The sequence below is a fragment of the Paenibacillus sp. SEL1 genome, from assembly GCF_054602535.1.
The window spans coordinates 5,025,245-5,255,930 of sequence record NZ_CM137723.1 but is presented as its reverse complement, the minus strand read 5'-3'; the positions used below and the strand labels follow the sequence as shown (position 1 = coordinate 5,255,930).

228 protein-coding genes, 7 pseudogenes, 2 riboswitches and 1 other annotated feature (1 of these 238 only partly in view) are annotated in these 230,686 nt (G+C 44.0%); of the genes and pseudogenes, 170 read left to right on the top strand and 65 right to left on the bottom strand.

Features of this window, described 5'->3' with window-relative positions; genetic code table 11:
• The first annotated feature begins 124 nt into the window (after nt 1–124).
• The 8 genes from ACYCSE_RS24065 to glnA all read left to right on the top strand — a co-directional run bounded on the left by ACYCSE_RS24065 (nt 125) and on the right by glnA (nt 10,007).
• A complete protein-coding gene (locus tag ACYCSE_RS24065; protein ID WP_459700317.1) occupies nt 125–2,785 on the top strand; it encodes a PBP1A family penicillin-binding protein in 2,661 nt (886 codons plus the stop codon).
• 165 nt (nt 2,786–2,950) lie between these two features.
• Nucleotides 2,951–3,508, top strand: coding sequence for a ribonuclease FAU-1 family protein (locus tag ACYCSE_RS24060; RefSeq protein WP_013310580.1), 558 nt, complete (start codon nt 2,951–2,953; stop codon nt 3,506–3,508).
• A complete protein-coding gene (locus tag ACYCSE_RS24055) occupies nt 3,505–4,200 on the top strand; it encodes a YdcF family protein (RefSeq protein WP_446674744.1) in 696 nt (231 codons plus the stop codon). Before ACYCSE_RS24060 ends, ACYCSE_RS24055 begins: the two co-directional genes overlap by 4 nt.
• 115 nt (nt 4,201–4,315) lie before the next feature.
• Nucleotides 4,316–5,299, top strand: a complete 984-nt coding sequence (locus ACYCSE_RS24050) for an AAA family ATPase (RefSeq protein WP_025718768.1) — start codon at nt 4,316–4,318, stop codon at nt 5,297–5,299.
• 113 nt (nt 5,300–5,412) lie between these two features.
• Nucleotides 5,413–6,699, top strand: a complete 1,287-nt coding sequence (hflX, locus tag ACYCSE_RS24045) for a GTPase HflX (RefSeq protein ID WP_013310577.1) — start codon at nt 5,413–5,415, stop codon at nt 6,697–6,699.
• 111 nt (nt 6,700–6,810) lie between these two features.
• Complete coding sequence (locus ACYCSE_RS24040) at nt 6,811–8,064, top strand: methionine gamma-lyase family protein (RefSeq protein WP_013310576.1); 1,254 nt, start codon at nt 6,811–6,813, stop codon at nt 8,062–8,064.
• 83 nt (nt 8,065–8,147) lie between these two features.
• Nucleotides 8,148–8,561, top strand: coding sequence for a MerR family transcriptional regulator (locus tag ACYCSE_RS24035; protein WP_007430683.1), 414 nt, complete (start codon nt 8,148–8,150; stop codon nt 8,559–8,561).
• Between the two features lie 117 nt (nt 8,562–8,678).
• On the top strand, nt 8,679–10,007 hold the full coding sequence (gene glnA, locus ACYCSE_RS24030; RefSeq protein WP_013310575.1) for a type I glutamate--ammonia ligase: 1,329 nt from the start codon (nt 8,679–8,681) through the stop codon (nt 10,005–10,007).
• 67 nt (nt 10,008–10,074) lie between these two features.
• On the opposite strand, the gene ACYCSE_RS24025 is transcribed toward glnA, so the two are convergent.
• The gene (locus tag ACYCSE_RS24025) at nt 10,075–11,262 is read right to left on the bottom strand and encodes a site-specific integrase (RefSeq protein WP_459700313.1); all 1,188 of its coding nucleotides are present in this window, start codon (nt 11,260–11,262) and stop codon (nt 10,075–10,077) included.
• A 110-nt stretch (nt 11,263–11,372) separates the two neighbouring features.
• Nucleotides 11,373–11,762: a helix-turn-helix domain-containing protein gene (locus ACYCSE_RS24020; RefSeq protein WP_075154359.1), complete on the bottom strand. Its 390-nt coding sequence runs from the start codon at nt 11,760–11,762 to the stop codon at nt 11,373–11,375.
• Nucleotides 11,763–11,960: 198 nt separating this feature from the next.
• Here ACYCSE_RS24020 and ACYCSE_RS24015 point away from each other — a divergent pair, with 198 nt between their 5' ends.
• The 4 genes from ACYCSE_RS24015 (at nt 11,961) to ACYCSE_RS24000 (ending at nt 13,337) form a co-directional block, all read left to right on the top strand.
• Nucleotides 11,961–12,173, top strand: coding sequence for a helix-turn-helix domain-containing protein (locus ACYCSE_RS24015; protein WP_459700310.1), 213 nt, complete (start codon nt 11,961–11,963; stop codon nt 12,171–12,173).
• Between the two features lie 12 nt (nt 12,174–12,185).
• A complete protein-coding gene (locus tag ACYCSE_RS24010) occupies nt 12,186–12,452 on the top strand; it encodes a group-specific protein (protein ID WP_069289747.1) in 267 nt (88 codons plus the stop codon).
• A gap of 347 nt (nt 12,453–12,799) precedes the next feature.
• Entirely contained in the window at nt 12,800–13,138 is a 339-nt protein-coding gene (locus ACYCSE_RS24005) for a hypothetical protein (RefSeq protein ID WP_459700308.1), read from the top strand.
• A gap of 55 nt (nt 13,139–13,193) precedes the next feature.
• Nucleotides 13,194–13,337, top strand: a complete 144-nt coding sequence (locus tag ACYCSE_RS24000; protein WP_459700306.1) for a hypothetical protein — start codon at nt 13,194–13,196, stop codon at nt 13,335–13,337.
• Nucleotides 13,338–13,785: 448 nt separating this feature from the next.
• On the opposite strand, the gene ACYCSE_RS23995 is transcribed toward ACYCSE_RS24000, so the two are convergent.
• Nucleotides 13,786–14,328: a hypothetical protein gene (locus ACYCSE_RS23995; protein WP_459700304.1), complete on the bottom strand. Its 543-nt coding sequence runs from the start codon at nt 14,326–14,328 to the stop codon at nt 13,786–13,788.
• A gap of 285 nt (nt 14,329–14,613) precedes the next feature.
• Here ACYCSE_RS23995 and ACYCSE_RS23990 point away from each other — a divergent pair.
• Together ACYCSE_RS23990 and ACYCSE_RS23985 are read left to right on the top strand one after the other, a co-directional pair.
• Nucleotides 14,614–15,248, top strand: a pseudogene (locus tag ACYCSE_RS23990) (hypothetical protein).
• A gap of 146 nt (nt 15,249–15,394) precedes the next feature.
• Nucleotides 15,395–15,653 (top strand) — a binding site (T-box leader).
• A gap of 126 nt (nt 15,654–15,779) precedes the next feature.
• Complete coding sequence (locus ACYCSE_RS23985; protein ID WP_459700302.1) at nt 15,780–16,244, top strand: DUF5662 family protein; 465 nt, start codon at nt 15,780–15,782, stop codon at nt 16,242–16,244.
• Nucleotides 16,245–16,348: 104 nt separating this feature from the next.
• Here the strand turns inward: ACYCSE_RS23985 and ACYCSE_RS23980 are convergent, their stop codons facing one another.
• Complete coding sequence (locus ACYCSE_RS23980; RefSeq protein WP_167669709.1) at nt 16,349–16,525, bottom strand: hypothetical protein; 177 nt, start codon at nt 16,523–16,525, stop codon at nt 16,349–16,351.
• A 369-nt stretch (nt 16,526–16,894) separates the two neighbouring features.
• Between ACYCSE_RS23980 and ACYCSE_RS23975 the strand changes: the two genes are divergently transcribed.
• The 3 genes from ACYCSE_RS23975 (at nt 16,895) to ACYCSE_RS23965 (ending at nt 18,735) form a co-directional block, all read left to right on the top strand.
• Nucleotides 16,895–17,149 (top strand): hypothetical protein, encoded by a 255-nt coding sequence (locus ACYCSE_RS23975; protein WP_459700299.1) that lies wholly within the window; start codon nt 16,895–16,897, stop codon nt 17,147–17,149.
• A 457-nt stretch (nt 17,150–17,606) separates the two neighbouring features.
• Nucleotides 17,607–17,807, top strand: a complete 201-nt coding sequence (locus ACYCSE_RS23970; RefSeq protein WP_459700297.1) for a hypothetical protein — start codon at nt 17,607–17,609, stop codon at nt 17,805–17,807.
• Nucleotides 17,808–18,003: 196 nt separating this feature from the next.
• Nucleotides 18,004–18,735 carry an NPCBM/NEW2 domain-containing protein gene (locus ACYCSE_RS23965; protein WP_459700295.1) on the top strand — a complete coding sequence of 244 codons (732 nt, stop codon included), beginning with the start codon at nt 18,004–18,006 and terminating at the stop codon, nt 18,733–18,735.
• Between the two features lie 279 nt (nt 18,736–19,014).
• Here ACYCSE_RS23965 and ACYCSE_RS23960 read toward each other — a convergent pair.
• Nucleotides 19,015–20,375, bottom strand: a protein-coding gene (locus tag ACYCSE_RS23960; protein ID WP_459700293.1) for an IS1182 family transposase whose coding sequence is annotated in 2 segments (ribosomal slippage) — nt 19,015–19,808 and nt 19,808–20,375 — 1,362 coding nt in all. Because the reading frame shifts where the segments join, the coding sequence is not laid out codon by codon here.
• A 329-nt stretch (nt 20,376–20,704) separates the two neighbouring features.
• Here ACYCSE_RS23960 and ACYCSE_RS23955 point away from each other — a divergent pair.
• The 10 genes and pseudogenes from ACYCSE_RS23955 (at nt 20,705) to ACYCSE_RS23910 (ending at nt 31,845) form a co-directional block, all read left to right on the top strand.
• Complete coding sequence (locus ACYCSE_RS23955; protein WP_459700292.1) at nt 20,705–21,394, top strand: stalk domain-containing protein; 690 nt, start codon at nt 20,705–20,707, stop codon at nt 21,392–21,394.
• Nucleotides 21,395–21,814: 420 nt separating this feature from the next.
• Nucleotides 21,815–23,101 (top strand): terminase small subunit, encoded by a 1,287-nt coding sequence (locus tag ACYCSE_RS23950; protein ID WP_459700290.1) that lies wholly within the window; start codon nt 21,815–21,817, stop codon nt 23,099–23,101.
• Nucleotides 23,037–24,493: pseudogene (locus ACYCSE_RS23945) on the top strand (DEAD/DEAH box helicase family protein). Before ACYCSE_RS23950 ends, ACYCSE_RS23945 begins: the two are co-directional and overlap by 65 nt.
• Nucleotides 24,494–24,522: 29 nt before the next feature.
• A complete protein-coding gene (locus ACYCSE_RS23940; RefSeq protein ID WP_459702568.1) occupies nt 24,523–24,870 on the top strand; it encodes an ArpU family phage packaging/lysis transcriptional regulator in 348 nt (115 codons plus the stop codon).
• A gap of 352 nt (nt 24,871–25,222) precedes the next feature.
• A complete protein-coding gene (locus ACYCSE_RS23935; protein ID WP_459700288.1) occupies nt 25,223–25,933 on the top strand; it encodes an ATP-grasp domain-containing protein in 711 nt (236 codons plus the stop codon).
• Between the two features lie 223 nt (nt 25,934–26,156).
• Entirely contained in the window at nt 26,157–26,441 is a 285-nt protein-coding gene (locus ACYCSE_RS23930) for a hypothetical protein (RefSeq protein ID WP_459700286.1), read from the top strand.
• 202 nt (nt 26,442–26,643) lie between these two features.
• Nucleotides 26,644–27,234: a restriction endonuclease gene (locus ACYCSE_RS23925; RefSeq protein WP_459700284.1), complete on the top strand. Its 591-nt coding sequence runs from the start codon at nt 26,644–26,646 to the stop codon at nt 27,232–27,234.
• 62 nt (nt 27,235–27,296) lie between these two features.
• Complete coding sequence (locus tag ACYCSE_RS23920; RefSeq protein ID WP_025724053.1) at nt 27,297–27,500, top strand: hypothetical protein; 204 nt, start codon at nt 27,297–27,299, stop codon at nt 27,498–27,500.
• Nucleotides 27,501–27,805: 305 nt separating this feature from the next.
• The gene (locus ACYCSE_RS23915; RefSeq protein ID WP_459700282.1) at nt 27,806–30,232 is read left to right on the top strand and encodes an S-layer homology domain-containing protein; all 2,427 of its coding nucleotides are present in this window, start codon (nt 27,806–27,808) and stop codon (nt 30,230–30,232) included.
• A gap of 209 nt (nt 30,233–30,441) precedes the next feature.
• Nucleotides 30,442–31,845, top strand: a complete 1,404-nt coding sequence (locus ACYCSE_RS23910; protein ID WP_459700280.1) for a hypothetical protein — start codon at nt 30,442–30,444, stop codon at nt 31,843–31,845.
• A 72-nt stretch (nt 31,846–31,917) separates the two neighbouring features.
• Here ACYCSE_RS23910 and ACYCSE_RS23905 read toward each other — a convergent pair whose 3' ends face one another.
• Nucleotides 31,918–32,256 (bottom strand): hypothetical protein, encoded by a 339-nt coding sequence (locus ACYCSE_RS23905; protein WP_459700278.1) that lies wholly within the window; start codon nt 32,254–32,256, stop codon nt 31,918–31,920.
• A gap of 241 nt (nt 32,257–32,497) precedes the next feature.
• On the opposite strand from ACYCSE_RS23905, the gene ACYCSE_RS23900 reads away from it, so the two are divergent.
• Complete coding sequence (locus ACYCSE_RS23900; RefSeq protein ID WP_459700276.1) at nt 32,498–33,268, top strand: BclA C-terminal domain-containing protein; 771 nt, start codon at nt 32,498–32,500, stop codon at nt 33,266–33,268.
• 688 nt (nt 33,269–33,956) lie between these two features.
• Here the strand turns inward: ACYCSE_RS23900 and ACYCSE_RS23895 are convergent.
• From ACYCSE_RS23895 to ACYCSE_RS23880, 4 genes are all read right to left on the bottom strand, one after another.
• Nucleotides 33,957–34,049, bottom strand: coding sequence for an IS3 family transposase (locus ACYCSE_RS23895; RefSeq protein WP_459700274.1), 93 nt, complete (start codon nt 34,047–34,049; stop codon nt 33,957–33,959).
• On the bottom strand, nt 34,006–34,272 hold the full coding sequence (locus ACYCSE_RS23890; protein ID WP_459700272.1) for a hypothetical protein: 267 nt from the start codon (nt 34,270–34,272) through the stop codon (nt 34,006–34,008). The genes ACYCSE_RS23895 and ACYCSE_RS23890 overlap by 44 nt, the downstream gene beginning before the upstream one ends.
• 312 nt (nt 34,273–34,584) lie before the next feature.
• Nucleotides 34,585–34,707, bottom strand: coding sequence for a hypothetical protein (locus ACYCSE_RS23885; RefSeq protein ID WP_302055263.1), 123 nt, complete (start codon nt 34,705–34,707; stop codon nt 34,585–34,587).
• Nucleotides 34,708–34,941: 234 nt separating this feature from the next.
• On the bottom strand, nt 34,942–35,127 hold the full coding sequence (locus tag ACYCSE_RS23880) for a transposase (protein ID WP_238807837.1): 186 nt from the start codon (nt 35,125–35,127) through the stop codon (nt 34,942–34,944).
• A 764-nt stretch (nt 35,128–35,891) separates the two neighbouring features.
• Between ACYCSE_RS23880 and ACYCSE_RS23875 the strand changes: the two genes are divergently transcribed.
• Nucleotides 35,892–36,485, top strand: coding sequence for a hypothetical protein (locus ACYCSE_RS23875; RefSeq protein WP_459700269.1), 594 nt, complete (start codon nt 35,892–35,894; stop codon nt 36,483–36,485).
• Nucleotides 36,486–36,620: 135 nt separating this feature from the next.
• Here ACYCSE_RS23875 and ACYCSE_RS23870 read toward each other — a convergent pair whose 3' ends face one another.
• Entirely contained in the window at nt 36,621–37,079 is a 459-nt protein-coding gene (locus ACYCSE_RS23870; protein WP_459700267.1) for an AraC family transcriptional regulator, read from the bottom strand.
• 185 nt (nt 37,080–37,264) lie between these two features.
• Nucleotides 37,265–37,903: a zinc dependent phospholipase C family protein gene (locus ACYCSE_RS23865; protein WP_254349726.1), complete on the bottom strand. Its 639-nt coding sequence runs from the start codon at nt 37,901–37,903 to the stop codon at nt 37,265–37,267.
• A gap of 874 nt (nt 37,904–38,777) precedes the next feature.
• Here ACYCSE_RS23865 and ACYCSE_RS23860 point away from each other — a divergent pair.
• From ACYCSE_RS23860 to ACYCSE_RS23795, 14 genes and pseudogenes are all read left to right on the top strand, one after another.
• Complete coding sequence (locus ACYCSE_RS23860; RefSeq protein WP_254349725.1) at nt 38,778–39,521, top strand: phage antirepressor KilAC domain-containing protein; 744 nt, start codon at nt 38,778–38,780, stop codon at nt 39,519–39,521.
• 38 nt (nt 39,522–39,559) lie between these two features.
• The gene (locus ACYCSE_RS23855) at nt 39,560–39,775 is read left to right on the top strand and encodes a hypothetical protein (protein WP_254349724.1); all 216 of its coding nucleotides are present in this window, start codon (nt 39,560–39,562) and stop codon (nt 39,773–39,775) included.
• A 23-nt stretch (nt 39,776–39,798) separates the two neighbouring features.
• The gene (locus ACYCSE_RS23850; protein WP_459700263.1) at nt 39,799–40,251 is read left to right on the top strand and encodes a phage holin family protein; all 453 of its coding nucleotides are present in this window, start codon (nt 39,799–39,801) and stop codon (nt 40,249–40,251) included.
• Complete coding sequence (locus ACYCSE_RS23845; protein ID WP_459700261.1) at nt 40,229–40,834, top strand: glycoside hydrolase family 25 protein; 606 nt, start codon at nt 40,229–40,231, stop codon at nt 40,832–40,834. The genes ACYCSE_RS23850 and ACYCSE_RS23845 overlap by 23 nt, the downstream gene beginning before the upstream one ends.
• A gap of 14 nt (nt 40,835–40,848) precedes the next feature.
• Nucleotides 40,849–41,223, top strand: a complete 375-nt coding sequence (locus ACYCSE_RS23840) for a copper amine oxidase N-terminal domain-containing protein (RefSeq protein WP_459700259.1) — start codon at nt 40,849–40,851, stop codon at nt 41,221–41,223.
• Between the two features lie 2 nt (nt 41,224–41,225).
• On the top strand, nt 41,226–41,780 hold the full coding sequence (locus tag ACYCSE_RS23835) for a phage holin, LLH family (protein WP_459700257.1): 555 nt from the start codon (nt 41,226–41,228) through the stop codon (nt 41,778–41,780).
• A gap of 161 nt (nt 41,781–41,941) precedes the next feature.
• The gene (locus ACYCSE_RS23830) at nt 41,942–42,982 is read left to right on the top strand and encodes a hypothetical protein (protein ID WP_254349722.1); all 1,041 of its coding nucleotides are present in this window, start codon (nt 41,942–41,944) and stop codon (nt 42,980–42,982) included.
• A 37-nt stretch (nt 42,983–43,019) separates the two neighbouring features.
• Nucleotides 43,020–43,634 carry a hypothetical protein gene (locus ACYCSE_RS23825; RefSeq protein ID WP_103049115.1) on the top strand — a complete coding sequence of 205 codons (615 nt, stop codon included), beginning with the start codon at nt 43,020–43,022 and terminating at the stop codon, nt 43,632–43,634.
• A gap of 103 nt (nt 43,635–43,737) precedes the next feature.
• Entirely contained in the window at nt 43,738–44,118 is a 381-nt protein-coding gene (locus ACYCSE_RS23820; RefSeq protein ID WP_459700254.1) for a hypothetical protein, read from the top strand.
• 130 nt (nt 44,119–44,248) lie between these two features.
• Nucleotides 44,249–44,398: a hypothetical protein gene (locus tag ACYCSE_RS23815; RefSeq protein WP_459700252.1), complete on the top strand. Its 150-nt coding sequence runs from the start codon at nt 44,249–44,251 to the stop codon at nt 44,396–44,398.
• Between the two features lie 3 nt (nt 44,399–44,401).
• Nucleotides 44,402–44,695, top strand: a pseudogene (locus tag ACYCSE_RS23810) (NucA/NucB deoxyribonuclease domain-containing protein); the annotation flags it as partial.
• 194 nt (nt 44,696–44,889) lie between these two features.
• The gene (locus tag ACYCSE_RS23805) at nt 44,890–45,342 is read left to right on the top strand and encodes a hypothetical protein (protein ID WP_254349719.1); all 453 of its coding nucleotides are present in this window, start codon (nt 44,890–44,892) and stop codon (nt 45,340–45,342) included.
• A 156-nt stretch (nt 45,343–45,498) separates the two neighbouring features.
• A pseudogene (locus tag ACYCSE_RS23800) lies at nt 45,499–45,718 on the top strand (hypothetical protein).
• Nucleotides 45,719–46,202: 484 nt separating this feature from the next.
• A pseudogene (locus tag ACYCSE_RS23795) lies at nt 46,203–46,412 on the top strand (fibronectin type III domain-containing protein); the annotation flags it as partial.
• 56 nt (nt 46,413–46,468) lie between these two features.
• On the opposite strand, the gene ACYCSE_RS23790 reads toward ACYCSE_RS23795, so the two are convergent.
• On the bottom strand, nt 46,469–46,801 hold the full coding sequence (locus ACYCSE_RS23790) for a hypothetical protein (RefSeq protein ID WP_235309660.1): 333 nt from the start codon (nt 46,799–46,801) through the stop codon (nt 46,469–46,471).
• Nucleotides 46,802–47,154: 353 nt separating this feature from the next.
• Nucleotides 47,155–47,277, bottom strand: coding sequence for a hypothetical protein (locus tag ACYCSE_RS23785; protein WP_257785362.1), 123 nt, complete (start codon nt 47,275–47,277; stop codon nt 47,155–47,157).
• A 735-nt stretch (nt 47,278–48,012) separates the two neighbouring features.
• Between ACYCSE_RS23785 and tet the strand changes: the two genes are divergently transcribed.
• On the top strand, nt 48,013–49,389 hold the full coding sequence (tet, locus tag ACYCSE_RS23780; RefSeq protein WP_459700249.1) for a Tet(L)/Tet(K)/Tet(45) family tetracycline efflux MFS transporter: 1,377 nt from the start codon (nt 48,013–48,015) through the stop codon (nt 49,387–49,389).
• A gap of 209 nt (nt 49,390–49,598) precedes the next feature.
• On the opposite strand, the gene ACYCSE_RS23775 is transcribed toward tet, so the two are convergent.
• The 5 genes from ACYCSE_RS23775 to lexA all read right to left on the bottom strand — a co-directional run bounded on the left by ACYCSE_RS23775 (nt 49,599) and on the right by lexA (nt 52,153).
• Nucleotides 49,599–50,138 (bottom strand): GNAT family N-acetyltransferase, encoded by a 540-nt coding sequence (locus ACYCSE_RS23775; RefSeq protein WP_459700247.1) that lies wholly within the window; start codon nt 50,136–50,138, stop codon nt 49,599–49,601.
• Between the two features lie 231 nt (nt 50,139–50,369).
• Nucleotides 50,370–50,510 carry a hypothetical protein gene (locus ACYCSE_RS23770; protein WP_165177052.1) on the bottom strand — a complete coding sequence of 47 codons (141 nt, stop codon included), beginning with the start codon at nt 50,508–50,510 and terminating at the stop codon, nt 50,370–50,372.
• Between the two features lie 41 nt (nt 50,511–50,551).
• Nucleotides 50,552–50,716, bottom strand: coding sequence for a hypothetical protein (locus ACYCSE_RS23765; RefSeq protein WP_016821950.1), 165 nt, complete (start codon nt 50,714–50,716; stop codon nt 50,552–50,554).
• A gap of 233 nt (nt 50,717–50,949) precedes the next feature.
• Nucleotides 50,950–51,252 (bottom strand): hypothetical protein, encoded by a 303-nt coding sequence (locus ACYCSE_RS23760; protein ID WP_452566961.1) that lies wholly within the window; start codon nt 51,250–51,252, stop codon nt 50,950–50,952.
• 274 nt (nt 51,253–51,526) lie between these two features.
• Nucleotides 51,527–52,153: a transcriptional repressor LexA gene (gene lexA, locus ACYCSE_RS23755; protein ID WP_013310545.1), complete on the bottom strand. Its 627-nt coding sequence runs from the start codon at nt 52,151–52,153 to the stop codon at nt 51,527–51,529.
• Between the two features lie 188 nt (nt 52,154–52,341).
• On the opposite strand from lexA, the gene ACYCSE_RS23750 reads away from it, so the two are divergent.
• From ACYCSE_RS23750 to ACYCSE_RS23735, 4 genes are all read left to right on the top strand, one after another.
• Nucleotides 52,342–52,710 (top strand): LysM peptidoglycan-binding domain-containing protein, encoded by a 369-nt coding sequence (locus tag ACYCSE_RS23750; protein WP_254349757.1) that lies wholly within the window; start codon nt 52,342–52,344, stop codon nt 52,708–52,710.
• A 108-nt stretch (nt 52,711–52,818) separates the two neighbouring features.
• Nucleotides 52,819–53,025 (top strand): DUF896 domain-containing protein, encoded by a 207-nt coding sequence (locus ACYCSE_RS23745; RefSeq protein WP_069289679.1) that lies wholly within the window; start codon nt 52,819–52,821, stop codon nt 53,023–53,025.
• Between the two features lie 120 nt (nt 53,026–53,145).
• Nucleotides 53,146–53,655 (top strand): hypothetical protein, encoded by a 510-nt coding sequence (locus ACYCSE_RS23740; protein ID WP_061831521.1) that lies wholly within the window; start codon nt 53,146–53,148, stop codon nt 53,653–53,655.
• A 155-nt stretch (nt 53,656–53,810) separates the two neighbouring features.
• Nucleotides 53,811–54,605, top strand: coding sequence for an HAD family hydrolase (locus ACYCSE_RS23735; RefSeq protein ID WP_459702567.1), 795 nt, complete (start codon nt 53,811–53,813; stop codon nt 54,603–54,605).
• Between the two features lie 99 nt (nt 54,606–54,704).
• Here the strand turns inward: ACYCSE_RS23735 and ACYCSE_RS23730 are convergent, their stop codons facing one another.
• The 3 genes from ACYCSE_RS23730 to ACYCSE_RS23720 all read right to left on the bottom strand — a co-directional run bounded on the left by ACYCSE_RS23730 (nt 54,705) and on the right by ACYCSE_RS23720 (nt 56,522).
• Entirely contained in the window at nt 54,705–55,589 is an 885-nt protein-coding gene (locus ACYCSE_RS23730; RefSeq protein ID WP_250266833.1) for an IS3 family transposase, read from the bottom strand.
• Nucleotides 55,544–55,858: a helix-turn-helix domain-containing protein gene (locus ACYCSE_RS23725; protein ID WP_238807613.1), complete on the bottom strand. Its 315-nt coding sequence runs from the start codon at nt 55,856–55,858 to the stop codon at nt 55,544–55,546. Before ACYCSE_RS23725 ends, ACYCSE_RS23730 begins: the two co-directional genes overlap by 46 nt.
• Nucleotides 55,859–55,979: 121 nt before the next feature.
• Nucleotides 55,980–56,522, bottom strand: coding sequence for a 1,2-dihydroxy-3-keto-5-methylthiopentene dioxygenase (locus ACYCSE_RS23720; protein ID WP_459700242.1), 543 nt, complete (start codon nt 56,520–56,522; stop codon nt 55,980–55,982).
• 280 nt (nt 56,523–56,802) lie between these two features.
• Between ACYCSE_RS23720 and metH the strand changes: the two genes are divergently transcribed.
• From metH to ACYCSE_RS23590, 26 genes are all read left to right on the top strand, one after another.
• Nucleotides 56,803–60,243, top strand: a complete 3,441-nt coding sequence (metH, locus tag ACYCSE_RS23715) for a methionine synthase (RefSeq protein ID WP_459700240.1) — start codon at nt 56,803–56,805, stop codon at nt 60,241–60,243.
• Between the two features lie 79 nt (nt 60,244–60,322).
• Entirely contained in the window at nt 60,323–61,252 is a 930-nt protein-coding gene (rnz, locus tag ACYCSE_RS23710; protein ID WP_459700238.1) for a ribonuclease Z, read from the top strand.
• A 506-nt stretch (nt 61,253–61,758) separates the two neighbouring features.
• Complete coding sequence (locus ACYCSE_RS23705; protein WP_459702566.1) at nt 61,759–62,565, top strand: TIGR01457 family HAD-type hydrolase; 807 nt, start codon at nt 61,759–61,761, stop codon at nt 62,563–62,565.
• 69 nt (nt 62,566–62,634) lie between these two features.
• Nucleotides 62,635–63,453, top strand: a complete 819-nt coding sequence (locus tag ACYCSE_RS23700; protein WP_322163391.1) for an Fpg/Nei family DNA glycosylase — start codon at nt 62,635–62,637, stop codon at nt 63,451–63,453.
• A complete protein-coding gene (locus tag ACYCSE_RS23695) occupies nt 63,443–64,291 on the top strand; it encodes a deoxyribonuclease IV (RefSeq protein ID WP_250261192.1) in 849 nt (282 codons plus the stop codon). Before ACYCSE_RS23700 ends, ACYCSE_RS23695 begins: the two co-directional genes overlap by 11 nt.
• 71 nt (nt 64,292–64,362) lie before the next feature.
• Nucleotides 64,363–64,701 carry a cyclic-phosphate processing receiver domain-containing protein gene (locus ACYCSE_RS23690; protein WP_235309667.1) on the top strand — a complete coding sequence of 113 codons (339 nt, stop codon included), beginning with the start codon at nt 64,363–64,365 and terminating at the stop codon, nt 64,699–64,701.
• Complete coding sequence (locus tag ACYCSE_RS23685) at nt 64,698–65,012, top strand: thioredoxin family protein (RefSeq protein WP_061831513.1); 315 nt, start codon at nt 64,698–64,700, stop codon at nt 65,010–65,012. Before ACYCSE_RS23690 ends, ACYCSE_RS23685 begins: the two co-directional genes overlap by 4 nt.
• Nucleotides 65,009–65,782 carry an ABC transporter ATP-binding protein gene (locus ACYCSE_RS23680; RefSeq protein WP_250268511.1) on the top strand — a complete coding sequence of 258 codons (774 nt, stop codon included), beginning with the start codon at nt 65,009–65,011 and terminating at the stop codon, nt 65,780–65,782. The genes ACYCSE_RS23685 and ACYCSE_RS23680 overlap by 4 nt, the downstream gene beginning before the upstream one ends.
• A 22-nt stretch (nt 65,783–65,804) precedes the next feature.
• Nucleotides 65,805–66,863: an SAM-dependent methyltransferase gene (locus tag ACYCSE_RS23675; protein WP_459700233.1), complete on the top strand. Its 1,059-nt coding sequence runs from the start codon at nt 65,805–65,807 to the stop codon at nt 66,861–66,863.
• 180 nt (nt 66,864–67,043) lie between these two features.
• A complete protein-coding gene (locus ACYCSE_RS23670) occupies nt 67,044–68,537 on the top strand; it encodes a protein kinase domain-containing protein (protein WP_459702565.1) in 1,494 nt (497 codons plus the stop codon).
• A gap of 41 nt (nt 68,538–68,578) precedes the next feature.
• Nucleotides 68,579–69,565 carry an SAF domain-containing protein gene (locus ACYCSE_RS23665; protein WP_459700231.1) on the top strand — a complete coding sequence of 329 codons (987 nt, stop codon included), beginning with the start codon at nt 68,579–68,581 and terminating at the stop codon, nt 69,563–69,565.
• Nucleotides 69,566–69,587: 22 nt separating this feature from the next.
• Entirely contained in the window at nt 69,588–70,301 is a 714-nt protein-coding gene (locus tag ACYCSE_RS23660; RefSeq protein WP_061831508.1) for a hypothetical protein, read from the top strand.
• Nucleotides 70,298–71,155, top strand: a complete 858-nt coding sequence (locus tag ACYCSE_RS23655; RefSeq protein WP_250261197.1) for a hypothetical protein — start codon at nt 70,298–70,300, stop codon at nt 71,153–71,155. The genes ACYCSE_RS23660 and ACYCSE_RS23655 overlap by 4 nt, the downstream gene beginning before the upstream one ends.
• Complete coding sequence (locus ACYCSE_RS23650) at nt 71,156–72,991, top strand: ATPase, T2SS/T4P/T4SS family (protein WP_061831506.1); 1,836 nt, start codon at nt 71,156–71,158, stop codon at nt 72,989–72,991.
• Nucleotides 72,981–75,065, top strand: coding sequence for a hypothetical protein (locus tag ACYCSE_RS23645; protein ID WP_459700228.1), 2,085 nt, complete (start codon nt 72,981–72,983; stop codon nt 75,063–75,065). The genes ACYCSE_RS23650 and ACYCSE_RS23645 overlap by 11 nt, the downstream gene beginning before the upstream one ends.
• 50 nt (nt 75,066–75,115) lie before the next feature.
• Nucleotides 75,116–75,595 carry a hypothetical protein gene (locus tag ACYCSE_RS23640; protein ID WP_023988985.1) on the top strand — a complete coding sequence of 160 codons (480 nt, stop codon included), beginning with the start codon at nt 75,116–75,118 and terminating at the stop codon, nt 75,593–75,595.
• 40 nt (nt 75,596–75,635) lie between these two features.
• Nucleotides 75,636–76,031, top strand: a complete 396-nt coding sequence (locus ACYCSE_RS23635; RefSeq protein WP_459700226.1) for a hypothetical protein — start codon at nt 75,636–75,638, stop codon at nt 76,029–76,031.
• Nucleotide 76,032: 1 nt separating this feature from the next.
• On the top strand, nt 76,033–76,587 hold the full coding sequence (locus tag ACYCSE_RS23630) for a hypothetical protein (RefSeq protein WP_322160835.1): 555 nt from the start codon (nt 76,033–76,035) through the stop codon (nt 76,585–76,587).
• The gene (locus ACYCSE_RS23625; protein WP_459700223.1) at nt 76,574–77,563 is read left to right on the top strand and encodes a hypothetical protein; all 990 of its coding nucleotides are present in this window, start codon (nt 76,574–76,576) and stop codon (nt 77,561–77,563) included. Before ACYCSE_RS23630 ends, ACYCSE_RS23625 begins: the two co-directional genes overlap by 14 nt.
• A 371-nt stretch (nt 77,564–77,934) precedes the next feature.
• Nucleotides 77,935–79,488: an ABC-F family ATP-binding cassette domain-containing protein gene (locus tag ACYCSE_RS23620; RefSeq protein ID WP_023988981.1), complete on the top strand. Its 1,554-nt coding sequence runs from the start codon at nt 77,935–77,937 to the stop codon at nt 79,486–79,488.
• Between the two features lie 92 nt (nt 79,489–79,580).
• Nucleotides 79,581–79,689, top strand: a riboswitch (TPP riboswitch).
• 265 nt (nt 79,690–79,954) lie between these two features.
• Nucleotides 79,955–80,548: a thiamine phosphate synthase gene (locus tag ACYCSE_RS23615; protein ID WP_459700220.1), complete on the top strand. Its 594-nt coding sequence runs from the start codon at nt 79,955–79,957 to the stop codon at nt 80,546–80,548.
• Between the two features lie 64 nt (nt 80,549–80,612).
• Nucleotides 80,613–81,761: a glycine oxidase ThiO gene (gene thiO, locus ACYCSE_RS23610; RefSeq protein WP_459700218.1), complete on the top strand. Its 1,149-nt coding sequence runs from the start codon at nt 80,613–80,615 to the stop codon at nt 81,759–81,761.
• Nucleotides 81,758–81,961, top strand: a complete 204-nt coding sequence (gene thiS / locus ACYCSE_RS23605; protein WP_061831499.1) for a sulfur carrier protein ThiS — start codon at nt 81,758–81,760, stop codon at nt 81,959–81,961. Before thiO ends, thiS begins: the two co-directional genes overlap by 4 nt.
• Before the next feature lie 2 nt (nt 81,962–81,963).
• Entirely contained in the window at nt 81,964–82,731 is a 768-nt protein-coding gene (locus ACYCSE_RS23600) for a thiazole synthase (protein WP_254349647.1), read from the top strand.
• Nucleotides 82,728–83,789: a ThiF family adenylyltransferase gene (locus tag ACYCSE_RS23595; protein WP_459700217.1), complete on the top strand. Its 1,062-nt coding sequence runs from the start codon at nt 82,728–82,730 to the stop codon at nt 83,787–83,789. Before ACYCSE_RS23600 ends, ACYCSE_RS23595 begins: the two co-directional genes overlap by 4 nt.
• A gap of 142 nt (nt 83,790–83,931) precedes the next feature.
• A complete protein-coding gene (locus tag ACYCSE_RS23590; protein WP_459700216.1) occupies nt 83,932–84,624 on the top strand; it encodes a response regulator transcription factor in 693 nt (230 codons plus the stop codon).
• A gap of 66 nt (nt 84,625–84,690) precedes the next feature.
• Here the strand turns inward: ACYCSE_RS23590 and ACYCSE_RS23585 are convergent, their stop codons facing one another.
• Together ACYCSE_RS23585 and ACYCSE_RS23580 are read right to left on the bottom strand one after the other, a co-directional pair.
• Nucleotides 84,691–85,188, bottom strand: a complete 498-nt coding sequence (locus ACYCSE_RS23585; RefSeq protein ID WP_459700215.1) for a C40 family peptidase — start codon at nt 85,186–85,188, stop codon at nt 84,691–84,693.
• A 280-nt stretch (nt 85,189–85,468) separates the two neighbouring features.
• The gene (locus tag ACYCSE_RS23580) at nt 85,469–86,110 is read right to left on the bottom strand and encodes a thiamine diphosphokinase (protein WP_459700214.1); all 642 of its coding nucleotides are present in this window, start codon (nt 86,108–86,110) and stop codon (nt 85,469–85,471) included.
• A gap of 141 nt (nt 86,111–86,251) precedes the next feature.
• Here ACYCSE_RS23580 and ACYCSE_RS23575 point away from each other — a divergent pair, with 141 nt between their 5' ends.
• Nucleotides 86,252–86,716, top strand: coding sequence for a low molecular weight protein-tyrosine-phosphatase (locus ACYCSE_RS23575; RefSeq protein ID WP_029517442.1), 465 nt, complete (start codon nt 86,252–86,254; stop codon nt 86,714–86,716).
• Between the two features lie 139 nt (nt 86,717–86,855).
• On the opposite strand, the gene ACYCSE_RS23570 is transcribed toward ACYCSE_RS23575, so the two are convergent.
• A complete protein-coding gene (locus tag ACYCSE_RS23570) occupies nt 86,856–87,590 on the bottom strand; it encodes an alpha/beta hydrolase (RefSeq protein WP_061831494.1) in 735 nt (244 codons plus the stop codon).
• A 255-nt stretch (nt 87,591–87,845) separates the two neighbouring features.
• Between ACYCSE_RS23570 and pdhA the strand changes: the two genes are divergently transcribed.
• The 8 genes from pdhA (at nt 87,846) to ACYCSE_RS23530 (ending at nt 99,233) form a co-directional block, all read left to right on the top strand.
• Nucleotides 87,846–88,913 carry a pyruvate dehydrogenase (acetyl-transferring) E1 component subunit alpha gene (gene pdhA, locus ACYCSE_RS23565; protein WP_013310511.1) on the top strand — a complete coding sequence of 356 codons (1,068 nt, stop codon included), beginning with the start codon at nt 87,846–87,848 and terminating at the stop codon, nt 88,911–88,913.
• Nucleotides 88,914–89,013: 100 nt separating this feature from the next.
• Nucleotides 89,014–89,994 (top strand): alpha-ketoacid dehydrogenase subunit beta, encoded by a 981-nt coding sequence (locus tag ACYCSE_RS23560; RefSeq protein ID WP_039271308.1) that lies wholly within the window; start codon nt 89,014–89,016, stop codon nt 89,992–89,994.
• Between the two features lie 34 nt (nt 89,995–90,028).
• Nucleotides 90,029–91,642 (top strand): 2-oxo acid dehydrogenase subunit E2, encoded by a 1,614-nt coding sequence (locus tag ACYCSE_RS23555; protein WP_459700211.1) that lies wholly within the window; start codon nt 90,029–90,031, stop codon nt 91,640–91,642.
• Nucleotides 91,643–91,645: 3 nt separating this feature from the next.
• Nucleotides 91,646–93,067, top strand: coding sequence for a dihydrolipoyl dehydrogenase (lpdA, locus tag ACYCSE_RS23550; RefSeq protein WP_061831492.1), 1,422 nt, complete (start codon nt 91,646–91,648; stop codon nt 93,065–93,067).
• A gap of 254 nt (nt 93,068–93,321) precedes the next feature.
• Nucleotides 93,322–94,116, top strand: coding sequence for a thymidylate synthase (gene thyA / locus ACYCSE_RS23545; protein ID WP_013310507.1), 795 nt, complete (start codon nt 93,322–93,324; stop codon nt 94,114–94,116).
• A gap of 17 nt (nt 94,117–94,133) precedes the next feature.
• Nucleotides 94,134–94,622 carry a dihydrofolate reductase gene (locus ACYCSE_RS23540; protein ID WP_459700209.1) on the top strand — a complete coding sequence of 163 codons (489 nt, stop codon included), beginning with the start codon at nt 94,134–94,136 and terminating at the stop codon, nt 94,620–94,622.
• Between the two features lie 236 nt (nt 94,623–94,858).
• Nucleotides 94,859–96,346, top strand: a complete 1,488-nt coding sequence (locus ACYCSE_RS23535) for a glutamate synthase subunit beta (protein WP_459700207.1) — start codon at nt 94,859–94,861, stop codon at nt 96,344–96,346.
• 529 nt (nt 96,347–96,875) lie between these two features.
• Nucleotides 96,876–99,233 (top strand): type IA DNA topoisomerase, encoded by a 2,358-nt coding sequence (locus ACYCSE_RS23530; protein WP_459700206.1) that lies wholly within the window; start codon nt 96,876–96,878, stop codon nt 99,231–99,233.
• A 69-nt stretch (nt 99,234–99,302) separates the two neighbouring features.
• Here the strand turns inward: ACYCSE_RS23530 and ACYCSE_RS23525 are convergent, their stop codons facing one another.
• Nucleotides 99,303–100,067 carry an HAD family hydrolase gene (locus ACYCSE_RS23525; protein WP_029517450.1) on the bottom strand — a complete coding sequence of 255 codons (765 nt, stop codon included), beginning with the start codon at nt 100,065–100,067 and terminating at the stop codon, nt 99,303–99,305.
• Nucleotides 100,068–100,133: 66 nt separating this feature from the next.
• Nucleotides 100,134–101,051, bottom strand: a complete 918-nt coding sequence (locus ACYCSE_RS23520; protein WP_061828235.1) for a hypothetical protein — start codon at nt 101,049–101,051, stop codon at nt 100,134–100,136.
• Between the two features lie 439 nt (nt 101,052–101,490).
• On the opposite strand from ACYCSE_RS23520, the gene ACYCSE_RS23515 reads away from it, so the two are divergent.
• The 5 genes from ACYCSE_RS23515 to ACYCSE_RS23495 all read left to right on the top strand — a co-directional run bounded on the left by ACYCSE_RS23515 (nt 101,491) and on the right by ACYCSE_RS23495 (nt 106,914).
• Entirely contained in the window at nt 101,491–102,648 is a 1,158-nt protein-coding gene (locus ACYCSE_RS23515) for an MFS transporter (protein ID WP_250261212.1), read from the top strand.
• An 82-nt stretch (nt 102,649–102,730) separates the two neighbouring features.
• Nucleotides 102,731–103,456: a phosphonate ABC transporter ATP-binding protein gene (locus tag ACYCSE_RS23510; RefSeq protein ID WP_459700204.1), complete on the top strand. Its 726-nt coding sequence runs from the start codon at nt 102,731–102,733 to the stop codon at nt 103,454–103,456.
• Complete coding sequence (locus ACYCSE_RS23505) at nt 103,453–104,787, top strand: hypothetical protein (RefSeq protein WP_323873410.1); 1,335 nt, start codon at nt 103,453–103,455, stop codon at nt 104,785–104,787. The genes ACYCSE_RS23510 and ACYCSE_RS23505 overlap by 4 nt, the downstream gene beginning before the upstream one ends.
• Nucleotide 104,788: 1 nt before the next feature.
• On the top strand, nt 104,789–105,487 hold the full coding sequence (locus tag ACYCSE_RS23500) for a response regulator transcription factor (RefSeq protein ID WP_023988960.1): 699 nt from the start codon (nt 104,789–104,791) through the stop codon (nt 105,485–105,487).
• On the top strand, nt 105,484–106,914 hold the full coding sequence (locus ACYCSE_RS23495) for a sensor histidine kinase (protein WP_023988959.1): 1,431 nt from the start codon (nt 105,484–105,486) through the stop codon (nt 106,912–106,914). The genes ACYCSE_RS23500 and ACYCSE_RS23495 overlap by 4 nt, the downstream gene beginning before the upstream one ends.
• An 80-nt stretch (nt 106,915–106,994) precedes the next feature.
• Here the strand turns inward: ACYCSE_RS23495 and ACYCSE_RS23490 are convergent, their stop codons facing one another.
• Complete coding sequence (locus ACYCSE_RS23490) at nt 106,995–108,221, bottom strand: glucose-1-phosphate adenylyltransferase (protein WP_103049156.1); 1,227 nt, start codon at nt 108,219–108,221, stop codon at nt 106,995–106,997.
• A gap of 236 nt (nt 108,222–108,457) precedes the next feature.
• Between ACYCSE_RS23490 and glgB the strand changes: the two genes are divergently transcribed.
• A complete protein-coding gene (gene glgB / locus ACYCSE_RS23485) occupies nt 108,458–110,380 on the top strand; it encodes a 1,4-alpha-glucan branching protein GlgB (protein WP_459700201.1) in 1,923 nt (640 codons plus the stop codon).
• A gap of 21 nt (nt 110,381–110,401) precedes the next feature.
• On the top strand, nt 110,402–111,844 hold the full coding sequence (gene glgA / locus ACYCSE_RS23480) for a glycogen synthase GlgA (protein ID WP_459700200.1): 1,443 nt from the start codon (nt 110,402–110,404) through the stop codon (nt 111,842–111,844).
• A gap of 86 nt (nt 111,845–111,930) precedes the next feature.
• On the opposite strand, the gene ACYCSE_RS23475 is transcribed toward glgA, so the two are convergent.
• Nucleotides 111,931–113,001 carry a glycine-rich domain-containing protein gene (locus ACYCSE_RS23475; protein WP_459700199.1) on the bottom strand — a complete coding sequence of 357 codons (1,071 nt, stop codon included), beginning with the start codon at nt 112,999–113,001 and terminating at the stop codon, nt 111,931–111,933.
• A gap of 39 nt (nt 113,002–113,040) precedes the next feature.
• Nucleotides 113,041–114,219, bottom strand: coding sequence for a M20 family metallopeptidase (locus ACYCSE_RS23470; protein WP_459700197.1), 1,179 nt, complete (start codon nt 114,217–114,219; stop codon nt 113,041–113,043).
• Nucleotides 114,220–114,367: 148 nt separating this feature from the next.
• Between ACYCSE_RS23470 and ACYCSE_RS23465 the strand changes: the two genes are divergently transcribed.
• The 3 genes from ACYCSE_RS23465 (at nt 114,368) to ACYCSE_RS23455 (ending at nt 117,618) form a co-directional block, all read left to right on the top strand.
• Nucleotides 114,368–115,831, top strand: a complete 1,464-nt coding sequence (locus ACYCSE_RS23465) for an ABC transporter substrate-binding protein/permease (protein ID WP_254328507.1) — start codon at nt 114,368–114,370, stop codon at nt 115,829–115,831.
• Complete coding sequence (locus tag ACYCSE_RS23460; RefSeq protein ID WP_459700195.1) at nt 115,818–116,540, top strand: amino acid ABC transporter ATP-binding protein; 723 nt, start codon at nt 115,818–115,820, stop codon at nt 116,538–116,540. The genes ACYCSE_RS23465 and ACYCSE_RS23460 overlap by 14 nt, the downstream gene beginning before the upstream one ends.
• Nucleotides 116,541–116,774: 234 nt before the next feature.
• Nucleotides 116,775–116,943, top strand: a riboswitch (cyclic di-AMP (ydaO/yuaA leader).
• Nucleotides 116,944–116,949: 6 nt separating this feature from the next.
• Nucleotides 116,950–117,618, top strand: a complete 669-nt coding sequence (locus ACYCSE_RS23455) for a 3D domain-containing protein (protein WP_348619841.1) — start codon at nt 116,950–116,952, stop codon at nt 117,616–117,618.
• A 197-nt stretch (nt 117,619–117,815) separates the two neighbouring features.
• On the opposite strand, the gene ACYCSE_RS23450 is transcribed toward ACYCSE_RS23455, so the two are convergent.
• On the bottom strand, nt 117,816–118,625 hold the full coding sequence (locus ACYCSE_RS23450) for a polysaccharide deacetylase family protein (protein ID WP_459700193.1): 810 nt from the start codon (nt 118,623–118,625) through the stop codon (nt 117,816–117,818).
• A gap of 305 nt (nt 118,626–118,930) precedes the next feature.
• Between ACYCSE_RS23450 and ACYCSE_RS23445 the strand changes: the two genes are divergently transcribed.
• From ACYCSE_RS23445 to mobB, 11 genes are all read left to right on the top strand, one after another.
• A complete protein-coding gene (locus ACYCSE_RS23445; RefSeq protein WP_459700191.1) occupies nt 118,931–119,953 on the top strand; it encodes an NADH:flavin oxidoreductase/NADH oxidase in 1,023 nt (340 codons plus the stop codon).
• 87 nt (nt 119,954–120,040) lie between these two features.
• Entirely contained in the window at nt 120,041–120,709 is a 669-nt protein-coding gene (locus ACYCSE_RS23440; RefSeq protein WP_013310486.1) for a PspA/IM30 family protein, read from the top strand.
• 131 nt (nt 120,710–120,840) lie between these two features.
• Nucleotides 120,841–121,248 (top strand): DUF350 domain-containing protein, encoded by a 408-nt coding sequence (locus tag ACYCSE_RS23435; protein ID WP_235309699.1) that lies wholly within the window; start codon nt 120,841–120,843, stop codon nt 121,246–121,248.
• Nucleotides 121,249–121,272: 24 nt separating this feature from the next.
• Nucleotides 121,273–121,779, top strand: a complete 507-nt coding sequence (locus ACYCSE_RS23430) for a DUF4178 domain-containing protein (protein ID WP_007432513.1) — start codon at nt 121,273–121,275, stop codon at nt 121,777–121,779.
• Nucleotides 121,780–121,792: 13 nt separating this feature from the next.
• Nucleotides 121,793–122,548 (top strand): DUF4247 domain-containing protein, encoded by a 756-nt coding sequence (locus ACYCSE_RS23425; protein WP_459700189.1) that lies wholly within the window; start codon nt 121,793–121,795, stop codon nt 122,546–122,548.
• 222 nt (nt 122,549–122,770) lie between these two features.
• Nucleotides 122,771–123,223 (top strand): SRPBCC family protein, encoded by a 453-nt coding sequence (locus ACYCSE_RS23420; RefSeq protein WP_459700188.1) that lies wholly within the window; start codon nt 122,771–122,773, stop codon nt 123,221–123,223.
• Between the two features lie 192 nt (nt 123,224–123,415).
• On the top strand, nt 123,416–124,129 hold the full coding sequence (locus ACYCSE_RS23415) for a hypothetical protein (protein WP_459700186.1): 714 nt from the start codon (nt 123,416–123,418) through the stop codon (nt 124,127–124,129).
• Nucleotides 124,080–124,628 carry an accessory gene regulator ArgB-like protein gene (locus tag ACYCSE_RS23410; protein WP_459700185.1) on the top strand — a complete coding sequence of 183 codons (549 nt, stop codon included), beginning with the start codon at nt 124,080–124,082 and terminating at the stop codon, nt 124,626–124,628. Before ACYCSE_RS23415 ends, ACYCSE_RS23410 begins: the two co-directional genes overlap by 50 nt.
• Entirely contained in the window at nt 124,601–124,732 is a 132-nt protein-coding gene (locus ACYCSE_RS23405) for a hypothetical protein (RefSeq protein WP_023988946.1), read from the top strand. Before ACYCSE_RS23410 ends, ACYCSE_RS23405 begins: the two co-directional genes overlap by 28 nt.
• Nucleotides 124,733–125,087: 355 nt before the next feature.
• On the top strand, nt 125,088–126,365 hold the full coding sequence (locus ACYCSE_RS23400; RefSeq protein WP_459700183.1) for a molybdopterin molybdotransferase MoeA: 1,278 nt from the start codon (nt 125,088–125,090) through the stop codon (nt 126,363–126,365).
• Nucleotides 126,362–126,910 carry a molybdopterin-guanine dinucleotide biosynthesis protein B gene (gene mobB, locus ACYCSE_RS23395; RefSeq protein WP_322160880.1) on the top strand — a complete coding sequence of 183 codons (549 nt, stop codon included), beginning with the start codon at nt 126,362–126,364 and terminating at the stop codon, nt 126,908–126,910. The genes ACYCSE_RS23400 and mobB overlap by 4 nt, the downstream gene beginning before the upstream one ends.
• 4 nt (nt 126,911–126,914) lie before the next feature.
• Here the strand turns inward: mobB and xerS are convergent, their stop codons facing one another.
• The gene (xerS, locus tag ACYCSE_RS23390) at nt 126,915–128,015 is read right to left on the bottom strand and encodes a tyrosine recombinase XerS (protein WP_069289662.1); all 1,101 of its coding nucleotides are present in this window, start codon (nt 128,013–128,015) and stop codon (nt 126,915–126,917) included.
• Nucleotides 128,016–128,131: 116 nt separating this feature from the next.
• On the opposite strand from xerS, the gene ACYCSE_RS23385 reads away from it, so the two are divergent.
• The 7 genes from ACYCSE_RS23385 to ACYCSE_RS23355 all read left to right on the top strand — a co-directional run bounded on the left by ACYCSE_RS23385 (nt 128,132) and on the right by ACYCSE_RS23355 (nt 139,650).
• Nucleotides 128,132–128,641, top strand: coding sequence for a GNAT family N-acetyltransferase (locus ACYCSE_RS23385; protein ID WP_459700180.1), 510 nt, complete (start codon nt 128,132–128,134; stop codon nt 128,639–128,641).
• Between the two features lie 256 nt (nt 128,642–128,897).
• Nucleotides 128,898–130,541 carry an ABC transporter substrate-binding protein gene (locus ACYCSE_RS23380; RefSeq protein WP_459700178.1) on the top strand — a complete coding sequence of 548 codons (1,644 nt, stop codon included), beginning with the start codon at nt 128,898–128,900 and terminating at the stop codon, nt 130,539–130,541.
• Nucleotides 130,542–130,592: 51 nt separating this feature from the next.
• Nucleotides 130,593–131,519 (top strand): ABC transporter permease, encoded by a 927-nt coding sequence (locus ACYCSE_RS23375; RefSeq protein WP_459700176.1) that lies wholly within the window; start codon nt 130,593–130,595, stop codon nt 131,517–131,519.
• A gap of 30 nt (nt 131,520–131,549) precedes the next feature.
• Nucleotides 131,550–132,446 carry an ABC transporter permease gene (locus tag ACYCSE_RS23370; RefSeq protein WP_459700174.1) on the top strand — a complete coding sequence of 299 codons (897 nt, stop codon included), beginning with the start codon at nt 131,550–131,552 and terminating at the stop codon, nt 132,444–132,446.
• Between the two features lie 45 nt (nt 132,447–132,491).
• Nucleotides 132,492–134,624 carry an ABC transporter ATP-binding protein gene (locus tag ACYCSE_RS23365; RefSeq protein ID WP_459700172.1) on the top strand — a complete coding sequence of 711 codons (2,133 nt, stop codon included), beginning with the start codon at nt 132,492–132,494 and terminating at the stop codon, nt 134,622–134,624.
• Nucleotides 134,625–134,738: 114 nt separating this feature from the next.
• Complete coding sequence (locus ACYCSE_RS23360; RefSeq protein ID WP_459700170.1) at nt 134,739–135,911, top strand: M20 metallopeptidase family protein; 1,173 nt, start codon at nt 134,739–134,741, stop codon at nt 135,909–135,911.
• Between the two features lie 667 nt (nt 135,912–136,578).
• Nucleotides 136,579–139,650, top strand: a complete 3,072-nt coding sequence (locus tag ACYCSE_RS23355) for a X2-like carbohydrate binding domain-containing protein (RefSeq protein ID WP_459700169.1) — start codon at nt 136,579–136,581, stop codon at nt 139,648–139,650.
• Nucleotides 139,651–139,994: 344 nt separating this feature from the next.
• Here ACYCSE_RS23355 and ACYCSE_RS23350 read toward each other — a convergent pair whose 3' ends face one another.
• The gene (locus ACYCSE_RS23350) at nt 139,995–140,912 is read right to left on the bottom strand and encodes an AEC family transporter (RefSeq protein WP_235309707.1); all 918 of its coding nucleotides are present in this window, start codon (nt 140,910–140,912) and stop codon (nt 139,995–139,997) included.
• 251 nt (nt 140,913–141,163) lie between these two features.
• Between ACYCSE_RS23350 and ACYCSE_RS23345 the strand changes: the two genes are divergently transcribed.
• Together ACYCSE_RS23345 and ACYCSE_RS23340 are read left to right on the top strand one after the other, a co-directional pair.
• A complete protein-coding gene (locus ACYCSE_RS23345; RefSeq protein ID WP_322172287.1) occupies nt 141,164–142,168 on the top strand; it encodes a copper amine oxidase N-terminal domain-containing protein in 1,005 nt (334 codons plus the stop codon).
• 206 nt (nt 142,169–142,374) lie between these two features.
• On the top strand, nt 142,375–143,163 hold the full coding sequence (locus tag ACYCSE_RS23340) for an SDR family oxidoreductase (RefSeq protein WP_165176959.1): 789 nt from the start codon (nt 142,375–142,377) through the stop codon (nt 143,161–143,163).
• Nucleotides 143,164–143,242: 79 nt separating this feature from the next.
• On the opposite strand, the gene ACYCSE_RS23335 is transcribed toward ACYCSE_RS23340, so the two are convergent.
• Complete coding sequence (locus ACYCSE_RS23335) at nt 143,243–143,968, bottom strand: DsbA family oxidoreductase (RefSeq protein ID WP_459700166.1); 726 nt, start codon at nt 143,966–143,968, stop codon at nt 143,243–143,245.
• Between the two features lie 212 nt (nt 143,969–144,180).
• Here ACYCSE_RS23335 and ACYCSE_RS23330 point away from each other — a divergent pair, with 212 nt between their 5' ends.
• The 11 genes from ACYCSE_RS23330 (at nt 144,181) to ACYCSE_RS23280 (ending at nt 156,290) form a co-directional block, all read left to right on the top strand.
• A complete protein-coding gene (locus ACYCSE_RS23330; protein ID WP_459700164.1) occupies nt 144,181–145,209 on the top strand; it encodes a LacI family DNA-binding transcriptional regulator in 1,029 nt (342 codons plus the stop codon).
• Nucleotides 145,202–146,080: a ribokinase gene (gene rbsK, locus ACYCSE_RS23325; protein ID WP_452567904.1), complete on the top strand. Its 879-nt coding sequence runs from the start codon at nt 145,202–145,204 to the stop codon at nt 146,078–146,080. The genes ACYCSE_RS23330 and rbsK overlap by 8 nt, the downstream gene beginning before the upstream one ends.
• 1 nt (nt 146,081) lies before the next feature.
• Nucleotides 146,082–146,516: a D-ribose pyranase gene (gene rbsD, locus ACYCSE_RS23320; RefSeq protein ID WP_459700162.1), complete on the top strand. Its 435-nt coding sequence runs from the start codon at nt 146,082–146,084 to the stop codon at nt 146,514–146,516.
• 30 nt (nt 146,517–146,546) lie between these two features.
• Entirely contained in the window at nt 146,547–148,028 is a 1,482-nt protein-coding gene (locus ACYCSE_RS23315) for a sugar ABC transporter ATP-binding protein (protein ID WP_322172285.1), read from the top strand.
• Between the two features lies 1 nt (nt 148,029).
• Nucleotides 148,030–148,998: an ABC transporter permease subunit gene (locus ACYCSE_RS23310; RefSeq protein ID WP_165176947.1), complete on the top strand. Its 969-nt coding sequence runs from the start codon at nt 148,030–148,032 to the stop codon at nt 148,996–148,998.
• 34 nt (nt 148,999–149,032) lie between these two features.
• A complete protein-coding gene (rbsB, locus tag ACYCSE_RS23305) occupies nt 149,033–149,953 on the top strand; it encodes a ribose ABC transporter substrate-binding protein RbsB (RefSeq protein ID WP_322172284.1) in 921 nt (306 codons plus the stop codon).
• A gap of 220 nt (nt 149,954–150,173) precedes the next feature.
• Nucleotides 150,174–151,181, top strand: a complete 1,008-nt coding sequence (locus ACYCSE_RS23300) for an ABC transporter substrate-binding protein (RefSeq protein ID WP_061828267.1) — start codon at nt 150,174–150,176, stop codon at nt 151,179–151,181.
• Nucleotides 151,182–151,218: 37 nt separating this feature from the next.
• Nucleotides 151,219–152,934, top strand: coding sequence for an ABC transporter ATP-binding protein (locus ACYCSE_RS23295; RefSeq protein WP_459700160.1), 1,716 nt, complete (start codon nt 151,219–151,221; stop codon nt 152,932–152,934).
• A 56-nt stretch (nt 152,935–152,990) separates the two neighbouring features.
• Nucleotides 152,991–153,953 (top strand): ABC transporter substrate-binding protein, encoded by a 963-nt coding sequence (locus tag ACYCSE_RS23290; protein WP_459702564.1) that lies wholly within the window; start codon nt 152,991–152,993, stop codon nt 153,951–153,953.
• Between the two features lie 224 nt (nt 153,954–154,177).
• On the top strand, nt 154,178–155,242 hold the full coding sequence (locus ACYCSE_RS23285) for a FecCD family ABC transporter permease (protein ID WP_250261237.1): 1,065 nt from the start codon (nt 154,178–154,180) through the stop codon (nt 155,240–155,242).
• Between the two features lies 1 nt (nt 155,243).
• On the top strand, nt 155,244–156,290 hold the full coding sequence (locus ACYCSE_RS23280; RefSeq protein WP_459700157.1) for a FecCD family ABC transporter permease: 1,047 nt from the start codon (nt 155,244–155,246) through the stop codon (nt 156,288–156,290).
• A 116-nt stretch (nt 156,291–156,406) separates the two neighbouring features.
• On the opposite strand, the gene ACYCSE_RS23275 is transcribed toward ACYCSE_RS23280, so the two are convergent.
• Nucleotides 156,407–156,574 (bottom strand): hypothetical protein, encoded by a 168-nt coding sequence (locus tag ACYCSE_RS23275; protein WP_007432475.1) that lies wholly within the window; start codon nt 156,572–156,574, stop codon nt 156,407–156,409.
• Nucleotides 156,575–156,894: 320 nt separating this feature from the next.
• On the opposite strand from ACYCSE_RS23275, the gene ACYCSE_RS23270 reads away from it, so the two are divergent.
• Entirely contained in the window at nt 156,895–157,119 is a 225-nt protein-coding gene (locus ACYCSE_RS23270; protein WP_254349618.1) for a hypothetical protein, read from the top strand.
• Nucleotides 157,120–157,337: 218 nt separating this feature from the next.
• Here the strand turns inward: ACYCSE_RS23270 and ACYCSE_RS23265 are convergent, their stop codons facing one another.
• Nucleotides 157,338–157,472, bottom strand: coding sequence for a hypothetical protein (locus ACYCSE_RS23265; protein ID WP_302057257.1), 135 nt, complete (start codon nt 157,470–157,472; stop codon nt 157,338–157,340).
• A 69-nt stretch (nt 157,473–157,541) separates the two neighbouring features.
• Nucleotides 157,542–158,297 (bottom strand): quorum-quenching N-acyl homoserine lactonase AiiA, encoded by a 756-nt coding sequence (gene aiiA / locus ACYCSE_RS23260; RefSeq protein WP_459700154.1) that lies wholly within the window; start codon nt 158,295–158,297, stop codon nt 157,542–157,544.
• Nucleotides 158,298–158,675: 378 nt separating this feature from the next.
• Between aiiA and ACYCSE_RS23255 the strand changes: the two genes are divergently transcribed.
• From ACYCSE_RS23255 to ACYCSE_RS23240, 4 genes and pseudogenes are all read left to right on the top strand, one after another.
• Nucleotides 158,676–158,873: a hypothetical protein gene (locus tag ACYCSE_RS23255; RefSeq protein ID WP_459700152.1), complete on the top strand. Its 198-nt coding sequence runs from the start codon at nt 158,676–158,678 to the stop codon at nt 158,871–158,873.
• 315 nt (nt 158,874–159,188) lie between these two features.
• Nucleotides 159,189–160,145 (top strand): tyrosine-type recombinase/integrase, encoded by a 957-nt coding sequence (locus ACYCSE_RS23250; protein WP_061828272.1) that lies wholly within the window; start codon nt 159,189–159,191, stop codon nt 160,143–160,145.
• A gap of 287 nt (nt 160,146–160,432) precedes the next feature.
• A pseudogene (locus ACYCSE_RS23245) lies at nt 160,433–161,080 on the top strand (HAD hydrolase family protein); the annotation flags it as partial.
• A 58-nt stretch (nt 161,081–161,138) separates the two neighbouring features.
• The gene (locus tag ACYCSE_RS23240; RefSeq protein ID WP_452566926.1) at nt 161,139–162,041 is read left to right on the top strand and encodes an ROK family protein; all 903 of its coding nucleotides are present in this window, start codon (nt 161,139–161,141) and stop codon (nt 162,039–162,041) included.
• 198 nt (nt 162,042–162,239) lie between these two features.
• On the opposite strand, the gene ACYCSE_RS23235 is transcribed toward ACYCSE_RS23240, so the two are convergent.
• Nucleotides 162,240–164,201, bottom strand: coding sequence for an endonuclease MutS2 (locus tag ACYCSE_RS23235; RefSeq protein ID WP_459700149.1), 1,962 nt, complete (start codon nt 164,199–164,201; stop codon nt 162,240–162,242).
• A 733-nt stretch (nt 164,202–164,934) separates the two neighbouring features.
• The gene (locus tag ACYCSE_RS23230; protein ID WP_459702563.1) at nt 164,935–166,152 is read right to left on the bottom strand and encodes an MFS transporter; all 1,218 of its coding nucleotides are present in this window, start codon (nt 166,150–166,152) and stop codon (nt 164,935–164,937) included.
• A gap of 389 nt (nt 166,153–166,541) precedes the next feature.
• Between ACYCSE_RS23230 and ACYCSE_RS23225 the strand changes: the two genes are divergently transcribed.
• Nucleotides 166,542–167,639 (top strand): DUF3900 domain-containing protein, encoded by a 1,098-nt coding sequence (locus ACYCSE_RS23225; protein WP_459700148.1) that lies wholly within the window; start codon nt 166,542–166,544, stop codon nt 167,637–167,639.
• A 118-nt stretch (nt 167,640–167,757) separates the two neighbouring features.
• Here the strand turns inward: ACYCSE_RS23225 and ACYCSE_RS23220 are convergent, their stop codons facing one another.
• Nucleotides 167,758–168,687 (bottom strand): L-lactate dehydrogenase, encoded by a 930-nt coding sequence (locus tag ACYCSE_RS23220; RefSeq protein WP_459700146.1) that lies wholly within the window; start codon nt 168,685–168,687, stop codon nt 167,758–167,760.
• Nucleotides 168,688–168,919: 232 nt separating this feature from the next.
• Between ACYCSE_RS23220 and ACYCSE_RS23215 the strand changes: the two genes are divergently transcribed.
• The 10 genes from ACYCSE_RS23215 to ACYCSE_RS23170 all read left to right on the top strand — a co-directional run bounded on the left by ACYCSE_RS23215 (nt 168,920) and on the right by ACYCSE_RS23170 (nt 178,654).
• Nucleotides 168,920–170,311 carry an amino acid permease gene (locus ACYCSE_RS23215; RefSeq protein ID WP_076295092.1) on the top strand — a complete coding sequence of 464 codons (1,392 nt, stop codon included), beginning with the start codon at nt 168,920–168,922 and terminating at the stop codon, nt 170,309–170,311.
• 163 nt (nt 170,312–170,474) lie between these two features.
• Entirely contained in the window at nt 170,475–171,725 is a 1,251-nt protein-coding gene (locus ACYCSE_RS23210) for a WD40/YVTN/BNR-like repeat-containing protein (protein WP_209942436.1), read from the top strand.
• A 153-nt stretch (nt 171,726–171,878) separates the two neighbouring features.
• Nucleotides 171,879–172,061 (top strand): hypothetical protein, encoded by a 183-nt coding sequence (locus tag ACYCSE_RS23205; protein WP_061828281.1) that lies wholly within the window; start codon nt 171,879–171,881, stop codon nt 172,059–172,061.
• A gap of 189 nt (nt 172,062–172,250) precedes the next feature.
• Nucleotides 172,251–172,646, top strand: a complete 396-nt coding sequence (locus tag ACYCSE_RS23200; RefSeq protein WP_013371386.1) for a DUF2500 domain-containing protein — start codon at nt 172,251–172,253, stop codon at nt 172,644–172,646.
• 135 nt (nt 172,647–172,781) lie between these two features.
• On the top strand, nt 172,782–173,531 hold the full coding sequence (locus ACYCSE_RS23195) for an SDR family NAD(P)-dependent oxidoreductase (protein ID WP_459700144.1): 750 nt from the start codon (nt 172,782–172,784) through the stop codon (nt 173,529–173,531).
• A gap of 119 nt (nt 173,532–173,650) precedes the next feature.
• Nucleotides 173,651–174,073, top strand: coding sequence for a cell wall hydrolase (locus ACYCSE_RS23190; protein WP_459700142.1), 423 nt, complete (start codon nt 173,651–173,653; stop codon nt 174,071–174,073).
• 56 nt (nt 174,074–174,129) lie between these two features.
• Entirely contained in the window at nt 174,130–174,591 is a 462-nt protein-coding gene (gene gerQ / locus ACYCSE_RS23185) for a spore coat protein GerQ (RefSeq protein WP_235309726.1), read from the top strand.
• A 388-nt stretch (nt 174,592–174,979) separates the two neighbouring features.
• A complete protein-coding gene (locus ACYCSE_RS23180; RefSeq protein ID WP_322158124.1) occupies nt 174,980–176,281 on the top strand; it encodes a hemolysin family protein in 1,302 nt (433 codons plus the stop codon).
• Between the two features lie 210 nt (nt 176,282–176,491).
• Nucleotides 176,492–177,499 (top strand): biotin synthase BioB, encoded by a 1,008-nt coding sequence (gene bioB, locus ACYCSE_RS23175; protein ID WP_459700140.1) that lies wholly within the window; start codon nt 176,492–176,494, stop codon nt 177,497–177,499.
• 36 nt (nt 177,500–177,535) lie between these two features.
• Nucleotides 177,536–178,654, top strand: a complete 1,119-nt coding sequence (locus ACYCSE_RS23170) for a glycerol dehydrogenase (protein WP_061828286.1) — start codon at nt 177,536–177,538, stop codon at nt 178,652–178,654.
• A 318-nt stretch (nt 178,655–178,972) separates the two neighbouring features.
• Here the strand turns inward: ACYCSE_RS23170 and ACYCSE_RS23165 are convergent, their stop codons facing one another.
• A complete protein-coding gene (locus ACYCSE_RS23165) occupies nt 178,973–180,205 on the bottom strand; it encodes an aminopeptidase (protein ID WP_069289646.1) in 1,233 nt (410 codons plus the stop codon).
• A 162-nt stretch (nt 180,206–180,367) separates the two neighbouring features.
• On the opposite strand from ACYCSE_RS23165, the gene ACYCSE_RS23160 reads away from it, so the two are divergent.
• The 8 genes from ACYCSE_RS23160 to ACYCSE_RS23125 all read left to right on the top strand — a co-directional run bounded on the left by ACYCSE_RS23160 (nt 180,368) and on the right by ACYCSE_RS23125 (nt 189,812).
• Nucleotides 180,368–180,664, top strand: a complete 297-nt coding sequence (locus tag ACYCSE_RS23160; protein WP_061828288.1) for a hypothetical protein — start codon at nt 180,368–180,370, stop codon at nt 180,662–180,664.
• A 126-nt stretch (nt 180,665–180,790) separates the two neighbouring features.
• On the top strand, nt 180,791–181,594 hold the full coding sequence (locus tag ACYCSE_RS23155) for an MBL fold metallo-hydrolase (RefSeq protein ID WP_069289645.1): 804 nt from the start codon (nt 180,791–180,793) through the stop codon (nt 181,592–181,594).
• Between the two features lie 137 nt (nt 181,595–181,731).
• Entirely contained in the window at nt 181,732–182,751 is a 1,020-nt protein-coding gene (locus ACYCSE_RS23150; RefSeq protein ID WP_013310435.1) for an aldose 1-epimerase, read from the top strand.
• A gap of 154 nt (nt 182,752–182,905) precedes the next feature.
• Nucleotides 182,906–183,607 (top strand): FadR/GntR family transcriptional regulator, encoded by a 702-nt coding sequence (locus ACYCSE_RS23145; RefSeq protein ID WP_061828291.1) that lies wholly within the window; start codon nt 182,906–182,908, stop codon nt 183,605–183,607.
• 98 nt (nt 183,608–183,705) lie between these two features.
• A complete protein-coding gene (locus ACYCSE_RS23140; protein WP_254349604.1) occupies nt 183,706–185,250 on the top strand; it encodes a 2-isopropylmalate synthase in 1,545 nt (514 codons plus the stop codon).
• A 163-nt stretch (nt 185,251–185,413) separates the two neighbouring features.
• A complete protein-coding gene (gene fumC / locus ACYCSE_RS23135; RefSeq protein ID WP_459700135.1) occupies nt 185,414–186,802 on the top strand; it encodes a class II fumarate hydratase in 1,389 nt (462 codons plus the stop codon).
• A gap of 200 nt (nt 186,803–187,002) precedes the next feature.
• Nucleotides 187,003–188,469: a potassium/proton antiporter gene (locus ACYCSE_RS23130; protein WP_061828294.1), complete on the top strand. Its 1,467-nt coding sequence runs from the start codon at nt 187,003–187,005 to the stop codon at nt 188,467–188,469.
• A gap of 221 nt (nt 188,470–188,690) precedes the next feature.
• Entirely contained in the window at nt 188,691–189,812 is a 1,122-nt protein-coding gene (locus ACYCSE_RS23125) for a phosphodiester glycosidase family protein (RefSeq protein WP_254349602.1), read from the top strand.
• A gap of 220 nt (nt 189,813–190,032) precedes the next feature.
• On the opposite strand, the gene ACYCSE_RS23120 is transcribed toward ACYCSE_RS23125, so the two are convergent.
• Entirely contained in the window at nt 190,033–190,572 is a 540-nt protein-coding gene (locus ACYCSE_RS23120) for a helix-turn-helix domain-containing protein (protein ID WP_250268463.1), read from the bottom strand.
• A 269-nt stretch (nt 190,573–190,841) separates the two neighbouring features.
• Between ACYCSE_RS23120 and ACYCSE_RS23115 the strand changes: the two genes are divergently transcribed.
• Together ACYCSE_RS23115 and ACYCSE_RS23110 are read left to right on the top strand one after the other, a co-directional pair.
• Nucleotides 190,842–191,255 carry a DoxX family protein gene (locus tag ACYCSE_RS23115; protein WP_061828297.1) on the top strand — a complete coding sequence of 138 codons (414 nt, stop codon included), beginning with the start codon at nt 190,842–190,844 and terminating at the stop codon, nt 191,253–191,255.
• A 47-nt stretch (nt 191,256–191,302) separates the two neighbouring features.
• A complete protein-coding gene (locus ACYCSE_RS23110) occupies nt 191,303–192,169 on the top strand; it encodes a VOC family protein (RefSeq protein ID WP_459700132.1) in 867 nt (288 codons plus the stop codon).
• Between the two features lie 73 nt (nt 192,170–192,242).
• On the opposite strand, the gene glsA is transcribed toward ACYCSE_RS23110, so the two are convergent.
• Nucleotides 192,243–193,181 carry a glutaminase A gene (glsA, locus tag ACYCSE_RS23105; RefSeq protein ID WP_061828299.1) on the bottom strand — a complete coding sequence of 313 codons (939 nt, stop codon included), beginning with the start codon at nt 193,179–193,181 and terminating at the stop codon, nt 192,243–192,245.
• 135 nt (nt 193,182–193,316) lie between these two features.
• Between glsA and ACYCSE_RS23100 the strand changes: the two genes are divergently transcribed.
• Entirely contained in the window at nt 193,317–194,375 is a 1,059-nt protein-coding gene (locus ACYCSE_RS23100; protein WP_459700130.1) for a DUF1835 domain-containing protein, read from the top strand.
• 107 nt (nt 194,376–194,482) lie between these two features.
• Here ACYCSE_RS23100 and ACYCSE_RS23095 read toward each other — a convergent pair whose 3' ends face one another.
• Complete coding sequence (locus tag ACYCSE_RS23095) at nt 194,483–194,785, bottom strand: hypothetical protein (RefSeq protein ID WP_254347401.1); 303 nt, start codon at nt 194,783–194,785, stop codon at nt 194,483–194,485.
• Nucleotides 194,786–195,077: 292 nt separating this feature from the next.
• Here ACYCSE_RS23095 and ACYCSE_RS23090 point away from each other — a divergent pair, with 292 nt between their 5' ends.
• From ACYCSE_RS23090 to katA, 5 genes are all read left to right on the top strand, one after another.
• Nucleotides 195,078–195,983, top strand: a complete 906-nt coding sequence (locus tag ACYCSE_RS23090) for an NUDIX hydrolase (protein ID WP_053325541.1) — start codon at nt 195,078–195,080, stop codon at nt 195,981–195,983.
• A gap of 28 nt (nt 195,984–196,011) precedes the next feature.
• On the top strand, nt 196,012–196,494 hold the full coding sequence (locus ACYCSE_RS23085; RefSeq protein WP_023988856.1) for an NADAR family protein: 483 nt from the start codon (nt 196,012–196,014) through the stop codon (nt 196,492–196,494).
• A 5-nt stretch (nt 196,495–196,499) separates the two neighbouring features.
• Entirely contained in the window at nt 196,500–197,399 is a 900-nt protein-coding gene (locus ACYCSE_RS23080) for a TIGR02452 family protein (protein ID WP_459700126.1), read from the top strand.
• A 61-nt stretch (nt 197,400–197,460) separates the two neighbouring features.
• Complete coding sequence (gene cysC / locus ACYCSE_RS23075; protein ID WP_459700124.1) at nt 197,461–198,063, top strand: adenylyl-sulfate kinase; 603 nt, start codon at nt 197,461–197,463, stop codon at nt 198,061–198,063.
• Between the two features lie 289 nt (nt 198,064–198,352).
• Nucleotides 198,353–199,810, top strand: a complete 1,458-nt coding sequence (katA, locus tag ACYCSE_RS23070) for a catalase KatA (protein ID WP_459700122.1) — start codon at nt 198,353–198,355, stop codon at nt 199,808–199,810.
• Between the two features lie 120 nt (nt 199,811–199,930).
• Here the strand turns inward: katA and ACYCSE_RS23065 are convergent, their stop codons facing one another.
• From ACYCSE_RS23065 to ACYCSE_RS23035, 7 genes are all read right to left on the bottom strand, one after another.
• Nucleotides 199,931–201,241 (bottom strand): MATE family efflux transporter, encoded by a 1,311-nt coding sequence (locus tag ACYCSE_RS23065; RefSeq protein WP_250268457.1) that lies wholly within the window; start codon nt 201,239–201,241, stop codon nt 199,931–199,933.
• Nucleotides 201,208–202,050: an ABC transporter ATP-binding protein gene (locus ACYCSE_RS23060; RefSeq protein WP_250261256.1), complete on the bottom strand. Its 843-nt coding sequence runs from the start codon at nt 202,048–202,050 to the stop codon at nt 201,208–201,210. The genes ACYCSE_RS23065 and ACYCSE_RS23060 overlap by 34 nt, the downstream gene beginning before the upstream one ends.
• Nucleotides 202,043–202,879 carry an ABC transporter ATP-binding protein gene (locus ACYCSE_RS23055; RefSeq protein ID WP_459700119.1) on the bottom strand — a complete coding sequence of 279 codons (837 nt, stop codon included), beginning with the start codon at nt 202,877–202,879 and terminating at the stop codon, nt 202,043–202,045. The genes ACYCSE_RS23060 and ACYCSE_RS23055 overlap by 8 nt, the downstream gene beginning before the upstream one ends.
• A 7-nt stretch (nt 202,880–202,886) precedes the next feature.
• Nucleotides 202,887–203,741, bottom strand: a complete 855-nt coding sequence (nikC, locus tag ACYCSE_RS23050; protein ID WP_459700117.1) for a nickel transporter permease — start codon at nt 203,739–203,741, stop codon at nt 202,887–202,889.
• Nucleotides 203,738–204,682, bottom strand: coding sequence for a nickel ABC transporter permease (gene nikB, locus ACYCSE_RS23045; protein ID WP_459700114.1), 945 nt, complete (start codon nt 204,680–204,682; stop codon nt 203,738–203,740). Before nikB ends, nikC begins: the two co-directional genes overlap by 4 nt.
• A gap of 1 nt (nt 204,683) precedes the next feature.
• Nucleotides 204,684–206,219 carry a nickel ABC transporter substrate-binding protein gene (gene nikA, locus ACYCSE_RS23040; protein WP_459700111.1) on the bottom strand — a complete coding sequence of 512 codons (1,536 nt, stop codon included), beginning with the start codon at nt 206,217–206,219 and terminating at the stop codon, nt 204,684–204,686.
• A 210-nt stretch (nt 206,220–206,429) separates the two neighbouring features.
• Nucleotides 206,430–207,893 (bottom strand): DHA2 family efflux MFS transporter permease subunit, encoded by a 1,464-nt coding sequence (locus ACYCSE_RS23035; RefSeq protein WP_459702562.1) that lies wholly within the window; start codon nt 207,891–207,893, stop codon nt 206,430–206,432.
• 136 nt (nt 207,894–208,029) lie between these two features.
• Here ACYCSE_RS23035 and ACYCSE_RS23030 point away from each other — a divergent pair, with 136 nt between their 5' ends.
• Together ACYCSE_RS23030 and ACYCSE_RS23025 are read left to right on the top strand one after the other, a co-directional pair.
• Nucleotides 208,030–208,599, top strand: a complete 570-nt coding sequence (locus ACYCSE_RS23030; protein ID WP_061828312.1) for a TetR/AcrR family transcriptional regulator — start codon at nt 208,030–208,032, stop codon at nt 208,597–208,599.
• Nucleotides 208,600–208,800: 201 nt separating this feature from the next.
• Nucleotides 208,801–209,052, top strand: a complete 252-nt coding sequence (locus ACYCSE_RS23025; RefSeq protein ID WP_061828313.1) for a YolD-like family protein — start codon at nt 208,801–208,803, stop codon at nt 209,050–209,052.
• Nucleotides 209,053–209,258: 206 nt separating this feature from the next.
• Here the strand turns inward: ACYCSE_RS23025 and ACYCSE_RS23020 are convergent, their stop codons facing one another.
• The gene (locus ACYCSE_RS23020) at nt 209,259–209,588 is read right to left on the bottom strand and encodes a DUF3817 domain-containing protein (RefSeq protein WP_459700107.1); all 330 of its coding nucleotides are present in this window, start codon (nt 209,586–209,588) and stop codon (nt 209,259–209,261) included.
• A 508-nt stretch (nt 209,589–210,096) separates the two neighbouring features.
• Here ACYCSE_RS23020 and ACYCSE_RS23015 point away from each other — a divergent pair.
• Nucleotides 210,097–212,151 (top strand): stalk domain-containing protein, encoded by a 2,055-nt coding sequence (locus tag ACYCSE_RS23015; RefSeq protein WP_459700105.1) that lies wholly within the window; start codon nt 210,097–210,099, stop codon nt 212,149–212,151.
• Nucleotides 212,152–212,237: 86 nt separating this feature from the next.
• Here the strand turns inward: ACYCSE_RS23015 and ACYCSE_RS23010 are convergent, their stop codons facing one another.
• The 5 genes from ACYCSE_RS23010 to ACYCSE_RS22990 all read right to left on the bottom strand — a co-directional run bounded on the left by ACYCSE_RS23010 (nt 212,238) and on the right by ACYCSE_RS22990 (nt 213,337).
• Nucleotides 212,238–212,414, bottom strand: coding sequence for an aldo/keto reductase (locus tag ACYCSE_RS23010; protein WP_250261262.1), 177 nt, complete (start codon nt 212,412–212,414; stop codon nt 212,238–212,240).
• Complete coding sequence (locus ACYCSE_RS23005) at nt 212,371–212,550, bottom strand: hypothetical protein (RefSeq protein WP_235309892.1); 180 nt, start codon at nt 212,548–212,550, stop codon at nt 212,371–212,373. The genes ACYCSE_RS23010 and ACYCSE_RS23005 overlap by 44 nt, the downstream gene beginning before the upstream one ends.
• Before the next feature lie 112 nt (nt 212,551–212,662).
• A complete protein-coding gene (locus ACYCSE_RS23000) occupies nt 212,663–212,875 on the bottom strand; it encodes a hypothetical protein (protein WP_452566910.1) in 213 nt (70 codons plus the stop codon).
• Nucleotides 212,876–212,887: 12 nt separating this feature from the next.
• A complete protein-coding gene (locus tag ACYCSE_RS22995) occupies nt 212,888–213,028 on the bottom strand; it encodes a MerR family DNA-binding transcriptional regulator (protein WP_452567902.1) in 141 nt (46 codons plus the stop codon).
• 126 nt (nt 213,029–213,154) lie between these two features.
• Entirely contained in the window at nt 213,155–213,337 is a 183-nt protein-coding gene (locus tag ACYCSE_RS22990; protein ID WP_254328608.1) for a helix-turn-helix domain-containing protein, read from the bottom strand.
• A gap of 68 nt (nt 213,338–213,405) precedes the next feature.
• Here ACYCSE_RS22990 and ACYCSE_RS22985 point away from each other — a divergent pair, with 68 nt between their 5' ends.
• Nucleotides 213,406–213,579: a hypothetical protein gene (locus ACYCSE_RS22985; RefSeq protein ID WP_459700101.1), complete on the top strand. Its 174-nt coding sequence runs from the start codon at nt 213,406–213,408 to the stop codon at nt 213,577–213,579.
• Between the two features lie 210 nt (nt 213,580–213,789).
• Here the strand turns inward: ACYCSE_RS22985 and ACYCSE_RS22980 are convergent, their stop codons facing one another.
• Genes ACYCSE_RS22980 through ACYCSE_RS22960 form a run of 5 tightly spaced genes read right to left on the bottom strand, consistent with a single transcriptional unit; the run spans nt 213,790 to nt 218,066 of the window.
• Nucleotides 213,790–215,178: a HAMP domain-containing sensor histidine kinase gene (locus ACYCSE_RS22980; RefSeq protein ID WP_459700099.1), complete on the bottom strand. Its 1,389-nt coding sequence runs from the start codon at nt 215,176–215,178 to the stop codon at nt 213,790–213,792.
• The gene (locus ACYCSE_RS22975) at nt 215,169–215,828 is read right to left on the bottom strand and encodes a response regulator transcription factor (protein WP_250261266.1); all 660 of its coding nucleotides are present in this window, start codon (nt 215,826–215,828) and stop codon (nt 215,169–215,171) included. Before ACYCSE_RS22975 ends, ACYCSE_RS22980 begins: the two co-directional genes overlap by 10 nt.
• 37 nt (nt 215,829–215,865) lie before the next feature.
• Nucleotides 215,866–216,624 (bottom strand): lantibiotic immunity ABC transporter MutG family permease subunit, encoded by a 759-nt coding sequence (locus ACYCSE_RS22970; RefSeq protein WP_250261267.1) that lies wholly within the window; start codon nt 216,622–216,624, stop codon nt 215,866–215,868.
• 1 nt (nt 216,625) lies between these two features.
• Nucleotides 216,626–217,357 (bottom strand): lantibiotic immunity ABC transporter MutE/EpiE family permease subunit, encoded by a 732-nt coding sequence (locus ACYCSE_RS22965; protein ID WP_250261268.1) that lies wholly within the window; start codon nt 217,355–217,357, stop codon nt 216,626–216,628.
• Between the two features lies 1 nt (nt 217,358).
• Complete coding sequence (locus ACYCSE_RS22960; protein ID WP_069289620.1) at nt 217,359–218,066, bottom strand: lantibiotic protection ABC transporter ATP-binding protein; 708 nt, start codon at nt 218,064–218,066, stop codon at nt 217,359–217,361.
• 149 nt (nt 218,067–218,215) lie between these two features.
• Between ACYCSE_RS22960 and ACYCSE_RS22955 the strand changes: the two genes are divergently transcribed.
• Complete coding sequence (locus ACYCSE_RS22955) at nt 218,216–219,343, top strand: NAD(P)/FAD-dependent oxidoreductase (protein ID WP_322160974.1); 1,128 nt, start codon at nt 218,216–218,218, stop codon at nt 219,341–219,343.
• An 81-nt stretch (nt 219,344–219,424) separates the two neighbouring features.
• Here ACYCSE_RS22955 and ACYCSE_RS22950 read toward each other — a convergent pair whose 3' ends face one another.
• Nucleotides 219,425–220,291 carry a MurR/RpiR family transcriptional regulator gene (locus tag ACYCSE_RS22950; protein WP_250261270.1) on the bottom strand — a complete coding sequence of 289 codons (867 nt, stop codon included), beginning with the start codon at nt 220,289–220,291 and terminating at the stop codon, nt 219,425–219,427.
• Between the two features lie 182 nt (nt 220,292–220,473).
• Between ACYCSE_RS22950 and ACYCSE_RS22945 the strand changes: the two genes are divergently transcribed.
• Together ACYCSE_RS22945 and ACYCSE_RS22940 are read left to right on the top strand one after the other, a co-directional pair.
• On the top strand, nt 220,474–221,493 hold the full coding sequence (locus ACYCSE_RS22945; RefSeq protein WP_459700094.1) for a Gfo/Idh/MocA family oxidoreductase: 1,020 nt from the start codon (nt 220,474–220,476) through the stop codon (nt 221,491–221,493).
• Nucleotide 221,494: 1 nt separating this feature from the next.
• Nucleotides 221,495–222,520, top strand: coding sequence for a Gfo/Idh/MocA family protein (locus ACYCSE_RS22940; RefSeq protein ID WP_459700092.1), 1,026 nt, complete (start codon nt 221,495–221,497; stop codon nt 222,518–222,520).
• 30 nt (nt 222,521–222,550) lie between these two features.
• Here the strand turns inward: ACYCSE_RS22940 and ACYCSE_RS22935 are convergent.
• Nucleotides 222,551–222,775, bottom strand: a pseudogene (locus ACYCSE_RS22935) (AraC family transcriptional regulator); the annotation flags it as partial.
• An 80-nt stretch (nt 222,776–222,855) separates the two neighbouring features.
• Here ACYCSE_RS22935 and ACYCSE_RS22930 point away from each other — a divergent pair.
• Nucleotides 222,856–223,119, top strand: a complete 264-nt coding sequence (locus tag ACYCSE_RS22930) for an aldo/keto reductase (protein ID WP_459700090.1) — start codon at nt 222,856–222,858, stop codon at nt 223,117–223,119.
• Between the two features lie 25 nt (nt 223,120–223,144).
• Here the strand turns inward: ACYCSE_RS22930 and ACYCSE_RS22925 are convergent, their stop codons facing one another.
• Entirely contained in the window at nt 223,145–225,379 is a 2,235-nt protein-coding gene (locus ACYCSE_RS22925; protein WP_459700088.1) for an alpha-galactosidase, read from the bottom strand.
• Nucleotides 225,380–225,622: 243 nt separating this feature from the next.
• On the opposite strand from ACYCSE_RS22925, the gene ACYCSE_RS22920 reads away from it, so the two are divergent.
• The 6 genes from ACYCSE_RS22920 to ACYCSE_RS22895 all read left to right on the top strand — a co-directional run.
• Nucleotides 225,623–226,462 (top strand): AraC family transcriptional regulator, encoded by an 840-nt coding sequence (locus ACYCSE_RS22920; protein WP_250261274.1) that lies wholly within the window; start codon nt 225,623–225,625, stop codon nt 226,460–226,462.
• A 137-nt stretch (nt 226,463–226,599) separates the two neighbouring features.
• A complete protein-coding gene (locus ACYCSE_RS22915) occupies nt 226,600–227,457 on the top strand; it encodes a GRP family sugar transporter (protein WP_459700086.1) in 858 nt (285 codons plus the stop codon).
• Between the two features lie 119 nt (nt 227,458–227,576).
• Complete coding sequence (locus ACYCSE_RS22910; protein ID WP_322172253.1) at nt 227,577–228,632, top strand: LacI family DNA-binding transcriptional regulator; 1,056 nt, start codon at nt 227,577–227,579, stop codon at nt 228,630–228,632.
• Nucleotides 228,633–228,684: 52 nt separating this feature from the next.
• On the top strand, nt 228,685–229,857 hold the full coding sequence (locus ACYCSE_RS22905; protein WP_459700083.1) for a Gfo/Idh/MocA family protein: 1,173 nt from the start codon (nt 228,685–228,687) through the stop codon (nt 229,855–229,857).
• 36 nt (nt 229,858–229,893) lie between these two features.
• Nucleotides 229,894–230,622 (top strand): ThuA domain-containing protein, encoded by a 729-nt coding sequence (locus ACYCSE_RS22900; protein ID WP_459700081.1) that lies wholly within the window; start codon nt 229,894–229,896, stop codon nt 230,620–230,622.
• 49 nt (nt 230,623–230,671) lie between these two features.
• Nucleotides 230,672–230,686 carry the start of a Gfo/Idh/MocA family protein gene (locus ACYCSE_RS22895; protein ID WP_459700079.1) on the top strand. 1,092 nt of this gene lie beyond the right edge of the window, so 15 of the gene's 1,107 nt are visible here — the first part of the coding sequence; it begins with the start codon at nt 230,672–230,674; the stop codon falls past the right edge of the window.

Below are 230,686 nucleotides of genomic sequence, written 5' to 3'. Positions count from 1 at the left end.
AATGTGACCGGGAGCAACCTGATCAGGGTTGTTCTTTTCATTCCGTTTACTTTCATGCTGCCAACAGCAAGCTTTAGGCTTATGTTAGGTATCATATGATTATTCGCGAAAGGGAGTCAGGGGAATGCCAAACGATTCATTGTCCAGATCCGGCAATCGCAATAGAAACACATCTAAAGAGAAGCCGAAGGGCAAGAAAAAGAAAATAACAGGTAAGCGAGTGGGGTGGACGCTATTTATTACAGCGGCCTTAGCCATATTCTGTGCACTTGGTGGATATTTATTTGTCATGGTTAATGGCGAAAAAATTTACAAAGCCAACAAAGACAAAATTACAGTGAACGAGACATCGAAGGTTTATGACCGCAACGGTGTGCTCATGGGTGAGTTGTCTGTGCAAAAAAGCGATCCTGTTAAAAGTGAAGAAATACCAGATCTGCTGAAAAAAGCTTTTGTGGCAACAGAGGATAAACGGTTTTATGAGCATCAGGGTGTTGATATTTGGTCTATCGGTCGGGCGGCTGTTAAGGATATTATAGCTCGTTCGGCAGTGGAGGGCGGCAGTACGCTGACTCAGCAGCTGGCCAAAAACTTGTTTTTGACACGTGACAAAACCTTTTTCCGTAAGGCGACTGAGGTATCCATTGCAATGGCCTTGGAGCGAAATTTGAATAAAGATCAAATTATTACGCTATATCTGAACCGGATTTGGTTTGGACGTTCGTATTCCGGTATTAAAGCAGCATCGGAAGGCTATTTTGGAGTGACAAATTTAAATGACTTAAAGTTGTGGCAGGTCGCTACATTGGCAGCTATTCCGAAAGGGCCATCCAAGTATAATCCGATCAGTAACCCGGAGAACTCGAAGGCACGACGTGCGGTGGTTCTCCAGCTGATGTTTGAGCAAGGGATGATTGGAAAGCAAGAGATGGAAGAGGCCAAGGCTGTAAATTACAATTACAAACAACCAGAAAAAGTTCAAAAGTATCAAAATTTTATGGAATACGTCATGGATGAGGCAGAGGATGCACTGCCAGGAGTTAGCGGCAATGATTTGATTATTGGTGGTTATAAGATTCATACGACAATGGATGCCCAGGCCCAAAATGCGCTGGATCAGGCGATGGCAGATGATGACATGTTCGAAAAAAGTCCTGACGATCAGCCTGTTCAAGCCTCGATGGTCATTATTAACAACCAAACAGGTGGAATTGCCGCGATGGCACCCGGACGAGATTATAAAAAGGGAACCTTCAATCGTGCGACACAGAGCCGCAGACAGCCTGGATCGGCTTTCAAGCCGATTGTAGCCTATGCGCCAGCTCTTGAATCCGGTAAATTTACGATGGATACCCCTTTGAGTAACGAACGCCAGAGTTTTAACGGATACAGTCCGAAAAACTTGCATGGTTACTCATCAACCATCAGCATGCTCGATGCCATTACGAAGTCTGAAAATATTCCGCCTGTATGGTTGCTGAACCAAATCGGTGTGGAAAAAGGGGTTCAATTTGCCGAGAGCGTAGGCATTCCGATGGACAAAAATGATCACTCACTTGCTATCGCATTGGGTGGATTAAGCAAAGGAACGAATACCCTTGAAATGGCGCAGGCGTACAGCGCTTTTGCCAATAAAGGACAATTCCAAAAAGCTTATTCTATTAAGCAAATTAACAACAGTGATGATCAAGTTGTTTATACTCATGAAGAGGATACTAAATCTGTAATGAGTGAAAAAACGGCTTATGAAATGACACAAATGATGCAAAATGTAGTCAATAGCGGCACAGGTCGCAAAGCACGTATTGACTGGCCTGTAGCTGGTAAAACGGGTACGACCCAAAGTGGAATTAGCGGTAACAGTGGTAACCGGGACATCTGGTTTGTCGGTTATACGCCAGAATATACCGGAGCAGTATGGATGGGTTATGATAAGCCGGACAGCAAACATATGCTCAGAAACTACAGTGGGCAGTCGGCAGCCTTTTTCGGAAGAGTCATGGGTGAAGCTCTCAAGGGACACCCGGTTACGCAATTCAGCGAGCCGAAGGGATATGAACCACCAGTTGAGCAGAAGCCAGAAGAGCCGGTTCAGGCTACCGCTCCAAGCGGGCTGAGCGGGTCTTATAGTCAGGACACCCAAATTGTATCGTTGTCCTGGACTGCGGCGACGGGGGATAATGTACAATACCGTGTGTATCGCAAAGGGACTTCTGATGCAGGCTTTGCAACAATCATGGAGGCCATGAAGGGCACGAGTGGTGAAGATACGTCTCCTATAGCTGGAAACACGTATGAATATTATGTAGTGGCTTATGGAGCGGATGGTAAAGAATCCGAGGCTTCTAATACGATCCGTGTGGAAATTCCGGCAGAGACTACTCCGGTTGATCCACAACAAGGGACTGATCCAAACGAGAATGGAACCTTACCGGATAATGGCGGGGCTACAGACGGACAAAACGGTACAGATCAGGGAAATACAGCTCCTGGCGGTATCAACAACAATAATGGCTCAGGTCAGGTTCCGACATCTCCTGGAGATACTAGTGGGAATGGTGCTGGAGGCACAGGCAACAATAATAGCAATTCCGGCAATGGAAACGATACAAATCAGGAAAATGGTCAGACTACTACACCGGATGCAGGTATTTCTGATGAAGATACTATGGTAAATCCAGAAAATACGGATGCATCTACGACTGAAGTCACAACGGATGGAACTCAAGAAGGCAATTCTAACGGTCATTCGAACTCCAATCGTGGACGTCACAATCGGGATTAGCAAGTATTGCTTTATGTAAGTTGAATTTGCTTCAAATCAAAGGTATTTTCGGACCGTTTCACGGTCTGAGAATACCTTTTTTTGCTTTAGTAAAGGGGTTCTTTTTGAGTGTACAGTTTAAATATGGTAAGCTGGTTTTACCAATGTTGGAGAGGAACATCATTTATGAAGCGCAAATTCGGAGACCGGGCCAACTGGCGCAGAATCACCAATCGCAAGTTTGCTTGCCGGTATGTAGAAAGTGACGCGTTTACAGGATATGTGACCCTGTATACAATTTTGAGTCTCAAGGAGCCGTTATGGAAAAGTTACGGTGGTCATACGTTTTGCATAGCCGATAAAGGATATTCCTGGCTACAATATTATCCAAAAGGTGAGCACTATGTGGTGACTGCTATGTTTGACAACCGGGAGCAAATCGTTGAATGGTACATTGATACCTGCCGAAATCAGGGTGTGACCGATCAAGGAGTCCCATGGTTTGACGATTTGTATTTGGATGTTGTGGTGCTTAAAAACGGTGAAATCTTCCTAGTGGATGAGGATGAATTGGAGGAGGCGTTACAACGGGGGCATATCTCAACGCAAGAGGCAGAATTGGCTAACCGTACAGCGGCTGATGTGTTACATCAGATAGATGCCCACGTGTTCCCCTATTTTAAAATGTCGCTGAAACACCGGGCAGAATGGTTTCACAACGGTGATTTCAAGAGAGAACGGTGAAAGTTTTGCAGTGGATTAAAGACACTAGGCCCAAACGCCCTGAGTTGAAAAGTGGGCAGAGTCGCCTTAAGAAGATATCTATGGTATCCAAGCGTCTTGTACTTTGTTTGATGATTTTCATTTTGGTTGGATTGGTATGGGCAGGTATCCGAGTGTGGGACATGAATACAGCCGCCTCTACCACTCCGCTCAAGCAAGTGCAAATTGGAATCGTACTAGGTGCTTCTATGTGGGGGGCTGAGCCCAGTCCTGGATTGAAGGAAAGGCTGGAAGAAGCATTGCGCTTATACCGCAACGGGACGGTACAGCGTCTAATTGTAAGTGGGGGACTGGATAAACCAGATTTTCCGTATACGGAGGCTGAGGGCATGCAACGCTATTTAGTAGATAGGGGGGTCCCTGTACAGCATATTGTGTTGGAAAACCATGCGACCAGTACTTACGAAAATCTTCTCTATAGCCAGCGCATCATGAATGAATATGGATGGACCTCCACCGTGATCATCACACATAGCTATCATGGCCCTCGAGCGATGGAGATTGCTCAATTCTTGAAATTTGATCATCCTCAGATGGCTCTGACGGAATCCAAAGTGCTGAATATGCCAATTCATCAATCAAGAGAAGTATTGGCATACGCTAAATGGACGCTGCAACGGTGGTGGATCAGCGCTCAAACTTGGGTTGCCTGAATTAAAGAAAAGGCTTTGTGCACGTTCCCGTTGCTTTTATGCTAATAAGGACATGCCAGACCGAATACATTAATAGGGTAAGCTGTGCCTGAAGAAATGTTGAGGTGATGGATGCATGAACGGACGGGGAATCGCCGCGGGCAAGCGGTCGGAGGAGAGACCTTCCAGACAAATTAATGTCGTGCTGCGTAGCCCGGAGCCGATAGCTTCGGTGACTGTGGACGAGACGGAAGCAGTGGCTTCAACCAAGTCACAGGCGCTACCGCAGTATCTCAGTCTTTATCAGGAAATTCAGAAAGAACTCGATCATCTCGTCGGCTTGGATAACATCAAAGACCTGGTATTTGAGGTATATGCCTTTTTGCAAATCGCCCATATGCGCACGGATGCGGGATTATTGAGCAATGCACACGTATATCACATGATTTTCAAAGGAAATCCAGGTACAGGCAAAACGACAGTAGCCCGCATTATCGCTAAAATGCTGCAAAAAATGGGTGTACTGAGCAAAGGTCATCTGATTGAGGTAGAGAGGGCTGATCTGGTCGGTGAGTATATTGGCCATACGGCACAAAAAACGCGAGATCTGGTAAAGAAATCTCTTGGCGGCGTGTTGTTCATTGATGAGGCTTACAGTTTGGCACGCGGAGGGGAAAAGGATTTTGGAAAAGAAGCGATTGATACCTTGGTAAAGTCCATGGAAGACCAAAAAAATCAATTTATTTTGATTCTCGCTGGATACTCGGGGGAAATGGACTTTTTTCTACGAACAAATCCTGGTCTTCCTTCTCGCTTTCCAATCCAGTTGGATTTTCCTGATTATACTGTGGATCAGCTTATCCAAATTTCCGAGATGATGGCCAAGGAGCGGGATTATATTCTCATGCCTCAGTCCATAATTAAAATGAAGGAGCATTTGCTAAACGAGCGTAATGACAGTCTTCATGCATTTAGTAATGCACGATATGTTCGTAACGTGATTGAAAAAGCGATTCGGCACCAAGCTGTCAGGTTGCTCAATCAGTACCGGAGCGGGCAACCTGGCAAACAGGAATTGATGACGCTGCGTCCAGAGGATTTGAAAATGGACAAAAGATAGGCGATAATAGGAATCTGAATCACATCGAATGGTATGACATCGAGCGGGGGCCGGCCTGAACATCAGGTCGGTCTCTGTTCGAGAGTTGACATGAAAATAAAGGAGCAAACAATATGGCGAACTCCACTCATGATACACAAACCGAAATGCAGGACAAGGCGGTACTGGTCAGTCTAATTACGGATGAAGTCAAACGATCTGGCATCAATACGGAATACTCGTTGGATGAGCTGGTGAAACTGGCTGAGACAGCGGGAGTTGAAGTATTGAGCGTCCTGACACAGAATAAGGAAGCTAAGGATTCAAAATGGTTTATTGGCAAAGGAAAAGTAGAGGAATTGCGCGCAGTTGCTGAAGAATTGGGAGCGAATACAGCTATTTTTGATCAGGAGCTCTCGGGGGCCCAAGTACGGAATCTGGAAGAAAGTCTGGATCTCAAAATTATTGACCGGACACAATTGATTCTGGACATTTTTGCACAACGTGCAAAAACACGGGAAGGTATTATTCAGGTTGAACTGGCGCAGTTGTCATATTTACTCCCACGTTTGTCTGGACATGGAAAAAATCTCTCGCGTCTCGGTGGTGGAATCGGGACACGTGGTCCTGGTGAAAGCAAGCTGGAGACAGACCGCCGTCATATTCGTGATCGAATCAGTGATCTGAAACGCCAACTGGAGGAAGTGACCCGCCACCGGTATTTGCACAGGGAGCGCAGACAAAAGAGCGGCATTGTTCAGGTTGCACTTGTTGGCTATACCAATGCGGGCAAATCGACGCTGTTGAAGCAACTGACAGCAGCCGATGTATATATTGAGAATCAACTGTTTGCGACGCTGGATCCTACCTCCAGAACAATGGAGCTACCGAGTGGAAAAGAAGTTATTCTTACGGATACGGTCGGTTTTATCCAAAATCTCCCTCATGATTTGGTTGCTTCCTTCCGTGCTACTTTGGAGGAGGCGAATGAGGCTCATCTCATTTTGCATGTCGTAGACGCGTCTTCGGATATGCGAGACGAACAGATGAAAGTTGTAGAGACGATCTTACAACAGCTAGGGGCTGCGGACAAGCCTCAGATCGTATTATTTAACAAAAAAGATGCCTGTACCCCTGAGCAACTGGAAATGCTTCCTTCTGGGGAGGGCTATTTGAAAATTAGCGCTTTTGATGAAGGCGATTTGCTGCGCATTCGTGAACTGATTCAAGAGCATTTGAGCGGTGATACGCTGAGATTCCGCATTCCTGCGGAACGTGGGGATTTAACCTCGGTGCTTTATCGAATCGGAGATGTACTGCTGACAGAGTATGATGGAAATGATGTCATTTATGAGGTTGAAATTCAAAGAGGCGAGTACGAAAAGTATGGTCATGCACTCAGCGAGTTCACAGAAGGTTAACATGTAATGATGTTTTTGGGTCAATAAAATGATAATGCTCATCGTTCAAAGTGAACAATAATATAACATGAATAGCCTAAGGCTGCGTAAGAGAGAGGGTCAAGAAGGTAAATGGTAGTTTTTAGTCCAGAAATTCAGCAAATTCAGGAAACGGCAGAACATAAAATACAAGAACGTATACAGCACATAGATCATATTGTAGATTCAAATCAGTGGAAGGTAATTCAGGCATTCCAGCGGAAGCAAGTGAGCGATTTTCATTTTGCGGGTTCTACGGGATATGCTTACAATGACCGGGGACGTGAGGTGCTGGAAGAAGTCTATGCGGATGTGTTCGGTGCGGAGGCAGCGTTGGTGCGTCCGCATTTTGCTTCGGGTACTCATACAATTGCCACTGCTTTATTTGGTGTGCTGCGTCCAGGGGATGAACTGTTATACATTACCGGGAGGCCTTATGATACCCTGCACAAAGTGATTGGTAAGCCCGGCGACGGAACAGGATCATTGCAAGATTTTGGCGTTACTTATGGAGAAACCGCACTGACAGCTGAAGGTAAAGTGGACTGGGAAGCGGTGGAGGCTGCTATCCATGCCAATACCAAAGTGATCGGTATTCAGCGTTCACGCGGTTATGATTGGAGAGCTTCGTTTAGTGTAGCAGATATTGAAGAAATGACAGCACGTGTGAAGGAAATAAAACCTGACGTCATTGTCTTTGTTGACAATTGCTACGGTGAATTTACCGAGAAGCTGGAACCTACTCAGGTCGGTGTCGATTTGATGGCAGGTTCGTTGATTAAAAATCCCGGTGGTGGCATTGCTGAAACGGGTGGATATATCTGCGGCAAACAAAAGTATGTAGAGCTGGCATCCTACCGATTAACTGCACCTGGAATCGGTGGAGAAGTAGGTGCCATGTTAGGTACTACACGAGGCATATTTCAGGGACTATTCCTTGCCCCAACACTGGTTGGGCAAGCGGTTAAAGGGAGTGTATTCGCAGCTGCGGTCTTTGAGGAGATGGGATTTGAGACCAAACCTGCCTGGCATGAAGAGCGTACGGATTTGATTCAGGCTATTTCTTTTAGCGGACCAGAACATCTAATTGCTTTTGTACAGGGAATTCAGCGTGCGGCTGCCGTGGATAGCCATGTGGTGCCGGAGCCGTGGGATATGCCTGGTTATGAGCATCCAGTTATCATGGCAGCAGGTACGTTCATACAAGGGGGAAGTTTGGAACTATCCGCAGATGCTCCGATTCGTGAGCCTTATATTGGTTACATGCAAGGGGGCTTAACCTACTCTCATGTTAAATTTGGAGTGCTTATGGCTCTGCAAACGATGAAAGAACGTAAATTATTGTGAGTTTTTCTAACATGTCATTGACACTTTGCATCAGCTAAATGTACAATAAGGTGAATAATAGATCACTGGAAGGTTGATGACAAATGGGCGACGAAATTCGCAGAAATATGGCCTTATTTCCAATAGGTATTGTCATGAAGCTAACGGACTTGTCAGCACGTCAGATTCGTTATTATGAACAGCATAACTTGATAGTTCCTGCCCGTACATCGGGAAACCAACGTCTTTTTTCTTTTAATGACGTAGAGCGTCTGCTTGAAATTAAGGCGTTGATCGAGAAGGGTGTTAACATTGCGGGAATTAAACAAGTCATGAATCCGGTTACCAAGGAATCGGAGGAAGCTACGGTTATTACTGCAGATACGGAAGTCAAACGCCGTGAAATGTCCGATACTCAGCTTCACCGCTTACTGAAACAACAACTTGTTGCAGGCAAAAGACCAGGACAGGTGTCCCTAATCCAAGGCGAATTATCACGGTTCTTCAATAAGAGATAATGCTTTGACTTACCTCTTGGTATAAGGTCGCCTTACTTTAAAACCAGGTCTCATCATTTAAGTAATTTATAGAACAACAGATTTGTATATAGTCGTTACAGAAAGGGAGAGGTTAGAGTGAGTTATAGCAGAGAAGATATCCTTCGGATTGCGAAAGAGGAAAATGTTCGTTTTATTCGTTTGCAATTTACAGATTTGCTGGGCACTATTAAGAACGTTGAAATTCCGGTTAGTCAACTGGAAAAGGCATTGGATAATAAAATGATGTTTGACGGTTCTTCCATAGAAGGTTATGTGCGTATTGAAGAATCTGATATGTATTTATATCCGGATTTGGACACTTGGGTGGTATTCCCTTGGGTAACCTCGGATCGTGTAGCTCGTTTAATCTGCGATATTTACAAGCCGGATGGAGTTCCGTTTGCAGGTGACCCGCGGGGCATCTTGAAACGTGTACTTAAGGAAGCAGAAGAGTTGGGATACACTTCGATGAATGTCGGACCAGAGCCTGAATTCTTCTTGTTCAAAACGGATGAAAAAGGCGAGCCAACTACAGAACTGAATGACCAAGGCGGGTATTTTGACCTGGCTCCGATGGATCTGGGTGAAAACTGCCGTCGTGAAATTGTACTTAAGCTTGAAGAGATGGGCTTCGAAATTGAAGCATCTCATCATGAAGTTGCACCTGGTCAGCATGAAATTGACTTTAAATATGCAGATGCAATTAAAGCTGCCGACCAGATTCAAACGTTCAAGCTCGTTGTTAAGACGATTGCTCGTCAGCATGGGTTGCATGCTACCTTTATGCCAAAACCTTTGTTTGGTGTAAATGGCTCCGGTATGCACTGCAATCAATCGTTGTTTAAGGACAATGAAAACGTATTTTATGATGAAACGGACGAACTCGGATTAAGCCAGACGGCCCGCCACTATATGGCTGGTATTCTTAAACATGCACGTGCAATGGCAGCGATCACGAATCCAACGGTAAATTCCTACAAACGTCTCGTACCAGGTTATGAAGCGCCTTGTTATGTGGCTTGGTCTGCAAGCAATCGCAGTCCAATGATTCGGATTCCTGCGTCCCGTGGTCTGAGCACTCGCGTCGAAGTTCGTAACCCTGACCCGGCAGCGAATCCTTATTTGGCCTTGGCAGTGATGCTGAGAGCAGGTTTGGATGGTATCAAACGTCAGTTGGCTCTGCCAGCTCCGATTGATCGTAACATTTACGTAATGTCTGAGGAAGAGCGGATTGAAGAAGGCATTCCAAGTCTGCCTGCCGACTTGAAAGAAGCTTTGTCTGAGCTTATTCGGAGCGAAGTTATCTCTGACGCACTAGGCGACCATGCTCTGGCCTACTTCTATGAGCTTAAGGAAATTGAATGGGATATGTACAGAACACAGGTTCATCAATGGGAACGCGATCAATATCTGACGCTGTATTAATAGATAAAATCCTGTAAGTATGCGGTTTTTTGGGGAATTGTAATGGGGGACATTTCAGAGGATGTTATCAATTCTTCTGGGGTGTCCCCCAAACGTCCCCCAACTTTAAATTGTTTGAGCCGAGAATTTTGCTTGTATATTCCTCATATCTATCTATGTTACGTTTCTCTAACTTTTTAGAAATGTGTGCGTATACATCAGATGTAATCTGCACACTACCATGACCAAGCTGTTCCTGGACAAACTTTATATCGGCTCCAGCTTCAAGCATGAGCACTGCGTAGGTGTGACGAAGAGAATGGATACGTAAAACCTCATCGAGACTAGCACGTTTCAAGATACGCTTAAATGCGTTAAATAGTGTTGACTTCGGCATAGGACGCCCGTCATTCCGGCATAGAACGAGATTTAAATCATGTCGGTACATTGTTTCTCCAAGATTAATTTTATTCTGATTCTGCCAACTAGCATGATATTTCAGATCGTTGATTAGAGATGTACTTACACTGATTGTTCGTTTTGATCTAAAGGTTTTTGTTTCCCCGAATAGCTCGTCCTCGTTATCAGGTTGAAAATCCAAAGTTTCATTAATGTGAATTTTTTTCTCCTTAAAATTAATATCAGACCACTTTAAAGCAGCGGCTTCACCCTTACGCATGCCAGTCTCCAACAGTAACTTGAAAAATATCCAGTAGATATAACCATATCCTCTTGCTGTATAAAGAAAACGAGGAATATCCTCAGAATCAATGAAATCAATAGTTTTTTGTTTCCTCTCTCCCTTAATAATTGATCCTATGCATGGATTACGTTCTAACTTTCCTTGAATTACTGCGAGTTCTAAAGCACTGTAAACTGTTGAGTTAATTATTTCGACTGTTCTTCGGCTTAAGTTTTTTTCTAAACAAGCATCTAAAAATTTTTGGTACATATCTGGTTTTAAATCTTTTATCATTAATTTTTTAAAATAAGGCTTGATGTGTGTTTTTAGATTATTCATATGTTGTTTAAGTGTGTTTTTTCTAACATCTCCTTTTTTATAGTTAATGATCCAACTTTCTATATAATCAACGAGAGGCATATCAATCTGTTCGTAGCCTTGTTTTATTTTCTTTAAAAATTCTGCTGCAGCTAACTCTGCTTCCGGTTTTGTACGGAACCCCCGTTCTGATTTCTCCTTTTGCTGCTGTGTAAACGGATCGGTGTACTTTAACCGATACCGCCATCCACTCTTTAATCTTTTAAAGTTTGCCATGTTTATTCCTCCAATGGAACATGTGTTCCGTTTTTTGTGTATGTGAAACCGCCTCGCAGCGGTGAAAGCGCAAAGTGAATATTTAAAGAAGCTATTTTATTCAAATACAACTAATCTTTTTTGTTCTTTTTAGCATCCCAGAACATAGCTTCCATGACCCGTTTAATTTTTTCTTTGTCATCTTCTGAGATTAGTACGCCGTCGAACATTACCGGCACATCTTCTTCAAGTATTGTTTTAAAATCTCGAATGTCCTTTGATGTGGCCCACTCTGGGTACTGGCGATCATCTTTTTCGGCTTCTGTACGGCCAAGGAGGTAATCTACAGTTACATCAAAATACTCGGCTAATTTTGAAGCCACCTCAGTATTTAAGGTTCGGCTTCCTTTTTCGATGTTGTATAGAAATTGAGGGGTAATTCCTAAAAATTCCGCTACTTGTACTCCTGATTTCTTTTTTGATTTTCTAATCTCTCTTATCCGGTTAGGATAACTAGACATGTCCTGTGACCGCTCCTTTTAAACTAATTGATGAATTAATGATATCAACAAATAGATTAAAATACAAACAGCAAATAGATTAAAAAGAAGCAAATAGGCGAAAAAACGAGCATTTATATTAATTTATATGATTAATAATCTAAAGCGTTTAATTTAATTAATCAAATAGATTAATATTGATTCAACGGAGGTGATGAAATGAAGGTTTCTGAACAAATGAGGCCACTTATAAATGAAAAAGGATTAAATCCTTCTGATTTAGCTCATTTAGTTGGGTGTTCCCCGCAGTACATGCACAATTTGCTAAATGGAAGTCGTCGGTGGAACGAAACCACGCTTAGAAAAGCTTGCGATGCTTTGGGGCTGGAGATCAACCTGGTTCCCAAAAAATTAACAGAAAGCAACAGTTAAGGAGGGATGAACATGTTGTCAGTCAGCATTGACGAAAAAGAAGCCTTTCAACTGGTCAAATCGAAGATAGCTGAGGTCTTAAAAGAAGCTGATGTAGAGTACGTATTTTGGGATGCGGCTGAATTAAAGCGTCGCACATGTATGAGTTGGAATTTCATACAAGAGCAATTTTTTTTTCATCCCGATTTTCCAAAGCGAAAAGTGAGCAGCAAATGGTACTTCCCTGCGAGGGAGACTCGGAAGTTTTTGGAGCAATGGCTGCTAGATCAGCCTAAATGACGACTACCGCTGCCGACTCTCGATTACTTAGTTGAATCAAAACACTCAAGAAAGGAGAAACAGTATGACTATACCCAATATATGACAACTGGATAACAGACTTCCTGATTTAAAGAATGTAAGCACTGATGATTTGATCAATGAACTGGTAACTAGACCAGGAGTCAAAAAAATATCCGTAGGGCTGTATCAACCCTACGAACTTAAAAGGAAATATCACAAAGAAAGGTTGTCTGATGAAGATATCTTTGTAGAAGCGAAAGAGGTTCTTGTTGTAATACCTAGTCTGAAAACGGATGATTCATTAGAAACTGTGGAGAAATTTTGGCAGGAGCGCTCCGAGTTGATTGAAAGGTTCCAAAAGCAGAGCTAAAGGAGGCGACATCACTTGTCTACGTGAACAAGCAAAAGAGGACGGAGACCTGCTGCTGCACACATGGTATGTCGCTAAGGAACATCGCTGGCATCCGGACGCAAAGGCTATGCTCCGTCAGTACATCGAAACACAATATGACGAAATGTACGAAGATTGGGATGACAGGGTGTTTGGTTGCTTGAAGCAAGAACATTATGACCGGATTCAGGCTGTGCTTAACGAAGCATTCAGCAGCGACCACGCAACAAAATACTGGATGTTAGACGGGCCGGAAGTAATTATTGACACGCTGGATCAACCGAGCGCCTAAACAGGGGCCTTCTGGCCTCTTACCCTATACCCCTATATACCAAGGAGATGATCGGATGCAAGCTGATGAAGTGATAATTTGCAGAGAATGCAGGTATTTGGTTAAAGGTAAATGCCTCAAAACAGGTACGCTGGGCGTTGAACCGGAGGAAATGGGTTTTGGTGAACTAGCCTGCGAAGAATTTGAAGAGACAGACTAATACCCCTATAAAGCAACATTATCTCAAGGGACGATACTCGAGATTTATTCATCCGCCCAAAGCGGTCATACCCCACCATATTAAACATTTGAAATATCACATTCACAGCATTGAAACATATGTATTGATTTTGATACAACAGAGGATATGGGTATTTTTAATCTATATGGAATATTTGGGGATTAGGCTATACAAGGCGTATAATAGAGCAAATGATAATATCCAGAGAGATAATATTGCCTCTTCTCCTATAGCTCTCATCGTAAACATATTTATAGGAGAAGAGGGGTGTCAGAAAATAAAACTGAGAATTAGAATAGCATAAAAACGATTTTTAAAAAATCACTCAGCTTATGCACAAGATTTCTGTCTTCTTATGGATAAATTATTGTTACCACCTGGGTAGTGAGACGATTGTCTCGGCGCATTTAAGACTTACAACCTTAAGTTAGCAGGCGGCTACGCCTTGTGTAAAAGCATCAAAAAAAGTATTGAATTTAAGAAATCCATCTGATGGATCGAGCCAAATCCCACTAAAGGACATAAAATCTGGCGCAATGCTCGTAACTCGCATGAGATGTGCCGTCATTGGTCCGGCTGCGCTAATACCAGTAATTATAAAAGTGAATTTAGGACTACCGAAACAAGAAACTAAATTTATCCTTTGGGAAGCAGTTAGTGTGCGGTAAGGAATTTCAGGGAAATTATGATTTCTTAAATAGTATGGAGGGGATGTTTGGCTACCTGGAAGAGGTGGGTTTTGTCCTGCTTTTTGTTTAGCAACATAATCGACTAAAAGATGCGGATTTGAGTTCAGGTAGTTAAGTTGATTGATTTGCTCTGTAGTTGGATAAGACGCGGCTCCAGCAGATGTTTGAGGTAACGGCTGAACAGTGCTCATTTGAGGTAATGGCTGAACAGTACTCATTTGAGGTATTGAATCTTGGCCTGTGGTGAATTGTTGACCTGGTGTAGTTACTGAACGATTCATTTCTTGTTATCCCCTTTAAATTAGTATTGGGCTATGCACGATCTAAAATATGCCCATTTAATCTGTTATGTGTCTGATGAGGGTGCTAATATTTTAAATGGCTTTACAAAAAGCAACTCAAAAAAGTAGTTTAGATTCTGAAAATTCGTTTCATAGTAAAATGAGATGAAAACTAACGTATTAAGCCCCATAATGTATGCTGGATATTGTTTTTTTAAAAATATAGCTTCAAATGATAATCGAGAAAAATCTTAGATACGTTAGGCTGCGTAAGGAGTGATATCCATGGATAATCAACCTGTAACATTTATTGATAAAGTAGAGGGTGCTGCTGACACGATAAAAATTATTCAGGTGAATTTTTTTGACGATATCGAACAAGATGATATAAAAAAACAAAGTGGCTACTGAACAAATATACTGATCTAATAGATGTAATAAAGAACTATGAATATTCACTCCATCAGTTGGAAAACGGTATGGCTGCATATGATTTGCTTTCGGCAGAGGGATCGGTTGCTAAACGAGTTTCGGGACAAGAATTGACAGCAGATGTTACAGCAAATGCCGTTCTACTCAAAGACCAGCGCCACGTGAATTATAAATTTTATCAATTCCTCACAAATAACATTAAATTTGCAATAAATAATATACGCGATAAACATGAAGGGTTGATTGCAAAGTTGCTATTTCTGGATGGAATGAAGTACCTCAAAGCACAACAATATTTAGAGAAGGGTTATCGTAAGGATATACCAGGAATCTCAGCGACTACGTTTGCAGACAAAAGACGTAAGGCCATAGAAAGCATAGCAAAAAGTCTTAAAGTCAACCGAACACTGGATTTTGTCACTATTGACTATGGAAGGGGACGGAACAAGGAAGGTGAAATTGGACTTAGGATGCCAGAAGTAAATTAGACCGTAAGGGCTTAAGCCTTTGCGGTCTTTATTGTAGGTGTTAGAGAAAATAAAGTTCTAAACTGACAATGCTTCATAAAGCTAACGGGCAGGATAGTTCCAACATTCTTGTATTTACAAACTCAATAGGTATTTGGTAAAATTACACAAATGCAATGACGGGAAGAGTAAATAAGGTTTACTTTAACAGAGAACTCTGGTAGCTGAAAAGGAGTAAAGGAGACCTTATTGAACCAAATCTCTGAGCATCACATCGGAACTTGAGCCATTTCAGGGGATGGTGTGACAGGAGCTCCTGTTACAGAGCTAGAGTATAAGCATGTATATCATGCCGTACTCGATAAGGTTAATCTGAAGACAGATTAGCGAACTGGGGTGGCACCACGACGAAATCTCGTCCCCAAGACATCGTTCTTGGAGGTGGGATTTTTTATTTTTGTTTGGTTTTTCAAAGAATTCCAATTTGTATTGAAAATCATAGGGCTTTTTCAAGCGGAACGAAGTTTAATGTAGAAAGGAGCAATAAATCCAATGATAAAAGCTTACTGGAAATATTTCTTATACATCCTTAATCACAAACTGAATGTCCTAATTGAATGTTGGAAGGAAGGCCTGTATATTCAGGGGATTATTCACGATTGGTCGAAGTTTTCACCGGCTGAGTTCTTTCCCTACGCAAAAAAAATTTATTCCGGGAAACCTTTGAACCTAGAAGATGAGTTGAATTGGAAATACGCATGGCTCCGACATCAACGTAAAAATAAGCACCATTGGGAGTATTGGGTTATTAACCCCAATACAAAAGAGGCATTACCCATGCCAAAGAGGTATGTCATCGAAATGGTATGTGATTGGCGTTCCTTTTCAAGGAGATGGGGGAGAAAGGTAAAAGAATCATCTCTAAACCTTACTGATAGTATAGTGGTTCATCCCGAAACGAAAAGAGAACTTGAGCTTCTGACATCTCCTCAACGGATAGGTAATCCATTAAGCTAACGGGCAGTTTAGTTGAACAAGATAAGTGGAGGTTTTATGTCGCATTTGACGCAAACTGTGAAGGAGGAAGCTGGGAAAATGATAGCTAAGTGTAAAGTGTTGAGTTAACTATCCAGCTTGTTTGTTGATGTCTTTAATGTTTGTGCAGCCTCATCGAGATAGATATCTAAAAAAGTACCATCAGTAAATTTAATAACCACGGCATTAGTAGTGATGGCGACATCTTCAATCGTCCTACCTTTAAGTTTTTCAGGTATAACTTTGAAATTAGTCGATTCCACATTCATCAAATCCTTTCATTGATTACACATCTTAGTAATCGGTAATAAGTATATAAAACCTATATTAGTCTAACACTTCTCATTATAAAAGTAAAAGATGAATGATAGAAATACTGAACAGTACGAAGATATTGTGTAATAAAAGAAAGCGTGCTTATTCAACTAACGAGGAACGTTAGTTCAATGGAAAAGCGACAGTCTAGGACTTTTTTTTCGTCCTTGGCTGTCGCTGTTTCAATTTCTAGGCTCCGTCTACTACTTTATTTTCTGCTGATAGTAGGAACTAATAAATCCGTAGTAGGCGCGTAGTAGAAAGGATTTACACTTTATTCAGGAAACAAATTAAATCTATTCTAGGAGGCAATAAACATGGCACATAGTTACGCTTACTTGGACAAGGAAAAAATTCTCCATCTCCATCCATTGGAAGATGAAGCAGTTAAGCATGGCAAGTATGTAGGTACCAATCTGGATTACGACGAAAGCGGCTTTCCGGTTATCGGCGGCGAAGGTGTAGTTTACTATGTAGACAAAGACACAGCTTATGTAAACGGAAATGAACATGATGGAAAACAAATTGATGTACCAAGTGGCCTTAAATCACTAGCTAGTCAACTTCAGTAATCGTTAAGATTTAAATGTGGTGGCGGAATAGACGCAAGGCCGTGATACACGCCTCGCCCACATCGAACTACAACTAATTCGAACAGCCGTAAAGAGGGTCATAATACCCCATCAATAAGGGCGGCAGATTGTTCCGCATGTAATGCGGACTATAGCGATTGACGGTAATCGCTGTGAAATAATTCCCGTTGGGAACCATACCGCGTGTATAAGGGGGCGGCAGTGGCAAGCGCATGACGGAGGGTTAGGGCGCAAACAATAATGATGTGGTGGTGGAAAAGTGCCAATAATGGCGGGAGACGCTGAAAGTCAAAGGGCAGAGCCAGACGCAAATGGCACAAAGCGGAGGACTGGCGTAATGCAGGTTCGAATCCTGTCCACATCAAAAATGATATCTGTACAGAGAGGGTAACGGGAAACCGTTGCTCTTTTTGTTATGAAAAGGAGATTATGCGATATGAAACCAACGATCGGAAGAATGGTCCACTACAAGGACACAGAAGGTAAGACGCTTGCAGCAGTAGTCGTTTATGTTAACCCTGATACTATCGGGATGGTCAATCTGTCCGTATGGAATGAATTCGGCGCACCGTTTAGAGTTTTGAACGTTCGTCAAGGAGACGGTCTGGAGCAATGGGATTGGCCGCCACGTCAGTAGCAAACTTTTCCCGGCCTAGTCCGGGGATATGACACATACAGGATTATAGCGGTTCGATTCCGCTGTGTGTCATTCGCCTACTGTGAAGGGTTATCCGAAAATGATGTTAAAATATTCCTGTACAGAGAGGGAGGGAAACCTATATTATGACTTTGAGACTAGGTCTAACTCACTATATAAGGGACGGGATATTTAGATGAAAGACAAATTAAAAGGACTTGTATTAGGACTTGTGGCAGGCTCATTAATGACTGGTGTTACAGCTTTTGCTGCTAGTGGATCAATGATTGAGGTCTTCTACAATGTCAAAGATATAAAGATTAATAATGTTTCAAAAATGCCAACTGATGACAGTAAAGCATTCGTTTATAACGGGACAACCTATGTTCCTTTAGGTTTCATTTCAAGTGCTCTTGGTCAAAGTGCAAAGTGGGATGGAAACTCTAAAACTATTTATATTGGTGGGGAAACAGGAGAAAGCAAAACGCTGTATTTAAATAAAGATATAAAGTATATGAATAGCCAATATGGAGACTCTATGACTTCTTTAGATACTCAATACAACAGTAGTAAAAAAGTTACCGATAATGTAGGCAATGAACATTCAAGTTATTTGCTCATGACATTGTACTCATATTCTCTTGAGGAAAATTCCTGGCAGTATGTGGAGTATCCTTTGAATGGGAAAATGAAGATGTTCAAAGCAAAACTTGGGGTAACAGATGAATTTAAAGATAAAGGCGGCGTTGCACAAGTAACGATATCTGCTGATGGAAAAGAGATTTATTCTAAAGAAATCACTCCAGGTAATCTCCCAGAAGACTTAAACTTAGATGTTAGTAATGCACTAAAGTTGAAAATTAAGATTGAGAGAAAAGGTAGCGGATCAGTTCAGGTCGGTTTCTTTGATCCTATGTTGACGCAATAATAAATTATTGAATAAAGCCGCTGAAAGCGGCTTTCAGATTGTCGAGAAACCCCCTGTTTTTTTGCAGGGGGTTTAAAACTGTCTTAGTGGTCTAAAAACTAGGGTCCTCAGATCGTTTTAAATCGATTTTTGTTTTAAAAGATGCGTCTCCCCATATAAAAATAGAAGTGTCGAAAAGTCCTCTGGACTTTCTCGACACTCTGAGAAACCCCGTCTTTTGAGACGTGGGTTTCTTTTTCTTTACATCATAAGGCTCTGGTCTCTGGAGAAACAGGGGGGTTACCCCTGTTTCTCCAGGCGATCCAGGTGGATCGCCATCTTCTTCATGTTCTGCACGGCTGCCGTCATAAGGGCTTGTTCCCTGACGTTTGGTAGACCGCGCAAACGGCAATAGCGAAACCCATGGAGCTCTTTGGCATCCGCGAAGCTTCGCTCAATCGTCTCTTTTCGTTTGCGGTACAGCCGTTTCCCGGATGGGCTTAGCCGGTTGCTCCGTACCCACTCTTTGCTGTCTTCCCAGACATGCCGAGTCACCACTTTGCGGTGGTTTCGAGACTGGGTACACTGGTCTAGCAGTGGGCAATGCTGACACTGAGCTGGGTCAGAGGTATACTGCCGGTATCCCTTACGGTCCGTCGTTCGGTAGGGCAGTTCCTGTTGGGCTGGGCATCTATACACATTGCGTTTGGCATCGTATTCAAACTTCCATTTCGGAAACAGCCCTTGTCTGGGATGGAATCTTCGGTGAGCAATCACGGCAAAAATCTTTCGGTTTTGCAAACCTCGGCAAATCGGCGTCGTTAAATAACCTGAATCTAGCGCAACAGCTTCTACTTGAAAACCAAAGCGTTCTCTTTGTCGATCCAAACGGGACAAATAGGGGACAGAATCATGTACATTCCCTGGCGTCACATGCACATCCGTAATCAGATTGTACTTCATATCCACTGTGCGGTGGTCCAGATAGAAGAAGCCTTCAGGCTTGCCATCACGGATCATATAGCCGCTGTCCGGGTCGGTTTTGCTCACTTTAATTTCTTTTTCTTCGTTCACTTCCTCTCGGGATTTTAAGGCTTTTTTCCGTGGCTTTTCCGGTCCTCCTTCACCGCTTCGTTAAGCTCGTCCATATAGTCTTTGGTATTCTGCAACACTTGTTCTTTGGTGTACTGGTGCCTGTTAGCATTGGCTTTGACGTGTGTGGAATCGGTGACGAGAACACGCCCACCCACCATTCGGTGAGAGATCGCCTGCAGCACAATTTCATCGAAGATATCTTGAAAGATCGTGGTGTCTTTAAAGCGAGTGCGACGATTCCAGCTAATCGTCGTATGGTCTGGAACTTTATCCGTTAAGCCCAGCCCCAGGAACCAGCGATAAGCCAGGTTCGTCTGAATTTCACGCTCGAGTTGCCGTTCTGAGCGAATGCCATAGAAATAACCGAGAAAGATCATTTTAAACAACACGGTAGGATCAATGGCAGGACGCCCGTTGTCCGCACAATACAGCGGGCTTACCTTCTCATGAATAAAGGAGAAGTCTATATATGTATCCACTTTACGAAGCAGATGATCTTGCGGTACCAGTTCTTCCAGAGAAACCAATTCAAAAGATTGTTGTTTGTCTCGATGAGGTCGCAGCATATCAACACCGTCCGTTCTACAATAGTTACCTATATTATACAACATTAACGCGGTGTCGTCTTAAACAAAATGAACATAAAAAAAGCTGTCGAGACTTTCTCGACAGCCTGAAAGCCGCTGAAAGCGGCTTTATTTATATGTGACAGCTAAGTAGGATACACGGGTCTATTTGTCGTGAATGACTGCGGCAAGTTAAAAAGCTTTTGTAAATTATGATAGAAAATGATTGCTGGAAAATAAATACTGGATTAAATGAGTCTTTTCCCCTATAATTCGATCTGGAAAAAGGTACTATTGTCCGATGTTTTTTAAAATGGGAGGAAATTCTTTTGAAAAAAGAAATTAAAGGCTTTGTGTTGGGCCTTGCTTGTGCCACGCTCCTAACAGGAGGGGTTGCCTATGCAGCTTCTAATACGGTAAAGCTAGAGGTCAACTACGGTATTAAATTAATACAAAATGGCATCGACAAAACTCCTACGGGAAGTGCAAAACCCTTTATTGCAAATGGAAATACTTATGTTCCTCTGTCTGTTGTTAGTGATCTTGTAGGAGTTAAAACTACGTGGGATTCTAATAATAAAAGTGTGATAATAGGAGAAAAAAGCGAGGGTAAACCTTTAGGGACTCCTGATTCGATAGACTCTGATATTGATCCTTCTCTTAGTAGTAACAAAAGTATGGTGATAAACAGGGAATCGTATGGCTCTGTAGGGTTTAAAATAGATGGCAATTATTATTTTGGAAGTGAAACTATTAAGCTAAACTATGCATTAAACAATCGATATTCTGAATTAAAATTAGCTTTGGGTATAGATGATGAGAATCTAAGTAATTATCAATTTTTAAGGAATATTTCTTTTAAAAATGAAAATGGGGATGTCCTAAAACAGGTTTCATTGGGCGGAGGAAGTGTCCGAGAAAACATAACTGTTAATTTAACAGGGGTTCAAAAACTTGTTATTGAAATAAAAGGAAGAAGTTATGGCGCCGTAGATTTTATTAACCCTACTATTAAATAGCATGAACAGAATTTTAAGCCATCCAATGAAGGGTGGTTTTTTTGTTACTCCTGAGAAGTTCACCAAATAATTGGTGACAAACAAAAAGAGGGGGGGATGAAGCTAAGTTGGTTATCACGTTGAGTAATTTTTGATGGACTGCCAATTGTTTCGGTTATTTACGATGAATTGAGTCCTGCGGCTTACGCGGGGATTAAAATTGCGAAAAATGGCACAGAGGAAATTATTATTTAAGGAAACTTTATGATGATTGGATAGAAGTCCAGCAAGATACAAAGATTTTTATAGATCAAGTGCAGTCGATAATTTTACTAATGATATGTTTAGAGATACGGGTCACCAATAGGCGGCTTCTTTTGTATGTCAGGAAACTTTTCCTTAGCTTCAGATACATTATCAAAAGGGGGGGAATAATAAGATATGGGACGAAAGAGAGATCCGAAACGGGACGAAGCATTTGATTTATACAAAGCCAGTTCCGGCAACATACGTCTCACAGAAATAGCCTCTCAACTTAGTGTATCTGAAGGTACGGTAAGAGGATGGAAGGCTAAAGATAAGTGGGATAGTTTAATTGCTGGAGAAGTGAAGGATACGGAACGTTCTGATGAAAATGGAGCGCCTTATAATAAAGAAGCTCCAGATGAAGATGAAGACCCAACATCATATCCTGATGAGCTTTTTCTAAAAGCTGTCCAAATTGTAGCCGAGGCCAAACAAGCCTCGGTTTCTTTATTACAGAGAAGGATGAGGATAGGCTATAGCAGAGCAGCCAGACTGATTGATGAACTGGAGCGGCGCAGACTCATTGGTACATATAGAGATGATAAGCCAAGAGAGGTATATGCTACCCCGCTTACAGTTGACGCACTTGCTAAAGAGATAAAAGTTGCTCCAGAAATACGGAACGCTCCGAAAAAGGTATCGGAACGCTCCAGTAGTATGGAACGTTCCAAAAAAGTACAGAGCGCTCCAGCGACTGTTGAAGAACCTGAACCAGAAATTCCCGATGAGGACGGATTAACGCCTAAGCAAAGGATATTCACTTATGAATACCTTCGAGACTTCAATGCTACCAGGTCAGCGATTGCGGCGGGATACAGCAAGAAAACTGCCTATCAGATTGGGTTCGCTCTGTTGAAGAAAGTTGAAATTCAAAACATTATTCGACAGCACAAGGAATCTATGATTGATGAAGTAGGATTGAATGCTCAGCGCGTACTGATGGAGTACATGAAGATAGCTTTTGCAGACATTACAGATTACGTGGAATTTGGTCAAAGGGAAGAAGACGTTCTTGGATTAGAAGGAGAACCGGTCTTTGATGCGGAGACTGGAGAAACGAAGAAGTACAGATATAATTATGTCTCTTTTAAGAACAGTGATGAAATTGATGGAACTCTGGTTTCAGAAGTCAAGCAGGGTAAGGATGGAGTGAGTGTAAAGCTACACGACAAAACCAAGGCATTGGACGTGCTGACTAAATATATGGATTTGTTGCCAGATAAACATAAACGGATGATTGAAGACGAAAAACTTAAGATGCAGCGTGAGAAACTTGAACTTGAAAGAGCAAAGGTCACGGGTGAAGGCAATACAGAAGACGATCTAATTGATGATTGGGTAGAGGCGGTGGTAGGTGATGAAACAGAAGGACTCACCGGAGACGAAACGGAGGCTTCAAGCATTCAAGAAACGGATTCCTGAGTATCGCAAGAATCCCACATTGTTCTGCCAAGAGATGCTTAAGTTCTATCCTGATGATTGGCAGGCAAGCACTCTAATGGATTTAGCTAATAATCCGCGCGTTTCAGTACGTTCAGGTCAGGGCGTAGGGAAAACAGGATTAGAAGCGGCAACGGCTCTATGGTTCTTGTCGTGTTTCCCATATCCAAAGGTGATTTGTACAGCTCCTACAAGGCACAGTTGCATGACGTTTTATGGGCTGAGATTAATAAGTGGCAATCTAAAAGTCCGGTATTGAAACGGATTCTAAAATGGACAAAGACCAAAATCTACATGAAGAATTATGAGGAACGCTGGTTCGCTACAGCTCGTACAGCTACCAAGCCCGAAAATATGCAGGGCTTCCATGAAGACTATATGCTTTTCATTGTGGATGAAGCTTCAGGCGTTGCCGATCCAATTATGGAGGCCATTTTAGGTACATTGTCGGGTGAATTCAATAAAATATTGATGTGCGGCAACCCGACAAAAACGTCGGGTGTTTTTTATGATTCACACAATAAGGACAGGGCGGATTATAAAACACGCAAGGTATCCTGCTTGGACAGTCCAAGAACCAGCAAGGATAATATCGCCATGCTCAAGCGTAAATATGGTGAAGGTAGTGACGTATGGAGAGTCCGGGTTGAAGGTGAATTTCCCCGTGGAGAATCGGATACATTTATTTCTTTAGAAGTAGCTGAATTTGCAGCTAAAGAAGTAAAGGTGGAACCCACTGGAGACATGCTAACTATAGGTGTGGACGTTGCACGGTTTGGTGATGATGAGACCTCAATGTTTGCTGGTATAGGGCCAAGAGTTGTAGGGGAACACCATCATTTCAAGAAAGACACAATGGTTACTGCTGGCTGGGTAATCAGCCTGGCTAAAGAACTACATTTAGCTCATCAAGATTTGAACCGAATCAGAATAAGAGTAGATGATAGCGGTGTAGGTGGAGGAGTAACGGATCGACTAAATGAAATCGTAGCTGAAGAAGGGCTACCATATGAGATCATTCCAATTAACAATGGCTCTTCTTCTTTAGATGAGCACTATGGGAACCTGGTTACTGAAATGTGGGCATCCATAAAGGAACAATTAGAACAGAATATGAGCAATTTTATAAATGGAGATGTGAGCGTTCTGCAATTGCCTGATGATGATGTTCTTATAACCCAACTTACAGCACGTAAATGGAACACGACCAGTGAAGGAAAAATACTGCTTGAAAGTAAGAAAGATATGAAAAGGCGTGGGCTTAAGTCTCCAGACAGAGCTGACGCTTTTGTTTTGACATTCGGAGAATATTTAATGGAACCAGATACACATATTATGTTTCCTTCAATAGGTAGTGTGGCAGTAAAAAGATAATGTGGTAGAGCGGTTTTATAAGATAAAAGATAGCGGTTGCACAGGAGTATTCATATAGAGAGCATCAATCCACCAATACGATCAGCAAGCAGACGGAGGAAATCACCATATTCAATGAGGACAAGGAAGCAAAGTTTCAAGCAAAGGATGAGCTACTGGAACTGGTGATGAGTAAACTTTCCAGCATTCAACGTGAGGTTATCCAGCGGAGTTACCTGGACAATGAGGGAGAGTTTGACTATATCATTGCGGGGGAACTGCACATGAGTGATCGCAGGTTAAGAGAGATTAAACAGGCAGCACTGGACACACTTGCCGGAATGCTCCGCTTAACCGTCCTTGTTGAAAACTCAGTTCCAGCCAGCTCAGTCGTGTAAAAAGGGGTTCCGGTTTTTTGCCAGAATCTTGCCGTTTTGTTGCCGTTCGTTAGACTTTTTACGTGAATTATTTGTACTGTGGAAATCGGGCGAGAATGAAGCGCACGGCCGCAAAAGGCGGCACATGACCGGGCGTTCCTCTTTTGCCTTTTCTTTGTTTTCGTTGAATAGGAGATTAGCATCGTATAATATGTTAAGAATGAGTTAATAAAATTAATACGAAAGTTAGGTGCTCCTACGTGAAGAAGTTGTTATTTGTAACAGACCTTTACTATCCAGCTAAAGGTAGGAACTATTATGAAGAAGACCTCTACCTCACTTCCCAACTTAGAGAAGAGTTTGATTTGGTAATTTGCCATCCGGGGATATAGAGAGCTTCGAGGATGTTATCGATTTAATCGTCTTTCGAAATGCAGGCCCTGTTGCGAACTTTAAAGAAAAGTATGAAGCTTTTCGAAAAAGAATAGTGGGCAAGGGATTAAATACTTACAATTCATTTAATGGCAAGGCAGATATGAATGGAAAAGAGTATTTGCTTGAGTTAACAAACGCGAAATTCCCTGTCATACCTACAATAGATTCCATTGAAAATATTAAACATCTACCCAATGTTGAAGACTTTATTGTTAAACCAAAAGATGGTGCCGATTCCATTGGCATGAAGCGTATTTCTCAAGCGGAAGTAACTAATGAAATAGATAATGAGAACCATAGTATCCTGGTCCAGCCGTTTATTCCTTTTGAATACGAAGTATCATTTTACTTCATTGACAAGAACTTTCAATATGCAATGAATGCGCCTGATAAAGATAAACGCTGGGAATTGAAAGAATATGCACCAACTGAACAAGACTTGTCCTTTGCTCAAAAATTCATTGATTGGAATAACCTAGATTGTGGTATTCAACGTGTTGATGCATGTCGTACACCTTCGGGAGAACTATTATTAGTTGAATTGGAGGATTTAAATCCTTATCTTTCTCTTTTGGAGTTATCTCCTGAGACACGCGATAATTTTGTTAGTAACATGAAAGATTCATTAAGAAAAGCCTTAAAAGTTTAATGTTTTGATAAGGAGCCTGATAATGGGTTCCTTTTTTGTTGACTGCTATTTGATTGGAAATTGACCGTTTTATGAACTGCTACTGGACTTTTCATGTGGTAAATTTATAGCATGGAAAATCAAATAAGGAACACACCTTAGCTTTTGAGCCTCGGTGATCAGGTCGGCCAATGTACCGGCCTTTTTTGATTTCTCTATAAAACCATATTAGGAGGAAATGAATATGTCTACAGAAGCAAGCGCAGTAAGAAACGGTGGGTACGCATATTTGGATCGGTTTAGAATCTTGCACATTGAAAGTACACAGGAAGCAGCAGAGTCTAAGAGCGAGTACAGTACCGCCATTAAATTTGAAGGCCAACACGCATACGGTCATCCAGTTATCCCAGCAAGTGGCGACGAGTACGAGCAGCTCGCAGTAACCGTGCATGCTGATGGCAGCCTGACGGAAAAGGACGGATACACCATTCCAGCTCACGTTAAGGCAGCAGCTCTGGCGCTCAAGTAATTAAGCATGACCCCACATTGTTCCCCGGATCATTCCGGGGCTTTACGGCACGCGCAGGCGGCAAGGAACCAGTTAACCAGCGGAAACATGAAACAGCCTGGTCAGAACCCTTGCGCGGTTCAATTCCGCAGCGTGCTTTCCTTCTACCTATTAATTCCAATCACTTTATTGACGATATATACAGAATAAGGGGGAATTATTAATGGCTAGAAGACGGAGAAGAAAGCAGAAAAATTCTATTGAAGAGGCTATTGCAGGGATTGCGCTAATAGCCCCGTTTTTCTTTATCTACTCAGTTACGGGTTCAATCGGTGCCTCTGTTTTTGCATCTTTTGTAGCAGTAGCAATGGTCATAGCATTTATCTTTTATCGTCAAATGGCTGCTGCAACAAGGCTACGTAATTCTGGAATTGCTGAAATTGATAAAATGGATGGTCATCAATTCGAAAAATATTTAGGACATCTGTTCATAGCTCAAGGATACAAAGCTGAGGTTACACAAGCTTCTGGAGATTACGGTGCCGATCTGGTTCTTACAAAAAACGGTCAGCGTATCGTAGTTCAGGCGAAACGGTACAGTAAAAATGTTGGGCTTAAAGCGGTTCAGGAGGTTTACGGTGCGGTAGCACATTACCGTGCATCTTCAGCATGGGTCGTGACAAATAGCGATTACACTGAGCAAGCATACAGACTAGCAAGATCCAATAACGTTCGCTTGATTAACCGAGAGCAGCTTATTGAAATGATTATGCAGGTTAAACAAAAGAATTCTGTAACCAGGAAAGCAGGATAAAAAGCGAGAAAGGGAGTGGATATATAATTTTGGAATTAGACAAAAACTAGGGAGGAATCTTTTTGAATGTTTTTGAAGGTGCAAATGTAGATATGTGGGGTGCTGTAGGAGGAAACAAGCTATTAATATTTATTTTAGCCTCAGTCTTTTGGTGTGTAGTATGCATTCCCATTAAAAAAATACTTGGAAAAAGATTAACTGGAATCCTAGCAAGTGTAGGTGTTCTAGTTATTTTATATTATTGGGCTAAGCTGTTTCTCAATTAGGAGCAACCTTCGGGGGCTCTTTTTTTGATTTTGTAGGATTGAATGTATGTCTTAAGCTTTACTTCTGTTTATGAACGAAATGTGTAAGGAGTTCAGGGAAGGCATGTACGCGTTTCGTGATCATGTTGACTGGTATACGAATATACGTCTTCCTTTTGATATTTATTCAAGAAAAATCCTCTTATGAATTAAAAAGTAGTGACATCATCGATTAATCTTGTAATAATAGGTAAGTGATTCTATATACCTAAAATATTAGGTACATAGTCTTGGTTTAACACTACATAAATGAGAGGACAAAAAAGATGAAGAAGTGGGTTAATGTTTTCACGGCTGGAATTTTAGCGACCTCTGTATGGGCTAGCCCCATATTCGCAGCCGATAGTTCACACCAAGTAACAAAGGAAGAAAGTTCTACTGTATCTCAACCTTATGGGGATATGGTGAACCATTGGGCAACGGATAACGTTACAAAATGGAGCCACCGAGGTGTGGTTTCGGGTGTAGAAAACGCTCGTTTTGAACCGAATCGTCCGATTACGAGAAGTGAATGGGCTGCTTTACTAAATCGTGCATTTCAAATTCAGCCAGGACAAGCAGCATCTTTTACCGATGTGAATAAAGATGATTGGTTTGCTTCAACCGTTACTGATGCAGTTTATGCTGGATATATGAAAGGATTTGAAGATGGTAGCTTTCGTCCTACGCAAGTATTGAGTAGAGAAGAAGCGGCTGTTACTGTAAACCAATTACTTCAGATCTCTTCTTCTGATACCAATAAAACCTTTAAAGATAGCACATCACTGCACAATTGGTCCCAAAAGGCCGTTAATGCTGTAGTTGCAGCCGGTATTATTGAGGGTTACCAGAATGGTACATTTCAGCCACAAAAATCGTTGACTCGTGCTGAGGCGGTTACGATTCTTGATCGTGCTGTTAATCATTTTGGTGCTTGGTATGGAGAATCAGGAACATATGGGCCTTCGACTGGACTCGACAAGCAGGCAGGCAATGTTATCATCAACACAACGGGTGTAACGCTTCAAAATACGGAAATCGCGGGTGATTTAATTATCGGGAAAGCCGTCGGGAACGGCGACGTATTCTTGAAAAATGTTAAAATTCACGGTCAAACCTACGTTTACGGCGGTGGAGAGCATAGCGTTCATCTGAACAATTCTATGCTGGTTAGCATCATTGTAAACAAAGTGGATGGAACTGTTCGTTTGGTGGCAGAAGGAGCAACGTCCATTAGCGAAGTAAAAATCAAGACGGGCGTAGCCCTCGATGTCTCACAAGGAGCAAGTGTTGATCGAGTTACTCTAACAAATGAGCTCCCCGCAAAATCTAATGTGAGCCTTACAGGTTATTTTCACACTGTGAATGTAGAAGCATTCGCTATTAATGTAAATATCCCAAATGGACAGATTGATGCATTAAACGTAGCTGATAACGCTACGGGTACAACCATAGATACAGCAAAAGAGTCTTCTATTCTCTCGTTAGTTCTTAATGCTGCTGCCAAAGTAATAGGATTAGGTTCTGTTGATAAAGCCGTAGTTAATGCTGAAAATGTTTCTTTTCAAACAAAACCTAAATCTCTGACAAATGGCGACAAGGTAAGTAGTGATGTTAAAGTCACAATAGGCGATTCGTCAAAAACTTTGGGATTACAGGGGCCAACAACATCAGGTGGCGGTGGGGGTTCTTCTAGTAACTCTAATGAATTCGATAATTCCAAAAAAGATGATCATAAAAAAAGTGACGACAAGAAAGATGATACACCTCAAGCACCGGAGCATAATGGGGGCGCTAACATTTCTGTTCCTAAAAAAATAGTAACAGTCGGAGAGTCCGTTTATTTTACTAGCTCTTATGATGGCACTGCTTACTTTTCAAGTGAATTCATAGATTACCGTAATCTCCAATCCCTTGAGTTGGGTGTCGAAAGCGGCGAGGTTTTGAAAATGGAGGTTCCGGCTAATAAAACCGTCAGTTTCGCGACATATGATATTAATCATTGGAATTATCCCAAAAACTATGAGTTTGATCTGACGGTTTATGACAAAAATAGTAACTTTCATAGCAAGGAAATAACGGTTTTGGATGAGAACGAGCCTCTGGATCAGTCACCGATATTTGTACAATATCCTGAAAGAAAGGATAGACTTGATCAATTCTCTTTTGATTATAATCGCTTATTACATCTTGCAGATGGGAAGACAACGGAAGATATAGTTCAGTGGTCTGTTGGTGATGGTTCTTTTAAGCCCTTTACAAAGGAAGATGGGGCCGTAAGGGTTGAGGACAATAAAGTCTTTATATTGCCTAGACATTTGGAGGATCGGTTGGTTTATAATTTCCGTTTAGTCACAGACGCTGTGGTTACATCCAATGGTGAATTCAATAAAGAATTTCAGACCTGGGGAAATAGAAGAACGGTCAGAATTACAATGATTCAACCTATCGGGGATATATTAAAGGTTAAAAAAGGAGGCGATATTACATTCTCTCTTTCAGATGTTTCAGAAGTGTATCTGCTAAATACATTTGTTTGGGGAGGCCAAGGTAACTACGACGATTTGGTCGCAGAAAACTGGGGTAAAAAGATAATTGTTACGGATGATGAAGTAAATAAACCAGTTATTATTTCTACAGGCGAGTTGCCGCCCGGGAAGTATAAACTTGATGTTTGGGATGGACAATACTTGGATCTGGAAATTGTAGAGTAAAACGTAATGCCGTAGGTACGTGGACTAAGCATTACGATATTATTAGTGGTCAGGAAACTTTTCCTGACCACTTTTTTGTTCCAATATTCCGCCTTAAAAGAAGATATATGTAAGCATAATGCCTATCCTCTCGAAAATCAGTAGTAAATCCGAATAAAACGGATGTTATCCTTTATTCATAGAAGTTTGCAATGAAAGGCGGTGAAATCTTGAAATGGTATCATAGAGCTGTATATTCATTTGCTAATGCTGTTCTTCCAACAGCGGTAAAGCGTCAGATGATGGGTGTGGGCAGAGCAACAGTACCCAATAACGCTAACCCGTGGGGTATATTTAACTGGCTGCCTAAAAAACATCAGCACGCTCATAATATTGACTTTACTAAGTTGCAGAGCTACACGGCAGAGGAGTTACTTGAGCTTCTGATATCTGTTCATCCAGACGTATCCTATGCTCTATACACATACTTACGTATGGGGGATACCGAATTAGCATTTACAGCTAAGAAACAAAATGGGAATGCAGATAAGAGCGGACAACGGGTACTGGATGAACTCAAAGCTATGCTTAATACACCGCTGCCTTCGCCGGGATACCAGCATGGAAGGTCATTAGGTAAACTAGACACGATCCAGCGGATGATGATTATGGTTCGTGGGGCTTGTGCCGGGGAAATCGTCCTGAATGAGCAGTGTAATGATATCATTGATATTGTTCCAGTTGATCCGGCTTTAATTTGGTTCCGTAGGGAGCCGGATACGAATCGGCTTACACCGTGGCAATACGTGAAGAACCCGAGAAGGAACGCGAACGAAGAGTGGTTCGGTAATTATAAGAAGATCGATACGCCAACCTTCATATATGAAGAGTTTGACCCTATGGTTGATGATCCTTACGGACGAACGCCCATGCTTCCAGTTCTACAAGTAGTGTTCTTTCATCTTCAAGTGTTAGCGGATCTGAAAGCAGTAGTGCATAACCAAGGGTATCCAAGGCTTGATATCTCTATGCTGGAAGAAATCATGTTGAAGAACATGCCGAACAACTTGAAGAACAATCCCGATGGTCAACAAAAATGGCTCAAAGAGCGAATGGATGAGATGCTAAACCATTTCAACTCACTTAATCCAGACGATGCCCTTGTCCATTGGGATAGTGTAAAAGTCGAATATCTCAAAGGCGGTAATTCAGGGCCGATGATTGATATTAAAAAGCTCATCGACATTATTGATACCCAAATGGCTACTTCACTCAAGACACTGCTTACTATCCTTTCACGGCACCAGGGGTCAACTGAAACATACAGTTCGATTGACACTCAAATATATATCAAAAATGTAGAGTCCGCGCGGAGCGTAACCAAACGTTTCTGGCAACGGGCTTTTTTGTTGTCCACAAGAGTAAAGGGGATTCAAACAAAAGTTGAAGCTGACTATCTCCCCATTGATCTACGTTCTGAAAATGAGATGAACGTGACCGTCGTTCAAAGATCGACAACTACATCACAGCGGAGAAGAATTTCTACATCACACCGTTGGAAGCTGCTGAAGAAATACGTTGGACACTTGGTATTAATTCCAAAATTCCAGCCGAATTGCTCCCCTTGCTTCTGAAAAAGCTAGAATTTGATTCAAATGAAGAACAGACTCCACCAGAAGGAGGTGAATAAAACATTATGGCAAAACCTACACCGGAACAACTGGCAAATCGGAAGCATCTATGGTGACGACCTGTACAGTGTTTGGGTTTGCTTCGGAGACGCTTACAGAGTAAAGGGCGTAAGCAACAAGCGAATCGAAATTGCCTCTAACAATGGAAAAAGAAATAACGGAGTCAAATGGTGGAGGGGTAGGAAATGCAAGCTCAGCTATCCCGGATAATTGTACACGCATGTTTTCCCCTGCGCCCGTTACATCTAAGCCAAGCTCAGCAATGGCAACGGGTGTATTGGCTGGCAAGGGAATAGAGATTGTATTACCGTAACTTGCGTTTTGTGATGTTCGAGCATCTAACAATCTAGTCATTATCTCATCTCCCTTTTTGGGTAAAGGATTTGCAAGCTGGAAATATAAAAATACAGACAGTGTAGGATTTGGACCGGTTGACTGAACTGGATATTAAGCTTCAGAAGGATGAGCTGTAATAATGCTAACACGATAGGGTCAGACCTATGCCTATTTTCCCGAGATGAAGTCAACAGCCCAATCTTTTTGGTTAATTGCACAATATGCTACTTTGACTAGACTTTGGAGGTGACCATTAATTATGTTTCGACATTATTGTTGGCAGAAGAATATGCATCGGAGAAAATTTAGAAGATGTGTAGTTAAAAAAGTCAAAGTGTTACCGAAAGTTATTGTTAAAGGGATTCGAGGACCTCAAGGACCTCAAGGACCTCAAGGACCTCAGGGACCGCAGGGACTGCCGGGTCCACAGGGAGTTCCAGGCGCTCAAGGCCAGCAAGGGCTACAAGGTTTTCAAGGAATTGTCGGACCAACAGGACCAACAGGACCAGCAGGAGCAGTAGGACCAGCAGGACCAGTGGGACCGGCAGGAGCGGTAGGTCCAGCAGGTCCAGCGGGGGCGGTAGGACCAGCAGGAGCAACGGGGGCAGCAGGGCCTGCAGGCGCCGGGATAACAGACTTCTTAAGTGTTTTCCGAGCAGATCCTGGTACGGGAACTGACACAGTTCCGGGTAACTCACCAATTACCTTTACAGGAGTTTTAGCTAATGTTGGTGGTGCATTTACTTTCACTCCTCCATCTACAACGATAACAATCAATGAAACGGGGAGCTATCTAATAGATTTTACAATTCATAACCAAGGTGATGCTAACTTTAACCTTACCGTAAATGGAATCCCTGTTACCCCTGTTCCCTTCACGGGTAACGGTGGCGGACCAATTTCGGCAGAAGTCATTATTACTGTAGGGGTCGTTCCTACAACTATTCAATTGGTAAATGCAAATGCAACCCCAGCCCAACTTCATAACTTTACCAATACCACTCTTACTATATTAAAGTTGACTGTTTAAGCCATTCTTAATGATATATAGAACATTATATGTAGCCGCCTTAGAAAAGACTGTACGATTTCCATCGTCAGTTTGTCTAATTACACTCATAGTAAGCAGACGCATTTATGAGGGGATTGTGTAGCATGGCAAGAGAACGTAAAAAAGATGATATTATTCAGACATAGAAATATGAATGCTAAGAAGGTCGGGAAACTTCTCCCACCTTCTTTTTTGTTGTGACAAATCGGAACTATTGCTTTGATCCGTCAGGTACGACAAACTCATGTGCGGCAATCAATATAAATTTTCTTTTTTGATTAGTCGCGAAAAATGGGAAGCTACAGAAGAACGGGCCGAGGTCGATTGGCCTAAAGTTGAGCATTGCATAAGGAAGCCTTTAACCTTGTGTTGGTAGAAGGACTGACGGAGGAAGAATACAAGAATGTAGACGAAGAGGGCATTAAGGAGTTGGATGGCCTCTTAGAACGATTTCTATAAGGAGTTGTTTCCACCTGATGAAGATTATGAGCCTACGACGAAGAAGACCAAGAGGTTCCTGAGGATGATCGGAAAATAAACTGGATAGAACTTTGGGCTCTATGCGTGAGTAATGGTATTTCTGATTCAGAATTCGTAAAGTAAATTAAGAAGCATCCGCAAACATGAAGTGACCCCTGCAAAGTAAACAGCTATCAAAAAGCAATAATTAAGCAGCCTGAGAAGGAGTCAGGTTGTTTAGTTTCTCTTGAAAGCGTTCATGGTTGTAGAAATGGAGATACTTTTGAACGGCATGCTCCACCTGTTGAGCTATGGAAGGAGTGGAGATAGAAACACTCGGTTTTAAAATGACTGAAGAAGTTCTCTATACATGCCTTGTCCCTGCAGTTTCTTTTTCGGGACATGTCGGCCTGTATTCCGTCTCGCTTGAGCAGGTTGGTATATTGGCGAGAGGTATATTGAAATTCTTGGTCGCTATACAGTAGAACACCTCGAGCATCCTGTCGCTTCCTTGCCTTTTTCACCGTATCTAACACCAGGCTCAAATCGTTTCTGCGGCTGATCTGTTAGGCAACAATTACGTTGTTAAAAAGATCCTGAATCGCGGAAGGGTAGAGTCTCTGTCCATTGAACATGAGGTAAATGATGTCTATTACCCACTTCTTATTCGGCAGGTCAGCCTTAAACTCCCAGTTCAGATGATTGCCAGAAATGACCTAGGGTTCTTTCTTGGCATAGTAGGGTCTTTTCCTACGAATGATCGCCTTGGTCCCCAGTTCACCCATACGTCTCCGTACGCACTTATGATTCATATGTATGCTGTAGATTTGATTCAATTAAACCTTTATCCTGCGGTAACCGTGTATTCCCTTCAGTTCCTCGTCACATGCCATGATTTTTAGCTTCATAGCTTCATCTTCCCGCTGTTTGGGTGAAACAACATCTTCCATGTTATCCACTTATAAAAACCACTTTTGGACACTCGGTCCAGTTTACATAGTAGTACGAAGCTATGTCCCTTACTAAGCAATTCTTGGATCACCGCAAACTTTTTACTCTTGGGTACAGCCTCCATTCCTCCTTTGACATCTGCAAGAGCCTTTTTAGCATTTCATTTTCTGCTTCGAGGCGTTTCAGCTTGACCTCCGGATCTTCGGGGCGTGTTCGAGGTCTGCCGATGCCTGGCCCTTTTGCTATGTCTCGTTTTCCTCTAGATCTTTCATTCCCTCGGCTTTGAAGTGTCTCGCCCATCGGCGAACCAGCGAAGCGTCAATCTCCATTTCTCGTGCCACGTTTTTATATCCGATTCCCTTTTTGAGGTACAGATCCACTGTCTTTATCTTGAAGCTCACATCGTAAGTTTTTCTTATTTCTCCCATAGAAAAATCCCCTCCATAATAGACAGATTAGATGGCTTGCTCTTTTCTGTCTACTATGAGAGGAACATATCACACTTGGAGAGGTTTTTACTTTTGTACGAATGAAAGGAGCCAATTGGGGGCCAGTGCAAGCCTAATATATGTATATCTCAGATTGCGAAAATGACATGAGAAAAGGAAATAATATGATGAAGCGAATCGGAGTTTTTTTATTGATATCACTGCTGCCAGCACTCGCTATTTTATCCGTATGTGGTTTCCATATAAGCGGATTGATTTTACTTTTTTCATTGATCTTACTGGCATACATGTTGTGCTTATAAATGAACAGATTCATTTTGCTCAATACGCAAAGTCCTCTATGGAAAGATTTAATCGTGACGTAGAATAATTTTCTTCTTGTAACTATAATAAGTGGTTTCAACAATGTTCCTAACTACCTCGGCTTGTTTAGAAATTACAATTTTCTCCGGGTATATACCTCCACCAGGGCCTAATAGTTTTGTCTGGCAGTTGAGATCATTTTACAGGTAAGACAGGTCGAAGAATTAAGGTTGATTCATTCGGACTTGTGGCTTATGCCTTGCCTTAACAGGACAAGAGACCATTTCTTTAGGTCGAAGAGGTTCGGGTGGTAGCTTAATGCTCTTGGGTCGTAGAAGTCCTGTAGGTGGGGGTAGCAGTTCATGTTCAACATAATTGTTTACGACAATATCTTCCAATGGTAATATGAGAACGAATAAACCGTTAGCGGAGGCATTTAGATGAATAAAAAGATGTATATGTTTATAGGTGCTTTACTTGGAGTACTGCTAGTTACTTCTGGTGGAGCTGCGGCAGATCAAGTAAAATCACTAGTTGGGAAGACTGTTGCAGGGGAATACAATGTGAGAGTAAATGGAACAACATTGTCTGAAAACGCTATTGCCGTCGATGGTACAGCGTATGTACCTTTGCACTCGATCTCAGAATCTTTGGGGGCGAACTTAGCGGTGAAGGGGAGAACTATTGAAATTGCAACAGGAACTCCTTCTTCTAATGTGGTTGTTAAAGAGCAGTCACAAGCAATAGCTTTGAAAGATAACCCATATACCAATTGGTCCAAGGAACTAATTGTAAAGCACATTGGAACTGTGGAAGAATTGATCGAAATACTTAATAATAATATTAAAAAATATGAAAAGTCATTGACTGACATCGATAGAAAAATAGGTGCGGCAGGCGACGATCAAAGACTTATTGAGCGCATTGAAAAAAGCGCCACTAAGACAAAAAAGGAATTACAAGAATCCAAAGACAGTTTATTAGAGCATAAAAAAGAGCTAGAACAACTTAAAGCAGCATTAGCTACTAAATAAGTAGTAATCTAGTAGCAAACAAAAATTATATACTGTATACACAAAAGCCCTCTTAAACAGAGGGCTTTTACTTTTATAAAAGAGGATAGTATTAGACTGCTTTCAATAATAGAAACAACCTATATCTTAATACGTCTATTGAATCGGAACGCAAATTTCGCAATAATGATTATTATTAATAAGTTCAACTGTATATCGCTCCAAGATAGGTCTGGTTTCATCTAAGCTGAACCTTTGACTTTCCAACTCCAGGAATATTTCAGTCCAAGCCTTTTGAACAGCTTCTGCTGTATGATTTATTTTAAAAACAGCGTATCTTCCCCCACTAATGTTGCTTAGACTTACTTCATCAGTATTAACACAGTAATCATCAGAAAGAACCAAACATGCATCGTAGCGACAATTTTCTGGCTTCACAAATGCAGGATTATCTTGGGCAATACCAAGGATAATAGACGTATTATTAAATAAATTATTCGATTTAACCCAACCTTTAAATTTCTCCATTAGTTGTGAATTTGTAATCCCATAAGGACCAATCTGTCTCATGTATGCAATTCTACAAGACGGTATTTTTTCAATTTCAGCCTTCATATTTTCTTCTCTTTCTTTTAAAGTACATCGATGTCTGAAACCATCTTATAATGCTTTAAAATGATAAACAACTCAATTTTAAAAATAGTCAAATTAGCGCTAATACCCAAAGAGCAGACTTATGTGTCTGCTCAACAATGGGCGATATTAAACTGCCGTGTCCCGATAGCTTAAACAAGTCTTACTTAGAGAGACTCGATTCCCCATTTTTTATATAAGTCGTTAAGCTCATGCGATGTCTTTGTAACAAACCCCTTAACCACATCTTCTTTTAAATAAATTGGGGTTATCTGGGGTTCATTGTCCTTATTACGTAGCCATTGTAGTTTTATATCTCGGTACTGACTTACTTCAATTTGTGTTAACAATGGTTCAATACTATAGGCATTTCCTACATAGAGCTTGTTGAGAACATCTTCTGCCCATTCTTCTCTTTTGATTAAATTAAATTCTACCTGGTTTGCCTCCATATTATAGATTTTTCTTATTTCATCTTTTTCTCCTTGGTACTCACGTTCAAAATTCGAATAGACTGTTTCCGTCCATCTTATGTCCGCATAGATATGAGCAAAATACCCTAGTATGTAATCTGTCCAGTTAGTCTCAACATTAAGATTTAAATAATACTGGCATCTTTCCTTAAGCACCTCACTACTAGGGAATCTATCTTCACAAACAAAATGTGTAATACCCTTTTCGCTTCTTGTCACATCTCCCCTTACATGGACAGCATCTGGAGCAATACTCCCAATTAAGAAATTAGAAGATGGAGTACGTGAGCAAAGTTCTAAAGCTATAGCAAAATGGACCATTGGATAAGGCATTCTTTAGAACCTCCTAAGCTAAGAAAGTCGAATAGTTATAATGTAGCTATACACCAATATATTACAACATATTGAGTCTAACCTATCTGTGAATAACCTTCACCATTGATGCCTGATTAAGTAATGTATGGAAAGTGATCACGCGTAAAATGATTCAACGCATCCTTGATTTTTCTATACTGTCTCATATATTGGAATAAGATATCCAAGGTGAGCACGGTTATAGAGTTCTCAATACTAATAGTCCAGGTTCGTGTTCCTCAGGATTATAACTAAATTCCCTAATGATACCGCATGCTATACCTAGATCCCCTAGCCCGTTAATTATCTCGTGTAGAATCTGATCAATTTCGCCTGTTAGTTGGTCAATATGAATCTCACTCTGTTCCCAAGTATTTTTATCATTCCAGTTATCCATTGCCTAATTAACCTCCATATGTCGTTGATTAAGCCAACACGTATGTAACAATCATCTCTATGTTGGTTTAACTATGTCACCCAACACTTTGGCACACCCAAAATAGCTATTCATTTTCTTTACGCTTATATTCTATAATTCGCTGAAGAGAAATATGAATTGCCCTGAGATAACTTACTATGATTATAAAACCGATCACTAAAATAATTATGAGTAGATCCATGGGTAACTCGCTCCTAACTCAAATAAAAGATTATCCCCCATATTACCATAATTGGAACTGTACTGCCTGTTAGCTTGGAAACGTATGGTCTGTTTACAACTTTATTTTCACTGAACAATGTTTCCCTTTAAAATCCGCAGCGTTACAGCAACAGTACCAATTTAAGATATAAGTATAGAAGCCTCTGATAACTCAGGGGCTTATTTTGCGTACAAAGAAAGGTGAGATCAGTAATGGATATACTTACAATTCACGGAGTAAGAGGATTTATTGATGGTAACGGTACGGCGCAATTGAATTTAGAAGATGTTTCTCGCGGGTTGGGTTTTACTCAAAGAGCTGCGAGTGGAAATGAGGTTGTGCGCTGGGAGAGAGTAAATAAACACTTGTCGGAATTTAGGTTCATCCGCTCAAGTGGGGACGCTGATTCTTCCCAACAAGCTGGGAAAGGGGATTATATTCCTGAAAACATCTTTTACCGCTTGGCGATGAAGGCAAGAAACGAAGTAGCTGAAGCATTTCAGGCCAAGGTAGCTGATGAAATACTGCCGTCAATCAGGAAGCATGGAATATATGCTACGGACAATGTGATTGATAATATCCTTAATAATCCTGACTTTGGAATTGAACTACTGACTAAGCTCAAGGAAGAACGCGCTGCCAGAGTACAGGCGGAAAGGACAAATGCAATCCTAATGCATGTAAACAAAACGTATACGGCTACGGAGATTGCCAAGGAACTCGGATTTAAGTCAGCAATTGCTCTTAACCATGATTTAGGCAATCGAAAGATTCAATTCAGACAGAATGATACATGGCTACTGTACAGCAGATACGCAGATTGTGGTTATGTTGAAATCAAACAAGAAGTTCTTGATAACGGAAAAGTGATCTATCACCGTAGATTTACTCAGTTAGGTCGTGAATGGCTTTTGAAAATTTATAATAAGGAACAATCAAGGGCATCTATAAGTTAAAGATGTCTTTTTTGTTGTCCAAGGAGGTGATGAAACCCGTGGCAAAAATAAAATCCGCATTGGATATACAAATAGATCTAACAAGGCCAGTTGAAGAATTGACTGAGGTCATTTCTGCTGTCATTTCTACGCAACCAGCGCGCCGGAAAGAAATACTTAAAGGATTGGATATAGCAATAGGAGATACATTAGCAGAGATACAGGCGCAAGAAGATCAGAAAACAGACAATGATAGCTCAGGAAAAGTTTCCTGAACGGAGAGACGGGGGAAAGAAGGTTGGATAAGTGGGAGATTTTTAAGTTCAGCGCAGCTTTAGGTAGTAGCGCTGTGACGTATTTTTACGGTGGGTGGTCGGGAGTATTGGGGGTGTTACTTGCGCTGGTCATAATTGATTATGTGACCGGATTATTTGCTGCTGGCGCAGAAGGTAAGAAGGGAACTGGACCCGGTTTAAAAAGCAAGATTGGTCTCATCGGTATCGCTCGAAAGGTATTTATTTTTGCAATGGTAGCAGTATCCCATCTAATTGATGGAATCTTAGGCGATTCGCACCTATTCCGGGATGCGGTCGCCTATTTTTATATGGCAAATGAGCTGCTGTCCATTTTGGAGAATGGCGGCAGACTCGGAGCCCCTATCCCGCCTGTGATCCGACAGGACGTAGAAGTTTTGAAAAGTAAAAGTGGTAAGGAAGGAGAGAAAGAGGATGCAACAACGAAACAGCCGTAATGCTCAAGGGATTGACGTATCCCGATATCAACGAAAGATTGATTGGAAGGCAGTGAAGGAAGACGGTTTATCGTTTGCCTTCACCAAGGCTAGTCAAGGGAAGTCATACCGCGACAAAACATTCATCGGTAATGCACAGGCTACACGAGCTGTCGGAGTCCTAGTAGGAGCTTATCACTATGTAGACGACTCTGCGAAAACGCCGGAGGATGCCCGAAAGGAAGCTGCAAACTTCGTGAGCGCCATTGATTCAGCCGGAGGCATCACGGCTTTCGATCTGCCACCAGTAATGGATTATGAGTCCAATAAGTCCGGCTTAAGCAAAGCGGCTCTTACAGCCGTAGCCAAGACATTTCTGGCGGAAGTTGAGCGGCTTACTGGAGTACGACCAATCGTGTACACATATCCTTCGTTCATCGGTAATTTCAGCGGCTTATCAGATTACCCATTGTGGATTGCCCGGTACAGCGCCACACAGGTTCCGCCTGGCGCATCTGGTTGGTCACGCTGGGATTTCTGGCAGTATAGCGATGGCTCGGCTGGTGGCACATTGCCGTCCGGCACACGTAGGTGGCTGGCATAGCGGGTCCAGTCGATTTGAATGAATTTGACGGTACGGCAGATGAGCTTCGGACACGGTTTAGGAAAAAGACATCCGTACCCAAAGAAGAGCCTGCGACTGTTGCGGATGGATCATTCCAGATCAACGGAGAGAATGTGGGTAAAGCTCTGCTGTTTGATGGAAAGACTCACGTTCCGTTGCGCGTGCTGGCGAATGCTCTCGGTATCCCTTTGCGCTGGGATAATGCCAAAAAGGTCGCATATTTGAACAATCGCAAATTGCAATCTGTGCAGCTTGTGGAGGGTGTCGCTTATGTACAACTTCGGCCAATTGCAGAATCTTATGGAGCCGAAGTTTCATGGGATTCTAAGAATAGAATTGCTGGTCTGAAAACGAAAGGAGATAAATAATCATGCAAACATTAATTGAAGGTGTACAACCGTATGTGACCACTATTGCTACAGCCGCCATAGGCGTACTTACGACATTCGTTTTGGCTGGACTGAACACAGTTAAAGGTAAAGCAAACGCATGGCTTGAGGCGCGTACTACGGCGGCACAGAGAGAAGTAATCCATAAGATTGCTGGAGAGGGCTTTGCCTTTGCTCAAACAGCTGTCAAGCAGGCTGACGGTGAACGAAAGCTTCAGGAGGCTTTGCAGTATGTTTCACTTACTCTTTCTAGTCAAGGTATCGTAGTATCCCAAGTAGAGCTAAGGTCCGCGATTGAAAAGGCATATCTAGAGTATAAGGCTAAGACAAAAACAATGTTTGCTACCGAAGCACAGCAGAGTGAAGAAGCTACTCAAGCGGCTGCTAAGGAAGCTGTATCTTCTTTGGCAGCAAAGGTAACGGAGATACTTACACAGGCTACAGGACCAGAAGTGACGGAAAGCGCGGTGCCTAAGTCGTTGCAAGAAACCGCTCCAGCAGAACGGGCGACTGTAACGGGTTTAGCAGTGGAATAAATGACTAGATTTATATAGGTATATTATATATAATAATATATAGGGAACATACGTTCTACTGAAGAACATTTGTTCCAATTGCCAAACGTTCCATAATCAGGGATCATAGAACTATGAAAATAGTATAAATTTCCTAGGTTACAGGACGGAGGCAATTGAAGATGGCAAGAAAGTTTCATTATTATAATGTCGTAATAACACTAAACGGAACCGCAACTACTTTATATTTTTCTGATTTTCTTGAAGCAGTTATGAATATTGATTGGCATAATCGTCTTAGAAAGATTAAATTTCACCCTACTGCCTTGTTTCATGTTAAGATGCCACATCACGATTTGGATCAGACCTGCAGAGTGGCTTGCATTGGAAAGTATAGACAGTCAATTAAACCATATGCTGGTGATATTAATTCTGATCAAGCGAGTATGATTGACAAAGATATCATTGAGATGGTTACTTTGGTTACGATACCACTGGTAAGGACTGTATTAGTAGAGTTTAATTATTTTGGAGTAAAAGTACAGGATATTGAAGATTATCTTAATTCATTTTTCCCTATGGATAATCCAAGGAAACAATGGGCGGTTAGTTTCCTGCCAGTTGACTCTGAACTTAGTTTAGCTGACATTAGAAGATCTAATGACATCAAAAGCGTAACTTTAAAAATGAATGCTGAAGATGAAGATTTTGCTGCGACGTTACTTCGCTCTCAAAATCCATCACAAAGTAGCTCTGTGTTCGGTGGATTAATGAATCTAGCTGGTACAATTAATGAGGAAACTGACGCGCCCATAGTGGAGCTTAGTTTTGGAAAGGGCCGTAAAAGAAAAGTTGATCTAGATAGTGTGGAGATTTTAAGGCTCATTGATCTACTGCAAATCAATGAGAACGATTCAATCTTATCTTGTAAAGTAAAGTATAAAACTCCGCAAAGCAAAAAAACTCAAGAACTGGAACTGAAAAATATAGGCGTGAAAAGCGATTCAGTTCTCGAAGGAGACAAAGCTAATCATGGCTGGGAATTCATAGGAGATAAAATTTTAGAGCGTTATATTGAAAAGGGTAGACAGGGCTCTATCGCAATCCGAAGAATGCCTTATGATGAAGAAGCAAATATGCCTGCTTTGGTGCCTTTGCCAGGGGAAAAATATTTTGTACCAATTCAGCAAGGTCAAAGAGATGAAGATGAACAGTCAGCTTAATAATTAGTTATGAAGCTATGAGAGTGAAGTGATTTTAATGAGAACATCTCGTTGGGCCGATCGAATTGGATGGTTTCTTGAAAAAGGGCTAATCTGGATAGTGTGCTCTCTTTTTGTTTTGATATTTCTAGGTAACAAGCTATTAATTCTTTTTAATATGAGTTATGGGCTTTATTCACTGGAAAAATTTCTTTATCATAGTTATGACTTGATTATAGAACCTAATATCGGAACGATTACAACGATTGCTTCAATCTTTGTGGGCATCTATATTACGGTTTTATCTGTACTTGGTAGTATTAAAGCTAATTCAGTTATGGCGTTACTGAGTGATAATCTTTTGAAAAAGATTATTAAATATATTATTACTGGATTGATCGCTTCTTTTGTTGTTGTTTTTTACTCCTTTTTCGCCATTTTGATTACTAATGAGTTTATAAAATCGTTTTTTTTCTTCTTATTTGTTTTTTACATGCTTCTTACATCTTTAAGGCTCGGTATTAACTTATCTGTAATTTATAGCGTTGATTTGCACAAAATTTCTGAGAATATTGAAAAAGAGAAAGATGAAGCAGAAAAGTATAAACGTGTGATGTCTAGACTGGAAAAATATTTAGATGATCGAGAGGCAGAACGGTTTAGACAAAGGTAGCTTAAAAGGATGTGACACCCTACTGGCTAAGCTGGTGGGGTGTTTTCAAGTTTGTGAAAGCAATATTGTATGTTTAATATTAACATGCGTAAGGGTGATTGTATTGAGTATTAGAAGAGAAGTAGCGGAGGGTATTAGAGATTACAAAACTGCGGGTTTAGCAGAAATATTTGTTCTATGCGAAATCCTGATGGTGTCTGTAGTCGCTGGTAGATGGGCTAATAGAACTTGGTGGCCAGAGGGAGAATGGTGGGTTGGTGCTTGGGTTTTTATCGTGTGCCTACTTCTTCTTTTTGTTCCTGTAACATGTCTAATTATGACTGTTGTATTTGGTCTAGCTTGTGGTGTAGCGGGCTGGATGATAGGTGACTATTTATTTGAGAATTTAGGTGCTTCTGTTGTGATTGCAATCATATCTGGAGTATTAGGGCTAATGATAAATATTGTAGGCTGTCCTAGATTTACTTCAAAGCGTTTAGCCTAAGAGTTTATAGATAAACTTTAAAATATTTAGAGGGAGCGAAATTTATTCTATAGAATGACCATAAAGTATAGGTGATACTCTACTGGACACGCTGGTTGGGTGTTTTTTTACGTTATGGGGAGGAATACATATGTTTAAATGGATATTCACCGTACTAATTACAATCCTAATAGCTGGCTGCAGCGTACAACAAGATGTTGTAAAGCCTACTAAGAGCGACCCTGTAGCCGTTCCAATATCACAGGTATCGGCAGACACGGTTAAGCTGGAATTTCCGTAAGACCGTTATCACGAAACGGCACAGCATATTAAGGAAGCCATTCAGGCGGGAAAATCACCAGTATGCACCATAGTCCGTGATGGAGCCGACCATAATCGTGAGTTGTCCCTAAAGGGCGCGCCCACCAAGAAGGGCAAGGATAGGGATGAATGGCCTATGGCGATGTGTTCCGAAGGTGGAGAGGATGCAGACATTAAGTACATAAGTCCAAAGGATAATCGTGGAGCTGGATCGTGGGTTGGTCACAAGTTGGATGACTACGAAGATGGTACCCGAGTGGAATTTATCATAAAATAGCAAACACCCCTCTTACCGTATAGGTAGGACGGAGCATATTACTAAAATCTTCTGGTAAATCCTATAAATAATAGAACTACAGAATCATTTTTATGTCGAAATACTAGTTTATTTGTCCAATAGAAAACCAATAATGGAATAAGGTGTATAATATAAACTGTAAATACAAATACAAAAAGTGGAGGCAAGTTATCATGAAAAAAATTATTGGACTAGGATTGGTTGCAACTCTTTTTTTATCTTTAAGCCCAATAACTTCTGCGGCAAGTTTTGACAATGAACCAGAGGTGGTAACAGGAGTTGGTGAATTGGAGGAAAATCCAGGAGACACACACTCAATTATCACACCCTTCAGCTCGGTTCCTATACAATACACAAACTTTCGCGGGTATGATGATTATCAAACTACATTTGAACTAGTCCCTTCAAATGGTGAATCGTTTAATATTAATGTAGTGAATAATGGTTCGACAGATATTATACTTATATTATCTGGTGGTCTTAGTACAACTCAAAAAATACCAGCCGGGGAGCAAAGAACTATATCGGGTTATAGCACTAGACAAACTAAATACACGGTAGTAGTCAGTAACACGTACGGAGCATATATGAATTTTATTATACAGGCAAGACAGTTTGATGCCTAAGTTATCTACTGGAATAGTAGTTACTAATTAAACGGGAAACCACAATTTTGTCTAACGTACAATCTAAAAGCTCTGCTAACCTAATTGGTTGGCAGAGCTTATTTCGTTGAAGGGATTACCATACCTTTGACCGAATAAATTATTGAGGTGATCAGCATGAACCATACATATAGAGTGTTAAAGTCGGATATAAAACTATTTGCAGCTGCATTAAGCCAGGTAAAGGTGTACGTTGTTCAGTCGTTGGGCGAGGATTGGGTATCGGTTATAGACTATGGAGGATCCGTAGAAGTTTTCTCCCGATACGATTAAGATTGCCGGAGTGTATAATATGCGGAATCAGTTTGAATTTAGAGTATACAAAAAGGCCTGCTAACCTTAATTGGTCGGCGGGGCTTTTGTTAGACACTGAGTAAGGCAACTTGAATACATAAAGCGCCTTGGATTTAACTCCAAGACGCTCCCCTGCTTGTAGTAACGGTTAGTTAATGTCTCCTGGGTACTGACCAGTAGTACCCCAAGCTTCGCCTTCAACTTTGTTACCGTTGGCTCTGAATTGAATTACGTATTCCCCTGAAGGCATCCCATTAGGGAATGAATTAAGACTAGTCCACGTTAATGTGTCTTCTTTGCCAACAGTTTTATAGACATATTCTCTCCCGTTACCCTGCAAACTCCAAGCAAACTCCAAGTGAGATTTGATGTTCCTTCATTCCGAACTTTAATCTTTACATGTCCATAACCCTTTTTTTGACAGTTGTTTAATTAATTGTTAAATAACGGAAAAAGATCCTATCTGCCAAAGTTTGATAGAATCTTTTTTTGCAGGACAAATTCCCCCTAACTTCGACACTCATGGAATGACAACAGGATTGGAGAAAGAATTCGATCTGAGCTGAAAGAGGTCAATGAATTTATCACATGGTACGAAAGCAAGCAGGCTGGATCTGGATCGGCTTCATATGCCATCAATAAGCACGATAACAATAAAGGATCATTCAGCAACCGCAAGGATTACATGCTATACGATCGTATTCTTAACGTTTGAAGTAAGTGAATATTTTAAATAAATCGAAAAGCTCTGTTACCTTAATTGGTCTGCAGAGCTTTTAACTGTTCAAGGCTTTTAGAATATATCCAGGTATTCTTTCTGGAATTTGATGAAATCTTGCACACTGTCGTGATAGGTAAATCTACCGCCATTTTTATCAATAATCCAGTTGATCTTCTCGTCATTTAACAAGATTCCATACATGCAGTGATGAAGCAGTTCAATTTGCTTTTCATCCCTAATTCGGATCAAATGTTTTTCTTCTTCGACAATGAGGTACCATTTCGTTTCTGTTTCATCTACATCTACGTCTACATCCGCATCTACATACAGTATTGATACCGACAAGGGGAATGGCCAGTCAAACCAATGTCCTCGTTTGTCTTCTCTATAACCTTCAAATGCCATGGTTATTTCCCCCTACTTGGATAATTTCCTGATTAGTTTAAATGTATCTAACGTGCTGCGATTGTACGCTTAATTGGAAACTGTTTTACGGAAGTGGCAGCTATCCTCAGCCTTTGGCATCTTGGCATCAATCTGGTGAATGACCTGCTGTTTGAGGCTGGTACTAGCTGGGATACGTCTGTTTAGGCTGGGTTAACGGAGTTGTGAACTCTGGATTTTATTGTAAATTTCTCATTTGCTCAGGTTTTTAAAGACAATGCTGGTTCAAGGAAACATTTGCGGCAGCCCTTTTTAACATTGGATGACACAGGCTTTTAGGAATACACACATTAAGTTTACTGCTAGTTCTTGTCTTATCCTACTGGCTCAGGAATATCGCCCCCATATTCTTTCCATGGCTTCACGTACACCATCGTAAACTTCTGCAAAAGTTCAGTGTCGCTTTGGCAACCGTCTAATCCGCTATTGTTGCGCAATAGTTGTATCCTCTTTTATCGTTCATTGTTCTGATCTGTATAGTATACGGAAAACGACAGGTAACAAAGAAGTTAAGCGCTTTGTTACCCGATATCAAAACGCTACTACCAATACTTTACAGTTATTCTACTGAGCAATGACGTGGGCCCAACATGAAGGAACTGGAGTTGAAAACAGGTAGCAGTGTAGTGGACATAAAGGCGCGTCTGCTGGCTTTGGAAGAGGGGGACAACAAGAGCGATATACGCTCTATATTGTAATCATAGAGGGCTGGAATGGTGCCCCAAAGATCATTACATTTTCTCGTATGGAAATACGCGCTGTATTAAACCTCCAATGATATGGAGCTTATTTTTTGTACTCGGAATATAATTTGCGCATAACACATCAGGAGGCTGCACTCATGTCTTGAATGTATCTTATTTCTGGAGTGGTTTGTTTCTTATATTTAAAACAAATAGATGGAAAAGATCGGATATATATTGCTACATCGTTACTTACTTCATTAACTTTAAAGGGGATCTGAAAAAACTTTAAAATTGTAATTCATGGATTGTTGCATTCGTCTATATAATTACATCTTTTCCCATTCTAGATAAGGTGGTAGAATGAAAAAAATAGGTATGGGAGGCGTTTTATTTGAAGTATGATAAATATAATTGGGGACAATTTAAAGAGGGAGCGTATCATTGACCCTATAAACTACGTTAACCCTCATTTCTGGAGGGTCAAAAGTGAAAACCCCTTATTCACAGTCTGTTTTACGCCATAACCAAATTTTAATGTGGCTTTGTGTTCTTTCGTTTTTTAGTGTGTTAAATGAAATGGTTCTTAATATCTCTTTACCTGATATTGCTGATGAATTCAATAAAACACCAGCCGTTACAAATTGGGTAAATACTGCCTTTATGCTAAGTTTTTCTATAGGAACAGCTGTATACGGAAAGCTATCTGATCAGTTAGGTATTAAAAGGTTGCTTCTGTTTGGAATCATAGTGAATTGCATAGGATCATTAATTGGATTTATGGGACATACTTTTTTTCCAACACTTATCTTGGGGCGATTTATACAAGGGATTGGTGCAGCTGCATTTCCTTCACTTGTGATGGTCGTAGTTGCTCGCTATATCCCAAAAGAAAACAGGGGCAAGGCATATGGCCTCATCGGGTCTATCGTAGCAATGGGTGAAGGGATAGGACCGGCTATTGGTGGGATGATTGCTCATTATATTCATTGGTCACATTTACTGCTTCTTCCTGTTCTAACGTTTGTCACTGTTCCCTTCCTAATAAAATTATTGAAAAAGGAAGTCGTATCAAAGGGTTCACTTGACATTGCAGGAATCGTGCTTATATCTCTAGGCATTGTAATGTTTATGTTGTATACAACGTCTTACAGAATTTCTTTTCTGGTGATAAGTATTCTTTTCTTCTTGATCTTTTTAAAACATATCAGACAAGTAACCAATCCTTTTGTTGATCCTTCATTGGGGAAAAATACTGCATTTATGATAGGAATCCTTTGTGGCGGACTTATGTTTGGTACCGTAGCTGGATTTGTTTCTATGGTCCCTTATATGATGAAAGACGTTCATCACTTAAGTACCGCAATGATTGGCAGTGGAATTATTTTTCCTGGAACGATGAGTGTTATTTTCTTTGGTTTCCTTGGAGGAGCACTTGTTGATAAGAAAGGTTCCTTACATGTGCTAGCAGTCGGCGTTGCATTTCTTGCCGTCAGCTTTTTGATAGCTGCTTTCTTTATTGAAATGACACCTTGGCTGATGTCTATTATTATAGTCTTTGTTTTCGGTGGTCTTTCTTTTATTAAAACAGTAATATCCACTATTGTTTCAAGTAGTTTAAGACAAGAAGAAGCTGGCGCAGGAATGAGCTTGCTTAATTTTATAAGCTTTTTATCAGAAGGAACAGGGATTTCAGTTGTAGGAGGCTTATTATCAATACGTTTTATTCATCAAAAATTTATACCAATCATTAATTTTCCATCTGCTTATTTATATAGCAATATGTTATTGATTTTTATAGTGGTCATTATAATTAGCGGGATTTTAACTGTTATTGTATATAGACGTTCAGTTTCAGATTCCTGATAAGAGCAGAAAAGGATTACATGCTGAAAATGATCGCATCCTCACGTTTGAAGTAAGTGGATACTCTAAATAAATCAAAAGCTCTGCTAACCTTAATTGGTTGGCAGAGCTTTGTTTGCTGATCAGTTTGATTTTACTAGAGATGGCAACGCAAAGTGTGCGTACAAGATGGTATTATTTCAAATTCAGCCTTGTTACAGAAGGATAGGCTAATTTGAATGCTTAAACTTATAATACCAAAAAATCGCTTTTTCATGGGCTGTGGAAAAATTAGAATATAGCATAGTATCAACTCCGCCGATAACAAAGTTATTTTTAGCATAGAATCGACAAGCTAAAACATTCACATCCTGTGTTTCAAGCATAAGACCAACAAGGTTATTCTGCTTAGCCCACTCGGTTGCTTTACTCAATAAGGCTGCTCCGATTCCCTTGTGTCTCCAGTCTTTAGCGACGGCAATATCCTCAATTAGAGCAAAGCGATTCCAATTAGTACAAAGTTTAATTTGCCCAACACAGTCGTTCTCATCATAATATAAAAAAATAGATTTTCCTTGTTCATCAATATAACTGATGTCAACGTCATCATCCTCATACTGTTTAAAATATGGTTCGGGGAAACTTTCTTCTATATATGTCCAATTATCGTTCTCGTATTTAGGTATAATCCTTCCTGACACAATAAAGCCGTTATTCTCATTTGACTTCTTAAAATCTCCCATATTCGAAAGTAACATTTTAATTATCATGGCTTGTCTCCTCCTGGTTTAATTTCTCTATGCACACTATTCTAAAAGAGAACCACCTTTTCCTGTCTGTTAGATTTATAAAAAGAGCAAAATTGTAGCGACTGTTCAACTATGTGTGATATTCTACGATCTCGTCCGCTTGCTTCAACGATTCATAGCAGTAGTTAGGTGTAGCGTTTAACACAAAAAAAAGCAGGAAGAATCCTTCCTGCTTTTGCTTGAAAACGATTATTAACGTCTGCGTTGTCTATCATTCACGCTAAACAGATTAACAGCCAGTGCGTTACCTCTTGCACGCGCAACGGCTCTTTGATTCGAACGGATGTTTGATCTTCTTCTTCTCAAATCACGTCTGCAATGTCTTCTGCTCATATGATCACCTCCCTTCAAGGAAATGAAGGTACGGATGAATCTTAGTGGTGTTTATGCTTACGCTTGGAAATTTTGATATTCAAGGCATTGGTTGCTAGTGCATTTCCGCTTCCTGTTTTAGCAGCTGCGGCTTGAAAGACTTTAACGACCAGATATCTGTTTTTCCCGATGCGATGCTTATACGTTTTAACTCTATTTCTGATCATCTGCATATCTCCTTTGCTTAGGTCTGCTATATACTATGTCAATTGTGATAGTAATGTATCAGCATAAATCTATTAAAAGCAAAAAGAAGCTGGTACCTATATTACTAATGGTTAACAAAAAACTCATGCGAACCTGTCTTCGCCATTTCAACTTTACGTTGCAGGAGAATGTTACAGGCAGGTCGGCATGAGTCTAATAGTGTAGATAAATAATATGCAGTTTAGTATGAAAATTATTTACTATTAAGAGTGTTAAGTTTTTTCTCGTAGTACGCCTCTTGAGCAAGAATATGATTCAGTTGTTCAGAGAGCTGTTTATATTCTTGGCTGTCTTCTGGGTAATTGTTTCTTTCGGAAATTACAGCTTCGAGTTGCTTTTCTAAATACCTGAAATGGATAAGTATTTGTATGTACTGAATACGATCGTAGGTTGTTATGTGTGATTTCTCTTCTGCATACAAATGATCCATTGTTGGTACTACACAGCTTATGGCGATAAATATCACAACAAACGCTGAAATTATAATTTTTTTCATTTAATTCCTCCTACAGAGCTATGAGTAATTAATATACCATATTTATCTAAAACAAAGAAAGATCTATTAGTTTTGCCCATAACAGTATAGCTGCTCAAGATCAGTGGGTGATTATTTGAGATGAGGAGGCTGATTTTATAGTAGAAACAATAGGAATAGGTTGCTGAAATGAAAAAATAGTTGTGAGATACATAATAACAATACAAAACCGGCTTGCCCTAGGCAGCCGGTTTTGTATTAGTGGTTAGAATAACGGGGAAGAAAGAACGAGAAATCAGTGGAAGTCCCGGAAGAGTCCTACAACCTTGCCCAAAATGCTAACGTGTGTCAGGCGAAGCGGTTCAAAGGCTGGGTTTTCAGGTTGAAGCCGGATATGATCTTTTTCTTTGTAGAAGGTTTTAACTGTAGCTTCGTCTTCATCTGTCATAGCTACAACAATATCGCCATTATCAGCGGTCTGCTGCTGACGTACGATTACATAGTCTCCGTTAGCAATCCCAGCCTCAATCATGCTTTCGCCTACAACAGATAACATGAATATTTTATCCTCACCAACAAAGTGTTGGGGAAGAGGAAAGTAATCTTCAATATTTTCTGTCGCCGTAATAGGAAGGCCAGCAGTTACTTTGCCGACGACGGGGACACGACTAATGGAGTAATTAATCAAGTTGCTGTTATCCGATTCGTCTTGACCGAGTAACTCAATAGCCCGTGGTTTTGTAGGATCGCGTCGAATGAGTCCTTTTTTCTCTAAACGATCCAAATGACCGTGAACCGTAGAACTGGAGGCCAATCCGACAGCCTCGCCTATTTCGCGTACAGAAGGGGGGTATCCCTTTAGACGCACTTCATTGCGGATAAATTCAAGAATGGCCTGCTGGCGGCTCGAAATCTTAGACATACCGTATCAACCCCATTTAGTAACGTTTGGGAAAATTATAGCATAGAACCTCCGTTCGTACAAACATAAGTTCTAAATAATCCCTAAAAATAATCACGAACTTTTGTTCTCTTTTCTATTGAACAAAACAAATGTTCGTGTTATATTGTGAAAACATAAGAACAAACGTTTGGAGGTCGCAGCCAATGATGAAATATAGCACTTATCAAAGTATTTTTCCGATGAATTCAGAAAATTTGCAGGAGACCCGAAAAGAGGGTAGAGCGCATTTTATGCAAATTATTACTAATACTCTTTTACTTAAGCTTCTTATTTTAGTGATTGTTGCTTGGATTGCAGGGGCAGGTGTACTTACGGTTTTCGCGGCACCTTCAGCTTCCCAGGAAGAAGTGACTAAACTGACCGTACAACCTGGAGATACGTTGTGGGAGATTGCCGCAAATCATAAACCGGAACGAATGGATACACGGGTATATATAGAAGGAATTGTGCGGATTAACGGTTTAGAGGATCGGGGAGTACAGGCAGGTCAGGTACTCAAGCTTCCTAACTTCTGACCTATAGACTATTAGAGCTTGTCAGGGAGCGTAATGCGGGAGCCTTGACAAGCTCTTTTCTACATGTCAAAGTGTATTATATCTTTGCTTTTATGGAGGGGACATAATTTGGATATAGACAGCTTAGTACAGCGCATTAATGAATTAGCGCGTAAAGCAAAATCTGAGGGATTGACGGAAGAGGAAGCCATAGAGCGCGCCAATCTTCGGGAAATTTATTTAGGTAACATTCGCCGTAATTTTCGGCAGCAGCTTGAAACAATTGAATTTGTGGACGATGATACGTCGAAGGGAAATGACGGGCTGAAGCATTAATGTTGTTAAAGCGCCCAAGCCTGCAATTTGCCTTTTGTTTTAGGTACCGTTCTCGGTATCTATATAGATCAGCTTTGAGGCAATTGTTTTATTGTAATATATCTGGGAAGGAATTGAGAGATGGCCCGATCATTTGAAAGAAAAGTACGCAAAAACACAGCGCATTTAAATAAATCGCGCAAAAAGCAAGGCATTCAAACCATTAACGGCGCAGGTTCTGCAATGGATATTTTCCGTGGCCGTAACATTACTGTGCCAATTATGCTGGCTGGTCTTTCTGTATTGTACATGCTTATGAGTTACTTTTTGACTAAAACCGGTATGCGAGGGATGGATTGGCTTGTATTCGGCCTATACTTGATGCTGGCTGTTATCTTTTTCATCCGTCGTCCTTATTTGAAAGTGGGAAAGGATACTCTCTATATGCTGAAAGGTGGTAGAGAACGTCCAATGACGGCTGGGGACATGAAAGCCATCAAGATTGAAAAGGGTTACGTAACCGTTGAAAGAAAAGGTAAGGGCGGTAATTTCATTTTCACAAAATCATTAGGTCGCTATGACACGGATGCCATTGCAGAGCGACTTGAGAAGTTTGCGCTATCCAATCAGATACAGGTGGACAAGAAATAACTGATTTAGCCTGTAGCTCTTTAACAAAGGCCGTATGATGTTATTTCATATAACATGCTGCGGCCGCTTGCTTAATATGGGCACACATAACGATTCAAATATTTAACCGAGCAAATAGGTGTACATATACTGTGGAAAGAGAGTGGATAATTCAGATGACGATTCAGGCGGTAATGTTTGATCTTGATGATACCCTTTTATGGGATGAACGTAGTGTAGAAGAGGCATTTGATGCAGCGTGCCAAACAGGCTCCCGTGAAGCAGGCGTTGATCCGAAAACTCTGGAGGAAGCGGTACGTAAGGAAGCACGCGCTTTGTATGAATCCTATGAAACCTTTAGTTTTACTCAAATGATCGGCATTAACCCGTTTGAAGGATTGTGGGCGAATTTTACAGCAGGTGAGCAACCTGAATTCCGCCAATTGGAACAGTTGGCCCCTGTTTATCGAAAGGAATCATGGCGCAGAGGACTCCAGCAACTAGGGATAGATAATGAGAAGTTGGCGGAAAAGCTGGCTACCCAATTTGCTTCGGAAAGACGCGCGCGTCCACATGTATATGAAGAAACGTTTGAGATTCTAGAACAATTGAAGGGACATTACAAACTGTTATTGCTGACAAATGGCTCCCCTGATCTACAACAGGAGAAACTGGATGGAGTTCCTCAATTAGCTCCTTTTTTTGATCATATTGTCATTTCAGGTTCTTTTGGTCGAGGCAAGCCTGATCCGTCTATATTTCAGCATGCTTTGGGGCTTCTTGGTATTGAGCCTGAACATGCTTTAATGGTAGGAGATAAGCTGACGACTGATATTCAAGGAGCGTTGGCAGCAGGTGTACACTCGGTGTGGGTGAACCGGAACGCTAAAACCAATACCACAGAGATCAAGCCGAAGTTCGAAATCAAGCATCTGTCTGAATTGGACGGAATTATTCAAACGTTAAAGTAAGAAATCCATAATCTTTAGAAACGAGTATTAAAAAAACTCCCTTCGCTCGATTGTTACAGAGTGGTCAAGACCCCATTTTATAGACACTAAAAAAAGACCCTAGGCTATAAGCTGCTTCCGATACTCTTTCGGAGGCAGCTTATTTAACTTTCGTTGTGGTCGACACTGGTTGTAAAATTGGATATATTCTTTTATTCTCCTTTGTGCCTCGTCCATATTTCGGATATCATATGGGTAGAGCCCTTCCGTTTTGAGATGCGAGAAGAAGCTCTCCATCGAGGCATTATCATAACAATTGCCTCGGCGAGACATGCTGATTCGGGCGCCAACCTTTGGCAGCATGTCGTGGTACGCATGGGACGTGTACTGGAATCCCTGGTCGCTGTGAACGATGAGGCCAGTCACGTCTTTTTGCTGTTTCCAGGCTTGTCGAAACGTCTGTAAAACCAGTTCGTTATCATTTCTATGGCTCATCTGGTACGCGATAATTTCGTTATTGAACAAGTCTTTAATCGCAGACAGATATAGCCAGCAATCCCCCACACGATATTGCGTGATATCTGTGACCCATTTTTGGTTAGGTTTGGCCGCCTTGAAATCCTGTTTTAGCAGATTTTTCGCCACACGACCTTCTGTAGAAGAAGCATAGTTACAGCGATGCTTCCGGCGAATTTGTGAGCGGATCCCCAAGACCTGCATGAGCCGGAGTACCTTTTTATGGTTCATCCAGACTCCATGATCGTGCTGCAAAAATAGTTGAATTTGGCGATAGCCGTAGACTCCGTTATACTGCTCATACACTTTCTTCACAAGAGCTTTCGCGTCCTGATCCCGATCAGTTCCTCTCCGTTTTAAGAAGGAGTAATATCCACTTCTAGAGACCTTAAACAGCTTACAGAGTTCGCTAACTGGATACTCTTTAGCGGCCTTCTCAATCGTTACATACTTGTGCTCCTCATCTCCTGCATCCAGATTTCCAAACACTTTTTTAGCATATCATTTTCCCGTTTTAACTTTTGGACGTACCTGTCCTGGTCCATATATTCCTTCCGTCGTCCTCGTTGGTCCATAAGTCCGAATTCACCGAGTTCCTTGTACTTCCGCATCCATTCTTTCAACCGATGTCGATCTGCAATCCCGAACTTCTCCATGAGTTTACGATATGTCCAACCTTCTTCGATATGAAGCCGTATGGCCTCTACTTTGGTTTCAAACGTATATTCTTTAAACTTCTGTCCTTTTTTCGCTGGCATAAAAAATGCACCCCCTAGAAATTCATCGGATAAACCAGGGGTTTATTCCAATGTCTATTCTAAGGGGTGCACTTCAAGAGCAGAGGGAGTTTTTTTTATTCACACAAGGATAAATTCGTAATTATGCTTTAATGAAGGTTGGGTCTTCATACGGCTCGGCAATCCAGCCATTTTCTTCGATGAACAAGCGGATTGCGACGATCTTTTGATTCTCCATTAAAGTGAAGAAGTGAGGTATATTTTCAGGTACGGAGATAACGTCCCCCGGTGAAAGCTCTACATTAAAATAGCCGATCTCTTCAGGGCCTTTAATGATGAAGATGCCTTTACCAGCGACAATGGCACGGATTTCATCCTCGGTGTGGGTGTGAATTTGCTCAAACTTGGCCAGCAGCTCGTCCAAATTCGGCGTTGCTTCAGATAAAGTGATAACGTCCCATATTTTATATCCGCGACGTGCGGCTAAATCCTTGATTTCGGGTTCAAATGTTTGGAGAACAGCGGCCTTTTGATCATCTGTTAAGGTAAAGTTCTCTTGCAGCTCCCCGGACAATTTGGAAGCATCCCAATGTTCATACAATATCTCGTGACTCTCCAGAAATTCGCGTACTTGTGCTTCACCGCTAATTCGTTCGTTCGTATTACGTATTAAGATTTCAGCCATATGCTTATTCCCTCTTTTCCACTTGGATTAATGATGTATAAAGAATACCATGTCTTGAAACGTTGTACAATACAGGATTTCAACATTTTATAATGCAAATGACTATAGCTAAAAGGTCAGGGTTAAGTACGTTCTGTAATGCTACAAATTATAAAAATGGATTAGAGAAGTCGTTTTTACAAAGAACAACCTGTATAAAACGTATGTTTTTACTTCAATCTATCTAAATGATACGGTTTCTGCTAAACTAGGATTTAACGTTTTGCGGGGGTGAAGAAATTTGGATAAAGTTAGCTTGCAGGATGCATTACAACGAAGAATACTCCTTCTTGATGGGGCCATGGGCACCATGATTCAACAGGAAGACCTTTCCCCCGTTGATTTTGGTGGGGAAGAGCTGGAGGGCTGTAATGAAATGCTGGTCTTAACGAGACCAGATGTCATTCAAGGGATTCATGAAGCTTACTTGGAGGCTGGGGCAGACCTAATTGAAACGAATACATTTGGAGCAACATCCGTCGTTTTGGCGGATTACGATATACCAGAACGTGCCCGTGAAATTAATCTGGTGGCAGCCAAACTGGCGCGTAACGCGGTGGATAAATACAGCACTGCGGGCAAGCCTCGTTTTGTAGTAGGAGCTATGGGTCCAACCACGAAAACCTTGTCTGTCACAGGTGGTGTTACATTTGCTGAGCTGATTGACAGCTATCAAGAGCAGGCCTTGGCGCTTATTGAAGGCGGCGTGGATGTGCTCCTTTTGGAGACCTCACAGGATACGCTTAACGTCAAAGCTGGAAGCATCGGAATTCGGCAGGCTTTTGAGCAGACAGGTATCGAGCTTCCGCTAATGATTTCAGGCACGATTGAGCCTATGGGAACGACGTTGGCCGGACAAAATATCGAATCCTTTTGCATATCACTTGAACACTTACATCCAATTTCGATTGGATTGAATTGTGCTACAGGTCCAGAGTTTATGCGTGATCATATTCGCTCTCTGTCTGAAATGTCCTCTGCAGCTATTAGCTGTTATCCAAATGCGGGCTTGCCCGATGAAAATGGCCAATACCATGAATCGCCTGATTCATTAGCACGTAAAATGGCTGCTTTCGCTGAAAAAGGCTGGCTGAATATTGCTGGGGGTTGTTGTGGTACCACGCCTGAGCATATTCGAGTTATGAGTGAAAGTATGGCGCAGTTTGAGCCACGTCCGCTGGTAGGTCATCATCCTCCTGCCGTATCAGGCATTGAGCCTGTATATATTGAACAGGACAATCGTCCGTATATGGTTGGTGAGCGAACGAATGTTCTAGGCTCCCGCAAATTCAAGCGTTTGATCGTGGAAGGCAAATATGAAGAGGCATCTGAAATTGCCCGCGCTCAGGTAAAAAGCGGAGCGCATGTCATTGATATTTGTGTGCAGGACCCGGATCGCGATGAAATGACGGATATGGAAGCGTTTTTGAAACTGGTTGTAAACAAGGTAAAAGTACCTTTGGTGATTGATACCACGGATATTAAAGTCATTGATAAAGCACTTCAATATTCGCAAGGTAAGGCGATTATTAACTCCATTAATTTGGAGGATGGTGAAGAGAAATTTGAGAAAATGGCTCCTCTTATTCATAAGTACGGCGCCGCTGTTGTTGTTGGAACCATTGATGAACGCGGACAGGCTATTTCACGTGAGGATAAGCTTGAGGTAGCTAAACGTTCTTATGATCTGTTGGTGAACCGTTACGGTTTGGCAGCGGAGGATCTAATTTTTGATACGCTCGTATTTCCAGTAGGAACAGGTGATGAGCAATATATCGGTTCAGCTAAGGAAACGATAGAGGGCATTCGCATTATTAAAGAAGCGCTTCCCGGGGTACATACCATCCTGGGCATCAGTAACGTATCTTTTGGTTTGCCGGAAGCGGGTCGTGAAGTGCTCAATTCCGTCTATTTATATGAATGCACCAAAGCAGGTCTGGACTACGCGATTGTAAACACTGAGAAGCTTGAACGTTATGCATCCATTCCAGAGCATGAGCGGAAACTTGCGGAAGACTTGATCTATAAAACAAATGACGATACTTTATCCGCTTTTGTAGCAGCTTTCCGTAACAAGAAAGTGGAGAAAAAAGAAAAGATATCAAACCTTTCGCTCGAAGAACGACTGGCTTCCTATGTAGTCGAGGGAAGTAAAGAGGGACTCATTCCGGATCTGGAGCAGGCGCTCGTGAAATATTCTTCGCTGGAGATTATTAATGGCCCGCTGATGAAGGGGATGGAGGAAGTAGGACGACTGTTTAACAATAACGAATTGATTGTTGCAGAGGTGCTGCAAAGCGCTGAAGTGATGAAGGCGTCCGTAGCCTATTTAGAGCCGTTCATGGAGAAGAATGAATCCTCAGTAAAAGGTAAGATTTTGTTGGCTACAGTCAAAGGTGATGTGCATGACATTGGTAAGAATCTGGTGGAGATTATTCTATCCAACAATGGTTACCATATCGTGAATCTGGGTATAAAAGTACCACCAGAACGCATTATTGAAGCTTACCGTGAAGAAAAGGCCGATATGATAGGCTTATCCGGACTGCTTGTTAAATCGGCACAACAAATGGTGCTGACCGCACAGGATTTAAAAAATGCGAATATTGATATTCCAATAATGGTGGGTGGAGCTGCTTTAACACGTAAGTTCACTAAAAATCGTATCCGTCCTGAGTATGATGGTCTGGTTGCCTATGCAAAGGATGCTATGGATGGTCTGGATATTGCCAATAAGCTTATGAATCCTGAGTCCCGCAAAAAAATGGCTGAGGACATGGAGGCTGAGCGGGAGGCGGAAGCGGCAATCGTCGTGGAAGCCAAGCCGCTCCCTAAGCTCACTCGAGCTGTGCGCTCTAATATTGCTCAGGATTTGCCCGTTTATATTCCACCAGATACGGATCGCCATGTACTGCGCAACTATCCACTGAATTATATTTTGCCTTACGTGAATATGCAGATGCTAATGGGGCATCATCTTGGTTTAAAAGGCAATGTTGAACAACTGCTGGCTTCGGAAGATCCGAAAGCGATTCAGTTGAAGGAAACCGTGGACAGCATCATGTTTGAAGCTGTGACAGACGGAATCATCCAGGCACATGCTATGTATCGTTTCTTTCCAGCGCAGTCCCAAGGAGATCAAATTCTGATCTATGATCCCTCGGATGTGAGCAAGGTACTGCACACATTTACATTTCCGCGCCAGCAGGTAGAGCCTTATCTATGTCTGGCTGATTTCTTGAAATCAGTGGAATCCGGAGTTATGGACTATGTAGGTTTCATGGTCGTTACAGCTGGTCATGGGATTCAGCAGATATCTACCCAGTGGAAAGATAAAGGAGATTATCTGCGCTCGCATGCACTTCAAGCGGTAGCACTCGAAGTAGCAGAAGGGTTAGCGGAACGGCTTCACCATATTATCAGGGATAGCTGGGGGTTCCCGGACCCTGCCGATATGACAATGAAACAGCGACACGGTGCCAGATATCAAGGCATTCGGGTATCCTTTGGCTATCCGGCATGTCCAGATCTAGAGGATCAGGGGCCGTTGTTCCAGTTGTTAAAACCTGAGGATATTGGCGTTGAGCTGACGGAAGGGTTTATGATGGAACCGGAGGCTTCTGTATCAGCCATGGTGTTCAGCCACCCTCAGGCGCAGTATTTTAACGTCGAAAAGGTTTAACACCTTTATCAGATGGGATAGCAAATACCCTCCGAGCTTCGGAGGTTTTTTGCTGGTCAGCAGGAAGAAGGTTAATGTTATGGAATTTTATTTTCTCGGTACAAATGCAGGGGTGCCTACGATTCAGCGAAATGTAACGTCCATCGCTCTTCGTTTGCTGGAAGAACGAAGAAGCATGTGGCTGTTCGACTGCGGCGAAGGCACTCAACAAGAGGTATTGCGTTCGCCGCTCAAACTAAGCAGACTTGAAAAAATATTTATCACCCATTTGCATGGGGATCATCTTTTTGGTCTGCCGGGACTGCTGTCGAGCAGAGCGTATCAAGGGGGAACGACACCACTGACGGTATATGGACCGCCTGGAATCCAGCAATATATCGAGCTGTCTTTAGGGATCAGCCAATCGCGTATCAATTACCAACTACATATTGTGGAGCATACGGGCGGGGTTTTGTTTGATGACGGACAATTCCGGGTAGAGTCAGCTTTGCTGGATCATCGGATTGACAGCTATGGCTACCGAGTTGTAGAGATGGATAAGCCCGGTAAGCTTAACCAAGAGCTGTTGGAGCGATATGGTATTAAGCCCGGCCCGGTGTACGGTAAGTTAAAGCGTGGGGAAAGCGTGGAGGTAGAGGGTGGAGTTATTTTGCATCCTCAGGATGTACTGGGTTCGCCGAAAAAAGGGCGTATCATCACGATTTTAGGGGATACGAGACCTTGTCCGAATACGGTAGTGCTGGCTCAAGATGCAACTGTCGTCGTTCATGAAGCCACTTTTCTGCATGAACTGGCAGATACAGCTTACGAGTATCATCATAGTACAGCGCTTCAGGCAGCGGAAGCTGCAAAAGCCGCAGGTGCGGGTCAGTTAATCATGACGCATTTTAGTTCTAGGTATAAAGATCAGGAGCAGCTTCAGCCATTGCTGGAGGAAGCACAAAGCATATTTCCTAATTCATTGCTTGCGGAGCAGCATGTGTTGTTACCGGTATCCGATATCGGTTAATAAACGATTGGAGAAGATATGTGCATGGGTGCCGGGGCTTGCCTCGGTGCCTTTGTTTTTCACCGAAATTATTTTCCGGGAAAGCGCAGGATGCGACAAGAGATGAGAACCCGTGCAGGGTGGTGGGGGATGAATTTGTTCTACCACATATGGAGGCGTGTCCTATTCGAGTTTCTATATATCGAATTTAAAGGATTATATTTCTTGAGCATGACCAGGAAATACAGGAGATTTCCTTTGAGGAAATAGCGCCTTCGATGGATTTCGACGAAGAAGTGAACTTATGTCATGGGAAAGCGACGGCTTTTAGCGAGGAATGGCACTATTTTGGACGGTTTACCAGCAATTCATGGACTTCATAAGCATTTTTGACTTAAGATAGATAAGATGAATAGAGACGGCCGATTATTTTATGACCTGAATAATTAAGGTGGTTAAATAAGAAGGAGAACATCGTTCATGGGATGAATTATAATTTTTAATGCTATGATGTGAATGGATTTGAAGTGGGGGAGGGGATTGCGATAAAATCGTTACTAATTGATCTGGATGGAACACTTTATCATGGAAATCGGATGATCAAGGGTGCGGATCTGTTCATATCCCAATTGCGTTCAGACCAGATACCTTATGCCTATGTTACAAACAATGCTTCACGTACACCCGATTCGGTGGCTGAGCATTTGGTTGGTATGGGAATTGAAGCGGCCAGCCATGAAGTATATACTTCGGCGTTAGCAGCTGCACAATATGTTGCACAGCAAAGTCCTGGAGCTCGTGTATTTTGTATTGGTGAAACAGGATTACGCGATGCACTCACAGGTGCCGGTTTGCAGCTTGTTGAGAACCATCCTGATTATGTGGTGCAGGGGATAGATCGTCAATTTACATATGATGCGCTGGCCGCTGCCATGCGCTGGATTCGGGAAGGAGCAACTTTTATTTTGACAAACCCGGATCTCCAATTGCCTTCACATGATGGGCTAACGCCAGGTGCAGGTACGATTGGAGCTGCAATTGAAGCGGCTTCACAGGTGAAGCCTATTGTCATCGGCAAGCCTTCAAGCGTATTGATGAACTATGCGCTGAACCGCTTAAACATTAGGGCGGATGAAGCTCTGGTTGTGGGCGATAATATGCTTACAGATATTGCGGCAGGTGCAGCAGCAGGTTGTAAAACAGCTCTGATCCTGTCGGGCGTGACGACCCGCGCTAATATGGACGAGCATGTGCGTACCGTTGGAGTGAAACCTGACCTGATGTTTGACAATCTCGCTGAACTGCGGGACTGGATGAAAGAAGAGCTGAAATAATAGAAAGTATATGTTTTACAAAACTTGCGAGAATTAAAAGCTATGTAGCTACGAAAGGAAAGATGTTTTATGCCGGAACTTCCTGAAATGGAAAACTACAGAATCTTATTATCAAAACAAATTTTGGACATTCCGATTACTGGAGTTACGGTTAGCCGTGAAAAGTCCATTAATACTGAAGTGGAAACGTTTGAGAAGCAATTGCTGGGAACGACCGTTGTATATTTAGAGCGTCGAGGCAAGCATTTGATTTTTCATTTAAACACGGGCGGGCGGCTCGTACTTCATCTGATGCTCGGAGGACTGTTATATCTGGGAACGGAGGAGCAGCGTCCAGATCGTACAGTTCAAATCGAATTAGATTTTAGTGGAGTAAAGCTTTATTTTATCGGACTGCGCTTAGGTTATCTGCACCTGCTAACGGCTAAAGAAACAGAAGAAGCTTTGTCAGACCTGGGACCTGATCCGTTAGACCGTCGCATGACGTTGGAAAAGTTTACAGCACGGCTGAAGGGACGCCGGGGGATTTTGAAAACAATGCTGGTGAATCAGCAGATTTTTTCGGGTATTGGCAATTGTTATTCAGACGAAATTGCTTATATCGCCGGATTTACACCGGGTTCCAAAGTACAGAACATTGTGCAGTCGCCAGAAAAAGTGGAAAAGCTATATCATGCCACTCAATCCGTACTACGTGAAGCTACAGCGGAAGGCGGGTACATGGAAATGCCTCTAATGGAGGGGGACACGCTAACAGGTGGATTTGATCATCAGTGCCGAGTATATGACCGCGAAGGAGAAGAATCTCCAAGTGGCGGGAAAATTGTAAGGGTTGAACTGGCGGGGAAAAAAGCATTTTATTGCCCGGTACAGCAGCATGATGCCTAAATTGCTCATCGGCTCCCATGTGAGTACGCGTGGTGGCTTTTCCAAAGCCGCTATGCGTGCGCGAGAGCAGGGGGGGCGTTCATTTCAATATTTCCCGAAAAATCCTCGTAGTCTTAGGCTGAAGGAATGGAGTGCTACTGATGCTGCTGCTTGCAACGCTTACTGTTTAGAGCACCAGCTTCAATCCATTGCTCATTCACCATATCCCGTTAATCCGGCTCATGGGTCCGAGCGTGGTCAGGAACTTTATGAGCTGACGATTGCTTCATTACGCAATGATCTGGATATTGCTGAAGCCTGTGGGTCAAAAGGGATTGTCGTTCATTTTGGTCATATGCATTCGTTAGACCCTCTAGAGGGCTACCGTAATATCATTAACTGTTTTAATGATGTGCTGGAAGGCTGGCAGGGAAATGCTAAAATATTGATCGAAAATCAGGCGGGAGATCATGGACCCATGGGAACCACGCTTGAGGAAATGGTGCAGATCCGTCAGCTGTGCCGGTATCCTGACAGTATCGGCTTTTGCTTAGACACTTGTCATGCATATGCAGCGGGATTGTGGAACGGTGGAATGGACGAGGCTTTGATCGAAAAAGGGAATCGTCTCGGCTATTGGTCCGCTCTGTGTGGAGTTCATTTGAACGATTCTAAATACCCATATGGCTCTAAAAAAGACAGACATGCCCGTGTGGGACAAGGCTACATTGGTACTGAGGGCATGCGTTGGATGACAGATCAGGAGGCTGTAAGAGGTATTCCTATCGTTTTGGAGAGTGAGACGGGACCTGATGGGACACATCAGGAGGATATTCAAATGATTCTAAGCTGGGAGTAAATTGGTCTGATTGATAATAACTATCTTTGAGGCTTGTGAGCTTGCATATATGGAAAAAGGAGGAGAAGTTGATGTATTTGTTTATGGACGATTATCGGCCTTGTCCTCCGGGCTTTAAGCTGGCAAGAGATGCGGATGAGTGTCTGCTGCTGCTTCATGAATACCCTATTTCGATACTATCGCTAGATTATGATTTGGGTCCAGGTCAGCCTACGGGAAAGGATGTGGCTGCTGCTATCGCAGAGAAACGGCTATATCCACGTGAAATTTACTTGCATTCGTCCAGTCCAGAGGGGCGGCGAGCCATGTATGAGCTACTCTATGCGAATAAGCCAGAGGGAGTCACCGTACATAACGGGCCCATACCCGAAGAGCGTATGCGAGAGATCAGAAAAGGGTCTGAACGATGAAAGAGATCGGACAAAAAGAGGCGCGCCGTGCCATATGGGAGGGATGCAAGCTGGCTTTGTTTGTGTACACTCCCATGTGCGGAACATGCGCGGCTGCCCGTAAAATGCTGGAGGTAGCAGAGCATTTGCTCCCTGAAGAAGCAGTGGTGCAGAGCAACATTAACTATATTCCTGAACTGGTACAGGAGTACCGGATATCCAGCGTTCCTGCGCTTCTTATATATAATGGTGAAAACAAAAATCCTGAAATCATCTACAAAATGGAATCTGTAGAACACTTGCTGAGCAAAATAAGGAGCGTGATGGAATGATATCCATGAAGAGCATTACGTTGCAGCGGGAAGAAAGACGGATTTTGGACGATGTAAGCCTGGACATACGAGAAGGTGAACATTGGGCTATTCTGGGTCGCAATGGTTCCGGTAAAACAACATTGCTGGAAATGATGACAGGATATATGTTTCCAAGTCATGGAACGGTTGAAGTGCTTGGGCAAATGTATGGTCAATGTGATGTGCGGGAAGTTCGCAAACAAATCGGATATATCAGCCAGACCTTGTTGGAAAAGCTGGCGCTAAAAGATCCCGTTTGGGAAGTTGTCGCTACAGGTGCGTATGCTTTTTTGCGCTTTTATCAGGAAATTCCGAGAGGGGCAAAAGAAAAGGCCATATCTTTGCTGGAGGGTATGAATTTAGGCGACTTGATTCATCACCCACTGGGGACGTTATCTCAAGGAGAACGTAAAAAGGTGATGCTGGCCCGCTCACTGATGGCAGAACCTCGTCTGCTGATTATGGACGAGCCTTGTGCCGGGTTGGATCTATTTGAGCGGGAAAAAATGCTGGTCGAGATTGATCGGCTCCGCAAGCGAGACTTATCAGTGGTTTATGTGACTCACCACATTGAGGAGATTGTCCCTCTCTTTACGCATGTTGCATTGATTCGTGATGGTAAGGTCGCAGCAGCTGGACCGAAAAAAGAAGTTTTAACGAAAGAATTGATTATGCACACATATGAAGTTCCGGTTGAGCTGGATTGGGATGGAGAACGTCCCTGGATTCGGGTGTGCACTGGAGGGTAATGTTATTTTGGAGGAACTAAATATGAGTACAGATGAACAAAGTGAATCTACTTTGTCATCATCAAGATTTGTTTGTACGGCCAATCACGGTTTTGCACCCTATGCTCAAGAGGAGCTTAGAAGATTATTTGGCTCTGTAAAAAGCACAATGCTTTTACCTGGTGAAATTTTTATGGCTACATTACCTGCGGAAGAAATTGAGGCAGTGAGGACAATTACAGCTCAGCCGCCGATGTTTTTACGTCACTTGTTTCCTGTTCATTTTCAGGAAGAAGGAACGGACCTGGTTCAGGTGCAGGAACGGCTGGTTGCATTCATCCGTAACCGCAAGGAACTGATGGATCAACGTGTTTCTTTACAAGTGCGCAAAGGATCTAATAGCAGTTGGACTGAAAGCGCAGGTGCGCTCAAGCAGGCTTTGAGTGAACAAATAAGTGATCTACCTATGGAGCAGACAGTACAAGGCGCCGATCTTATTGTGTCCGTTTTTGCAGATACAGATACGTGGTATGCAGGTGTATCACGTCCTGAGGATAACCTATCGGATTGGAGCGGAGGCGCGGTTCGTTTTCAAAAAGAAGATGGACAAATTTCTCGTGCCAAATTCAAGCTATTGGAAGCGGAAGCAACGTTCGGCATAGATTTTGGTGCTTTCCGTCAGGGACTGGATATTGGAGCAGCACCGGGTGGTTGGACTTCCTTCTTACTGGAGCGGGGACTGAAAGTTACAGCGGTTGATCCGGCAAAGATGGAGCCATCACTGATGAAGTACGCCAATCTGACTTTTTTGCGTAAAAATGCAAGTGAAGTCAAATTTAAAGAGAATTCGTTCGATCTGCTGGTTTGTGATATGAGCTGGAGTCCTAAGCAAATGGCAAGGCTCGTTACTGATTTACTATATAGTTTGCGAAGTGGTGGTACTGCTATCGTTACGGTCAAGCTAATGCATAAAAAGCCCTTGGCGCTCATTCATGATGTAATTGCTTCATTTGAGGAGTCCGGCATGCAGATTCAGCGAGCTAAGCAGCTATTCCATAACCGAGATGAAATTACCCTGTACATGATCAAGTATGGAAAATAATACTTTACAATAGATACAGGTGTGCTATATAATAAATCCAAATTGTTCCTTAAAAATAATAATCATGTTTAAATCAAGGGAAAGCATCCCGCGAAAACGGTTTTCATGGCGACATGGAAATTTGATTTTGCGGCAGCTTTCCCTTTTTTGCGTTGTCTGCTTTAGAAAGGAGGTAGGAGAATAATGAAGCAACCATCACAGTTGGAATTCGGATCCATTGTCGGTGAGCGTTACCGTATTGTTCGCACATTGGGTTCGGGAGGAATGAGCCGCGTGTTCATGGCAGAGGATTTAAAACTGCCAGGCAAGCAATGGGCGGTGAAGGAGTCGGTTGCCGGGCCACAAGTGATGAAGCTTGTACGTACGGAGGCAGAGATGCTGATTTCGCTGAGTCATCCACGTTTACCGAGAATTGTTGATTTTTTTGAGCATCCTCGATCTGGTGCGGTATACCTGGTCATGGATTACATCGAGGGAATTACGCTGGAAGCATACATGAAGGGCTATGAAGGCTATATTCCACAGGAGCAGATCGTCCCATTCGCTTTGCAGGTACTGGATGTGTTGGATTATTTGCATACCCGTCAACCGCCAGTCATTTACCGGGATCTGAAACCGACGAATATTATGCTGACACCGGAAATGGAATTTATACTGATTGATTTTGGAATAGCGAGGAGCTATAAGGCTGAACTGGATCAAGATACGGTAAAGCTGGGCACAGTGGGCTTCGCTGCCCCGGAGCAATATGGAGCAGGTCAGACGGATGCTCGTTCAGACTTATACAGTTTGGGAGCGCTGCTATTGTATCTATGTACAGGAGGCAAATATAGCGAGTGGACTGCGGGAGTAGAAGGGTATATTCGCGGAGAATTGCCCCGCCATTTGATCCCGGTGATTCGAAAACTGCTGCGTCAGCATCCTGAGGAACGATTTCAATCTGCCGGGGAGGTCATTGGAGAACTGCGGCACAGTGCGGATTTTCAGCCTGCTCAACAAGGAATATCCGTTAATGATGCCTCAATGGATTATGCAGGTACAAGGGTAGTGGCTGTATTGGGTGTCTCTGCCGGCTCCGGTGCTACTCATACAGCAATTGCGGTGAGCCACTATCTGGCTCGAAGGTCCCGCTCCGTAGCTTTGGTTGAGCTGCACAGCACAGCCAAAGCATTTGCCCGACTTCAAGAAGTCGTAGAAGGCACATCCGTTGGACAATCGAGTTCAAGTCGGCGTTTTGAAGTTGATGGAGTACACTACTGGCGGCAAACATCTCGTGCGGATGTCATTTCTTTGTTGGGTGGTTCCTATAGATTTATCGTACTGGACCTGGGGAGTGGGCAGGACAATGAACGACTGGAAGAATTCTTGAGAGCCGATTATCCGCTTGTCGTTGGCTCAGGGGCCGAATGGAGAGTTCAGGATATAGCAGGGCTAGCCCGATCTCTTCAGCGCCACCCACAGCATAAATGGAATTACTGCTTGCCATTGGCAACCTCGGAGGCGGTTCGCAGGCTTCGTAAGGAGCTGGATCACGATAAAGTATTTGCTTTACCGTTCCACTCAGACCCGTTCGAACGAGATGATGAGGTGGATCAGGTGCTGGACGAGCTGTTTCGCGGAGTCATTCCAGATACCCGGAAAAAACGCTTCGGATTCCTTAAACGACAGCGCTAAATAAAACGGTATATATCAAAAAGAGGCAGGGGAGAAGTTGTGTGTCCAAGCTAAGAAAAAGCAGTAAGCAAAAGCTATACGCCGGTTGTATTGGCGCAGGAATTGTTGGCATTATCTTTGCTGGCTACCTTATGGTTAATATCCATCAAATGGATGAGGTCAGGAAACAGGCTGAAGTAGAGGCAGAGCAGAAATGGAAAGTGTACGAACAGGAGCAACGAACCGCGAAAAAAGGTTGGGCGGTTGTCCGTGACATTTCCCCCGGCGAACAGATTGCATCTAATGATTTGAAGGGAATTAAAGTTCCCGGTTCTCAGGCCCCATCAAATTTGCTGACAGATAAAAGTGAGGTTTCCGGTACCACAGCCAAGATTGAGCTAAAAAAGGGATCTGTGCTTACATCGGCCATGGTTACTGCTGATGAGCCCACACCTAAAGATTTACGCAACCGTGAGCTAAAGGTGGTAGTATTGCCCAACAGCCTCAAGTCGGGTGACGAAGTGGATATCCGCATTCAATTTCCAACAGGGCAGGATTACATTCTATTATCTAAGAAGAAGATTTCTCGACTGGAAGGTCCAATTGTCTGGGTCACTTTGAATGAGCAGGAAATATTATCGCTTTCGAGTGCGATTGTTGATGCTAATCTGCATAAAGCATCTATCTATGCCCTGACATATGTCGATCCCCAATTTCAGCCCAAGGCAATCCCGACCTATCCGCCTAATGCGCAGGTGTTAGCGTTAATGAATAGTGATCCGAATTTGATACGCGTGGCTGAACAAAAGCTGTCCAAGCAGCTGCGGGATTCGCTTGAAAATGCAATTAATGCGTCAAACAATGTGATTTCAACACCCGTGGAAAGAAGTTTGAGTGAGGAAATTGTAGCCCAGCATGCGGGTGCTACTATAGAAAACCCAGCAAGCGGGATAGATGATACAAGAAATGAATATGAGAACGAGCAGGATCATCAAGAACAAACAAAGATTCTGACGCAGGGCGAAAGCTCTGATCCGTATGCCAAATAAATGAGAGAAAAGGAACGGAAGTATGAAAACATGGATATTTGCCGGGCTTTGTGACAAAAGCGATACCTTGTTATATATCAGCAGCATATTAGCAGCTTCCGGCCAACAGGTACTGCTTGTGGATGCTACGCTGCGGGGACAGTATCGGTATAGCATAGGGATGCTCGACAAACCACTTCCCATTACGCAGTTTAGTGGTTTTGATGTAGCAATTGGATTTACAGCATGGGAAGACCTGCATACCGTTATGATGACTGATCAAAAGGCGGAGCAGGCTTATGACATTGTTATTTTGGATGTAGAGTTACCTGATTTTTGTCCAATTTCTGTTTGGAAAGGGGCAGAACTGCGAGTTTGGGTCAGTGATTATAGCCGTATGCTAATGCACAACGGACAGAATTGGCTTGAGCATTTATTCAGTCAACCCGAATTCCCCAAAGATCTTGTATTTCACAAGCTATTTTTACAGGCTGTGGATTGTGGTGTGGAGGAGCCGTATCTGTGGGAATACATGAACCATTTCCCGGCTTCTTGGCAGCAAGAGCCATATGTTCTGCCATGGGATGAGGGGCTGCTTGCTCTGAAACTGGAAAATGAGCATAAAAAACAGCTACTACTAAAACCGCTATCCAGAATGTATAAGAAAGAATTATGCCGTTGTATTGGGGAATGGATGAGTTGGGAATTAAAAGTGAGTCGTCGTGCGCTAAAGCGTGCGGAAAGGAGTAGGGCATGAGTACCATTTTGTTTTGGAGCCCCATTAAGGGGGCTAGTGGAAGTAGCTCTTTGGCGGCAGCAATAGCAATTACCATAGGGAATCTATATAGAGGAAGACTATTATTGACACATTTAGGTCGTAGATATACCGGTATTGAATCAGGATTACCTATACAAGAGTATGGTATGGACGATCCAACCCTACAGCTTCAGGAAGGGGGCTGGGATGCTGCCGCACGTTTAGTTCTGCGAGGGACACTGTCTAAAGAAAATATTCGTAATTATACGACACCTGTACTCGAACATACTTTGGATGTACTTGAGGGAACCTCCACCTTTGGAGCTGCACCGCCGTTACTATCTCCAGGGCTTGTACGGGCAGTAATAGATACAGCGAATCAATATTATGATTTAACGCTGATTGATGCAGGAAGTGGAGCAGGGTGGGGGGCTGTACAACATGAAGCATGTGCACGAGCCAAACTGGCCGTTCTTTCACTCACTCAGAATATGCGAGAATTAGATGCTTATTTTGAGTCCGTGTCTCCGTTATCTACCTACTCATCATTGCCCTTATTAATAGTACTTGGGAAATATGATGTGCATTCTCAAGTGAATGAAACGAATATTCGCAGGAGATATGGCTACAAAGGTGCTTTGTATACAGTCCCTTATAGCACCGGATTTATGGACGCATGGAACCGCAGGGATGTGATCGGCCATGTGCAACGTGAGGTACGAAGTGGAAAAGAGCAGCATCGCAAGCTTTTTATGCCCGTAGGATGGGCGCAGAGTATACGACATATCAGCAAAGCTATTCTGGAGGCGGCAGAGTCCGATCTTCGACTCAAGGCTTTGGAGAGGGGCGCTTAAATGCTGTCCGCTCAAATGATCAACGGATTGATTCTTACCTGCATAGTACTGATGTGCATCGTACTGATTATTGTTAAATATCGAGGGAATCTTCACTCGCGACATTCAACCCTTCGGGTAGAAAAAAAGAACGAAGATGCCACATTCGAAACATTAATAGAGTATATCAAAAATGCACTTCATGAACTGAGTCATAGCCAGATGGCGGATGCCGGATTGCATGAAGAGGAATATAGACGGCGTATCCATCAAAGGGCGGAACTACGCAGGGCGTTAAAGGACTGTGCCAATGGCAGCATTGGAGATAAACGTTTTGTTAAAAATCTGATGGCTGAGCTTCTGATTAACGGTTACGGCTTGAACGAGAAAATCGTCGATACTGTTATGCCATTCTCCAGACCTGAGTTGTTTAGCATACAGGATCAATTCGAAATTATATTTTACCAATACCAGCAGAAGTTTGGCGCTGATGCACTATCACGTTTATTGGATACTTATGACTTGGCCGAAATGAGGTATTCACAGCAAGGTGAAGAAGATGGAAGTTATCTCGTTACCGCAGAGGATATTCGTTATATCTATGACTGTGAGTACCGCCCTCTTTCCTTTTTGGAGAAAGTGGATATTATTGTCCAGCGCATTTATCAGCATTACAAAGGCTTTTCCGTCATTGATGATATTCGTGACCAGCGGATCGACGGTGTAAGTGGGGGTGTCAGTGGTATGCCGGAAGGTGGGATTCCTGCATCATCAGACTGGCCTTCGGATGGGTATGCATTTGAACAAACATCTGCGTCTACTGCCAATGGTTATGAGAGCGTGTGGATTTTTTATAAAGGTAAAACGATCCATCTTTCGTTCCTTTCCTTCGGATCTGAGCGTGAACTTAAAAGGGTGTGCCAAAATATTTACAAATACAATTACCCGGGCCAGCTTTCCGAAGCGAATGGTTATAAGGTCAACGAAATGAAGGATGGGTCACGGGTAGTGGTGGTGCGCCCTCCTTTCTCAGAATCGTGGGCTTTCTTTGTTCGTAAATTCGATATTCAAAGCGCATCGCTGGAACAGTTAATTAAGGGACAGAATGCTGATTTTCCAATCCAACTACTTTCTTATTTAATGAAAGGCAGCCGGATTACTGCTATTACAGGCGCGCAGGGTTCAGGTAAGACGACGTTGTTAATGGCGATGGTCAAGCATATTTATGCTTCGTATACGCTTCGTGTTCAGGAAATGGCCTTTGAACTGCATCTGCGCAGCATTTACAGTCGCCGTAACATTCTTACCTTTCGAGAAACGGACCATATTTCAGGACAACAAGGGCTTGACTTGCAGAAAAAAACAGATGGAACCGTCAATATCCTAGGCGAAGTAGCAAGTGATGAAGTAGCTGCTTGGATGATTCAAATGTCGCAGGTTGCCAGTCTGTTCACCATTTTTACTCATCATGCCAAAACATTTCGTGATCTCGTGTTTTCACTTCGTAATTCATTGCTCAAAACAGGAGTATTTCAGCATGAAGGCATCGCTGAGGAACAGGTAGTTCATGTCATTAACTTTGATGTGCATCTCAAACGTGATGCGGAGGGGCGACGCTACATCGAACGGATCACAGAATGTGTGCCGTGTGACCCGGATCATACGGATGCAGGCTCCAATGCTTCATTGAGCTACAGTTATCGCCACGTTATGGAATATCGGAACGGAAGCTATATACCGATGGAGCCCTTAACAGCCAAAAGTGCAAAAGAAATGTGTGAGCAGATGAATGTAAAGGATGCCAGAGATTTCCGCAGTTTTTTGACCCGCTATTGGGAGGAAGACTATGAGTCTTAAAGAAATTTCATTATGGATTTTACTTATATCAGGTGGGAGCTTTGCGCTTCTATATATAGTTTTGTGGGGGTTGCATAAGCGTAGTAGTCATGCAGTTCGCAGAGGACGAATTTATTCTGTGCAGGAAGGACGTAAGGGAAAAGCGGTACTGCAACGTGAGCTGCAAGCCTTACTGCATAAGTTGTACACGCTATGTATGAAGGTCCCTTTCTTATCTGGCTACATCACGAGTGTACGTAAGCGACTAGCTGGTCAGCATGCCTACGATGAGTACAAGCTTCGCCTACAGACTATGAAGATGACACTGTTCATCTGGGGGGCTTTTGCTTGCAGTGGCGTTGTACTGGTCATGATGAAGCCAGGAATAGAGTTTGCTATATTGGCCGTTTTATGCGGAGTGGTAATCAACAGTCTTATTTTGGATATGGCCATTAGCCGGATGGAAAAAAGGCTACTTGCACAGATGATCGAATTATTCGCCAATGTACGTCATTATTACCATCAGCACGGTATGGTGGAGGAAGCCATATCCGAAGCGGCCGATTTGGCGGAGGCAGAGGCTGGGAGACACGCACGACTCATCCATGAGGCGCTAACAGATGTTGATCCGCACGAAGCATTGGAAAGATACTATGAGTCGGCTCCTAATCGATTTTTAAAAGCATTTGCCGGTATCTCGTATATGGTAATGGAGTTTGGTGATCGGATTGAGGAGGGGGGCTCCATTTATTTGAAGGGGCTCGGCAGTCTCGCACGCGAAATCCAGTTGGAGTTGCTGCGAAGAAATAAACTGGACTATCTATTAAAAAGTCTAAACGTGATCGCACTGGCACCTGTTTTCTTTACCACCCCAATCGAGACATGGGCGAGATCCAGCTTTCCATCCATGGATGAGTTTTATCAGGGAAAATTGGGTTATATCACGAAATTGTCCGTTTATATTGTGATAATCGTATCTTATTTTCTGTTACAGAAGCTTCAACAGACCGATGAAACAGGATATCGTGCGGGTAGAGGACGGAGGGTTTGGGAACAGAAGCTATACCGTTTTCCCATCATCCGTAATGTGGTGGATTCTTTAATTCCGCGTCAGCATATATCTTCTTATTTCCAGATAACCCGTCTATTAAAAGAAAGTGGTGCGGAGATAAAGCTGGAGTGGCTCTACATACGCAGAATAGCTCTTTTTATCGTAGGTTTGGTGCTCAGTATTAGTACGATATTTTTTTTACATGAAGCTGAGAAAACGCATATCCTTCACGCCCCGGTACAATCGGGTCAAATGTTTGGACATTTAAGTCCGATGGAGCAAAAAGAAGCTTTGAAGCAGAGTGGGATTGATCGCAAAATCATGCATTTGCTGAACATGAGAGCGGACAGCACATACGAACGAACGTACGCTGCTTTAGAACATAATGCCAATGGAACTGTTACTCCTGAACAGCTATCCACAAATACTCGGCGTATTCTCCAAAAGCTGAAAGATTGGAATGATGAATACATCAAGTGGTGGGAAGTGCTGATTAGTTTGATTGTTGGGTATGTAGCCTATCAAATGCCTATGCTTTTATTATATTTGCAACGAAAAATGCGTCGGTTGGATATGAGGCACGAGGTGTATCAATTTCAAACAGTTATTTCCATTTTGCGGGTTATGGAACGAATGTCTGTCGAGGAAATATTGGAGTGGCTGAACAGATTTTCAGTTATATTCAAAAGACCTCTGCAAAAATGTTTGCTTCATTATGAACATGGGCCAGAGGCAGCTCTTGACTTATTAAAAGAAGAGGCACCTTTGCCGGAGTTTCAGCGTCTAGTGGACAAGCTCCATTTGTCTTTGGGTAAAATTACGATTCGAGAGGCCTTTGATGATTTGGAATCCCATATGTCCTACTATTTCGAACAAAGAAAACAGGAGTATGAAAAAATAATAGACAGCAAGGCTATCTGGGGAAGGATGATTGGCTTTGCCCCGATGTATGGTCTTATCTTTTTATATTTGGTGATTCCGTTGATCGGCATGAGTTTTGTTCAAATGGATAACTATTATGAGCAAATACAAAAAATTCAGTAAGAAAGTTCTATTATGACTAATACAAAATAACAAGCTGAGGAGAGAAAAATATGAATAACGCATCAACAGCTTTAAAGGTAGCCGCTGGGATATTTTTGACCATCGCTCTAATTACGATTGTAGTTATACTGTTTATTTCAGCCCAGGAGGCGACTAAAACGGCACAAAACAATTTTGCTGATATCCAGACCGAATTGTCTCAAGCCTCTTTTACGGTATATGACGGCACAACGATTAGCGGTTCCCAGGTGACCAACGCGCTACGGAAGTTTCAGGGGAAGGACCAATTCGGCATTCAGATTAAAACCGGTAAAAATATGGCAGGCCAGTGGTACGGTAATGCTCTGAACATTAGCCCAGACAGTGAACAGTATGGCGCAGTGAATGGTGGCAGTGATAAGACTGGGAAAATCACGAATACGCTTAATGAGAAAGAGAATGAATACGTAAATCCAAGTGGCAAATTCAAGGCTGAAATCGTAAAGGACAAATCGAACGTTGTCCGTGGGTTGTTGTTTACCCAGTCCTAAGCACTACAGCAAAGATAATAATCATAAGGGGGATGAGAGTATGTCTGATCACGCTTCAAGTATGCTGCGGCTTGGTGTGTCAGTTATTCTGTTCATAACCGCATGTGTAACGGCAGCAGACTTGTCCAGCCAGCTGGATGGTGCACTGGAATTAAGATCACAGCAAGAGGAGCATTCTGAAGGGCGAATAGCCCGTACTGCTCGGGTGGAATTGCCGGAACGGATTAAAGGAGCTCAGGTCATACAGGCAATTCGCATGAACTTACAGGAGGGGATTTCGGTTCAAGTCGACGGGACAGAGTACGATGTGTATTCTGAACCATTTGAGCCTGATGTATCTGCCCTGGATGCTTCCTCTTTATATTCCATGTATCCACAGCGTAATGGGAATGGGGACATAACATCTGTACGTTTTGAGAAATTGGGGGAAGACTGAAGTGGTTCAAACAATATCCAAGTTGTTGGGGACGCTGCTCGCTGTATTGCTTTTGTACATCGTACCCGCAGTTCAAGCTGCTGAACGGCAGGATGATATATCCGGGTTAAATACATATCATTCAACTGTACGTTTTGTTGATATGGTAAGAACCAAAGGTTACATTACACCGACGATGTATAACGATTTTATGCGTGATCTGGAACTGACAGGCAATACGTACGAAGTTGACTTGGAGCATATGCACAAAAAGTATGTACCGGACTATGCGGATGCCGCGAAGCCAGACAGTTTCCTAGGCAACTATGAAACTGTATATGATGGGTACTATAATCCGCAAATCTTGCCTGTACTGTTTCCTGACAATCAGCAGCCAAAATCAGATCAGACACGTCGGTATACCTTGATGGCCGGGGATTATTTTACGGTCCGGTTACATAATACGAATCGGACTCCTGCGAACTTGTACAAATCATGGCTTCTCGGTGGGGCAGATAGCGGCAAGCCGGCAGTTACAGCTTCTTACGGGGGCATGGTTCTGAATGAAGATTACTGATTTTGCAGTCATATTTATACTTTTGTTTTTGCCCTTTGGTGTAGTTAGTGACTTACGGGTGCAGAATCAGCGTGAAGTGCAGCAGCTAGAAATGAAATATACGTCAGCTCTTCGTACCGCAGTTCAGGATGCAGGGGTCGTGCTCTCACAGAATGAACGTCAGGAACGCGAGGCCGGATACGGATCGGATAAGTTTTTTCGTGTAGATAAAGAAGCAGCGCTGAACACGTTCCTGCATACCCTTTTTCTTAATGTAGGCATTGATGAGGATATAGTAGCACAACGTGCATTATTGGATTATATACCAGCCATTGTAATTCTGGATTATGACGGTTATTATGCGTTCACTTCAGAAGCCTATACAGACGAGCGTGGACAAGCTGCTATTGCCCACAAATGGAGCGAAAAAAAGCCATATGCTATTGTTGATTCAGTAGGCAACAGTGTGGGGTTCAGCTTGGATAATTATGTGCACGCATACGATGCGCGGAATCACAGGTGGGTGGAGGGCTTTCAAAAGGAACTTCAGGATCAGACTCCTATATCTTTACTGAATAATTCAGAAACTTTTGAGCAAATACGTCGTTCCACTATTGTTGGCAGCGTTCAAGAGGACCTGGCGCGAATGATTAATGTCCATAACGAAAAAGCTGCACGTAACGGCATATCCTATACATTCACACTACCGATCATTCCGCAAGAGGAGTGGTACAACACGATAGATGATGTGGGTCTGATCGCGTTTATCCAAGGCATTCCGGTCGGAGACAGGTATTACAATAACTATGGATTTGGTGGTGGGAGAGTCGTCAGAAAGCAAGACATTATCGGTGGCATAGAACCAGATACTAGAATGAAATATTTTTATAGAGATTCATGTCCAGCTCCCTTTAAAGCGAGTGAACGTTTTACGGATGAAAAATCTGCAGCAGCTGCGGGATACTTTGAGTACAAATGTTATAATGGCTTAAAATAATCACCCTCATGGGTGGTCAGAGTGTCGAGAAAGTCCAGAGGACTTTTCGACACTTCTATTTTTATATGGGGAGACGCATCTTTTAAAACAAAAATCGATTTAAAACGATCTGAGGACCCTAGTTTTTAGACCACTAAGACAGTTTTAAACCCCCTGCAAAAAAACAGGGGGTTTCTCGACAATCTGATCACCCTCATGGGTGGTTTTTGTTTTTTTAGGCAGATCCATACCAAAAAACCTTAAAATTCACTGTTTTCAATATTCCGATATGGTTGTAGAATGTGCTACAATAAAGCTTTGAAAGAAACGAAATGCATATGAAATAAGAACAGTCGGCAGCGCCGATGACAATAAGGAGCCAAAAACAGCTTATGAGTTTATTGACTGTAGAAAATGTATCCCACAACTTTGGGGACCGCGCATTATTTAAAAATGTTTCCTTTCGATTGCTTGCGGGGGAACGTGTAGGTTTGGTAGGAGCTAACGGTGTTGGTAAATCGACACTCATGAACATTCTCACTGGAAAATTGCTTAAGGATGAGGGTAAAGTGGAATGGACTCCACGTGTACGTTACGGTTATCTGGATCAGCACACCAAGCTGACACCGGGCAAAACGGTACGTGATGTATTAAAAGACGCTTTTCTTCCTTTGTTGGAATTGGAAAAGGAAATGATGCAGATTACTGACAAAATGGGGGATGCTTCTCCTGAAGAGTTGGAAGTGTTGCTGGAACAGATGGGTGAAATTCAGGAGCAACTGGATATGGGCGATTTTTACCTCATTGATGTGAAGGTTGAAGAAATGGCGAATGGACTAGGTCTGTCGGCCATAGGACTGGATCGGGATGTATCTGCACTTAGCGGCGGGCAACGGACAAAGGTGCTTCTTGCTAAATTGCTGTTGGAAAAGCCGAATGTCCTGCTGCTGGATGAGCCTACCAACTACTTGGATGTAGAGCATATTGAATGGCTTACGCGCTATTTGAAGGATTATCCCTATGCTTTTATCCTTATTTCACATGATACTGAGTTTATGAACCAGGTCGTTAATGTTATTTACCATCTTGAATTTGCCAAGATGACCCGTTATTCAGCTAACTATGAAAAGTTTCTTGAAATGGCGGATCTGAACAAAGCTCAGCATATTGATGCTTATGAGAAGCAACAGGACTTTATAAAGAAACAGGAAGATTTTATTCAGCGTAATAAAGCGCGTGCTTCTACCTCAGGCCGAGCAAAGAGCCGTGAAAAGCAGCTTGATCGGATCGAACGTATTGATAAGCCTGAAGAAGCCGCAAAACCAACCTTTCAATTCAAAGAGGCACGTGCAAGCGGAAAGACGGTATTTGAGGGTATTGATTTTGAGATTGGTTATACACATGCCCTTTTGCCTAAGATGTCCATGACGATTGAACGTGGCGAAAAAATTGCAATTGTCGGCTACAACGGTGTCGGTAAATCGACATTGCTCAAAACCATATTGGGAAAAATTCCGCCAATCAGTGGAAAAACCTATCAAGGTGATTTTTTGCAGCCCGCTTATTTTGAGCAGGAAGTAAAGGCAGAGAAAATTACACCGATTGACGATGTGTGGAATGAATTTCCGCATTTGAACCAGCATGAAGTACGAGCGCATTTGGCGCGCTGCGGTTTGAAAAATGAGCATATCACACGTCCGCTATCTGCGCTTAGTGGTGGAGAACAGGCTAAAGTCCGTCTTTGCAAACTGTTAATGCGTGAAAGCAACTGGGTATTGTTCGATGAGCCTACCAACCACTTGGATGTTAAAGCAAAGGATGAGCTGAAACGTGCCTTGAAGGAATACAAAGGGACCGTATTGCTTGTATCTCACGAACCGGACTTTTACGAGGATTGGGTAACCAAAACGTGGAATGTGGAAGAGTGGTCAAGTAAAGTTAACTAAAATCAGTTAAATCCAGTTCTGCGATTTCACACGAAGTGGGGTTTGCAGAATTAGGAAAATATGCTAAGCTATCTTTAGCTTATACAATAAAATAGTCACACTAGGGGAGCCGCCCATGCGGCTGAGACGGAATAAATGGATTTCGGACCCTTTGCACCTGATCTGGGTTATGCCAGCGTAGGGAAGTGAGCGCCGTACAAACAAGGCAACACCATCTTTATTTTGTTTGTGCGTGGGACGATACACGTATACGGATATCATGGTCCGTTCGATTATTGGACGTTCGTTAAACCACTTCCTTGGGGAAGTGGTTTTTTTGCGTTTCGTTCACTTTAAGTTGTTCGAGCTTCCGTAGACGGATTCACATACAATCCCCTTTCATTACTGCTGGTAGACGTGGCTGGCTAAGCTTAGATCCTTTAATCCAATGTGAGGTGAAGACAAAATCGAATTACACGCAATTTCGATGGAAAAGGGCACTTTTGCACAAGCCGCCCGAGTGGCTGCTATGATTTGTCCGTATGTTCATTATGTACACGCACGTTTAAAACAGAATGGTGCCTCTGCATTGCTTTCTTTGACTCGCAGCATGGTGGAGCAGGAAGTTCCTTTGCAACAAATTGTAGTAAATGATCGTGTGGATGTAGCTTTACTTACTTTGGTTGGAACCGTCCAGCTACCAGCTAATGGATTACCTGTTGTGGATGTGAAAAGCCTACTTTCAAAGAGTACACGCTGTGGAGTGTCTGTGCATTCCTTGGAGGAGGCGCAGACTGCCGAGCAGGCAGGAGCAGACTATGTACTTTATGGTCACGTATATGAGACCCATTGTAAGCCCGGTATTGTACCGCGGGGTTTAGCTCAGCTTGAACATATTTGCAGACTGTCGAACATTCCGGTGATCGCGCTGGGCGGCATACAACCGTACCATATCCCTGAGCTTTACATGGCCGGAGCAAGCGGTATTGCGGTGATGTCTGGTATATGGGAGGCTGAGTCGCCCGTTGCAGCTGCGATGGAATATAGGCAAATGGCAGATCTTGTAGTTCACAGCCTGTAGCGAGAAAACGAGAGTAGAGGCAAGTTGAAAGCAGAATGGTTTATGGAGAGGAGACACGGAACAAATGCTAAAGATACACACAGAGGCAAGAGCGATAGGACATGCTGAATGCTTGGTCATAGGTGGAGGTGTCATCGGCAGTTCCATTGCTTATCATGTGGCCAAGGAGGGAAGAAGTACGATCATGCTGGAACGATTGATCCCGGGTGAGGGAGCCTCAGGAGCAGCGGTTGGAATGCTGGCAGCGGAAAGTGAAGAGTTCACCGACTCTGAGCTGGCACGATTTGCTCGCAGAAGTCGAGATGCATTCCCTGAGCTTGTCTGTGATCTGGAGCGTTTGTCGGGTATTTCGGTGGAATTCCGTACAGAAGGATTTGTGACCCCTTTCCGTACGGAAACTGAGGGCCAAAAACGCTGGAAAGCTTCTAAAACGCGAGAGGATGATTGTCCTATCTGGTGGGATGCGAGGGAATTGGCCCGACGAATTCCAGGTTTGGATGAACAAGCGATCGGAGCAATATATCGTTCAAAGGAGACACAAGTGGCTCCTGTCCAGCTTTGTCGTGCTTATGCAGGTGCTGCTGCGGTGCTGGGAGCAACGGTATGGTCTGGTACACGGGCAGAGCAACTGGTCATACAGAATGGTCGAGTTTGCGGTGTCCGAACAGATAGCGGCTTTTTTTCCTGCGATCAGGTCATTATTGCTGGAGGCTTGGATAGCATGAAATTACTGGCGCAGGTTGGGTTTGAATATCCACTTTATCCGGTCAAGGGCGAAGCGGTAGCGGTCTCCTTGAAGGATCACCCATTAGAATACACCATTTATGCTGATGATATTTACCTCGTGCCTAAACAGTATAACGAGCTTTGGATTGGGGCAACGAGCCTTCCGCATCAATATGACGAACAAGTGACCGTAGGAGGCTTGGAGGGCTTGCTGGCACGTGCCTCTGCCTGGCTGCCGCGCGTCCGTGAAGCTTCTTTTATACGCACTTGGGCGGGCTTACGTCCGCAGGCTGCATCAGGTCACCCTTTTATAGGCACTGTTCCTGGGGTCGAGGGCGTATATGCTGCGGTCGGGCATTATCGCAACGGTGTCCTGCTGAGTGATGCTACCGGGCGTGCGATGGCAGCTATGCTTAATGGAGCTGGTGCAGCAGAACTTGGGATAAGTAGTTTTTCTTCTGAGCTCTTCAAGGAGAAAAGCTTATGAAGCTGACGATTAACGGCCAGAGCATGACCTTTTCTAATCGAATCACTCATGTGAATCAATTGCTACATGAGCTTGATGTAAAGGTGAAAACCGTAGTGGTGGAGCTGAATCGGCATATATTGAGCCGTGAAGATCATGATGAAGCGGTACTGAAGGATGGAGATTGCCTAGAGATTGTACATTTTGTGGGAGGCGGTTGATTATGTTAACCATTGGAAAAGCATCTTTTACCTCGAGGTTGTTGTTGGGAACAGGAAAATTCTCTGATCTGGATATCCAATCCCAAGCCGTAGAGGCTGCTGAGACGGAAATATTGACGTTTGCTGTACGGAGATTGAACTTGGAGGAACGGGATAAGCAGCATTTTCTCGATATGCTGGATTTGAGCCGGTATACACTTCTTCCCAACACAGCAGGGGCTACAACAGCAGAGGAGGCGATTCGTATTGCCAAATTGGCAAAAGCCTCCGGCCTGTGCGATATGATTAAGGTGGAAGTCATTGGGGATAGCAAGACACTGCTCCCTGACCCTTTTGAAACGTTGAAAGCTAGTGATAAGCTGTTGGAAGAAGGCTTTATCGTGCTGCCCTACATATCGGACGATGTGATTCTAGCAAAGAGGCTACAAGAGCTTGGAGTACACGCCGTTATGCCTGGAGCTTCACCGATTGGTACAGGACATGGTTTGCTCAATCCGTTTTCATTAGAGCTAATTATTGAACAGGCGGAGGTTCCGGTTATTGTCGATGCGGGTATTCGCTCACCCGGTGACGCGGCAATGGCGATGCAGTTAGGGGCAGATGCTGTTTTGTTGAACACAGCCGTATCAGGAGCGAAGGACCCAGTAAAAATGGCCGAGGCCATGAAACTGGCTGTTCGTGCTGGAAGGTATGGTTTTGAGGCGGGGATGATTCCTGTAAAACGTTACGCTTCAGCAAGCAGTCCGACAGAAGGTATGGTTCAGGCATGAAGGTAACTGACAAATCCGGTGCAGGAGAAACACATCCAAGTGACCGTTATTCCAGACAGGAAAGATTCGCGCCCTTTGGACCGACAGGACAACGCCGGCTTGCTTCTTCACATGTACTAATCATAGGTGTCGGAGCGTTAGGTACAGGTATTGCGGAAACACTCGTTCGCGGGGGCGTAGGTACAGTGAGCCTCGTAGACCGGGATTATGTGGAATGGAGCAATTTGCAGCGCCAGCAGCTTTTTCAGGAAAGTGATGCTGCGCAAAGATATCCCAAAGCAGTAGCTGCTCAGCGAAGATTAAAGGATATTAATTCTGAAACGGTTATACATGCACATGTACTGGATGTTGGGGTGGAAGAGCTGGAAGAGTTGATCCAGGGGGTAGATCTCATAATGGATGCAACCGATAATTTCGATACCCGACTTCTTATGAACGACATGGCACTCAAGCATCGGATACCTTGGATTTATGGGGGATGTGTGGGCAGCTATGGTGTAACCTATACCATCTTACCGGGTCAAACGCCTTGTCTTCACTGTCTGCTGGAAACTGTACCGTTTGGTGGAGAAACCTGTGATACCGCCGGGATTATTCCGCAGGCCGTACAGATGGTCACGGCTAACCAAACTACGGAAGCTTTCAAACTTCTTGGTGGATATCCAGAAGATTTGAGAGGAAAGCTGCTTTCGTTTGATTTGTGGAACAATGAGTATGTTACGATAGCAGTAGATAGCCTTAAAAAGGCGAATTGTCCTTCTTGCGGCAGCCAACCAACGTATCCCTATTTGTCGGCCTCTCATCGGCAGAAAACAGATATTTTGTGCGGCAGGGACACCGTTCAAATTAGACCAGCAAACCCGACACCTCTGAATCTTGAAGAAACAGCAGATCGATTTGTTTCATTGGGAGAAGGAAAGGTAGAGCGGAATCCGTTTTTGGTTTCCTTTAGTACAAGCGAGCATCGCTTAGTTGTATTTGCAGATGGCAGAGCGTTGATTCATGGGACAAAGGACGTGGCAATAGCAAGAAGTCTGTATCATCGCTATTTGGGCTAAATCATAAGAGCAGAAGACCATTCTTTGAAGAATGATTTTCTGCTTTTTTGTTACAATAATATAGATATGCTTTAATGGCTTACAACACAAACTTGTTCGTATCCAATATGTAATGCTATGTCCAAACCAGGTGGGTGAAAAGATGAGCCCGTTAATTTTACTTGTGGATGTAAATGAAGCGTCTCCCGTATTTGTTCATCCATTGGAGCAGGCAGGTTATCAGGTGGTTCATGTTAGCAATACGACAGATGCAAGCTCTTATGTAGCCCATAATCCTGTGGATTTGTTACTACTCAATATAGAAGATGAACCGACGGATTCACATGGTTTGCTTCGCACATTGCAGCAATACCATCCTCATGTCCCGCTATTTGTTATGACTTCATCAGATGAGGAGGACCATATTGTTTCCTGCTTTGAACAAGGAGCACATGACGTGCTCGTTCTGCCCTTTTATCCTAGAGTTTTTCAGGCTAGGGTGGCTAATTTATTGCGGATTTTTGGTATTGAACGTGATGTGAAAAGGGCAATCGAGGCGGGTGACTTACATATAGATAATGCAAGCAGAATGGTGAGCAGAGGGGAACAAAAGCTGGAATTAACTCCGAAAGAATTTGATCTTTTGCTTCATCTGGCGATACATCTTAACCAAGTTTGTAGCAGACAGCAAATTCTGAAGGATGTTTGGAAACATGATTATATCGTTGATACGAACGTAGTAGACGTCTATATCAGACATTTGAGGGTTAAAGTAGATAAAGGATATAAGTTTAAAATGATCCGTACGGAACGTGGGATTGGCTATTCACTCAGAACACCAACCGTATCAGAATAGCATAAGGCATATAAAAAAAGCCGGAACTTTTCGTCCCGGCTCGCATATTTCATAATAAGTTTCAAACTACAGCACGCGGCGTGCTTTAATGTATGTTCTTTTCCAGTTGCCAGAGTTCAAATCGGAGATAGTCACGCCAGGTCCGCCGTAAGTGTGTAGAATTTTACCCCCGCCCATATAGACTGCTACATGGGTAATGTTGCGACCCGTGGCACGGCTACCGCTTGAAAAGAACACTAAGTCCCCTTTTTTCAAATTGGACTTGGATACGGCATGTCCAACTTTAGACTGTTGAACAGAAGTACGCGGCAAATTCACTCCGTATTTCTTGAATATGTGCTTCATGAAAGAAGAACAGTCAAAATTGCGCGTCGTGCTTGTGGAAGCTCCAAACTTATAGGGAGTGCCCATATATTTTTCGCCGTAGTTAATTACTTTTTGGCCAACAGAAGTAGTAGTGGCAGCCTGTGCCGTATTTGTTCCCTCAATTGCAAAAGTACCAAAGCCGATCGTGGCTACGACCCCTGCGATAATTACCTTTTTTATGATTTTCTGCATATTCATGTTGTAAGTACCTCCAGAAATTGATTTGTGCAATATTTTGCTGAGTTGCTAACTAACTGACAGCGTTGAGTATAACAGTTTTGAAGCCGCCTAATAGTTGGAAAAGAACTCTCAAATGCTTGAGGGACAAGACTTACACAGTGATTATTAAAAAACGATTAAAAATTACAATTTGTTAAAAAAATATCGATTCATAGATCTCTACAAACGGAAAAACCCTTATTAATCAAGGGTTTTGAGTGAAAAAACAATTTAAACAATGGTTACAACAATGTCATAATTAATCCTTGCTTTGAATAACGAGTAGTAGACCGCTTTTGATGGAAATCGTACCTTTTGGAGCCGTTAGCTTATTACTGACAGCACGTGATTGTCCCATTTTGAGGGTGGCATTATGTAGTGGATACATAAATCCTTCCAGTTGTATGCCTGTTACTTCGGCAGTCATAGGAAGCAGCGATGTATATGTATAACCCATAGGCTGGATCTCAAGCGTTGAGCCGGTGAGCTCAATATAATTATGTGCGTCCATAATAGCGCAACTAATATGATGCTGCATTGCACGTACCAATATTTGAACATTAGCCAATGTGTGGTCCATCCGGGTGCCAGTCACACCAAGCAGCAGTACATGATCTGCCTGTTCGTCCATAGCGATTTCCAAAGCAAGCTCAGTATCTGTTAAGTCTTTAAGTACTGGATCGCACGCAATCATACTTCGGCTTGCTGATTCTACCTTTTCTTTTTCCTCTGGTGTGATCGAATCAAAATCTCCTACAGAGATATGTGGTGTAATACCGTGCTCGATCAGGAAAAGTGCACCTTTATCTGCACCTATAATAAAATCATCGGGTTGTATTTGATGTAAATCTTCTTCATTAAGACGACCGCCTGAAAATACAATCGCTCGTTTTTTTGTCATAATCAACATCCTTTCTTTCTGATACGATCCTATATATACCATCGTTTTTAAGTATACCGCGTTAAATATGGCTTGCACAATTTTGGAGGACATGGCTACAATGAAACAGAAAAAAGGAAGTGTAATAGGAAGGAGAACGAAATGATTAACGTTTTGTTTGTGTGTTTGGGTAATATTTGCCGCTCTCCGATGGGGGAGGCAATACTGAGACATAAAGCGCAGGAACGGGGATTGGGCGCAGAAATCGGGGTGGACTCGGCCGGGACAGGCGACTGGCACATCGGAAATCCCCCGCATGAGGGAACACTAAAGCAACTTAAACTGCATGGAATCAGCGAACAAGGCATACAGGCGCGGCAAATAACGGGCCGTGATTTTGATGCGTTTGATTATATTGTGTGCATGGATGACTCTAATGAACGAAACATGCGAAAGATTGCAGGTGGAGCGGAGGCTGATATTCTAAAATTTATGGATTTGCTTCCTCAAGAAAAATTAAGAGAAGTACCCGATCCATATTTTACAGGGAATTTTGAAGAGACCTATCGATTAATGGACGCAGGCTGTGACGCCTTGCTGGACAAGATCGTAGAAGAAAAGCTATAATGTGAACGACAGATGACGGCAATAATTGCCGTTTTTCGTTATACTTTTTTGAAAGCGCAACCAAATTGCATTAAAAAATGAGGAAGGAGCTTTATGACCTAGTAGGTCAATGCTCCATTCCCTATAGAAGAATTTTTACTCAGGCGCGATCCAAAAAATACATTAGCGCGTCAGGCAACTCGTTTTGCCAAAAGCCCCACAAATGTTTGCCATCCTTTTCACGGTAAGAAACTTCAGCGTTCCGTTCGCGCAGCAAATCTGCACATTGACGGTTAAGTTCTACAAAGTTGTAAATGCCAGTATCACTCTCAAATGCATCTTCCTGAAGGCCAACCGTCATCCACACCCGCAAATGAGACAGATCTTTCTCACGGGCGATGATTTCCTGCGAAGCTTCATAGTAAGCACCTGAGAGGCTGATAATGCGGTTGAACAGCTGAGGATACATCAAAGCCAAATGCAGAGACACACTGCCTCCCAGTGAATCCCCCGCCAAAATGCGGGACGCTGCATCTTTTCTTATAGGATACTTTTGCTCCACATAGGGAATAATCTCTTCTGCAAAACAGGTGGTATACGCCTCAAAACGATTGCCAAAGGGAGCGTACTCCTGAGTTCTGATTTTGGTATTCACTTCCACACCTACAATAATGAAGGGTTCGACGCCCTCATCTAGAATGAGGCGGTTGGCGTGAGTTGCAATGCGGCCAAAATTGAAAAATTCTTCTCCGTCCTGACAGTATACGACCGGGTAGCTCAATATTTCATTATAGCCGGGCGGCAAATATATCCGGAGAGTTCTGGTCTCGCTAAGAAAGCGGCTGTTTACTTCGTCTTTAAGGATGGTTCGTTTTAAATACCGAGAATCCGTCATTTTTCGTCACCTTTCTTGGGTATTATTTTGCATTCGGGATCACAATAAGTTAAGATTACCCTGATTGCAATAGATGTTTAAAATTTCAATCATGTACTAAGCTGTTATAGTAAAAAACATACCCTGTTACATACACAAAAATGTGGTAAACTCAAAAAAAATAACTAAATCTTTGACGCGAGCGATATAACAGGTGTATAATAATCCTATAACAGCGGAACTTGATATTCAAATTTTTTTGTTGAGGTGAAGAAAATGAGCAAGGTTCCTTATGAAGTTTACACAGAGGAAGTTGAGGCGCTGTCCGTACTTTCTCCGGATGGTGAAATTATCAATAAAGATATGTTGCCTAAACTTACAGATGATCAATTGAAAGAAATTATGTATCGAATGGTATTTACACGTACTTGGGATGACCGTGCCGTTAACTTAGGTCGTCAAGGACGTCTCGGTTTCTACGCTCCGGTATCCGGACAAGAAGCAACCATGATTGGTAGCGAATATGCGCTCCAAAAAGAAGACTTTATTGCTCCAGGCTACCGCGATATTCCGCAAATCGTTTGGCATGGCCTGCCATTATACCAAGCTTTCTTGTATTCCCGTGGTCATCAACACGGCGGCCAAGTGCCGGACGGTGTTAATGTACTGATGCCGCAAATCATCATTGGCGCGCAAATTTTGCATGCTATGGGTATTGCTATGGGTTACAAACTGAAAAAGCAAAAACAAGTCGCCATTACATATACAGGTGACGGCGGTTCTTCCGAAGGTGATTTCTACGAAGGCCTGAACTATGCTGGTGTATACAAGTTGCCAGTTATTTTCTTTGTGCAAAACAATGGTTACGCGATCACGACTCCATTTTCAAAACAAACGGCTGCTCTTTCGATCGCTCATAAAGCAGTAGCTGCTGGTATTAAAGGCGTGAAAATTGATGGCATGGACGTGCTTGCAGTTATTAAAGCCGTTCAAGAAGCTGCAGAGCGTGGACGTAATGGTGAAGGTGCTACTTTAATTGAAGCCGTAACGTACCGTTTCCGTCCGCATTCCCTTTCTGATGATGCAACAAAATATCGTTCTAAAGAAGAAGAGGGCGAATGGAATGCGAAAGATCCAATTGCCCGCTTTGCGAAATACCTTGAGAAAAAAGGCCTTTGGACTGAAGAAGATACAGCTCGCGTAAAAGAAGAAGCTAAGGCAAAAGTGAACGAAGAGATCAAAAAAGCCGAGAAAACAGAGAAAATGACAATTCCTGGCCTGATCGATAGCATGTTCGAAACAACGCCTAAGCACTTGGAAGAACAAAAAGCTGATTTTAAATAATTGAACTTGAAAGAGACCGGGCGGTAACCCGATCCGGTCTGCTTTTCGATTGACCTGAACTGAAATTGATCTGTCAATGTTTAAGGAGGAAATGAAGCAAATGGCACAAATGAACATGAAAGAAGCGATTCGTGACGCACTGCGCGTAGAGTTGAAACGCGACCCTAACGTCCTGCTTTTCGGTGAAGACGTAGGTCATGTAGGTGGCGTATTCCGCGCTACAGAAGGTCTGCAAAAAGAATTTGGCGAAGAACGTGTATTCGATACTCCGCTGGCGGAATCCGCAATCGGGGGTCTTGCTGTGGGTCTGGGTATCCAAGGCTTCCGCCCTGTAGCTGAAATCCAGTTCGTAGGCTTTATCTTTGAAGCACTCGATCAAATGGCAATTCAAGCATCCCGTATGCGCTACCGTTCCGGTGGACGTTACAATTCTCCAATCGTATTCCGTACACCTTTTGGTGGCGGTGTTAAGGCAGCCGAGCTGCATACAGATTCCTTGGAAGGCCTTCTGGCTCAAACACCTGGTATCAAGGTTGTTGTTCCTTCCAACCCTTACGATGCAAAAGGTCTTATGATCGCGTCTATTCGCGACAATGATCCAGTATTTTTCATGGAGCATTTGAACTTGTATCATGCATTCCGCGCTGAAGTTCCTGAGAATGATTACACAGTTGAACTGGGCAAAGCTAACGTAGTTCGTGAAGGTTCCGATGTGACGATCATTACTTACGGTATGATGGTGCACACTTCGGTTAAAGCTGCTGATGAGCTGGAAAAAACAAAAGGTATCAAAGTGGAAATCATTGATTTGCGTACCATTAGCCCGATTGACATTGATACCGTTGTTGCTTCTATTCAAAAAACCAACCGTGCTATCGTGGTTCAAGAAGCGCAAAAGAGCTCCGGTGTAGCTGCTGAAGTTATTGCACAAATTAACGAAAAAGCAATCCTGCATCTGGAAGCACCTGTTCTGCGTGTAGCAGGCCCGGATACCGTTTATCCTTTTGCTCAAATTGAAGATACTTGGTTGCCAACGCCAACACGTATCATTGATGCGGTTAATAAAGTATTGGAATTTTAATTAAAGCACACCGTAAATTTGGGAGGTTTTAAACGTGGCTAAATTTGAATATAAATTCCCGGAGCTAGGTGAAGGTCTTCACGAAGGCGAAATCATCAAGATGCACATCAAGCCCGGCGACAAAGTAACAGATGAAGATATCATCATGGAAGTACAAAACGATAAGGCTGTAGTTGAAGTTCCTTGTCCGGTTAATGGTACAGTACAAGAAGTATTTGCCAAAGACGGTGACATCTTTAACGTAGGTCAAGTCGTAGCTGTAATTGATGCAGAAGGTGAACTTCCTGAACAAGAAGAAGCACCAGAAGCACCAGCTGCTAGCCCTGAGCCAAGTGCTGCTGCACAAAGCGGAGCTGCAGGTACAGCTAGATTTGAATATAAATTCCCAGAGCTGGGTGAAGGTCTTCACGAAGGCGAAATCATCAAGATGCACATCAAGGCCGGCGACAAAGTAACAGATGAAGATATCATCATGGAAGTACAAAACGATAAGGCTGTAGTTGAAGTTCCTTGTCCGGTCAATGGCACAGTACAAGAGGTATTTGCCAAAGACGGCGACATCTTTAACGTGGGTCAAGTCGTAGCTGTAATCGCTGCAGAGGGTGAACTTCCTGAACAAGAAGAAGCACCAGCTGCTGCTAAACAAGAACAGGATGCTGCACAAGGCGGAGCTAACACTAAACCAGCTGCAACTCCTGCTGCTTCTAACAAAGATGTACTAGCTACACCTAGCGTCCGCAAATTTGCTCGTGAGCAAGGTGTAAACATCGCTCAAGTGAGTGGCTCCGGCAAAAATGGTAAAATCACCAAAGAAGATGTAGAAGCTTTCAAAAATGGTGGAGGCCAAGCGGCTGCACCAGTAGCGAAAGAAGCTGCAAAAGCACAAGAGCCTGCTAAGAAAGAAGCGAAAGCTGCAGCAGCATCCGCACCAGCAGCAGATCTACGTGCTGAGGAAGAGCGCGTACCATTTAAAGGTATCCGCAAGGCTATTTCCAATGCTATGGTTAAATCGGCTTATACGGCTCCGCACGTTACGATTATGGATGAAGTAGATGTAACTGAACTGGTTGCTTTCCGTACTCGTATCAAACCAATTGCTGAGAAGAAAGGCACAAAAGTAACATACCTGCCATTCATCGTAAAAGCTTTGGTTGCTGCTTCCCGTCAATTCCCGGCTCTGAATGCCACAATCGACGAAGAAGCAAACGAAATTGTCTACAAAAAATACTACAACATCGGTATCGCTACAGATACAGACAACGGCTTGATCGTTCCTGTTATCAAAGATGCTGATCGTAAGAGTATCTGGATGATTGCTGATTCCATTCGTGATCTGGCTGTGCGCGGTCGTGATGGAAAATTGGCTGCGAACGAAATGAGAGGAAGTACAATTTCCATCACTAACATCGGTTCTGCAGGCGGTATGTTCTTTACTCCAATCATTAACTTCCCTGAAGTTGCGATTTTGGGTACTGGCCGCATCAGTGAAAAAGCAGTCGTGAAAAACGGTGAAATTGTAGCCGCTCCAGTAATGGCTCTTTCCTTGAGCTTTGACCACCGTATTATTGACGGTGCAACTGCTCAAAACTTCATGAACTATATCAAACAGCTGCTCGCTAACCCTGAGTTGCTTGTTATGGAGGTGTAATCAATGGTAGTAGGAGACGCTTCTCTGGATATTGACACATTGGTTATCGGTGCGGGTCCTGGCGGCTATGTAGCTGCCATCCGTGCCGCACAATTGGGACAAAGCGTATTGATCGTTGACAAATCTGAGCTGGGCGGTGTCTGTCTGAACCGTGGATGTATTCCATCCAAAGCTTTGATCTCTGCAGCTCACCAATACGAAGCAGCTAAACATGGCGAGTCCTTCGGTATTACGGCTGAAAATGTAAAAGTAGACTTTGCTAAAACACAAGAATTCAAAAACGGTGTTGTTAAAAAAATGACAGGCGGCGTAAGCGGCTTGCTCAAAGGCAACAAAGTTGAAGTTTTCAATGGCGAGTGCATGTTCATCAACGAAAACGAAGCGCGTGTATTCAACGAACATGAATCACCACGTTACCGTTTTAAAAATGCAATTATCGCAACAGGTTCCCGTCCAATCGAACTGAAACCATTCCCATTTGGCGGACGCATTCTGTCTTCTACAGAAGCATTGAACCTGCCTGAAATTCCAAAAAGCCTGATCGTAATCGGTGGTGGATACATTGGTGCAGAGCTTGGACAAATGTACTCCAAATTCGGTTCCAAAGTAACGATCATTGAAGGTATGGATACAGTGCTTCCTGGTTTCGACAAAGATATGACTTCGATCGTTGCGAAAAGCATGAAGAAAACTGGTATCGAAATCTTCACTGGTGCTAAAGCGGAAAGTGCAGAGCAAACAGATAAAGACGTAACGGTGAAATTCTCCGTTAACGGCGAAAGTAAAGAAGTAACTGCTGATTATCTGCTTGTAACTGTTGGACGTCGTCCAAACACAGACGGTGAACTGGGTCTGGATCTGATCGGCGTAGAACTGGATGAGCGCGGAATGGTGAAAGTTGATCACCAAGGACGTACTAGCATTCCTCACATCTTTGCAATCGGCGATATCGTAGCTGGTCTTGCTCTGGCACACAAAGCTTCTTACGAAGGTAAAGTGGCTGCTGAAGCAATCGCAGGCGAGCCGTCTGTAGTAGATTACAAATGTATGCCAGCTGTCGTTTTCACAGATCCAGAATGCTCCAGCGTAGGCTACACAGAGACAGAAGCCAAAGAAAAAGGCTACAATGTCAAAGTTGGCAAGTTCTCTTATGGAGCAAACGGTCGTGCGGTTTCCCTGAACGCTGCTGAAGGTTTTGTGAAAATCGTAGCTGACGCTGACACAGGTCTGGTACTGGGTACGCAAATCGTAGGTCTGGAAGCTTCCAACCTTATTGCTGAGCTGGGTCTGGCGATTGAAATGGGTGCTACACTCGAAGATATCTCCTTGACTATTCATGCTCACCCTACATTGGGCGAAATCGTTATGGAAGCAGCGGAAGTCGTGCTGGGTCATCCGATCCATGCATTGGCACCACGTCGCTAATACCATTTTTCATTATCTCGTTTTTGGTTTTCATACATGACAAAGAGAGGCAAGGAGCGCTATATCTGCGCTCTTTGTCTCTTTTTTTTCAAACTTTAGGATTTTCAGGACTACTATGAAAATTCACACAGTACATGGTCAACGAAGCACCGTACATGATAAACTAAATATAGATATTGGTGCAGAAAAAGAATTTTAAAGATTAGAATCTGGCGATGCCAGGTTTTTATTCATGCTCAAAGGAGAGGAATAACGTGCGCAACTATTTGGAACTGCTGGAGGATATTTTAGAGAATGGAGTAAAAAAAGAGGATCGTACAGGAACGGGGACACTATCTGTTTTCGGAAGACAACTCCGTTTTGATCTGGCCAAGGGCTTTCCCTTGGTGACCACCAAAAGAGTTCATTTGAAATCCGTTATTCATGAGCTGTTATGGTTTTTGCGGGGAGATACCAACATTTCTTATCTCAAGGAGAACGGAGTTACCATTTGGGATGAGTGGGCGGACGAGCAGGGGAATCTGGGGCCTGTATATGGATCGCAATGGCGCTCGTGGGAAACAACAGACGGGCAACATATTGATCAAATTGCGAATGTCATAGAGGCAATTAAAAACAATCCGGACTCACGTCGACACATCGTCAGTGCTTGGAATGTGGCAGAAATCGAATCCATGAAGTTGCCGCCATGTCACTTTGTATTTCAGTTCTATGTAGCTGGAGGAAAGCTTTCCTGTATGCTAACAATGCGTTCTGTGGATACCTTTCTAGGGCTGCCGTTCAACATCGCGAGTTATGCATTGCTTACGCATATGGTTGCACAGCAGTGTGGTTTGGAGCCCGGCGAATTTATTTGGTCAGGCGGCGATGTGCATATTTATTCAAATCATATGCAACAAGTGCATACACAGCTGGAACGTGATCCTTATCCGTTGCCTCAGTTAAAAATTCTGCGCAAACCGGATTCGATCTTTGATTATACCTATGACGATTTTGCTTTTGAAAATTACGAGTATCATCCAGGGATTAAGGCGCCTGTCGCCATCTGATTAGGGGAGGTGGAAAAATGGGCATTTCAATGATATGGGCTATGGCACAAAATGGTGTGATTGGCCAGGATAACAAACTTCCCTGGCGCCTCCCTAGAGACATGGCCTTTTTCAAAGAGCAGACGATTAATAAAACGGTACTCATGGGGCGCAAGACGTGGGAATCCTTTGGAGGAAAAAGCCTGCCAAACCGACGTAACGTCGTCTTGACTCGAGATCAGCGCTATCGGGTGGAAGGTGCGGAAGTGATTCATTCACTGGAAGAAGGGCTCCAATTAGCAAAGCAGGAGGAGCTAATGGTCATTGGAGGAGCAGAAATTTATGCACTGTTTTGGCCACATGCCGATCGGCTGATTGTGACTCGGATTGAGGAGACTTTTGAAGGCGATACAACGTTCCCCGAGCTGGATTGGAACGGTTGGAATATAGTTAGTGAGACTCCGGGTATCAAGGATGACAGAAATCCATATGAGTACCGTTTTGTTGTTTACGAGAAAACGGAATAAGAATAGACTGTATCCGACCCCACTCATTTGAAAAATTAATAAACCATATAAAAAATCCTTTTGGTGTTGATGCAAAAAGTTGCATAAGTTTTCATTACTTTTACGCTGTATTGTGATACAATAAATCAAATTCAACGAGAACAGACCCTTTCATAATACAACAGACAAATTCGAATTTGACTTAAATTCTGAATGGATGATCGGGGTTCATAAGCGAAGAGATGGGGGAACGTAACATGTCTACACCAACTGGATTTATGGAATACACACGACAGCTTCCTACAGACCGGGACCCGGCAGAGCGTATAAAGGATTGGGAAGAATTCCATAAGCATATGTCTGAAGAAGAGCTGCGTACCCAAGGGGCGCGTTGTATGGACTGCGGAACTCCTTATTGTCATACGGGGATGGATATCATGGGAGCAACTTTAGGCTGCCCGGTTCATAATCTCATTCCGGAATGGAACAATCTCGTATATCGTGGTTTGTGGAAGGAAGCGCTAGAGCGGCTGCACAAAACGAATAACTTCCCGGAATTTACAGGTCGTGTCTGTCCTGCACCATGTGAAGGTTCGTGTACAGTCGGCCTGATCGGACAGTCTGTTACAATTAAAACCATTGAAGAAGCTATTATCGAAAAGGGTTTTGAGGAAGGCTGGGTTGTCCCTAATCCGCCAGAAAAGCGTACAGGCAAACGAGTGGCTGTTGTCGGTTCGGGTCCGGCAGGTTTGGCTGCGGCTGCACAGCTTAACAAAGCAGGGCACAGCGTGACTGTGTATGAGCGTGCAGATCGTGTGGGTGGATTATTGATGTATGGCATACCGTCCATGAAATTGGATAAGAAGGTTGTTCAGCGGCGTGTGGATTTGCTGGAGGCTGAAGGTATTCAATTCATCACAAATACGGAAATCGGCAAAGATATCCCTACCGATCAGTTGATTGCTGAATATGATGCTGTTGTCCTATGCGGTGGTTCTACGAAGCCAAGAGAATTCAACATTGAAGGTAGCGATTTGAAGGGTGTTCATTATGCGATGGATTATCTGAATGGTACCATCAAAAGTTACTTGGACTCCAATCTGGAAGATGGCAACTATTTGTCTTCCCAAGGTAAGGACGTTATTGTAATCGGTGGCGGTGATACGGGTTCGGACTGTGTAGCTACTTCTTTGCGTCATGGTTGTCGGAGTGTCACTCAATTTGGCACACACACCAAAGCGCCTATGGAGCGTGACCCGATTGCCAATCCTTGGCCACAATTTCCAAACGTGTATTCTCTTGATTATGCACAGGAAGAAGCTAAGGCGTTGTTCGGAGAAGATCCACGTGAGTTCTCCATCATGACGACCAAATTTGTAGGTGATGATAACGGTAATCTGAAAGAGCTGCACACCATTCAAATTCAACGGATTGTTGATGAAACGGGGCGCAAAATCTATCAACCGATTCCAGGTACGGAGCGCGTATTCCCTGCACAAATCGCTCTTATTGCCATTGGATTTGATGGTCCTGAGCAAACGATTGTAGAGCAAATTGGTTTGGAGACGGATCGTCGTTCCAACGTTAAAGCACGTTATGGAAAATATGTTACTAATGTGGATAAGGTTTTTGCTGCAGGTGATATGCGTCGCGGACAAAGTCTTGTCGTGTGGGCTATTAATGAAGGTCGAGAAGCTGCACGAGAAGTTGATAAATACCTCATGGGCGCTACCGTTTTGGTGTGATTATAAATTTTATGTTACGGATCAGTCAAAGCTCCATCCTTCGGATGGGGCTTTATTGTATTTCAAGCTGAGTCTGCCAGAAGCGAAAAATGAATAAATGATTATTGAGCTGTGAAACATTGTGAAATATATGTTATATAATATAACTTAAATTTAATCGTATCACCATATATTTCTTATCTAAATTGATCATAACATAAAAAGGGGTGTTTAGTGTAGATTTTTTTATAGAAAAAAGGATTATTTCACAAGAAAATTAAATAAAAGTCGATTCTTATGTAATATAAATTAACATATACATAACTTTTGTTGACTGTATAAAATCATGACCTGAGAGAACCATGGTATCTATGGTATAATACACGTATATTGTTGAAGCGTTTGACTAAATGAATTTACAAAGGAGCTTTCGTCGGGAGAAGGCTCCTTTTGCATGAGGCCGGGATACCTGTGTTTTCATTAACATTCCATGTATATGTATGATTCATGGAGGAGAAACAGAAGGCCGTCAGGAAGGAATGGAGTATGAATGAAGACGTTGATTATTGCTGAGAAACCAGATATGGGAAGGACGATTGCCGCCGTTATGGAGCCGCGGGCGAAAAATAACCGTACCTATTTGGAAGGGGAGAAATACATTGTAACCTGGGCGATCGGACATTTGCTGGGTTTGGCTGAGCCGGATGCATACGATGCTAAGTACAAACGATGGAATATTAAGGATCTTCCTATTATCCCTGAGCAGTTCAAAATTGTACCGAATCCGAAAACAAAGGATCAGCTGAAAATAATTGGTGAACTGGCTAAACGCTGCAATGCCATCGTAAATGCTTGTGATGCTGGACGGGAAGGGCAATATATTTTTGCGTTGATTCAACAGCAATTGAAGTTGCATCAGCCAGTTAAGCGACTGTGGATTTCAGATTTGACAGCGGAGAGTATTGCGAAAGGCTTTGAACGATTGCGAGATGCTTCAGAGTTTGAATTTCTGACTCAAGCTGCGAGGGCACGAAGTGAAGCGGATTGGCTGATCGGAATGAATGCTTCCAGAGCGTTCACAACACGTCATAATACACTGCTGTCAGTAGGACGGGTGCAGACTCCCGTGCTGGCACTGATTCATGACCGGGAAAAGGAAATTGAGGCATTTCAGTCTCAAACCTTCTATGATGTGTGGGCTGAATTCAAGCAAGATCAGATCAAGTACAAAGGTGCGTGGCAGGGGGATCGGCTGACGAACCCAGAGGAAGCTGAGGCGATCGCGGCAGCCGTTCGCGGAAAAACGGGTAAAATCACCAAATATGACACGAAGCAGACAAAAGAGTATCCTTTTAAATTGTACGATTTAACGCTACTTCAACGCGAGGCGAATGCCAAGTACGGTTATTCGGCCAAAAAAACACTAGATGTGGCCCAAGCGCTTTATGAGCGTCACAAGGTCATTTCCTACCCTCGTACTAATTCTAACTATGTAACAGAGCAAAATATAGACGGCATGCACAAGGCGCTACGGATGCTGGGGACAGGTCCTTATGCTGATCTGGTACAACAAGCCAACCCCAACTTGGTCCATAAACAGAATAAATCGGTCTGCAATCCATCTCGTGTTGAGGATCACCATGCTATTCTGCCAACGTTAAAAAGACCAGGTACGCTAAGTAAGGAAGAGAAAAACGTATATGACCTGGTTATTCGCAGGTTTTTGTCACATTTTTTTCCGCCTGCTGAATATAAAATGCATACCGTAATGACGCAGGTGGACAAGCATCTGTTTAAAACAAATATCAAAGAGCTTCTTTCCTTGGGATGGAAAGTGGTTTTAAGTAAGGTTGACCAGGATAAAGGTAAAAAGAGCAAATCATCGAAAAAAGAGGATGAAGAGGAAACGGACGAGTGGACGGACAAGAAGTTTGAGATTGATGCGGGACGTCCGGTGGAGTGTGTTCGTGCTGAGATGAAAGAAAAGGCAACTCAGCCCCCCAAAAGCTACACGGAGGGTACATTGCTTAAGGCGATGGAAAGCGCAGGCAAACAGATGGAGAATGAGGAATTACGTGAGGTCATGAAGGATGCCGGCTTAGGCACACCTGCCACACGGGCTGCCACAATTGAACGATTGAAAAAGGTTGGCTATATTGAAATGAAGGGCAAAAAGATTCTTATTACGGAAAAGGGAAAGATGGCTATTGATCTGATCCGTCATGCCGGGGTTGATCTATTAGCCTCGCCCGAGATGACAGGTCAATGGGAACGTCGTCTACATCAAATTTCCAAGGGTGAGGCGGCTCAGGAGAAATTTATGGATAACGTTAAAAGATTTACGTTGTCCATCATTGACAAGGTGAGGCAGCAGCCACCGGCTCCGGCAGATGCCTTTGGCGAGGAAGCAAGGGGGAAGCGGGCAGCTGGAAAAGAAGGCGCACGTAGCGCACGTGCGAGTGGACGCACCGCCGCCAAGGGGGTGGGGCGTGCTACATCAGGACGCGATGGTAACGCTGGAAGCGCAACGCTGGAGCAAGCAGCACCACCAGCAAGTCGTGCTGCGGGAACAGCAGGTTCCGTTGCACGCAGCTCTTCCGACGGACACTCAGGCATTTCAGTGAGCCAAAGGCAAGCTTTGGGTAGCTGCCCATGCTCTAATTGTGGCGGAAGCATTATTGAAGGGCGTAAAGGGTATGGGTGCAGCCACTACAAGCAGGGCTGTGGTTTTGTCGTCTGGAAGGAATATGCTGGCAAGCAGATTACCGAAACGATGCTCAAGTCTCTGTTGACAAAGGGACAGACGCAATTGTTGTCTTTTAAGCGTAAAGATGGATCGACCGTCAAAGCGCGAATTATTCTGAATGAACCAGGTACAGGACAACTTAGCGTTCGAGAGGAATCCTGAGACAGGGTTTAGACCACTATTTTGGCTGAATCAAAGGTTGAATAACAATTTAAATACAAAAAAGGGACCCTATCCGAGGGTCCTTTTTTGTTGATGTAATTGTATGCTTTCGTGGATAACCCGTGGTACTTCCGTCAGCTTCTGTATCGTATACATCACGGAGTTCACGTTTTTTTGCAATTCAACCATATTGTAAATCCATTCCTTAGGCTGCTTGAGATAGACAGCATGAATACCTGCAGCAAGGGCTGGAGATACATCAGTGCGTAGAGAATTCCCGATCATCCAGGTGATGCTTCGGTCCAAGCGATTCATCTGGATGATTTCTTCCAGTGCTTCGACATTTTTATGCTGACGAATGTAGATGCGATCATCAAAGTAGGTAGCCAGTTTCATTTGTTCAATCTTTCTTTCTTGAATGATCTGCTCACCACCAGTATAAAGATGAAGGGAATGCCCTGCTTTTTGGAGGGAGTTCAGCGTTTCGACCATGCCTGGATACGGTTCGATTTCCTGTTCGTATACACTTCGGCCAAGAGAGCGAAGCTCCTGCTCTTCCCGTGAATCGAGACGGCGTCCGAATTGTTCCGAGAAAAATTGGTACGTATCTATCAGAGATTGTGGGAAATGCTCGCTGGCAAAGCCCACCTGATGAACTCCAGCCACATCAATTTCGATTTGTTTTTCACGAATCGTATTTTTCGTTAGGTTATGAGTTGCAAACCATTCCTGAAGCAAATCGAAAAAGTGGTTGAGGATAAGGTCAAAATACTTGTTGCAGTGGACTAAGGTGTCATCAAGATCAAATAAAATGTGCTGCTTCGGATACGACATGATGCATACTCCTTCCAAGCCAAAGCTTTAACGCTGCTTCGGTTATAACTAAAAGTACAATTCAAATTACAATCCAATATAGGATTCCAAAAATACCTGTAAATCAGCCGCGCCATCGGGACGGATGCTGAATTTTTCCTTATGATAACGTCCGATGTGAATACGGAGCAGACCAGCCACTCGTAAAATCATCATATCAGACATGAGTGTATCTTCCAAACGGCTCAAATCGTGGCGCATGTCTTCGAGAGACTTAGGACCTTGAGCTACATAACGTAGAATTCGCAGCCGCTGCGGATCATTGACCGCACGAGTAAGCCGTAGCAGAAGCGTAGGCGGTTCTTCCTCGCTCTCCTCGGGGATATCTACCGGATACTGGATCAGAAGTGTGCGGGTATAAAAACAGTATGAATTAATCGGGCGATTATGGACTACCGGAAATAGGACTACTGTATCCAGGTCTTCCACGTGTGGCACGACTAGTCCAGCTGTCGCATATTCAACCAGTGCTTCCGGTTCCATCTTACTCAGCAGCATGCGCTTTTCCGCAGCGTCTTCTTCTGCCAACACACGTAGTTCGCCTTCCAAGGCCCGAAAATAATCACGATCCCACAATCTAAGGAGTGGTGCGTATACCTTACGAATGCGTAAAGATTCTTCAAAGGTTAAAAAAGGGATATGCGGAACGAGCAGCTCAAACATATCTTTATCCGGACCGTGGTCCAAATAAGAGATATAATCAGATATTTCATCCGATTCCGGTCGAAGTAACGCCCAGGCATAGAGTGCGTCATAATCGCTAAAAGGGCAATCCTGAGCTGTAGCAAGCTCAGTACGAACTTCATGTTGTAGTCGTGCATCTACCTTGTCGATCCATTCATGGCCCAAGTCCATATCTTGGACCCACTTTTTAGTCACATAGGCCATGAAGCTGCCGAGCAATTCATAAATTGGAGAAGTGTCTATTTTAATTTGATAACTCATGGAACCAATGCCTCCTATTCTGTCTTCTAGCCCAGAGCGGTGAACGTAATTAAGCCCGTCCATAAGCAAAACATGAGCATTTTAATAATTGCTCACTTATTTATTATGGCTTGTTCTGCCAGGGATTGTCCACTATAATATGAAATAGTGCGTTGTGACGTGAATGGGTTCGGATTGAACATACGAGGCTCCTTAACCGAAGGAGTCGGATACATACCAGACAAGCTCTTTCCGTAAAATCGTCATCTCAGATGGCGATTTTTTTCTTCTATTCTTTAATACACTAATTACACCTGAATTTGTATATGTGATTTGCCGGTTTTGCAGGACGGCATGGAATACATAGTGATAAGAATTATTATTGATTATGGAATCAAATGCAAATCATTTCTTAACATTGATTTTAATTATTTTATTTGTTCGATCAGGAGGAGCTAGGATGTCGTCGTCGTTACGGGTTCATTATTTTATTTTAATTGCTGTTATTATTGTTGCCGGATTATGCCAAGGTTTATTATTACCTATTCTGTCTATCTCGTTGGAACAAATGGGAGTTTCATCTTCACTAAACGGAATGAATGCGGCTGCCCTGTATATTGGTTCATTCGCAATGACGTTGGTGGCAGAACGGACATTGGGGTGGTTAGGGTTCAAAAAGCTGATGGCCGGAGGGCTTGTGCTAGTGCTCGTTACGCTGCTGCTATTCCCGCTAATCCCTGATATTCGGGTATGGTTCATACTGCGTCTGCTAGTAGGTATTGGTGACAGTGCATTGCACTACTCTGCGCAGCTATGGATATTGCTGGTGACTCCAGCAGAGAAGCGAGGCCGCAACATTTCCTTTTATGGTATGTCATACGGTCTGGGTTTTGCATTAGGACCATTGGGATTATGGCTACTCGATTATGGAATGCTGGTTCCATTCGCTGCGTTGGCCTTATTATGCTTGCTTGTTTTGCTGTTGGTGTTAATTAAGCTGCCGGACTCCAGACCGGAGAGGCTGGAGTCCGAGGCGCGTCCCACTCAAAGATTTCGTCGCAGCTACAGCTGGGCATGGTATGCTCTTTTGCCTGCATTTCTATACGGCTATATGGAAGCGAGCCTGAACAGTAACTTTCCAGTCTATGGCCTGCGTATTGGCTTTCATACCGATGAAATCGCCGCCTTGCTGCCGTTCGTCAGTTTGGGAGGATTAGTGCTGCAGCTACCGCTAGGGATATTGAGTGACCGTTGGGGACGTAAAAAGGTGCTAATGAGCGTAGGTATAGCAGGGGGAATGACCTTTATGTTGCTACCTTGGAGCGGCAATCATTTTATGTTGACTTTGATATTGCTGACCCTAGCAGGTGGTTTAGTAGGCTCCTTTTTCTCCCTCGGTTTGGCCTATGCCGCTGATCTACTGCCCAAATCATTTTTAGCAGCCGCGAATGTACTGGCATCCTTTCATTTTAATCTGGGAAGTGTGATCGGACCTAATATTAGCGGAGGGTTGCTGGACTTTGGAACTCAAGGCAGTATGTTTCTTGTCCTTGGAGGTAGTTACGTTGTTTTCGGATTGTTAGGTTTGTTTTCCAGAAAAAGAGTAACGGCGGTTTAAAACTGCGGTTTGCATGGTATTTGTTTCACATTTACTATAAAATATAAACAGTATTGATGGTGCGCAAAGGGGAATCACTTAGATGATTAAAATTCGGAAGCTGACCAAGCAAGTGGGGCCTGAACGGACCCAGCTACTTCGAGGAATTGATGCTGAAATTCATCAGGGCGAATTCATTGCCATAGTGGGGCCAAGTGGAAGCGGCAAAACAACGCTGCTTCGCTGTCTTGCTTTACAAGAGCCATGGGATGAAGGCAGTTTAATTGTAGGTGGCAATGATGTGCTGAAATCCGGGTGGACGGGCAAGATGAAAATAAAGCGGGAATGGGCATACCTGGAGCAAAACCCGCATCTAAATATGAATCGAACCGCTCTTAAAAATGTGCTCATTGGCAGATCCGGTCAAACTCCAATGTGGAGAATGGTGACGGGTATGGTGCGTTCCGACGATTATATGGGAGCGATGGACGTACTGGAGGATCTGGGTCTGCTGGATAAGGCGCATGATAAATGTGACAAGCTCAGCGGTGGCGAGCGGCAGCGGGTAGCGACTGCGCGTGCTCTCGTGCACGGAGCTAAAGTTATTTTAGCTGATGAGCCTGTAAATGGACTTGATCCAGCTTCGGCAGCGCATGTATTGGAGACCTTTCGCAAGCTGTGTTCTGACGAGCGGGTGACGATCATGACTGTATTGCCGCTGGAAATGGCTGAACGCTTTGCTTCCCGTATATGGGGGGTGAATGATGGTGAATTGGTGTTTGATATTCAGGGAAGACGATTGACACAAGCAGAAAAGAACAAATTGTGAAGGGGACGGCAAGAGAAGTGAATATAATGCTGTTAAGAATGGTGGCTGGCTGCTGTTCCTTGCTGCTCCTTGCTGGATTTTTAAGCGGCTGTAATGTTATTAGCGATCCCATTTCGCTGATGGAGACACCGACGATGTCTGACGAGAAACAGCAGTTGAATGGTGCAGTGAATACGCAGCTAGGGGCGGTACAGCCTTTAAGGCCGAATGACCCAGATGACCCGACGCCAATTCGGACGGGTGATCTGAACAATGATGGCACAGACGAAGCAGTGCTCTTTTATGAAACACCAGATGAGAGCGTAAAAATACATGGTGCCTTGTTTGAAGATCAGGGCGGAACGTGGGTAAAGAAGCTGACGTTTGATGGGGAAGGCACTGTGCTGGAGTCATTTAAGCTCGTGGATTTAACGAATGATGGAACACTCGATATTGTAGCGGGTTTTTCCAGCGGAGATAGTGGCGATGGCGGCGATCAGAAGGGACTCATCGTGTATTCCTATACCGGAGGAACTCTGGAGAAAATATATGCTACAGGTTATACGGACTTCGTCGTAGATGATTTTAACCATAACAAGATGGACTTGAACGGGGATAATTTGAATGATTTGACGATTATCACGCTGCGACGTAATGAATTCTTTACTGTTAAAACGTTTCAATTCAGTGGGGGAACCTTTAAGGAAATCGGATCGTTGGATTTGGACAGTCAGGTCTTAAGTGTCTATAATGTCGTTGCTGGCAAGGTAGCCGAGGGTAGGCAGGGGATTATTATAGACACCAAAATTGCCCAGACCACTACCGTTTCCAATGTTATTGTGATGGATCACGGCAAGCTCAGGAAGCTTAATCTTATGGATGTCACCTTCAAGGATGCGACCATCGCCAGTGGTGATGTGGATGGTGACGGCATTCTGGAATTTGGTAATTTGGAGAAGCCTAAAGGTTGGAGTAACAAGCCGCTGGATGAGGTTCCATATTTTGTGTCGTTCTATCAGTGGGACGGGGCGAAAGGGACGCTTTTTAAGCAGCAGCAGTATCGTGATTCTAATGAACAGGTCTACTTCAGATTACCGAAAGAGCTGCATGGCAAGGTGACTATTGATCCGAAAGTTTCGAAGAAGGACAGTTATTTGCGCTTCATTTTGGATGATACAGACAAAACGATAGCGGAAATTAAATTTTTCTCGTTGTCACAATGGGAGCGAAACAACGAAGGTTATAGCCAACTGTGGAGAACGAATGCGCAGGTCATTGGCATTAAGCGATCCAGTGAGCTGGAACCGCGTAAAACCATTAAAAACAAGATGGGGGAAAGGCAGGTAGAGTAGAGTGAGTAAAGTTTTAATCATGGAAGACGAGGAATCCATTCGCAGCTTTATCGTCATTAACTTGAAGCGTAACGGTTTTGAGGTGTTGGAGGCGTCGGAAGGGCATGAGGCTCTGAATATTTTGAACACGGTGCGGGATATTGATATTGCACTGCTCGACGTAATGGTACCCGGTATGGATGGTTTTGAGGTCTGTCGGAGAATCCGGGAAACGAATGAGCGCATCGGCATTATTTTTCTCACAGCGAAGGTACAGGAGCAGGATAAGGTGTATGCCTTGTCTGTAGGGGCCGATGATCATGTGAGCAAGCCTTTTAGCCCGACGGAGCTGATTGCACGTATTCAATCGTTATTACGTCGGGTGAATGTACATCGTGAAACAGCAGCCAAAGTATCCTTCCAATCCGGACCGTTCACGCTAGATTTGATTGCTAAGCAATTTAAGAAGAGCGGGCAGCTGATCGAGTTGACACCAACTGAGTTTTCCTTGATTCAATTTTTTCTCGAAAAAGAAAACACGCCGCTCAGCCGAGATGTTCTACTTGACCACGTATGGGGCAAGGAATATATGGGCGATCCGAAAATTGTGGATGTGAACATCCGACGTCTGCGGCAGAAAATTGAAAACAATCCTTCCGAGCCAGCTTTTTTACAAACAGTCTGGGGACATGGATATAAATGGAAAGGTCAGTCTCAATGATCAAAAAGGGGATTCGCCGACAGATTGTGCTTCACTATTTTTTCGTAGTGTTCTTGGCGCTTCTGTTAGTAGAAGTCATTTTTATGTTTGCACTCCGGTCGTATTATTACGACTCCATTTACAAACATATCGAAAGCCGTATCGAATCGGTAAGTGAATTTGCACCCAAATTCAAAGAGCCGGAACAGTCTTTGCAATCGTATTTGTTAAATACATTTTCTCTGCCCTTCACTGAACTGCAATTGCTCGATGAACAGGGAAATGTAATTGATAACTCGACGAATTTTGCAGCAGATCTAAGTGTGCAAACAAGTGATGTCACACAAGCATTAGCTGGAGATACAGGCAAATGGATCGGAAAGCAACCGAGTACGGGGCAGCAGGTGATGGCGGTATCTCAAAAACTGGACAATATCGTCGGAGACCAGGTGTATGTTATTCGGTATACGACTTCGCTGGAATTGGTAAATGATAAGCTGTTTACGATTACGCTGTTTTCTCTTGGCATCATGGCAGCTGTGCTGGTTATTGTATTTGTAGTCAGCACAGGGCTCGCGAATTCCATTGTTAGACCGATTAATAATATCCGCGATGTATCTGCTCAGATGGCTCAGGGGAGGTTTGATGCACGCATTGAAGGCGATTATCGTTATGAGTTGGGTGAACTGGCTTCGACTCTGAACTATATGGCACAGGAAATTGTCAGAACAAATCAAATCAAGGATGATTTTATTTCATCCATATCTCATGAATTGCGTACTCCACTTACATCTATTAAGGGTTGGAGTGAAACGTTAAATTCTGGCGGATATGACCCGGAAGAGACGAAAATCGGGATGAAGATTATTTCTAAGGAGACAGATCGGCTGATTGGCTTGGTGGAGGAAATTCTCGATTTTTCCAAGCTTGAACAAAATGCCATGAAGCTTGTGATGGGAACGGTGGATCTACGGGAGCTTTTACAGGAAATTATGCTGAACGTATGGGCTAAGGCAGAAATGAAGCAGATTAAGCTCCAGCTGGATTCGGAGGAAACGGCATATCTCGTCCATGGAGACGGTAACCGTCTAAAACAGGTGTTTTTGAACATTGTGGATAATGCTATCAAGTTTTCGCATGAAAGTTCGATTATTTTTCTGTCTCTTCAACGGATTGATGGCAATATTGAGATTTCCGTACAAGATACAGGGATTGGAATTAGTGCTGAAAATCTTGCCAGAGTCAGAGACCGCTTTTTCCAGGTAGACCACCAAAACGGTGGTACTGGACTGGGATTGGCAATCTCGCAACAGTTTATCGAGCGCCATCATGGTCAGATGCTCATCAGAAGTGAACTGGGGGCTGGAACTACCATTACGGTTTCATTACCTGCTCTGCAAGCAGAGCAATCCGTGGAACCATCACAACTTACTGAAGGACAGATTTAAAGCCTACTTATAGGTGTAATTAGAAAAACAGCCAGTCCTCTAAAATCGGGAGGGCTGGCTGTTTTTAATTTGGGGTAACGTTATGAAGTAAAACCTTCGGCACGCAAGCGTGTATTGCGCTCGTAAGCTTCTTTCAGCATACGTGTAGTTTGCGGTCGTACCGCCATTTTACCAAATACCGTTTCATTGGGTCCGATGACCATAATTTCGCCCGGGTTACCTTTAATGACAGCACCATCGCGAATTACAGCACCTTCACCGATAATCGCATGTTCAATATGGACGTTACGTCCAATGCGTGTGTCAGGCATAACGATACTTTCTTTAATGGCTGAACCTTTACCTACCTCGACACCACTAAATACAACGGAGCGTTCTATTCGACCCTCTACTTGGCAGGAATCATGCAACAAGCTGCCCAATGGTTGTGTTTGACGGTTAGGTACCTTTTGTGCGCTCAACCTTGTGCGGCGTTCACGTGTATACATCGGCCAGTCCTTGCGTTGAAGGTCGATCGCACAATCTTCGTGTAACAAATCCATGTGTGAATCCCATAGGCTTTTAACGGTACCTACGTCCTTCCAGTAGCCCTGGAATTCATAAACGTACAAGGATTCTTGGTCCGCCAACATTTTAGGTATGATATCTTTACCAAAATCATGGCTGGATTGAGCATCCTGTGCGTCTTCTAACAGGTAATTTCTTAAGTAATCCCATTTGAAAAGGTAAATCCCCATGGAGGCCAAATTACTTTCCGGTTTCTCCGGCTTCTCTGCAAATTCTGTGACACGCAGATCTTCATCGGCACTCATAACACCAAAACGGTGTGCTTCATCCCAAGGTACCTCCATGACAGAAATGGTAGCCGCAGCTCCTTTTTCCTTATGGTAGTTCAGCATTTCACGATAATTCATATAGTAGATATGATCACCGGATAAAATAAGCACATGCTCCGGATTTTGGCTGTCAATATATTCGATATTCTTATGAATAGCATCTGCCGTTCCTAAGTATTCAGCGTTACCTGTGTTATAAGATGGAAGCAGGGTAATTCCCTTGTCATCTGTTTTTGTAAGACCCCATGGTGTTCCATCCCCGATATGTTCGTGCAAGGATTCTGCCTCATATTGCGTCAAGACACCTACAGTATCAATGTCTGAATTTACGCAGTTACTGAGAGGAAAATCGATGATCCGGTAATGACCGCCAAAAGGTACGGCGGGTTTTGCAATCGTTGAAGTAAGGGGAGCAAGACGGCGTCCCTCTCCGCCTGCCAGCAGCATGGCAATGCATTCTTTATTAAACATTTCGTTTCCCTCCCGGTTTAGTTGTCAGTGTAGTACATACATAAACGGTATGGGGTACTCTTGAAACCATAAGGTATATAAGATTCCCCCAAAACTAAGGTTTATTTTTTTCCTAGTCATTTTTCTGTTCAATGTGGCTAGAATGGGGTAATAACTCAGGTCAGCTTTGACCCAAAAGCGAATGCATTACCGATTCATACATTTTTACTTACAAAACATATAAGGGTGGTGACGTGATGACAGACCAAACTCTTCCGCAACAGGCTATTTCATCGGAAGATATTTATTTGTTTCATGAAGGAACGCTTTATCACAGCTACCGATCTTTGGGTTCCCACCTTACTGTGGAGAACGGAGAACAGGGCGTCCGCTTTACGGTCTGGGCTCCTCATGCTCTCCATGTCGGGCTTGCTACAGATCGCAACAACTGGAATGGGGAACAGGATTCCTTATATAGGGTTCCCAAATCCGGTTTTTGGAGTCGTTTTTTTCCGGGGATATCCCAAGGAATTTTTTACAAATACGACATTACGGGTGCAAACGGTGAACGATTTCTGAAAGCAGACCCTTACGCGGTACGTGCTGAAGTGAGGCCAGCAACGGCTTCTGTGGTAGCTTCTATAGATGGTTATGCTTGGAACGATGCGATTTGGCGCCGAAAACGTAGAGCACCTTATGGAAAGCCTCTGCACATATACGAGCTTCATCTGGGCACTTGGAAGCAAAAAGAAGATGGTACGTTTTATACATACAGGGAAATAGCTGAGCTTCTTGTGCCTTATGTGACCGATATGGGGTATACACATATTGAGCTGATGCCGCTGAGTGAGCATCCGTATGATCTTTCCTGGGGCTACCAGCTTACCGGATATTTTGCACTCACAAGCCGTTATGGAGAACCGCATGATTTTATGTATTTGGTGGATCGTTGCCATCAGGCGGGAATCGGAGTGCTGATGGATTGGGTGCCAGCCCATTTTGCAAAAGATGCTCATGGATTAAGGCTGTTTGACGGATCGCCCCTGTTCGAATACGCGGATCCGCTGATTGCGGAAAAGCCCGGCTGGGGAACGCTGACGTTTGATTACAGCAAGCCGGAGGTGCGTTCTTTCCTGATATCTAATGCGCTATTCTGGATGGATGTGTACCATATTGACGGCCTGCGCGTAGATGCTGTGACAAGTATGCTACGGCTGGATTTTGAAAAGCAGGACGGTCAATATCGTTTTAACTCTAAAGGAGGCATTGAAAATGAGGAGGCTATTGCCTTCCTTCAACAACTGAATGAAACAGTATTCCGCTATTATCCGTATGCTCTGATGATGGCAGAGGAGTCCAGTGCCTGGCCGATGGTGACTTCCCCAGTAAGCGATGGAGGACTCGGTTTTAATTACAAGTGGAATATGGGCTGGATGAACGATACGCTTGATTATATCGAAACGGATTTCGATCAAAGGCCAGAGCGCCATAATTTGCTGACATTCCCCATAGCTTATGCGTACAGCGAGAATTTTACACTGCCGTTGTCGCACGATGAGGTTGTTCATGGTAAGAAGTCGCTGCTTGATAAAATGCCAGGTAGCTATGAGCAAAAATTTGCCGGGCTTCGAGCGCTTCTCGGTTACCAAATCACCTCACCGGGCAAAAAGCTCTTATTTATGGGAGGGGAATTCGGCCAATTTATCGAATGGAAGGATGAAGAGCAGCTTGACTGGTTTCTGCTGGATTATGACAGTCACCGTTCGCTGCACGCTTATACGAAAGCGCTGAATCATTTGTATATTCAGGAAAAGGCGTTATGGGAACTGGATCATTCGTGGGATGGATATCAGTGGATTGAAGCGGAGGACCGTGGGCAGAGCGTAATTACGTATTTACGTAAAGGTAAAAAGCCGGGAGATACACTGGTCGTGCTAATTAACTTTCAGCCCGTGCCCAGAGAAAACTATCGAATTGGGCTGGAAAAGGCCGGGAGTTATATCGAACTGCTGAACAGTGATCATAAGGACTTTGGGGGAAATGGCCAGCTAAATACCGGAGTGATACGGACAGTCTCCATTCCTTGCCACGGACAGCTTCACAGCTTGGAGGTGACCATACCACCCCTAAGCATCGTTATACTCAAGAAAGCGCCTCGGAGGTCTAAAAAAGCAGATTAAACACATAAGGAGGAAGCACATATGAACATTTTGTTTGCGGCAGCAGAAGCACATCCATTTATTAAAACAGGCGGGTTGGCTGATGTCATTGGCGCACTGCCAAAGGCACTTCGTCAGGCGGGGTGCGACGTCCGAATCATTTTACCTAAATATGCGGGGATTCCCGATACTTATAAAAAGTCTCTGCTTCCGGTAGCGGTGAAGCAAGTAGCCGTAGGCTGGCGTAATCAATATTGCGGAATAGAGGAACTGACATTAGACGGAATCAAGGTTTATTTTATAGACAATGAGTATTACTTCGGTCGTGACGGTATTTACGGTTATATGGATGATGGCGAACGTTTTTCCTTTTTTAACCGGGCGATTTTAGAAATGCTGCCTGAACTGAACTTTCGACCGGATATTTTGCATTGTCATGATTGGCATACGGCAATGGTTCCGCTGCTTCTGAATGCCGATTATCGACATTTGCCCTTCTACAGCGATATTCGCACGGTGTTTACGATACATAATCTGCTGTATCAAGGGGATTTTCCGTATGAGGTCTTAACTGAGCTGCTCAACCTGGATGGAAGCTATTTCACCCCCGAGGGTGTGGAGTATCATGGCAGACTGAATTTTATGAAAGGTGGGCTTACGTACTCGGATCATGTCACGACCGTGAGTCCAACCTATGCAGAGGAGATTCAAACAGAATTTTACGGATACGGGCTGGAGGGTCTGCTTCGTAAATTGGGAGATCAGGGTCGTTTAACAGGGATTGTGAACGGAATTGACACCAAAAGCTACAATCCTGCCACGGACAATCGTATTTATTCGAAGTACCGCACGAGTCTGACAAAGAAAAAGGAAAACAAAATTGGCCTGCAAAAGGAGTTGGGTCTGCCGGTGCGGCCAGACGTACCTATGATTGCCATGGTAACCCGGCTTGTAGATATGAAGGGGCTAGATCTGGTAACGAGAGTGCTTGATGAAATCCTGTATTATGATGATATCCAGTTTGTCGTGCTGGGAACAGGGGATCCGGCTTTTGAGCATTGGTTTCGTGAGGCAGCGGGACGCTATCCACTGAAAATGTCGGCGCAGCTCGCTTTTAGCGAACCTCTGTCACGAAAAATATATGCGGCAAGTGATATGTATCTTATGCCATCAAGGTTTGAGCCTTGCGGGATCAGCCAACTGCTGGCGCTTCGTTATGGAAGTATCCCTATTGTGCGAGAAACAGGGGGTCTTAACGATACTGTGCAGGCTTACAATGAGTCCACAGGGGAAGGAAACGGATTTAGTTTCACGAACTACAATGCACATGATATGCTGAACACTATTCGTCGTGCTGTTCATTTTTATCGCCAATCTGAGCATTGGTCGAAACTTACACAGACGGCTTTTGCAGGAGAATATAGTTGGGATGTTTCAGCTAAAGCGTATATGGATATTTACCATTTGCTAACAAAGACGGACTGAACAGAGTAGGAACACCATAGTCATGTTAATGAAAAAGGGAATCCCTTTAGCCAGTGTTTGGCTGAGGAATTCCCTTTTTGCTATGATCAGTCGCCCCCGCCACCACAGCTGCTTCCACATGAAGAGCCGCTGCTACACGAAGAATGACTACCAGAATCGCCTGAATCATGGTGAGAAGAGCCTCCATGATGAGAACTGTCATGGGAGGAATGATGGTGCGAGTGATGTGTATCCCAGTTCGAGCAACCGCTTGCCGAGCTACAGCCGGATGAGCTAGCTAATGCGGCATTACCTGTAGCATCAGGGTGCATGTGTACGGCAAATTGTTCAGGTTGATACCATGAATACCACACAACAGCTAATAATAAATAGTCGACCTGTAAATAGTTGACCTTAGGCAATTGCTTCCCCTCAGGATCATCCACCGCTTTATTCACCCGCTCACGCAGATGTTGTACAATCTTATGAACCGCTTGTTGGGTCTGATGTGAAATGGCTGTATTCTCCTGCGTATTCCAGCGGTCACCTGCTGGCTGCGCCGAAGTTGCGAGTTTATAATAGCGGGAAAGCTCGTCGTTCGGTAATGGATGATTAAAAAAAGTACCCCACAAACTGGCGCTATAGCGGTTCCAGCCAAAGCATTCCACATACAACCAGTCAAACCACGCCCGCTCCTTAGGCATCGGCTTAGAGCCGCCGGAATGGGGCGCATGGTGAAGCATACGACCAAAAAAAGCTTCCGAGAATTGCTGATATTCGCGGGTAAACATCAACATTTCGTGCCATAATTCATCCACATCACTACTGAACATAGGCACTCTATTCATAATCGCGCATAGCATAAAATATCGTTTTAGCTCATGCCAGCGCCAATCATATTCTTGGTCCGTCAGCTCTGGGTGGGCTTCCATTACACGACGCCTTACGCTTTGAGCATAGGAGGCGGGAATGGATTGCTCCAATAGCTGCATCAGCTCCGTAATCTCTAAATGACGCTCCTGCGCAATGGACGAAGGAGACGGGGAGCTGAGGAAAAAAGCATTCCGGCGCCGTGTTTTTCTGTTTCCCCGGTTCCTGTGTATTGCACGGAATATAAACCAAATAATGATGAGGTCAACCACAATAAACAACGTCCAAAAGCTATTCATACTATTCATGATGGCTGCTCCTTTCAGAAAGAAGACGGAATTAAGATTTTAGCTTTCGTTAATCAGCAGAGCGAATTCTTTTTTTATCTGGGCTAGCAGTCCAGGATTCGTGATTACATCGCAAGCAGTCCATGCCAAGGTTCTCGCAGCCAGCAGCATTCCTTCCATGGCCCGGTCCTGCATCGCCAAATCGCGGAATTCAGGTGTATGCAAGGCATGCTTCTCGTCAATAACTTGAATGTACGGATGGATAGCAGGGCAATGAAGCGATACATTTCCGATATCCATGGAGCCATGATCTTCACCTTCCGTTATATCTTCTTGCGAAATGCCAGCCTGCACCAAATTTGCGGTAAAGGCATCGGAAAGTACGCGGTTTGTGACCATTTCATCATAAGATGTCTCATAATTGGAGGTCTCAAAACGACATCCGGCCTGTAAAGCAGCTCCTTCAGCAATTTGAATAACACGGCGAGTCAGCGGGTTCAGTTCTTGACGTGTAGCGGCCCTCACATAAAATTGGGCTGAGGCATAATCAGGAATAATATTGGCTGCTTGCCCACCCTGATTAATGATCCCATGGATACGCACTGTACTTTTTACTTGTTGACGGAACGCATTGATGCCATTGAACGTTTGAATCACAGCGTCCAGCGCGTTAATGCCCTCGTGCGGGCTGGCAGCCGCGTGGGCGGATTGACCAAAAAATTCGAATTGTACAGCATCAATCGCCAGCGATTTGCCTGATTTTTCGTAACGGTCATAAGGATGCGTCATAAGTGCTATGTCGCAATCATCAAACAACCCGGCAGCGGCCATCGGGACCTTTGCACCGCGTGTTTCTTCGGCAGGTGTACCATATACCCGTACTTCTCCACCGGTTTCGTCGATGATCGACTTGAGGCCGACGGCAGCACCGGTACTCATCATACATATCAAATGGTGCCCACAGGCGTGTCCTAGACCTTTCAGAGCGTCATATTCTGCCAGAAAAGCGACAACCGGTCCGGGTTTTGCAGATTTGTAAGTTGCAATAAAGGCTGTTTCTATGCCCAATACGGGTGCCTGGACCTCAAAACCGTGAAAAACCAGTTCTTCTTTTAAACGGGCAGCGGCCAGAAATTCCTCGTTACCAAGTTCAGGATTTGCGCCAATATATAACGAAATGTCCTTAAACCGTGGGGCATGCTGCTCAATTGTCTTTTGAATGGTCTGTTTAAAATCCATGCTGAAAACTCCTTTATATAAACTGTAATGTAGGTACTGCGTTAGGTATGCTGAAATTGTACGATAACATTCATTGCATAATCATGCATATTCATTTATAATGACACAATCTTATTTATTATAAAGAATTTAAGGAGAGAAAAAAAGATTGAAAAAGGCATATCGTTTTACCGCCCTGGTTTTGTCGGCGGTTATCTTGCTGTTGACTGGTCTTCCCATGCTCACTGCATACGGAACGGAAGCAAAGCCACAGAAAAAACTTGTAGTGGGCATGAGTGCCGACTTTCCGCCGTATGAGTTTCATAAAGTCATTAACGGTAAGGATACCATTGTTGGGTTCGATGTGGATATCGCCAAGGAAATCGCCAAAGATTTGGATGCGGAGATGGTCCCTGAGGACATGAGTTTTGACTCTTTGCTGCCTGCTTTGCAAAGTGGTCGTGTAGACTTGGTACTGTCCGGTATGACACCGACGGATGAGCGGAGAAAGAGCATTGATTTTTCAGATGTATATTATCGCTCCAAGCAAGTCATTATGGTACGTCCAGAGGATAAAGACAAATATCCTACGATGGATGCTTTGAAAGGCGAGAAGATTGGCGCACAAAAAGGGAGTATTCAGGAAGAAATTGCTCAAAAAGTGCCCAATGCCACTGTAACCTCACTGGACAAAATATCCGATCTGGTACTCCAGCTGCGGACCCAGCGTATCAACGCTGTTGTGATCGAAGATACGGTTGCTAAAGGATACACGTTAGATGGTACCGTAACACTTGCCAAGGCCGTGCCTGAGGATGCCGGAGCAGAAACAGCTGTAGGTATACGCAAGGGGAACGCAGAATTGCTTGCCTCTGTAAATAAAACGTTGGCTCGCCTGAAAGCGGACGGGTCGATTGAGAAGTTTTCCACAGAAGCGAGCGCGCTCTCTGCAGATCGACAGGTTTCTTCTAATAACATTGTAGATATTTTTTGGAAATACCGCAGTTTTTACGCTACGGGTATCGGCTACACTCTGTTGCTGTCTGCACTCGGAGTACTGTTTGGATTTATCATTGGTCTGATCGTATCCTTGCTGCGGATGAGCGGTATACGCATCATTGAGTGGTTAGGTACCACTTATGTGGAGATCCTGCGTGGCACACCTATGCTGGTACAACTCATGATCATTCACTACGGGGTTGCTTTGACGCTGGGTGTCAATTTTACCCCACTCCAGTCTGGTATAATCACATTGTCTCTGAATAGTTCAGCATATCTGGCTGAAATTTTCCGGGCAGGTATCCAGGCAGTAGACCGTGGACAGATGGAGGCTGCTCGTTCGTTGGGTATGGGACGCGGTAAAGCTATGCGTCATGTCATTTTGCCGCAAGCGTTTAAATCTATTTTGCCTGCTATCGGTAATGAGTTTATTACGATCATTAAAGAATCATCCATTATTTCGACCATTGGGATGGTGGATATTATGTATCAGGCCCAGGTCATTAAGAACATCACCTACGAAGGATTAAGTCCGTTCATAATCGCAGCCGCTATTTATTTTGTAATGACATTCAGCTTGTCTAAGCTGCTGGGTTTATGGGAAAGGAAGTTGAGAGCCAGTGATCACCGTTAAACAACTGCGTAAATCGTTCGGTAAGAATGAAATTTTAAAAGGCATTGATATAGATATCGCCAAAGGTGAAGTCGTCGTCATCATCGGCCCCAGTGGTTCGGGGAAGAGTACGTTTTTGCGTTGTATGAATCTGTTGGAACAGCCTACAGACGGGGAGATTTTGTTTGAGGGCGAGCCGATTACAGCTCGTGGCCATAATATTAATGTAACCCGGGAGAAGATGGGGATGGTGTTCCAGCATTTTAATCTTTTCCCGCATAAAACAGTGTTGCAGAACCTGACACTTGCCCCAACACAGGTTAGAAGACAGTCAGGGAAGGAAGCGGAAAAAATTTCGCTAGAACTCTTGCGTACCGTAGGGCTTGAGGATAAGAAGAATACCTATCCGAACCAGCTATCCGGAGGACAGAAGCAACGTATTGCGATTGCGCGTGCTTTGGCCATGCAGCCGCACGTAATGCTGTTCGATGAGCCGACTTCTGCATTGGACCCTGAAATGGTTGGAGAGGTTCTGGATGTAATGAAGAAGCTCGCCGAAGGCGGCATGACAATGGTAATCGTGACGCATGAAATGGGCTTTGCCCGCGAGGTAGGCGATCGAATCATCTTTATGGATAACGGTCAAATTGTGGAGCAAGGTACACCAGAGCAGGTATTTAACACTCCAAGCCATGATCGCACCCGTGATTTTCTTGCCAAGGTATTGTAAGGAAGTGCTGATATAATCTATAAAAAAAGCCCTCCGTTTGACGGAGGGCTTTTTTTCTTTTTGTCACCATTTCCCCATACTTTCGTAACAAATATCGATTTCTTGATGACAAAATTGTAATGAGTGTAGTATGATGTTCAAGGTTCCCAACATTTTCATGCGGATAAGGTTACAAAATTGTGATATTATGCAGTAAGCCAAAACTTACCGGGACAGCATGTGGTTATGACAACCGCTGAAGCTGGGCCCAAACTATGGGAAGTGCGGGGGACGTAACAACGGCAGTCATTCCGATACGTCATAAGACGATGTGGAATATGCCTAGGGGTGAATTGCACAAGCATAGGGCTTCTCCTGAGTCCGAATCCGACAGCTAACTTCGCAGGCATAACAGAGGAGGTACATATCTTTGAAACATCTAAAACATATTGGTAAAACGATGAAATTTGCGGTGCTTGCCGCAGCTATTGCAGGGTTGGCACAGACAGCTGGAGTAGCGGATGCTGCTTCGCTTCACACTGCCAAAGAGGGCGATACCTTTTTTTTGCTTGCTCAACGTTATGGAGTATCGGTAGACGAGCTAACGAAGGCGAACCCAAACATTGCCTCCAACAATATATATGCAGGTCTGCAAATTAAGGTGCCTGGCGAAAATAGTGTGAAGGCAGCTTCGGATTCGAAGCCGCAGCTTCTTACGGAGAAAGCACCAGCGAATGAGGGGCCAACGATTGAAGCGTGGGGCAAAACATTCAACTATAGCAAAATAGTTGACGTTAAGGCTTCAGCGTATTCTGCCGCAGCCGACGAGAATGGTAAATGGGGAGCAGTGGACTACTACGGCAATCCGCTTAAACTAGGTACAATTGCGGTAGACCCGAACGTCATTCCGATGGGCACGAAAGTGCTGGTTACAGGCTATTCCCACCCAGGTTTGCCGGATCATTCTTTTGTAGCTGTCGCTCGCGATCAGGGCAGCGCCATTACAGGAAAGCGGATTGATATCTTTATTCCTGGCAACAAATCATTTGTGAACGACTTTGGATTTCAAAATGTGAAGCTGTACGTTATTGATAAATAGCATTGTACGTATATACGATTTAATTTACATAATATATATTATGTAAACTTAATGTCTGTATCCTACCGCATATAACTAGGTCGGACTCTTATCAGGTCGTATCCATAAAAAAGGCTGTCTTGACGAGCAGAAAACTTCTGCTGGTAAGACAGCCTTTTTACGTTGCTTTAGCTTGCAGCTCAATCATAAACATATGGTTATTTCCGTTCCGATGTGTGGAGTAGCCGGGGGACTGTCACAAATTTGTAGCCCTTAGCTTTTAGAGAGTGAATTAGACCCGGCAGAGCTTGGACAGTGCCTTGCAAGTTGGAACTTTGACCTCCACCTGCGTGCATTAAAATAATAGAGCCAGGCCCGGTAGCTGGGATCACATTGCGCTGAATTTGTGTTTTACTTAATCCCTTCCAATCGAGAGAGTCTACATTCCAATTGACAATCATATAGCCATGACGACGTGCCCATTGGATTTGAGGCTCCGTGATTTCACCGTAGGGTGGACGAATCAACTTGGGGCGAAAACCTGCGCTGGCTTGTAAAATACGTTCTGTTTTTGTAATCTGGTTGCGAAAGCGTTCTGGTGTGGCCTTCCTAAAATCCGGATGAGTATAGGAATGGTTTCCTATAGCATGGCCTTCACGGATAATACGGCGTATGATCCCCGGATGCTTTTCCGCACGGTGACCGACGATGAAAAAGGTGGCTTTGATGCCATTGGCGTGTAATACGTCCAAAACCTGCGGCGTATACCTAGAATCGGGCACATCATCAAAGGTTAGGGCAATTTGGCGGGTGTGTGGGCCGCACATTTTAAAAATGTCTGCATGTTTTTTACGCAGCATTGCTAATGTAGGAGTTGCTCGATCTGTGCTCTGTTGTACAGAAGAAGAAGCAACAGCTGCTTCCTTGGGATGGGGCGTTCCGGTGTTGGGAGGCGCATCCGCGTGAACGGGTAAACTTGAGAATGCTAGTAACAGTGCCAAGCATGGCAACACTCCCCTGTACGGCATATGTATCCCCCCTTTCCGTGCAGTGGTACCTAGTGGTGCTCTCGACTATTATGTACCTGTCCTATTAAAAATATGCTGGTAACCAAGTTCGGCTCATAAACGACTGGAATGAAGTCCACGATGAAACGATTATCAATGAAGATGATGGAGCTAAACGTACATATTCTCTTAAAGATGACCGAAAACAGGAGCATTTTCGCAAGTTTTAGCCTTACAACGAATTCGGTATACTGTGACAGCTGGTGTATAATGGGGATGCAATTCATAATTATACAGACATGGAATTGAAGGAAGGATGGATAAAAGTGACCGACTTGTTTACTCCTTATCAATTAAAGGGGCTTTCTTTAAAAAATCGGATTGTCATGCCCCCGATGTGCCAATACAGCGTGGAGGCCAAGGACGGAAATCCAACGGATTGGCATCATGTCCATTATGTGAGCCGGGCAGTAGGAGGCACTGGACTTATTATTGTGGAAATGACAGCGGTCCATCCAGATGGACGTATTACGGATCGTGATTTGGGTATTTGGAGTGACGAACATATTCCTGCATATCGTAAGATTGTAGAGGAAGTTCACAAGTATGGTGCCAAGATTGGTATTCAACTAGGCCACGCTGGACGCAAGGCTGAAGATGCTGAGCAACCTGTAGGTCCGTCCACGATTCCTTTTAGCGAACGCTTTAAAAAGCCGCACGCCTTAAAGACAGCTGAAGTCAGGGAATTGGTCCAGGCATACAAAGAAGGCGCGCGCCGCGCGGTGGAAGCCGGTTTTGATACGGTTGAGATACATGGCGCTCACGGCTATCTGATCCATCAATTTCATTCGCCTTTAACAAATACCAGAGAAGATGAATATGGGCAGGATTTGTCACTGTTCGGTGTTGAGGTCATACATGCTGTTAAAGAGGTTCTTCCTTCTGATATGCCTGTGCTTATGCGGATATCTGCCAAAGAATACGTCGAGGATGGATATAATGTGGAATACATAACAGGCGTAGGGGAACGATATCGTGATGCAGGTGTGGATATTTTCCATATATCTTCTGGTGGTGAGGGTCCGATTGGTTCTGGCGGAGGCCCGTCTGCGCGTGCCGGCTATCAGGTGGATTTGGCTCATACCATCCGTGAAAAGCTGAATGTACCTGTGATTGCTGTTGGCTTACTGGATGATTATGAGGACGCCCGCCGGGTTGTTCAGCAGAAAGAAGCTGATCTCGTAGCAATAGGGCGTGCCATGCTGCGTGATCCCTATTGGGCGCTGCATGCATCGCGGGAGCTAAAAGTACAGGCCGACATCCCAGAGCCTTACTTGCGCGGTTTTTAGATATTTTTGAAACCCTCTTTGTAAAGCTTGCGTAAACATGTGTACAGAGCTTAAAATTTAAGCATTCAACTCTAGGAGGAACTTCACATGTCTATTTTCAAACGATTAAGAGATCTTACGATGTCCAACATTAACGCCATTATCGACAAGGCAGAAGATCCAATTAAAATGACGGATCAATACATTCGTGATATGCAAGAGGACCTGGAAGATGCAGAGAAAGCGGTAGCCGCTCAAATTGCTATTGAAAAGAGGTTCAAACAGCAATACGAAGAACAGGCTGCTTTGGTAAAGAAACGTGAAGAACAGGCACATACCGCTGCAAAAGCACAAAATGTAGATCTGGCCCGTCGTGCGCTGGAAGAAAAGAAATCTGCTGAACAAAAAATGAACGAGTTCAAAGCTGGTTACGAACAGAACAAAGCTGCAGCCGATAATCTACGTGGCAAGCTGGATGAAATGCGCAGACAGCTGACAGAAATGAAAAACAAGCGTGAAACACTGGTTGCCCGTTATAATGCAGCTAAAGCGCAAACCGAAATTAACAAAGCTATGAACGGTTTTAGCTCTGATACGGCAACTGCCGGATTGAAGCGTATGGAAGAAAAAATGTTGCAAGCAGAAGCACGTGCCGAAGCGAGCAACGAAATGTCCTCTAAGGAAAAATCGTTGGATGAGGAGTTCAAAGAGCTGGATAAGAAAAGCGCCGTGGACGATGAGCTTGCCGCTTTGTTAAAGCAATACGAAAATAAATAAGAACATTTTAGCAATGCCACCAAGTGTGATTGCTCAGGAAGCGAAGGAGAAACGTTTTCTCCTTCGCTTTTCCCTGCCTGGAAGCGTAAAACATTATATGAAGGTCAAGAAGATGTGGAGGATGGTATGAAATGCATTTTTTAGAAACGATGAAAGCAATGCTTGTATGGACTGGTGCGGGGGCTATTTTGATCTTCGTATTAATGTATGTCGACTCTTTATTTACGAAGTATAAGGATTTTGCCGAAGTGAAAGCTGGAAATATGGCCGTAACGGTACGAATGATTATGAAGCTGGTTGCACAAGGCTATATTTTGTCAGGGTCTATCGCTACAGCTAATAATTTGCTCGAAGCGCTTGTGTATTCTGTGATCGCCTTTGTCATCCTGCTTGTTTTGGAAGTTATTGTACGTCTGCTGTTGCGGTACTGGGCTCAGTTTGACCTGGATAAAGGTACACAGGAAGGTAAAATTGGTTTCGGTCTGTTTTCAGGAGCGCTGCATCTAGTTGGCGCCTTGATCATTACAGCATGCTTCTAGGCTAAGAAAGGCAGGAATATAACCATGGGTGTGTGGAAACGAATTTCAAATCTATTTGCTAAGCCGGAGCCGCCAAAAGCAGAGAAAAGCATGCTTCACTTAAATCCAGGTGATATCTGTGAAGTGTCGCTTGTTACCTATGAAGTGGTAGGTCGTGTACATAATCGTGCCCGGAATGCCGTTGTTTTGACGCTTCAGGATGGTAATCAAGTCAGTTATCTTCATATTGAGGAACGGGAAACACTGCAATTCGGACTATATCAGGCCATCGACGGCAGACTTGACAACCCTGAGGAAGTGCCGACCATTTTAGAGCTGGATGATACAACGTATCATTTGGAGGAGCAGTATTCTGGGCATGTTACCGTCATGGGCCGTGCTCCTTTCCGACAGGGTGGAGAGCAGCATGTTTGGCAGTACCAGTCTGATGATTATCATCTGTTGCGGGTAGAGTGGCAGGACGGTCGCTTTATGCTTTATGAAGGAGAAGAAGTGATTACCGGAGACGTCAAGGTTATTCGGGCAAGCTAGGAGAGGGTTACACATGAGCAAACGCACCTGGCAGTATGCATTAAAGATCATGGTGGCGCTGAGCTTGTTCGTATCCGTGTTAAGCGGCTGCGGCGCGCCAAGTGTAAAAGATACGTATCCGCTGGAATCGGTTAGTGGCAGCGGAAACTCGACCTCGTATGTATACCGGGCAGCTGGCAAGACAGTTCCGGAAGTAGCGGAGGAATTGAAAGAACAGCGTACACCGGAACAAATGTCACCGCAGAGCAATGAGCGGATGTTTCTGGTATATAGCAATGAGTGGTACCATTTGCAGCAAGATCCAGCTAAGAAGGAAGATACACTCATTGAAATTGACAGTAAAAAGTATGTCGAACAAAATTACAGTTCAAGTTTTCTAAAAGGATACTTAACCGCAACTGTGCTGGATGCTCTGTTTGATTCGTTGCGTGGTTCAGGCTCCTATCGGGGCTACTCCAGCAGGGATGTATACCGACCTTCTCAGGGCCAATATCGTGCCCCTACGGTGCAGGAGAAAAAGGCGATTCCGCCGATTACGGTGGAGCGGAAAGGTTCGGTTACCCGTAGAGGAAAGAACTCGGATTCTAGCGTTGGGTCAAGCGGAAGTTTGTTCGACAGAGGGTCCAGCAGTTCACCGAGCAGAGGCTCGATTTCACGTGACCGGAGCGACAGCGGCGGTTCCAGCATATTTGATTCGCCGCGTAGATCTTATAGTAAGCCCAAAACACGTAGCGGTTCAGGTAAAATCAGCCGACGAAGTCGACGATGACAGGTATCGTCAATTTATTTGAAAACAAAAGATTCGCGGAACTGTGGTACAGATGCACAGTTCCTTTTTTTATTTTTAGAGATGACGTTGGTGATCATCTAGCGGCACAGCCATCAAGTAGAAGTGGACAGATAAGGGAAAGCAGCCGCAACCTACACCTTTATGGATATAATAATGTAGAGATAATCAAAACTCTGTTTGATTGAAGGGAGCGAAAATTAAATGGTACTATCTATTTCTTGGCCAGATCTTTCACAAAGACCATTTAATCTAATGGTGGAACGAAAAATGGAGTGTTCTCCGAATGTCCTGTATCAGGCGTGGACGAAGCAGTTTGACAGTTGGTTTGCAGCCCCAGGATCAGTATTAATGGAGGCTGAAGTGAACACGACCTTCTTTTTCGAAACGCATTTTGAGGGGAAGCGTCATCCACATTACGGAAGATTTCTAAGACTTGAGCAAAACAGACTTATCGAGCTGACTTGGGTTACTGGCGAAGGCGGCACCAAGGGAGCTGAAACAGTGGTCACCGTTGAGTTTAAACCTCGCGGTAATGGCACGCATCTTTACTTATCGCATGCAGGTTTTCCAGATGAGAATTCAAGGAACCAACATGAGCAGGCTTGGCCGCTTGTAATTGAGCAGCTCGACAAAAGGATGATGCCAGATAGATAATTCAGAAGGTTACAGGCTAAAACTGCAACAAGAGGACGATTTTAAAATCGTTCTTTTCATATTTTTTGACGATAAAAATAAATATTTACCTTACATAAAAACAAATATTACCAGTTTACTAGATTATTTCATTGCCACATCTATTAGTAAAATATACAATTACAACAGGCGAAATAAGAGGATGGTGTATCTGTGTTATCTGCTTTTTTATATATATTACTTGGTGTATTCGATGCTTTGGCCGCTGTTATTTTGGTCTTAAAGCTTTATATGCTTCCCGTGAGGGAATATCGCACAAAAATATTATTCTATGCAATTGGCATAGCTTTGTTTTCCTTTCTAATGAGGGAAGTTATAGGCTTGCCTAAATTAGATTTGCCGCTTCAGTATTTGTTAATGGTTATCTTTTTTAGATTCGGTTTAGGGATCAAAACCCATCTAGCAGCTTTTTCTGCTGGTTCAGGTCTAACGGCCTACATTAACCTACAACTTTTTGTATTTCTGTTTGCGTATTTTTTTGGAGTAGCAGAACCAGGTGCTATTAATCATACTTCTGGCTCTTCTATTTACGTTATTCAGTTATCTTCTATTATTATTGCGTGTTTTATTTCTTATATAATGGGAAAATATAACTTTGGTTTCTCGTTTATAATTCAGCCTCCACATGATTTTTTAAGAGTTGAAAATTACTTATCATCCCTAAATAAGCTGTTGATTCTAGGTGCTCTAATATCAGCTGTCACCATTTTTATTACTTTGTATATGCTCTATAGTTCAAACACCATAGGATTGCTATCCATTTCATTGCTTACTTTCGGCGTGTCGTATTTCTTTTCAGAGAGAGGAGATTATGAGGATGCTAGAAGCGCTATCACGGTACATCGCAACGGAAATAAAAAAAGCTGATCCTGATGGTCCAACAAGTGTAGAAGTGATGGAATATGCGCTTGGTATAAAAATTACCGAAGTGTCTTCGATACTAATGGTTGCGATTATGGCTTGGATGACTGGGCATTTTTGGGGGTCGTTATTAGCTCTAGTAACTATCATGTTTGTAAGAAGATTTTCAGGAGGGGCACACTTCAGTAATCTTACATTTTGTGTCTGTTTTACAACGGCAATATGTGTAACTATACCCTTCGTCTTTTTAAATTTATCAACGATTTTGATTATTAATGCTTGTTCAGTATTAGTGTTTTTAGTTTATGCACCCAATCATTTTATTTATATTCATAAGACCAATAACCACAAATATTATAAAACGGTATGTGTTTTGATTTGTGCGGTGAATTTTTTTGTACACTCCCACATAATATGCTTATCTTTAGCTATTCAAGCATTCAGTATTCTTCCTTTATGGAAAGGAGGTGAACGAAAATGGATAAGAAATTGGCGAGAGCTTTAAATTTAAGACTGGGAAAATACGCTAATGAATCTACCAAAAACGAAAAAACAGTATTTGGCGCTAAACCGATACCGGCAGAGCTCAAGAAAAAAGAAAAGAACTGATTATGTACCGCGTTACTCTAGACATTGTTCTTATACGATCGGGGTAACCGCACAGGCTTGTAAGGAAGCTTTTCAGCTGTGAGATCGAGTCTAGCGCATTTGAAGGCCTGGTACGATTCGAAGCTTCACTTGCTCTATTTCTCATAATAAGCTTGAAGCACTTATAAAGTTATGGAAATGACCCGTGGAATTCACGGGTTATTTTATTGCCAACATACTTATATAGTAAGCCCAACACGCAACAGCACGGGGAAAAGCAGCCGAGTTTGACGTTCTAAACACCCACCCGATTTGCCAGATAACGGTTTTAGCGTTATAACAGAAAGAGGGCATTTTAGAAGAACGGAGTGAGATTATGAATCATACATCATTAAACGCAGAAAAATTCCAGCGTAAAGCAGTTCAGGTGGAAGAGGCGCAAAGCAGGATAGCTAGTCTTGTTAAACGGGGTGAAAGGGAAGACGTAGAGCTGGAGCAGGCGCATGGACGTTATTTGGCAATGGATTTGACCGCACCACACCCGTATCCCCGTTTTCGTCGCTCAGGTATGGACGGTTATGCGATCCTTGGCTCGGACACCGAAGTCTGCTCGTCCGGTCAGGAAATCTGGTTACATGTGATTGATGAAATTCCATGTGGCACCGTATCGGACAAACGGGTGGAGACTGGAATGGCTGCCCGTATCATGACAGGAGCGCAATTACCTGAAGGAGCGGACACGGTTGTCATGCTGGAAGCAACACAGCTACGTGAGGAAAATGGACAGACATATGTCGGCTTGAAGAAGCGTATGGAGATTGGCAAAAATGTGACACAGATTGGTCATGAGATTCAGGAAGGTCAGCTTTTGCTTAGTAAGGGAACCTGCCTGGGAGCAGGGCACATCTCGGTACTGGCTACTTTTGGAGTACATCAGGTACCTGTTTACAGGAAGCCAAGGGTGGCCGTTTTTTCTACAGGATCGGAATTACTTGCAGTGGATGAGCCGTTACAACCAGGGAAAATTCGAAACAGTAATACATATATGCTGGCTTCTCAAATTAGAGAGGCAGGAGGAGAGCCGTTCATTTTACAAGCCATTCATGATGATTTGAGTCTTGCCCGTACCTCTGTACGTGAAGCCATAGCTGCCTATGATATCGTGGTCACGAGTGGAGGAGTATCGGTGGGGGATTTTGATATTATGGGTGACCTGGTACGACAGGAAGATGTGAATATGCTGTTCAACAAGGTTACGATGCGTCCAGGAAGTGTGACCACAGCCGCAGTGATTGACGGCAAGCTGTTATTTGCGCTTTCAGGCAACCCCGGTGCGTGCTTTGTAGGCTGTGAGCTGTTTGTACGGCCGACGATCCAAATGATGTTATCTTCGGCACATCCATATTTACAAACCTGGACGGCGAAGTTAGGCGCAGATTATACGAAGGTAAATAACTATACACGCTTTGTACGCAGCTCTTTGGAGATACGTGGTGGGCAAGTATACGCGATTCCTGCGAGAGCAGATGAATCTAGTGTCATGGTGACCATTAAGGACAGCGACTGTCTGATCGTGATTCCTCCTACAACAGAAGGATTACGCAAAGGTGAAGAGGTGCGAGTACTGGTATTACAAGGTGGACAGGTAACGTGAATACGAAACATCCATTTGTATGTCAAATCGTCGGATTCAAAAATACGGGGAAAACGACCTTTCTCGGAGGGTTGATTCGTTATGTGCAGAAGTCAGGTCTACGCGTCGCAGTGATCAAGCATGATGGACATGAATTTGAAATGGATCATGAGGGTACAGATACGTACAAGCACCGACAGGCGGGTGCTGAAGGCGTAGCTATTGTTTCGGCTGGAAGAACAGCCATTTTAGAGGAGCATAGTCAGCCTGTCACCAGTCTGATCCGGCATTTTCAGGCCTATGATTGTGTGTTGCTGGAAGGCTTCAAGCAGGAGGATTATCCAAAGCTGGTCATGGTGAAGGAACAATCGGATGCTCAGCTTACCGGTAAGCTGACAAATGTACAGGGAGTAGCGGTTTGGGAGCATCAAATGGATTGGGCTCAAGGTCACTACTCAGATGAAATGATACAGATATTTCCTGCCGAGGCCAACGGACCCGCAGGCCGCTGGCTACTCGAACAGATTCAAAAGCAGATAGAAGGAATGAGGAATAAGCAGGGGTGAGACATCAATCGGCTGAGTCGGTTAGAGTCTCTACCCGCCGTTCGATCGCCTGGGACATGGTTTTGTCAGTCAGGTGGGCATACACTTCTGTAGTTTCTGTTGAAGCGTGCCCCAGCTGTTCCTTTGTTTTGTAAATATCATTTTGTAAATAATAATCAGTAGCAAAGGAATGACGAAGCTTATGCACGGTAAGGTAAGGCTTTCCGAAACGCTTGGCGTACTTGATGATCATTGCCTGAATCGCTCTTTTGGTCATCCGTTTGCCTTCTGTACTGCCGTTAGGACGTGCGACAAAGAGAGCTTTTTCTTTTTTTGGGGCGCGGTAACGGGTATGTCTCAGGGACAAATAAAGTATGAGATCATCTTTGGATTGCTCGCGGAAATACACCGGCGTTTTAAAGGTTTCGTCGTTATTGCCTTTGCGGTACACATATAATAATTTATTGTTTATGTCTAAATCATCTAGATTCAGATTGACGATTTCAGATACGCGCAGGCCTGAGTTCAAAATGAGGCTGGCGATGCAGGCATCCCGTTCCTTATTCAGTTCATAGGAGTATAACGCCTGCTTGTTATCGGCCAAATCCTGACCATAGCCTTCATAAATATAACCGATGAATTCAAGCAGTTCTTCCTCTTCCAGTATTTTACCTTTAAGCTTGGCCGCCGTATCCTTGGGTTTATGTATACGCTTGATTTCGACCTTGGCCATAATGTTGCGTTTGAGCAGTGGATAAAAATTTTCATCCTCAGCGATCTGACTCAAATAATGAAAAAGCGAACGCAGGGACGATAGCTTACGTGAAATGGTAATACGGGAGTTGGAGCCTTCGCGCTTAGTAGACAGGAATAATCGAAAGCCTGTAATACTGTCCATATGAAGTGTCTCCAATTCTTCCAGTGTAACTTGGGCATTTGTTTCTCCAGTAGACAAGCCTTCCGAGCGAAGCCATGAAAAGAAAGCTTCGTAATCCCGCACATATTCTAGTAATGTGGAAGGGGACAGGTCGGGTAGCTTGTAATCCATAAATTGCTGCACGTACCATGGTAATCCCGGCATTTTTTCATCTAGTTTGCGCCGGTCGATGATCTTTTGTATATTCATTGGGTTCCACCTCGTCCGGTCATAATATATATGTATTTTAGCATATTTTGCACAGCACTGGATGGGATGTAATTCGAAGTTAAAGAACAGATTGAACCGCCAAGAGAGGTGAAAGTATGGGGTATAATATCAAATCGGAACTGAAGCTGTCTATTAAGAGTGTACCGGAGTCGCAAAAGGACATTATTGTACAGCTCATGCAATTTTATTTATACGATTTTACAGCCTATCTTCGAATTGATGTCACTGAGAAGGGTACATTCCCGGCTTATCCAGACTTGTATCAATATTGGACGAGCGGTGAACAGAAGCTGCCTTTTCTGATTTGGAGACAGGATATTCCTGTAGGCTTTGCACTCGTTGACCGAATGTCCAGCAATCGAGAAGCTGACTACTACATGGCTGAGTTCTTTGTACTTCGTCCTTATCGGCATAATGGGGTTGGGACTTGGGCGGCTCATGAGCTGTTTGGACGTTTTAACGGACGTTGGAAGGTGGCCCAAATGAGCACCAATAGGCCGGCACAATCCTTTTGGCGTAAGGTGATTGGAAGCTATACGAAAGGTGAGTACAGGGAACAAACACATCCGGTAAGAGGGAATGTAAGTCAGTTTTTCAATACCTGAAAAATTCGAAATAGAAAGTCAGTAATGAAAAAGAGTCGGGGAGAGTATCCTATCGGCTCTTTTTTGTTGTCAATTCAAGTCTTCTATCCATCTATAGATCATTCTAATTAGAACCTGCATTGACACTAGAAAAACGCAGGTATACAGTTATTAACATAATTCATATATATCAGATTGGAATTATCAACAATGGAACATCGGCTCCCAAAATGCAATGTAATCATAACATTACCCATCAGATCGGAGAGTGTTTTTCGTGAAACGAACAAGTCGATTTGCAAAAATGGCAGCTTTAACCCTGTCGATGGTGCTAGTCTTATCAGCATGCTCGGGTAATAGCGGAGCCAATTCTACGAATACCGATGCAAATGCAGCAGTAGACGGGCAAGCTGCAGAAGGCGGAGATCTTACCTATGCCCTGGCAACATCGCCGGATTCACTGGACCCACATAAGAGTGGATTGGCAGTAGCATCTCGGGTATATCGTGCGATATTCGATAATTTGGTGGTAAAGCTGCCGGATAATACGATTAAGCCTTGGCTGGCAACCGAATGGAGCGTTTCCGAGGATGGCAAAAGCTATACATTCAAGCTGCGCAAGGACATTAAGTTCCATGACGGAACTCCGTTCAATGCGGAAGCTGTTAAATTTAGCTATGATCGGATTATTGATCCGCAAGCCGTAGTAGGTAATGCCGCTAACTTGCTGGCTCCCTATGAGTCCTCACAGGTGACTGACGAATACACGATTAAATTGAATCTGAAACGACCATCGCAAGCATTTTTGAGCAATTTAAGTGTTCCGGCTGTAGCCATTGTTTCTCCGGCAGGAGTTAAAAAATATGGAGATCAATTCGGTAAGCATCCTGTGGGTACAGGCCCTTTTAAGTTTGTAAAATGGGACGAAAATGCAGAAATCAAAATCGAACGTAACCCGGATTACAAATGGGCACCGGAAACTATTGAAAATCAGGGAGCGCCGTATTTGGACAGCGTGACCTTTAAAATTGTTCCAGAGGAGGCAACCCGGATCGGCAGTGTGCAGAGTGGGCAGGCTTTGGCCGCTGAAACCGTCCCACCGCAGAATATTTTAACGTTGAAGAGCGACCCTAATTTTCAATTGTTGCAGGTCAATACTCTAGGCTTGCCATACACGCTGTTCATTAACCAAAAGAAGATACCGTGGAATGAATTGAAGGCGAGGCAGGCATTACAATATGGTATTGATGTGGGGACAATCGTCAAAACACTGTATCTAGGAACTTATGAACAGGCTTGGTCGCCACTCACTCCAGGTATTTTTGGATATGATAAATCACTGGAAAACGGTTTGCAGCCTGATCTTAACAAGGCCAATCAGTTACTGGATGAGTTGGGATGGGTTAAGGGAGCGGATGGTTTCCGGGTGAAGGATGGACAACGTCTGACGCTGCATTATGTAGACGGCACTCCGAACCGTGAAAAACGGAACGACATTGCAGCCATTATTCAACAGCAGCTGAAGAAAATCGGTGTTGATGTGAAGATTGAAATTACCAAGGATATTGCAACAGTTGTATATACGAATGGAAACTATGATTTCTACGGAAATAGCCAGGTCAATGTGGACCCGAACGCTTTATATGCTTTTTACCACACGGCGGCACCAAATCAGCGGCCTACATTGCCTAACTTCTCCAATCCAGAGGTCGACAAGCTGTTGGAGCTGGGAGCTATTGAAAAGGATGATGCCAAGCGGGAGGAGATTTACAAAAAGGTGCAACAGCTAATCCGCGATCAGGCCGTCATCATTCCTATTTATGTTTTCCCTTATACGGTTGGAGCCGCCAAGTCTGTGCAGGGTCTCAAATTCGACGTAGTGGGTTATCCGCTCTTTAACGATGTGCGTATACAAAAATAGTATTGCTAAATAGTTTTCTGGGGACCATTCAGACGGGAAGGAGTGTGGGCTATGATCAGAGCTGTTGCAGCAAGACTGGTTACTTCTTTGTTGGTCATTCTGGGTTCCTGTATTTTGGTGTTCAGTATTTTGTATCTGCTTCCGGGGGACCCGGTGGATTCGATTCTTGACCCTTCAACAGCCACGCCAGAGATGATCGCCAATTTGCGTCATAAGCTGGGAGTGGATCAGCCTTTTCATGTTCAGTTTTTGAACTATTTCGGAAATCTGCTACAAGGTGATTTTGGAAAATCACTGCTCAATGCTGATCCGGTGCTGCCTAAAATATGGGTCAATCTCCCGCCTACACTGGCGCTGACGCTTGCCGGTTCTGCTATTTCGGTCATTATCGGTGTCCTGCTTGGAGTGCTGTCAGCCATTCATCGGGATAAGCCGATTGATATCATCGCACGAATCGTTGGATTGTTCGGCATTTCTATGCCCACATTCTGGTCAGGCATTCTGCTGTTGCTTATTTTCTCCATTCACTTGGGATGGCTGCCTGCTATGGGCTCGGATGGTTGGAAAACCCTTGTGCTTCCGTCTCTCACTTTGGGCATTGTCGGTGCAGGGTTCATTGTCAGAATGGTGCGCAACAGTATGCTGGAGGTCATTAATGAGCAGTTCATCGTAACGCTCCGTTCCAAGGGTTTGTCTGAGAAGGTTATTATGTATCGCCATGCGCTACGCAATGCGTTGATTCCAGCGATAACGATGATCGGGATGCTGATGGGAGAAATGCTGGCCGGAGCAGTTGTGAGTGAGACGGTATTTTCACGGCAAGGCATTGGGCGTTTAATTGCGGATGCAATTATGGCTAAAGACTTGCCCGTTGTGCAGGGAGTTGTATTGTTCTCTGCCATCATGTATGTGATCGTAAATCTGCTGGTGGATATATCGTATACGTTCATTGATCCAAGGGTTAGACGCTCGGCGTAAGCCGGAAGGATTCAGGGAGGAGGAAGACGGTTGAGAGAAACAATGGCTGCCAAAACAATTTGGAAGGAAAGAAAGCTGCGGGTAGCTCGGCAAACTGGAAAGTTGCGGTTCGGTGGAGTGTCGGATGGGTTCGTATATGCGGCGGGACTAATTATTGTGTTCGTAATCGCCTGTGCGGCGTTTCCACAATGGATTGCTTCTTATGCACCCACAGAAATGTTAAGCGACCATATTTTACAAGGCCCAAGTGCTACTCACTGGTTCGGAACGGACTATTTTGGGCGGGATGTATTCAGTCTGGTTGTTCACGGAAGTCGGGATTCTCTGTTTATTGGCTTTATGTCGGTACTCGTCGGCGGTCTGGTGGGTGGAATTATTGGTGCGCTCTCAGGTTACATTGGCGGTACAGTGGATTCGATACTGATGCGATTTATTGATATTTTGATGACTATTCCTGGCATTCTGCTGGCTTTGGCGATTGCGGCGGCTCTTGGCCCAAGTTTGTTCAATATTGTGCTGGCGGTAGCCATATCTGCTGTCCCCGGTTATGCAAGAGTTATGCGCGGTCAAATTATGAGTATAAAAGGACGTTCTTACGTCACGGCTTCACGTTCCATCGGAGTTACACCCTTCGGGATCTTTTGGGGTCATGTGCTTCCTAATTCCTTGTCCCCTTTGCTCGTGATGGCGACGCTTGGCATCGGTAGCGCTATTTTGGCCGGATCGGGATTAAGCTTTCTGGGACTTGGCACAGTAAAGGAAATTCCGGATTGGGGAACAGTATTGTCTCAAGGACGAGGATATTTGACAGTAGCTTGGTGGATATGTACCTTTCCTGGCCTAGCCATTACGTTATTTGTGTTGTCAGTCAATATTTTGGGCGACAAGCTGAGAGACCAGTTGGACCCGAAAAAGAATGCAAACTAGCATCAGGAAGCCTATTCTTAAGTGCTATAGAAGGAGGGAGTTCGTTTGTCATCTTTGCTGGAGATTGAACATTTGTCGGTCGATTTTCACACTAAAAAAGGTTTGCTGCAAGCACTCGACAACGTATCACTAACGATCGGGGCGGGAGAAACGGTCTGCCTCGTCGGAGAATCCGGCAGCGGAAAAACGATTACCTCCAAGGCGATTATGCGGCTAATCGATTATGAAAACGGACGAATTGCCCAAGGACAAATACGGTTGCAGGGCATAGATTTGACCGTTTTGTCGCAGCAGGAATTACGCTCACTTCGCGGCAAAAAGATGGCGATGGTATTTCAGGAGCCGATGTCGGCGTTTGATCCGGTGTACACTATCGGGTATCAGCTGATAGAAATCATCATGGAGCATGACCGGAAGACACGAAAGCAAGCATGGACTCATGCGGTTCATTTGCTGAACAGGGTAGGGATTCCTGAACCAGAAATTCGCATGAAGCAGTACCCCGGAGAACTGTCCGGTGGGATGCTACAACGGGCAATGATTGCAATGGCACTTTCATGTGGCCCTGAGCTGCTAATAGCGGATGAACCAACAACGGCGCTGGATGTAACGATTCAGTCACAAATTTTGCAATTGCTTCAGGAATTAAAGGCAGAATTCAACATGTCGATTCTGTTGATTACGCATGATTTGGGTATTGCGGCATCGGTAGCGGATCGAATTGTTGTGATGTATGCCGGTCGAGTTGTGGAGCAGGCAGCGACGGAAGAACTGTTCGAGCTGCCATTGCACCCTTACACTAGAGGGTTGCTTCGTTCGGTGGCAACACTGGATACAGATCGCAGCAGCAAGTTGTTTTCGATCCCAGGGGCAATTCCGAGCCTGAGTGCATTGCCTTCAGGCTGCTTGTTTCACACGCGTTGTCCGCACGCGACGGATCATTGTAAAGACGAAGCGCCACCGCTGGCAGCCAAGGATGAACGCGAGGTAGCTTGCTGGCATTCCGAGCAATTGGCTACGTCCGGTGATTGGCGTATTACAGAGCTATCTGTGAAAGGGCAGATCACAGCAGATGCTGTTGCAAAGGCAACCGAAGTAAAGGAAGAAGTGACGAACGTATCTGCTGTTGATGGGGCTAAGGTGAGCATTCATGGCATACAGGTAAAGGACTCCCCTGAATCCAATGAGACTATCATGGAAAATGTCCAGAACAAGCAGGACTTGTTTCGGGTGGATGGACTTCGCAAGTATTATCCGGTGAAAAAAAGCTTTCCCGGTCGGATTGGTGCTTCGATCCGGGCGGTGGATGATGTATCGTTTTTAATTCGAAAGGGCGAAACCTTTGGTTTGGTCGGAGAATCCGGCAGTGGTAAGTCTACTTTAGGCCGGATGCTGATGCAGCTGGAACGTCCGACCTCCGGGCAGGTATGGTTCCAGAATCAGGAGCTAACACGTTTAGGAAATTCTGAGTTGCGATCCGTTCGTCGTGATATGCAGATGATTTTTCAAGACCCCTACGGATCTCTTGATCCACGGTGGAGTGTAGGAGATATCATAGGGGAGCCGCTTGCAGTTCATGAAGGGCTGAATGGCAAGGCAAAGCAGGAACGGGTGGAGGAACTCTTGAGCGCTGTTGGATTATCACCTTCGCTAGTTACGCGATATCCGCATGAATTTTCGGGAGGACAGCGCCAACGAATCGGGATAGCCCGTGCCATTGCTCTGCAACCGCAGTTTATTTTGGCGGATGAGGCAGTGTCGGCTTTGGATGTTTCCGTTCAGGCGCAAATTGTCAATCTGCTTCAGGATTTACAGCGTAAGCTGGATACGACCTATTTGTTTATCGCACACGGATTGCATATAGTCCGTCATATTTCAGACCGGATAGGAGTTATGTACTTGGGAAAACTCGTAGAAATTGCGCCAAGTGACGAGTTGTTCAGGCATCCTGCCCATCCGTATACCCGAGGGCTTGTTGCCTCGATACCTAATCCAAATCCGAAAAACCGCCGGGAGCTAATTACGATACAAGGTGAGATTCCTTCGCCTGCGAAGCCTCCATCCGGCTGTCGTTTTCATACCCGCTGTCCACTAGCGACCTCGCGTTGCCGTGAGGAAGTGCCTGGACTGACAGCGATTAGCACAGGACATTATGCCGCTTGTCATTACCCGTCCTAGGTTCAAGACACCCCTTTGATCTACTATCGGTATGATAAGAGAACTACATTCTACAGGCCGTTCATGGTAAGATAAGGATAGAAGTATATAAATTCAATAGGAAAAGAGGGTATTATGCTAGAAAAATGGGTTCAGGAATTAAAAGATGGTGAACAAGAGCTGATTGCATGGAGAAGACATCTACATCAGCATCCCGAGCTTTCTTTTGAAGAAACGAATACGTCTGCATTTATCGCCGATCAATTGCGCTCTTTTGGCATTGAGGTAAGAACGAATGTGGGTGGAAACGGTGTGCTCGGGTTTTTAAAAGGCGGTCAGCCAGGTAGAACGATTGCATTTCGTGCTGATTTTGATGCGCTTCCCATTCAGGATGAAAAGGATGTGCCTTATAAATCGACCGTTCCGGGTGTTATGCATGCCTGCGGACATGATGGTCACACGGCTGCGTTACTTGGAGTGGCACGCGTATTGAGCCATAACCGTGAGGCGTTGAAGGGAAAGCTTGTGTTTATTTTTCAACATGCAGAAGAAAAACCGCCTGGTGGAGCCAAGTTTATGATTGAGGATGGCTGTCTGGATGGGGTAGAGGCGGTATACGGTATTCACCTCGCCTCTGAAATTCCGCTTGGTAAAATTGGATTAAAGAGTGGGCCTGCGATGGCGGCTGTCGACGCGTTTACGATCCAGATCAACGGTAAAGGCGGGCATGGTGCACGACCGCATCAGACGGTGGACTCTATTGTTATCGGCAGTCAAATTGTGAACGGGTTGCAGCAGGTGGTTAGTCGCAGGGTGGACCCTATTGAATCAGCAGTGTTAACGATTGGGGTATTTCAAGCTGGAACTGCCTTTAATGTGATTGCAGATAAGGCCAAAATTGAAGGGACTGTACGTACGTTCAATAAGGAAGTGCGTAAGGAAGTCGAGAATGAAATTCGCAGTATCGTCAAGGGGTTGACTGAGGCTTATCATGCCGGATACGAAATTGACTATTTGAATGGCTATCCTTCTTTGGTGAATGCCGAAGCCGAAACGGAACGTGTACGCGAGCTCATTGGCAGACTGTATGGAGCAGACGCTTTTTTGAATTTGAAGCCGGTCATGGGAGCAGAGGATTTTGCTTATTATTTGGAGCATCGACCGGGAGCATTCATTCATGTGGGTGCACGTAATGAGGATGAACGAACGCATTTTGCTCATCACCATCCTCACTTTGATTTTGATGAGCGAGCATTGCTCGTCTCAGGACATATATTTTTAGCTCTGGCGCTTGAATACTTGCAATAATATGCATATGTTTATGACTGACGACAGTATTAACGGAAGCAACTGAAGCTGGAACCGCGCATAGCGCGGTCAGGCTGTCGAGAAACCCCCTGTTTTTTTGCAGAGGGTTTAAAACTGTCTTAGTGGTCTAAAAACTAGGGTCCTCAGATCGTTTTAAATCGATTTTTGTTTTAAAAGATGCGTCTCCCCATATAAAAATAGAAGTGTCGAAAAGTCCTCTGGACTTTCTCGACACTCTGACCGCGCATAGCGCGGTTTTTTGTTGTAAATCAAAGTATTTTGACACCCATAAAGAATGAAAATGAAGTAATTAATTCATTATATAAAAAATTCATAATAGAATTAAATAAAAGGTGTTAACTCTGAAGGAAGTCCAAACCTCATATTATAAGCTGAGGAGCAGGAGATAATATTGCATTATCTTGATTTTTCGCACAAGGAAATGAGAAAAAGATGACGAATCTATTGAGCAAGACACTTATGTAAGCGCTAACAAAACGAGTATCGCACCGTATATATTGGTTGAATGGGGGTGAGCCTGAGAAAACATTTGTCAGATTTGTGAGAAGCAACGATAACGATAGGAACGTATTCAGAATCGGCTGATTGCTTTTATCTCAAAATGACTCGCATATTCAAATGATATTGAAGAAGGAGGTTGAATTCATTGACTAAGGCAAAAAACAGGTTGAGAATTGCTTGTTTGGCGCTTGTGGTAGCGGGTGCTTCCTGGACAGGAATGATAGCACCGGCTCATGCTGCTCCAAGTGACGATTACAGTTGGAAAAGTGTCGTTACGGGTGGAGGTGGTGGTTTTGTACCTGGCATTATTTTTAATGAAACGGAAAAAGACCTAATCTATGCCCGTACAGATATTGGAGGAGCTTACCGCTGGAATGCTGCCAATGAGAGCTGGATTCCACTGACGGATTCTGTGGGCTGGGAGGATTGGAACAAAAATGGTGTGGATGCACTGGCGACCGATCCTATTGATCCGAATCGTGTATATATAGCTACAGGTACGTATACTAATTCATGGGATAAAGAAAACGGGCAGATTATGCGTTCCACCGACAGGGGCAATACGTGGCAGACAACCAAGCTTCCTTTTAAGGTGGGGGGCAATATGCCAGGGCGTTCAATGGGTGAACGTCTGACGATTGATCCAAATAAGAATAATATTTTGTTCTTTGGAGCTCGAAGTGGTAATGGACTATGGAAAAGCTCTGACTTCGGAGAAACTTGGAGCAAGGTGAGCAGTTTCCCGAATCCAGGGACGTATGTACAGGACCCTTCCAATGAATATACCAGCGACATTGTCGGTTTGGCCTGGATTACTTTTGACAAAAAAACAGGCTCTTCCAGTAAAGCAACGCAGACGATCTATGTAGGTGTTGCAGATAAAAAGCAAAGCGTCTATCGCAGTACAGATGGCGGGACAACCTGGTCTGCTATAGCGGGACAGCCTACGGGCTATTTGCCACATCACGGTGTGTTATCAGCGGACGGCAACTTGTATATTTCTTATAGCGATGGAGCTGGTCCATATGACGGAACAAAGGGTGAACTGTGGAAATTGAATACAGCAAGCGGGCAGTGGACTAACATTAGCCCTATTGGTAGCAGCAGCGCGGACAATCATTTTGGATATGGTGGACTGACGGTGGATGCCCAGAAGCCAGGCACACTTATGGTTGCTACCTTGAATGCCTGGTGGCCGGATGAAACAATTTATCGCAGCACGGATAGTGGAGCAACCTGGAGTCCTATTTGGGAATTCGATGGTTATCCGTCTCGCAAGCTGAAATACAATCTGGATATAAGCGGTGCGCCTTGGCTGACTTTCAATGCTAACCCTGCTCCACCGGAAGCATCGCCCAAGCTGGGCTGGATGATCGGAGATCTGGAGATAGATCCGTTTAATTCAGACCATATGCTGTACGGCACCGGAGCTACGATTTATGGCTCTAAAAATCTGACCAATTGGGATAAAGGTGGAAAGCTGGATATTTTGGTAGCCGCTAAAGGGGTGGAGGAAACAGCGATTTTGGATTTGGTGAGCCCTCCAGTTGGCGCGCCTTTGGTGAGCGCAGTAGGTGATGTCTCTGGTTTCAGGCATGACGATCTGTTCAAGGCTCCAGCTAAAATGCTGGATAATCCGACCTTTACAAGCAGCGAAAGTATCGATTATGCCGAGCTGAATCCTTCTTTTATGGCCCGGGTAGGTAAAGCGGATTATAAAAAAGATCCAAATGCCAAATCCATCGGTTTTTCCAATGATGGCGGAGCCAACTGGTATAAGGCAAATAGCGAGCCTTCCGGTACAGCAGGAGGAGGCAGCATCGCCGTAGCGGCAGATGGGAATGGCTTGCTGTGGAGTACATCGGACAAAGGTGTGTTCTACTCCAAAACTGGCGGCAACGCATGGACAGCAAGCACAGGGATTCCAGCGAATGCAAAGATCGTCTCTGATCGAGTGAACCCTAATAAATATTACGCATTTGCCTCCGGGAAAATATATGTGAGCACCAATGGAGGCGTATCCTTTACGCCATCAGCGGTAACTGGCTTACCGACAGCAGGCAATGCTGATATTGATGCTGTACGAGGAGCAGAAGGAGATGTATGGTTCGCTGGAGGCTCCGAGGATGGAGGACCATATGGCTTATGGCATTCCAAGGATTCTGGCGCTACGTTCACCAAGCTCTCTAATGTGCAGGAAGCGGATTTTGTAGGCTTTGGTAAGGCAGCGCCGAACCGTACGAATGCAGGGGTATTTATCGTTGGTAAAATTGATGGTACACGTGGATTTTACCGTTCGGACGATGCTGGCGCAAACTGGGCGCGCATTAATGATGACAAGCATCAATATGCTCGAGTGACCAAAATTATTGGGGACCCTCGGGTTTACGGACGTGCTTATCTGGGAACGAATGGCCGCGGCATTCTGGTGGCAGATCGTGTGGGTGGTGATCAGCCATCTACCGGGCAAGCAAGTATTACACCAACGACTGCAACCTATGGAGTAGATAACAGCAATACCGATATTACTGTCAAGCTTACACTTAACGGTAATACGCTAGAAGCGATCAAGCAGGGGAGCGTGGTGCTGAACAAGGGTGAAGATTATACAGTTAGTGAAGAAACAGTCGTTCTTACTAACAAGTATTTATCGAAACTTCCTAAAGGAGAGACCACGCTCAACTTCCATTTTAGTACAGGCACTGATGCGTTGTTCACGATTACGGTGAAAGGGGATACGCCAAGTGAGCCGGGAACAGGCGAGGGCGTTCTGAAGGTGCAAGCCTTCAATGGGAATGTATCCGCCACAAGCAATACAATCAGTTCCAAATTTAAAATAACCAATACGGGAACCTCATCAATTTCCCTAGCAGACGTGACATTGCGTTATTATTACACCATTAACGGGGAGAAAGCACAAAATTTCTTCACGGATTGGTCGAGCGTCGGTACAGGGAATGTGATTGCTAGCTTCAAAACATTATCCAATGCGAAGCCAGGGGCAGATTCTTATGCAGAAATCGGGTTTAACTCAGCTGCGAGTTCTTTAGAGCCCGGTCAAAGTGTGGAGTTGCAAACCCGGATATCCAAAGAGGACTGGAGCAGTTACACGCAAACCGATGATTATTCATTTAATCCCACAGCAAACAGTTTACAAGATTCTGCTAAAATAACCGCTTACCTGTCTGGAAGCAAGCAATGGGGAATTGAGCCCTAAACCTTAATAAGGATAATCCTAAGTCAGCCACTCTAATGAGTGAGCTGGCTTTATTTTTGATGATCTTGTTGTCCCGCATTCTTTTTTAGGGAAAAAGCAACGACAAATTGAAAACAGGCAGATAATAGAGATTCAAATTAAAGAGTATAATTATTTCACTATATGAAAAATTCATAATAGAAAAAAACTCTTTCTCGCATACGATATCCACAAAACAAACACACCACTTTAAGTAGAAAAAGAAACACTGACGGGAACATATGTTCTTTTATCTCGAAAAAGGAAACGCTCCTGTCCTTAGACAAAAAGCGTCTCTAATCCATTTTTTATATTGATCATACACCTCAAACAAGATGCCGGGATGCTGAAATTAATAGGGTCATCGTAATGACATTCACAATCGTGGAAAGTAATACTGTTTGTGCGGCAAAATCGGGTTCGTTTTTATATTCTTCCGCCAAAATACTGGTATTAACGCCGGTAGGCATACCCGATGCAATGAGCAAGGCTTGAGCGGGAATTCCCTTAAGACCCAGCAGCAAGACGAGCATAAAACCGACCATTGGACCAACAATCAGGCGTAGTACCATACTGATGTACACGGCAGTCCGGCGCAAACGAAAGGGATATTGCACAATTTGTGCTCCCAAAGTAAGCAGAGCCACGGCAACCATCGACTGACTAATATAATTCAAAGGTTCAGCTAGTAAATTAGGCAATGGACTATGCAGCAGATTTAGGAGCAAACCTAGCGCAAGCGCATAGGGAACAGGCATTTTTAAAAAATTAATTAATATTTTTCGAGTATTGGCCTTGCCGTTTTGCACAACAAAAGTGCCGTATGTAAATGTGACAAAGCTTTGAAAGGTCATAATCAGAGCTTGAACGGAAATGGCCAAAGGGTCACCTTTGAACACCAACTGATTGATTGGCAGACCATAATTTCCTGAATTATCTAGCATTACACTATTTGTAAAAGCTCCACGCATTCCGGGACTGTATTTCAGAGATCTGGCGACGGTAGTGCTGATTACGTACAGAATAGCTATGTACAAGGCATAAAAAAGTGAAACCTCACCCATGAGCATTAAAGAAATTTCCGAGTTATAAAGACCCGTAAACACAACTGCGGGGGTGATATAGTAAAAATTGATTTTAGCTAAGGTATACAAATCCAGTCGAAAATAATATTGCATGATACAACCAAAACCGATAAGTACAAAAATAGGTAAAACAACGTCCAAAAGAATGGTGCCGAACATGTCTGTTTCATCTTCTTTCTATTATGCGAATGTAAAGGCTGATACTTAAAAATGCATGTGTAATTCTCATTATACTGTGTAAATAGGTTAGGCGTATAATAAAATTTTATAGTGGTTTTGGCAATCTGGACTGCGGCTATATTGGTGTCCCACACATTAGTTAAAGAAAAGATAAAAAATCAGCTTAGAGAAGCCGTTAATACATCTAGGGACATTTGAGCCCGGTCTTTACTATAAGGAGGAATCGCATCATGAGAAACACTTGGACAGCTTTATTAGCGTGTATACTGGTCTTGGGATTGGCAGCAGGAACCGCTGAGGCCAAGCAGGGACGCGGAAATGATCATGAGAACAAACAGGAAGCAAAGACGTCTGTTAAAGACGGGAATGAAAAGAGTGGGGAAGAGCTAATCAATCCCCATGACTCAGACAATGATCAGTCCAAAAAACAAAAGGACAAAGCATCCGGCAAAAAGGATGAAAACAGTAAAAAAGAAAAACACGCAGAAATCAGAAAAACCGAACCTGTTGCAGTAACGGATGATACGTACGAGGAGTCCAAAGACCATAATGGTCACAAGGGACGCAACGGTTACAAGGGTCTGCTTCACGCGGTAGAAAATACAAAGGATAAGCCGGCAGGAGCGGTTATTGCGAATCTGCTGCTTACGAAATACCCGGACCGTTTGACTCCAGAGCAGGTTGCTGAACTTGAATTGATTCGGAATTCTGGTAAAGCACTGACTGAAGCAGCTGAGCTACTGGCTGAAAACGGAAATGTGACAGATGCCGTATACATGCAAGAGGAGGCGGTACTGGCTAATGTGTCCGACCTGGACAGCTACAAAAAGCTCGGTGAATTCTCGAAGAAGGCTGGACGGCCGTCGGGTATGAAGCTGTTCGTGAATGGTGAAGAATACGATGCCAAACCGATTAACCGCAAGGGGACCACACTTGTTCCGTTTAGAGCAGCTTCCGAAGCTTTGGATGCAAAGGTTTCCTGGGATCCGAAAGAAAAGGCTGTTACTGTCACCCGTAACGGCGTGTCCGTTAAATTATTTGTTAACAGTCCGAAAGCATATATTAACGGTCAGCCGTATTCTATCGAGCAGCCAGCATCCATAGTGGATGGGACGACAATGGTACCTGTAAGGGTAATCGGAGAGGCCTTGGGGACAAATGTTAAATGGGAGCCTGAGAGCCAGTCCGTTGTTGTATACGAGCAGCCAACAACAACTACTACATCAACATCATAACGTGTTGTAAACAAACAAAATTTTGTGAACAAAAAGGGTCCCTGACTAAATGTCAGGCCTTTTTGTTTTACCTTGCAATTAATGATTTCGTATTCTTTTTAGTGGTGAGAAGATAGATAGCCTTCATGATACTACAAGCTATTCGCATTAAGTGCTGGTCATGTGTACAATTAAATAGAGAACACTGAGAAAAGGGAGTGTCATAGATGGATTTAGGATTAACGGGAAAAATAGCCTTTGTTGCAGGTTCCAGTAAAGGACTCGGCAAGGCAAGCGCACGGGAGCTGGCACGCGAGGGTGCGAATGTCGTCATTTCAGGACGGAACGAAGCAGAGCTTCAGCGGACGCAGGCGGAATTACTGGAAACAGCGAGTGGCCGCGTTGAATATGTAGTTTGCGATGTAACAAAACCAGAACATATCTCCCAGGCCATCCGCCGTACAGCTGACTTGTTTGGCACCGTTGATATTTTGGTTAACAATGCGGGTGGGCCTCCTGCCGGTACCTTTGATGATTTTACAGATGAAGTGTGGATGCAGGCCTTTGAACAAAATTTACTTAGTCATATCCGGTTGATCCGTGAGGTGTTACCATATATGAAAAAACAACAAAACGGTAGGATTTTAAATATTGCTTCTTCCTCAGTTAAACAGCCAATTCCGGGGTTAATCATTTCAAATACGCTACGTACGGGAGTCGCTGGATTGGCGAAAACATTGTCTCTGGAATTAGCTCCTCATAATATTCTGGTACATACTGTAGCACCGGGGAGAATTGCAACCGATCGCGTGCGTAGCTTGGACGAGCATCGAGCTGAGAAAACCCAGCAAACGACGGATCAGGTTCGTAAACAAGCAGAAGAGGGCATTCCATTGGGGCGGTATGGAGAGCCTGAAGAGTTCGGTAAAGTTGTTGCTTTTCTGGCGTCTTCAGCTTCATCCTATTTGACAGGGAGCACCATCCTTGTGGATGGCGGAATGATTAAATCGTTATAAAATAAAGATGCGTGCCAGCCTCAGGTTTAATTGGGTGCTGGCACGCTTCTTTAAAATTTATTTAGGGAATAGATAATCTTCATTCACGGCCTGGAAGCTCACAACCCTCATCGGTACATATACCACCTTCATCTTGTTTGGACGAGCTGCCGCTTATCATGGTGAAAGGTGAGCGTTCATCCCATGCTTTTTGAAGCGCATCATGGAATACTTCCTCCGGCTGGGCACCAGAAACAGCAAATTTTCGATCAAATACAAAGAATGGTACACCCTGAACACCTAACTCAGCGCCTTCGGATTCATCAGCTCTAACTTCGTCGGTAAAACGATCACTGGCTAATATAGCAGCCGCTTCCTTTTGATCCAAACCAACCTCAGTAGCCAGCGCTACCAGCACTTCATGATCCCCTGTATGCTTGCCTTCGATGAATACAGCCTGGAATAAACGCTCGCTCAGTTCCAGCATTTTGCCTTGTGTTTGAGCCCAAAGTGTTAAGCGGTGAGCATCAAGAGAGTTCGTCGGCACCATGGCATGAATATTATAATCAAGACCCGCAGAGCGTGCGTTTTCGTTCATTCGATCATTCAAAGCCTGAGCCTCTTGCAGACTGACCCCATATTTAGCGGATAGTTCTTCATTGATCGTTTTACCGCTATCTCTCACAGCATCCGGGTTCAATTCGAAACTCTTGAATGTCAATTGCACCTCATTGCGATGTGGAAATTGCTGTAATACTTGCTCCAAACGGCGTTTGCCAATATAACAGAATGGGCACATATAATCAGACCATACTTCAATATTCATCAGGAAAAAGCCTCCATGTATACGTATTTTATTGAGTAACCGGGAGAGGTGCTCCCCACTTTAGAATGTGTATAAAGGTGGAACTTCATTAGTTACAATAAGAATTATAAAGCTAAAGCATTCAACGTGCAAATAATTAATGCTTGTCAAAAAATTAATGCTATGATATTTTATATGTGTAACCGGTTACACATTGGAGTTGAACCTACACTATGACAACAATTAAAGAAGTCGCCAGCTTTGCAGGTGTTTCCGTAGCGACCGTATCCAGAGTTATTAATGAAACTGGATATGTACATGAGGATACACGGCGAAAGGTAGAGGCTGCTGTGAGGCAGTTAAATTACAAGCCCAATGAAGTTGCACGTTCTTTGTATAAAAAGAAATCCAGATTAATCGGCCTGCTGCTGCCGGATATTACGAACCCTTACTTTCCCTTGTTAGCTCGTGGGGTGGAGGATCGAATGCAGGAAAATGATTTTCGGATTATTTTCGGTAATAGTGATGAAGATCGCCAAAAAGAATTGGATTACATGGATACTTTTGTTCAAAATAATGTCGTTGGTGTTATTTCTTCTACCAATGATCCCGATGCCGACTGTTACGCCAAACTGAAGATCCCGGTCGTTTTTCTCGATCGAACTTCCAGTGACAGCCTCTCCGTATATGCGGATGGAGCCCATGGCGGTTGCTTGGCTGCTCAAGAAATGGTTGCCCGCGGCAGCAAACAAATTACAGTCATGCAGGGCCCTGCACATATTCGTCCAGCACAAGACCGTTTTCGCGGGGCGGTTGAAGAGCTTCAGCAATCCGGAATTGCTTACCATGTGGTCGAGACAACTTCCTTTTCATTCAAGGAGGCCGAGTCGTGGGCCAAAGAGCTGTTTAGCAAGTACCCGGATACGGACGGAGTTATCGCAAGTAACGATATCGTGGCTACAGCGGTGATGCATGAGGCACATAGATTAGGAAAGAAAATCCCGGATAATGTTCAAATTATCGGGTTTGATGATATACCATTAAGCAGTTTGTTATTCCCGCCTTTGTCAACGATCCGACAACCTGCTTATGAAATGGGCTGGGAAGCAGCAGGACTACTCATTCAGCTGATTGAGCAGTCGCAAGTAACGAAGTCAAGCGTACCTAATCTTCATTCGAAAGTACTTACCTATTCAAGCATACAATTGCCCGTCAAATTTATAGAACGGGAAACGACGAGAAAGGTGGATTATGATGGCTAAAATTTCGATTATCGGAAGCAGTTCTATGGATCTCGTAGTTACTTCGTCCAAACGTCCCGGTGCTGGTGAAACGGTATTGGGTGAAAGCTTTACAACCGTACCTGGAGGTAAAGGAGCCAATCAGGCAGTAGCCGCAGCACGACTCGGAGCAGCCGTTACGATGATTGGACGTGTAGGGGATGACCATTTTGGAGAACAGATTTTACGAAATTTTGAAGAAAATCATGTTCATACTGGTTATGTGAAACCGGTTACACATATGGAAAGCGGTACAGCGCATATTGTACTCGCTGAAGGTGATAACAGTATTGTCGTGGTAAAAGCAGCAAATAATGAAGTGACACCCGCCTATGTGGAAGAAGCGCTTGACGTCATCCGAAGTTCGGATATTGTGCTAATTCAACAGGAAATACCAACAGAAACGGTTGTTTATGTAAGCGAGATTTGTGCGAAATACCAGATACCCTTGTTGCTGAATCCAGCCCCGGCTCGTGAAGTGGAAGAAAGCGTAATTGCGAATGCGACCTACATTACGCCAAACGAGCATGAAGCTGCCATTATGTTTAAGGATATGAGCCTGCAAGAAGCGTTGCGTAAATATCCCAACAAGCTGTTTGTGACTGAGGGCAGCAACGGTGTACGATTTTTCGACGGAGAACAGGAAGTCGTGGTTCCTACTTATAAAGTAGAAGCCGTTGATACAACAGGTGCAGGAGATACGTTTAACGCTGCTTTTGCAGTGGCACTGGCCGAAGGAAAATCGCTGGCCGACAGTGTGAAATTTGCTAATCGTGCTGCGTCATTGTCCGTAACCAAATTTGGAGCCCAAGGTGGAATGCCAACCCGTCGTGAAGTGGAGGAGCAAATATAATATGAAGAAACATGGAATCCTAAACAGTCATATATCCAAAATACTGTCGGATCTCGGCCACACAGACTATATTGTCGTGGCTGATGCCGGCTTACCTGTTCCTGAAGGCGTTACCAAAATTGATTTGGCCCTTAAACTGGGTGTTCCATCCTTTCAGGACGTCGTTGATGTCATTGCAGCAGATATGGTGATCGAAAAAGTAACGCTGGCCGAAGAAATCAAACAAGAAAATGAACAAGCATTGCAGTATATTATGCGCAACTTTGCAGGGGAGCAATTAGAACATCCACAGATTAATAAGCAGGCTGCCGTCATTGAGTTTTGCTCTCATGAACAATTCAAGGAGCTGACCCATTATGCGAAGGCGGTCATTCGTACAGGAGAGGCTAAGCCATTTGCCAATTGTATTTTGCAGGCAGGAGTTCATTTTGGATAAATCAATGTTGAATAAAAAGGAGGGTACAGCATGCAGATTCAAATGAAAGGAATTCACAAAGCCTTTGGAACCAATCAGGTACTGAGTGGTGTTGACTTTGATCTTCGTGAAGGAGAAGTACATGCCCTTATGGGTGAAAATGGTGCAGGAAAATCAACGCTGATGAATATTTTAATCGGACTGCATCGGCGAGATGAGGGAACGATCATCATTGACGGCCAGGAAACCTATTTTGCCGACCCCAAAGAAGCGGAGCAAAAAGGAATTGCTTTTATTCACCAGGAACTGAATGTGTGGCCGGAGATGACCGTGCTGGAAAATCTGTTTATCGGCAAGGAAATGACATCCAAGTGGGGCTTACTAGACAGCTCTAAAATGAAAGCGCTAGCAAATGAGCAATTCAGAAACCTTTCGGTAAACCTTCCATTAAACGGTGAAGCAGGCGAGTGTTCAGTGGGTCAACAGCAGATGATTGAAATAGCCAAAGCACTCATGACGGATGCTAAAGTTATCGTGATGGATGAGCCGACAGCCGCCTTAACCGAACGTGAAATTCAGAAGCTGTTCGAGGTTATTACTTCTTTGAAAAAAGATGGTGTTTCGATCGTGTATATTTCACATCGGATGGAAGAGATATTCGCGATCTGTGATCGGATTACCATCATGCGTGACGGGAAAACGGTGGATACTCAGGCGATTCCCGATACGAATTTTGATGAAGTTGTACGGAAAATGGTAGGTAGAGAGCTGACTGAACGCTATCCGGTAAGAACGCCCGCTTTGGGAGAAGTGGTGCTGGAGGTCAAAAATGCCACGCATAAAGGCTTGTTTGAAAATGTGAATTTTACTGTGCGGTCTGGTGAAATTGTAGGTTTTTCAGGCTTGATGGGCTCGGGACGAACCGAGATCATGCGGGCGTTATTTGGACTGGATGCTTTGGATCGTGGTGAGATCCATGTACGTGGAAAAAAGGTGACTATTCGCAAGCCGGATGACGCGGTGAAACTAGGGATTGGCTTCATTACAGAAGACCGAAAAGATGAGGGCTTGGTTCTGGATTTTTCTATTCGGGAAAATATGGTGCTGCCAAATCTCTTCAGCTTTACCTCAAAAGGATTTATTTCAGGTAAAAAAGAGTTGGATTTTGTTAACACTTTAATTAAGCGCTTACAAATTAAAACCCAATCGGGTGAAACAACGGTTCGCAGTTTGTCAGGTGGTAATCAGCAAAAGGTGGTTATTGCCAAATGGGTAGGTATTGGTCCAAATGTACTCATTCTTGACGAACCGACGAGAGGTGTGGATGTGGGAGCCAAGCGGGAAATCTACCAGTTGATGAACGAGCTGACCGAACGTGGAGTCGCGATTATCATGGTATCCTCGGAACTCCCTGAGGTACTCGGCATGAGCGATCGTATTGTCGTGGTGCACGAGGGAAAGATCAGCGGAGAGCTGAGCAGGGAAGAAGCCACACAAGAAAATATTATGACGCTAGCTACAGGAGGACAGTAATATGACAACTATGAATGAAACAAAAAGCAGCAAAGGCTTTCAAATGTCACAAATCACACAGAAGCTTGGCCCGTTGTTGGGACTCATTATTTTGGTGATTATCGTATCGGTCTTAAATCCCAGCTTTTTGGAACCGCTTAATATTTTGAATTTATTGCGCCAGGTATCCATTAATGCGTTGATTGCGTTCGGTATGACCTTCGTTATTCTCACAGGCGGAATAGATTTGTCAGTCGGCTCCATATTAGCACTATCCAGTGCGTTTGTCGCAAATATGATGCTGGCCGGGTTCGATCCTATTTTGGCGATTATCATCGGCTGTGCATTGGGTGGCGTGATGGGGATGGTCAACGGCTTGATGATTACGAAGGGTAAAATGGCTCCGTTCATCGCTACACTAGCAACCATGACCATTTTCAGAGGATTGACACTCGTTTATACCAATGGTAACCCTATTACAGGACTCGGGGACAGTCTGGTATTTCAATTGTTCGGTCGTGGCTATCAGTTCGGTATTCCGGTTCCAGCGATTACGATGCTTATTACCTTTGCTGTCCTATGGATCATTTTGCATAAAACACCATTCGGACGTAAAACGTATGCCATTGGTGGTAACGAGAAGGCTTCGATTGTATCTGGTATTAAAGTGCCGCGTGTAAAAATTTGGATTTACTCTCTTGCTGGAATGCTCTCCGCATTGGCGGGAGCTATCTTGACTTCACGTTTGAACTCGGCGCAACCGACAGCAGGTACTTCTTATGAATTGGACGCCATTGCGGCTGTCGTATTAGGTGGAACAAGTCTCTCGGGAGGACGCGGACGAATCGTAGGTACGTTAATTGGTGTGCTTATCATCGGTACACTAAACAATGGCTTGAACTTGCTGGGGGTTAACTCATTTTATCAAATGGTAGTAAAAGGGATAGTCATCGCTATTGCTGTATTGATTGACCGTAAAAAATCCGCATAATACACCTAATCTGCGTAGAAGGAGACACATAAATATGAAAAAGCTTACATTAATCATGACTGCATTGCTGCTCCTGCTCATGACAGGGTGTTCCTTGGAACCGCCCGAATGGGCGAAACCTAAAGCGGCCGCGAACCTGAAGGACATCAAAATCGGCTTGTCGATCTCAACACTGAATAATCCATTCTTCGTATCTCTCAAAGACGGAGTTGTGGCAGAGGCCAAAAAACAAGGAATGCAGGTCATTGTTGTGGATGCACAAAATGATTCGGCGAAACAAAGTAATGATGTGGATGATCTGATTCAACAGGGAGTAAACACGTTACTTATTAATCCGACAGATTCGTCGGCCATCTCCACTGTGGTACAATCAGCGAATGCATTGAACATCCCGGTTATTACACTGGATCGTTCTGCTGACAAAGGCGATGTAAAAGCACTCGTCGCTTCAGACAACGTAGAGGGAGGACGAATGGCTGCCAGATATGTGGTTGATCAAGTTGGAAAAGGTGCCAAGGTGATTGAGCTGGAAGGTGTTCCAGGAGCATCCGCTACCCGTGAACGCGGAAAAGGATTTCATGAAGTAGCAGATAAGGATCTGAAAGTCATTGCCAAACAATCGGCCGATTTTGATCGGACCAAAGGTTTGAACGTGATGGAAAATCTGCTGCAAGGCAACCCGGACGTTCAGGCAGTATTTGCCCACAATGATGAAATGGCTTTGGGTGCGATCGAAGCAATCCAAAGCTCAGGTAAGAACATTCCAGTCATCGGTTTTGACGGTAACGAGGATGCGCTTAAATCAATTAAGGAAGGGAAACTGACAGCTACCGTAGCTCAGCAACCTGAGCTTATTGGTCAATTGGCGGTACAGGCAGCCAAAGATGTACTTCAAGGTAAAACCGTGAAAACATCAATTCCCGCTAAGCTGGAGTTAGTGGATCAATCGAAATAAAAAGGGCGCTTGACCCAACATATTAAGCTATTCGGACTGATGCTGTAATGCGCATCAGTTCTTTTTTTTGGCTATTCTACGATGACGATACATACACATAAATGGAAGTTTTTTATTTTTGTATTGTAAGAAGAGACGGTAAAAGATAGAATAACAATTGTATGATAATGAGAATCACTATCATATTATGAATTGTATATATCTAAGGAGGACGTATATTGTGCAACAAAGGTACAGATTAAAATGGGAATCCACGCTTTGTCTTGTAGTTCTTTTGATGGTTGTATTGAGTGCATGTGGAAACGCAGCTAGCAACAACCAGACAAACGACAAGACCAGCACTAATGATCCTTCCGGGCAATCCAAGACGGTTGTTATGCGCGAATATACTGATGCCACTGGCAATAAGATCAGTATCCCTGCAAATCCACAGCGAGTTGTCACGACACAATATTTGGATGCTATGCTGGCCTTGGGAGTTAAGCCTGCAGGTGCTGCTTCCCATTTGTTGGAAGGCGACTATTTAAAAGGTAAGATTGACGGAGTTGCGGATATTGGGAACCCGACAAATGTAGAAAAGGTGCTGGAGTTACAACCGGACCTGATCATCACAACAGAATATACCACGCCCGAAGTGAAGGAGCAGCTAGAGAAAATTGCTCCAACCGTAGTCGTTTCGTTTGGAGAAGGCGATGTATTTGAGCAACTGCGGAGTGTCGCAGCCGTGCTGGGTAAGGACAAGGAAGCCGAGCAGTGGATCGCTAGTTTCAACAAAAAGGCTGAGGAAGGTCGAAAGAAGCTGGTTGGAAAATTCAAAAAAGATGAAACGGTTACGATTTATATGGCCTACGATAAGAATGTGTTAAGGGTATACGGAGCGCGGAATGTAGGACATGTTATTTACCGTTCACTGGAATTGAATCCTCCTGAGTACATACGCCAGAAGCTGGCGAAGGACCCGAGATTTAATTATGTTTATGATGTTATTTCAATGGAAAAGTTACCTGAACTATCAGGAGACCGAATTATTATGCTGGTTTATGATGAAGCGAGCAAGGACGGAATGCTTAAGCAAATTGAGCAAAGTGCATTGTGGAGAAATCTCCCGGCTGTCAAAAACCACAAAGTGTATTTCATCAAAGCCGATCCGTGGTTTACCTACTCACCGCTAGCCGTTGACCAATCACTCGATGAGGCTGTTAAAATGTTTTCCGTTGATCCGAAGTGATCAGTTTAATTGAAATAAGAGAGGAGAAGTCATAACCATGCTTAGACGATTTTTTGAATACTATCGTCCTTACCGGACTTTGTTCATCATTGATTTCTCTTGTGCCTTGCTGGCTGCACTGCTGGAGTTGGCTTTTCCGCTTGCAGTCAACCGGGTGGTCGATGATTTGCTGCCCAGCGGGAACTGGAAATGGATTTTATATGCCTGTCTGGCTCTACTCGGTATTTATGTCATAAGTGCTGCGCTGAATTACGTGGTCACCTATTGGGGACACAAGCTGGGCATTAACATCGAATCGGACATGCGTAAAAAGTTGTTTGATCGTGTACAAAAGCAATCGTTTCGGTTTTTTGACAATAACAAAACAGGGCATCTCGTTTCACGTATGACCAACGATCTAATGGATATTGGGGAAATTGCCCACCACGGACCCGAAGATTTGTTCATCGCGTTGATGACACTGGGGGGAGCCTTTGGTATCATGCTCGGTATTAACTGGAAGCTGGCTGTACTGACTTTCATCATTGTACCCCTCATGATTTACTTGTCTCTTTATTTCAGCCGTAAAATGTCTGCTGCTTTCCATCGTATGTTTTCTGATATTGCGGATTATAACGCTCGTATTGAAAATAATGTAAGCGGGATTCGTGTTGTTCAAGCGTTCTCCAACGAAGCACATGAAATGGAACGGTTTGCTGAAAATAATGGGCGTTTCCGTAAAACGAAGCTGATCGCGTACCGGATTATGGCCTGGAATTCCTCGATTAGTTTTATACTAATGAAGCTGGTTTCATTGTTTGTGCTAGTATGTGGAACATGGTTTGTTATTGAAGGACAGATGACCTACGGGGAATTTATCGCATTTGTAATGCTGTCTAATGTATTCCTGGGGCCGATTAAACAAATTAATTCTGTCATCGAAACGTATCCAAAAGGGATTGCCGGCTTCCGACGATACCTGGATTTGCTGGAAAGTGAATCGGATGTAGAAGATCTGCCTGGGGCCAAGGCGGTTAGCCATCTTAAAGGAGATATTCAATTTACAGGTGTAACGTTTGGTTACGAAAACAAAGATAAGGTATTACGCAAAGTGGACCTATCTATCCATGCGGGTGAAACCGTAGCACTTGTGGGTCCTTCAGGAGCAGGTAAAACGACACTTTGCAGTTTGTTGCCTCGCTTCTACGATGTCGAGGAAGGTAGCATTACTATTGATGGAATGGATATCCGTGAAATGAAGCTGGAATCGCTGCGATCCATGATTGGTATCGTACAGCAGGATGTATTCCTCTTTGATGGAACGATTCGTGAAAATATTGCTTACGGTAAGCTGGATGCTTCGGAAGAAGAAATCTGGGATGCTGCTCGTCGAGCTCAGATTGAAGACCTTGTTCGCTCATATCCGGATGGTCTGGATACAATGATCGGTGAGCGAGGTGTGAAGCTCTCCGGTGGTCAAAAGCAACGTTTGTCTATTGCCCGGATGTTCCTTAAAAATCCGCCAATTCTCATTTTAGATGAAGCAACATCAGCATTGGATACAGAGACAGAAGCCGCGATTCAGCAAGCGCTGACAGAGCTATCCCAAGGCCGTACGACACTCGTTATCGCGCATCGTCTGGCAACGATCAAAAATGCTGACCGCATTATCGTAGTTGCAGATCAAGGGATTGCCGAGCAGGGCAGACATGAAGAGTTATTGGCAGTAAAAGGGGCATATAGCCGCCTGCACCAAGCTCAATATGGAACGTAAATAGGCCAATATGACACCGTAAATAGAGAGAGGAATGAACAGGTTTGACAAAGAAAATGTGGATTGTAATGATGCTTCTGTCAGTCATTTTAGCTCTTACCGCCTGTGGTGGAAATGTAAAGCAACCGGATGAAAAGCAGAATCAAACATCTAGCGAACAAAAGTCAGAGGAAATGAAAACAGTCAAAACGATTCATGGAGATATTAAAATACCGGTTCACCCTCAGCGGATTGTAGTAGATATGTACCAGAATGATTTATTAGCACTAGGAATTAAACCTGTGGGAAGTGTTAAATATTATCTGGATAATCCGTTTTCGAAGGAGCTTGTACAGGGCATTGCAAGCATTGGAGACCGCAGCAGCGTATCCATTGAGAAAGTATTGGCTCTGGAGCCTGATTTGATTCTGATTGGTTCCAAAGATGCTCATGATTATGAAAAATATAGTAAAGTTGCTCCGACCATCGTCATTCCATATGGAACGTACAAGAATGTTCATGAGGAACTGACAGCTTTTGGTGAACTGCTCGGAAAAGAACAGGAAGCCAAAACATGGCTTGCGCAATACGATCAGCGGATGCAGGCTGCACGTGACAAGCTAAAGGGAATTGTTCAGCCTGGAGATACTTTCACCGTAATGGAAGCTTCGGATAAAGAATACTATGTATATGGCGATAATTTTGGCAGAGGAGGACAGGCGGTATACAAAGGACTGAATTTGTCCCCTCCGCCGCTTGTCCAAAAAGAATTATTTGGTGAGACTCAATGGAAATCGGTGTCAAAAGAAGTCATTAATCAATATGCTGGCTCTTATATCTTTCTGACGGTTAACAAGGATTTGAGCGGTTACGAAGGAGACAGCATATGGAAATCACTGAATGCAGTCCGGCAAGGTAAGGTTTTTGAGCTCCAGGAGGATCGATATTGGTACTTCGATCCCATTGCCATTGTAGGGCAAGCTGAAGAAATCGCAGATTTGATCGTCCAGCGGAATAAAGAGAACGCCACACAGAAGTAGTCGCTTCGGTGTTGTTGGCAGCCCTTTGGTATTTATGCCGAAGGGCTTTATTTGTTCACAATAGGGCAGAGTATTAGGCATTCCTCGAAATTTGCTATTGATGCCGTTGCCACATTAATTTACAATAGTAAAGATTGCATGATAATAATTCTCATTATCAACATCATCTTCAACACAGTTCGTGATAGCTACATACTATTCAACAGTAAGGGTGAACAATAGTTATGAAATTATCAGAATCATCGGATAGCCCCGCTCAAAGTAATCATAACCAGTCGCCGACTCAATTCCACTCGCGACCATGGGCGGCTTCGCTTATCCTGACAGTTGGGCTTGGACTTTTAGCGTTCGGTATCGCGCTATCTCTATCTTTTGGTGCAGCCTCAATTAGGCTGGAAGAGGTATGGAACGCTGTTTTCCATTTTAATCCTGAGTTGCAAAATCATCAAATTATTTGGGAAATCCGTCTACCTCGGATTCTGGGTGGGGTTTTAATTGGAGTTTGCTTTGCCGTAGCAGGTGCAATTATGCAAGGAATGACCCGGAATCCGCTTGCTGACTCGGGCTTGCTTGGACTGAACTCGGGAGCCAGCTTGGCGATGGCGATTTGCTTTGCCCTTTTTCCTGGCTCTTCCTTTTTACAATTAATGTTGTATTCCTTTGTTGGTGCAGCTCTGGCTGTTGTGATGGTATATGGTACAAGCTCCATATCCAAATCAGGTCTTACGCCAGTTCGTCTTGTATTGGCGGGTGCAGCTGTCACGGCATTGCTGTCTGCCTTAGGAGATGCGATCAGTTTGTACTTTGATGTTGGACAGGATTTGGCCTTTTGGTATGCCGGAGGGCTTAGTGGAACCAAGTGGGTTCAGCTCGGTATAGTTTTGCCTTGGGTTGTGGCAGCTTTTATCGGTGCTCTCATGTTGTCGCGCTCCATTACGCTGCTTAGTTTGGGAGACGAAATTGCGTTGAGCCTTGGTCAGCGAACTGGGGTGGTAAAGGTAGTTGGAATGATTCTTGTTCTGATTTTGGCGGGTGCAGCGGTGTCGTTGGTGGGTTCTATAGGTTTTGTGGGATTGATTATTCCCCATATAACCCGCAAGCTGGTTGGCGTCGATTATCGCTGGATTATTCCATGCTCGGCCATTATGGGAGCTTTACTCATTGTGTTTGCCGATCTGGCAGCCCGTATGATTAACGCACCTGAGGAAACACCGGTGGGCGTACTTATTGCCTTAATTGGGGTTCCGTTCTTCCTTTATCTGGCACGTAAAGAAAGGAGGGCACTGTAAGATGAATAACGTTACGAATGGGGCTATCGCCAAAGCTAGTCATCGTAAAAAAATCCATGATTGGATGGTTGTAGTCATTCTGCTCGTATTGCTCATTGCTGCGTTCACCATAAGTGCGAATACGGGAACCATCCGGCTTTCGCCAATGGAGCTATTTAGAACCTTGTTTGGACAAGGGACTCCACAGCAGGAATTAATCCTATTTGAATTCCGATTGCCACGAATGGTTGTTTCCCTTCTTATCGGTGCAGGTCTCGCTGTTTCTGGCTGCATCATGCAGGGGGTTTCGCGTAACGGCCTAGCGGACCCTGGTATTCTAGGCATTAATGCAGGCGCCGGGTTGATGGTCATGCTGTTTGTATTGCTTTTTCCATCTATGCAAACTACGAATTCATTGTTTTTACTTCCCGCTCTTGCACTGATTGGATCAGGAGCAGCTGCTATTCTCATCTACGCGCTTTCTTACAAGAAAGGTGAAGGAATTTCTCCGACAAGGCTACTGCTGAGCGGAATTGGCGTAGCGGCGGGTATCAGTGCTGCGATGATCATTATGACTCTTAAGCTGACACCCGAAAGTTACACGTTTGTAGCTAATTGGTTAGCAGGAAGCATATGGGGATCAAACTGGAAATTCGTGATGGCGCTGTTGCCTTGGCTGATTGTATTGCTTCCTTTCGCATACTACAAAGCAAATGTGATGAATGTGCTTAATCTGGGAGATCAGACGGCATCGGGGTTGGGTACAGCTATCGAAAAGGAACGTATTCTCCTTCTCGCTGCTGCGGTTGGATTGGCCAGTTCTAGTGTTTCGGTTAGTGGCGGTATCGGCTTTGTCGGTTTGGTGGCTCCACATTTGGCGAGAAAGCTGGTGGGGCCGAAGCATAAAATGCTACTGGTAACCTGTGCTTTAGTCGGAGCACTCCTGGTACTTGTAGCGGATACGATCACACGATCCTTACCTTTACAGAAAGAAATCCCGACAGGTTTAATTGTAGCCATCATTGGTGCGCCATACTTCTTATACCTGTTGAGTCGCTCCAAAGGGTAACGTCACGAAAGAGTACCACCTGTCAATTAAAGGCTACGCAAACAAATAACCTTCAACACCACTAAGGAAGTGGGGCTGAAGGTTATTTGTTTCATTTAATTTAGCAGCCTTTCATCTCAACGGGAAGTATTCAAGGCATGAGAGGTTTGATGCAGCTCTCTGATCATTTTATGCAACGTGTAATTTTCCTGACGTGTCACGCCGTGTTGATTTTCCTGAACCAGCAACTGATGGATGTTTCGTTTTAGAATTTCACTTCGACGTTCCAGCATTTCGGTACTCATAAATAAATGAACACTCCCTTTGTCATGAATAAACCTACATTTTTGAAATGAGCATAGGCTGAATTTAAGTTTGCCTTTCGACTTCTTTAAGTATATCGTGCTGGATGATCAAGGGAAAACGGAGCGAGACAGCAAATTGCTTTTTCTCATCATCCATGCCGTGTCGACAGCGACTCACCCCATGAGTTCTTAGATATACTTCCTGATGCTAGCGATAACAGGGGATTAGGCGTAATTAACTTCATGTATATAATTGTTTTTTTGATATAAACGGATTAAGTGTATTAATCCATTTGGAATATTTGTCAGTAAGGAGCGTATTGGATATTGCTCAGGCTGTTCTGAACAAGCAGGGGCTTAATAGCGAGTTAATACAAAGGATCAATTGTGTATTTGCAGAAAATCAATTTGTGCGCTTAAAAGTTAGCTGGATTTCTGAAGATCAGCATTTACATACTGAATTTATAGATGAACCCGAACAGTTAAAGCGAATGTATATGGAATCACTTATCAGTTTGCTGAAAGCTATGGGGGGGAGCAACTAGAACTGCAAAGTTGTATTCAATGCAATCATTGGTTTATTCCATATTAGCGAGCTCAGTTAACCAAATTTTGCAGTTCTAAATGTCGGAGTCATTACAACTACCTAATGAAAAGAAAAGATTAAGAGGCTATAACATTTTTGAAGTGGGGAGATACAATAATGATTATTTAAAAATCGAATGAAGAAATTGAGATCATGGGGGAACTGGCCGAATTACGACTATTCTGCCAGTCCGCACCACTTGCCTTTGAGGCCGAACTTTTCAAGTCGTGTGTTGTACGCCGTAGACGTATACTGGAAGCCGTGATCCGAATGAAGCACGGCTCCGGATACGTCTATTTTGTGTGCATTCATAATACCAATTTCTTCATACCCCGGACCGAAAAGATCCGGAATGGTGGAGAAATAGCTGCTTTATCATCATTATTTGTATTGTGGATATACCGGCTGAACGACTACCTGCTCAGGATCATGACCGAAGAACAACAGATTCGGCTTAACCTCCTGCACAATCTGCTGAATGCGGGCGATTGACTGGCGTGCCTGTTCACGATTAAAGCTGTCAAACGGCACGTCGTTTGCGTAATTCTCCTGCGTGTAGGCAACATCAATCGTCAGCATAACCGGACCCGATTCCTTTGTTGTGACCAGCGCGGACTGATGACCCGGCGAATGCCCCGGAGTATAGAACAGTTGCAAACCTGGAACCAGCTCATGATCCCCTTGAAGCAGTCGGTAATTCAAGTCCGCCTGCACGCATTCCGGTGGCGCATACTCCAGATTACCGATCGCAGCGTCTGCTTCGGTCTGCTGCACATAAATCGGTGTATTTGGAAAATGCGGATTGCCTCCGGCATGATCCATATGCATATGAGAGATTACGATGGCATGGATATCGTCCGGGTGATAGCCGATCCGATCCAGTACAGCCACGATACTATCATCGGCTGACATATGGGGAATGAAGCGCCCTTCAAACGGTGTACTTTTAAAATAATTTGGATTGTCGATAAACGAATCCGGCATACCGGTATCAATGAGAATCGGACCGTGATCTGTCTCCAGCAGATATGACCAGATTTGCAGGCGCACCAGTTCACCGGGCTGTGCATGATGGTTGAGTGAGGAACGATCAATATAAAGCTGACCGATCGGTAACCAGTACAATCTGTTAATCATACAATCATCCTCCAATCGTAGTTTACATAATAATTATTATGTAGTTATTAATCGAGGTTTCGGCTGACGGAAAGTGATGTTTGTATTTTCGTTTGTAAGATCCGGGTGCTGGAGCCTCGTGCTGTCGTTGTAATCTCACTCTTTCGAAAATTAATTTTTTAATAGTTTAAATGAAAAGGCATGTAGGCGTCCAGCAGAAATTTGCCGTCAGGCAGGCCAGTTCATGCTTTTCCTGTGAACAAGACTGTTTCTACGCTCTGCTCGAAATTTGCCCAGAAGCTGGATCACACGGTCATCATCTCGAAATCGGTGAAATTCTTGGTGATCCACTGCTGCTAGTGGGTGAAAATTACAATCAGCTAGCAGGCTATCATATGGATGGTGCACGCGCCGGAAGGTGATCCGGATAGCGAGTTGGAAGCTGCACATGATATTCATGTTTTGGCCACTATGGCGATTTTGACTGCTACCGATCGAGAGCAGCGCCCCCAACTTGCTGATGAAGTAGAGAAATGGTGCCGCATGCAAGACTATTGGCTATTTAGTTTTGTTTTGGATATGAATGAATTACATTAGGTGAACTTTTCTTGAGCGTGTTTTAATTTGTCTACATTGTGGGATCGCCCCCTCTGACCCTATGCCACGCCGTTAAGTGCTTTGAAATGTCTGCTTATAGGCGATACTAGGCTGGACAAGAGGAAAAACGCTCTATTTGCCCTTGAAAAGCGCTAAAAAAACAGCGTATAATATAAATTATACGCTGTTTAGGTTTAAAACGACTTTTAGAATCCCTCCTGCATAAGATGTCGATTGGATTGTCGATAAAAATCAGACGAAAATGATCGTTTTACAGTATATTTCGGAATATGAACTGAATTGGAGGCGAGCGAGATGAAAAAAGAGATGCGACATGTGGAGCTCGATACAACTGAAGAAATTGATGAAATATATACTGAGGAGCTGGAAGCTTTTTTGATCTGGATGAAGGATGCAGGATATACGATACATACGCAAAAAAATTATATGGGGGATGTGAAGCAGTTTTTACGGACGTTGCGTGAAAAACCACTCGATCAGGTGAAGAAGATTCATGTTATGTCGTATTTGTCTAAAGCGCGGGAGGGAGGCGCCGGAGATAGTACGCGGAACCGGAAGCATGCAGCGGTGAATAGTTTTTTTAAAGCGCTACAGGAATTTGAGTTATGCAGCACAAATCCGGCAGCGGGAATTAAAAAAGCAAAGACTGAAAAGAATCGTATGCCCGTCTATCTGGATGAAAAGGATATTCATCCGTTTTTGCTCGCGGTGGAGGGGAAATATGCAAATCGTAATATGGCTATTTTTCTGCTGATGGTCTACATGGGATTGCGGGTGGGGGAGGTTCATTCATTGAATGTCTCGGATTACAGCCGAGAAAGACGTACCTTAGATGTGTTCGGTAAAGGACGTAAGTGGCGTACTCTCCCGGTACCAGAAGCCGTGTGTGATTTTGTAGAGCATGCGTTGGAGGAAAGATTGACGCCGTGGAGAGGTAAAGAGGATGCGATGTTCGTGTCCCAAAAAGGCCGCCGTCTGGCAGTGCGCACCATTCAACAGATCGCTACAGAAACGTTCGAACGATTCCAGCAAGATAAGAGTATGGAACGCCGGGAGGCATATTCCAGCCATAAGCTGAGACATACATTTGCGACAATGCTATTACGTAAGGGAGCAGATCTGCGTACCGTGCAGGAGCTACTGGGGCATTCATCCATTCAGACAACCACAGTATATACACATGTCACTGATCGGGAAAAAGAAAAAGCAATGGATAAGCTGGATATTCAGATACCAATATCAGGATTATGAGTATATGTTGGAAAATTGATATTAAACAAAAAAAGTTTACATAATAATTATTATGTAAACTTTTAATGAGGAGTCATATCCCGACTCGCAAATAGAATCAACGACTTTGTCTCATCAATATTGTGAACGTTGTAAACTTGTGAGAGAATCCCACATTAGAACTTGACCTGGAACGCGTTTCATAAGCTAGGTTAAATGTATAAGCTTTTAATCCACTCTTGTTAGAAATTAAACTCAGATTCTAGTGTATATTGGGGGATTTTATATATGTTTAAACTGGTAGTAAGTTTGGCGAGCACGGAAAAGGGATCTGGATCTTTGGAGACAGTGCTACGCGGATTAAAAAGGATGGAGTCGTCGTCAAAGAGTTTACGATTGAACACAATCTAGCATTACAAGCGATAAGAGATATCGAAAGTTTTTCCAATGATTTTATTATCATAGCATGTACAACGGAAGCAGCATTTGTTCATTCTCATATTCAAGACGAATACTATAAAATTGTGAAAGGCTCGTATAAAGAAGTGGTTAAGATTGATTCATTTGATCAAATCAACAGTAGCTATCTTAAAATAACTGTATATGATCCAGCTGGAAGAAGTCCCTTATTAAGAAAACATGTTGAAAAGACTCTACTGGGTCAAATTTATATCGTTGATTCTGAAGCAAATTGGCTGGATATTACAGCACTTCATACCCATAAAGGGGAAACGGTAAGAAAACTCCAAGAGATATTAGGGATTACTGAGGATGAGACCATGTCTTTTGGAGATGATGAAAATGATGTGGAACTTATGATTATAGCAAAATATAGTTTTGCTATGAAAAACGCATGTGAGAACACTAAAAATGCAGCCAGTTTTATCACTAAATCCAACGAAGAAAACGGTGTCTTATTAACGATAAAAAAAATGATGGATTTACAAAAGCAATAATGTTAATTATCGTTATTGAGAAGACCCCAAATTGCATCATGAAAGGACTATACGTAGCATGAAAAATAAAATACTGGTTTTTGATATTGGTGGCTCTTTTATTAAATTTAGTTTGTATTTTCAAGGTGAGTTTATGTGTAAGGGGAAAGTTAAAACTCCATTGGACTCACTTGAGAATCTACTTATAGCTTTGAAGCAAATTCATAATCAGTTTATAGATGAATGTGAAGGTATAGCTGTCAGCATGCCAGGTATTGTGGATTCGGAAAGCGGTCACATGGTGCATGGCGGTTCATTAAGATATATAAATGATATAAATATGATCGAAGTTTTTAAGAAAGCGTTTCATTTACCCGTAGCAATTGAAAATGATGGAAAATGCGCTGCTCTGGGAGAAGCATGGTGTGGTTCATTACAGGGAATCGCTGATGGTGTTGTTCTGGTCGTTGGAACCGGAATGGGCGGTGGAATCATCTCTCAAGGTAAATTGCTGAAAGGCCATCATTTATCGGCTGGGGAATTCTCCTTCATCAGAACTAACAATGAGTATGCAGACAATGTTGATTATTTGCTTGGTATGCAAGGGAGTAGTTCTGTATTATCTAAAACCGTTACCAAAGCTAAAGGGCTTCCTGCAGATTCTATGACAGGTGAAAAAGTATTCAAGCTCATTGAAGAAGGTGATCACACGGTCCAAGCGATTTTTCAAGAATACTGTAGGAACATCGCAACACAAATTATTAATTTGCAAACGATTCTTGACCCTGAAAAGTTTGTAATTGGGGGAGGCATATCTGCAAATCCTTTACTGGTTATTACTATTAAAGAAGAACTAGAGAAACTTTATCTAGATTCTATCTTAAATTTTGTGCGTGCAGATATTGAGCAAAGTAAATTAGGCAATGAAGCGAATTTGCTAGGTGCTATATATAACTACAAACAAACCTATCATCTTGATTGATAACAAAAGTTATATTTCGATGTCTGATTTATCTTGTCCTGTCTAATAAAGAAGCATAAAATTTACATAATATATATTATGTTTTTAGTGTGGTGAAATCTGCAAGTGAATCACTCTTATCAAGTGTCCACTTGCAGATTCAAGTTTCACTGACAATATAAAATAGCTTATTTTTCAGTTGAGAATATACGCATGCGTCTATATTTCATTTTCCGGGGGAGATTCAATCATCAGTCCTTCGACATGCTTACGTCCCAGCAGTTTTCGTTTTTTGCGATTTTCCTTGGTTTCTAAAACAATATCCAGATCATAGTCGTCAGGATACAATTCAGTAGCAGCGATGTGAAGGACGAGCCTCTTTTTGTTTATGGTTAGCTTCTGTCCTTGGATCAAAATCCCGACATTACCCCGTTCATCCTCGGTTTTGTATACAATTCCAGTTCGATCCAGATAGCCTACATAAACACTATCGCCAAGGGCAAAAGGCTTGGTTTTGAGAGGAATTTCTTGTTTACCCCGTTTTGTGACTGTCTGGTCTAAAGCCTCTTTTTTAGGGAAAGGCTTATTTGCATCATCAGACTTTTCATCATCTACAGAAGGGGGAATAACAAACGATTCCTGTGTATTCCGAGACGCTCTGCCTGCAGAAATGGCCTCAGAACGCTCGATAATACGTGTCCACATGCCCAGCTTCAAGGCAATTGCATATGCATAGCTTTCTCCGGCCTCTCCAATGCGAAGTCGGTACAAAGGTTGTAGCGTGTCGGTATCAAACTCCATACGAGCATTCTGAAATCCCGGTGTGTTTTCAGCAAAATGCTTGATTTCGCTAAAGTGCGTTGTAGCCACTACTGTCGCTCGGCGGCGATGGAATTCTTCTAGCAACGCGATAGAGAGGCCTACTCCTTCTCCTGGATCGGTGCCGGATGCCATTTCATCAATCAGAATCAGAGTAGAGTTACCTGTTGTTTCTAAAATGCTAATCATGTTGCGGATGTGTGCAGAAAAGGTGCTCAAAGCATGTTCAATGCTTTGTCCATCCCCGATATCTACTACAATTTCCTCGAATACAGCCATTCGGCTACCATGCAAAACAGGTACCAGTAGCCCAGATTGCACCATTAGTGTTAATAGACCGACGCTTTTAAGGGCCATCGTTTTTCCGCCTGTGTTCGGTCCAGTGATGATGAGTGAGGAATTTCCTTCACCAATTGAGAAATCAAGCGGCACCATGGTATTGGACATCAACGGGTGGCGTGCACCTTGGATGTCTATAATCCCGTCAAGGTTAAGTTCGACAGGAACAGCATCCAGAGTCATGGCGTATTTGGCTTTTGCCAATAAAAAATCTAGTACACCTACAGTCTCTGTATTGATGCTTAGTTCCCGGTTGTATGACTCGGCCATTGCCGTCAGGTCTCCCAGCACTTTCATTTCTTCTTTAGATTCTTCTGCCATGTTTGCGCTCTGATCGAATTGCAGATTCGTGATTTCGGCAGGTTCAACGTAAACCGTCTGACCACTTCCCGATTCATCCAGTACATTGCCTTTCACTTGTTTACGGAATTCTTTTTTGATTGGAAGCACGTAACGGCCATTGCGCTGACTAATCATATTTTCCTGCATAATGGATCGGTGACGGCTTGTGAGAGAGTCAAGTTTTCTCTTGATACGTTCTTCAGTAACCGCAATTTTTTTGCGAATTTTAGCTAGTTCTTTACTGGCGATATCCGTCACACGTCCCGAATGAATACATCTTTCGATTTCGGATAGAAGTGGCTCCATGCTATACATGGAAGATGCATAAGCACTGACGGTTGGAGCAGCGTCCGCCTTGGAATGCATATATTTTATGAGTTGAATGCAGCTTCGAATGAATTGAGCCATATGAGAAAAATCACGCTCGCTGAACATATACCCGGTTCCGAGCAGTTGAAGAATGTGCTCCATTCCTTCCAACGAAGGAACAGGGACGCTTGCTCCGTGGCGAATGATCTGTAACGCTTCGTTGGTTTCGTCAAGACGAATCTTAATGGTACGGATATCAGTAATTGGGCACATAGAAGCAGCGTGATGCTTACCCAGGTAAGAAAAAGCACATTCGGAAACTCTTGTTTTAATTTGATCATATTCCAAACGCAGCATTGTAGTTTCGTTCATGAATAAATCTCTCCTTTAGTGTGTAGTGTCAGGATTATGGAAAACTTGCTATTAAAATAAAAAAGGACGGAGAATGAACAAAACGTTCATTCTCCGCCCTTAAGGAAAGAGGGAATTTATCAACAAATAAGCCTGTTATACAGCTTTTGTAGTTCCGAGTTCCGTGTTTCCAATTCATTCACGCAACAGCTCTTTGCTAAGCTATTTGGATCGAATGGAAACGTTAAAAGGGAAGTTACAAAATCTGAAAACAAAAAACCGCGCTGAACACAGCACGGAATAAGGCCTGGATGAAGATAATCCCGAAGGCGATTTATGATATCCGCATGTTCTTAACTAATATCAGGATAACAACACAGCAAGAAACAAACCTGTCCCCGAAGGGTGCAAGCGCCTGGTGTTACTCCCTGAATATGCAATTGCTTAGTTAAGAACGTTCACCGACATCAAAATCTCTCCCTTAATTGAAGATATAACCATACTATACGATTGGACAGGCGTTGAAGTCAAGGCCGACTTCTTTAATTCGATACAATAGGGATCATTAGGTTAACATAATATATATTATGTTAAAAAAATATCAATGTCTTTTAAATGAGAATGATGATCATTATAATTGTAATCAAGAGCATGAAGAAAGAGAGTCATAATCCGTATGAAATCATGATACAAACATTAAGAAACCGCCCCGGAGGATGCTATATCATATCTCCAGGGGCGGTTTCTTGTGCTGTTATTCAGAATCATCGGCTATGAAAGCTTGTACAGGCTGCCTGTCACGAAGCAATGGTAACAACAGCATCGCTCCGACCAAAAACAAACTGGCGCTCACGGTATATACAGTGTTCAGGGAGGATTCGTGTTTGAGTGTTCCGCCGATACTCATACCGACGACCATCATCCCGGAGAACAGGGGAGAGAGGGCACCACCGACGCGGCCGATAAAAGCAGCTTCGGCATTTTTCATCATCATCGTGTTGATACCGATATGAATGCAAGGATAAAATAGGCCGCTGAAAACTTGTAGTGCCATAGTCAACCCAATATTGTGCGACCATCCGACACCACAGGTTGTCAGTGTGCTGACCAAGAGTCCGGCTACCAGCAGCAATTGCGGCTGTACTTTTTTGGCAACCCCCATAATCAGGCCGCCTCCCACCAGCATAGCCGCTCCGTTCGCCATTAATGGCCATTGCAGGAATTCCTTGTTTTGTCCAAGGTTCTCGATGGCGACAAAAATCATTAATGGTTGAATAAGTCCAACCGCCAGCCCAATTACGGTAAATGTTCCCCCAAGCGTGCGAAGTGTGCGGTTATTCCATACATAACGTATTCCTTCTTTAAGCTCTTGAATGAAATGAGTGGGTTGATCATCTATCTCAAGTGCTTGTTCATCTTGGGGAATACGAGTCAAGACAAGTGCCGAAATGAGAAACAATATTCCGGTTATAGACATTGAAATGAAAATTCCAAAGTGTTGATAAATAAATGTACCGATAACAGGACCGATAACCATAAATAATGCCATGAGAGATTGAAAAAGGGCCATCACTCCCTGAAGCTGGTCTGGTGCTACATGCTGCTTAAATATCTTCATTGCAGACGGCTGAGAAAATTGAGATAGAATGGCCGAAAAGAAAGTAGACAGCAAAAGCACCTGCCATGACCCGTACCATAATGCCAACAAGACAATAAAAATAGAGGCCGCGGATAGCAAATCGCAACTAATCATAGTCCGTTTGGGCCGCCAACGGTCCGCAAATGTTCCTCCAATGATAGCGAACAGAAAAATAGGCATGAATTCAGCAACCGAAATGAGCGATACGTAGACGGGATCATTATGAGTCAAATCTGTTACATACAACAGTATGGCAAAGTTGCGCACCCAAATGCCCAAATTTAGCAGCGCATTGGAGGCGATAATGGTCCTTATATATGGATTTTTAAACAACAACAAACTCTCCTTTCCTGTTTTCAAAGCGCGAGCCCCTTGGAATATCATTTTATATAAACAAAATTTATTTTTGTCTATATAATAATAGATAATATAATAAATTAACTACTTTTTAGTCAAATGTTTTTTTGCAACCAAGAAGAAAGTAGAGCATGGAAATAAAGAGGCCAATGATCCTTAAGGACGTGAATTAGAATAGTGATACAAGTACTCACTTTAAACTTGTGAGTTGGTAATAATATCCAATCAAAAAAAGTATTAACATAATATATATTATGTTAACTAAATTGCTTATCTAATAATAGGCCTCTGAATCCGATGTACCTTTTAAAATCATAGTGATATAATTACGCGTACATGCCTGAAAAGGAGCGAATGGAACATAAATGAACTTTCAAGTGGATTTTTTATCTTTTTTTGTAATTCAGGTAGATGGAAAAGAAGGACAGGGTGGTAAGTCCTATAAGCATTACGCTACAATGGACGACTACGATTATGACGAAAGCGATGTTAAAAAATTTCTGGACGGGGAATTTACTCGTATTAGCAAGCGGAAGGTTGAAAAAAATCCCAGCACAGAGCAGGCACCGACCAAAATCGGCCGCTTTATCGTCGAACCGGAGCATGAATTGAGCAGTAATCCGAATTTCAATATGTTCGCCCGACTGCGGGCAGCAGAGGATAAGGAAGATTTTAAAAATGCTTGTGACGATCTGGTGCGGATGTATCTGGATACGAGCGCAGTACGCGGCGGAGCGCTGATCATTGTACAGGCTACCTTGAATACACACTCGGATGATCCGTTTATTTTTGTGCTTAAATGTGATTTTGAACCTAAAATTGCCAGAATTACTGAAAGCAGTCTGGTGAGTGAGGTCGAAATGGCTATTTCTGCCCGTAATATGAAATCCATCATGTATCCTTACATGCTTGAGGAGGGGATGAACGATGAGTGGGAGCTTAAAATTCACCAGTCTTCGCATGCCCGGTATTTTGAAGATTTTTTGAAATTCGTGACCTATGAGCAATCCATGCCCGAAATTGTCAATGAGCATGTCATGGGCTTCGTTCAGAACTATGTAGAAACCAAATGGCCGGATGCATCTAATGAGGAAAGACAGCAGGAAGAGCGTGATCTGGAATTGTGGGCGGCTAGCGAAAAACGGGATTTGCAAGGGAAATGGGAACCCCTTCAGGTCGTAGAGGCTGCACAGCATATTGTCGAGCTGAAACCAGAAATTGAAGTTCGTTTTAAACTAGATGATACGGCTGTGCGTGGGCTACTGTCCGACTTTGGCGCCAAGCTGCACATCACGAAACTTCATGATAGATATGCACTTATTATTGAAGGCGATGCATTTACGTTTGAAAAGGGATTTTCACCGATTGAGCTGCTCCAACCTGAATCGTTTGAAATGGTGGCTGAGCGGCTAAAAGAGAAACGCCAGCATGAAAATGAGGATGGCGATACGCCACCTTGGTAATTCGAATGCAAAGCAAGACGACCAATTGAACTTTTACATTATAATGACTAAAAAACTGGCCTCTCAACGGATATTACCGCTGTGGAGGCCAGTTTTGTTTAGCTTTTATGTTCCCGATCTACATATGAACTTTGCTAATTTGATCTTTCAGCTTGTCCGCAGATTGAAGCAACCTGGCACGTTCCTCGTCATTGAGCGGAAGATCCAAAATTTCACGTACCCCATTGTGATCTACGATACTTGGAACACCTAAATATACGTTAGATACTCCGTTATAATCTTCCAGCAAGGTGGACACATTAAGTACCGACCCCTCGTCCCCGAGAATGGCGGCTACGATTCGGTCGAGAGCCAGCCCTATAGCATAAGAAGTTGCGCCTTTAGCATCTATAATTTCATAGGCAGCATTCTTGGTATTTTCAAAAATTTCATTTTTCGTTTCTTCACCCAGTTCCAGCGGAGTTCCAGCTACGTTGGCTGTGCTCCATACAGGTAACTCAGAGTCACCATGTTCTCCAATAATATGGGCGTGGATGCTTCGTGGATCGATGCCCTTTTGCTTCCCGATCAGATAGCGGAAGCGTGCGCTGTCCAGCAACGTTCCTGATCCAATGACTCTGCTTGAAGGCCAACCACTGCGTTTCCAAGAGATGTAGGAGAGAATGTCCACTGGATTGGTTGCGATCAGCAAAATGCCATGTGTATTGACCTTGACGATATTATCAATAATACTTTCAAAAATTTCGGCATTACGCTTCAGTAAATCAATGCGCGTTTCTCCCGGCTTTTGTGAAGCGCCCGCTGTAACAATAATGATATCTGCATCACGGCAGTCTTCATAATCACCTGCCCACACTTTGACACCACCGAGAAAGGGAAGCCCATGATTCATATCGAGCATTTCCCCCTTCGCCTTTTTGACGTTGACATCAATAAAGACAAGTTCTGACATGCGTTGGCGCAGAAGTAGGGTATAGCCGGTTGTTGTGCCAACCGCTCCCATGCCGACAATGGCCACTCTACTTCGTTTGTAAGGTTTTAAGCTCATAAAATCCTCATCTCCTTCTCGGGTTGTATACCTTTTCATTTTGGGATATTACTTAAAAATTTATCTTTCCAACTCAGTGTACCCTATATACTAACCCACCGCAAAGAAATATGACATTTTTCCTTGACTTCAAAGGCGAGCTCGCTAATAATTAATCGAATGATAAGAACACGCACTAAAGCGTTGCAGCACCGATATTGACGCATGAAATTATGGAAAGAGGATTCGGCATATGGACTTATTTCGAAAAAAAACAGGACTGCTCCCGCATGAGGAAAGCGGATCTACAGGTCGCTTAAAGAGAACAATGGGTGCCTTTGATCTCACCATGCTAGGTGTAGGATGTATTATCGGTACCGGGATTTTTGTTATTACTGGCAAGGCAGCAGCAGAAAATGCAGGTCCTGGATTGATGCTCTCCTTTGTTATTGCAGGTATTGCCTGCGTACTAGCAGCCTTGTGCTATGCGGAGCTTTCATCTACAGTTCCCGCAGCTGGGAGCGCTTATGCGTATAGTTATATTGTATTTGGAGAAATTTTGGCCTGGGTACTGGGGTGGGACCTAATTCTGGAATATGGAGTGGCGGCCGCCTCTGTGAGTAGTGGATGGTCTGCTTACTTTCAAGGCTTGCTGGCTGGATTTGATGTGCATTTACCGCTGGCTTTAACCGCAGCCTTCGATTCGACCAAGGGGACCATTATTGATCTACCAGCCGTGTGCATCATTATGCTCATCACATTGTTACTGAGTCTCGGAGCCAAGGAGACGGTCCGATTCAATTTAATAATGGTTTGTGTTAAAGTCGGAGTTGTATTGCTATTTATTGGGATCGGTATCTTTTATGTTAAGCCTGACAACTGGACACCATTTTTGCCTTATGGATTTTCTGGTGTTTTGAGTGCTGCGGCAATCGTATTTTTTGCTTATCTGGGTTTCGATGCCATCTCAACTGCAGCCGAAGAGGTTCGCAATCCGCAACGGAATATGCCCATCGGTATTATCTCTTCTCTAGCGATCTGCACAGTACTGTATATTGCGGTTTCAGTTGTGCTAACGGGAATGGTACCTTATACGCAGTTGGGGGTAAGTGATCCTGTTGCGTTTGCTCTCCGCTTTATTCATCAGGATTTCGTAGCCGGATTGATTTCAGTCGGTGCGATTGCGGGGATGACGACCGTTTTATTGGTGCTCTTGTATGGTCAAACGCGGTTAATTTTCTCCATGTCACGTGATGGCCTTTTACCCGTTTTTTTATCTAAAATAAATGCTAAAACTCAAACGCCAATTCGAAGCACTTGGCTGGTGGGCAGCATTATCGCATTGGCTAGTGGATTGTTCCCGTTACATGCACTGACCAATCTGACGAGTATTGGAACCCTATTCGCTTTTGCTGTGGTATCGGTAGGAGTTATCGTTCTGCGCAAGAAACGCCCTGATTTGAAAAGAGGCTTTACCGTGCCGTGGGTTCCGTTGCTCCCACTTTTAAGTGCTTTGGTTTGCATCGGTCTGATGCTTCAGCTTCATATTAGCACTTGGATTGGATTCATTGTGTGGCTCCTGCTTGGATTGTTGATCTATTTCTTCTATGGATACCACAAAAGTTTGTTAAACCGTAAATCTTAATAAATTCTAGTATAAAAAGAGCCGGCATCCTGCACTTTTGTGGAAGGTCCGGTTTTTTTTGACATTACGCGAAAAGTGTCACATAGAGTCGTTTATGGTATAATTCTGTTTCAGATAAGCTTTTGGCACGTGATTACAGCATGCCATCGAGGGAGGATTTTATATGAAACTGCGCTGGCGTGCGCTCTTGGGGGGAGTACTGCTGCTGACGGGCATTCTACTGACTGCCTGTTCTGCTGAAGCCCCAGATACGTTAACTAAACCTCCGATTGAGGAACCTGATGACCAGGGTCAGACAATTACAATTAATCCACCAGTGACTCCAAAGGTGGGCGATCCCAACGCCAAATATGTAGTACAGACGCGAATAGCGGATTTTCATTTAATTGATAACAATAAAGGGTTAGTTTGGGGGGTTACCCATAATGAGCTCCGGCTTTATGATACTCATGATGGCGGAAAGACATGGAATAATATTTCCCCCTCCGAAAACGTCCAATTTCAAGACAAGCTTGAATATGGAAAGGACATCAGTTTCACTGATTCTCGTCACGGTTGGGTTGTCCGTCAAAATTTGGACAAAACAGCAACCGTCATTCTGAGAACAGCAGATGGAGGACAGAGCTGGGATGTTTCAGCGCTTCCAAGCGGGGACCATGTGAGCTCGATTCAATATGTAAATCCAACTACTGGCTGGATCATGGCATATGTAAATCTGAATGAGCAGGATCAACAAAAACTGTTGTATCACACCACTGACGGGGGAGCCACATGGAATAAAGTTGCGCAAAGTTCGGGTATGACATCCAACAAATCAGGCTCAGGTTTACCCGATCGAGGCAGCCTGGCGGGGATGAGCTTTTCTTCCAACAATCAGGGGTTTGTAGCGATCAATCTGGATAACAGTGTTAAGTTGTACAAGACTTTGAATCAAGGGAAAACCTGGACTCCGGTAGCTAACAGAATACAGGGCTGCCCTCAGGCCAAAGCAGAAGCCCAGCAGTCTCTGAAAGGGAGCAGTGCCTCGTACTGGATTCCGGTTCTTTGCTATGGGGATAAGGCCATAAAATATAACGGACTGTTTACAAACGATACAGGGACACAATGGAACGGTGTGCCTTTGGGTCTGAGTAGCAACATTAATTCTATTATCCCTGGCCGTACGTTTCTAAATGAAAAGGAAGGGTGGATCATAACCGAGACTGGAATGAGCCGTACAATGGATGGGGGGAAGACGTGGACAAGTCTCACAGGCAACAAAGTGCTACCTTTGAAGCTAAAAGACTACCCACGATCGGTTAAGCTCCGTTTCGCTTCTTCTTCGGTGGGTTGGCTTCTTTTGGAACGCCTTGATGACAAAAAGTCACTGCTGCTGAAAACGACGGACGGCGGTGCGAACTGGAGAATTTTATAATCGCTATAAAGGTGATTGCCCTGGGGTATTTTTCCCAGGGCGTTTTATTTTTAAAAAATTTAAATTTTATACGACTATATGTGAAAAAAATCACAAACTAACAAATAAGCCGCTGTTATACTAAACCTGTAAACAACGATAGGAGTGATAATCATGAGAGCGAATCAGGATCATATGTTAACCCAATACTACCTTCAATTTTGTTATACTTGCCAGGATGCCTATGGTTGCACGACTGAAGAGGACTGCAAGCAGTGTGCAGAGCGTTACGCTGAAGACGAAAATCATGAAGTTCTGGATGAAACACAACGTTATCTCCAGCTTGTACATGTGTAAATCGATGCATCATTCTGATATCGCCATATCTTGAGCCCTCCCGGATAATTCCGTGGGGGCTCTTGGCGTTCTTAAGGGTTGCTATCAAATTTGGGCAAGAACATACATATACTGTTATAGAAAGCTTAGGTCAGGTCAGGATGCCCGGTAGTTTCCCTGTGAAATGCCTGGCGGAGAGGAGTGCGGTGCATGGGTTTTGAGTCATTATGGATGTTCGATTGGCTGGGCACGGTACTGCCCGTATTTTTCGTTGTCGTGTTGGGTATTGTCGTGTTGTCTGCAGGCAGGGAAGTCATGGAATGGAGTCGGAATAAAAGGCAGCCTGTATTGACGGTCGGTTCCCGAATTACAGCCAGAAGGACACATCTCCAACAGAGGCGGCAGGAGGAACAAGGGACTCGTACCTATACTTTCTATTACGTAACCTTCGAGGTGGAAAGTGGCGACCGGATGGAGTTTAAGGTATCTGGGGAAGAATATGGTCAATGCGCTGAAGGGGATGAGGGACGGCTTACTTTTCAGGGTACAAGGTATATCGGGTTTCAGCGTCTTAATCGCTATAGCTTGGAACAGGTTAAAATGTAGAATTCAGTCTAGCTATTTTTTGGATTCATTACAGCCTTCTGCGAGATGCCAGGGTAGAGGGCTGTAGATGTTTCTTGTACAGCACATTTTGGTACATATATACTAGAACAGTGTAGTTCAGAGGAGGAATGATTTGTGTCATTTGAGGGACAAGTTGTTATTGTAACAGGAGCGGCGCACGGCATCGGGAGAGAGGTCGCTTTTGCCTACGCTGCTCAGGGTGCCCATGTTGTATTTGCCGACTACAATGAGGAGGAGGGTGCCGCAGCCGCTGCAGCGGCCCGGAACGAGGGCTATCAGGCCATTTTTATTCCTTGTGATGTGCGGAAGGAAGAGGATATTGTAGCGCTAATCCGTGCCACGGAAGAAGAATACGGTACGATTCATACGCTAATTAACAACGCTGGCGTGTCCAAATGGAAATCTCCTTATGAGTTAACGATAGCAGAATGGGATGACATTCTGAATACAAACGTACGCAGCTGTTTTATTGCCACTAGGGAAGCGGCTAAGGTGATGAAACGAAACGCAGAAGGTGGCTCCGTGGTCAATATGACCTCTACACGAGCTTTCATGTCAGAGCCGGATACAGAAGCCTACGCGGCATCCAAAGGAGCGATTGTGGCCCTTACACACGCGATGGCCATATCGCTAGGAAAGGACCGGATTCAGGTCAATTGCATCAGTCCAGGGTGGATTGAAACCGGGGATTATGAGCAACTGCGTGCAGAAGACCATCAACAGCATCCGTCTGGGCGAGTAGGAACCCCTAAGGACATCGCACGGGCTTGTCTGTATTTGACACAACCCGGCAATGATTTTGTAACAGGCACGAATCTGGTAGTAGATGGTGGCATGACGCGTAAAATGATTTATGAGCCATAATAAAAGCCTGAATGAGTAGTCCCAGTCTTGGGGCTATTTTTTATTTTTCTGGACTGTCACCCATTGGGCATTTGTACCATACGATAGGGTATGTGATGGAGAAGCGAGGAGGGGACGCGGTGGCTGTAATCAAGACCAACTCAGGAGATGTAAGGACCCTCGCCCGGCTGATGCGGGCTGAGGCTGAAGGTGAAGGCGAGATGGGTATGCTCATGGTTGGCAATGTCGGTGTGAACCGAATTTTATCCAATTGCCTAGATTTCCGGGGGATACGTCTCATGAATGACATGGTGTTTCAAAGCCCCGGAGGTTTTGAAGCCACTCAGAAGGGGTATTTTTATCAGAAAGCCCGTGATCGGGACATTCGACTTGCCCAGCGTGTAATCAATGGAGAAAAGCTACATCCGGCATCCAATGCATTATGGTTTTTCAGACCAGCAGGAAACTGTCCGGGCACTTGGTATGACCAGACCAATACCGGACGTTTTAAAGCCCACTGCTTTTTTAGCCCGTCTGTACAGGATTGTCCTAATGTATATTAGACACTTTACAGAATGGCTTGAAGAATTAAATTAAAACCATTTTAGGAGGAATTTACATGATTTCACAGCAAGCTTACCGTCCCGTATCTTATGCTTCCGGCAACGGATATCCCGAATGGCCAAGAGGGATGGCTCCAATGGGAACCATGCAGCCGCAGCCTATGACTGGCTTTCCACCTCAAGTAAGTAGTGGCAGCCCTATGACACCAACGGGTACTGTAGTGCAGGTTCAGACTCCGCAATACGAGCAATCATACATCGAAAATATTTTACGCTTGAACTTAGGCAAAACGGGAACCTTTTATATGACCTATGAAAATAACCGGGAATGGAATGCGAAAATATTCAAAGGCATTCTGGAAGCAGCAGGTCGGGATCACATTATTATTAGTGATCCGGCGACAGGCAAACGGACCATTCTACTGATGCTAAACCTGGACTATGCAACGTTTGATGAGCCATTGTTGTACCAATATCCCGGCGTCATCGGGAATCCGGGTGCATCCCCGGTTCGCTGATGCCTTCATATATATGAGTCTACATCCTCTGCCAGACGGCAGGGGATGTATTTTGTTTATAATCTTTCTCAAATATAGTAGCTTTCTTAGTAGTAAGCGGCGAAAACGAGAGCTTTATGACCTAAATGATAGGGGAGCTGTTTTTTCTGACATTGCTTGTGGTTTGACTGTATAGAGTATAGTTATATAATTAAATATAAGCTGATGAATGATCTAATCATTTATGCGGAATATGGCTTTAGAAGCCGGAGGGAGTGAATGTGTTGGGAAGTTGACGCTGCTTATGATGTGTTATCGTTCTGTCTATGATGAAACTATCCGAAGGAGGTGCGCCTGTCTGCCGTAATGACGGCTGATGGGGAGCATATTGAGTGACCCTTTACCGAGTATGTTTAACTTATTTATTGTTTTTGCATTAGTACTATTGAATGGTTTTTTTGTATCTGCGGAATTTGCCATGGTGAAGGTCAGAGGCAGCCGTATTGAAACATTGGTGGAAGCGGGCAATAAAAAGGCCGTGTACGCCGCCAATATGTTACACAACTTGGATGCTTATTTGTCTGCCTGCCAGTTGGGTATTACACTAGCATCGTTGGGACTAGGATGGATCGGAGAGCCGGCCATCGCACATTTGATCGAACCTGTATTTACAGCCGCTGGATTAGGAGCGGTATACGTGCACGGTACTGCCGTGGTTATTGCATTTATTGTTATTACGATTCTGCATATTGTGTTGGGTGAATTGGCGCCCAAAACGATAGCTATTCGTAAATCTGAGACCATTACGCTGTATTCAGCCATGCTGATGACTTGGTTTTACAAGTTGATGTATCCATTCATATGGGCGTTAAATGGAATGGCGAACAGCCTGCTGCGTTTATTCCGTCTGGAGCCGGTATCTGAAAACGACGATTCCGCGCATACCGGAGATGAAATACGCATTCTGATGAAAGAAAGCAATAAGAGCGGACTAATTGATAATACGGAATTGGCGCTTGTTGATAATATATTTGATTTTACCGACACGACCGCCAGGGAAATCATGATTCCGCGAACTGAGATGATCTGCTTATACAGTAATGAGTCCACAGAAGAAAATCTCGCGATTGCGACGGAAAGCATGAGAACCCGTTATCCAATCTGCGCCGAAGATAAGGACCATATTATCGGCTTTATCCATATTAAGGACCTTCTACGGGCGAACACACTGGATACCCGTACGATGATTCGACCGATTCTTGCTGTCCCTGAATCTACGCAAATTAGTGATCTGCTCAAACGCATGCAGCGCAGCAAGACGCAAATCGCCATTTTGATTGATGAATATGGCGGGACATCGGGTATGGTAACACTAGAAGATATTATGGAAGAAATCGTTGGTGAAATTCAGGATGAGTTCGATCAGGAACGTCCGAGTTGTGAGCAGATTAATGACGAGGAATTTTCCATTGACGGCATGTTATTAATTGATGAAGTGAACGATCGCTTTGGACTGGATCTGGATCATGAGGATTATGATACGGTAGGGGGCTGGCTATACTCACATGTCGAGGTTATTCCTCCACAGCCTGGCCAGTCTGTATTATTTGAGGGATGTATGTTCACGGTAGAAGAAGTTGAAAACAAGCGAATTTCACGTATTCGGCTGATAAAACAGCCTATTATCGTGGAAGAAGCAGGAGTCTCGTAACGGAATACGGAATAAATCTTGAGAGCGACCTTGAACGATGTGGGGTCGCTTTTTAATTTGCCTCCTTTACAGAAAGGACATGAATTGATATGATGTTCGTGTTATTGTCAACCTAAACATAATCGATTGGGTTGACAATAAAAAAGGAACTTCCTCTACGTTGAAAATCTTATCCATTTACATGATCATTAATTTTGGGAGGCAAGAAGTATGAATTTACTAAACGAGGTTATAGATTGGGGCTTGTTGGCTGAAAAAGCGATCCAAGGCAGCCGTATATCGCTGGAAGAAGGTATGAAGGTACTGGAAGCCGACGATGAGGAATTATTACCGATTATGCAAGCTGCATTTCAGGTGCGACATCACTTTTATGAAAAAAAAGTAAAGCTCAACATGATCATCAATGCCAAAAGTGGCCTGTGCCCGGAGGATTGCGGTTATTGCTCACAATCTATCGTATCCACGGCGCCTGTGAGCAAGTACAGTATGCTGGACAAGGAATCACTGTTGGCTGGAGCTAGGGAAGCAGTAGCGCGGAGAGCAGGGACGTATTGCATCGTAGCTTCCGGCAAAGGTCCAACAGATCGAGAGCTGGATCAGGTGATTGAGGCAGTACAAGAAATTAATCGCACGATGCCGCTCAAAATTTGCGCCTGCTTAGGGATTCTCAAGGGAGATCAGGCACGGCGGTTGGCAGAGGCTGGGGTACATCGATACAATCATAATTTAAATACAAGTAAGGCCAACTATCCTTCGATTACAACCACACATACATACGATCAACGCGTCGAAACTGTGAAAATGGCTCAATCTCACGGAATGTCTCCATGCTCTGGCGTTATTATCGGGATGGGGGAAACGAATGAGGAAATCGTACAAATGGCTTATGCCTTACGGAAGTTAGATGCTGACTCTATTCCGGTTAACTTTTTGAATCCAGTCCCTGGAACCCCGTTGGAAGGAGCAAAGCGAATATCACCTATCCAAGCTTTGAAGGTGCTGGCACTGTTCCGCTTCATCTGTCCATCCAAAGAAATACGCGTTGCAGGTGGACGAGAGTTGAATTTACGCTCGTTACAACCGCTATGCCTGTATGCAGCGAATTCAATTTTTGTAGGAGATTATTTAACGACAGAAGGCCAAGAGGTCACATTTGATCATCAAATGATTGAAGATCTTGGTTTCGAAATTGAGATGTGTGCCCTTTCAACCGTATAATAGAAATTGTACAAACTTGGAAGGGAGAGTTAAATGATGAGCGAAAAAGTATTTATTAGTCCAGGTAAATATGTGCAAGGAAAAAATGTGATTGATAAAACAGGTGAGTATGTTAAGCCATTAGGTCATACTGCCTTGGTTATTGCGGACAAGCTGGTTTGGGAGATTGCAGCCGACCGCGTAGTAAAAAGTCTGGAACAGGCTGATATTACGGCGGTTAAAATTGAGTTTCAAGGGGAAGCATCGAAAAATGAAGTCAACCGTATTGCGGATCAGGGACGAAGCGCCCAGGTCGATATTGTCATTGGTGTAGGTGGTGGTAAAACGCTGGATACGGCCAAAGCCGTTAATGAACTACTCGGTTCCTCAGTTGTGATTATTCCAACGACTGCTTCTACAGATGCCCCTACTAGTGCACTATCTGTTTTGTACACCGATGAGGGTGCATTTGATACGTATACCTTTTTCAGTAAAAATCCGAGCCTGATCCTGGTGGACACGAAAGTCATTTCTCAAGCGCCGCCCTTGTTCCTCTCTTCAGGCATTGCAGATGCCATGGCAACGTGGATTGAGGTCCGTGCGGTCATTGAAGCTCGCGCAACGACAATGGCTGGTGGTTTGCCAACCTTGGCGGCAGAAGCCATTGCGTCCAAGTGTGAGGAAGTTCTTTTCGATTACGGTCTGCAGGCTTATGAATCCGTGAAACGCAAAGTCGTCACACCTGCGCTTGAAGCGGTAGTCGAAGCCAATACGTTGCTAAGCGGTTTGGGCTTTGAAAGCGGCGGTTTGGCAGGCGCACATGCGATTCACAATGGTTTTACCGTTCTGGAAGGGGATATTCATCACCTGACACATGGTCAGAAGGTAGCTTTTGGCACCTTAGTCCAGCTTGCTTTGGAAAAAAGACCTTTGTCCGAGGTGGAGCGGTATATTGACTTTTATCTAAAACTCGATCTGCCTGTCACGCTCGAAGACATTAAGCTACAGGAAGCTTCCCGAGAGGATTTGTACAGGGTAGCCCAGGCTGCTACCAAAGAAGGCGAAACTGCTCACAATCTACCATTTGCTGTCACAGCGGATGATGTGCTTGATGCGATTTTAGCGGCTGACCAATATTCACTTGCCTACAAGGCTAAAATTGGACATAAAAGCTAACTTCATACGAAATAAAGTAGATTCAAAGGTCGCTGATCAGCGACCTTTTTTCCATTTTTTAACTTGAAACTTATGTTATAAAGGTGTATATCTTGGGCAGCATGTTTTACGTGAAATCATCTTTATCCATGCATCAAACCACCAATCGAAGAGTTGTAAATTGTCTTATTGTCTTTTTCATCATCAGCGTGATACAAATTGTTTTTGGAATTGCAGCGAATTCTTGGATTAACACGTTGTAAAATAGATCTAACATAGCCTATAGGAAGAAGCAAGAAGGCTCTCACGCATAAAGCGGTGGGAGCCTTTTTTGCCGTGTTAGATCGCCCAATTTCCTTTACGGAAGATAGGTTCCTCAGTACCGTCCTCGGTAACGCCGTTAATGTCCATTTCAGCTGAACCGATCATAAAGTCGACGTGAGTCAGGCTGGAATTCAGGCCGTTGGCAGCCAACTGCTCTTGAGTCATATCCTTGCCGCCTTTAAGGTTAAATGCATAAGCATTACCGATGGCCAAGTGGTTAGAGGCATTTTCATCAAACAACGTATTATAAAATAAAATATTTTTATCAGAGATAGGTGACTTGTGAGGTACGAGAGCAACCTCCCCCAGATAGTGTGAACCTTCATCCATTTCTACGAGATGCTGAAGAGTTTCCAAACCGGTTTCTGCCTGTACATCGACAATACGTCCATTTTCAAAAGTCAATGAAAAGTTGTCGATGATATTTCCGCTGTAGCTAAGTGGCTTGGTGCTGCTGACCTTACCGTTCACTCCCGTTTTGAGCGGAGCTGTAAACACTTCCTCGGTAGGCATATTGGCTACAAAAGTATGTCCCTGTTGGTTGACGCTTTCGGCTGCTACCCACAGATGATCTTTTGCCAATTCGATGGTGAGGTCTGTGCCTGGAGCCAGATAATGCAGCTTTTTATAGCGTTTGGCATTTAAAATATCAGCTTTGCTGGAAAGGGTTTTCAAATGCTCTTTCCACGCCTCCACAGGGTTATCCAGATCCACACGCACGGTGCTGAAAATGGCATCCCACAGTTTATCCATTTGCTCTGAAGCTGGCAGATCAGGGAATACTTTGGCAGCCCACTCTGCTGAAGGATAAGCAATCAGAGACCAACTGAATTTGTCGGCCATTTGATACTCACGATATTGACGTAATTCATGTGACCGCACACGCTGGGCAGCAGTAATTCGGCTGGACGGAATTCCCTGAAGCAAATCCGGATTTTCTGCAATGACATGCAGTACTGCTGCGCCATTTTCGACCTCTTCAGTCATTTCGGCTGCGTACCATTTGGGAGCAATATTAAAAGTTTCATCAGGAGCTAGTTCATACTGTAATCGAGTAATAGTCTCATCACTCCATTTTACTGTAACTAGCTTGGCCCCAGCAGTATACGCTGATTTGACGATAAGTCTCACGAGTTCGGCGGACAAAATTGGTGCATGAACGATGAGTGTCTGCCCAGGATGGACATTGGCGCCGACCCGAACGGCTAACTCGGCATATTTTTGCAATTTTTGTTGAAAATCTGACATGTAACTTTCCTCCATTTCACGAAAAGCCTTAAACAAGGCTTGGGTAACTTGCACAGTTTTTTTGCAAATTCCACACATAGCTTATATATTGTACAATGTAACGAAAAGGTTCACAAATCAGTTTTGGTACTATTTAGTGAAAATGAAAGGGCGGATAGATGAATGACAGAGCAAAATTCACCTCAGGAAGTGAAAGAAGTACATATTCAACAGGCACAAATGACAAAAGATGAGAATGGTGCTTATCTGGGCCAAGTGGTATTTAAAGTAGAGGGACAGAGTTCTGTATATGAAATCACATTCCACAGCAAAAGGGGAAAGGAATGGGATTACAGTCTCCATTTTGCGGGAGAGCCACGGGTGGAGGAAGAGATGCTGCAAATGGATAGCTGGATTGAAGAGAACGATGATTTGTTCGACTATTTGCTAGATACGGCATGGAGCAAATTACCCGAGTAATGTAAACATGGTCTATTTTCGTGACAAGCGGATTATATTTAGCAGTGTCCGCATAATCTGCTGACATGGGGGAAGCCTAAAGGTCGATGTTAACAGGAAATTCCATGTGAATAGGAGGGTGAAGCTTTGGCAAATCATCTGTTCACCGAAGGAATGACGGCAAATGAAGAGGCTGCTCCCGATCTCCTGAGCTTACGGACGCTGTTTGTAAATATGTGTTTTATTGGGGAGCCGGGAAGCCGTTCCTGGGTGCTGGTGGATACGGGGATGACAGGATTTACAGACTCGATTATACGCCTGGCAGAGGAACGGTTCACTGGCCCTCCGATCGCTATTGTGCTTACACATGGTCATTTTGATCATGTAGGTTCGGTTATTGAGTTGGTACAGCATTGGGGTACACCTGTTTATGCACATCCTTTGGAATTACCTTATTTGACGGGAATGAAGGATTATCAAAAACCTGACCCTAGTGTAGGGGGAGGTTTAATGTCGAGCATTTCCTTCTTATACCCTAATGATGCTATAGATCTCGATGATCGCATCACATCACTGCCCCTAGATGGCAGTGTCCCCGGTGCCCCTGGTTGGAAGTGGCTGCATACGCCAGGACATACACCTGGTCATGTATCGCTTTTTCATGAGCGAAGAAGGTTAATGGTGGCCGGTGACGCTTTTATTACGGTGAAACAGGAATCGGCACTGGCCGTTATTTTACAGGAAAAAGAAATACATGGGCCTCCTGCGTATTTTACGACAGATTGGCAAGCTGCGCAGCGTTCGGTGGAAATGCTGGCCAAGTTAAAGCCTGAGATTGCAGTCACAGGACATGGTCATTACATGCATGGTGCTGAGCTGACAGATCAGCTGGAGCGACTGGCGGGAGATTTTGAGCACATGGCTGTACCCAAACAGGGCCGTTATGTGTAGTGATGTGTGAAGGACGATGCCTTGCGGGGCATCGTTTTTTGTGTGGACGTGGAATTTTTTTGCTCAGCATGGTATAGTCAAGCCAAAAGCTAAACGCTTTCATTAAACATCGTCATTTCATCAAGGAGGATTTTTTGATGACACAACAACATGCTGCAATTGGTGATCTTTATTATGGAATACCGGCGATTCGTCTTAAATTTGGACGATATGAAGCAGTTGCCCTGCCGGGAAACGGCGCAAATCTGATTTCTTTTCGTGACAATGAAACGGGATATTCTTTTCTGCGTGAGCCAGATGCTGAGAGCATAGAGGCTTTTAAGCAAAGTCCGTCCGTTTACGGAATTCCTTTCCTGTTTCCTCCGAATCGGTATGAGGATGGAAAATTCCTGTGGAATGGTGTTACATATGAGCTGCCGATAAATGAAGAGGCGACCCACAACCATCTGCACGGCTTTTTACACACTGTTCGGTGGGAGGTTGAGGACTACGGTTCTGGGGAGCAAGGTAGCTATGTGGTAATGAATCAGCATGTAAGGGAAGGACATCCCATGTTCCGCTATTTACCCTTCACCTTTACCATGAAGTTAACGTACAGCCTGGACGAATTTGGCCTGCATCAGCGTTATGTGATCCATAACGAGGGCGATCAACCGATCCCCAACTTATTTGCCTTTCACACAGCGATTCGCGTTCCGTTCGTACCCGATAGCTCGCCTGAGGATTACAAGATTAAGGTCACAATCGGTGAGCGTCGTGAGCTGACGGAACGGTTGTTGGCCACAGGTCAGTTCCAGCCTTTATCTCCGGAAGAGGAACTGCTGAAGACGACGGGAGTTAGTCCTTATTTTGCCTCTATGGATAATCATTACACGGCAGCTCCGCAAAATGGACGCAACTACATGGAACTGACACACAGTAAGACAGGTGCTACCCTCGTATACGATGTAGGCACAGCTTATAAGCATTGGATGATCTGGAATAACAAAGCGAACAAGGAATTCATCTGTCCTGAGCCGCAAATGAACATGATCAATGCACCGAATCGTCCGGACCTGCCAGCAGAGGAGATCGGATTGATTGCACTGGCTCCAGGCCATATTTTTGAAGCAACCAGCCGTTTGTATTGTATTACACCTAATAAATCGAAATCCTAACATTTAAATTTATCCTTATAGGCCTGTATCGTGTCCAACGGTGCAGGCTTTATTTGGGTATATAAGCATAGGTAAGCACCAATGGGGAAGGAGGACGAAAAAGGTTGCAGAATGACAAGCAGTCATAGTATGATACGAAACAGGAGATGATCAGATGAATTTTCCTTTTCAAGCCGTCAAACGTAAGCAAATTGCCGATGAAGTGGCAGAACAGCTGCAACGAAAAATTGCTGCTGGTGAATGGAATGTGGGCACTAAGATTCCAACCGAGCCTGAGCTCATGAAGCTATTCGGAGTCGGGCGATCTACAGTACGTGAAGCGGTTAGCGTTCTGGTGCATGCCGGTCTATTAGAGAAAAAGCAAGGACACGGAACTTTTGTCTGCCAACCGACGACTTCTCAAGAGCCATTGGATTACCGTCTAAGCCGTGCTGAAATTATTGAGGTTTATGAAGTGCGGAGTGTGTTGGAACTAGAGATTGCCAGATTGGCTGCATTACGTCGTAATGACGAGGATTTACGCTTAATGCGTGCGGCGTTGGACCGTCGTGCTGCAACTTTGGCCGCTGGAGATTTGACTGGGTACCTAGATGCGGATATCACTTTTCACTTGGCTGTTGCCGGAGCTACACGCAATAAGGTGCTTACAGACGTATATGGCAGCTTTGTAGAGGCCATTCGCAAGGCATTGAACAATCTCATTACCGATCCAGCGATGCAAAATCATTTTACTCTGCAGCATGAAAAAATATATGAAGCAATCCGGGATCAGGATGGCAAGGCTGCCGAACTTTATAGCATTCAACATTTGGACGGCACCAAGCTGGAGCTGCAAAAGCATATGGGAAGTTCATAATTTTTTTATCCTTAAACATCAGATGATCAGATGAATATGATGATCTTTGAGCCTTTTACTTGAGCATCTCCTAAAATCAAACCAAAGGTGGTATCTGTATGCGCAAAATATGGGTGTTGGACACAACGTTAAGAGATGGAGAGCAATCACCAGGAGTTAGCTTAACCAGCACAGAAAAGGTGGAAATTGCTCTTCAGCTGCAAAAATTAGGCGTAGATCGGATTGAGACCGGCTTTCCAGCAACCTCGCCTGGTGAGATTATCAGCATGCAGGAGATTGCCAAACAGGTTACCCAAGCAACACTGGTTGGTTTTGCACGCTCGAAAGAACAGGATATTGATGCAGTCAGAGAGGCGCTACGAGGAGCTGAGGATACCTGTCTTCATTTGTTCCTGGCTACCTCACCCATTCACCGCCAACATAAGCTGCGAATGGATAAAGCGAAAGTATTAGAGACCGCTGCTGCTGCCATTCGTTATGGACGCAAGTATTTCAGCAAGGTAGAATTTTCAGCAGAGGACGCCAGTCGTACCGAGCTGGACTTTATTTGTGAAGTCGTGGATATGGCGATTCGTGCTGGAGCGACGGTCGTCAATTTACCGGATACGGTGGGATATGCCTCGCCGGATCAGTTCGGTGAAATGTTTAGAATTGTAAAGCAACAAGTGCCCGGTATCGAAAAAATACAACTCAGCACACATTGTCATGATGATCTTGGCATGGCAACAGCTAACACGCTGGCGGCCATCCGTAATGGTGTAGATCAATTTGAAGGTACCATCAATGGAATCGGTGAGCGAGCCGGAAATACACCTATCGAGGAAGTTGCACTGGCCCTTGATACCAGAACTGAGCTTTATGGTGCACAAACGAGTCTGGTTTTGGAGGAGCTGTATGCCACCAGTCGACTGGTGAGCAAACGTACGGGGATGTCGGTACCGGGAAACAAGGCCATTGTTGGAGCCAATGCGTTTGCTCACGAGTCCGGTATACACCAGGACGGAATGCTTAAAGAGCGTACAACGTATGAGATCGTGTCCCCTGAGCGTATTGGGCTGAAGACGAGTAAACTTGTGTTGGGCAAGCACTCGGGTCGACATGCATTTAAAGAAAAACTGGCGGACATGGGGTTTGATGCTTTGACGGAGGAACAGCTGCAAGAGGCGTTCCGCAAATTCAAGGCCTTGACGGATAAGAAAAAACAGGTGCTAGATGAAGATTTGCACGTCCTGATGGACGAAAGCCGCAATGCCTCACCTCAAATGTACACACTGGATTCCATTCAGGTGTCTTATGGCAATCAGTCGGTTCCAGTCGCATCCATTCGGCTGAGTAAACAAGATGGGACAGCAATTGATGAAGTAGCAATGGGTAACGGTTCTGTAGATGCGATTTTCCATGCTATAGACAAGGCCAGTGGTGAAGAGGTGGAGTTGGAGGATTATTCGATCCAATCTGTAACATATGGCAAAGATGCGTTGGGGGAAGTACACGCTATTTTGAGGCAAGGTGAGTACACAGCTCTGGGAAGAGGCACAAGTACTGATATTTTGGAAGCTAGCGCCAAAGCTTACATCGATGCGCTGAACAAGCTACTGGGCAGAAAAGAAGTCCATGGCAAAAGCAATATCACCATTAGCTGAACTTTGTGACCCAGGATAGTAGCCGAAATCTCCTTTTGCCTCCTCTGACCTCATTGTAAAAAAGCGCTTGCAAAATAAATGATAACATTTGAAATTTAATGTATAATAGGCAAGAGAGCACCATATTTTGTCTGAATTACATAGGCCAAGAGGAGGAAATGAGTTGAACTACCGCATCGAAAAGGATACGTTGGGTGAAATCAAGGTACCGGCAGACCGTCTGTGGGGAGCGCAAACACAGCGCAGCAAGGAAAATTTTCCGATTGGCTCGGAGAAAATGCCATTAGAGGTCATACAGGCGTTCGCGGTGCTTAAAAAAAGCGCAGCGATCAGTAACTATAAGCTGGGTAAGTTATCACAGGAGAAGCAGGACGCCATTATTTATGCAGCGGACGAAATTCTCGCAGGGCGGGTTGATGACCATTTCCCGTTGGTTGTATGGCAGACAGGAAGCGGTACGCAGTCCAATATGAATGTAAATGAAGTGATTGCTCATCTGGGAAGCCAATGGTTACAAGAGCAGGGAAAAGATACGAATCTGCATCCCAATGACGATGTAAACATGTCGCAAAGCTCAAATGATACGTTTCCTACGGCGCTTCATGTAGCGGGTGTCATTGCAGTGGAGGACCGTTTGTTGCCTGCCATTGATAGGCTGAAAGAGACTTTTCAACAGAAGTCAGAGCAATTCAAGGATATTATAAAAATTGGGCGAACCCATTTACAAGATGCGACACCGCTTACGCTGGGTCAGGAAATAAGCGGCTGGTATGCTATGCTGGACAAGAGCAAGCGAATTATCATCGACACGGTGCAATACATGAAGGAGCTGGCGATTGGCGGAACCGCGGTGGGGACAGGAATTAACGCTCATCCAGAGTTCGGCTCCCGAACCTCTGCGGAAATTTCTAGTTTCACTGGCAAAACGTTCACTTCCGCACCCAATAAATTTCATGCACTGACCAGCCACGATGAAGTGGTGGCCGTACATGGAGCAGTCAAAGCGCTCGCGGCTGATTTGATGAAAATCGCCAATGATGTTCGCTGGCTGGCAAGTGGTCCGCGTAGCGGCTTGGGCGAAATCACGATTCCTGCTAACGAGCCAGGTAGCTCCATTATGCCAGGTAAGGTGAATCCGACTCAGAGTGAAGCACTGACGATGGTCGTTACGCAAGTAATGGGTAATGATGCAGCTATCGGCTTTGCTGCGAGTCAGGGTAATTTTGAACTTAACGTGTTTAAGCCAGTAATCATCTACAATTTTTTGCAATCTGTTCATCTGCTGACCGATTCCATGATTGCTTTTAACGACAACTGTGCGATTGGCATCGAGCCTGATCTCGTTAAAATTGAGCACAATTTAAATAATTCGCTGATGCTGGTGACGGCATTGAATCCACATATCGGATATGAAAATGCCGCTAAAATCGCCAAACTTGCACATGCAGAAGGGCTGTCCCTAAAAGAAGCGGCACTCCGCAGCGGACTGTTGACTGAAGAACAGTTCGATCAATATGTTGTACCTGCGCATATGATTCATCCTAAAGCCTAAAGCACGACGATAGTCTCTGCTTAAGCTCTATAAAAAATATACAAACCAGCTCATGGAGTGCGATTTAGCACAAACCATGAGCTGGATTTTTTGATTTTATTATATAATTTTTTATTTAGGATTAGTATTCTGTGTGATTTGAGGGTATATAGATAGAAGGCGAAAAATTGAACATCTATTTTCAAGATAGGAGAAGCCGTATGGAACAGACAACCGTTATTAATTTGATTGTACTTTTGCTGTCCGGCTTGCTGCTGGTCGGCGTGCTGACTACCAAATTTTCCAGCCGTTTCGGTATGCCTGCGCTCGTTTTGTTTATTGCCGTAGGTATGGTGCTCAGTCAGTTTATTTATTTTGATAATGCCTTTATCACACAGCTAGTTGGCATTCTCGCGCTCATTGTAATCTTGTTTGAAGGCGGGATGCAGACAAAGTTTGCAGATGTTAAGCCGGTTATTCGACCTGCAATGTCATTATCAACGTTAGGGGTCATCATTACGACCGTAGTTATTGGCGTATGCGCCAAGTTTATTTTAGGCGTAAGCTGGATGGAATCCATGCTGTTTGGCGCTATTGTCGGATCGACCGATGCGGCGGCCGTGTTTTCCGTTCTAGGAGGTAAAAACATCAAAAAACGAATTACCTCAACGCTCGAAGCGGAATCCGGCAGTAATGACCCGATGGCTGTATTTCTCACGGTAACATTGATTGAGCTGATACATCACCCTGAGCAATCCATTTGGATACATATCTTGTTATTTTTATGGGAAATGGGTTTCGGTTTAGTCGTTGGTTTTGTACTCGGACGCATAGGTGTATATGCGATTAATAAAATGAATTTTGATTCATCCGGTTTGTATCCTGTGATGGCGCTGGCATTTGCGGTCTTGACGTATGCGGCGGCATCGTTACTGGAGGCAAGCGGATTGCTGGCGGTTTATGTCATGGCCATTGTCTTGGGAAATTCCGACTTGACCTACAAGCGATCCATTATCCATTTTAACAATGGTTTCGCCTGGATGGTGCAGATTATGATGTTTGTCCTGCTCGGGCTATTGGTCTTTCCCGATCAATTGCTGGGCATTGCGTGGCAAAGCTTGGCGCTCTCCTTCATCCTCATGCTCGTGGCTCGTCCAATAGGCGTATTCCTAAGCTTACTTTTTTCTAGGTACTCTGTGCGCGAGAAGACACTGTTATCCTGGGCAGGACTGCGGGGGGCGGTACCTATTGTACTAGCAACCTATCCTTTACTGGATGAGATGGATGTAGGACCCTTGTTTTTTAATGTTGTATTTTTCGTCGTGCTCACTTCTGCGATTATTCAAGGTACCACTATTTCGTGGCTAGCGGTGAAGCTTGGCTTGATGGACCCTAACGAGACGTCATCTCCTTCACTGCTGGAATTAGTTTCTCTGGGAAAAACCACTTCGGAAATCAACCACATTCAGGTACAAAAAGGGATGTCGATTGCGGGCAAAGCGATTCAGGATATACAGTTGCCTGAAGATATTTTATTCACAGCCATAATTCGGAACGAGCAAATTATTGCCCCGAGAGGCACGACGGTGATTGAACCGGGCGATACATTGTATGTGCTTAGTCCCAAACTCAAGCGACAGCAGATGAAAGAACTGTTCATGCTGCTCGAACCAGAGGCTGCTCCGTAAAAAGCGTAGAGTACCCTTAATTACAGTCCTTCACATTCATGTGGAGGACTTTTTCCTGTATTTTTTTCAGAGTGGATGAATCTGTTAAAAAATTGACACTATCATTCTACAAAATTAGTTTATGATATTGTCGTTAGATGTCGCTGCCTATCGTTACGAATCATTTGATGGGCCATAGTGATGAATAAGATAGAAGTCACCAATAACAGGAGAGATGATGAATGAAACCGGAAGTCTTGCCAAAGCGTGCAGTAGCTCGCAGGCAGAAAAATAGAAAAAAGAAACGAAAAGGAAAATTCGGTCGTTTTATACTGCGACTGTTTATTGTATTCCTGGTAGCAGGAATAGGGGGCGGTGCGTGGTTGTTCTTAACGTCATCTGGCAAGGACATGCGCTATTTGGCTGCGGATACGCTGATCACGACCCAACATCGTCACTGGGCGAAGTACTTTATCGGTGAAGAAGAGGCGAAAAAACGTGTGGCTGAATATTCGGCCCGTTTTGAAGCGATGGGTGAGGAGAAGGACAGACATACAATCAATCTGCCTGATCTGATACCGACCAAAGTACAACAAACGCCGCTGGTTGAAGTGGAAGAGGTATCGGGCCGTAACTATCATGGCTATGTTATGACGGTTCATGACCCCACTAAAATTCGGCTCGGGGTTCCTGCCAAGGTCGGCAGGGGAGAAAGGGTATCTAGTATGGTCGAGCGTTTAGGGGCTGTTGCTGGCGTAAATGGCGGTGGCTTTGCCGATCCCAACTGGAATGGGAATGGTTTTAAACCGATTGGCGTTGTCATTTCCCAGGGAGAGATATACTACAATGATATGGGCAAAAATGCCTCTGTTCAAATCGTAGGTATTGATAAACAGGGAAAAATGATAGCCGGTCACTATTCGTTGTCAGAGTTGTCCAAAATGAATGTACAAGAAGCGGTTACTTTTCAACCACGCCTAATCGTGAATGGGAAAGGTTTGATTCGTAATGCAAGCGAGGGGTGGGGAATTGCTCCCCGTACCGCAATGGGGCAAAGAGCAGACGGGGCCATTATATTCGTGACCATCGACGGTCGTCAGCCTGGGTACAGCATTGGTGCCAACTTGTATGATATGCAAAATATTTTGCTTAAACATGGAGCGGTTATCGGTGCTAATCTGGATGGAGGTTCTTCAACGGTGCTCGTCAAGGATAATGCCATTGTGAACAAGCCTTCTTCTGAATACGGAGAGCGGTATTTGCCGACTGCGTTTCTCGTATTTGAGCATCCAGAGACTGTTAGTATCCCGAACATATGGGAAGGTCTGAATCCTGGAGACATTGACGCAGCCAAAAAGAGATAGATCTGGAATGATTCCCGGCCGATACCAAACAAATTATGAAAACCTTCAAGTTACCGTGGGAATCGCGTACAGATGCCCAGCAGGCGATGGAATAAGTTAAGAGCAGCAAAAAGCAAGTTAAAATATAAAAGCGCGGATCGTTGAAGTAAAAGATACTTCCGGTACGCGCTTTTTTAATGGAATTTGTACTTTTGTTACTTCGTGCTTGCGTAAATATCGATTAAGCGTCATTATCTGCTTCGAGAAACACGGAGATCAGAATTCGGGCGTTGCTATCTCCCACATTTTTGGCATAGTGGGGGATAGCTGCTCTCCAGCTAAAGGAATCCCCTGCTTCCAGAGTAGCCGAATCCTCGCCTTGCTCCACGTATACCGTGCCCTCCAAGATAAAATGAATCTCATCTCCCCCATGAGCATGCTCCTCTTCTGTAGACGAGCCTGGCGGCATGTCCACCAGCATCATTTTAACGTTTCCTTGCCCTCCCAAATGATCAACCTGGAGGTTGTTTTTACCATATAAGGTTTTACGGCGCTCGTCCTTGCGAATTACTTGCATCCGTTCCTCATCTTTAAGAAGCAGAAAAGCGAGAGGGACCTTAAGCGCATTAGCGATACTATCCAATGTAGCGATGGAAGGGGAGGTTTTATTATTTTCTACTTGACTCATAAACCCTTGCGATAGTCCGGTTCGTTCGCATATTTGCTGGATGGATAAATTTTTACGTTTACGAGCAGCGCGTATGTTGCATCCTATACTCATAGAACGTTCCTCCTTTAAGGAAATATAATGTATACTAATTTAATATTTATCATACCAAATAATTTGTTGACAGACTACAGTTTCTTATGATAAATTCACATTACAAAATAATTATTCCTATTACTAATAATTCGAGTTTGATTCACACTAATGTGTTGCGGCATAGATTCAGACAGGATTATTTTTTTAACCAAATTATTAGTAATATAAATTAATTATTCATATGCACTTGTATGAGTGTAATAAACAAACAGAATGGAGAGATAAACATGAGTTCAGCAAGCAGAAACATTTCTACAATTATGCGGGTGGCACTGGGAATTTTGTTTTTGGCACACGGAATTGCTAAATTCCAAATGGGGTTGGGTAATGTAGCAGGCTGGTTTGCCAGCATTGGCGTTCCAGGATTTCTAGGTTATGTCGTTGCGGTGATTGAGTTGGTCGGCGGGATTGCATTGATTCTTGGATTGCTTACTCGTTATGTATCTGGGCTTTTGGTTATTGTTTTGATCGGCGCCATTTTTACAGCAAAACTGTCCGGCGGGTTGATGGGGAATGGTCAAGGCGCTGGCTATGAGCTGGATATTGCTTTTATTCTGGTAGCTCTTCATCTGGTATTTGCACCAACGACTCGCTTGTCTCTGGACTCTTTGTTCGGGCGTCGTGAGTCAACAGAAAAGTAATTTTTGATTGTTTAGTCCTCCAATTCATGTAGAAAGAGGGAAATCTCATGACAGCACATATACATGACAACACCAAAATTGGACAGGTTTCATTAAAAGTTAGTAACTTGGAGCGTTCTATTCAATTTTATACAAAGGTGGTTGGTTTTCAGCTACTGCGTCAAACGGCGAATACCGCTGAATTGACTGTCGATGGGAAGCATGCGCTACTGATCCTTAACTATATTGAAAATGCAGTTATTCTGCCGCGTCAATCTGCTGCCGGGTTATATCATTTTGCTATTCTTCTACCAAACCGTGTAGCTCTGGGCCTGTCCTTACGTAATCTGCTGGCTCATGAGATTGAAATCGGACAGGGAGATCATGATGTAAGTGAAGCCCTATATATCCATGATCCCGATAATAACGGAATTGAAATCTATGCAGATCGTCCCCGTGATCAATGGAAAAAGGATGCTAATGGATTTTACATGATGGGAACAGATCCCGTGGATGCAGAAGACTTGGTTGCGATTTCCGAAAATCTACCTTGGCAGGGACTACCTCAGGGAACGGTAATCGGACACGTCCACTTCCATGTGTCTAATTTGCTCAAAGCACAGCAATTTTATTGCGATGTGCTTGGCTTTGACATTACGTGTCGGTATGGCTCTTCAGCCTTGTTCGTTTCCGCAGGTGGTTACCACCACCATATGGGCTTGAATATATGGGCAGGTGAAGGAGCCCCACCAGCTCCTGAGCACGCTGCCGGATTGGATTATTTTGAATTGATCGTACCAGATCAGAAGGAATTGGATGCCATTGTCGCTCGTTTAGAGGCAGCAGGCTATGGAGTGCAAGAACGCGAGGGCGCCAAGTATGTAGCTGATCCGTTCCGCATTCAAATTAAACTGATTAACGGTCAAATCTCGTAACAAAGAAGGCACGTAACAAAAAAGAGTATTCCTATTAAGCCGTAAAGGCTGGGAATACCCTTTTTTCGTATACTTAGAACAAGCTCCAGTCCAAATCCCGAGACATCTTCTCCAGCAAGTGTACACCAGCTGTACTGTTGCCCATACGGTTCAGAGAAGGTCCAACCAGTCCAATGCCATATCGTCCGGGTACCATCGTCATAATACTGCCTGATACGCCGCTTTTGGCAGGTAGTCCGACTTGAATGGCGAATTCCCCTGAGGCGTCATACATGCCACATGTCGTCATAAATGTTTTGGCGATCTGTACATAGCGGCGGGGAATCAGCGGTATACCTGTCACTGGATCTCGACCATTGTAAGCTAATACAAGTCCCATACGAGCTAAATCAGTACAGTTCAATTTGACAGCACAATGTCTGAAATAAACTTCAAGCACATCCTCCACATGACCTCTTAAAATTCCTTTTTCCATTAGAAAATAAGCAAGGGAACGGTTCAAATGGCCTGTAGCTGATTCTGAATCGTAGACATCCTGATCATATTCCAATGTGTCATTGTGGGTAAGCAGGCGGAAAAATTGGAGAACACGGGCAAATCTCTCTTCTGGACTGTTCCCGCGAATCAGAGAGGAGACTGCGATTGCTCCGGCGTTAATCAGTGGGTTAAACGGAATGCCCGGTTCAACTAGTTCTAGCTTTAGCATGGAATTAAAACGGTCTCCGGTAGGCTCCATACCCACTTTAGAGAAGACAACGTCCTCTCCATTATCCATCAAGGCCAGAATGAGCGTAAATACCTTTGAGATACTTTGCATCGTAAATTGGATTTCCGTATCTCCGGCTACCACAGTTTCACCCGCACCGTTCATTACAACAACACCCAGCGCGTCGGCCGGGGCTTTGGACAGCTCAGGAATATATGCTGCTACCTTGCCATGAATATACTCATGACGGCTTTGTTCTACCCATTCCGGCAGTTTGGTCTGTAATCTCTGCCACTCCGATGTCATTTCTTTTCCTCCAGTCGAGTAACCAATCTGTGGTATTTTATTGTAGAGTAAGAAGTGATAGCTATACGCCTATTCTAAAGATATTTCTGGTCGAAAGACAAGTTTGAATTGAATTTGATAAGAGGAGGTAGTGATTTGTTGTTATCTCATAATGAACCGAATTTTGATGAAGACTATGATGAGGTTTTTAAGGGTCGAAGACTTAGAGGTTTTGTACGTAGTGTACTGGAGCAGGCTGCAGCCTTATCAGACAAAAATCCTGAATGGGCTATTCCTATATTGAAACAGTGGGCAAATGATGTGGAAACGAGCCGAAATGAACACCTGGAGCATGAACGCACCCGGGAGAGGCATGTGCATCTATTGTTTTCTCAGTCTGCCGCAGGCTCGATGAAGGTAGGACTTTCGGGTGCAGGATTGCGGCTTGAGAGTATCGTGCTGACTTTTAATGATCAGTTTTCCATAGGACCATTGTGGAGGCTGGAAACATCAGAAGGACAAGAAAACCGTCACAGCTGGTTGGCTGAACGGATGATGCATTATGAGTTTTTTCATTACGCCAATTGGGAGCAGCGTATTGAACAGATGATGGTTACCCTTAGTGAAATTCCGGATGATAAGTCGATCACGATCTGGTGTGGCTCTAATGCTGACGAGCAGGTTGGATTACGCTTTGCATTATATCTCTTGCGCAACAGAGCTACACCTATTCGAGTCATTAATGTCACGGATACCTTGGAGCGGGAACCGGATGATTATTTATATAATGAGAGTCCATTCCCTTTATCCATGGGCGTGGTGCATTCGAAAGAAATCGAACGGTTCATTAAGCGAAGTGAAGATGAACTTTATGTGGTGTGTATGGAAGACCGACGTCGATACGAACGGGAGTGGTTGGAGCTTAGCGAGCAAGATAGTGTCCTGAGATTATGGGACAATGACCGTATTGTTCATGTGCCGGAGGATTATTTGGATCAGGCCTTGCTGGATATGATTAGCCAGATACAGTTAGCTGATAATCTGGAATTTGTGAACACCGGAAAAATAATAGGTCAAGCTTTAACGCAGTGGTCGCAGCCAAGAAGCGATACTTTTTTGGAATACCGGATTCAACAGTTGATCGATCATGGCAAACTTGATTTTCAGGGGATGCCGGGAATGATGAATCGTTATGCTGTGAAAATAAAAGAGTAAAGCGAAAAGAAATCAAATAAAACTGCCGATGAGATCGGCAGTTTAGTTTAAAGATCTTCTGATGATCAGGTTATTCATCGGAAGGTTATTTTGCTATGTAATCAGAATCAATAGTAGCTGCTTGAATTCAATGAACTTATGATGGCAGGCAACAGAGCAACAGCCATAATGATATAGATCACAATTACAATAGCTGCCCAAAGAAGGCCTGCTTTAGCATAGTTAGCTTTACTCGGATTAGTCGAGCCGCTAAATGCCCACACAAACAGCATAATAAGTCCAACTACCGGTATAGCCATCAGAAGTAAACTGATCATCCACTCCTTGAATGATACAGGAGGCGGGTAAACAGGGGCTGGTCTGGATGGTGCTCCTTGCTGATTGAATTGCGGATTAAACTGGTTAGACAATTAGATCTTCTCCCTACGTGATTAGTATGTTGTGTTTCCTATATTGACCAAAACATCATACATGATATGACAATAAGCAACAAGTGAAATTCAGTAAACAGTCTAATAGTACTATCAAATGATTAAAAATAGGACTATACACCCTATTGACGAAGCAGTTTTTATATATTACTGTATTGATATTAACATTTTGTTTTTATCAATTAATTCAAATTAAAAGTTACATAGAGCATTCGTCACTTTTGAATTAAAAGCGACAAATGACCCATATATGAACAGGTAGGTGAGGCAAGTGACAGATGGATCGAAACATAATCACAGTGGCTTGACGGAAGAGGAGTTCTTGGCCCTGTATGATGCGAATGAATATGAGCGCCCATCCGTAACGGTAGATATGCTGCTATTTACGGTAATGGATCAGCTCCAACAAAATTACCGGAAGCTGCCGGAGAAGACCCTTCAGCTTCTTTTGATCCAAAGAGGGGAGCATCCCTATATAGGGCAATGGGCGTTGCCGGGTGGTTTTGTAGGTATAGATGAAAGTCTGGAAGAGGCTGCACGACGCGAGCTTAAAACGGAAACGAATGTGGATCAGATTTATATGGAGCAGCTATATACTTGGGGAGATGTGGCACGTGATCCTCGTATGCGGGTAATCAGCTGCGCTTACATGGCATTGGTGGATCACGATTCCTTGGAGGTACAGGCGGGGGATGATGCCGCTGATGCCCAATGGTTTGAGCTGGATTACAGCGTAGCTCAGGAAACGCGGACGAAGCAGCCGGAAGGTTACACATGGGAACAAGACATTGATATCACATTGAAGCATGGGGACATCCATCTATCAGCCAAAGTAAAAATAACTGAAATTCTTAAGGGAAGAACCATTGAAATCAAGCGAGAGGTGCTGGAGTCACAAGGAATTGCTTTTGATCATGCCAAAATTATTGCGTACGGTATAGAGCGTCTGCGCAGCAAAATAGAATACACAGATATCGCGTTTCACCTGATGCCAGCTCTATTTACACTGAGTGAGCTTCAGCAGGTGTATGAAATTATTCTAGGTAAGGAGCTGTTGGCCGCAGCTTTTCGTCGCAAAATAGCTGATCTCGTGGAAGAAACCAATGAGTATAGAAAGGCGGCTGGACATCGTCCGTCCAAGTTATACCGATTTAAGCCTCGGTCGCGTTTTATGTAGTATAAGGAATATGAAATGAGGAATCTTTATGGAAAAGTTTACATTTTTTTATCGCAGTCATTCGCCTTTTTCGCAATGGTATCCTTCTGATTTTGTCGTGGATGGATTGGAGTTTAACTGTGCCGAGCAATATATGATGTTGAAAAAAGCACAGCTTTTTGGGGATGAAGAGGCGGCCCTGAAAATTATGCAAGCCCCCACCCCAAGGGAGCAAAAAGCCCGGGGCCGCAGTGTGCGCGGATTTGACCAATCCTTGTGGGAGGCCAATTGCCGGCAATTTGTATATGACGGTAATTACGCCAAGTTTACCCAAAATCCCAATTTGCTCAAGCACCTGCTTAAAACGAAAGGAACCACTCTGGTTGAGGCTAGTCCAACCGACACCATTTGGGGTGTAGGCTTAGCTGAGAGCGATGCTCGTATACGGAACCGCAAGCTATGGCGTGGCACGAACTGGCTTGGGGAAATATTGACGAATTTACGTGAGGATGTATTGCAAAAGGAGGAATAGTCACCATGAGAAATACAATGAATTCCCGGAGTAACCGGGATGCACGATCACATATGGCGCAGGAGACACTATCCATTTTGGAGAATGGATATTACACGAATATCAAACAGGTTCAAGTAAATATGACAAAAGAGATAGGAAATGCGGTCACAGGCTCGAAGTTATATACACCTTCTCAACTGGTAGCTGTAAAGCAAGAAACAGAGCAAAGAATAAAAAGTATATTGGGGCCTTCTTCCCGCATAGAAGAACAGACGATTATTGCAAAATTGGAAATTACGGGAGAAAGCACGTTACAGGCGGCATACAGACTCCAGGTAGAGGAGAAGCTGACCCACGTGGCGTGTTTGAATTTTGCATCAGCTAAAAACCCGGGAGGTGGATTTCTCGGAGGCAGCCAGGCTCAAGAAGAAAGCTTGGCTCGTTCGTCAGCGTTATATCCTTGCATTTCACAAATGGAAGAGATGTATGGACATAATCGGAAGCTGCGGAGCTGTTTTTATTCAGATTATATGATTTATTCGCCTGAAGTTCCGATATTTCGGGATGATCAGGGAACATTGCTGGAGAAGCCATATCAAGTGGACTTCCTGACCGCACCTGCTGTAAATGCTGGAGTTGTGCGAGAACGGGAGCCAGAGCAGGTGAATCGGATTGGGGAAGTGATGCTGGAGCGGATCCGTTACGTTCTTGGAATGGCTAAGCAAAACGGTGTAGAACATCTTGTGCTGGGAGCCTATGGTTGCGGGGTATTTCGCAATAAGCCAGAAGAGGTTGCCCTCTGGTTCAAGCAAGTGCTTATAGATGAAGGATATGGTTTGCTGTTTGACCGGATTGTTTTTGCAGTGTTGGATCACAAAGCAGACCAACATACTTTAAATAGCTTTAAAAATGTTCTTTCTTGAAGTGAAGGCAGTGCATAAAAACTGTTTTACTATAATATTTCATGAAAAAGGAAGGTGCTGAATGAATCCATCTTCGAATATAACCTGGCATGTGTCCGATATTGATAAGCAAACGCGTCAGCTTTTGAATGGCCATAAAAGTCCGGTGCTTTGGTTTACAGGGCTGTCTGGTTCGGGAAAATCAACGGTATCCTCCACACTTGAAAAAGCGTTATACGCACGAGGCATACACACGTTTATTTTGGATGGTGATAATGTTCGGCACGGTTTAAATCAGAATCTAGGTTTCCTGCCCGCTGACCGTAAAGAAAATATCCGCCGTATTGCTGAAGTTGCAAAGCTAATGGCACATGCAGGTGTTCTAACGATTTGCGCCACCATTTCCCCTTATCGTGAAGATCGTGAAATGGTAAAGGAGATTTTACAGCAGGAAGGTTGCTATGAGATTTATATACAATGCAGCCTGGAGGAATGTGAGCGACGCGATCCAAAAGGAATGTACAAGAAAGCGCGTGCCGGAGAAATTCATCATTTTACGGGGGTTGATGCTCCCTATGAAGCACCGCTGGAACCTGATCTAATCGTATCTACTGAAGGTCGAGAGGTAATCCAGTCGGTTCAGGATATCTTGGATTTTCTTGATAGGAAGCGGCTGCTATTATGATTTTATGATGAATTCTACATGAATATTGTCTGAAAGCCTCAATGGCAAAACTTCGAGAAGTGATCAAAGTAATCATTATAGAAAGTAAAAATGAAACATATATATTGGTGAATAAATACAGTACTGCATTTACGGCAAGCCTTATGGGGCTTGCTTTTTTGTTTATGATTTTAAACTAATTCTAAATCCTAGATTATAATAATTATAAAAAAGTATTGATTTTTGTTTGTGCACAATTTATAGTGAAAGGCACATAGTTAACCAATTCATTCAAGAGGTGATTTCAATCATGAGTAACCAATCAACGAACCTGACTACAAGCTGGGGCGCTCCTGTTGGAGATAATCAAAATTCGATCACAGCAGGCTCACGGGGTCCCACACTAATTCAGGATGTGCATCTGCTGGAGAAGCTGGCGCATTTTAACCGGGAGCGTGTGCCGGAACGTGTCGTTCATGCAAAAGGTGCAGGGGCGCACGGATATTTTGAAGTCACTAATGATTTGTCTGCATATACAAAAGCAAGCTTCTTGTCTGAAGTGGGCAAGCGTACACCGATGTTTATCCGTTTTTCTACTGTGGCGGGTGAGCTGGGCTCGTCCGATACTGTACGCGACCCACGTGGTTTTGCGGTGAAGTTTTATACAGAAGAAGGCAACTATGATCTCGTGGGCAATAATACACCTGTGTTTTTTATTCGGGATGCCATTAAATTTCCTGACTTTATTCATACGCAAAAACGTCATCCCCAAACCCATCTGAAAAACCCAAATGCAGTTTGGGATTTCTGGTCCTTATCTCCTGAATCGCTGCATCAGGTAAGTATCCTTATGTCTGACCGCGGTATTCCAGCTACACTTAGACATATGCATGGTTTCGGTAGTCACACGTTCAAGTGGGTCAACGCCGAAGGACAGGCAGTATGGGTGAAATATCATTTTAAAACGGAGCAAGGTGTGCAAAATCTTGATGTGGATTTGGCTGCGAAAATTGCCGGTGAAAATCCGGATTATCATACAGAAGATTTGTTTAATGCCATCAAAAAAGGTGATTTTCCGGCATGGAAACTTCATGTGCAGATTATGCCTGTAGAAGATGCAGATACGTATCGCTTTGATCCATTTGATGTGACAAAAGTATGGTCTCAAAAGGATTATCCGCTGATTGAGGTTGGGCGCATGGTACTGAATCGCAATCCTGAGAACTACTTTGCTGAAGTAGAGCAGGCGACATTCTCTCCGGGTTCATTTGTTCCTGGTATTGAGGCATCCCCGGATAAAATGCTGCAAGGACGCCTGTTTGCCTACGGCGACGCACATCGCTACCGTGTAGGTGCAAATCATAACTCGTTGCCGATTAACCGTCCGCATGCGGAAGTACACAACTACCAACGTGATGGTGCATTACGCAGTGACAGCAATGGCGGAGGATCTGTTTATTATGAGCCTAATAGCCTCGGTGGACCCAAAGAATCACCTGCGCACAAAATTGCTCCTTTTGAAGTGTCTGGTGAGGCTCAAAGTGTAGCCTACGATCATCACGATCACTACACACAGCCGGGCGACCTGTACCGCTTGCTCAGTGAAGAAGAGCGTGCACGTCTGGTCCGAAACATCGTAAATGCGATGAAGCCGGTAGAAAGTGATGAAATCAAACTGCGTCAGATCGGACATTTCTACAAAGCTGATCCTGAATATGGACGCCGTGTAGCGGATGGTCTGGGCTTGACCGTTCCTCAAGGCGAGTAGAGGTATCTGCAAACTCTAACCTGAAAGCCGTATGAATATATAATAAAAGGATGTCCCAACATCACGTACATGGTTGTTGGGACATCCTTTGTTTTTGAGAGCGATGTAAATCAGGTGCTGCTATATCCTCTGCAAGCGAGGTAAATAGATTACAAGAAACAGTGACCGTCCTAGTGCAAATACGATAAAGGATAGCCAAAGTCCGTGATTCCCATAATGGGGAACGCACCAGAAGAGAGCGATCAAAAAGCAGAGCAATGAGATCAGCATCGAATTACGGATCGGATACGTTACCGTCATCCCCGTAAACACACCGTAGAATACCAGTCCCAGCCCGGCTGCCAGCGGAAAGACCACAAGCCATCCATTATAAGGGCCTGTAAGACTAATCACTGTGGCATTATCCGTAAATAGCGAGATAAGCGGCTCTTTCAGTGCGAAATATAATCCTCCCGTCACTACGCTGGTCACCAGTGTCCAGAACCAGGACAAGTGAATAACCCTTTGCAGCATTTTACGATCCCCGGCACCCCGAGCCTGACCCGTCATAATGCTACTGGCGTTAGCGAACCCATCAAAAAAGTAAGCCATAATATAGTGGATCTGTAACAAAATAGCGTTCGCCGCCAACTGATCGGTCCCAAAGCTCGCACTGCGCGCCGTAAACAGATTAAACATCGTCAGCAGACAGGCTGTACGAATCATAAGATCAAGGTTTGTTGCCATGACACTTTTCAACTCTGAGGCTCCAAACCAACCTCGCCAATTCATCTGTCCGCTTTGCTTCCATTCTCTCCAAATCGATGAGCGGAACACCAGAACTAGACCCAATATACATGCAAGAGCCTCCGCAATTAGAGTAGCGCTTGCTACACCAGTGACATTCCAATGCATCATCTGTGTAAATACAATAGCTAATACCATATTGATTACGTTCATTGAAATTTGCAAAAATAATGTAGCCTTCACACGGGATAATCCCATCAGCCAGCCAAGCAGCACATAGTTCACCAATGTAAGAGGGGCTCCCCAAATACGAATGTTAAAATAAATTGCTGCCTGCGCCGCCACATCCTGAGCCGGATGGATTAGCTGAAGAGAAGCTAGCAGAATTGGCTTTTGTAACACAATGAATACCGCTCCAATGAGTAGAGCAATGGCCAGTGGGCGCATGAGAGCAGCTATGCTCTGGTCGTTATTTTGTGCCCCCGCGGCTTGTGCCGTGAAAGCCGATGTGCTGACTCGCAGGAAGCCAAACAGCCAATATAAAGTATTGAAAATAAGAGTGCCCACCGCTACACCGCCTAAATACGCGGAATGGCTCAAATGACCGATTACAGCTGTATCCACCGCACCGAGCAGCGGGGTCGTAATCGTCGAAATAATTAAAGGGATAGCTAAAGCAAGATAGGCTCGGTGGGAAGGCAACATGTTGAAAAAACCTCCAGTAATGATTGTGTATAAGGATGGCGATCCGAATGAAATAATGCTTCTTTGGGAAAATGCTCAACCACACTGCCTTCTTTCATGACCATGATTCGATCACTCATAAAGTGCACAGCCGCCAGATCATGTGAGATAAACAGATAAGCCAGTCCTAGCTCATCCTGCAAATCCTTGAGCAGATTTAAAACGGTAGCTTGTGTAGTCACATCCAAACTAGCCGTTGGCTCGTCCAATACGATAAAATCCGGCTCTGTGCTGATGGCACGTGCGATGGTTACACGCTGCTTTTCCCCACCGCTGAGCTGATGTGGAAACTTGTCCAGATAGCTGGCTGGAAGCTTTACCATATCAAGCAAATGTTCTGCTATATCCCGACGTTCTGAGGACATACCCGCCATAAAGGAAGGAACATAGTACTTAAGCTGGTCCAGTGGCTCCAGCAGGGAGTGCAGGATGGTTAGTCTGGGGTTCAAAGCCGCAGATGGATGTTGAAATACTGCACCCAGCCTGCTGCGAATCCGTTTTAATTCGCTCCGCTTTAGCCCTCGGATAGACTGTCCATCCAGTTTAAGCTCACCTTGATCAAATGGGTCCAGTGTCAAAATACAGCGAGCGAGTGTACTTTTCCCACTGCCGCTTTCCCCGACGATGCCCAGACATTCTCGGGGGGAGATCGTCAGAGCAACATCTTGCAGCACCGTTTTGCCTCCAGCGTAAGCCTTCGTCAAACCGGAGACGGTCACGACAGGATTAGACGTGTCTTGCCGCTGAGCGCAGGTGGCTTGGTTATCCATGTAAAGCGCTCCTTTCCATTGCGTTCTGTTCTTCAGTGCTGTTGTAAGGTAAACGTGCTGGAGCGCCCGGAGACAGCGGCGGAATAGCCGCCAGTAGACGACGAGTATACGGGTGGTTCGGATGGTTCAGCACCGCTTGCGTGTCACCTATTTCAACCAGTGAACCTTTGCGCATCACTGCGATTCGATCTGCATACTTGCGTACATGACGCAGATCGTGAGTGATCCACAAGACGGAAATACCCGTCTCCGTCCGGATTTGGTCAATGAGTTGGAGCACCCGATGAGCTGTGAGCGTATCCAGCGCTGTTGTAGGCTCGTCGGCAATAAGCAACTTCGGCTCCAGCAGTAGTGCAGCCGCAATAGCTGCCCGTTGCAATTGACCGCCGCTGAGCTGGAACGGATAGCTGCGGTACACACGCTCGGCGGGAAGCTGTACGCGCTCCAGCACCTCGATACAGTGCTGTTTGCGCGCCTTGCGATCTTGTTTGCCATGGGCGCGCATCAGCTCGTCCAGTTGGCTGCCTACACGCAGAAAGGGGGTGAAAGCCCCGTGGTAGTCTTGAAAAATGTAAGATATTTCACTACCCAGCAAAGAACGTCGTTGTTTAGCGGATAGGGCTAGCAAATTATTGTCCTTCCACGCAATGATTCCTTCCGCTGTAACAGAAGAGGGGAGAAGGCCGCCGATAGCGAACGCCGTCATGCTTTTGCCGCTACCGCTTTCGCCGGCTAGAGCACACCATTCCCCCGGACGAATGGCAAGCTCCAGTTGCTCTACAATCGTTTTTACATTTGTCCGAATCGTTAAGCCTTCAATAGTCAGCATGTACAGCTCACTCCTCTGTCCGGGTTTTAACATCATAACGGTCGCGCAGTTTGTCTCCCAATACGTTCGCCAGTAGCACTGTTAGCACGACAGCTATCCCTGGAACCAGCATCAGGTGGGGAGCCATTTGAAAATACGCTCGTCCTTCATTCAACATAGTACCCCATTCGGGAATTGGCGGCTGTGGACCTAAGCCCAAAAAAGATAGGGAGGCAATCATTAAAATGATTTTGCCGATATCCAGCGTAGCCAGCACAAGAACATTCCCAATTGCATGGGGGAGAATATGCCGCATGACAATCCGCAGGGAGGAGGCACCCGCCAGTATGGATAATGAAATGTAATCCTTTTGCTTTTCTGCCAGAACGGTACTACGCACTAGACGTGCATAACCAACCCATTTTACCGCAGTCACCGCGAAAATAAGATTTACTAAGCCTGGTCCGAGCAAACCGCTCAGTACAATGGCAAAAATATAATCAGGTAATGTCATGAAGGCATCGACCACCCGCTTGAATACACGATCCATCCAGCCTCCAATAAATCCTGAAAGCAGACCAAGAGGGACCCCGACAACCAGCGAAACGGCCAAAATCAATAAACTGGTTCCGACAGTCGTCCGAAGTCCAGCTATCACTCTCGATAGTACATCTCTGCCCAAATGATCCGTTCCCAGCCAGTGTGTAGCGCTGATTGATTGTAGTCGATTCCCCATCTGGATACGATACGGATCTTGCGGAGCAAGCAACGAAACGACTGTAATTGCTGCAAGAATGAGCAGGATGGAGAGCGACACGATCCATGTATTGGACAATCGCGTTCTAGTGAGCTGCCTGTTTTCCGCATGTACGGATTTTATCATGATAAACGTTTCTCCTTCAAAGCAATTTCAGGATTGACCCAACGGTAGGACAGCTCTACCAAAATATTGATACATACAATGAATGCAGCCATAAATACGGTATAGCCCTGAATAATGGGGTAATCCCTTGCAGCGATGCCATCCACAATCCATTTGCCCAGCCCCGGATAGGCGAATAGCACTTCAATTACGACTGTGCCTCCCAGTAGGCTGCCTATACTCTCACTGAATACCGTAATGAGCGGGACTAGACTGTGACGAAGCATGTGTCTGAAAAAAATGCGGATGGGGCTGATTCCACGGGCTTGCGCCGCTTTGATAAAGTCTTGCCCCGAGCTTTCAATCAGACTTGCGCGGATCATTCGTACATAAACGGCTGCCATTGCCAATCCCAAGGTAAGAGAAGGGAGTACCAAATGAAAAGCGGTTCCTTCACCCATAGACGGCAAAATGCGCAATTTAACTGCAAACCATTCGATAAACAAAAGCCCCAGCCAAAAGCTGGGAATCGAGGAGCCGATTAAGGCAAACACACGACTGGCTCTGTCAATCCAGCGGTTACGGTAGAGCGCTGCCATCGTTCCGAGCGGTAGAGCTATCAGCAGCATAATGAACAGGGAGCCTCCGGTCAGCAGAAGTGTATAAGGCAGTTTTTCCATAAACTCTGTGAATACCGGACGATGGGTTAAATAAGATTGTCCAAAATCAAACTGAAGCAACTGAATCAACCACTTACCATATTGCACAGGTAATGGTTGATCCAGCCCCAGTTGGCTGCGCATATCCATAATTTGCTGATTGGACACAGCTACATCATCGACTCGGAGAATGCTCCGAACGGGATCGCCTGGAACAAGCTTAAGCAGACAGAAGCTCACAAAGGAAAGAATAAGAAAGAACAAAACCAGTTCAAGAAACTTTTTGGCGATGGATTTGAACATGCTAATTCACATCCAGGTCCTGGGTCAACAAGTAGTATTCACTTTGGCTAGTTACCCAGTTATGTACGTAATCGCGATAGGCCACTACGTTGTTAGGATGGACCAGAAAGGATTGCAGATTTTGTTGGTCAATCAGCGTGACAGCCTTCAGCGCCAGCTTGTTGCGTTGTTCCTCATTCACGGTTGTGTTCAGCTGTGAAATCATACCCGTGAGTTCTGGTACATGCACACGCCCATAATTCAGTGCTCCTTCAGGCATGTAAGCCGCATTCAGAAAATAGCTTGCATCGCCGCGCGGGGCTGTAATGCTACTATAAGTCGCTAAATCCCAATCCTGATGTGCGGCGAGATATTCGTCAATATTATCAACCTGACGGATATCAATCGTAATGCCAAGTTCTTTAGCGTTAGCCTGAATCAGCTGGGAAATGAGTGGAAGCTCCGCTCTCGACTGGTAAGTTAGCAATGTAAGATGAAGCGGCTTGCCGTCGGGGTTCGCAACTTTTCCGTTCTGCACTGTATATCCAGCTTGCTTGAAGCCTTCTCGTGCAGCATTCAAATCAAACTGTTTCGTAATATATTTCGGTGAAAAAGGAAAGTCGGACAAGAACGGGCCTTGAGCAGGGGTTCCCTGACCAGACATGATACCACTGGCAATCTCATCCCGGTTGATCAGGTTATCGAATGCTTTACGCACAGCCGTCTTTTTCAGATCGTTATTGTTCATATTGTAAATCAGTTGATGCGTTCGCAAACTAGGAAGCGAGTCTACCTTAACAGTAGAATCAGCTTTCATTAGCTCCAAGCTTTCAATTGGCGGGCGATACACAATATCAGCTGTTTTGGCTTGAAAAGCAAGCTGACGCGCATTGGCGTCTTCGTTAAACATGAATTTGGCATGTTTCAACTTTACTTCACCGTTCCAATATTGTTCATTGCGATCTAAATTCAGTTCACTTCCAGCACGGAAGCTGGCAACCTTGAATGGTCCCGTCCCTGATGGGAGGTCACCTGTAGCTGTGGTGTCTATAATAGCCGTATTCGGATGAACCAGCTCAGACACAAATTCTGGGAAAGGCTTGTCTGTCGTAATGTTCAAAATTTGTCTATCCGCATGAATATCACGGATATGCAGCGCATTTTTGACCGATGGATTGAGCTTTAGCGCTCTTTCCAAAGAGGCTTTGACAGCAGCGGCATTGACGGCTTTACCGCTATGGAAGTTCACACCTGGTCGGATGTTGAAGGTCCAGTGCTGTCCGTCCTTGCTGTCCCATTTCTCTGCAAGCCAAGCTTCCAGCTTAAGATCCTTGTTCACTTTGATCAGTGTTTCACTTACTCCAGCACGAACAGCTGTGTAATTTACATCAGCATGAGGATCTATAGAAGGGCTTTGCACGTTAAACAATAAGGTGACACTTTTATCTTGTGGTGCAGCAGATGGAGAGGGTGAAGCTGACGGAGATGAAGCGCAGGCTGCCATCATCACCGCCATTACCGCAGGTATAAATAGTTTAAAATACGAACGCTTAAACAACAGGGAGTCCTCCTTAATAGTAATCGTAATTTTTACGCTTTAATTTATAAACCATATCGTAACCAAATGAAGGAGCTTTGTAAATATGTAATTGATGAATGTGTATGTAAATTCATATGAAAAAAAGGCTGCATAACCAATAGTGAGATGGTTAGCAGCCTTTAAGTATATTTAGATATGTTTAATTTGGAATGGCTAAAAATTTATGAATTAATGCATGGGTGCTTTGGCAGTGCCATGTTCAACATGAACTCTGCGGATGAAAAACGCAAGGATCAACCCGATCACGCTGATAATCATCGCAAAGAAAAATGAATTTTGTGATCCGATTGCCATGGCATTGGCCATTTCATTTACGGATTCAGGCATACTGGATTGGCTCAAATAGCTGTCCATGCCTTTCGAGAGAATGCTTACCGCTACGGCTGTACCGATAGCACCAGCAACTTGTTGGAGCGTGCTCATAATGGCCGTTCCGTCTGGGTATAAATCCATAGGGAGCTGGTTAAGTCCGTTTGTCTGAGCTGGCATCATAATCATGGAAATGCCGATCATCAAGCAGCTATGAAGCACAATAATGAGTACGAGAGTTGATGTTGTTGTAATGCCAGACAGGAAAAATAAAACAGCGGCCACGATCACAAGCCCTGGAATGACAAGCCATTTGGGACCGAATTTATCGAATAGGGAGCCCATAATGGGAGACAAGAGACCGTTGATAATCCCACCAGGCAGAAGTACCAAACCTGCTGTTAGAGCAGACAAAGCCAGCCCTTTTTGCAAAAAGAGTGGAAGAATCAGCATCGTAGAAAGGATCGTCATCATACATAAGAACACCATAATAACGCCGATCACGAACATAGGATATTTAAACACACGCAAGTTCAACATAGGCTGCTTCATCTTCAACTGACGTACAGAGAACAGTATCAACGATATTAGACCGACAATCACAGGAAGCAGAACCATCAGGCTAGCCCAACCTTCGCCACCTTCTCCGGATTTACTGAAACCAAACACAACACCGCCGAAGCCAATGGAAGACAGGAGGATAGATAAAAGATCAATTTTAGGCTTGGTCGTTTCTGAAACGTTTTGCATAAATAAAATACCGCAAATCAGCGAGAGAACCAAGAACGGAAGGGAAATCCAGAAGATCCAGTGCCAAGACAGATTTTGCAGTACCAGTCCTGCAATGGTAGGTCCAACGGCAGGTGCAAACATAATTACCAATCCGATGATCCCCATAGCCGCGCCTCTCTTTTCAGCCGGGAAAATGATCAAGATGGTGTTAAACATCAACGGCAATAACAACGCTGTACCAATGGCCTGAAGAATACGTGCGATCAATAGCACTGAAAAAGTAGGTGCAAGTGCAGCAACGAGACAACCAGCTATTGAAAACAGCAACGATGTCACAAACAGCTGTCTTGTCGTAAAGGTTTGAATCAGCAATCCCGATACAGGTACTAAAATACCGAGTGTAAGCAGATAAGCGGTAGTCAACCATTGGGCTGTTGCAGTTGTAATATGCAAAATCTGCATCAAATCATTCAGTGCAATGTTAAGTGCCGTTTCACTGAACATCCCAATAAAGCCGCTAAGGAGCAGGGCAATCATAATAGGTAGCACCTTGAACGTTTTGGGTTCAGAGGGTGAACTCGATTGACTCATTGTATTCATGTTGTTTTTGTTCCTCCAATAAATTAATGGTGTTGAATTATAACGATCGGTCTATATATAATAAACATGTTGTTATTTTTTTGTCAAAGTATAAGTTATAACTACTATATAATGAAGGATGCTGTATATGGCTGCTAAACCCGAATCATACGAGAATATCGTACAAACCGCATCGAAGCTCTTTTTTCATCAGGGGTATCACGCGACCGGACTGAATCAGATTCTTGCGGAGAGTGGATCACCGAAAGGGTCACTTTATTATTATTTTCCGCGTGGTAAAGAAGAATTGGCTTTGGAGTGCATAAGAAGAGGGAATGAGTTTATAAAGCAAAAATTAAAACAGACACTGAACGGGAATGATAATCCAGTACTAGCCATTCAGGATTTTATTCGTAATACAGCTGAGGAGGCAGACCGTACCGGCTTTAACGACTTCATGCCGATTGGCTTCTGGGCTGCTGCGGAAACTTCCTGTATTAGTGAATCGCTACGTCATGCCTGTGTGAATACGTTTACAGATTGGCAGCACATCTATATGGAGCGCCTTCAGGATTCGGGCTGGGAAGAGGAAAAGGCACACAGTCTGGCGGTACTTATTATTTCGATGCTCGAAGGTGCATTGATTTTGGCCGTTACGCAACAGAGCAGTGCTCCTATTTATAATATCGTGGATTACATTCCACAGTTGGTCAAATAATCCTGTCTCTTCGATTTTCAATCGCTCCTAATGAGCTCCAACAAGCAACTTTAAAAAGCCGATGTTTTCGGTTTTGAGAACTCGGCTTTTTTGTGGCTCTGAGACGTAATTTTACTCACATTACCAGCACCAAATGATGAAAAGTATGGTAAAATAGAATGAATTTGATTTTGATTTTGCACGAAGGAAGGGTGATAGCAAGTGGCAAAAGCGAAGGTACCCAAACGGCCTACTCGGGATGAGTTTGTACTGGAGGAAATCGGGAATCAGCTTGTAGAAGCACAACGAGAGCAATCCGAAGTTGTATTGACCGTATGGGGACGCGAAGAAACAACCCGTGGACAAATTGTTAAAATGGACCCGAGAACAGGAAAGGTTCATGTAGAGAGTAATGGAGAAACGGATAAAGTTCCTTTTATGGATATTATGAGTGTAAATTACCCGAGAGATTAGTTGTTGTGATTACATAAATATAGCAGATAGGGAAGAAAAGAATGACAAAGTTAGAGTCTCCCTTACTGCGTGGGAAAGTAACAATTTACAATTCGCGTATACAAAAACAACCGAGTGGTTTAGAGCCATCGGTTGTTTTTGTATACTGCTGCATGAGTGGGAAGAAAAAGCAACGTTATTGTGTTGGCACTTTCCCTTGTACATGCTTATGTAGCTTTTATCGGGCTGGTATGACTGGCCCGTGCTTCGGCTTTCTTAAGCACCTTACGATCAAAAATGAAGGGACCAAACGGCAACAGCGATGCAATCAAGGCTGCAAGACTTTGCAGTAGCGTTATTTTTTGCAGAATCAGCATGACGACAGTCGCTACAACATAGGCCACGAACAGTACCCCATGGATCATACCCACCCAGCTTACCATTTGTGGCATTCCAGCTGCGTATTTAAGTGGCATAGCGATACACACAAGCAGCAGATATGAAATCGCTTCAATATTACCAATAACACCAAACATCTTAAAGGCATTTTTGAACATAATACACCTCCTTCTCCTATTGCTTAAAATTTAATATATCCTATAATGCAATGTTATTAAACGGTAGAAAGTTACGATATATCGAATATTTATAGCTGAATCCAAAGGTTATGTCAGAGCTTTCACATGATAGAAGTATCTCCCACCAATGCTTCATTTCTCTGCTTCCAACGTCCCACAGCTTAGCGTCCCCGGAAACGATAATCGTAATTTTGTTTAAATTGTTGAAACAAACAATGGGGCTTAGAAAGATGGCTTGGAGTAAGAGAAAACACTAAGCTGGTGTAGTTCGAAGGCTTAGCATATATTGTTTGCGCGACCCCTATCTGTAAAAATGCTAGTGTGAAACCTAAACATTTTGTATGGAAATTCCGATAACAGTTAAATGAATGTCTGTACATTTTAGTGTGAATTTTAAAAGCTGGATTGCAGCAGAAGGGTTTGTAAGCTTGACTTATTAGTTTTGACAAATAAAATTTCCATACTGGTATCAAGGAGAGCATAGATTATGAATAAAAAACGTTTGCGTCAATGGATGGCTCCGTTCGCAACGGCTACACTGATTTTGAATACGGGATATGGCATTTTGGCACCCGATGCAGTGGCTAGCGCGTTGTCGACTGAAAGGCATAACTCAAATCTGACAGGCCTGAATACAGCACAGTTACATACCAAATTAGCAACCGCTCAAGGCCGTCATGTGCCTGTTACTTCGGGCACGAAAGTGACTACGTTAACAAAAGGTTATAGTCAGAATACCTATCTTAACCAAATGCTAAAAGTAATGTCGAGTCAAATGGTTACTGCGAATATCGCACCGGCAGAGGTAAGCAATCTGACAGCGGTTCCTACAGAAACAACAAAAGTAAATTTTTCCTGGAGCAATCCGTCGGACATTAATTTTGACCACATAAAAGTGGTAAATGTCACTAACGATGTATATGTAGATAACATTCGAAGTAACTCTTATATGATGAGCGGTTTACAGCCGAACACGACATATACCTTTCGCGTGAAAACGGTGAATAAGAGTGGAGATGAATCTCTAGGTACGGCAATACAGGCTAAAACGGCTTCCGTTGATGTCCCTGTAGATAAGACACCACCAGGAGAGGTAAGCGGGCTGACAGCGACGAATGTAGGATATAACGCTTTTGTCGTAAATTACATATTGCCTAAAGATGCTGACCTGAGCCAAGCGATCATCTATTTAAATGGTAAGGAAGTGCAGCGAACTACAGGGACGTCCTATTCATTCAGTGGATTGATTGCTTCCACAAACTATACAGTACTGGTCAAGACTATTGACAAATCCGGCAACATATCTGGAGGAATCAGTATTCCGGTTACGACCTCAGCGCTCACCGTTGATACAGTGCCCGAAGTGACAGGAGCTTCAGTGACATCAGTTAATAACTATAGCGTTACTGTTTCCTGGACAAGACCTAGCGGAGTTAATACGGTCAGTCTGTATAAGGATGGGCAACTGGTAACTGATTCAACAGGATCATCCTATACATTCAACAATCTTTCGGCAAGCCAGACCTACACGTTCACGATTAGGTCCAAGCGAAGCACAGGTGCATTGTCCTCTGGTGTGAGACTGACTGCCACAACGGACAGTACGTCCTCCAATTCGTCAGAAGTGTCCAATCTTGAAGTAGATAGTAAGAGCGACACCTGGATCAAAATCACCTACGATATGCCGAGTAAAGCCGACAAGGTAAAGATATATGTTGATGGTGATTATGAGGGGACTACAAGTTCTGAGTCCTATAAAATCACGGATTTGCGAGAAGGACGCTGGTATGAGATAAAGGTCGTGACTGTCAATAGTAATGGAAGAGAGTCTAGCGGTGTTAAGATATCAGAACGCACGGATTCGGATGGTTACTACTCATCTTCGTCATCTAGTTCATCGAACTATGAGAAAGCGAGAGATTTGATGCGAATTGCAGAAAACAGTCTGAATGCCTCCGACTGGCGTTCTGCCAGAGATGCAATTAGTGATCTGCCGAGTGGAACCCGTAAAAGCGATTTGCTGGATCGGTTAGAAGCTATTCGCAATAGAGCAATTGGGACCAGTAGTTCATCATCCGGGACGAGTTCTACTACAACAACAACTTCTGGTACAACGTCCTCCTACCCTAACAATGCGGTTTCCTCATATTCAACTTCGTTCACCCTGACACCAGGAGCTAAATCAGCTTATGTCGATGGTCGTGCTACGACGATGGCTCAGGCTCCGCGAATCATAAATGGGGCGACGATGGTCCCGTTGCGCTTTATCAGTGAACGGATAGGTTACGAGGTAAATTATGAAAAAGCGACCAAAAAGATCATTCTGACTCGACCTACAGACGGCAAACAAGTAGTGCTTCAGGTCAAGAATTCTACCCTTGCCGTGTATGAGTTGAACAACTCCCGGAGTTATTCGACGAACATCACAGCTCCGGTTATTGTTAACGGCTACACGCTGGTTCCATTACGAGTGATTAGCGAGCTTTCGGGGTATCAGGTGAACTATAATACTGCATCCAAACAAATTACGATTACAAAATAAATACTTCTGCAAGAAAGGGTTCTAAAGTTTCCACTTTAGAACCCTTTCTGTGTATTAGGAAGTGTATGTAGAACAATGACAATCTGTTACTCTGTAAACAAGTTATTTTGATTGAAAAGAATATCGAGTTGCTTAAGCTCGCCACTTGTTAGTCGAACACCCAGAGTTTGAAGATTGGACTCGATTTGATCAGGCTTGGTTGCACCTGGAATAATTAGATCAACGGCTGAACGCGTTAATAGCCAAGCTAGCGCCTTTTGCAAGGGTAGTTCTAATTAATTGTCGGCTTAGAGTATCATCGACTTTTGGATACATCATTGAATTACCTACCACACCTGCTCCAAAACCAAGTTTAAATGCTTTTAATCCTGTTTTTCCTATTGCTATTGTATTGTTCATGTTTATAAGCTTCCTTTTGTATGATGTGGAATCCTTGGAGGGAATCTAATGCACATCTTACAACCTGGTGTAAACACTAGGTCAAGCAGAGCAATTCAGTTTTAAAAAAAGATTAAGTTTGGGTCTCAAGCGGCAAAAAGTTATGGCCAAATTTTTGCCCGGTTTGCAATTTCAATTCAATCATATCCTTAATTTCCTGAAGTTCTTGCAGCTGCTGATCTATCTTTTTTTGGTAATTGTAAAGCCTATCATACCATTCATTATTTGATATGTTGCTCTCATCTAATTGAAGCTGGATAATAGGTTTTAACTCCTTCAGCGACATTCCGGCTTTTTTTTAACACTTGATCATTAAAAGTGCCTCTTTGTGTGAATTGTTATATATCCTGTGCCCATTATTTTTGCGGGCCACGGGAGGAAGAAGACCTATTTTCTCATAATACCGTAAGGTATCCTCACTGATTTGGAATTGATCCATAAGTTCTTTCATTTTAAAATTTGTTGTCATCTCTCGTCACCTTCGTAAGGGAATCTTTAACGCTTAATGAAAATGTATTAATTATAATACATGGAGTTAACACGAGGTCAAATGCTGATCTACATATTACTGTATATTCGAACAGGCATTAAAACGAAATTCATGCGGGGTCAATCCACATCGTTCCTTGAAGATTCGATAGAAATATTTCATATCATGAATCCCGACTTCAAGTGCGATCGTTTGAACGCGCCAACTAGTATCTAGTAGTAAGCTACAACTCTCGTGAATACGAATATCCTGTAGCATTTTGGAAGCCATAATCCAAGAAGCGTAGCCCCTTATGTTCTGGAAAATGGAGAGGGCGACCGATTACAATGGCAAACACCATTTCTCGAACATTAAGTGGCAACCAAACCGGAGTTGGTATGGGTATCTATATGATGGGAAGCTTTATGACGGGGGCTATCGGAACGTCTATTCTTGGTTCCGTACTTGATCAAGGAGTACAAAGCAAAATTATAGCATCATCCGTTCAGCAGCACATATAGTAATCCAATAACCCATGTTCCTTATAATAATCGCGAGTCTGTGCCAGGAGTGTTTTCATTCCGATGGCAAAATGATAAAACGCTACTGACCTTCATATGTCAGTAGCGTTTTAAATTGTTTCAATAACAAACGAGGAAGAGGTGTGTGCCTTATGAATCGAACAAGCTTAAGAGCAAATTATTTATTTCGGTAATTTTCTCATTATGTCGCTAATGAACTGACGGAATCTCAATGCTTACCTGTCCGCCGCCTGTCTGGGTGGAGTTGGTGATGATCAGCTTTCCGCCGTGCAGGTTCACAATGGATTTTGTTATATACAGACCCATACCGTAATGTCCATTTATTCTTCTGGACGAGTCACCCATATAGAACTGCTCGGCGGCCTGTTTGAGGCCTTCCGGAGAGAAGCCTGGGCCTTCGTCTAAGATGCTGAACCGAATGCAGTCTTCCACAAACTCTACGGTCAGCTGGATCTCGCTATATTCAGGCGCCTGATCTACCGCATTAGAAGCAACATTCATAACGGCTCGCTCAAGTAGAACTGGGTCTGCATACAGCGTCTTAGGGGGGTTATATGCAGCGAATGCTACAGATATTTTTTTGACAGCAGCCAAGGCCATTATCTGATCTTTCACTTTCGTTAAATAGAAGTCAGTATCCATCGTTTCCGCCCGCAGGGTGACTAGCGTTTCCGCTTTTGAAATTTCAATAAGAGTCTTAATATACTGCTCCATCTGCCTGGTGCTTTCCGATATATAATCCGTATAGTTCTTTTGCTCTTCGGACTGATCGGTCTCGGACAGCAGCTCTACGTTTCCACGAACGATAGTGAGTGGTGTTTTGACATCGTGTGCTAGGGCGGATATTTGCTCGCGGCGGGATCTTTCGAGATTCCACTGTTTCTGAAGCGAAGTCTTTAAAGTTTCTTTCATTTTATCCATGGAATGCAGCACCTGATCGATCTCCATCACGCCACTGAATTCGATTGAGAAGTCCAGATCCTGTGCTTGAATTTGTTTGGTGGCCTGCTGCAACCCACTCATCTTACGTGCCAGCTTTCGTCCGAAGGAGGAAGCCAGCAAGGCACCTCCCCCCAGAAAGGCGATACAGAACACGGCAAAAAAGGACAATTCCGCGTTCGGCAGGTATTGACGCAGGATAGGAAGTTCAAACTGAGCCGAGACAGAATAGCGCATCACAGTAACTTTATCATTATGTGAGACTTTTACATAGTTATAGGGAAATTGATAAGCAGTATCGTTCTGCTGCGTAACACTCCAAGCAGTTTGAGCCTGCTTTTCAGAAAGGTTTCCCTCATTGAGGCGGCCTTCCGAAGTGAATGATGCGTATTTATACAGTTTCTGCCGAGAATCCGGCTGTAGGGTCTTGCCAGCTTCAATGATTGTCTTGTCCTCCCGCACCTGATTCTCAGCATAGTTCGCGGGGAGAATGGTCCCACAAGACATCAGGACATAGAAGATGAGAACCAGGAACAGAGCGAGCGCAATCGTCCCGATACAGAACATAACTAAATAACCCAGAAAAATGGTTCGTAGTTTGGTTGTCTTGCGTGCTTGCTGTACTTTGGTTACTTCCATCGGTACCCGATCCCCCAAACCGTCTCCACTGGCGAAACCTCTACTTTGCCAAGCTTGGCTCGTATATTTTTAATATGCTCCACGATGGTGGCGGAATCGCTGTCCCCATCCAAGCCGAAGACAGCTTCGTAAATCTGCTCTTTAGGGAACACCTGTCCCCAGTTCAGGGCTAGAAACTTACATATCTCATATTCGCTTTTGGTAAACGGGACTACAACATTCTGAACGGTGATTTCCTTGCCGGACAGATTGAAATGAACTTCCCCGATGCAGAATACATTACGCCGTTCACGATTCTCCCGTCTGAGATGGGCGTTGATTCTTGCGCGCAACTCTCCAGCACCAAACGGCTTGACAATATAATCGTCGGCCCCTTCCCCAAGCCCTAACATCACATCGTTCTCCATGGATTTTGCGGTGAGGAACAGGATCGGGCAGTCTATTTTGCTGCGAATTTCCCGACAGAGTGTGAACCCGTCCATGGTAGGCATCATCACGTCAAGCAGGATGAGGTCAAAGACTCCAAGCTGCATGGTGAGAACCTGTGGGGAGTCGGAGACCACCGTGACAACATGGCCATCTTTCTGCAAAATATTTTGAAGGAGTGCCAAAACGGCGGGTTCATCATCAACGGCCAACAAGTTTGCCATGCTTAATTCACTTCCCTTGCTTTCTTTACTCTGGTCTTTATTCCGACGAATTGTGTCCTTCCCAACGACAAATCCATAATCCTAATAATACCATGATGACTACGGTCCCTACTACGCAATAGCTGACTCCCGAATCAAGCCGTATAGCTTCAGGAATAGATACTGCTGAGTTTATATCGTATTGCACCCAGATCGTGATGAACCGGGCAGCCCAAGCAGAGGGGATGAATATCCAATTATGATCACCCAGCCCTGTAAGAAGCAAAGCGGACAATAGACTCTCCATAATGCCTAGACCGATGGAAGCTCCCTTGCCGAACCGCAAACTAATGAAAAAATGCAGAAAATAGTGGAATACACTGGACATAAACAGAATGCAGGCAGCCAACACATAAAACTTCAAGCCATACGGTGACTCTCTCATAAGATATATATAGCCAGCCCCAAAGCCTCCGGAGGCAAGCAGCACACTGCCAAATCCCAAGATCAGGAGCAGGCTGATCTTGCTCAGGAAAGGTAGCAGCTTCACTGGCGAGATCAATAGCTGCTGGAAATTGCCAGCGACTGCCTCCTGCTCAACAGCAATGGAGCAGACAATACCAATCATGGTAGGAAGAACCACGGCTAGGACCTGTAAATAGCCGTCCACCTTTGAAATCGGTGAATACGGAGTAAAGGAATAGTAGGCAAGAAAGATTGCTATGCCTAAAAGCGGCACAAACAGCTGCACAAGCAGTAAGGGCTGCCTTCTAAGTTTAAGCACATCGGATTTCAGATAGCGGAAAAAAGAAATCATCTTATTTAGCCTCCCGCTTGCGGAAGGACATCGCCGTCAGTATCGACAGAATTATAAACAGGCAGATTGTGATCACTAGGCCGGGCACAATCACGCCTTTATCCAAAAGCGGATCTCCTGAAGGAACGGTAAGCCCATTAGGTAGCACTTTAATGACGGCGCACATTAATCGGGCTGGAATAGCATAAGGGACCGCCCACCACACAGAGGACGTAGCGAACAAAATGGTGCAAGATACGTTGCCCAGCATGTTAATAATTAGAGTGGCAAACATGCCTATTCGGTCCGTCAGGAACAGGCAAAGTGGAACTTGCCACAAAAAGGTGATGAAGAGGATTAGAGTTGCAGCAACGCTTCCTGCTAGTGTTACAGAAGTTGAGAATACGAATCCGCCAAGAGTTATCCCTATAAATAGGACAATAAAGGAAACTATTAAGAGTCTTACGCAAACCCCGATTTTACCGTACCATACCTGAGCCAAATCTACAGCCATGCCGAGGACAGCACGGTATTTCAGCTTCTTGCCATCCTTTTGGATCACTCCTGAGCACATTAAGGTGAGGGCACCTGGCAGCAGCATGAAATACCACCAATTGTAGCTGGCGCTTTGGAGCATACGTCCCCCCATGAGTACGGTACACAGAAGAAGAGTAGCGATGGGGGCAAGCCAGACCAACTTTTTTGTGAAGGTATGCTTTAATTTTAGATGTTCGGCGGCTATATATTGCTGCATCCTACTCATCCCCTTTTCGGTATTCCTGTGCAATCTGCATGAACAACGATTCCAGGTTTTGTCCTGGAGTGACCGCCTCTTGATAAGCTAATACGCCGCCGGCAATGATACCGACATGGTCAACGATTTGTTCGACTTCAGATAAAATATGGCTGGAAAGAATTACGGTAATTCCTTGCTTCGGGAAGGAGCGAATCAACTCGCGTTGCTCCTGAATACCAATGGGGTCTAGTCCGTTGGTTGGCTCATCTAAGATCAATAGCTTGGGATGATTGAGGAGAGCAATGGCAATGCCCAGCCGCTGTTTCATACCCATCGAGAACTGGCCCGAGCGCTTTTTCCCGGTATGGGTCAAATCAACCATGTTCAGCACTTCATCAATCTGCGAATCAGGCAATCCGAGCAACGTTGTACGAACTTTGAGGTTCTCTCTAGCTGTCAAATTCTCATAGAGTGGAGGGGATTCGATCAGTGCGCCGATCTGAGCAAGATCTTTTCGGGACCAGGGTTTTCCTTGAAATAAAATCTCACCGGATGTCGGGCGTAGCATACCGGTTAACATTTTCAAGGTGGTTGATTTTCCAGCCCCATTTGGGCCAAGTAGTCCATAGACGGAATTCTCCTGAATAGACAGTGTGACGTTGTTCACCGCCTGTTGTCGTCCGAAGGTTTTGCAGAGATTTTTAGTCTGTAAAATAATGTTATCCATATCAGTTCATCCTTTTCATTTGTTCTGACAACTACTTTAAAGATCAATTCTAAGAACTTTATAAGGATTTAAAATATTAATTTCAAACTTTATGCATTCATGCACTATTCGCTATAATGGATACAGTGATGTAGGAAAGGGATGTAATCATGAAGAAGGTCATCGTAATCGGATCAGGAATTCTGGGGGCATCGACAGCATACCATCTAGCAAAAATGGGTGCTAATGTCATTATTGTAGATCGTAAAGATAAAGGACAGGCTACTGATGCCGCTGCTGGCATTATCTGTCCCTGGCTATCACAGCGACGCAATCAGGCTTGGTACCAGCTAGCCAAAGCGGGAGCACGTTTTTACCCTGGGTTGATTGAAGAACTCAAAAGCGAGGGAGAAACAGAAACTGGCTATGCTCAAGTGGGGGCTCTCAGTATTCATGATGATTTGGAGAAAATCAAAAAAATGGAGACGCGGGCACACTTACGACAAGCGGATGCACCGGAAATCGGTGAAATTACCCGGCTAAATGAAAAAGAAACCCATAAACGGTTTCCTTTGTTAGTAGAAGGTTATCATTCTGTTCATATAAGCGGTGCCGCCCGAATAGATGGTCGTGCGCTGCGGGATGCGTTGGTCCGATCAGCACAAAAAAACGGGGCGGTCCTTATACAAGGAAATGCTACGCTTCAATATGAGTCCGACCATGTAACGGGAGTAGTGGTCGGTGCACAAAGCTTCTCGTCTGACAAGGTCATTGTTTGTGCAGGTGCATGGGCAAATCAACTACTGTTGCCTTTGGGCATTCATTTTAAGGTTAGTTATCAAAAAGCACAAATTATGCATTTGCAGGTTCCTAATAGGCAAGACACAGGCACTTGGCCTGTAGTCATACCTCCTTCTGATCAATATCTGCTGGCTTTTGATAAACAGAAGATCGTAATAGGGGCGACTCACGAAAATGAAATCGAAGGTTACGATACGAGAGTAACAGCAGGGGGGATGCAGGAAATTCTGGATAAAGGTTTAGAATTGGCCCCTGATTTAGCAAACAGCACTTTTCAGGAGGTAAGAGTTGGTTTCCGTCCTTTTACACCCGGTTTTCTACCGGTGATCGGAGCTGTTCCAGGCTGGGATGGTCTTATAGCGGCAAATGGGCTTGGAGCATCCGGGTTGACCATGGGCCCCTTTATTGGAAATCAGCTGGCAAAGTTGGCACTTGGAATGAATGTAGATATCGATATCAATGATTATGATATTCGAAAAGCAATAGATGAAAGTTGAGCCTTGACTGAGGAGAACAATATATATACTTACTGAAAAAGTCGCCATATTGGCGACTTTTTGTTTTAGTGCATATTTATTTTATACGTCATTCATCATGTCATTGAGATGCGAATTCTCCAACGATTGTGTTAGGGTTTGCATGTTTTTCAAGTAGTCGATTTTATAGATACAGGAATAGATCACATTTAATACATAGTCAAAAGCAATTTGCGACGAAAATGTACCAATCTTGGCATGTTTTACTTCGTCATTAGGCACCCGGATACAGATATTACTGAGTTTGGCCAATTCACTTTGATTGGTTGCTGTAATTGTGATAAAAGGGATATTTTCATGTGCGAAATGCCGTGCTGCTTTTAAAAAAATCGGCGACTTTCCGTGGTAAGTTAAAAACACAGCGCAGTCCTGTGTCGTAAGATTAGCCGTATGGTAAGCCCATTCAGACAGCTCCGTAGCTATAACCACATACTTGTTTATTTTTACCAATTTATTTTGGAAACTTTTCGCACGGATTTGTGAATCGCCCAACGCATATATAAAGATCCTTTTCGCTTGATCCAGCAATAGGGCTGTTTGCGACAATGAATTATCATCCATGAATGTAAAGTTTTTTTCAATCGTTTCTTTCATTAATTCTGCAATTTCTTTCGCCACTTGAAGTGGGGATTCATCATAACCGAAGGGATAGTTGGGGTCTACATTGGAAATGTTCTGGGTGTTCTGCTGAAACTCCCGAGCAAGTTTGATTATAAACTCCTTGAAGCCCGATAGCCCAAGTTTATGTGTTAATCGATTAATTGCGGAATGCGAAGTATACGTTGCCTTTGCAAGCTCCTGAATATTTAAGTGCAGGATACTTTCCTTATGAAGCAAAATATAGGATGCAATGCTTTTTTCGTTTGGTGTAAAGTTTTGCATTTCTGATAATTGTATCAGTATTTTCAACAGGTTCACCCCGGCTCAATTGAATAAAACGTTCGAAAAATAATATGAAATAAACATTTTGTTTAAAAATAAACAACCATTTTTAAAAATAATCGGTTGAATGTACCATTTTGGTGGCGAATCCTTTACGATCAACGTTCTTCTTTTATAATAAATGAAAAAGAGCCTAAAGGGGAAATAATATGCTTACCATCGGTTATATTGGAAATGGGAAAAGCACGAACCGTTATCATCTTCCTTTTTCATTGAACAGAGCTGAATTGAAAGTGAAGACGATATATGCCCGTAATCCAGATAAAAGGGAGTGGAAAAAAATCCCTGACGTGCTGTATACAGATAATATAGAATCTTTAATGAACGATAAGGAGATTCAGTTGATTGTTATCTGTACACCTGTAGAATCCCACTACTCTTATGCGAAAATGGCGCTAGACCACGGGAAAAATGTACTTGTTGAGAAACCTTTTATGTTAACCAAAGAAGAAGCCGTGTCGATCTTCCAATATGCTAAAGAGAAAAATCTGGTTATACAATGCTATCAGAATAGACGTTACGATTCGGATTTCCTCACTACCCAGAAGGTTATTGAATCAGGAAAGCTTGGAGATTTGCTGGAGGTGGAGATGCATTACGATTATTATCGCCCTGAGATCCCGAACTCCACTTCTCATTTTTCCAGATATAACAGTTACCTATATGGACATGGCGTTCATACCATTGACCAGGTTCTTTCCTATTTTGGAAAGCCGGACACAATCCATTATGATGTTCGTCAATTGCTGGGTACTGGGAGAATGAATGATTACTTTGATCTGGATTTTTATTATCCCTCGCTCAAGGTATCCATCAAATCCAGCTTTTTTCGCTTAAAAGAGCGGCCGGGTTTTGTTGTACACGGAAAAAAAGGCGTTTTTATAAAGCAAACGAAGGATCGTCAGGAGGAGCATCTGAAATTATACTATCTGCCTAAGGGACACTCCGATTTCGGCATCGACCAGCCCGAGCATTACGGCATCTTAACATATCTGGATGATAAAGGCGAGTATCATGAAGAAAAAGTCGTTTCTGAAAAGGGAGACTATGCTCGAGTATATGACGATATCTATCAGTCGATCGTACTTGGTAAAGAAAAAGTGATTAAAGACGAAGAAACGATAATTTGTATGGAAATACTTGAAAAAGGTATAGAGGAGTGCAACTAAAATGAAGTTGGGAATTGTCGGAGCAGGGATGATCGTAGGGGATCTATTGAGCTTTATTCAGGATATCCCGACTATTTTATTAAAGGCAATTTGTTCTAGACCTAGTCATGAGGAAAAATTACTGGATTGGCAACATAGATATGGAATCTCTCAGATTTATTCGGATTACAGCGAGATGCTGATGAATCGTGAAGTGGATACAGTTTATATCGGGCTGCCTAATCATCTTCATTATTCATATGCCAAAGAAGCATTATTGAGTGGTAAACATGTCATTTGTGAGAAGCCGTTTACTTCCAATTTGCAAGAATTCCTAGAGCTAAAAGAAATTGCTCAGCAAAGAAAACTGATATTGGTGGAAGCCATAACAAATCAATATTTGAAAAATTATTTGTCCATGAAGGAGTATCTATCTAAACTTGGTGAGATCAAAATCGTTGAATGCAACTATTCTCAATACTCATCTCGGTATGAAGCTTTCAAAGCGGGAATAATCCAGCCTGCGTTTAATCCAGAAATGTCTGGTGGAGCCTTGATGGATATTAATTTATATAATATTCATTTTGTTGTTGGATTCTTCGGGAGCCCTAAGAAAGTGGAGTATTGGGCGAACATGGAGCGTGGAATTGATACTTCAGGTATGCTGCTGCTTGATTACGGTGATTTCAAGTGTGTCTGCATCGGTTCAAAAGATAGTACGGCCCCCAATGCCGTGAACATTCAAGGCAATAAGGGCTATATACACATGGCAAGTTCAGCTAATATATGCGACTGCTTTGATTACACTGCGAATAAGGAAATGCCAATTCGGGTGGATCTAAAAGATCATTCGCATCGAATGTATGACGAATTCGTTGAATTTGACCGTATCATCCGAGAAAACGATTTGGAAAAAGTTTCGGATATGCTTGAACATAGTGAAAAGGTCATGAAGGTCATCGAGGAGGCCAAGCAGTCCGCCAATCTTGTATTTGGCCCTGATCCACTTTCACTGTGTTCAACCCCTAAAATTCTAAATGATAATTGAATGTTTTAACTTATATGTCTATTAATGAAGAAACTGAATTGGGCTCATGGCGGTTACCTCTTTAAAATGCCGATGGAACGAAGAAACACTCATGCTGGCGGTGTCTGCAAGATCTTCGATCCGAAAAGACTGGTCCCAATTCCAGACAATATAGTCAATAGCATCTCGGATTCGATAGGTGCTGCTTCCTTCGACTGCAATCTGAGCCAATTCGACGCCATAAGGTCCCTGCAACAGCCTATATAAAATCTCCTTCAGCAAATACGACATTCAATTATGGCGACTTGCGTAGCGTTCTTCCACGTTTTACTCCAGAAGCACTGGAGGCCAATCAGGTGCTGGTCGACCTGCTTAAAGAGATGGCTGAGCAGTTAAAAGCAACGCCAGCCCAAATCGAACTCGCCTGGCTGCTAGCCCAGAAGCCATGGATCGTTCCAATCCCGGGCACACGGAAATTAAGCCGTCTGGAAGAAAATCTAGGCGCAGTGGACATTGAACTCACATCCGAAGATGTGCGCAATATTAACAGCGCAGCCTCGCAGATCACTTTGATGGGCGCCAGATATACAGAGGAACTGGAGAGAAGAACGGGTCTTTGATCTAATTCTTCAAGTCATAATCCAATCATGAGGAAATCTCTTTTGTTAAAGTAAATAATTGAGATGCGAAATCGTATTTCTCCGCAATATTAAAATCCTGTCCCGCCTTATGAGGCGGGGTGAGTATAAGTCCAATGTTCATTAACTCGCTGCCGGTAAAACGTTGGCCCAGCTCTTCCACAACATATACTGCCATTTCGTCCAGCCCGACTAGCTTTAGTCGTAAATAAGCTTGATTCGGACGCGAGAGCACCTGGTACCAACCAACGAGAGCATGCTCACATTCTGCATCAATGACCATCCAGGCAGTCTCATTTTTTTCAAAGGGACTTAGCAGACGGTAAAAGGTTCCCTGTGTAATTAATCGTCGGTGACGTTTATACACTTGTATTTGTTTTTTAATTACATCGCACTCTTCTTCGGACAAAGCCAATGGGTCAAGTTCATAACCGAATATACCAAAGTAAGCGACATTGGATCTGGTTTGCAGCGGTGCGGTTCTGCCTACCTGGTGGTTCGGGATGGTTGACACATGAGCACCCATGCTGCTAAGCGGATAGGCCATGGATGTACCATACTGAATCTTCAGACGTTCTATAGCCTCACTATCGTCGCTTGTCCATGTTTGCGGAGCATAATAAAGCATTCCTGGATCAAACCGTCCTCCACCGGAAGCACAGGACTCAAACAAAATCTCAGGGTGTTCGGTAATCAGCTTCTCATATAAAGCATATACACCCAAGACATAGCGGTGAAAAAATTCGCCCTGTCTTTCTTTGCCCAGAGATAACGAATAGGCTTCTGAAATACATCGATTCATATCCCATTTTACGTATTCGATCCGAGCAGAAGAGAGCACGTCATCCATTAACTTAAACAGGTAATCCACAACAGGCGGTTGGGAATAATCAAGAACATATTGATGGCGTCCATGCTTGCGTTGACGGCCGGGTGTTCCCACAACCCAGTCTGGATGCTCCCTCATAATATGAGAGTCGGAGTTAACCATTTCCGGCTCGAACCAAAGACCAAATTTCATCCCGAGCGCATTGATCTTCTTTGCCAAATTCGAGATCCCGTTCGGTAGCTTTTCAGGATTTTCAAACCAGTCACCGAGGGAAGAGGTATCATTGTTTCTTCGACCGAACCATCCGTCATCCAAGACAAAGAGTTCAATCCCCAGTTCACCTGCTTTTTTTGCCATATCAACTATTTTCTGCTCAGTAAAATCAAAATAGGTCCCCTCCCAGTTATTGATCAATACAGGTCGTTCCCGCTCGGTCCAACTGCTGCGAATTAAGTGTTTATTGTACAGGCTATGGTATGCTTGGCTCATGCCATTTAAACCGCTCTCAGAATAGACCAGAACTGCTTCAGGCGAATAAAAACATTCTCCTGGCTTCAGGGTCCAGCAGAATTTGTCAGGATGAATGCCAATCATCAATCGGGTAGTTGAATAGCTGTCCACTTCCGCCTGGGCAAGAAAGTTCCCGCTGTAAACGAGATTAACCGCATACACTTCTCCTTGGTGTTCCTGTGATCCGGGTTTGGCAAGCGCCAGAAATGGGTTGTGAACATGACTACTAATTCCTCGAGTGCTCCCAATCGACTGTAGCCCAGGTCTCAATGGTGTACGCTCCACATGACGTTCCCTACCCCAAGCCCCTGATAAATGAATAATTTCATATTCGGAGTCAGGGAGATCAAGACTCAGGCTCATTAGACGGTTGACTCTCAGGGGATTATTCCCGGAATTCGTTATGGATACGGATCTCGTGATCACGGGCAGTTCACTGAAGATGGTGTAAGCAAGCACGGCCACCGCTCCTGTAAGAGAATCGGTCAGCGTGATGAGGAGTGTCTCTGCTTCATGTGCTTCTTTACAAAACGTAGCTGGAAGATGGGGGATTTTAGGCTTCCCAGCGATTACCTCGTAACGATCATAAGTGAACTCCATTATATGAGATCCGTCCTCCTGTATGATCTCAATTGCCGGCTCTCGAAAGTCTCCACTTCCCGCAGAAGGAAATTCCTGCTTAATACTTTCCAACGATGTCACCAAGTCACTATCAAACTCACCGACAGACACAGGACGGTAGCTTCGCTCGATAAAACGGTCATATTGACCCAGGTACTCTACTTTTTTGCCGTAATATAAATGCTCCAATTGCCCGTTCTCCATGACACGGAAAAGATAACTGCAGTATTTGTTCGTTAAGTGAAATGTCCGTTCCTTTTGGTTAACTTGTAGACTAGCCATGTACATAGCCCCTTTCCAAATATGTCAAACCACTTGAAACCGCTATTATTGAATCAGCATAACAAAGGGAGTGATAGAAAATACATGACTTTTTTTAAGTCGAATATAGGAAAAACAAAGAACCTTACAAAAAACTATAGTTTAGAGATAAACCTTTTCTGGATATTTGTCATCCTTAACTTATGCTATACTGATAAATTAACAAGCGTAGGTTCTTTATTTGGGAAAGTGGGGAGGATACCAATGGGCGAGAATATGATTCAATATGTAGATACTTATACCAGTTCAGAGCATAAAAATATATCAGATTTGATTTTATATAACTGTGGCACAGAGCTCTGCTTATCCAATCAGGATTTTGGACCCATCGCCCGCGATTTTAATCTGGTTCATTTTGTGCTAAAAGGACGAGGTAGGTTGGTGATTGACAACAAAAATTACGATATAGGAGAAGGACAGGCTTTTTTAATTCCGGCCAATAGGGTAGCTTATTACCAGGCGGATGAAGCCGAGCCTTGGGAGTACTGTTGGGTCGGCTTTATGGGCATTAAATCCGACATCTACCTGCAGAACATATCACTTCCAAGCCAGAACCCTTATGTAATCGATATTGAAGATATTACGTTCTTTCATTCCACGATTCTTGAGATGTTGCGGATCGGAGATAACACACTTTCTTCATCGTTGGCTATACAGGGGTATTTATTCCATATTCTCGCCAAACTTGTGCACGACTTGGGAGAAACGATGTCGGTAAAGGAGCAGCTTCCTTATTCGGTTCAAGCGATAAACTTTATTGAGAAAAACTACATCAGCGGCATCCAGATTAGTGAAGTAGCGGAGTACCTCGGTCTACATCAGAATTATCTGACCTCCGTTTTCAAACTTGAGACTGGTGAAACGCCTAAACAATATCTGATAGACCTCAGGATTAAAAAAGCGTGCGAACTGCTGCAACATACAGACTATTCGATTCAGGTCATATCAAATTCGGTCGGCTATACCGATCAATTGACCTTTTCGCGAGCTTTTAGAAATGTAATGAGTATATCTCCCAGTGCGTATAGAAAACAATTTCTTTGATTTTGCTATATTAATCTATAAAAATATTTGTATTTAGAAGCGGTTTTTTTTGCTATCGTAAAACTGTAGATTTTTTCCTGCATGGCATATTTAACAATTGTAGGAAGAGTACTTTTTACGGGAGGAGAATTCTGCACGTGGATTTCATTATTGCTTTTATTCCAGCCGTTGGCTGGGGAGTTATGCCGATATTGGCACATATAACAAAAGCCAGTCCCCGAGAACAGCTGACAGGTACCGTGATTGGTGCTGTGCTGTTTGCCCTGTGCTTGTATATCATTCACCCCACCTCATTAGCACCGATTCATTTTGTGGTAAGTTTTATATCTGGTATTTTCTGGGCTGCTGGACAATTGCTTCAGTTTCAAGCTTTTCAAAAAGTAAGCGTATCGATCGCCATTCCTGTGATTTGTGGTCTGCAGTTGATAGGGACGACGCTATTTGCCGCACTTATTTTGGGTGAATGGATAACAGGGTACCAATATGGGATAGGCGTTGGTTCTCTCCTGTGTATATTGGCAGGGGTTCTGTTAACCAGCTATCAGGGCAAGTCTGCTGGGTTGTCCAAGCCTTTGCCGGTACCCATTATCATAATGTTGGTTTGCTCGGGGTTAGCGTTAAGTAGTTATGTCGTTATTAATCAGTTCTTTCATATATCGGGACTATCCGTCATTCTGCCGCAATCGCTCGGTATGCTATGCTCAGCCATGGTCATGAATCTGAAGGGCAAAAAGCGGCTACGATTCTCTCTGGTGGTTCGCAATTTACCTACAGGATTGGTTTGGAGCATCGCGAATCTAGCATTATTTATTTCCAACGGGCTGATCGGCATGGCGGCTAGTTTTCCGATCTCTCAAGCGAGCATTGCGATTGCTTGTGTTGGCAGCATTTTAATATTTAAGGAAAAGAAGAGTCCAAAGGAATGGATAGGCATACTTGCGGGAATTACAGTACTTATGATTGGAGTAGGAATGATTAGTATGCTTAAGCCTTAAGGAATCGAGACCCTTTCCTTTGAGTAACGAAAAGAGCTTATCCATCCATGGGGTACGCTTTTTGGGGATTGACAGAGGTATGGCTGCATGAGAAAATGTACGCGCGTACATAAAATGATTTGGAGGTGGGTAATATCGTTTCGCGCAAGGAAGTAGCAGAACTTTCCGGCGTGTCTGAAGCGACGGTATCTCGGGTCTTGAATGCAGTAGGTCCTATCAAAGAGGATACGCGGAGAAGGGTTCTGGACGCAGCTAATCAGCTTGGATATGTACCCAGTGCGCTGGCTCGTAACTTTGCCCGAAGTAAGAGTGGCCATCTTGGTGTAGTTATGCCTTATGTCCCGAAGGCGCACCTGTTCTCAGCCTATTTTTTCTCTGAGATGCTGAGCGGTATCGGAAACAAGGCCAGAGACAGCGGGCTCGATCTGCTTCTATTGTTCCGAAAGCCGGGGGAACGTATTGATTACAGTAGTCTTTTCCGCCAGCAAAGAATCGATACCTGTATCATCCTTGGAGCCAGGGATGACCACGATGAGGAGGAAGCTCTAAAGAGACTTCAGGAAGAAGGACGTCCGTTCTGCGTCATGAATCACCATTTTGAAGGGCAATCGTTCTGTGAAGTGGATGCAGACCATGTAGAAGGCAGCCGGGCGGCTGTAAGTCACCTCATCGAGCAGGGATACAAGCGGATTGCCTTTCTCAACGGCCCGGACATCTATTCCAACAGTACTGAGCGATTGAAGGGTTACCGTACCGCGCTTCAGGAGGCCGGTATTGAATATGACCACGATCTACTTCTGGAAGGCAATTACAGCCGTCGAAGCGGGCTCGAAGCCTCAGCTACAATCGCAGACAAATTGAATGATATTGATGCTGTATTTGCGGCGAACGACCGGATGGCCCTCGGGGTAATGCAGGGTCTCCGTGAGCGCGGACTGGCAGCAGACCGGTTTCCGGCGTTTGTAGGCTATGACGATTCGGATGCGGCTGAGATGGCTGTTCCGCCGCTAAGCAGTGTCCGCGTACCTTTTTATGAGATGGGGGAGCTTGCAGCCTCGAAGCTTATACCCGATTCTCTGAATCTTATTCCAGCCCTGGAACTAACCGGGCGCGACTCGATAAGAGAACTCCTGTCCACAGAGCTGATTATCAGGGCGTCATCCATTCGTCCATAATACCATTCGTCAAAAATTCGTTGAAACTCAGACCCATAAGGAGGATCACGACATGTCTAATCGTCTTCGTATCGGAATGGTTGGCTACAAATTTATGGGCAAGGCTCACAGCAACGCTTACCGTAGTCTACCCATGTTCTTCCCAGATGCCCCGCTGCAGCCAGAGATGTCCGTTATCTGTGGACGCAACGAGCAGGGGGTTCAGGCAGCTGCCCGCCAGTACGGCTGGACCGAAAGTGTTACGGATTGGCGTGATCTAGTGAAACGTAACGATATTGACCTCATTGACATTAACGCCCCGAGTAATGCCCATAAGGAAATTGTCGTTGAGGCGGCCCTTCATGGCAAGCATCTGTTCTGTGAGAAGCCACTTGCGCTCTCGCTGGCGGATTCACGTGACATGCTGCAGGTAGCAGAGGAAGCAGGGGTCAGACATATGGTAGGCTTCAACTACCGTTTTTCTCCGGCTGTCCAGCTGGCTAAGCAGCTAGTCGAGAGCGGACGCCTAGGCAAAATTTATCATTTCCGTGCCTTCTTCCTTCAAGACTGGATCATGGACCCGTCCTTCCCCCTGGTATGGCGGCTGCAAAAAGAAGTGGCCGGTTCTGGCTCTCATGGTGATCTTGGCGCCCATCTAATTGATCTCGCTCGCTTCTTGGTCGGCGAGTTCCATGAAGTGATCGGTATGAGCGAGACATTCATCAAACAGCGCCCGTTGGCTTTGGAGATGAGCGGGTTAAGCTCCAAAAGGAACACTGAAGCAAATGCTCCGATGGGAGAAGTGACAGTCGATGATGCCACGTTGTTCCTGGCACGCTTCGCCGGAGGTGCGCTGGGCAGCTTCGAAGCCACACGTTTTGCTGCCGGACATCGGAGCACAAATTCATTCGAGATCAACGGTAGCCTAGGCAGTGTGCGGTTTGACTTTGAACGAATGAACGAACTGGAAGTGTATTTCACACAGGATGAGGAGGACGTTCAGGGCTTTCGTCGCGTACTCGCCACCGATCCGGCACACAAGTACTCCGAAGCCTGGTGGCCTGCAGGACATACGATTGGATTCGAACATACCTTCACCCATGAGATGCTTGAGATGTTGAGTGCCATCTCTGAAGGACGGCAACCGTCGCCGAATTTCCACGACGGTGTTGCTTGTCAGGCTGTGCTTGAAGCGGTAGAACGATCCATAGAGGAACGCCGCTGGGTATCCATTGAAGAAATGTAGTATAACAATACGTTCCGAAAGGTGAGTGGATTACAGATGCGCAAGGCACTGATTGTATGGGGTGGATGGAACGGACATGAGCCGGAGCAGGTCGCGGCCATTTTTGAACGCATTTTGAAGGAAGAGCAGTTCGAGGTGGAAGTGTCTAATACCCTGGAAGCCTACCAGGATGCTGAGAAACTGCTTCACCTGGACCTGATCGTTCCAATGTGGACCATGGGACAGATTGAGCAGGAACTGGTCAATAATGTTTCAGCTGCGGTTCTAAGCGGCGTAGGTCTCACAGGCTGCCATGGCGGCATGTGTGATGCCTTCCGGAACAACGTGGACTGGCAGTTTATGACAGGCGGGCAATGGGTTGCGCATCCCGGCAATGACGGCGTAGAGTACATGGTGAACATGAAGCGCGGCTCCAGCCCACTTCTAGACCATATTGAGGATTTTCAGGTCAAAAGCGAGCAGTATTACCTCCACGTAGACCCGGCAGTTGAAGTGCTGGCAACCACACGCTTTCCGATCGTACCAGGCCCCCATTCAGCCAATGGGCCAGTGGATATGCCCGTTGTATGGACGAAGCGCTGGGGGAACGGCCGCGTCTTCTACAATTCGCTGGGCCATCACGCAGATATCATAGATATGCCTCAAGTGACCGAGATGATGCGCAGCGGGTTTCTGTGGGCAGCAGCAGGCAAACAGGCGGTGGCCCCCCGGGGCAACTCTCTGGCAGAGGCTTATACAGGCATGACAGACAACCAACAGCGGTAATAAAAGAATGCCATTATCCATTTTTTCTGAAGAAGAAGGGAGTCTAGGCATGAACAAAATGAAA

What these genes read in the sequence shown, in the direction of transcription:
- ACYCSE_RS24065 (WP_459700317.1), top strand. Translation starts at nt 125, where the DNA reads ATGCCAAACGATTCATTGTCCAGATCCGGCAATCGCAATAGAAACACA.
- ACYCSE_RS24060 (WP_013310580.1), top strand. Translation starts at nt 2,951, where the DNA reads ATGAAGCGCAAATTCGGAGACCGGGCCAACTGGCGCAGAATCACCAAT.
- ACYCSE_RS24050 (WP_025718768.1), top strand. Translation starts at nt 4,316, where the DNA reads ATGAACGGACGGGGAATCGCCGCGGGCAAGCGGTCGGAGGAGAGACCT.
- hflX (WP_013310577.1), top strand. Translation starts at nt 5,413, where the DNA reads ATGGCGAACTCCACTCATGATACACAAACCGAAATGCAGGACAAGGCG.
- ACYCSE_RS24040 (WP_013310576.1), top strand. Translation starts at nt 6,811, where the DNA reads ATGGTAGTTTTTAGTCCAGAAATTCAGCAAATTCAGGAAACGGCAGAA.
- ACYCSE_RS24035 (WP_007430683.1), top strand. Translation starts at nt 8,148, where the DNA reads ATGGGCGACGAAATTCGCAGAAATATGGCCTTATTTCCAATAGGTATT.
- ACYCSE_RS24025 (WP_459700313.1), bottom strand. Translation starts at nt 11,262, where the DNA reads ATGGCAAACTTTAAAAGATTAAAGAGTGGATGGCGGTATCGGTTAAAG.
- ACYCSE_RS24020 (WP_075154359.1), bottom strand. Translation starts at nt 11,762, where the DNA reads ATGTCTAGTTATCCTAACCGGATAAGAGAGATTAGAAAATCAAAAAAG.
- ACYCSE_RS24015 (WP_459700310.1), top strand. Translation starts at nt 11,961, where the DNA reads ATGAAGGTTTCTGAACAAATGAGGCCACTTATAAATGAAAAAGGATTA.
- ACYCSE_RS24010 (WP_069289747.1), top strand. Translation starts at nt 12,186, where the DNA reads ATGTTGTCAGTCAGCATTGACGAAAAAGAAGCCTTTCAACTGGTCAAA.
- ACYCSE_RS24000 (WP_459700306.1), top strand. Translation starts at nt 13,194, where the DNA reads ATGCAAGCTGATGAAGTGATAATTTGCAGAGAATGCAGGTATTTGGTT.
- ACYCSE_RS23995 (WP_459700304.1), bottom strand. Translation starts at nt 14,328, where the DNA reads ATGAATCGTTCAGTAACTACACCAGGTCAACAATTCACCACAGGCCAA.
- ACYCSE_RS23985 (WP_459700302.1), top strand. Translation starts at nt 15,780, where the DNA reads ATGATAAAAGCTTACTGGAAATATTTCTTATACATCCTTAATCACAAA.
- ACYCSE_RS23975 (WP_459700299.1), top strand. Translation starts at nt 16,895, where the DNA reads ATGGCACATAGTTACGCTTACTTGGACAAGGAAAAAATTCTCCATCTC.
- ACYCSE_RS23970 (WP_459700297.1), top strand. Translation starts at nt 17,607, where the DNA reads ATGAAACCAACGATCGGAAGAATGGTCCACTACAAGGACACAGAAGGT.
- ACYCSE_RS23965 (WP_459700295.1), top strand. Translation starts at nt 18,004, where the DNA reads ATGAAAGACAAATTAAAAGGACTTGTATTAGGACTTGTGGCAGGCTCA.
- ACYCSE_RS23950 (WP_459700290.1), top strand. Translation starts at nt 21,815, where the DNA reads ATGGGACGAAAGAGAGATCCGAAACGGGACGAAGCATTTGATTTATAC.
- ACYCSE_RS23930 (WP_459700286.1), top strand. Translation starts at nt 26,157, where the DNA reads ATGTCTACAGAAGCAAGCGCAGTAAGAAACGGTGGGTACGCATATTTG.
- ACYCSE_RS23925 (WP_459700284.1), top strand. Translation starts at nt 26,644, where the DNA reads ATGGCTAGAAGACGGAGAAGAAAGCAGAAAAATTCTATTGAAGAGGCT.
- ACYCSE_RS23915 (WP_459700282.1), top strand. Translation starts at nt 27,806, where the DNA reads ATGAAGAAGTGGGTTAATGTTTTCACGGCTGGAATTTTAGCGACCTCT.
- ACYCSE_RS23905 (WP_459700278.1), bottom strand. Translation starts at nt 32,256, where the DNA reads ATGACTAGATTGTTAGATGCTCGAACATCACAAAACGCAAGTTACGGT.
- ACYCSE_RS23900 (WP_459700276.1), top strand. Translation starts at nt 32,498, where the DNA reads ATGTTTCGACATTATTGTTGGCAGAAGAATATGCATCGGAGAAAATTT.
- ACYCSE_RS23880 (WP_238807837.1), bottom strand. Translation starts at nt 35,127, where the DNA reads ATGGGAGAAATAAGAAAAACTTACGATGTGAGCTTCAAGATAAAGACA.
- ACYCSE_RS23875 (WP_459700269.1), top strand. Translation starts at nt 35,892, where the DNA reads ATGAATAAAAAGATGTATATGTTTATAGGTGCTTTACTTGGAGTACTG.
- ACYCSE_RS23870 (WP_459700267.1), bottom strand. Translation starts at nt 37,079, where the DNA reads ATGAAGGCTGAAATTGAAAAAATACCGTCTTGTAGAATTGCATACATG.
- ACYCSE_RS23865 (WP_254349726.1), bottom strand. Translation starts at nt 37,903, where the DNA reads ATGCCTTATCCAATGGTCCATTTTGCTATAGCTTTAGAACTTTGCTCA.
- ACYCSE_RS23860 (WP_254349725.1), top strand. Translation starts at nt 38,778, where the DNA reads ATGGATATACTTACAATTCACGGAGTAAGAGGATTTATTGATGGTAAC.
- ACYCSE_RS23845 (WP_459700261.1), top strand. Translation starts at nt 40,229, where the DNA reads ATGCAACAACGAAACAGCCGTAATGCTCAAGGGATTGACGTATCCCGA.
- ACYCSE_RS23835 (WP_459700257.1), top strand. Translation starts at nt 41,226, where the DNA reads ATGCAAACATTAATTGAAGGTGTACAACCGTATGTGACCACTATTGCT.
- ACYCSE_RS23830 (WP_254349722.1), top strand. Translation starts at nt 41,942, where the DNA reads ATGGCAAGAAAGTTTCATTATTATAATGTCGTAATAACACTAAACGGA.
- ACYCSE_RS23825 (WP_103049115.1), top strand. Translation starts at nt 43,020, where the DNA reads ATGAGAACATCTCGTTGGGCCGATCGAATTGGATGGTTTCTTGAAAAA.
- ACYCSE_RS23815 (WP_459700252.1), top strand. Translation starts at nt 44,249, where the DNA reads ATGTTTAAATGGATATTCACCGTACTAATTACAATCCTAATAGCTGGC.
- ACYCSE_RS23805 (WP_254349719.1), top strand. Translation starts at nt 44,890, where the DNA reads ATGAAAAAAATTATTGGACTAGGATTGGTTGCAACTCTTTTTTTATCT.
- ACYCSE_RS23790 (WP_235309660.1), bottom strand. Translation starts at nt 46,801, where the DNA reads ATGGCATTTGAAGGTTATAGAGAAGACAAACGAGGACATTGGTTTGAC.
- ACYCSE_RS23775 (WP_459700247.1), bottom strand. Translation starts at nt 50,138, where the DNA reads ATGATAATTAAAATGTTACTTTCGAATATGGGAGATTTTAAGAAGTCA.
- ACYCSE_RS23770 (WP_165177052.1), bottom strand. Translation starts at nt 50,510, where the DNA reads ATGAGCAGAAGACATTGCAGACGTGATTTGAGAAGAAGAAGATCAAAC.
- ACYCSE_RS23765 (WP_016821950.1), bottom strand. Translation starts at nt 50,716, where the DNA reads ATGATCAGAAATAGAGTTAAAACGTATAAGCATCGCATCGGGAAAAAC.
- ACYCSE_RS23760 (WP_452566961.1), bottom strand. Translation starts at nt 51,252, where the DNA reads ATGAAAAAAATTATAATTTCAGCGTTTGTTGTGATATTTATCGCCATA.
- lexA (WP_013310545.1), bottom strand. Translation starts at nt 52,153, where the DNA reads ATGTCTAAGATTTCGAGCCGCCAGCAGGCCATTCTTGAATTTATCCGC.
- ACYCSE_RS23750 (WP_254349757.1), top strand. Translation starts at nt 52,342, where the DNA reads ATGAAATATAGCACTTATCAAAGTATTTTTCCGATGAATTCAGAAAAT.
- ACYCSE_RS23740 (WP_061831521.1), top strand. Translation starts at nt 53,146, where the DNA reads ATGGCCCGATCATTTGAAAGAAAAGTACGCAAAAACACAGCGCATTTA.
- ACYCSE_RS23735 (WP_459702567.1), top strand. Translation starts at nt 53,811, where the DNA reads ATGACGATTCAGGCGGTAATGTTTGATCTTGATGATACCCTTTTATGG.
- ACYCSE_RS23725 (WP_238807613.1), bottom strand. Translation starts at nt 55,858, where the DNA reads ATGCCAGCGAAAAAAGGACAGAAGTTTAAAGAATATACGTTTGAAACC.
- ACYCSE_RS23720 (WP_459700242.1), bottom strand. Translation starts at nt 56,522, where the DNA reads ATGGCTGAAATCTTAATACGTAATACGAACGAACGAATTAGCGGTGAA.
- rnz (WP_459700238.1), top strand. Translation starts at nt 60,323, where the DNA reads ATGGAATTTTATTTTCTCGGTACAAATGCAGGGGTGCCTACGATTCAG.
- ACYCSE_RS23700 (WP_322163391.1), top strand. Translation starts at nt 62,635, where the DNA reads ATGCCGGAACTTCCTGAAATGGAAAACTACAGAATCTTATTATCAAAA.
- ACYCSE_RS23695 (WP_250261192.1), top strand. Translation starts at nt 63,443, where the DNA reads ATGATGCCTAAATTGCTCATCGGCTCCCATGTGAGTACGCGTGGTGGC.
- ACYCSE_RS23690 (WP_235309667.1), top strand. Translation starts at nt 64,363, where the DNA reads ATGTATTTGTTTATGGACGATTATCGGCCTTGTCCTCCGGGCTTTAAG.
- ACYCSE_RS23685 (WP_061831513.1), top strand. Translation starts at nt 64,698, where the DNA reads ATGAAAGAGATCGGACAAAAAGAGGCGCGCCGTGCCATATGGGAGGGA.
- ACYCSE_RS23680 (WP_250268511.1), top strand. Translation starts at nt 65,009, where the DNA reads ATGATATCCATGAAGAGCATTACGTTGCAGCGGGAAGAAAGACGGATT.
- ACYCSE_RS23675 (WP_459700233.1), top strand. Translation starts at nt 65,805, where the DNA reads ATGAGTACAGATGAACAAAGTGAATCTACTTTGTCATCATCAAGATTT.
- ACYCSE_RS23660 (WP_061831508.1), top strand. Translation starts at nt 69,588, where the DNA reads ATGAAAACATGGATATTTGCCGGGCTTTGTGACAAAAGCGATACCTTG.
- ACYCSE_RS23655 (WP_250261197.1), top strand. Translation starts at nt 70,298, where the DNA reads ATGAGTACCATTTTGTTTTGGAGCCCCATTAAGGGGGCTAGTGGAAGT.
- ACYCSE_RS23650 (WP_061831506.1), top strand. Translation starts at nt 71,156, where the DNA reads ATGCTGTCCGCTCAAATGATCAACGGATTGATTCTTACCTGCATAGTA.
- ACYCSE_RS23645 (WP_459700228.1), top strand. Translation starts at nt 72,981, where the DNA reads ATGAGTCTTAAAGAAATTTCATTATGGATTTTACTTATATCAGGTGGG.
- ACYCSE_RS23640 (WP_023988985.1), top strand. Translation starts at nt 75,116, where the DNA reads ATGAATAACGCATCAACAGCTTTAAAGGTAGCCGCTGGGATATTTTTG.
- ACYCSE_RS23635 (WP_459700226.1), top strand. Translation starts at nt 75,636, where the DNA reads ATGTCTGATCACGCTTCAAGTATGCTGCGGCTTGGTGTGTCAGTTATT.
- ACYCSE_RS23625 (WP_459700223.1), top strand. Translation starts at nt 76,574, where the DNA reads ATGAAGATTACTGATTTTGCAGTCATATTTATACTTTTGTTTTTGCCC.
- ACYCSE_RS23620 (WP_023988981.1), top strand. Translation starts at nt 77,935, where the DNA reads ATGAGTTTATTGACTGTAGAAAATGTATCCCACAACTTTGGGGACCGC.
- ACYCSE_RS23615 (WP_459700220.1), top strand. Translation starts at nt 79,955, where the DNA reads ATGGAAAAGGGCACTTTTGCACAAGCCGCCCGAGTGGCTGCTATGATT.
- thiO (WP_459700218.1), top strand. Translation starts at nt 80,613, where the DNA reads ATGCTAAAGATACACACAGAGGCAAGAGCGATAGGACATGCTGAATGC.
- thiS (WP_061831499.1), top strand. Translation starts at nt 81,758, where the DNA reads ATGAAGCTGACGATTAACGGCCAGAGCATGACCTTTTCTAATCGAATC.
- ACYCSE_RS23600 (WP_254349647.1), top strand. Translation starts at nt 81,964, where the DNA reads ATGTTAACCATTGGAAAAGCATCTTTTACCTCGAGGTTGTTGTTGGGA.
- ACYCSE_RS23595 (WP_459700217.1), top strand. Translation starts at nt 82,728, where the DNA reads ATGAAGGTAACTGACAAATCCGGTGCAGGAGAAACACATCCAAGTGAC.
- ACYCSE_RS23590 (WP_459700216.1), top strand. Translation starts at nt 83,932, where the DNA reads ATGAGCCCGTTAATTTTACTTGTGGATGTAAATGAAGCGTCTCCCGTA.
- ACYCSE_RS23585 (WP_459700215.1), bottom strand. Translation starts at nt 85,188, where the DNA reads ATGAATATGCAGAAAATCATAAAAAAGGTAATTATCGCAGGGGTCGTA.
- ACYCSE_RS23580 (WP_459700214.1), bottom strand. Translation starts at nt 86,110, where the DNA reads ATGACAAAAAAACGAGCGATTGTATTTTCAGGCGGTCGTCTTAATGAA.
- ACYCSE_RS23575 (WP_029517442.1), top strand. Translation starts at nt 86,252, where the DNA reads ATGATTAACGTTTTGTTTGTGTGTTTGGGTAATATTTGCCGCTCTCCG.
- ACYCSE_RS23570 (WP_061831494.1), bottom strand. Translation starts at nt 87,590, where the DNA reads ATGACGGATTCTCGGTATTTAAAACGAACCATCCTTAAAGACGAAGTA.
- pdhA (WP_013310511.1), top strand. Translation starts at nt 87,846, where the DNA reads ATGAGCAAGGTTCCTTATGAAGTTTACACAGAGGAAGTTGAGGCGCTG.
- ACYCSE_RS23560 (WP_039271308.1), top strand. Translation starts at nt 89,014, where the DNA reads ATGGCACAAATGAACATGAAAGAAGCGATTCGTGACGCACTGCGCGTA.
- lpdA (WP_061831492.1), top strand. Translation starts at nt 91,646, where the DNA reads ATGGTAGTAGGAGACGCTTCTCTGGATATTGACACATTGGTTATCGGT.
- ACYCSE_RS23540 (WP_459700209.1), top strand. Translation starts at nt 94,134, where the DNA reads ATGGGCATTTCAATGATATGGGCTATGGCACAAAATGGTGTGATTGGC.
- ACYCSE_RS23535 (WP_459700207.1), top strand. Translation starts at nt 94,859, where the DNA reads ATGTCTACACCAACTGGATTTATGGAATACACACGACAGCTTCCTACA.
- ACYCSE_RS23530 (WP_459700206.1), top strand. Translation starts at nt 96,876, where the DNA reads ATGAAGACGTTGATTATTGCTGAGAAACCAGATATGGGAAGGACGATT.
- ACYCSE_RS23525 (WP_029517450.1), bottom strand. Translation starts at nt 100,067, where the DNA reads ATGTCGTATCCGAAGCAGCACATTTTATTTGATCTTGATGACACCTTA.
- ACYCSE_RS23520 (WP_061828235.1), bottom strand. Translation starts at nt 101,051, where the DNA reads ATGAGTTATCAAATTAAAATAGACACTTCTCCAATTTATGAATTGCTC.
- ACYCSE_RS23515 (WP_250261212.1), top strand. Translation starts at nt 101,491, where the DNA reads ATGTCGTCGTCGTTACGGGTTCATTATTTTATTTTAATTGCTGTTATT.
- ACYCSE_RS23510 (WP_459700204.1), top strand. Translation starts at nt 102,731, where the DNA reads ATGATTAAAATTCGGAAGCTGACCAAGCAAGTGGGGCCTGAACGGACC.
- ACYCSE_RS23495 (WP_023988959.1), top strand. Translation starts at nt 105,484, where the DNA reads ATGATCAAAAAGGGGATTCGCCGACAGATTGTGCTTCACTATTTTTTC.
- ACYCSE_RS23490 (WP_103049156.1), bottom strand. Translation starts at nt 108,221, where the DNA reads ATGTTTAATAAAGAATGCATTGCCATGCTGCTGGCAGGCGGAGAGGGA.
- glgB (WP_459700201.1), top strand. Translation starts at nt 108,458, where the DNA reads ATGACAGACCAAACTCTTCCGCAACAGGCTATTTCATCGGAAGATATT.
- glgA (WP_459700200.1), top strand. Translation starts at nt 110,402, where the DNA reads ATGAACATTTTGTTTGCGGCAGCAGAAGCACATCCATTTATTAAAACA.
- ACYCSE_RS23475 (WP_459700199.1), bottom strand. Translation starts at nt 113,001, where the DNA reads ATGAATAGTATGAATAGCTTTTGGACGTTGTTTATTGTGGTTGACCTC.
- ACYCSE_RS23470 (WP_459700197.1), bottom strand. Translation starts at nt 114,219, where the DNA reads ATGGATTTTAAACAGACCATTCAAAAGACAATTGAGCAGCATGCCCCA.
- ACYCSE_RS23450 (WP_459700193.1), bottom strand. Translation starts at nt 118,625, where the DNA reads ATGCCGTACAGGGGAGTGTTGCCATGCTTGGCACTGTTACTAGCATTC.
- ACYCSE_RS23440 (WP_013310486.1), top strand. Translation starts at nt 120,041, where the DNA reads ATGTCTATTTTCAAACGATTAAGAGATCTTACGATGTCCAACATTAAC.
- ACYCSE_RS23435 (WP_235309699.1), top strand. Translation starts at nt 120,841, where the DNA reads ATGCATTTTTTAGAAACGATGAAAGCAATGCTTGTATGGACTGGTGCG.
- ACYCSE_RS23430 (WP_007432513.1), top strand. Translation starts at nt 121,273, where the DNA reads ATGGGTGTGTGGAAACGAATTTCAAATCTATTTGCTAAGCCGGAGCCG.
- ACYCSE_RS23425 (WP_459700189.1), top strand. Translation starts at nt 121,793, where the DNA reads ATGAGCAAACGCACCTGGCAGTATGCATTAAAGATCATGGTGGCGCTG.
- ACYCSE_RS23420 (WP_459700188.1), top strand. Translation starts at nt 122,771, where the DNA reads ATGGTACTATCTATTTCTTGGCCAGATCTTTCACAAAGACCATTTAAT.
- ACYCSE_RS23410 (WP_459700185.1), top strand. Translation starts at nt 124,080, where the DNA reads ATGCTAGAAGCGCTATCACGGTACATCGCAACGGAAATAAAAAAAGCT.
- ACYCSE_RS23405 (WP_023988946.1), top strand. Translation starts at nt 124,601, where the DNA reads ATGGATAAGAAATTGGCGAGAGCTTTAAATTTAAGACTGGGAAAATAC.
- ACYCSE_RS23400 (WP_459700183.1), top strand. Translation starts at nt 125,088, where the DNA reads ATGAATCATACATCATTAAACGCAGAAAAATTCCAGCGTAAAGCAGTT.
- xerS (WP_069289662.1), bottom strand. Translation starts at nt 128,015, where the DNA reads ATGAATATACAAAAGATCATCGACCGGCGCAAACTAGATGAAAAAATG.
- ACYCSE_RS23385 (WP_459700180.1), top strand. Translation starts at nt 128,132, where the DNA reads ATGGGGTATAATATCAAATCGGAACTGAAGCTGTCTATTAAGAGTGTA.
- ACYCSE_RS23375 (WP_459700176.1), top strand. Translation starts at nt 130,593, where the DNA reads ATGATCAGAGCTGTTGCAGCAAGACTGGTTACTTCTTTGTTGGTCATT.
- ACYCSE_RS23360 (WP_459700170.1), top strand. Translation starts at nt 134,739, where the DNA reads ATGCTAGAAAAATGGGTTCAGGAATTAAAAGATGGTGAACAAGAGCTG.
- ACYCSE_RS23350 (WP_235309707.1), bottom strand. Translation starts at nt 140,912, where the DNA reads ATGTTCGGCACCATTCTTTTGGACGTTGTTTTACCTATTTTTGTACTT.
- ACYCSE_RS23345 (WP_322172287.1), top strand. Translation starts at nt 141,164, where the DNA reads ATGAGAAACACTTGGACAGCTTTATTAGCGTGTATACTGGTCTTGGGA.
- ACYCSE_RS23340 (WP_165176959.1), top strand. Translation starts at nt 142,375, where the DNA reads ATGGATTTAGGATTAACGGGAAAAATAGCCTTTGTTGCAGGTTCCAGT.
- ACYCSE_RS23335 (WP_459700166.1), bottom strand. Translation starts at nt 143,968, where the DNA reads ATGAATATTGAAGTATGGTCTGATTATATGTGCCCATTCTGTTATATT.
- ACYCSE_RS23330 (WP_459700164.1), top strand. Translation starts at nt 144,181, where the DNA reads ATGACAACAATTAAAGAAGTCGCCAGCTTTGCAGGTGTTTCCGTAGCG.
- rbsK (WP_452567904.1), top strand. Translation starts at nt 145,202, where the DNA reads ATGGCTAAAATTTCGATTATCGGAAGCAGTTCTATGGATCTCGTAGTT.
- rbsD (WP_459700162.1), top strand. Translation starts at nt 146,082, where the DNA reads ATGAAGAAACATGGAATCCTAAACAGTCATATATCCAAAATACTGTCG.
- ACYCSE_RS23315 (WP_322172285.1), top strand. Translation starts at nt 146,547, where the DNA reads ATGCAGATTCAAATGAAAGGAATTCACAAAGCCTTTGGAACCAATCAG.
- ACYCSE_RS23310 (WP_165176947.1), top strand. Translation starts at nt 148,030, where the DNA reads ATGACAACTATGAATGAAACAAAAAGCAGCAAAGGCTTTCAAATGTCA.
- rbsB (WP_322172284.1), top strand. Translation starts at nt 149,033, where the DNA reads ATGAAAAAGCTTACATTAATCATGACTGCATTGCTGCTCCTGCTCATG.
- ACYCSE_RS23295 (WP_459700160.1), top strand. Translation starts at nt 151,219, where the DNA reads ATGCTTAGACGATTTTTTGAATACTATCGTCCTTACCGGACTTTGTTC.
- ACYCSE_RS23290 (WP_459702564.1), top strand. Translation starts at nt 152,991, where the DNA reads ATGTGGATTGTAATGATGCTTCTGTCAGTCATTTTAGCTCTTACCGCC.
- ACYCSE_RS23285 (WP_250261237.1), top strand. Translation starts at nt 154,178, where the DNA reads ATGAAATTATCAGAATCATCGGATAGCCCCGCTCAAAGTAATCATAAC.
- ACYCSE_RS23280 (WP_459700157.1), top strand. Translation starts at nt 155,244, where the DNA reads ATGAATAACGTTACGAATGGGGCTATCGCCAAAGCTAGTCATCGTAAA.
- ACYCSE_RS23275 (WP_007432475.1), bottom strand. Translation starts at nt 156,574, where the DNA reads ATGAGTACCGAAATGCTGGAACGTCGAAGTGAAATTCTAAAACGAAAC.
- ACYCSE_RS23265 (WP_302057257.1), bottom strand. Translation starts at nt 157,472, where the DNA reads ATGAATGCACACAAAATAGACGTATCCGGAGCCGTGCTTCATTCGGAT.
- aiiA (WP_459700154.1), bottom strand. Translation starts at nt 158,297, where the DNA reads ATGATTAACAGATTGTACTGGTTACCGATCGGTCAGCTTTATATTGAT.
- ACYCSE_RS23255 (WP_459700152.1), top strand. Translation starts at nt 158,676, where the DNA reads ATGGTGCACGCGCCGGAAGGTGATCCGGATAGCGAGTTGGAAGCTGCA.
- ACYCSE_RS23250 (WP_061828272.1), top strand. Translation starts at nt 159,189, where the DNA reads ATGAAAAAAGAGATGCGACATGTGGAGCTCGATACAACTGAAGAAATT.
- ACYCSE_RS23240 (WP_452566926.1), top strand. Translation starts at nt 161,139, where the DNA reads ATGAAAAATAAAATACTGGTTTTTGATATTGGTGGCTCTTTTATTAAA.
- ACYCSE_RS23235 (WP_459700149.1), bottom strand. Translation starts at nt 164,201, where the DNA reads ATGAACGAAACTACAATGCTGCGTTTGGAATATGATCAAATTAAAACA.
- ACYCSE_RS23225 (WP_459700148.1), top strand. Translation starts at nt 166,542, where the DNA reads ATGAACTTTCAAGTGGATTTTTTATCTTTTTTTGTAATTCAGGTAGAT.
- ACYCSE_RS23220 (WP_459700146.1), bottom strand. Translation starts at nt 168,687, where the DNA reads ATGAGCTTAAAACCTTACAAACGAAGTAGAGTGGCCATTGTCGGCATG.
- ACYCSE_RS23215 (WP_076295092.1), top strand. Translation starts at nt 168,920, where the DNA reads ATGGACTTATTTCGAAAAAAAACAGGACTGCTCCCGCATGAGGAAAGC.
- ACYCSE_RS23210 (WP_209942436.1), top strand. Translation starts at nt 170,475, where the DNA reads ATGAAACTGCGCTGGCGTGCGCTCTTGGGGGGAGTACTGCTGCTGACG.
- ACYCSE_RS23205 (WP_061828281.1), top strand. Translation starts at nt 171,879, where the DNA reads ATGAGAGCGAATCAGGATCATATGTTAACCCAATACTACCTTCAATTT.
- ACYCSE_RS23200 (WP_013371386.1), top strand. Translation starts at nt 172,251, where the DNA reads ATGGGTTTTGAGTCATTATGGATGTTCGATTGGCTGGGCACGGTACTG.
- gerQ (WP_235309726.1), top strand. Translation starts at nt 174,130, where the DNA reads ATGATTTCACAGCAAGCTTACCGTCCCGTATCTTATGCTTCCGGCAAC.
- ACYCSE_RS23180 (WP_322158124.1), top strand. Translation starts at nt 174,980, where the DNA reads ATGTTTAACTTATTTATTGTTTTTGCATTAGTACTATTGAATGGTTTT.
- bioB (WP_459700140.1), top strand. Translation starts at nt 176,492, where the DNA reads ATGAATTTACTAAACGAGGTTATAGATTGGGGCTTGTTGGCTGAAAAA.
- ACYCSE_RS23170 (WP_061828286.1), top strand. Translation starts at nt 177,536, where the DNA reads ATGAGCGAAAAAGTATTTATTAGTCCAGGTAAATATGTGCAAGGAAAA.
- ACYCSE_RS23165 (WP_069289646.1), bottom strand. Translation starts at nt 180,205, where the DNA reads ATGTCAGATTTTCAACAAAAATTGCAAAAATATGCCGAGTTAGCCGTT.
- ACYCSE_RS23160 (WP_061828288.1), top strand. Translation starts at nt 180,368, where the DNA reads ATGACAGAGCAAAATTCACCTCAGGAAGTGAAAGAAGTACATATTCAA.
- ACYCSE_RS23150 (WP_013310435.1), top strand. Translation starts at nt 181,732, where the DNA reads ATGACACAACAACATGCTGCAATTGGTGATCTTTATTATGGAATACCG.
- ACYCSE_RS23145 (WP_061828291.1), top strand. Translation starts at nt 182,906, where the DNA reads ATGAATTTTCCTTTTCAAGCCGTCAAACGTAAGCAAATTGCCGATGAA.
- ACYCSE_RS23140 (WP_254349604.1), top strand. Translation starts at nt 183,706, where the DNA reads ATGCGCAAAATATGGGTGTTGGACACAACGTTAAGAGATGGAGAGCAA.
- ACYCSE_RS23130 (WP_061828294.1), top strand. Translation starts at nt 187,003, where the DNA reads ATGGAACAGACAACCGTTATTAATTTGATTGTACTTTTGCTGTCCGGC.
- ACYCSE_RS23125 (WP_254349602.1), top strand. Translation starts at nt 188,691, where the DNA reads ATGAAACCGGAAGTCTTGCCAAAGCGTGCAGTAGCTCGCAGGCAGAAA.
- ACYCSE_RS23120 (WP_250268463.1), bottom strand. Translation starts at nt 190,572, where the DNA reads ATGAGTATAGGATGCAACATACGCGCTGCTCGTAAACGTAAAAATTTA.
- ACYCSE_RS23115 (WP_061828297.1), top strand. Translation starts at nt 190,842, where the DNA reads ATGAGTTCAGCAAGCAGAAACATTTCTACAATTATGCGGGTGGCACTG.
- ACYCSE_RS23110 (WP_459700132.1), top strand. Translation starts at nt 191,303, where the DNA reads ATGACAGCACATATACATGACAACACCAAAATTGGACAGGTTTCATTA.
- glsA (WP_061828299.1), bottom strand. Translation starts at nt 193,181, where the DNA reads ATGACATCGGAGTGGCAGAGATTACAGACCAAACTGCCGGAATGGGTA.
- ACYCSE_RS23085 (WP_023988856.1), top strand. Translation starts at nt 196,012, where the DNA reads ATGGAAAAGTTTACATTTTTTTATCGCAGTCATTCGCCTTTTTCGCAA.
- ACYCSE_RS23080 (WP_459700126.1), top strand. Translation starts at nt 196,500, where the DNA reads ATGAGAAATACAATGAATTCCCGGAGTAACCGGGATGCACGATCACAT.
- cysC (WP_459700124.1), top strand. Translation starts at nt 197,461, where the DNA reads ATGAATCCATCTTCGAATATAACCTGGCATGTGTCCGATATTGATAAG.
- katA (WP_459700122.1), top strand. Translation starts at nt 198,353, where the DNA reads ATGAGTAACCAATCAACGAACCTGACTACAAGCTGGGGCGCTCCTGTT.
- ACYCSE_RS23065 (WP_250268457.1), bottom strand. Translation starts at nt 201,241, where the DNA reads ATGTTGCCTTCCCACCGAGCCTATCTTGCTTTAGCTATCCCTTTAATT.
- ACYCSE_RS23060 (WP_250261256.1), bottom strand. Translation starts at nt 202,050, where the DNA reads ATGGATAACCAAGCCACCTGCGCTCAGCGGCAAGACACGTCTAATCCT.
- ACYCSE_RS23055 (WP_459700119.1), bottom strand. Translation starts at nt 202,879, where the DNA reads ATGCTGACTATTGAAGGCTTAACGATTCGGACAAATGTAAAAACGATT.
- nikC (WP_459700117.1), bottom strand. Translation starts at nt 203,741, where the DNA reads ATGATAAAATCCGTACATGCGGAAAACAGGCAGCTCACTAGAACGCGA.
- nikB (WP_459700114.1), bottom strand. Translation starts at nt 204,682, where the DNA reads ATGTTCAAATCCATCGCCAAAAAGTTTCTTGAACTGGTTTTGTTCTTT.
- ACYCSE_RS23035 (WP_459702562.1), bottom strand. Translation starts at nt 207,893, where the DNA reads ATGAGTCAATCGAGTTCACCCTCTGAACCCAAAACGTTCAAGGTGCTA.
- ACYCSE_RS23030 (WP_061828312.1), top strand. Translation starts at nt 208,030, where the DNA reads ATGGCTGCTAAACCCGAATCATACGAGAATATCGTACAAACCGCATCG.
- ACYCSE_RS23020 (WP_459700107.1), bottom strand. Translation starts at nt 209,588, where the DNA reads ATGTTCAAAAATGCCTTTAAGATGTTTGGTGTTATTGGTAATATTGAA.
- ACYCSE_RS23015 (WP_459700105.1), top strand. Translation starts at nt 210,097, where the DNA reads ATGAATAAAAAACGTTTGCGTCAATGGATGGCTCCGTTCGCAACGGCT.
- ACYCSE_RS23005 (WP_235309892.1), bottom strand. Translation starts at nt 212,550, where the DNA reads ATGAACAATACAATAGCAATAGGAAAAACAGGATTAAAAGCATTTAAA.
- ACYCSE_RS23000 (WP_452566910.1), bottom strand. Translation starts at nt 212,875, where the DNA reads ATGTCGCTGAAGGAGTTAAAACCTATTATCCAGCTTCAATTAGATGAG.
- ACYCSE_RS22995 (WP_452567902.1), bottom strand. Translation starts at nt 213,028, where the DNA reads ATGGATCAATTCCAAATCAGTGAGGATACCTTACGGTATTATGAGAAA.
- ACYCSE_RS22990 (WP_254328608.1), bottom strand. Translation starts at nt 213,337, where the DNA reads ATGCTACAGGATATTCGTATTCACGAGAGTTGTAGCTTACTACTAGAT.
- ACYCSE_RS22985 (WP_459700101.1), top strand. Translation starts at nt 213,406, where the DNA reads ATGGCAAACACCATTTCTCGAACATTAAGTGGCAACCAAACCGGAGTT.
- ACYCSE_RS22980 (WP_459700099.1), bottom strand. Translation starts at nt 215,178, where the DNA reads ATGGAAGTAACCAAAGTACAGCAAGCACGCAAGACAACCAAACTACGA.
- ACYCSE_RS22975 (WP_250261266.1), bottom strand. Translation starts at nt 215,828, where the DNA reads ATGGCAAACTTGTTGGCCGTTGATGATGAACCCGCCGTTTTGGCACTC.
- ACYCSE_RS22970 (WP_250261267.1), bottom strand. Translation starts at nt 216,624, where the DNA reads ATGATTTCTTTTTTCCGCTATCTGAAATCCGATGTGCTTAAACTTAGA.
- ACYCSE_RS22965 (WP_250261268.1), bottom strand. Translation starts at nt 217,357, where the DNA reads ATGCAGCAATATATAGCCGCCGAACATCTAAAATTAAAGCATACCTTC.
- ACYCSE_RS22960 (WP_069289620.1), bottom strand. Translation starts at nt 218,066, where the DNA reads ATGGATAACATTATTTTACAGACTAAAAATCTCTGCAAAACCTTCGGA.
- ACYCSE_RS22955 (WP_322160974.1), top strand. Translation starts at nt 218,216, where the DNA reads ATGAAGAAGGTCATCGTAATCGGATCAGGAATTCTGGGGGCATCGACA.
- ACYCSE_RS22945 (WP_459700094.1), top strand. Translation starts at nt 220,474, where the DNA reads ATGCTTACCATCGGTTATATTGGAAATGGGAAAAGCACGAACCGTTAT.
- ACYCSE_RS22940 (WP_459700092.1), top strand. Translation starts at nt 221,495, where the DNA reads ATGAAGTTGGGAATTGTCGGAGCAGGGATGATCGTAGGGGATCTATTG.
- ACYCSE_RS22925 (WP_459700088.1), bottom strand. Translation starts at nt 225,379, where the DNA reads ATGGCTAGTCTACAAGTTAACCAAAAGGAACGGACATTTCACTTAACG.
- ACYCSE_RS22920 (WP_250261274.1), top strand. Translation starts at nt 225,623, where the DNA reads ATGGGCGAGAATATGATTCAATATGTAGATACTTATACCAGTTCAGAG.
- ACYCSE_RS22905 (WP_459700083.1), top strand. Translation starts at nt 228,685, where the DNA reads ATGTCTAATCGTCTTCGTATCGGAATGGTTGGCTACAAATTTATGGGC.
- ACYCSE_RS22900 (WP_459700081.1), top strand. Translation starts at nt 229,894, where the DNA reads ATGCGCAAGGCACTGATTGTATGGGGTGGATGGAACGGACATGAGCCG.